This window comes from Pseudovibrio sp. JE062, from assembly GCF_000156235.1.
GTDB lineage: Bacteria > Pseudomonadota > Alphaproteobacteria > Rhizobiales > Stappiaceae > Pseudovibrio.
Genome location: NZ_DS996808.1, coordinates 261,365 through 487,383 on the forward strand (window position 1 = coordinate 261,365; position 226,019 = coordinate 487,383).

General features: G+C 53.9%; 222 protein-coding genes, 1 tRNA gene and 2 pseudogenes (2 of these 225 running past the window's edge). 109 read left to right on the forward strand and 116 right to left on the reverse strand.

Annotation, left to right across the window (positions count from 1 at the left end):
• From PJE062_RS11200 to PJE062_RS11245, 10 genes are all read right to left on the reverse strand, one after another.
• Positions 1–109 carry the 5' portion of an ABC transporter substrate-binding protein gene (locus tag PJE062_RS11200; protein WP_008549117.1) on the reverse strand. The gene continues 1,790 nt to the left of window position 1, outside the view, so the window shows 109 of its 1,899 coding nt (coding positions 1–109); its start codon is at positions 107–109; its stop codon lies off the left edge, out of view.
• A 156-nt stretch (positions 110–265) separates the two neighbouring features.
• Positions 266–2,530 (reverse strand): glycoside hydrolase family 95-like protein, encoded by a 2,265-nt coding sequence (locus PJE062_RS11205; RefSeq protein ID WP_008549312.1) that lies wholly within the window; start codon positions 2,528–2,530, stop codon positions 266–268.
• Positions 2,531–2,628: 98 nt separating this feature from the next.
• Entirely contained in the window at positions 2,629–3,375 is a 747-nt protein-coding gene (locus PJE062_RS11210; RefSeq protein WP_008549409.1) for an ABC transporter ATP-binding protein, read from the reverse strand.
• A complete protein-coding gene (locus PJE062_RS11215) occupies positions 3,372–4,157 on the reverse strand; it encodes a dipeptide/oligopeptide/nickel ABC transporter ATP-binding protein (RefSeq protein ID WP_008549084.1) in 786 nt (261 codons plus the stop codon). Before PJE062_RS11215 ends, PJE062_RS11210 begins: the two co-directional genes overlap by 4 nt.
• Positions 4,151–5,020 (reverse strand): ABC transporter permease, encoded by an 870-nt coding sequence (locus PJE062_RS11220; protein WP_008548946.1) that lies wholly within the window; start codon positions 5,018–5,020, stop codon positions 4,151–4,153. The genes PJE062_RS11215 and PJE062_RS11220 overlap by 7 nt, the downstream gene beginning before the upstream one ends.
• A complete protein-coding gene (locus PJE062_RS11225; protein ID WP_008549408.1) occupies positions 5,007–5,951 on the reverse strand; it encodes an ABC transporter permease in 945 nt (314 codons plus the stop codon). The genes PJE062_RS11220 and PJE062_RS11225 overlap by 14 nt, the downstream gene beginning before the upstream one ends.
• Before the next feature lie 65 nt (positions 5,952–6,016).
• Positions 6,017–7,573 carry an ABC transporter substrate-binding protein gene (locus PJE062_RS11230; protein WP_008549058.1) on the reverse strand — a complete coding sequence of 519 codons (1,557 nt, stop codon included), beginning with the start codon at positions 7,571–7,573 and terminating at the stop codon, positions 6,017–6,019.
• Between the two features lie 35 nt (positions 7,574–7,608).
• Positions 7,609–7,980, reverse strand: a complete 372-nt coding sequence (locus PJE062_RS25815) for a DUF2946 family protein (RefSeq protein WP_157039133.1) — start codon at positions 7,978–7,980, stop codon at positions 7,609–7,611.
• A gap of 255 nt (positions 7,981–8,235) precedes the next feature.
• Positions 8,236–8,604: a DUF2946 family protein gene (locus PJE062_RS11240; RefSeq protein ID WP_008549257.1), complete on the reverse strand. Its 369-nt coding sequence runs from the start codon at positions 8,602–8,604 to the stop codon at positions 8,236–8,238.
• Between the two features lie 232 nt (positions 8,605–8,836).
• A complete protein-coding gene (locus tag PJE062_RS11245) occupies positions 8,837–9,532 on the reverse strand; it encodes a putative metalloprotease CJM1_0395 family protein (protein WP_008548870.1) in 696 nt (231 codons plus the stop codon).
• 149 nt (positions 9,533–9,681) lie between these two features.
• Here PJE062_RS11245 and PJE062_RS11250 point away from each other — a divergent pair, with 149 nt between their 5' ends.
• Positions 9,682–10,317 carry a TetR/AcrR family transcriptional regulator gene (locus PJE062_RS11250; RefSeq protein WP_008549182.1) on the forward strand — a complete coding sequence of 212 codons (636 nt, stop codon included), beginning with the start codon at positions 9,682–9,684 and terminating at the stop codon, positions 10,315–10,317.
• Between the two features lie 110 nt (positions 10,318–10,427).
• Here PJE062_RS11250 and PJE062_RS11255 read toward each other — a convergent pair whose 3' ends face one another.
• Complete coding sequence (locus PJE062_RS11255; protein WP_008548980.1) at positions 10,428–10,817, reverse strand: helix-turn-helix domain-containing protein; 390 nt, start codon at positions 10,815–10,817, stop codon at positions 10,428–10,430.
• Between the two features lie 87 nt (positions 10,818–10,904).
• Between PJE062_RS11255 and PJE062_RS11260 the strand changes: the two genes are divergently transcribed.
• Entirely contained in the window at positions 10,905–11,228 is a 324-nt protein-coding gene (locus tag PJE062_RS11260; protein ID WP_008548852.1) for a hypothetical protein, read from the forward strand.
• A 4-nt stretch (positions 11,229–11,232) separates the two neighbouring features.
• Positions 11,233–11,448 carry a GDCCVxC domain-containing (seleno)protein gene (locus PJE062_RS26020; protein WP_008549201.1) on the forward strand — a complete coding sequence of 72 codons (216 nt, stop codon included), beginning with the start codon at positions 11,233–11,235 and terminating at the stop codon, positions 11,446–11,448.
• 9 nt (positions 11,449–11,457) lie between these two features.
• Here PJE062_RS26020 and PJE062_RS26900 read toward each other — a convergent pair.
• The 4 genes and pseudogenes from PJE062_RS26900 to PJE062_RS11275 all read right to left on the reverse strand — a co-directional run.
• Positions 11,458–11,585 (reverse strand): annotated as a pseudogene (locus PJE062_RS26900) (IS6 family transposase); the annotation flags it as partial.
• Positions 11,586–11,729: 144 nt separating this feature from the next.
• Complete coding sequence (locus PJE062_RS11265; RefSeq protein ID WP_008548934.1) at positions 11,730–12,137, reverse strand: type III secretion system chaperone; 408 nt, start codon at positions 12,135–12,137, stop codon at positions 11,730–11,732.
• A 125-nt stretch (positions 12,138–12,262) separates the two neighbouring features.
• Positions 12,263–14,263 (reverse strand): hypothetical protein, encoded by a 2,001-nt coding sequence (locus PJE062_RS11270; protein ID WP_008549410.1) that lies wholly within the window; start codon positions 14,261–14,263, stop codon positions 12,263–12,265.
• Between the two features lie 111 nt (positions 14,264–14,374).
• The gene (locus PJE062_RS11275; protein ID WP_037036642.1) at positions 14,375–14,674 is read right to left on the reverse strand and encodes a hypothetical protein; all 300 of its coding nucleotides are present in this window, start codon (positions 14,672–14,674) and stop codon (positions 14,375–14,377) included.
• A gap of 188 nt (positions 14,675–14,862) precedes the next feature.
• Between PJE062_RS11275 and PJE062_RS11280 the strand changes: the two genes are divergently transcribed.
• Both PJE062_RS11280 and PJE062_RS11285 read left to right on the forward strand, forming a co-directional pair.
• A complete protein-coding gene (locus PJE062_RS11280) occupies positions 14,863–15,258 on the forward strand; it encodes a RidA family protein (protein ID WP_008548991.1) in 396 nt (131 codons plus the stop codon).
• A gap of 116 nt (positions 15,259–15,374) precedes the next feature.
• Entirely contained in the window at positions 15,375–16,058 is a 684-nt protein-coding gene (locus PJE062_RS11285) for a YafY family protein (RefSeq protein WP_008549102.1), read from the forward strand.
• On the opposite strand, the gene PJE062_RS11290 is transcribed toward PJE062_RS11285, so the two are convergent.
• The 3 genes from PJE062_RS11290 to PJE062_RS11300 are packed head-to-tail and all read right to left on the reverse strand — an operon-like array spanning position 16,055 to position 17,484.
• Positions 16,055–16,432 (reverse strand): GFA family protein, encoded by a 378-nt coding sequence (locus tag PJE062_RS11290; RefSeq protein WP_037036643.1) that lies wholly within the window; start codon positions 16,430–16,432, stop codon positions 16,055–16,057. The genes PJE062_RS11285 and PJE062_RS11290 overlap by 4 nt on opposite strands.
• A gap of 57 nt (positions 16,433–16,489) precedes the next feature.
• Complete coding sequence (locus tag PJE062_RS11295) at positions 16,490–16,927, reverse strand: hypothetical protein (RefSeq protein ID WP_008549067.1); 438 nt, start codon at positions 16,925–16,927, stop codon at positions 16,490–16,492.
• Positions 16,924–17,484 (reverse strand): TetR/AcrR family transcriptional regulator, encoded by a 561-nt coding sequence (locus tag PJE062_RS11300; RefSeq protein WP_208982259.1) that lies wholly within the window; start codon positions 17,482–17,484, stop codon positions 16,924–16,926. Before PJE062_RS11300 ends, PJE062_RS11295 begins: the two co-directional genes overlap by 4 nt.
• Positions 17,485–17,667: 183 nt before the next feature.
• On the opposite strand from PJE062_RS11300, the gene PJE062_RS11305 reads away from it, so the two are divergent.
• The 7 genes from PJE062_RS11305 to PJE062_RS11335 all read left to right on the forward strand — a co-directional run bounded on the left by PJE062_RS11305 (position 17,668) and on the right by PJE062_RS11335 (position 21,770).
• The gene (locus tag PJE062_RS11305; protein WP_008548865.1) at positions 17,668–18,267 is read left to right on the forward strand and encodes an alpha/beta hydrolase; all 600 of its coding nucleotides are present in this window, start codon (positions 17,668–17,670) and stop codon (positions 18,265–18,267) included.
• A 103-nt stretch (positions 18,268–18,370) separates the two neighbouring features.
• Positions 18,371–18,961, forward strand: coding sequence for a class IV adenylate cyclase (gene cyaB, locus PJE062_RS11310; RefSeq protein WP_008549121.1), 591 nt, complete (start codon positions 18,371–18,373; stop codon positions 18,959–18,961).
• Positions 18,962–19,099: 138 nt separating this feature from the next.
• Positions 19,100–19,405 (forward strand): helix-turn-helix transcriptional regulator, encoded by a 306-nt coding sequence (locus tag PJE062_RS11315; protein WP_037036644.1) that lies wholly within the window; start codon positions 19,100–19,102, stop codon positions 19,403–19,405.
• A complete protein-coding gene (locus tag PJE062_RS11320; protein ID WP_008548964.1) occupies positions 19,402–19,788 on the forward strand; it encodes a VOC family protein in 387 nt (128 codons plus the stop codon). Before PJE062_RS11315 ends, PJE062_RS11320 begins: the two co-directional genes overlap by 4 nt.
• 690 nt (positions 19,789–20,478) lie before the next feature.
• On the forward strand, positions 20,479–21,066 hold the full coding sequence (locus tag PJE062_RS11325) for a helix-turn-helix transcriptional regulator (protein ID WP_208982260.1): 588 nt from the start codon (positions 20,479–20,481) through the stop codon (positions 21,064–21,066).
• Between the two features lie 31 nt (positions 21,067–21,097).
• Positions 21,098–21,349: a hypothetical protein gene (locus tag PJE062_RS26355; RefSeq protein ID WP_128647376.1), complete on the forward strand. Its 252-nt coding sequence runs from the start codon at positions 21,098–21,100 to the stop codon at positions 21,347–21,349.
• Positions 21,350–21,485: 136 nt separating this feature from the next.
• Positions 21,486–21,770: a hypothetical protein gene (locus PJE062_RS11335; RefSeq protein ID WP_008549085.1), complete on the forward strand. Its 285-nt coding sequence runs from the start codon at positions 21,486–21,488 to the stop codon at positions 21,768–21,770.
• A 10-nt stretch (positions 21,771–21,780) separates the two neighbouring features.
• On the opposite strand, the gene PJE062_RS11340 is transcribed toward PJE062_RS11335, so the two are convergent.
• Complete coding sequence (locus tag PJE062_RS11340) at positions 21,781–22,140, reverse strand: helix-turn-helix domain-containing protein (RefSeq protein ID WP_008549287.1); 360 nt, start codon at positions 22,138–22,140, stop codon at positions 21,781–21,783.
• 113 nt (positions 22,141–22,253) lie between these two features.
• Here PJE062_RS11340 and PJE062_RS11345 point away from each other — a divergent pair, with 113 nt between their 5' ends.
• The 3 genes from PJE062_RS11345 (at position 22,254) to PJE062_RS11355 (ending at position 24,966) form a co-directional block, all read left to right on the forward strand.
• Entirely contained in the window at positions 22,254–22,952 is a 699-nt protein-coding gene (locus tag PJE062_RS11345) for a glutathione S-transferase family protein (protein ID WP_157039134.1), read from the forward strand.
• A 15-nt stretch (positions 22,953–22,967) separates the two neighbouring features.
• Positions 22,968–23,672, forward strand: coding sequence for a DUF899 family protein (locus PJE062_RS11350; RefSeq protein ID WP_008549356.1), 705 nt, complete (start codon positions 22,968–22,970; stop codon positions 23,670–23,672).
• A gap of 217 nt (positions 23,673–23,889) precedes the next feature.
• Entirely contained in the window at positions 23,890–24,966 is a 1,077-nt protein-coding gene (locus PJE062_RS11355) for an alpha/beta hydrolase (protein ID WP_008549091.1), read from the forward strand.
• 411 nt (positions 24,967–25,377) lie between these two features.
• On the opposite strand, the gene PJE062_RS11360 is transcribed toward PJE062_RS11355, so the two are convergent.
• Positions 25,378–26,400 carry a GSU2403 family nucleotidyltransferase fold protein gene (locus PJE062_RS11360; protein ID WP_008549022.1) on the reverse strand — a complete coding sequence of 341 codons (1,023 nt, stop codon included), beginning with the start codon at positions 26,398–26,400 and terminating at the stop codon, positions 25,378–25,380.
• A 287-nt stretch (positions 26,401–26,687) separates the two neighbouring features.
• On the opposite strand from PJE062_RS11360, the gene PJE062_RS11365 reads away from it, so the two are divergent.
• The 5 genes from PJE062_RS11365 to PJE062_RS11385 all read left to right on the forward strand — a co-directional run bounded on the left by PJE062_RS11365 (position 26,688) and on the right by PJE062_RS11385 (position 32,668).
• Positions 26,688–27,563, forward strand: coding sequence for a hypothetical protein (locus tag PJE062_RS11365; RefSeq protein ID WP_008549081.1), 876 nt, complete (start codon positions 26,688–26,690; stop codon positions 27,561–27,563).
• A 435-nt stretch (positions 27,564–27,998) separates the two neighbouring features.
• The gene (locus PJE062_RS11370; protein ID WP_008549010.1) at positions 27,999–28,772 is read left to right on the forward strand and encodes a crotonase/enoyl-CoA hydratase family protein; all 774 of its coding nucleotides are present in this window, start codon (positions 27,999–28,001) and stop codon (positions 28,770–28,772) included.
• A 153-nt stretch (positions 28,773–28,925) separates the two neighbouring features.
• Positions 28,926–30,533, forward strand: a complete 1,608-nt coding sequence (locus tag PJE062_RS11375; protein ID WP_008549415.1) for a protein kinase — start codon at positions 28,926–28,928, stop codon at positions 30,531–30,533.
• Between the two features lie 155 nt (positions 30,534–30,688).
• Positions 30,689–31,855: a protein kinase gene (locus PJE062_RS11380; RefSeq protein WP_008549180.1), complete on the forward strand. Its 1,167-nt coding sequence runs from the start codon at positions 30,689–30,691 to the stop codon at positions 31,853–31,855.
• A gap of 144 nt (positions 31,856–31,999) precedes the next feature.
• Positions 32,000–32,668, forward strand: a complete 669-nt coding sequence (locus tag PJE062_RS11385; RefSeq protein WP_008549286.1) for a Crp/Fnr family transcriptional regulator — start codon at positions 32,000–32,002, stop codon at positions 32,666–32,668.
• An 8-nt stretch (positions 32,669–32,676) separates the two neighbouring features.
• Here the strand turns inward: PJE062_RS11385 and PJE062_RS11390 are convergent, their stop codons facing one another.
• Complete coding sequence (locus PJE062_RS11390; protein ID WP_208982261.1) at positions 32,677–33,882, reverse strand: glycosyltransferase family 29 protein; 1,206 nt, start codon at positions 33,880–33,882, stop codon at positions 32,677–32,679.
• A 272-nt stretch (positions 33,883–34,154) separates the two neighbouring features.
• Here PJE062_RS11390 and PJE062_RS11395 point away from each other — a divergent pair, with 272 nt between their 5' ends.
• The 5 genes from PJE062_RS11395 (at position 34,155) to PJE062_RS11415 (ending at position 39,700) form a co-directional block, all read left to right on the forward strand.
• Positions 34,155–34,367: a DUF2892 domain-containing protein gene (locus PJE062_RS11395; RefSeq protein ID WP_008549161.1), complete on the forward strand. Its 213-nt coding sequence runs from the start codon at positions 34,155–34,157 to the stop codon at positions 34,365–34,367.
• Positions 34,368–34,516: 149 nt separating this feature from the next.
• Entirely contained in the window at positions 34,517–35,401 is an 885-nt protein-coding gene (locus tag PJE062_RS11400; protein WP_008549272.1) for an MBL fold metallo-hydrolase, read from the forward strand.
• A gap of 27 nt (positions 35,402–35,428) precedes the next feature.
• Positions 35,429–37,102 (forward strand): bifunctional protein tyrosine phosphatase family protein/NAD(P)/FAD-dependent oxidoreductase, encoded by a 1,674-nt coding sequence (locus PJE062_RS11405; protein ID WP_008549419.1) that lies wholly within the window; start codon positions 35,429–35,431, stop codon positions 37,100–37,102.
• Positions 37,103–37,192: 90 nt separating this feature from the next.
• A complete protein-coding gene (locus PJE062_RS11410) occupies positions 37,193–38,941 on the forward strand; it encodes a SulP family inorganic anion transporter (protein ID WP_008548908.1) in 1,749 nt (582 codons plus the stop codon).
• 174 nt (positions 38,942–39,115) lie between these two features.
• The gene (locus PJE062_RS11415) at positions 39,116–39,700 is read left to right on the forward strand and encodes a TetR/AcrR family transcriptional regulator (protein ID WP_208982262.1); all 585 of its coding nucleotides are present in this window, start codon (positions 39,116–39,118) and stop codon (positions 39,698–39,700) included.
• Between the two features lie 7 nt (positions 39,701–39,707).
• Here the strand turns inward: PJE062_RS11415 and PJE062_RS11420 are convergent, their stop codons facing one another.
• Positions 39,708–40,508, reverse strand: a complete 801-nt coding sequence (locus PJE062_RS11420) for a carboxylesterase (RefSeq protein ID WP_008549293.1) — start codon at positions 40,506–40,508, stop codon at positions 39,708–39,710.
• Between the two features lie 255 nt (positions 40,509–40,763).
• Between PJE062_RS11420 and eat the strand changes: the two genes are divergently transcribed.
• Positions 40,764–42,083, forward strand: a complete 1,320-nt coding sequence (gene eat, locus PJE062_RS11425) for an ethanolamine permease (RefSeq protein WP_008549212.1) — start codon at positions 40,764–40,766, stop codon at positions 42,081–42,083.
• A gap of 6 nt (positions 42,084–42,089) precedes the next feature.
• Here eat and PJE062_RS11430 read toward each other — a convergent pair whose 3' ends face one another.
• The 11 genes from PJE062_RS11430 to PJE062_RS11480 form a co-directional block, all read right to left on the reverse strand.
• Positions 42,090–42,923 carry a methyltransferase domain-containing protein gene (locus PJE062_RS11430; RefSeq protein WP_008549042.1) on the reverse strand — a complete coding sequence of 278 codons (834 nt, stop codon included), beginning with the start codon at positions 42,921–42,923 and terminating at the stop codon, positions 42,090–42,092.
• A 493-nt stretch (positions 42,924–43,416) separates the two neighbouring features.
• Complete coding sequence (locus tag PJE062_RS11435) at positions 43,417–43,929, reverse strand: invasion associated locus B family protein (protein ID WP_008549069.1); 513 nt, start codon at positions 43,927–43,929, stop codon at positions 43,417–43,419.
• 14 nt (positions 43,930–43,943) lie between these two features.
• Positions 43,944–44,855, reverse strand: coding sequence for a YadA-like family protein (locus tag PJE062_RS11440; protein ID WP_008549366.1), 912 nt, complete (start codon positions 44,853–44,855; stop codon positions 43,944–43,946).
• A 582-nt stretch (positions 44,856–45,437) separates the two neighbouring features.
• Complete coding sequence (locus PJE062_RS11445) at positions 45,438–46,028, reverse strand: cytochrome c3 family protein (protein WP_008549330.1); 591 nt, start codon at positions 46,026–46,028, stop codon at positions 45,438–45,440.
• Positions 46,029–46,039: 11 nt separating this feature from the next.
• Positions 46,040–46,501 (reverse strand): nitrate reductase cytochrome c-type subunit, encoded by a 462-nt coding sequence (locus tag PJE062_RS11450; protein ID WP_008549041.1) that lies wholly within the window; start codon positions 46,499–46,501, stop codon positions 46,040–46,042.
• A gap of 8 nt (positions 46,502–46,509) precedes the next feature.
• Entirely contained in the window at positions 46,510–49,008 is a 2,499-nt protein-coding gene (gene napA / locus PJE062_RS11455) for a nitrate reductase catalytic subunit NapA (protein ID WP_008548986.1), read from the reverse strand.
• On the reverse strand, positions 49,005–49,343 hold the full coding sequence (locus PJE062_RS11460; RefSeq protein WP_008549174.1) for a chaperone NapD: 339 nt from the start codon (positions 49,341–49,343) through the stop codon (positions 49,005–49,007). Before PJE062_RS11460 ends, napA begins: the two co-directional genes overlap by 4 nt.
• Positions 49,336–49,854 (reverse strand): ferredoxin-type protein NapF, encoded by a 519-nt coding sequence (locus tag PJE062_RS11465; RefSeq protein ID WP_008549417.1) that lies wholly within the window; start codon positions 49,852–49,854, stop codon positions 49,336–49,338. Before PJE062_RS11465 ends, PJE062_RS11460 begins: the two co-directional genes overlap by 8 nt.
• A 9-nt stretch (positions 49,855–49,863) precedes the next feature.
• Complete coding sequence (locus PJE062_RS11470) at positions 49,864–50,043, reverse strand: periplasmic nitrate reductase, NapE protein (RefSeq protein ID WP_008548957.1); 180 nt, start codon at positions 50,041–50,043, stop codon at positions 49,864–49,866.
• A 371-nt stretch (positions 50,044–50,414) separates the two neighbouring features.
• Positions 50,415–53,645, reverse strand: coding sequence for an efflux RND transporter permease subunit (locus PJE062_RS11475; protein WP_008549159.1), 3,231 nt, complete (start codon positions 53,643–53,645; stop codon positions 50,415–50,417).
• Positions 53,646–53,648: 3 nt separating this feature from the next.
• The gene (locus PJE062_RS11480; RefSeq protein ID WP_008549399.1) at positions 53,649–54,779 is read right to left on the reverse strand and encodes an efflux RND transporter periplasmic adaptor subunit; all 1,131 of its coding nucleotides are present in this window, start codon (positions 54,777–54,779) and stop codon (positions 53,649–53,651) included.
• Positions 54,780–54,958: 179 nt separating this feature from the next.
• Between PJE062_RS11480 and PJE062_RS11485 the strand changes: the two genes are divergently transcribed.
• On the forward strand, positions 54,959–55,528 hold the full coding sequence (locus PJE062_RS11485) for a TetR/AcrR family transcriptional regulator (protein WP_008549059.1): 570 nt from the start codon (positions 54,959–54,961) through the stop codon (positions 55,526–55,528).
• A gap of 26 nt (positions 55,529–55,554) precedes the next feature.
• On the opposite strand, the gene PJE062_RS11490 is transcribed toward PJE062_RS11485, so the two are convergent.
• The 8 genes from PJE062_RS11490 to PJE062_RS11525 form a co-directional block, all read right to left on the reverse strand.
• On the reverse strand, positions 55,555–56,001 hold the full coding sequence (locus PJE062_RS11490; protein ID WP_008548893.1) for a PaaI family thioesterase: 447 nt from the start codon (positions 55,999–56,001) through the stop codon (positions 55,555–55,557).
• Between the two features lie 74 nt (positions 56,002–56,075).
• Entirely contained in the window at positions 56,076–56,573 is a 498-nt protein-coding gene (locus PJE062_RS11495; RefSeq protein WP_208982264.1) for an invasion associated locus B family protein, read from the reverse strand.
• A 17-nt stretch (positions 56,574–56,590) separates the two neighbouring features.
• A complete protein-coding gene (locus PJE062_RS11500) occupies positions 56,591–57,796 on the reverse strand; it encodes a YadA C-terminal domain-containing protein (RefSeq protein ID WP_008549340.1) in 1,206 nt (401 codons plus the stop codon).
• Between the two features lie 555 nt (positions 57,797–58,351).
• The gene (locus PJE062_RS11505) at positions 58,352–59,245 is read right to left on the reverse strand and encodes a sugar kinase (protein WP_008548940.1); all 894 of its coding nucleotides are present in this window, start codon (positions 59,243–59,245) and stop codon (positions 58,352–58,354) included.
• Positions 59,246–59,302: 57 nt separating this feature from the next.
• The gene (gene fbaA / locus PJE062_RS11510) at positions 59,303–60,373 is read right to left on the reverse strand and encodes a class II fructose-bisphosphate aldolase (RefSeq protein ID WP_008549066.1); all 1,071 of its coding nucleotides are present in this window, start codon (positions 60,371–60,373) and stop codon (positions 59,303–59,305) included.
• A 587-nt stretch (positions 60,374–60,960) separates the two neighbouring features.
• Positions 60,961–61,728, reverse strand: a complete 768-nt coding sequence (locus PJE062_RS11515) for a hypothetical protein (RefSeq protein ID WP_008549043.1) — start codon at positions 61,726–61,728, stop codon at positions 60,961–60,963.
• 11 nt (positions 61,729–61,739) lie between these two features.
• Entirely contained in the window at positions 61,740–62,465 is a 726-nt protein-coding gene (locus tag PJE062_RS11520; protein WP_008548902.1) for a HupE/UreJ family protein, read from the reverse strand.
• A 32-nt stretch (positions 62,466–62,497) separates the two neighbouring features.
• Positions 62,498–62,884 carry a hypothetical protein gene (locus PJE062_RS11525; RefSeq protein ID WP_208982265.1) on the reverse strand — a complete coding sequence of 129 codons (387 nt, stop codon included), beginning with the start codon at positions 62,882–62,884 and terminating at the stop codon, positions 62,498–62,500.
• Positions 62,885–63,158: 274 nt separating this feature from the next.
• On the opposite strand from PJE062_RS11525, the gene betC reads away from it, so the two are divergent.
• Positions 63,159–64,667, forward strand: a complete 1,509-nt coding sequence (gene betC, locus PJE062_RS11530; RefSeq protein WP_008549094.1) for a choline-sulfatase — start codon at positions 63,159–63,161, stop codon at positions 64,665–64,667.
• A 9-nt stretch (positions 64,668–64,676) separates the two neighbouring features.
• Here betC and PJE062_RS11535 read toward each other — a convergent pair whose 3' ends face one another.
• Positions 64,677–65,573: a LysR family transcriptional regulator gene (locus PJE062_RS11535; protein WP_208982266.1), complete on the reverse strand. Its 897-nt coding sequence runs from the start codon at positions 65,571–65,573 to the stop codon at positions 64,677–64,679.
• Positions 65,574–65,650: 77 nt separating this feature from the next.
• Between PJE062_RS11535 and PJE062_RS11540 the strand changes: the two genes are divergently transcribed.
• Positions 65,651–66,577, forward strand: a complete 927-nt coding sequence (locus tag PJE062_RS11540; protein ID WP_008549424.1) for a nucleoside hydrolase — start codon at positions 65,651–65,653, stop codon at positions 66,575–66,577.
• A complete protein-coding gene (add, locus tag PJE062_RS11545; protein ID WP_008549157.1) occupies positions 66,574–67,578 on the forward strand; it encodes an adenosine deaminase in 1,005 nt (334 codons plus the stop codon). Before PJE062_RS11540 ends, add begins: the two co-directional genes overlap by 4 nt.
• A 10-nt stretch (positions 67,579–67,588) precedes the next feature.
• On the opposite strand, the gene PJE062_RS11550 is transcribed toward add, so the two are convergent.
• Positions 67,589–68,773, reverse strand: coding sequence for an MFS transporter (locus PJE062_RS11550; RefSeq protein WP_008549308.1), 1,185 nt, complete (start codon positions 68,771–68,773; stop codon positions 67,589–67,591).
• A 216-nt stretch (positions 68,774–68,989) separates the two neighbouring features.
• Here PJE062_RS11550 and PJE062_RS11555 point away from each other — a divergent pair, with 216 nt between their 5' ends.
• Positions 68,990–69,898 carry a DMT family transporter gene (locus PJE062_RS11555; protein WP_008549285.1) on the forward strand — a complete coding sequence of 303 codons (909 nt, stop codon included), beginning with the start codon at positions 68,990–68,992 and terminating at the stop codon, positions 69,896–69,898.
• A 2-nt stretch (positions 69,899–69,900) separates the two neighbouring features.
• On the opposite strand, the gene PJE062_RS11560 is transcribed toward PJE062_RS11555, so the two are convergent.
• Together PJE062_RS11560 and PJE062_RS11565 are read right to left on the reverse strand one after the other, a co-directional pair.
• On the reverse strand, positions 69,901–70,866 hold the full coding sequence (locus PJE062_RS11560; RefSeq protein WP_008549098.1) for a D-2-hydroxyacid dehydrogenase: 966 nt from the start codon (positions 70,864–70,866) through the stop codon (positions 69,901–69,903).
• 4 nt (positions 70,867–70,870) lie between these two features.
• Entirely contained in the window at positions 70,871–71,260 is a 390-nt protein-coding gene (locus PJE062_RS11565) for a helix-turn-helix domain-containing protein (protein WP_008549193.1), read from the reverse strand.
• A 235-nt stretch (positions 71,261–71,495) separates the two neighbouring features.
• Between PJE062_RS11565 and PJE062_RS11570 the strand changes: the two genes are divergently transcribed.
• On the forward strand, positions 71,496–72,059 hold the full coding sequence (locus PJE062_RS11570) for a histidine phosphatase family protein (RefSeq protein ID WP_008549090.1): 564 nt from the start codon (positions 71,496–71,498) through the stop codon (positions 72,057–72,059).
• Positions 72,060–72,070: 11 nt separating this feature from the next.
• Here PJE062_RS11570 and PJE062_RS11575 read toward each other — a convergent pair whose 3' ends face one another.
• The 3 genes from PJE062_RS11575 to PJE062_RS11585 all read right to left on the reverse strand — a co-directional run bounded on the left by PJE062_RS11575 (position 72,071) and on the right by PJE062_RS11585 (position 74,287).
• The gene (locus tag PJE062_RS11575; protein WP_008549040.1) at positions 72,071–72,919 is read right to left on the reverse strand and encodes an NAD(P)-dependent oxidoreductase; all 849 of its coding nucleotides are present in this window, start codon (positions 72,917–72,919) and stop codon (positions 72,071–72,073) included.
• Between the two features lie 17 nt (positions 72,920–72,936).
• On the reverse strand, positions 72,937–73,374 hold the full coding sequence (locus PJE062_RS11580; RefSeq protein WP_037036652.1) for a DMT family transporter: 438 nt from the start codon (positions 73,372–73,374) through the stop codon (positions 72,937–72,939).
• A 94-nt stretch (positions 73,375–73,468) separates the two neighbouring features.
• A complete protein-coding gene (locus tag PJE062_RS11585; protein ID WP_008548975.1) occupies positions 73,469–74,287 on the reverse strand; it encodes a TerC family protein in 819 nt (272 codons plus the stop codon).
• A gap of 312 nt (positions 74,288–74,599) precedes the next feature.
• On the opposite strand from PJE062_RS11585, the gene PJE062_RS11590 reads away from it, so the two are divergent.
• The 3 genes from PJE062_RS11590 to PJE062_RS11600 all read left to right on the forward strand — a co-directional run bounded on the left by PJE062_RS11590 (position 74,600) and on the right by PJE062_RS11600 (position 76,439).
• The gene (locus PJE062_RS11590; protein ID WP_008549056.1) at positions 74,600–75,145 is read left to right on the forward strand and encodes a Crp/Fnr family transcriptional regulator; all 546 of its coding nucleotides are present in this window, start codon (positions 74,600–74,602) and stop codon (positions 75,143–75,145) included.
• Between the two features lie 66 nt (positions 75,146–75,211).
• Positions 75,212–75,826: an NAD(P)H-dependent oxidoreductase gene (locus tag PJE062_RS11595; RefSeq protein WP_008548915.1), complete on the forward strand. Its 615-nt coding sequence runs from the start codon at positions 75,212–75,214 to the stop codon at positions 75,824–75,826.
• Positions 75,827–75,938: 112 nt separating this feature from the next.
• Positions 75,939–76,439 (forward strand): ATP-binding protein, encoded by a 501-nt coding sequence (locus tag PJE062_RS11600; protein WP_008549123.1) that lies wholly within the window; start codon positions 75,939–75,941, stop codon positions 76,437–76,439.
• 115 nt (positions 76,440–76,554) lie between these two features.
• Here PJE062_RS11600 and PJE062_RS11605 read toward each other — a convergent pair whose 3' ends face one another.
• Entirely contained in the window at positions 76,555–77,172 is a 618-nt protein-coding gene (locus PJE062_RS11605; RefSeq protein ID WP_008548892.1) for a flavodoxin family protein, read from the reverse strand.
• 90 nt (positions 77,173–77,262) lie between these two features.
• On the opposite strand from PJE062_RS11605, the gene PJE062_RS11610 reads away from it, so the two are divergent.
• On the forward strand, positions 77,263–78,174 hold the full coding sequence (locus PJE062_RS11610; protein ID WP_008548967.1) for a LysR family transcriptional regulator: 912 nt from the start codon (positions 77,263–77,265) through the stop codon (positions 78,172–78,174).
• On the opposite strand, the gene PJE062_RS11615 is transcribed toward PJE062_RS11610, so the two are convergent.
• On the reverse strand, positions 78,171–79,115 hold the full coding sequence (locus PJE062_RS11615; protein ID WP_008549008.1) for an AraC family transcriptional regulator: 945 nt from the start codon (positions 79,113–79,115) through the stop codon (positions 78,171–78,173). The genes PJE062_RS11610 and PJE062_RS11615 overlap by 4 nt on opposite strands.
• 94 nt (positions 79,116–79,209) lie before the next feature.
• Between PJE062_RS11615 and PJE062_RS11620 the strand changes: the two genes are divergently transcribed.
• Both PJE062_RS11620 and PJE062_RS11625 read left to right on the forward strand, forming a co-directional pair.
• On the forward strand, positions 79,210–79,815 hold the full coding sequence (locus PJE062_RS11620) for a LysE family translocator (protein ID WP_008549078.1): 606 nt from the start codon (positions 79,210–79,212) through the stop codon (positions 79,813–79,815).
• A 34-nt stretch (positions 79,816–79,849) separates the two neighbouring features.
• The gene (locus PJE062_RS11625) at positions 79,850–80,290 is read left to right on the forward strand and encodes a DUF488 family protein (RefSeq protein WP_008548943.1); all 441 of its coding nucleotides are present in this window, start codon (positions 79,850–79,852) and stop codon (positions 80,288–80,290) included.
• A gap of 2 nt (positions 80,291–80,292) precedes the next feature.
• On the opposite strand, the gene PJE062_RS11630 is transcribed toward PJE062_RS11625, so the two are convergent.
• The 3 genes from PJE062_RS11630 to PJE062_RS11640 form a co-directional block, all read right to left on the reverse strand.
• Positions 80,293–81,888, reverse strand: a complete 1,596-nt coding sequence (locus PJE062_RS11630; RefSeq protein ID WP_008548894.1) for an ABC-F family ATP-binding cassette domain-containing protein — start codon at positions 81,886–81,888, stop codon at positions 80,293–80,295.
• 137 nt (positions 81,889–82,025) lie between these two features.
• The gene (locus PJE062_RS11635; RefSeq protein WP_008549290.1) at positions 82,026–83,240 is read right to left on the reverse strand and encodes an MFS transporter; all 1,215 of its coding nucleotides are present in this window, start codon (positions 83,238–83,240) and stop codon (positions 82,026–82,028) included.
• Between the two features lie 162 nt (positions 83,241–83,402).
• Positions 83,403–83,723, reverse strand: a complete 321-nt coding sequence (locus PJE062_RS11640) for a DUF1330 domain-containing protein (RefSeq protein ID WP_037036654.1) — start codon at positions 83,721–83,723, stop codon at positions 83,403–83,405.
• A gap of 240 nt (positions 83,724–83,963) precedes the next feature.
• On the opposite strand from PJE062_RS11640, the gene PJE062_RS11645 reads away from it, so the two are divergent.
• The 3 genes from PJE062_RS11645 (at position 83,964) to PJE062_RS11655 (ending at position 85,222) form a co-directional block, all read left to right on the forward strand.
• Complete coding sequence (locus tag PJE062_RS11645) at positions 83,964–84,317, forward strand: hypothetical protein (protein WP_208982267.1); 354 nt, start codon at positions 83,964–83,966, stop codon at positions 84,315–84,317.
• A 54-nt stretch (positions 84,318–84,371) separates the two neighbouring features.
• Positions 84,372–84,845, forward strand: coding sequence for a DUF411 domain-containing protein (locus tag PJE062_RS11650; RefSeq protein WP_008549256.1), 474 nt, complete (start codon positions 84,372–84,374; stop codon positions 84,843–84,845).
• Between the two features lie 149 nt (positions 84,846–84,994).
• On the forward strand, positions 84,995–85,222 hold the full coding sequence (locus tag PJE062_RS11655; RefSeq protein ID WP_008549435.1) for a hexameric tyrosine-coordinated heme protein: 228 nt from the start codon (positions 84,995–84,997) through the stop codon (positions 85,220–85,222).
• A gap of 59 nt (positions 85,223–85,281) precedes the next feature.
• Here the strand turns inward: PJE062_RS11655 and PJE062_RS11660 are convergent, their stop codons facing one another.
• The 6 genes from PJE062_RS11660 to PJE062_RS11690 form a co-directional block, all read right to left on the reverse strand.
• A complete protein-coding gene (locus tag PJE062_RS11660) occupies positions 85,282–85,668 on the reverse strand; it encodes a VOC family protein (protein ID WP_037036656.1) in 387 nt (128 codons plus the stop codon).
• Positions 85,669–86,212: 544 nt separating this feature from the next.
• On the reverse strand, positions 86,213–87,127 hold the full coding sequence (locus tag PJE062_RS11670; RefSeq protein ID WP_008548876.1) for an MBL fold metallo-hydrolase: 915 nt from the start codon (positions 87,125–87,127) through the stop codon (positions 86,213–86,215).
• Between the two features lie 39 nt (positions 87,128–87,166).
• Positions 87,167–87,742, reverse strand: coding sequence for a hypothetical protein (locus PJE062_RS11675; protein WP_008549439.1), 576 nt, complete (start codon positions 87,740–87,742; stop codon positions 87,167–87,169).
• 74 nt (positions 87,743–87,816) lie between these two features.
• Positions 87,817–88,587, reverse strand: a complete 771-nt coding sequence (locus PJE062_RS11680) for an SDR family oxidoreductase (protein ID WP_008549200.1) — start codon at positions 88,585–88,587, stop codon at positions 87,817–87,819.
• A 157-nt stretch (positions 88,588–88,744) separates the two neighbouring features.
• A complete protein-coding gene (locus PJE062_RS11685; RefSeq protein ID WP_208982268.1) occupies positions 88,745–89,146 on the reverse strand; it encodes a nuclear transport factor 2 family protein in 402 nt (133 codons plus the stop codon).
• A 154-nt stretch (positions 89,147–89,300) separates the two neighbouring features.
• Complete coding sequence (locus tag PJE062_RS11690) at positions 89,301–89,834, reverse strand: redoxin domain-containing protein (protein ID WP_008549005.1); 534 nt, start codon at positions 89,832–89,834, stop codon at positions 89,301–89,303.
• Positions 89,835–89,921: 87 nt separating this feature from the next.
• On the opposite strand from PJE062_RS11690, the gene PJE062_RS11695 reads away from it, so the two are divergent.
• Positions 89,922–90,512 carry a TetR/AcrR family transcriptional regulator gene (locus PJE062_RS11695; protein ID WP_008549184.1) on the forward strand — a complete coding sequence of 197 codons (591 nt, stop codon included), beginning with the start codon at positions 89,922–89,924 and terminating at the stop codon, positions 90,510–90,512.
• A gap of 10 nt (positions 90,513–90,522) precedes the next feature.
• Here the strand turns inward: PJE062_RS11695 and PJE062_RS11700 are convergent, their stop codons facing one another.
• A complete protein-coding gene (locus tag PJE062_RS11700) occupies positions 90,523–91,326 on the reverse strand; it encodes a hypothetical protein (protein ID WP_008549148.1) in 804 nt (267 codons plus the stop codon).
• A 262-nt stretch (positions 91,327–91,588) separates the two neighbouring features.
• On the opposite strand from PJE062_RS11700, the gene PJE062_RS11705 reads away from it, so the two are divergent.
• Positions 91,589–92,956, forward strand: a complete 1,368-nt coding sequence (locus PJE062_RS11705) for a hypothetical protein (protein ID WP_008549299.1) — start codon at positions 91,589–91,591, stop codon at positions 92,954–92,956.
• Position 92,957: 1 nt separating this feature from the next.
• On the opposite strand, the gene PJE062_RS11710 is transcribed toward PJE062_RS11705, so the two are convergent.
• Positions 92,958–93,821 (reverse strand): LysR family transcriptional regulator, encoded by an 864-nt coding sequence (locus tag PJE062_RS11710; protein ID WP_208982269.1) that lies wholly within the window; start codon positions 93,819–93,821, stop codon positions 92,958–92,960.
• A gap of 128 nt (positions 93,822–93,949) precedes the next feature.
• On the opposite strand from PJE062_RS11710, the gene PJE062_RS11715 reads away from it, so the two are divergent.
• The 3 genes from PJE062_RS11715 to PJE062_RS11725 all read left to right on the forward strand — a co-directional run bounded on the left by PJE062_RS11715 (position 93,950) and on the right by PJE062_RS11725 (position 100,755).
• Positions 93,950–94,375: a cupin domain-containing protein gene (locus PJE062_RS11715; protein ID WP_008549216.1), complete on the forward strand. Its 426-nt coding sequence runs from the start codon at positions 93,950–93,952 to the stop codon at positions 94,373–94,375.
• A 337-nt stretch (positions 94,376–94,712) separates the two neighbouring features.
• Entirely contained in the window at positions 94,713–98,165 is a 3,453-nt protein-coding gene (locus PJE062_RS11720; protein ID WP_008549009.1) for an indolepyruvate ferredoxin oxidoreductase family protein, read from the forward strand.
• 559 nt (positions 98,166–98,724) lie between these two features.
• Positions 98,725–100,755: a methyl-accepting chemotaxis protein gene (locus PJE062_RS11725; protein ID WP_037036769.1), complete on the forward strand. Its 2,031-nt coding sequence runs from the start codon at positions 98,725–98,727 to the stop codon at positions 100,753–100,755.
• A 93-nt stretch (positions 100,756–100,848) separates the two neighbouring features.
• On the opposite strand, the gene PJE062_RS11730 is transcribed toward PJE062_RS11725, so the two are convergent.
• Together PJE062_RS11730 and PJE062_RS11735 are read right to left on the reverse strand one after the other, a co-directional pair.
• Entirely contained in the window at positions 100,849–101,187 is a 339-nt protein-coding gene (locus PJE062_RS11730) for a DUF1330 domain-containing protein (RefSeq protein ID WP_008549383.1), read from the reverse strand.
• A 69-nt stretch (positions 101,188–101,256) separates the two neighbouring features.
• A complete protein-coding gene (locus PJE062_RS11735) occupies positions 101,257–101,826 on the reverse strand; it encodes a TetR/AcrR family transcriptional regulator (protein WP_208982270.1) in 570 nt (189 codons plus the stop codon).
• 141 nt (positions 101,827–101,967) lie between these two features.
• Between PJE062_RS11735 and PJE062_RS11740 the strand changes: the two genes are divergently transcribed.
• Positions 101,968–102,468 carry a DUF417 family protein gene (locus tag PJE062_RS11740; RefSeq protein ID WP_008549172.1) on the forward strand — a complete coding sequence of 167 codons (501 nt, stop codon included), beginning with the start codon at positions 101,968–101,970 and terminating at the stop codon, positions 102,466–102,468.
• Between the two features lie 87 nt (positions 102,469–102,555).
• Here PJE062_RS11740 and PJE062_RS11745 read toward each other — a convergent pair whose 3' ends face one another.
• Positions 102,556–103,176, reverse strand: a complete 621-nt coding sequence (locus PJE062_RS11745) for a TetR/AcrR family transcriptional regulator (protein WP_008549339.1) — start codon at positions 103,174–103,176, stop codon at positions 102,556–102,558.
• Between the two features lie 414 nt (positions 103,177–103,590).
• Between PJE062_RS11745 and PJE062_RS11750 the strand changes: the two genes are divergently transcribed.
• From PJE062_RS11750 to PJE062_RS11770, 5 genes are all read left to right on the forward strand, one after another.
• Positions 103,591–104,421, forward strand: a complete 831-nt coding sequence (locus PJE062_RS11750) for a universal stress protein (RefSeq protein ID WP_008548931.1) — start codon at positions 103,591–103,593, stop codon at positions 104,419–104,421.
• A gap of 234 nt (positions 104,422–104,655) precedes the next feature.
• Positions 104,656–105,252, forward strand: a complete 597-nt coding sequence (locus tag PJE062_RS11755) for a HupE/UreJ family protein (RefSeq protein WP_008549421.1) — start codon at positions 104,656–104,658, stop codon at positions 105,250–105,252.
• Positions 105,253–105,397: 145 nt separating this feature from the next.
• On the forward strand, positions 105,398–106,306 hold the full coding sequence (locus tag PJE062_RS11760) for an aminoglycoside phosphotransferase family protein (protein WP_008548974.1): 909 nt from the start codon (positions 105,398–105,400) through the stop codon (positions 106,304–106,306).
• Between the two features lie 55 nt (positions 106,307–106,361).
• Positions 106,362–106,697: a hypothetical protein gene (locus tag PJE062_RS11765; RefSeq protein ID WP_008549107.1), complete on the forward strand. Its 336-nt coding sequence runs from the start codon at positions 106,362–106,364 to the stop codon at positions 106,695–106,697.
• Positions 106,694–107,065 (forward strand): nitrile hydratase subunit alpha, encoded by a 372-nt coding sequence (locus PJE062_RS11770; RefSeq protein WP_008549463.1) that lies wholly within the window; start codon positions 106,694–106,696, stop codon positions 107,063–107,065. Before PJE062_RS11765 ends, PJE062_RS11770 begins: the two co-directional genes overlap by 4 nt.
• Positions 107,066–107,085: 20 nt before the next feature.
• Here PJE062_RS11770 and PJE062_RS11775 read toward each other — a convergent pair whose 3' ends face one another.
• Entirely contained in the window at positions 107,086–107,829 is a 744-nt protein-coding gene (locus tag PJE062_RS11775; RefSeq protein WP_008549266.1) for a DUF4344 domain-containing metallopeptidase, read from the reverse strand.
• A 102-nt stretch (positions 107,830–107,931) separates the two neighbouring features.
• Positions 107,932–108,294, reverse strand: coding sequence for a VOC family protein (locus PJE062_RS11780; protein ID WP_008549070.1), 363 nt, complete (start codon positions 108,292–108,294; stop codon positions 107,932–107,934).
• 224 nt (positions 108,295–108,518) lie between these two features.
• On the opposite strand from PJE062_RS11780, the gene PJE062_RS11785 reads away from it, so the two are divergent.
• The 4 genes from PJE062_RS11785 to PJE062_RS11800 all read left to right on the forward strand — a co-directional run bounded on the left by PJE062_RS11785 (position 108,519) and on the right by PJE062_RS11800 (position 112,449).
• On the forward strand, positions 108,519–110,348 hold the full coding sequence (locus tag PJE062_RS11785) for a sensor histidine kinase (protein WP_008549319.1): 1,830 nt from the start codon (positions 108,519–108,521) through the stop codon (positions 110,346–110,348).
• Complete coding sequence (locus PJE062_RS11790) at positions 110,329–111,006, forward strand: response regulator transcription factor (RefSeq protein ID WP_008549462.1); 678 nt, start codon at positions 110,329–110,331, stop codon at positions 111,004–111,006. Before PJE062_RS11785 ends, PJE062_RS11790 begins: the two co-directional genes overlap by 20 nt.
• Before the next feature lie 154 nt (positions 111,007–111,160).
• The gene (locus tag PJE062_RS11795) at positions 111,161–111,718 is read left to right on the forward strand and encodes a cytochrome b (RefSeq protein WP_008548919.1); all 558 of its coding nucleotides are present in this window, start codon (positions 111,161–111,163) and stop codon (positions 111,716–111,718) included.
• Between the two features lie 119 nt (positions 111,719–111,837).
• Entirely contained in the window at positions 111,838–112,449 is a 612-nt protein-coding gene (locus PJE062_RS11800; RefSeq protein ID WP_037036663.1) for a chloramphenicol phosphotransferase CPT family protein, read from the forward strand.
• Here PJE062_RS11800 and PJE062_RS11805 read toward each other — a convergent pair.
• The 4 genes from PJE062_RS11805 to PJE062_RS26360 form a co-directional block, all read right to left on the reverse strand.
• Positions 112,439–113,068 carry a transferase gene (locus PJE062_RS11805; protein ID WP_008549168.1) on the reverse strand — a complete coding sequence of 210 codons (630 nt, stop codon included), beginning with the start codon at positions 113,066–113,068 and terminating at the stop codon, positions 112,439–112,441. The genes PJE062_RS11800 and PJE062_RS11805 overlap by 11 nt on opposite strands.
• The gene (locus tag PJE062_RS11810) at positions 113,068–113,757 is read right to left on the reverse strand and encodes a ceramidase domain-containing protein (protein WP_037036664.1); all 690 of its coding nucleotides are present in this window, start codon (positions 113,755–113,757) and stop codon (positions 113,068–113,070) included. The genes PJE062_RS11805 and PJE062_RS11810 overlap by 1 nt, the downstream gene beginning before the upstream one ends.
• A 77-nt stretch (positions 113,758–113,834) precedes the next feature.
• Positions 113,835–114,359, reverse strand: coding sequence for a sulfite exporter TauE/SafE family protein (locus PJE062_RS11815; protein WP_256377923.1), 525 nt, complete (start codon positions 114,357–114,359; stop codon positions 113,835–113,837).
• 9 nt (positions 114,360–114,368) lie between these two features.
• The gene (locus PJE062_RS26360) at positions 114,369–114,548 is read right to left on the reverse strand and encodes a hypothetical protein (RefSeq protein WP_157039138.1); all 180 of its coding nucleotides are present in this window, start codon (positions 114,546–114,548) and stop codon (positions 114,369–114,371) included.
• Positions 114,549–114,773: 225 nt separating this feature from the next.
• On the opposite strand from PJE062_RS26360, the gene dsrO reads away from it, so the two are divergent.
• From dsrO to PJE062_RS11835, 4 genes are all read left to right on the forward strand, one after another.
• Positions 114,774–115,493, forward strand: coding sequence for a sulfate reduction electron transfer complex DsrMKJOP subunit DsrO (gene dsrO / locus PJE062_RS11820; protein ID WP_008549450.1), 720 nt, complete (start codon positions 114,774–114,776; stop codon positions 115,491–115,493).
• A gap of 3 nt (positions 115,494–115,496) precedes the next feature.
• A complete protein-coding gene (nrfD, locus tag PJE062_RS11825; RefSeq protein ID WP_008548984.1) occupies positions 115,497–116,480 on the forward strand; it encodes an NrfD/PsrC family molybdoenzyme membrane anchor subunit in 984 nt (327 codons plus the stop codon).
• 12 nt (positions 116,481–116,492) lie between these two features.
• The gene (locus tag PJE062_RS11830; RefSeq protein ID WP_008549316.1) at positions 116,493–119,573 is read left to right on the forward strand and encodes a molybdopterin-dependent oxidoreductase; all 3,081 of its coding nucleotides are present in this window, start codon (positions 116,493–116,495) and stop codon (positions 119,571–119,573) included.
• A 497-nt stretch (positions 119,574–120,070) separates the two neighbouring features.
• Positions 120,071–121,168, forward strand: coding sequence for a DUF1217 domain-containing protein (locus PJE062_RS11835; protein WP_008549149.1), 1,098 nt, complete (start codon positions 120,071–120,073; stop codon positions 121,166–121,168).
• A 34-nt stretch (positions 121,169–121,202) separates the two neighbouring features.
• Here the strand turns inward: PJE062_RS11835 and PJE062_RS11840 are convergent, their stop codons facing one another.
• Positions 121,203–122,327 carry a glycosyltransferase gene (locus tag PJE062_RS11840; protein ID WP_208982271.1) on the reverse strand — a complete coding sequence of 375 codons (1,125 nt, stop codon included), beginning with the start codon at positions 122,325–122,327 and terminating at the stop codon, positions 121,203–121,205.
• A gap of 225 nt (positions 122,328–122,552) precedes the next feature.
• Between PJE062_RS11840 and PJE062_RS11845 the strand changes: the two genes are divergently transcribed.
• A complete protein-coding gene (locus PJE062_RS11845) occupies positions 122,553–123,767 on the forward strand; it encodes a serine hydrolase (RefSeq protein ID WP_008549012.1) in 1,215 nt (404 codons plus the stop codon).
• On the opposite strand, the gene PJE062_RS11850 is transcribed toward PJE062_RS11845, so the two are convergent.
• From PJE062_RS11850 to PJE062_RS11870, 5 genes are all read right to left on the reverse strand, one after another.
• Positions 123,762–124,145 (reverse strand): VOC family protein, encoded by a 384-nt coding sequence (locus tag PJE062_RS11850; protein ID WP_037036667.1) that lies wholly within the window; start codon positions 124,143–124,145, stop codon positions 123,762–123,764. The genes PJE062_RS11845 and PJE062_RS11850 overlap by 6 nt on opposite strands.
• 159 nt (positions 124,146–124,304) lie before the next feature.
• On the reverse strand, positions 124,305–124,670 hold the full coding sequence (locus PJE062_RS11855; protein ID WP_008549017.1) for a VOC family protein: 366 nt from the start codon (positions 124,668–124,670) through the stop codon (positions 124,305–124,307).
• Between the two features lie 60 nt (positions 124,671–124,730).
• Positions 124,731–125,516 carry an enoyl-CoA hydratase-related protein gene (locus PJE062_RS11860; protein WP_008549092.1) on the reverse strand — a complete coding sequence of 262 codons (786 nt, stop codon included), beginning with the start codon at positions 125,514–125,516 and terminating at the stop codon, positions 124,731–124,733.
• 84 nt (positions 125,517–125,600) lie between these two features.
• The gene (locus PJE062_RS11865) at positions 125,601–126,170 is read right to left on the reverse strand and encodes a LysR substrate-binding domain-containing protein (protein ID WP_083793241.1); all 570 of its coding nucleotides are present in this window, start codon (positions 126,168–126,170) and stop codon (positions 125,601–125,603) included.
• Positions 126,128–126,445: a LysR family transcriptional regulator gene (locus tag PJE062_RS11870; protein WP_008549365.1), complete on the reverse strand. Its 318-nt coding sequence runs from the start codon at positions 126,443–126,445 to the stop codon at positions 126,128–126,130. Before PJE062_RS11870 ends, PJE062_RS11865 begins: the two co-directional genes overlap by 43 nt.
• A 97-nt stretch (positions 126,446–126,542) precedes the next feature.
• Here PJE062_RS11870 and PJE062_RS11875 point away from each other — a divergent pair, with 97 nt between their 5' ends.
• From PJE062_RS11875 to PJE062_RS11885, 3 genes are all read left to right on the forward strand, one after another.
• Entirely contained in the window at positions 126,543–127,472 is a 930-nt protein-coding gene (locus PJE062_RS11875) for an MBL fold metallo-hydrolase (RefSeq protein WP_208982272.1), read from the forward strand.
• A 204-nt stretch (positions 127,473–127,676) separates the two neighbouring features.
• Positions 127,677–128,519, forward strand: coding sequence for a transporter substrate-binding domain-containing protein (locus tag PJE062_RS11880; protein ID WP_008548890.1), 843 nt, complete (start codon positions 127,677–127,679; stop codon positions 128,517–128,519).
• A gap of 11 nt (positions 128,520–128,530) precedes the next feature.
• Complete coding sequence (locus tag PJE062_RS11885; protein ID WP_008549004.1) at positions 128,531–129,490, forward strand: amino acid ABC transporter permease; 960 nt, start codon at positions 128,531–128,533, stop codon at positions 129,488–129,490.
• An 18-nt stretch (positions 129,491–129,508) separates the two neighbouring features.
• Here the strand turns inward: PJE062_RS11885 and PJE062_RS11890 are convergent, their stop codons facing one another.
• Both PJE062_RS11890 and PJE062_RS11895 read right to left on the reverse strand, forming a co-directional pair.
• On the reverse strand, positions 129,509–130,174 hold the full coding sequence (locus PJE062_RS11890; RefSeq protein WP_008549165.1) for a hypothetical protein: 666 nt from the start codon (positions 130,172–130,174) through the stop codon (positions 129,509–129,511).
• Positions 130,175–130,199: 25 nt separating this feature from the next.
• Positions 130,200–131,780, reverse strand: a complete 1,581-nt coding sequence (locus PJE062_RS11895) for a multicopper oxidase family protein (RefSeq protein WP_008549006.1) — start codon at positions 131,778–131,780, stop codon at positions 130,200–130,202.
• A 495-nt stretch (positions 131,781–132,275) separates the two neighbouring features.
• Between PJE062_RS11895 and PJE062_RS11900 the strand changes: the two genes are divergently transcribed.
• From PJE062_RS11900 to PJE062_RS11945, 10 genes are read left to right on the forward strand one after another with little or no spacing between them, the layout of a single operon-like run.
• A complete protein-coding gene (locus tag PJE062_RS11900; protein WP_157039139.1) occupies positions 132,276–132,539 on the forward strand; it encodes a hypothetical protein in 264 nt (87 codons plus the stop codon).
• A gap of 10 nt (positions 132,540–132,549) precedes the next feature.
• Positions 132,550–133,356, forward strand: a complete 807-nt coding sequence (gene cobA, locus PJE062_RS11905; RefSeq protein WP_008549083.1) for a uroporphyrinogen-III C-methyltransferase — start codon at positions 132,550–132,552, stop codon at positions 133,354–133,356.
• Entirely contained in the window at positions 133,349–133,720 is a 372-nt protein-coding gene (locus PJE062_RS11910; RefSeq protein WP_008549007.1) for a cytochrome c, read from the forward strand. The genes cobA and PJE062_RS11910 overlap by 8 nt, the downstream gene beginning before the upstream one ends.
• Positions 133,717–134,898: a cytochrome D1 domain-containing protein gene (locus tag PJE062_RS11915; protein WP_008549176.1), complete on the forward strand. Its 1,182-nt coding sequence runs from the start codon at positions 133,717–133,719 to the stop codon at positions 134,896–134,898. Before PJE062_RS11910 ends, PJE062_RS11915 begins: the two co-directional genes overlap by 4 nt.
• Before the next feature lie 55 nt (positions 134,899–134,953).
• Entirely contained in the window at positions 134,954–135,952 is a 999-nt protein-coding gene (locus tag PJE062_RS11920) for an Lrp/AsnC family transcriptional regulator (RefSeq protein ID WP_008549039.1), read from the forward strand.
• A complete protein-coding gene (locus tag PJE062_RS11925; RefSeq protein WP_037036676.1) occupies positions 135,949–136,437 on the forward strand; it encodes an Lrp/AsnC family transcriptional regulator in 489 nt (162 codons plus the stop codon). The genes PJE062_RS11920 and PJE062_RS11925 overlap by 4 nt, the downstream gene beginning before the upstream one ends.
• Positions 136,434–137,009 (forward strand): AsnC family transcriptional regulator, encoded by a 576-nt coding sequence (locus PJE062_RS11930; protein ID WP_008548901.1) that lies wholly within the window; start codon positions 136,434–136,436, stop codon positions 137,007–137,009. The genes PJE062_RS11925 and PJE062_RS11930 overlap by 4 nt, the downstream gene beginning before the upstream one ends.
• Positions 136,945–138,159 carry a heme d1 biosynthesis radical SAM protein NirJ gene (gene nirJ / locus PJE062_RS11935; protein ID WP_037036678.1) on the forward strand — a complete coding sequence of 405 codons (1,215 nt, stop codon included), beginning with the start codon at positions 136,945–136,947 and terminating at the stop codon, positions 138,157–138,159. Before PJE062_RS11930 ends, nirJ begins: the two co-directional genes overlap by 65 nt.
• Complete coding sequence (locus tag PJE062_RS11940; RefSeq protein WP_247643117.1) at positions 138,134–139,735, forward strand: nitrite reductase; 1,602 nt, start codon at positions 138,134–138,136, stop codon at positions 139,733–139,735. Before nirJ ends, PJE062_RS11940 begins: the two co-directional genes overlap by 26 nt.
• Positions 139,692–140,591 (forward strand): CbiX/SirB N-terminal domain-containing protein, encoded by a 900-nt coding sequence (locus tag PJE062_RS11945; RefSeq protein ID WP_208982273.1) that lies wholly within the window; start codon positions 139,692–139,694, stop codon positions 140,589–140,591. The genes PJE062_RS11940 and PJE062_RS11945 overlap by 44 nt, the downstream gene beginning before the upstream one ends.
• Before the next feature lie 76 nt (positions 140,592–140,667).
• On the opposite strand, the gene PJE062_RS11950 is transcribed toward PJE062_RS11945, so the two are convergent.
• On the reverse strand, positions 140,668–141,318 hold the full coding sequence (locus PJE062_RS11950) for a peroxiredoxin (protein ID WP_008548979.1): 651 nt from the start codon (positions 141,316–141,318) through the stop codon (positions 140,668–140,670).
• 98 nt (positions 141,319–141,416) lie between these two features.
• On the opposite strand from PJE062_RS11950, the gene PJE062_RS11955 reads away from it, so the two are divergent.
• Positions 141,417–142,325 (forward strand): LysR substrate-binding domain-containing protein, encoded by a 909-nt coding sequence (locus PJE062_RS11955; protein ID WP_037036680.1) that lies wholly within the window; start codon positions 141,417–141,419, stop codon positions 142,323–142,325.
• Positions 142,326–142,359: 34 nt separating this feature from the next.
• On the opposite strand, the gene PJE062_RS11960 is transcribed toward PJE062_RS11955, so the two are convergent.
• The gene (locus PJE062_RS11960) at positions 142,360–143,079 is read right to left on the reverse strand and encodes a Crp/Fnr family transcriptional regulator (RefSeq protein ID WP_208982274.1); all 720 of its coding nucleotides are present in this window, start codon (positions 143,077–143,079) and stop codon (positions 142,360–142,362) included.
• Positions 143,080–143,728: 649 nt separating this feature from the next.
• Here PJE062_RS11960 and PJE062_RS11965 point away from each other — a divergent pair.
• Positions 143,729–144,154: a GNAT family N-acetyltransferase gene (locus PJE062_RS11965; protein ID WP_008549248.1), complete on the forward strand. Its 426-nt coding sequence runs from the start codon at positions 143,729–143,731 to the stop codon at positions 144,152–144,154.
• Between the two features lie 41 nt (positions 144,155–144,195).
• Here the strand turns inward: PJE062_RS11965 and PJE062_RS11970 are convergent, their stop codons facing one another.
• The gene (locus PJE062_RS11970) at positions 144,196–144,681 is read right to left on the reverse strand and encodes a hypothetical protein (RefSeq protein ID WP_008549192.1); all 486 of its coding nucleotides are present in this window, start codon (positions 144,679–144,681) and stop codon (positions 144,196–144,198) included.
• A gap of 389 nt (positions 144,682–145,070) precedes the next feature.
• Here PJE062_RS11970 and PJE062_RS11975 point away from each other — a divergent pair, with 389 nt between their 5' ends.
• Complete coding sequence (locus PJE062_RS11975) at positions 145,071–146,105, forward strand: helix-turn-helix domain-containing protein (RefSeq protein WP_208982275.1); 1,035 nt, start codon at positions 145,071–145,073, stop codon at positions 146,103–146,105.
• Between the two features lie 44 nt (positions 146,106–146,149).
• On the opposite strand, the gene PJE062_RS11980 is transcribed toward PJE062_RS11975, so the two are convergent.
• A complete protein-coding gene (locus tag PJE062_RS11980) occupies positions 146,150–147,814 on the reverse strand; it encodes an aminotransferase class V-fold PLP-dependent enzyme (RefSeq protein ID WP_008549461.1) in 1,665 nt (554 codons plus the stop codon).
• Positions 147,815–148,413: 599 nt separating this feature from the next.
• On the opposite strand from PJE062_RS11980, the gene PJE062_RS11985 reads away from it, so the two are divergent.
• Positions 148,414–153,075 carry an ExeM/NucH family extracellular endonuclease gene (locus PJE062_RS11985; RefSeq protein WP_008548857.1) on the forward strand — a complete coding sequence of 1,554 codons (4,662 nt, stop codon included), beginning with the start codon at positions 148,414–148,416 and terminating at the stop codon, positions 153,073–153,075.
• A 439-nt stretch (positions 153,076–153,514) separates the two neighbouring features.
• Here PJE062_RS11985 and PJE062_RS11990 read toward each other — a convergent pair whose 3' ends face one another.
• The 7 genes from PJE062_RS11990 to PJE062_RS12020 form a co-directional block, all read right to left on the reverse strand.
• On the reverse strand, positions 153,515–154,831 hold the full coding sequence (locus PJE062_RS11990; protein ID WP_008549093.1) for an HlyD family type I secretion periplasmic adaptor subunit: 1,317 nt from the start codon (positions 154,829–154,831) through the stop codon (positions 153,515–153,517).
• Positions 154,824–156,617 (reverse strand): type I secretion system permease/ATPase, encoded by a 1,794-nt coding sequence (locus PJE062_RS11995; protein WP_008549241.1) that lies wholly within the window; start codon positions 156,615–156,617, stop codon positions 154,824–154,826. Before PJE062_RS11995 ends, PJE062_RS11990 begins: the two co-directional genes overlap by 8 nt.
• A 269-nt stretch (positions 156,618–156,886) precedes the next feature.
• Positions 156,887–158,479: a M10 family metallopeptidase gene (locus PJE062_RS12000; protein WP_008548930.1), complete on the reverse strand. Its 1,593-nt coding sequence runs from the start codon at positions 158,477–158,479 to the stop codon at positions 156,887–156,889.
• Between the two features lie 741 nt (positions 158,480–159,220).
• Entirely contained in the window at positions 159,221–160,381 is a 1,161-nt protein-coding gene (locus PJE062_RS12005) for a mandelate racemase/muconate lactonizing enzyme family protein (RefSeq protein WP_008549195.1), read from the reverse strand.
• 57 nt (positions 160,382–160,438) lie between these two features.
• Complete coding sequence (locus PJE062_RS12010) at positions 160,439–161,995, reverse strand: BCCT family transporter (protein ID WP_008549295.1); 1,557 nt, start codon at positions 161,993–161,995, stop codon at positions 160,439–160,441.
• 15 nt (positions 161,996–162,010) lie between these two features.
• On the reverse strand, positions 162,011–163,135 hold the full coding sequence (locus PJE062_RS12015) for a mandelate racemase/muconate lactonizing enzyme family protein (protein ID WP_008549394.1): 1,125 nt from the start codon (positions 163,133–163,135) through the stop codon (positions 162,011–162,013).
• Positions 163,136–163,183: 48 nt separating this feature from the next.
• Positions 163,184–164,536: an FAD-dependent oxidoreductase gene (locus tag PJE062_RS12020; protein ID WP_008549191.1), complete on the reverse strand. Its 1,353-nt coding sequence runs from the start codon at positions 164,534–164,536 to the stop codon at positions 163,184–163,186.
• A 660-nt stretch (positions 164,537–165,196) separates the two neighbouring features.
• On the opposite strand from PJE062_RS12020, the gene PJE062_RS12025 reads away from it, so the two are divergent.
• Positions 165,197–165,727, forward strand: coding sequence for a GntR family transcriptional regulator (locus tag PJE062_RS12025; protein WP_008548869.1), 531 nt, complete (start codon positions 165,197–165,199; stop codon positions 165,725–165,727).
• Between the two features lie 81 nt (positions 165,728–165,808).
• On the opposite strand, the gene PJE062_RS12030 is transcribed toward PJE062_RS12025, so the two are convergent.
• Positions 165,809–166,177 carry a DUF1330 domain-containing protein gene (locus PJE062_RS12030; protein WP_247643118.1) on the reverse strand — a complete coding sequence of 123 codons (369 nt, stop codon included), beginning with the start codon at positions 166,175–166,177 and terminating at the stop codon, positions 165,809–165,811.
• Between the two features lie 409 nt (positions 166,178–166,586).
• Here PJE062_RS12030 and fucU point away from each other — a divergent pair, with 409 nt between their 5' ends.
• From fucU to PJE062_RS12050, 4 genes are all read left to right on the forward strand, one after another.
• Positions 166,587–167,006 carry an L-fucose mutarotase gene (gene fucU, locus PJE062_RS12035; RefSeq protein ID WP_008548978.1) on the forward strand — a complete coding sequence of 140 codons (420 nt, stop codon included), beginning with the start codon at positions 166,587–166,589 and terminating at the stop codon, positions 167,004–167,006.
• A gap of 216 nt (positions 167,007–167,222) precedes the next feature.
• A complete protein-coding gene (locus tag PJE062_RS12040; protein ID WP_008549325.1) occupies positions 167,223–168,749 on the forward strand; it encodes a sugar ABC transporter ATP-binding protein in 1,527 nt (508 codons plus the stop codon).
• On the forward strand, positions 168,746–169,756 hold the full coding sequence (locus PJE062_RS12045) for an ABC transporter permease (RefSeq protein WP_008549151.1): 1,011 nt from the start codon (positions 168,746–168,748) through the stop codon (positions 169,754–169,756). The genes PJE062_RS12040 and PJE062_RS12045 overlap by 4 nt, the downstream gene beginning before the upstream one ends.
• Positions 169,757–169,811: 55 nt before the next feature.
• Entirely contained in the window at positions 169,812–170,756 is a 945-nt protein-coding gene (locus PJE062_RS12050) for an ABC transporter substrate-binding protein (RefSeq protein WP_008549402.1), read from the forward strand.
• Between the two features lie 96 nt (positions 170,757–170,852).
• Here the strand turns inward: PJE062_RS12050 and katG are convergent, their stop codons facing one another.
• Complete coding sequence (gene katG, locus PJE062_RS12055) at positions 170,853–173,030, reverse strand: catalase/peroxidase HPI (protein WP_008549128.1); 2,178 nt, start codon at positions 173,028–173,030, stop codon at positions 170,853–170,855.
• Positions 173,031–173,320: 290 nt separating this feature from the next.
• Between katG and PJE062_RS12060 the strand changes: the two genes are divergently transcribed.
• Positions 173,321–174,880, forward strand: a complete 1,560-nt coding sequence (locus tag PJE062_RS12060; RefSeq protein WP_008549398.1) for an L-serine ammonia-lyase, iron-sulfur-dependent, subunit alpha — start codon at positions 173,321–173,323, stop codon at positions 174,878–174,880.
• A gap of 109 nt (positions 174,881–174,989) precedes the next feature.
• Positions 174,990–176,261, forward strand: a complete 1,272-nt coding sequence (locus PJE062_RS12065; RefSeq protein ID WP_008549142.1) for an amidase family protein — start codon at positions 174,990–174,992, stop codon at positions 176,259–176,261.
• Between the two features lie 245 nt (positions 176,262–176,506).
• On the opposite strand, the gene PJE062_RS12070 is transcribed toward PJE062_RS12065, so the two are convergent.
• Entirely contained in the window at positions 176,507–176,875 is a 369-nt protein-coding gene (locus PJE062_RS12070) for a VOC family protein (protein WP_008549338.1), read from the reverse strand.
• A 113-nt stretch (positions 176,876–176,988) separates the two neighbouring features.
• On the opposite strand from PJE062_RS12070, the gene PJE062_RS12075 reads away from it, so the two are divergent.
• The 3 genes from PJE062_RS12075 to PJE062_RS12085 all read left to right on the forward strand — a co-directional run bounded on the left by PJE062_RS12075 (position 176,989) and on the right by PJE062_RS12085 (position 180,675).
• Positions 176,989–177,687, forward strand: a complete 699-nt coding sequence (locus tag PJE062_RS12075) for a YafY family protein (protein ID WP_008548909.1) — start codon at positions 176,989–176,991, stop codon at positions 177,685–177,687.
• Positions 177,688–177,894: 207 nt separating this feature from the next.
• Positions 177,895–178,848: a TAXI family TRAP transporter solute-binding subunit gene (locus PJE062_RS12080; protein ID WP_008549064.1), complete on the forward strand. Its 954-nt coding sequence runs from the start codon at positions 177,895–177,897 to the stop codon at positions 178,846–178,848.
• Positions 178,849–178,917: 69 nt separating this feature from the next.
• The gene (locus tag PJE062_RS12085) at positions 178,918–180,675 is read left to right on the forward strand and encodes a TRAP transporter fused permease subunit (RefSeq protein WP_008549376.1); all 1,758 of its coding nucleotides are present in this window, start codon (positions 178,918–178,920) and stop codon (positions 180,673–180,675) included.
• A 75-nt stretch (positions 180,676–180,750) separates the two neighbouring features.
• On the opposite strand, the gene PJE062_RS12090 is transcribed toward PJE062_RS12085, so the two are convergent.
• Genes PJE062_RS12090 through PJE062_RS12105 form a run of 4 tightly spaced genes read right to left on the reverse strand, consistent with a single transcriptional unit; the run spans position 180,751 to position 185,922 of the window.
• Entirely contained in the window at positions 180,751–181,572 is an 822-nt protein-coding gene (locus tag PJE062_RS12090) for an inositol monophosphatase (RefSeq protein WP_008549292.1), read from the reverse strand.
• On the reverse strand, positions 181,572–182,630 hold the full coding sequence (locus tag PJE062_RS12095; RefSeq protein WP_008548949.1) for an ABC transporter ATP-binding protein: 1,059 nt from the start codon (positions 182,628–182,630) through the stop codon (positions 181,572–181,574). The genes PJE062_RS12090 and PJE062_RS12095 overlap by 1 nt, the downstream gene beginning before the upstream one ends.
• The gene (locus PJE062_RS12100) at positions 182,627–184,837 is read right to left on the reverse strand and encodes an iron ABC transporter permease (RefSeq protein ID WP_037036685.1); all 2,211 of its coding nucleotides are present in this window, start codon (positions 184,835–184,837) and stop codon (positions 182,627–182,629) included. Before PJE062_RS12100 ends, PJE062_RS12095 begins: the two co-directional genes overlap by 4 nt.
• A gap of 59 nt (positions 184,838–184,896) precedes the next feature.
• Positions 184,897–185,922: an ABC transporter substrate-binding protein gene (locus PJE062_RS12105; protein ID WP_008548993.1), complete on the reverse strand. Its 1,026-nt coding sequence runs from the start codon at positions 185,920–185,922 to the stop codon at positions 184,897–184,899.
• Positions 185,923–186,074: 152 nt separating this feature from the next.
• Between PJE062_RS12105 and PJE062_RS12110 the strand changes: the two genes are divergently transcribed.
• Positions 186,075–187,103: a LacI family DNA-binding transcriptional regulator gene (locus PJE062_RS12110; RefSeq protein ID WP_008549460.1), complete on the forward strand. Its 1,029-nt coding sequence runs from the start codon at positions 186,075–186,077 to the stop codon at positions 187,101–187,103.
• Between the two features lie 6 nt (positions 187,104–187,109).
• Here the strand turns inward: PJE062_RS12110 and PJE062_RS12115 are convergent, their stop codons facing one another.
• Positions 187,110–188,123, reverse strand: coding sequence for an NAD-dependent epimerase/dehydratase family protein (locus tag PJE062_RS12115; protein ID WP_208982276.1), 1,014 nt, complete (start codon positions 188,121–188,123; stop codon positions 187,110–187,112).
• Positions 188,124–188,448: 325 nt separating this feature from the next.
• On the opposite strand from PJE062_RS12115, the gene PJE062_RS12120 reads away from it, so the two are divergent.
• Positions 188,449–189,048, forward strand: a complete 600-nt coding sequence (locus PJE062_RS12120; RefSeq protein ID WP_008549244.1) for a flavoprotein — start codon at positions 188,449–188,451, stop codon at positions 189,046–189,048.
• A gap of 70 nt (positions 189,049–189,118) precedes the next feature.
• On the opposite strand, the gene PJE062_RS12125 is transcribed toward PJE062_RS12120, so the two are convergent.
• The 3 genes from PJE062_RS12125 to PJE062_RS12135 form a co-directional block, all read right to left on the reverse strand.
• On the reverse strand, positions 189,119–189,649 hold the full coding sequence (locus PJE062_RS12125) for a DUF2938 domain-containing protein (RefSeq protein WP_008549401.1): 531 nt from the start codon (positions 189,647–189,649) through the stop codon (positions 189,119–189,121).
• Between the two features lie 142 nt (positions 189,650–189,791).
• A complete protein-coding gene (locus PJE062_RS12130) occupies positions 189,792–191,057 on the reverse strand; it encodes a vanadium-dependent haloperoxidase (RefSeq protein ID WP_008549160.1) in 1,266 nt (421 codons plus the stop codon).
• 113 nt (positions 191,058–191,170) lie between these two features.
• Positions 191,171–192,622, reverse strand: a complete 1,452-nt coding sequence (locus PJE062_RS12135) for an SLC13 family permease (RefSeq protein WP_008549352.1) — start codon at positions 192,620–192,622, stop codon at positions 191,171–191,173.
• 289 nt (positions 192,623–192,911) lie between these two features.
• Here PJE062_RS12135 and tsaA point away from each other — a divergent pair, with 289 nt between their 5' ends.
• The 5 genes from tsaA to PJE062_RS12160 all read left to right on the forward strand — a co-directional run bounded on the left by tsaA (position 192,912) and on the right by PJE062_RS12160 (position 198,354).
• Positions 192,912–193,346, forward strand: coding sequence for a tRNA (N6-threonylcarbamoyladenosine(37)-N6)-methyltransferase TrmO (gene tsaA / locus PJE062_RS12140; RefSeq protein ID WP_008549072.1), 435 nt, complete (start codon positions 192,912–192,914; stop codon positions 193,344–193,346).
• 55 nt (positions 193,347–193,401) lie between these two features.
• A complete protein-coding gene (locus PJE062_RS12145) occupies positions 193,402–194,964 on the forward strand; it encodes an ABC transporter substrate-binding protein (RefSeq protein WP_008549412.1) in 1,563 nt (520 codons plus the stop codon).
• A 76-nt stretch (positions 194,965–195,040) separates the two neighbouring features.
• On the forward strand, positions 195,041–196,018 hold the full coding sequence (locus tag PJE062_RS12150) for an ABC transporter permease (RefSeq protein ID WP_208982277.1): 978 nt from the start codon (positions 195,041–195,043) through the stop codon (positions 196,016–196,018).
• Positions 196,019–196,022: 4 nt separating this feature from the next.
• The gene (locus PJE062_RS12155; protein ID WP_008549291.1) at positions 196,023–196,868 is read left to right on the forward strand and encodes an ABC transporter permease subunit; all 846 of its coding nucleotides are present in this window, start codon (positions 196,023–196,025) and stop codon (positions 196,866–196,868) included.
• The gene (locus PJE062_RS12160) at positions 196,855–198,354 is read left to right on the forward strand and encodes an ABC transporter ATP-binding protein (protein WP_037036689.1); all 1,500 of its coding nucleotides are present in this window, start codon (positions 196,855–196,857) and stop codon (positions 198,352–198,354) included. The genes PJE062_RS12155 and PJE062_RS12160 overlap by 14 nt, the downstream gene beginning before the upstream one ends.
• Before the next feature lie 40 nt (positions 198,355–198,394).
• On the opposite strand, the gene PJE062_RS12165 is transcribed toward PJE062_RS12160, so the two are convergent.
• From PJE062_RS12165 to PJE062_RS12205, 9 genes are all read right to left on the reverse strand, one after another.
• Positions 198,395–198,946, reverse strand: coding sequence for a gamma-glutamylcyclotransferase (locus PJE062_RS12165; RefSeq protein WP_008549347.1), 552 nt, complete (start codon positions 198,944–198,946; stop codon positions 198,395–198,397).
• Between the two features lie 80 nt (positions 198,947–199,026).
• Positions 199,027–199,698, reverse strand: coding sequence for a M23 family metallopeptidase (locus PJE062_RS12170; protein ID WP_008549096.1), 672 nt, complete (start codon positions 199,696–199,698; stop codon positions 199,027–199,029).
• On the reverse strand, positions 199,695–200,243 hold the full coding sequence (locus PJE062_RS12175; protein WP_050773903.1) for a hypothetical protein: 549 nt from the start codon (positions 200,241–200,243) through the stop codon (positions 199,695–199,697). The genes PJE062_RS12170 and PJE062_RS12175 overlap by 4 nt, the downstream gene beginning before the upstream one ends.
• A gap of 62 nt (positions 200,244–200,305) precedes the next feature.
• Positions 200,306–201,502, reverse strand: a complete 1,197-nt coding sequence (locus PJE062_RS12180; RefSeq protein WP_008549329.1) for an acyl-CoA dehydrogenase family protein — start codon at positions 201,500–201,502, stop codon at positions 200,306–200,308.
• A gap of 35 nt (positions 201,503–201,537) precedes the next feature.
• Positions 201,538–201,972 (reverse strand): thioesterase family protein, encoded by a 435-nt coding sequence (locus PJE062_RS12185; RefSeq protein ID WP_008549314.1) that lies wholly within the window; start codon positions 201,970–201,972, stop codon positions 201,538–201,540.
• Positions 201,953–202,429: a hypothetical protein gene (locus tag PJE062_RS12190; protein WP_208982278.1), complete on the reverse strand. Its 477-nt coding sequence runs from the start codon at positions 202,427–202,429 to the stop codon at positions 201,953–201,955. The genes PJE062_RS12185 and PJE062_RS12190 overlap by 20 nt, the downstream gene beginning before the upstream one ends.
• A gap of 591 nt (positions 202,430–203,020) precedes the next feature.
• On the reverse strand, positions 203,021–203,719 hold the full coding sequence (locus PJE062_RS12195; protein WP_008549134.1) for a glutathione S-transferase family protein: 699 nt from the start codon (positions 203,717–203,719) through the stop codon (positions 203,021–203,023).
• Positions 203,720–203,891: 172 nt separating this feature from the next.
• The gene (locus tag PJE062_RS12200) at positions 203,892–204,824 is read right to left on the reverse strand and encodes a LysR family transcriptional regulator (protein ID WP_008549448.1); all 933 of its coding nucleotides are present in this window, start codon (positions 204,822–204,824) and stop codon (positions 203,892–203,894) included.
• Positions 204,825–205,475: 651 nt separating this feature from the next.
• Positions 205,476–206,411 carry a LysR substrate-binding domain-containing protein gene (locus tag PJE062_RS12205; protein ID WP_008548923.1) on the reverse strand — a complete coding sequence of 312 codons (936 nt, stop codon included), beginning with the start codon at positions 206,409–206,411 and terminating at the stop codon, positions 205,476–205,478.
• Between the two features lie 125 nt (positions 206,412–206,536).
• On the opposite strand from PJE062_RS12205, the gene PJE062_RS12210 reads away from it, so the two are divergent.
• The 5 genes from PJE062_RS12210 (at position 206,537) to PJE062_RS12230 (ending at position 210,850) form a co-directional block, all read left to right on the forward strand.
• Positions 206,537–207,373, forward strand: a complete 837-nt coding sequence (locus PJE062_RS12210) for a transporter substrate-binding domain-containing protein (RefSeq protein ID WP_008549404.1) — start codon at positions 206,537–206,539, stop codon at positions 207,371–207,373.
• A 4-nt stretch (positions 207,374–207,377) separates the two neighbouring features.
• On the forward strand, positions 207,378–208,352 hold the full coding sequence (locus PJE062_RS12215; protein ID WP_008548889.1) for an amino acid ABC transporter permease: 975 nt from the start codon (positions 207,378–207,380) through the stop codon (positions 208,350–208,352).
• A gap of 64 nt (positions 208,353–208,416) precedes the next feature.
• Entirely contained in the window at positions 208,417–209,223 is an 807-nt protein-coding gene (locus PJE062_RS12220) for a gamma-glutamyl-gamma-aminobutyrate hydrolase family protein (protein ID WP_008548927.1), read from the forward strand.
• Positions 209,224–209,343: 120 nt separating this feature from the next.
• On the forward strand, positions 209,344–209,913 hold the full coding sequence (locus PJE062_RS12225) for a hypothetical protein (protein WP_008549443.1): 570 nt from the start codon (positions 209,344–209,346) through the stop codon (positions 209,911–209,913).
• 40 nt (positions 209,914–209,953) lie between these two features.
• Positions 209,954–210,850, forward strand: coding sequence for an alpha/beta fold hydrolase (locus tag PJE062_RS12230; RefSeq protein WP_008548937.1), 897 nt, complete (start codon positions 209,954–209,956; stop codon positions 210,848–210,850).
• A 52-nt stretch (positions 210,851–210,902) separates the two neighbouring features.
• Here the strand turns inward: PJE062_RS12230 and pobA are convergent, their stop codons facing one another.
• The 5 genes from pobA to pcaQ form a co-directional block, all read right to left on the reverse strand.
• Positions 210,903–212,120 (reverse strand): 4-hydroxybenzoate 3-monooxygenase, encoded by a 1,218-nt coding sequence (gene pobA, locus PJE062_RS12235; RefSeq protein ID WP_008548855.1) that lies wholly within the window; start codon positions 212,118–212,120, stop codon positions 210,903–210,905.
• A gap of 232 nt (positions 212,121–212,352) precedes the next feature.
• On the reverse strand, positions 212,353–213,708 hold the full coding sequence (locus tag PJE062_RS12240; RefSeq protein ID WP_008549429.1) for a TRAP transporter large permease: 1,356 nt from the start codon (positions 213,706–213,708) through the stop codon (positions 212,353–212,355).
• The gene (locus PJE062_RS12245; RefSeq protein ID WP_037036692.1) at positions 213,708–214,220 is read right to left on the reverse strand and encodes a TRAP transporter small permease; all 513 of its coding nucleotides are present in this window, start codon (positions 214,218–214,220) and stop codon (positions 213,708–213,710) included. The genes PJE062_RS12240 and PJE062_RS12245 overlap by 1 nt, the downstream gene beginning before the upstream one ends.
• Positions 214,221–214,222: 2 nt before the next feature.
• Complete coding sequence (locus PJE062_RS12250) at positions 214,223–215,257, reverse strand: TRAP transporter substrate-binding protein (RefSeq protein WP_008548906.1); 1,035 nt, start codon at positions 215,255–215,257, stop codon at positions 214,223–214,225.
• Between the two features lie 247 nt (positions 215,258–215,504).
• The gene (pcaQ, locus tag PJE062_RS12255; RefSeq protein ID WP_008549328.1) at positions 215,505–216,485 is read right to left on the reverse strand and encodes a pca operon transcription factor PcaQ; all 981 of its coding nucleotides are present in this window, start codon (positions 216,483–216,485) and stop codon (positions 215,505–215,507) included.
• A 41-nt stretch (positions 216,486–216,526) separates the two neighbouring features.
• On the opposite strand from pcaQ, the gene pcaD reads away from it, so the two are divergent.
• From pcaD to PJE062_RS12300, 9 genes are all read left to right on the forward strand, one after another.
• Positions 216,527–217,726 carry a 3-oxoadipate enol-lactonase gene (gene pcaD / locus PJE062_RS12260; protein WP_008549456.1) on the forward strand — a complete coding sequence of 400 codons (1,200 nt, stop codon included), beginning with the start codon at positions 216,527–216,529 and terminating at the stop codon, positions 217,724–217,726.
• On the forward strand, positions 217,710–218,468 hold the full coding sequence (pcaH, locus tag PJE062_RS12265; protein WP_008549430.1) for a protocatechuate 3,4-dioxygenase subunit beta: 759 nt from the start codon (positions 217,710–217,712) through the stop codon (positions 218,466–218,468). The genes pcaD and pcaH overlap by 17 nt, the downstream gene beginning before the upstream one ends.
• A gap of 1 nt (position 218,469) precedes the next feature.
• Positions 218,470–219,081: a protocatechuate 3,4-dioxygenase subunit alpha gene (gene pcaG / locus PJE062_RS12270; protein WP_008549053.1), complete on the forward strand. Its 612-nt coding sequence runs from the start codon at positions 218,470–218,472 to the stop codon at positions 219,079–219,081.
• 9 nt (positions 219,082–219,090) lie between these two features.
• Positions 219,091–219,945: a CoA transferase subunit A gene (locus tag PJE062_RS12275; RefSeq protein ID WP_008549277.1), complete on the forward strand. Its 855-nt coding sequence runs from the start codon at positions 219,091–219,093 to the stop codon at positions 219,943–219,945.
• A complete protein-coding gene (locus PJE062_RS12280) occupies positions 219,942–220,733 on the forward strand; it encodes a CoA-transferase subunit beta (RefSeq protein WP_008549304.1) in 792 nt (263 codons plus the stop codon). Before PJE062_RS12275 ends, PJE062_RS12280 begins: the two co-directional genes overlap by 4 nt.
• Positions 220,733–221,938 carry a 3-oxoadipyl-CoA thiolase gene (pcaF, locus tag PJE062_RS12285; RefSeq protein ID WP_008549453.1) on the forward strand — a complete coding sequence of 402 codons (1,206 nt, stop codon included), beginning with the start codon at positions 220,733–220,735 and terminating at the stop codon, positions 221,936–221,938. Before PJE062_RS12280 ends, pcaF begins: the two co-directional genes overlap by 1 nt.
• 7 nt (positions 221,939–221,945) lie before the next feature.
• Positions 221,946–223,010 (forward strand): 3-carboxy-cis,cis-muconate cycloisomerase, encoded by a 1,065-nt coding sequence (locus tag PJE062_RS12290; protein WP_208982280.1) that lies wholly within the window; start codon positions 221,946–221,948, stop codon positions 223,008–223,010.
• A 32-nt stretch (positions 223,011–223,042) separates the two neighbouring features.
• A complete protein-coding gene (locus PJE062_RS12295; RefSeq protein WP_008549300.1) occupies positions 223,043–224,434 on the forward strand; it encodes a M20 family metallopeptidase in 1,392 nt (463 codons plus the stop codon).
• A 206-nt stretch (positions 224,435–224,640) separates the two neighbouring features.
• A tRNA-Phe gene (locus PJE062_RS12300) sits at positions 224,641–224,716 on the forward strand.
• Positions 224,717–224,910: 194 nt separating this feature from the next.
• On the opposite strand, the pseudogene PJE062_RS27095 reads toward PJE062_RS12300, so the two are convergent.
• Together PJE062_RS27095 and PJE062_RS12305 are read right to left on the reverse strand one after the other, a co-directional pair.
• Positions 224,911–225,912: pseudogene (locus PJE062_RS27095) on the reverse strand (tyrosine-type recombinase/integrase); the annotation flags it as partial.
• On the reverse strand, positions 225,881–226,019 hold the 3' portion of the coding sequence (locus PJE062_RS12305) for a hypothetical protein (protein ID WP_008548859.1). Its footprint extends 59 nt past the window's final position; only the last 139 of its 198 coding nucleotides appear in the window; the start codon falls outside the window, past its right edge; its stop codon occupies positions 225,881–225,883. The pseudogene PJE062_RS27095 and the gene PJE062_RS12305, both read right to left, overlap by 32 nt.

Here is a 226,019-nt window from a genome sequence, read left to right on the forward strand (position 1 = left end):
CGGCTTCGACCAACTGCTTGAGCATTGGCGCCTCATTATAGGCCCAGCCATTGGCGGCCAGAAACGGCAGCGTCAAAGCAGCAATCGACGTGAGTGTAACGCTCTTCATCAAATTCTCCCCCCATCTCACGGCGGCTCACTCCTCAATGATCCAGCCATGAAATATTTATTGCGTGAGATCGGGAATCTCGACGCATTGCAATGTTTACGGGATGAGAATAAGTAGTTCCTCAGTGGTATATCAAAGTATTACTATGAAAATATTTTAATAAATATCCTGTTTTTTACGTGGAATTACGATTCCTTGCTTGCTGAACCTGATCTTGGACTGTTCTTCTTTAAGGAAGGAAGCAAGATCAAATTTTTGTGTTGCCCGAACGTAAGTTTTACCTGTTGCCAAATGAATGCTGGTGTTGCGCAATTCTTCAGGAAGAAACTTAGACTGCAAAGTAAACTCGCCCGTCTTTTTTGCTTTTACAGAAAGGAAGGCAAGCACACCGTCACGCAGCACAGCGCTGACCAGATACCCGCCGTGGGCTGGCAGATTGAAGAATGAGGCATCTTTCCAACCTTGTGGGATTGCCGGGAACACGCGGATCTTACCGCCCCAGCTTTGTAGTAGCATGTCTATGGCCGCCGTTGCTCCTGTGAGAGGGACTTCCACCGTGGTGGCGTCAACTCCGGCGTGTTCATAATATTGCGTGTTGGTCAGATGCATCCGTCCGCCTGCACCCGTATCCAGAAACGCCCGCAGATACTCGTGTACAATTTCGCCTTCGCCAATGGCGGCGTAGAGTGAAGCTGCGCCGGTAAAGGAGTAACCAACCAGCTTCTCGTGTGGTTCATGAGGTGATTTTGAGAAGCTCTGCCAATGATCGGTAGACTTGCGAATACGTTCCTTCTCGCCCTCTTGATCCGCATTGCGCAGGTAAAACGGATAGGCCATCAGCAAGTGGCTGTAATGCCGGTGCGCGTCGGTTAGGGCGACATCCTGACCAATCAGATACCCAGTCTCCTCTGAGTAGGGATAGTCCACCAATCGCCCTAGAATCTCAGCGTATTCCAGCCTTTCTTCAGTGTCAGGCTCAAGGGCCAGATAGGTGGAGATCGCCCACTTCAGCACGGCAAGGTCATAGTTGCAATTACGCGCGGATTTGTATTCTGGCGAGAACGTTTCCGGCAGATGGATTGAACCATCGGATGCATAGATGAAATGATGCCGGTAGAACTGAATTCCCTTCTTCAGGAAGTGTTTAACGACCGTGTGAAGCGCATCTTGATCATCTTCGTAAGAAGCTGAGAGCCAGAGATTATGGACGAGCCAGAGGAAGTTCCCAAGTGTGGCATCCTGCACGTTTTGTGTGTGGTAGGCCGTGCCATCCGCAATGCCATCCCCTTCGGCTAAGGGAGCGATTGGCGTTGGTTTTGGTCCCGGTGGGCAGAAATCCACGTTGGTGACGGTGTAAAGATTATACCCACCTGTCTCTCCACCCATTTTTGCCAGTTGGTGCTCATGTTCCTCTAACTGGCGAATGAGTGGTTTTATCAGATCAGAGCGATTGCCATATGCGCAGATCCAATAGGTAAGCTGGGAGTTGAGATTGTGCCAGACGCCGGGCCACGGGGTTGTCGGATCAAACCAAACGCCTTGCAGATCAATCAGCGCACCATCCGGCCGAGTGAGGCAGCGGAGCTTGTAGAACTGAAAATCAACATAGGACTCAAGCTCCTCATCCGGCAGCGAAATCAGCGTTCTGCTGGCGTACTCCGCCCATTCGTCCTCATGGGATTGCCTTTGTGTTTCATAGGGTTCGTTTAGCGTTGCCTGAAGGTTGGCGCGGGCAGTTTCCGTAAGCTGCTCGTTGTTATATCGATCATACTCTATACGGCAGAAATGCCGGAGGCTTTGGTGATGGCGCTGAGTTGAGGTGGCAACGATCACCTCTCCAGCCTTCATACCACGTTCACGATAGGTCGTGCTTGTGTACGCGCCAATGTCATCTGCGTAGGACCGAACTTCAGCTAGCTCAAACGGCCCGTTGTCGTGCGGATGTGAGTTTCGGGAGCGGGAGGACTGCGGGTTCATGACTGGATGATAGGTGAGCGTGGAACTTGTCACAGCCTGCTTCACATCAAGGATGATGCTATCGCTCAAAGCATGGCAAAAGCAGGTGAAGGTGACGTCTTCCTCTTCCAGCTGCAACGTGCCGGAGAGGATGCCTGCGGAAAGATCAAGCCGTAACTCGACGCCTTTGATTTTGCTGGAGAAGGTGAGTTCACAGTACCCGAGTGGTTTGCGGTGGGCCGTCACTTCGGGGTTCACGTTGTAGACGTCCGCTCGCCCCAAAGCCAGCTGCAGCGTGGTATCGCTCGTCTGGAACAGCATCACGCCGACGAGCCCGGACCCAAGCAGAATGCTCTCCTGCTGGCGTTGTGGGAGAGCGTTGTAGAGCACCTTGTTCCTTCTGAGTTTGCCAAGCTGGGTGTCTCGGCTGATCTGTTCAATGTCACTCTGTTCCAGAAGGGGCATGCTCAATCCAAAAATACAAACTGGCGAAATGGGTTTCGCCAGAGACTAACGGAGTGTTTTGTCGCAGGGCAGCACAGTTTATTGAAAAATTTCAATGGCTAGGCCGCTGGAGTGGAATACCTTGAGATCTCAACAAACTGACGTGAAAGTGGATGCTCGGGGGTGGCAAAGAACTCCTCCGTTGCCTTATGTTCCACGATCCTACCGCCATCCATGACAGCGATATCATCTGCCAGTTTTGCCAGGGTTTGCAGGTCGTGGGAGATGATGAGGATGCCCATGTTCATCTCTGCTCGCACTTTGCGCAGGAGGGATGCGATTTGCTCCTGAGTGACCAGATCCAGTGCGGAAAGTGGTTCATCCAACACCAGAAACTTCGGCTTCACGGCTAAAGCGCGTGCCAGAGCAATACGTTGGCATTGTCCTCCGGAAAGCTGGTGAGGGCGTTTTGCGGCGCAGGTATCTTCCAGTCCAACCATATGCAGTAGCCCACGTGCCTGTTTGTGCCGCGCAGCTTTGGGCAGCTTATGAATGGCTTTCAGTGGCTCGCAGATCAAGTCCAGCGCATTCAGGAATGGACTGAGCGCGGCCAGCGGGTCCTGCCACATGTAGTGTATGATATTTCCGGTTTTGCTGAGATCGGGAAAGAAGATCTGGTTGTTGTGAAACAAGGCATCTTGCGGTGCCGGGATGATCCCTGTCATGGCCTTGGCCAGTGTTGATTTCCCGCAGCCAGAGCGGCCGACAAGGCCTGTGGTGCGCGAGGGATGCAGGGTCAGGCTGACTTCAGAGAGCACCTGATTGTCGCCATAGGCAATGGAGAGATGCCTTGCTTCCATGGTCATAGTTGAAGCCTTTCCATAGCTCTGGTGATTTCGGCGGTGGCGCGGTGGCAATCCGGCGCGACGGGTTGGTTGAGATCGCAAGCGTCGACAATCCTACCGGCATCCATCACCAGCACCGAAGCGCAGGTTTGTCGAACAATGCGCAGGTCATGACTGACGAATAGCAGAGCGGAGCCGGTTTCCTGCTGGACTACATCGAGTGCCTGCAAGGTTTCATGCTCGGTGATCACATCAAGGCCGGTGGTTGGCTCATCGGCAATCAGGATGGTTGGCTTTAAAATCAAGGCCATAGTCATCATCACTCGTTGCTTCATACCGCCGCTCAGAGCATTGGGATACTGCTTCAGGCAATGCTTGGGGAGAGAGACTGCCTCCAATGCCTGAAAGATTGCATGGTGGGCGTCTTGTCCGAGCAGCGAGACATTGCCAGCGGTTTCCAGCAGTTGCCTCTCAATTGTCAGGCTGGGGTGCAAAGCGCTGCCGGGGCTCTGAAAGATGCAGAAGATGCCTGTGCCTCTGATCCGCTGTTTCTCAGCCTGCTGCATCTGCAACAGGTCTTTGCCCTGAAAGCAGATCGAGCCTCTCGTTGCTTCAAGTGGAGCGCGTAAGGCGCCGGTAATTGCGTGACAGGTCAGGGACTTACCGCAACCGGATTTGCCGATGAGGCCTAAACGCTGCCCCGCGGCAAGCTCAAAACTCACGCTTTCAACCAGTGGCTCGTTGTCCTGGGCAGCATTGGCGATGGTGAGGTCTTGGACCTGAAGAAGCGGTGTTTCTACCATCTGTAGGGTTTCCTCTTGTCCAGCTGAAAACGGATGCCTTCGCCCACCAGATTGAAGCTGAGAACGGCGAGGATGATGACGATGCCCGGTGCCAGAACGACGCTTGGGCGCTCAGCAAAGAAAGGCCGTGCCTCGTTGAGCATGGCACCCCATTCTGCGGCTGGTGGTTGTGCTCCGAGGCCGAGGAAGCTGAGGGAGGAGAGCACCAGCAGAAGGCCAGCCATCTCCAGAGAGAGGACCACAAGCAGAGGCGGCAAGATCTGCGGGAGGATGTGTTTTGCTATGATACTCAAAGGCTTCTGCCCGCATTGGCGGGAGGCAAGCACATATTCTTTGGAAGCTGCATCCAGCGTGAGGGTTCGCACCAAACGCGCCAGACTTGGCCACCATGCCAGAGCAACGCCGATGACGGCGGAAGTCAGGGACGCGCCCAAATAGCCGATGATTGCGAGGGCAAACACCAGCATGGGAAACGCGAGGAAGATATCCGCAATCCGCATCAAAACCGCATCAACCCAGCCTTTGTAGAGGGCGGAGAGCAGGCCAACGGGCAAAGCGATAGCGAGGATAAGTCCGGCTGTTGTGAGCGCTGTGCCTAGAGAAAGTGCCGTACCAGCCATCAGGCGGGAGAGGATACAGCGGCCCAGATGGTCTGTGCCGAGCGGGTAAGTCAGGTTAGGTGCGCTGAGGCGGTGGAGCAGGTCAATCTGGTTGGGTGGATGTGGCGCAAAGGTTTCTCCGCCTAAAGCCAGCGTGATGAAGACGCATAGGAAGAGGCTGCCCAGAAGAAACGTGGTTTTGCCTCTGAAGAGGTCTGTAACCCGCGAAAGAGGGAGGGATCTAGCACTCTCAACGTAAGCCATGCTCATCCTCCTTGAGTTGAGGCATGAGCCAGTGGTTCGTCAGGTCTGCCAGGAAGTTCGCCAGAAAGAACACTAGCCCCATAAACAGCAGATAGGCTTGCAAAATTGCGAAGTCCCGCTCTGCGATGGCCTGCAAAGCCAGCTGTCCAAGCCCCGGCAAGTTGAAGATATTTTCGATAATCACCGAGCCACCAAGCAGCGAGCCGAACGAGATCGCCCAGTTGGTGACGAGGGGCGGCAGAATGGATTTCAGCACATGGCGGCCTAAAATAGTACGGCGGGACAGGCCCTTAGTGATAGCCAGACGGATGTAATCCTCGCTCATCACGGCAATGATCCGCTCTCGCACCAAACGGCTCATCACGGCCGCATTGCCAAGCGCCAGCGTAATCACCGGCAAGATCAGATCCTGCGCATTGCCGAACTGCAATAGCTTGAACCACCCGAGACCTAATGCAAACACTGCAAGCAGAAACAGCGCCAGCCAGAAGGATGGCACGGAGACCAGAAACATGGTCAGCACGTAAAGGCTGGTGGAGAGCGATGTGCGCTGTGAAACAGCCGTTACGGCGCCAAGCACCAGTGACAAAGCCAGCGAGCTGACAAAGGCCAGAACGGATAGTATTGCCGTGATCGGCAGGTGCTCTTTAAACAGCTCCAGCACAGGTCGGCCCGAGGCGATGGATGTGCCCAGATCCAGCTGGAACAGGTCCAACAACCAGATAAAATAACGTTGTATCAGTGGCTTATCGAGTCCGTACTCTGCGCGTAGGGCATCCACTTGCTCAGCAGAAAATGCCACGCCCAGGCGGCGCAGTTCCATCTCGATGGGATCACCGGGGGTAAGGCCGATAATCAGAAAACCAATCAGGGTCATGCCAAACAGAGTTGGTATTCCCGAAAGCGTGCGCTTGAAAACAAACTGCTTCATTTGCTTATCTTTCGTGAAAAGGCAGCACAGAGCACCGCATTGCGATGGCCTGTGCTGCGCATCTCTTATTTGGTCTGAGTAACCTGACCGTAGTCGATCCAGTCAGCGTGTTCGAACATAGGAACCTTCAGACCTGGACGAGACAGGTTGAAGTTCGGCACCATCAGGATTGGAATAGCAGCCAGTTTGGTCTGTACGATTTCGCGGTGCGCTTCACGAACAAGTTCAATGACTTCTTCGCGGCTCTGCGCCTGACGGGCATTGTCGAGGATGGTGTCCAGCTTGCCGCCCGGTGCAGTGTACTGGTAGCCCCATGGGGTTTTGGAGTGGAATAGGTTGTACAGCAGGTAGGTTGGGTCTGCGTTGTTGTTGGAGGCAAACTCCATGTACAGATCCGCTTCACCGGTTGCCAGATAGGTGTCGTCGTAAACGCCTGAATCATCTACTTGAACCAGCTCAATATCGATGCCGATAGTGCGGAACATCTGGTCTAGAAGCTCTGGCATTGGGCGCACGCTGGAAACGTTTGGATACGCCGCAACAAGGCGCAGCTTCATCGCTTTGCCGTCTTTGCTACGCATGCCATCGCTACCCTTGGTCCAGCCCGCTTCATCCAGCAGGGCTTCTGCTTTTTGGATGTTGTAATCAAAACCGTCGACGTGATCATCGCCAAGACCAAACATCCAGTTTGGCAAAATGCCTTTTGCAACAACGCCTTTGCCGTTGAACAGCACCTGAGCGAGCTGCTCGCGGTTGATGGCATAGGCCAGCGCTTCGCGCACGCGTTTGTCTTTCAGCGTGTCGTAAGGCGCTTTGCCGTGCAGATTGGTCAACAGAGCCACGTAACGGATTGGGCGGGACTCGTGCACGACAACAGAGCCGTCTTTTGGCAGGCTCAGCAGCATCTGAGGGGTGACCTCGGCTACTATGTCCACTTCCTTGTTCTGCAGTGCCAGCAAACGGACCTGATCATCAGCGATGAAGTGATAGGTGATGTTCTCAACCTTCGGCTTCTCACCCCAGTACTCATTATTGCGTTTCATGCTGATGGACTGTTTAGGCTTATAGTTGTCCAGCAGGTAAGGACCTGTTCCGATTGGATTTTCTGCGCGGTCACCGTTGATGGAGAACAGGGAGGCTCCGCGGTGGGTCATGTTTTCGATGACGAGCGAGGAGTTAATCTCGGACTTGAAGGTGAAGGTGTAAGGCCCGGTCTGGTCAAAGCTCTCCTGATCGATCTGCAGGAAGTCAGAGCGGCCCTGATCGTACAGCTTCAGCGCGTCGATTGCGGCTTTTGCATCAAAGGTTTGTCCGTCATGGAACGTGATACCTTCGCGCAGTTTGATGCTGTAGACGCCGTCTTTGTAGTCCCAGGTCTCAAACAGAACGCCCTGCGGAATGAAGTTTTCGTCTGGCTTTACAGCGGTTTCCACGATCTGCCCGGCTGGACGGCGAGTGGTGAAGTTGAACTTCTTCGGGTCTACACTGTAGCGGTCTTTCTTCACCGCAATGCGCAGCTGCTGGATGTCTTCCGCGTGCACTGTGGAAACGCCAGAAACCAGAGCAGGAAGCGACGCTGCCAGAATACCACTGACGTTAAGTAGTTGTTTGAACTTGTTCATTTCAATTCCAATCTTTGTCTGTAATCTTGCGAAAATCAGAGAAAGACCGGAGGGGCTCGCGGAGCATGGCTTCGCCGTGGAATTGTATAATGCCCCACCTCGTTGGGGGCGAAGACACGCTTCGGCTTTGCTGGTTCAAGGACAAAAATGCTCTGAGAAGCAGCATCAGGCGACTTAAGTGAAGCGAAAGAGAACATACAGAACATATTGTTCTGCTTGTCTTTTTGCTCTTCATCTTCATCAGAGGTCTCAATGAAGATCTGCTGAAGGCCCTGGGATGTGCAGATCGTGATTTCAAAACCATCCGTACCGGCGCGCGGCATCATGCCGGGCGGCGCGATAAGCTGCAGGATCACAAACCATGTTGCGAGCCAGCAGGCCAATACGGTTGTTGGTTTCAAAGCCAAGTGAGTGCACCTTGCGCTTGATGAGCCATCAGAGCCAACCTCAGCCATTGCTGAGATTGAGGGGATAAGCGAGTGGCAGGAGCAGCGTCCTGCAGGTCCGATGCATGCAATTGTGGCACTGGCTTTTCTGCAAGCAGCCTGCAGAAAACCTTTGGTTGCCATGGGTTTGCATGACGGAACCAGAATGTCCGTTGAGAAAATAGCCCTTTTATGTCAGCATATTAGCCAAACTAAGAAAGGCCGGGACAAACCAAATTATGCTTGGGCGGGAGGTGCTCTGGGCGCAGCGATGCGCACGGTCGTTTCCGTAAGTGCAATACTTGTCGGAAGCGTAACCACATCAATAGGAAGGGGAGAAGCGTCGAACTCTGTGTGAGGGGAAGCGCTGAGTGCCTTGGCAACAACATTACCGAATGCGCAATTGTCGTAGGCTTCCTGCTCTTCAGCCTGCTGGATTTCGTTACCATGCTCGTCAAGGAGCACGGTTTGCATACCTTGCGCGGTGCAGATGACAATCTCAAAGCCGTCCTCTCCTCCGGAAACCATCATTCCGGGAGGTGCAACAAGCTGCATCAACACAAACAGTGCAGCTAATACAGTCGCTTTGGCTTTTGTCAGTTTCACAGCAAACTCTAGTGACGCTAAGTGCATTTCCGCCTTAGGCTAGTACAAAATACGTGTCAATGACTTTTACTTATCTCTCTTGTGACTCTATGAAAAAATTTTAGTGGGCTGTGATACTCTTTTGCTTGGCAGACATAGGTAAGCGCCCAAGAAAATATCATGTTTTCATGGAGTTATTGCGCGCAAGAGGTGTAAAGACTACGGGAATAAACTGAGTACTGCTCAGATAGCGCTAAACCGCCGCAGCTTGATAAGCTTGGGTTGCGTTGAGGAGCAGGGCGGATGGGTCGGAGGCGGTTTCAGGGTATTCCTGAACCTGCAGCAGAGACTGTAAGCCACTGACTTCGCTGGCTTCCTGCTCTTCACCACCGCCAAGATTCTTCTCACGAAGCTCGGTGTAGGCTTGTGCCAGGTTAGTTTGAGCCTGTGCTGCAACGGCCTGATCCTGACCGGATGGCTGTGCAGGGGCGAGGGCTGCTGCGATGACAGTGGTCAGCTTTGCGATGCTGGCTTCCGGATCTCCGGAGATCGGTGCGGAGTCAATTGAGACTTCGCCGCCAATGGCATAGCTGTGACCGTCGGGGCCGCGGGTTTCGGTGTAGCTTGGCGCGCCAGCGAATGCGCCGCCGGCTGCTGCGTGGGCTTGTTCGTGAGCGCGGACTTCCGCGTCGCGGGTCTTAAGCTCTTGAACTTGCTCCTGTTCTCCCTCGGAAAGCTGTCCATTTTCATTCTTGGACTTTTCAGAGGAGGACGAGGCTGCAACCGGATTGGCGGAAAGGTCGCTGGTGATCGTGACCGAATCCTTCGGAACCGCATGCTCAATGGAAAAAGGCGTTGTTTCCTGCTGGTTTACGCGTGCAGGCTGGGCCGCGTTGTAAGACGCGGGGCGAGCAAGTCCAGCAAATGAGGAGCCAATTCCATCTATCATAGGTTGAACTTATACAAGTTACCGGTGCTTTTGGTAAAGGGTTTTCTGGTACACAATTTTGTTAGGTGTGCTACGGTTTTGCTTTGGGCGTATGCTGTAAACCTGTGTATCTAAAGGAAAGATTGCGCGGGGCTTGAGGGAATTCGGGAATGATTGAAGATTTGAGCCGGTCTCAGCAGGAGATATTGGATGCTGCTGCCGAGTGCTTCATGAAGATGGGGCCGGATGTGGCTTCCATTGATGATATTGCCGGTCTTCTGGGGTCCACGAAAGGTCGCGTTTACCACCATTTCCGCTCCAAGGGCGAACTGCTTTATGCGGTGCGCCTGCGCTCAGTTTCCCTGCTGATGGAACGGGTTAGCCCAATCGCCGCGCAGGATATTCCCCCGCTGGAAAAGCTGCGCGCCATGTCGTTTGCCCATGTGCTGCGCATCCTCAGGTTCCTGAGTTATCACCGCGTTGTCAGCGAAGACACGCGCATGTTCTTCCGTGGTTCGGCGAAACCGCATGAGAAGGAGATGATTGAGCAGATCATCGAAATGCGCCGCTCCTATGAGAACCTGTATCGCGCCGTGCTGACAGAGGGGATAGAAGCTGGCGTGTTCGCCAATCAGTCTGTCTCCATCACCTTGCATTCCATCATCATTTTGATGAACGGCCCGTGCTTCTGGTACTCCCCGCGTCCCGAGCAAACCGAAAGGGATGTTGAGGAAATCGCCCGCAGCGTGTCTGATCTGGTGCTGCGTGCTGTGGTTGCTGATCCGGCATTTCTGGAAACAGCTTAACGCCCAGTCCCAACGGGGATATCTCGTTTGCGTTGAAATGTGCGTTGGTTTGCGAGCTTATGCGTTTTTCTGTGTTGCTGTGTTTTGGCGAACCTCGCCAGCCCGTCGCATCAGTCCGCATGTAGACTTTCCAGCAGCGGACACTGCACATTGCCGCTTTCGCAATTTCCCATGAGCTCTTCCAGCGCCTTTTCCAGTTGGCGAAGGCTCTCGATTTTTTCACGCACCGATTCCAAATGTGCTTTGCTCATATCATGAGCGATTTTACAGTTTTCGTCCTGCTGCTCGCCGAGGCTCAGAAGCGCCTGCGCATCTTTGATGGTGAAACCCAGATCCCGGCAGCGTTTGATAAAGCGCAGGTGGCCGATTTCCTTTTCGGAGTAGGCGCGGCGCCCATTATCCCCGCGGGCAGGTTTGGCAACGATGCCTTCGCGCTCGTAGTAGCGGATCGTTTCAATGGCAACGCCGCTGCGCTTTGAGGCTTCTCCAATCGCGAACATGTGAACTCTCCCGCCTTGATCCTGTAGCCACTACAGCATTTATAAGCCTGCGGCAGAACCTTCTCAACCGAACAAACGGATCTGCCTATGAAGACCTTTCTCAAAATGAGCTATGCGGGCTCGTTCACCTCGCTAGGTGTTGCCACTTGCTGTGTGCTGCCCATCGCTCTGGTGCTGGCCGGGCTTGGCGGCAGTTGGCTGGCGGTGTTCGGCAAGATTGCCGCTGCAAGCTACTTCGTGCTGGTGGCGTCTTCCGTGCTGTTGGTGCTGGCGTGGGGTGTTGCTGTGCGCCGGGGCTCTGTGGTCCGCCTGAAGACACATTTGCTGCTGAGCACCATCGTGACGGCACTGGCCTGGGCTATCGTGCTCAATGAAATCGCCATTAACGACCACCTGATCAGCCTGATGTGATGCCATGACCAAAACAGTTATGCTTGAAAGCACAGTGACTTGCCCGGAATGCGGCCACCGCGAAACCGAAGTGATGCCCACCGATGCCTGTCAATGGTTTTATGAGTGCAAAGGCTGCGGCACCCTGCTGAAACCTCTGCCCGGCGACTGCTGCGTCTACTGCTCTTACGGCACCGTCCCTTGCCCACCAATCCAGCTGGATGAGGCGTGCTGCGACTAGCCCTGACCGCAAAGCTTTCACATCGCGCAGGCTCAACGCAAATCGATGACAGGCCCAAACGGTGTAGCCGACGATACTGCGCGGATACGGTAGCCTTTCAGGCGCGGTAAAGCATCAAGATCAAACGTGGTTTTCACTTAACTCAATTCGCCAATTTCAACAAATTGACAAAGCCCTTACTACAACCACCCGCAGCGCATAACTCAAGCTGCTGCGTAATCGGGGAGCGGATCCACTTATAAAACGCGCTCACCTGCCCAAACAAACGGGACCACCTCACTTTAATTCTGAGAGGTATTAAGGGAGTTAATAGTCAGGCTCCAAAGTTTTACGAGTTTTATGAACTCATCCAGTCTTTCCTCAAACATTTGGAAATCGAGTTCTGAGGCTGAAAATCTTGAGTTAAGAGCGGGTTGGTTATCGCCTTCGGTCATTGCAAGTGCTGCATTGCCGGTGCCTTTGCCGAGTAAATTGGCCTGAAGCAGGAGTTGATACCCAGTCAGGCGCTTATCTGTTTCAATATCAGGCAGATGAGCAAACAAGATCATTTCATCTTGTTTATTAGCGGCAATCGTAAGGATGAACTCCTCTTCGATATCAAGTGAACAAGTTCCGTCCTTATCTAATTTCAGATGTGGTAATCCAATTTTTTTGCCAAGATTGGTTATGAGTGTTTCGATGTTGCTCATGATGCTCCTCATAGCCTTGGGATCTGGAGCGTGTCGCGTTCATTAGCACTCAAGCTACATACTCTGACATAACTATCGGAGCGAATTCTTATCATTTCATTGAATCCCATCATATGGAACGCGCTCTAGGCTTTATCTTTGGCGTTTTCTGCCGCGTAGCTATGTTCATCAAAATAATTTACCGTCGCGTCGAGTGCATGTTCTTTTGCTCTCCCCAGAGCCTGGCCCGTTTCTGTTCCGTCATAAAGGCCAATAAAATCATTGAGGTCTGACACGTAGTCAGTTGGATTAGATGGATCGCCCTCTGGAGTGGTTTTTTCTAAGCCAAGATTAAGCTCTAATTCTCCATCCAGGTACTGTCCGGTCCATAGTGCCTCATGAGTTGCATGTCCGCCGTCATAGGTCAGGAACATGGTGGTGAGGAGCATGTAATCTTTCGGGTCTGGCACTGTATTCTCATTATCGCTGTTCTCCATGAGGTGCTTTAAGAAAAACAGATTCAGGTTTGTTGAACCTGAGACACCGCTGGCAACCGGTATTCCGTGTTTTAGTGCTTTAAGCTGTGATTGCGACGGTTTTTCCAGCACCGGGATATTGCGTCGGGATGGATGCGTGCTTGGGACTTTAGTTTGGTCGTCTTCAAAGGTGACAGCGCCAGGCTGGTAATCGAGTGTAATTCCAGCCTGCAATTTATCTGATACTTCACTGGTGCCGAAAAGATGTCCTGGCGCTGTTCTGCGATTAGATTCTCGTTGTAACAACTGATAAGCTTTGTTCGCTTTATGTATAAAGCTGACCAGATCTTGTTCTCCCTCTTTTACTGGAGGGCGGTCTTCAGGCCATTGATTGGTGAGGATATTATTAAGGTTCACACAGAGCTTAACCGTTAACATTGGGACAGCGATGGCTTCGTAACCATTGGTCGTTGGAGCGCTCAGAAAATCTTGTAAATTTTTAAATGCGTCCTCTGCTGGGCAGTCTGCCAGTTTTTGTAGTTGCGGGCATTCTGTTATCCAGAACCTCTTATCACGCTTCAGAGCCGACTGAAGATTTTTGGCAAGATCTTGCTGGACACGGGGTGTCTGTTCTGAAACTGTTTGGAGTGTGCCAAGCTTTGCTGTGTGTCCGGCATCTAAAACTGACTGCGGGGGATTGTGAACAAGGTCTGCAACCAGATTGCTGTCAAGTACCCTTGAGTAAACGGCATCGTGTAGTCTTGTCAGGGGTTGTTCGTCTGATTTTCCCATCTGCACGGAAAATTCTATCGCTCGTGCTGCAAGTTCCTCAAGGCCGTTGTCTTTTAGTTCTTTTGCTGACTTGTATAATAAATTCCGCGTTTCCGGCACTGACAGCTGATGGCCAAGAATCCGTTTTCTTACAACTTCATCAACTTTGTCCAATGCGATAGATGCTGTTTGGTCTAGATCCGGATTTTGCATTTCTTTTTTTAGCAGAGAGAGAAAGTTCGTGGTGACTTCGCCAGGTGTGCGGGGAACTTCGCCCCCTTGTGCTGCGTTTTTTCTTCTCTGATTTTTGGGATACACGATGTTGGTATGAACGTCTTTTAATGAAAGAGCGACTGCTTCCTTCAGGACGGGATTGTCGGCGTTACTCAGAACATTGAGTGAACGGGTAATACTTGAAATGCCGTCGTCATCTGCATCTTCTGCCAATTTCATAACTTTGGATGTGATTTGCCTGGAAGCCTCTATAGGATCTTCTGGTACTGGCTTGCCTTCGAAAAAAACCTCCATGGTTAGTCTGGCTCCAAAGTCCTTGGCATCGTCGAAAAGATCATTTGCTTTTTTTACGGTTTTTCCGGAGATCTCAGTTGGAGACTTAAGGGCCTTTTCAAGTAATTTCAGTGTTCGAATAGTGCTCCTTTTCGCTAAAAAATGATCAGCAACCTTTCCTGCTACATCTTGGGTGAAAACGGCATTAAGTTCATCCTTAAGTGCTGTCACAGTAGATTTGCTTTGAAGTGCCTCTTTTATCTCAAAGTCAAGCAGGCCTTCTGATGCTTGCCCAGTGCCATCAGTCTGGTCCTCAGGGAACTTAAGTTGGAGACTGCTATAAACTTTCTGAGCCCATGTCTGCTCTGACGGAGTTATCTTACGTTTGGGCATATGGGGCTCCAGAGTTCATATCACTAAATATGCGATATATTATCTGGAGGTAATTTAGATACTCAGTTCTGTAGTTTTAGTGTAGTTAAATATCAAAATGAGTATATAGTTTTATTTTGTATTTCTGCTTAGTAACTTGATTTCTATTGTAAAATTACTTTTGAAGAAAATGCAATTTAGGAGTTTGATTATTTCAGATAAACCAAATTTCAAGCCGTTGAGAGAAACGTTGTTACAAAATTCATTGAAGTTGCTCTGATTGAGCGCAAAAGCGAGGATCTGCTGGCTGGCCACTTCTGCATCCGCACTGCCGTCTTCCGACAATCCCAAAGCCCCATGCACCTGAACAATCCAGGCCTCCACCTGCGGAGGAGACGCACTCTCCGAGCCCTTACCAACATTCCCAGCCATCAGATCTCTCAGGCTCCTGCCAAACTGCACCTGAGGTGGCATCCTAAAAGAAACCCGAAAACCCAAAGAAAACGCGGATTTCACATTCTTATTAGTTTTTGAAGAAAGTGACTCTCCTCTCACAACGGTGAGAGGAGGCCTGTGGTTTTAAGGGGCTCTCTGAAAATATGATGAGGGAGCAAAATCCTATGAAGAGAACTGCTGTGAATCCATGGGCGTGGTCGTTGAAGCTGGGGTACAATCAGGCGGAGGTGATTGAGGGCACCAAACGGCAGGTGGTCTGCGCGGGCCAGACCTCCGTGGACGGCGAGGGCAACCCGCAGCATCCTGGCGATATGCGCAGTCAGATTGCGCTTGCTCTGGATAATCTGGAGGCTGTTCTCAGCGCTGCCGATATGGGCCTTGCCAACATCACCCGGCTGCGGATTTATGCCACCGACGTGGATGAGGCCATGAAGCATTTCGATTTGCTTGGCGCCCGCTTTGGTCCGGTGCAGGCAGCGCCTCCTATGACACTGCTTGGCGTTACGCGGCTCGCCATTCCCCCGCTGATGTTTGAGATTGAAGCCACCGCTGCGGATTAATCAACACCATCAGCTGCGCCTCGAAAGTCCATAGTTTCGAGGCGCTTAAGCTGTGCTATGCTCTGCACGACGGAGGCAGAGTAGCCTGCGCTGGAATTTGGGTGCGAGTGAGAGTTATGCGGCGGGCAGAAAGACTTTTCCGGTTGGTGAACGAGATGCGCACTCGTGGTGTCAGCCGGGCTAATGAGCTGGCCGAGCATCTGGAAGTCAGCGTCAGCACCATCTACCGCGATATCGCCCATTTGCAGGCCTCTGGCATGCCCATTGAGGGGGAAGCCGGTGTTGGCTATCTGCTGAGGCCGGGGTTTGACCTGCCCAACACCACGTTTACCCATGATCAGATCGATGCGCTGGCCGTTGGCCTTGCCTTTGTTGAAAGCACGGGTGATCCGGCTCTGGTGAGTGCTGCGCGAGAGGTTCGGGCGAAGATTCAGGCGGGCCTGCCAGCGCCGGAAGAACGCAAACTGGCCGATGCGCCCTATTACAGCCTGCAGAGCAAAAACAGCGCACCCGCTGATGTGGGGGTATTGCGTGAGGCAATCCGCACGCAGCAAGTGGTTGAGATAACCTACACAAACGCAAGTGGAAGCACCTCAACCCGCCGCCTGTGCCCGCTGGTGATCTGGAACCTGACTGACGGCTGGATGTTCTCCGCGTGGTGCGAATTGCGCCAGGACTTCCGCACCTTCCGCTTCGACCGCATCGCCCAGCTCACTGTCACCAACGAACACTTCATCGCCGACGAAGACACCAGCCTGACCGCCTTCATGGAACGGGAGGGGTGTGAGGAGCAGGTTTAGTCCTCAACGCGATCTTTCTCATAGGTCTTGGAGACCGGAAACTCCGGCAGCCAGTTTTCGCGGCGGGTGGTCCAGAGCTCATAAGTTGGGGCCAGCTGGTTGGGCTCGTCCAGAATGCCCAGATGAACCTCCACCTCGCCTTCGCTGGTGGAGTAGACGGATGAACCGCAGCGTGGGCAGAAGAAGCGGCCTTGATAGCTGTTGGTCTCCCCCTCAACGCTCACAGCATCTTCCGGATAAATCGCGGAGGCATGAAACACCGCGCCGTGATGCTTGCGGCAATCCACGCAGTGGCAAACACCAACCCTGTCCGGCTCCCCAGACGCCACAACCCGAACCGCCCCACACAAGCAACTCCCTGTTAAGCGTGTCATCTCTAACCTCTCCCGCTTTCCGGCGGACAGGGTACTGTGGAAATGTGCAGCAGCCAACTACCCCCGTCTCATCGCCCATCTGACGATGAGGGCGGCTGTGATCATTTCTAGCCAGGCGAGAGGCAGGGCGGTGAGGATGACTTGGGTTGGGGCGAGGTTCATGTTCCAGAGGCCGAGCCAAAGGATGACGAAGACTGTGGCCCAGATTGCGCTGCCTGCGTAAAGTGTGTTGCGGATGGTTGGGCCGAACCGCTCGAGCAGCACCCAGCTGAGGCCGGTTGCGGCAAACACAAGCACTGTGTCCCACAGGCCCCACACCATAAACACCGGCAGGTTCATTGGCGCGACATCATGGATTTGCGGCAGCGCGCTGCGCATGAGCGGCATCACAAAAGCAAAATAGCGAAACACTTCGGAAGCATTGATCCAGAGGAAGTTGAGCAACACAGCAAGCCAAAAGGCTCGCTTGGGGTTTGAGAGAGCGAGTGCGGTCATGGGGCGGTTATCCGTGTTCTGATTGTATCTAAAAACTGATTTGCGCTGGTGCGCAGAAACTCGCCGTCTTTGGTGAGACGAGAGGTGGACCAGAGGCCATTGGTGAACACCACCAGCAATCCTGCGAGCATCTCCAGCTCCTCGGGAGGCACATCTGGCTTCTCGTTGCTCAACGCGTTGAGGAAACCCAGCTTCAGTCGGGTGTTGTGTGTGTCCACCTTGGCATGCACCTCAGTGTCGTGCGGGGCGACTTCGGTGGCGGAGTTGGCAACAAAGCAGCCAGGTCCGGGAAGGGCAGTTTCTTCTGCGCGGGTGATCTGAATTTCAAAGTAACTGGCAACTTGCTCCAGTGTCGCGCCGTCTTCTTCCACTTGAGCGAATGCGGGAGAGACGACCAGATCCTGATAGCGCTGAAAGCAGGCCAGAAACATCTGCTTTTTTCCGCCAAATGCGCCGTAAATGGCGTGACGGGTGGCACCGGTTGATTTCACCAGATCATCCATGGAGGAGGCGTGGAAGCCGTTCTCCCAAAAATGTTCCAGTGCGCGGTCGGTCAAATCTTGTGTGCTGATATTGGCTTTTCTTGGCATGAATCAGTTTATATCAGAACGATCATTCTGAATCAAACAGGCCACATTGATGCTGGTGTCTTTAGCCAACTCTGCCCGATCACTCGGCCTTCATCGCCCTTGTGAGAAGCAGGGGGTGAGAAACGAAGGGCGATAAGGAAGAGGAATAGAATGCTGCTCTTGAAGAAGATTATTGGTTGGCCCGCTGCGGTGCTGCTTGTGTTGGTGGTTGCGGCGTGTGGGTCCGTGGAAGATGACTATGAGATCGCGCGGTTTGATCGGCTGGGGGATGAGCTGGTGATGAATGGGGTGATCAGCACCTCCACACCAGATGACCTGCTGGTGGCGCTGCAAAAATACCCGAAGATCAAGCGCATCGTGATGTTGGATGTGCCGGGGTCTGATGATGACTATGCCAATCTGGAGGCGGCTCGTATCGTGCACGAGCGTGGCCTGACGACGGTTATTCCTTCCAACGGTATCATCGCCTCTGGTGGAACGGACTTCTTCCTGGCAGGCAAAACCCGTGTTGTTGTGAAGGGCGCGCGCATTGGCGTGCATTCGTGGTCCTCTGATGAGTTCAGCGCGCTGGACCTGCCCAAGTCACACGAAGAGCACAACAAGTACCTCAACTACTACAAGAGCATCGGCATTGATCCGCAGTTCTATTGGTACACGCTGGAAGCCGCCCCGCCAGAAGACGTGCATTGGATGACAGAAGCTGAAATGAAGCGCTACAGAGTTGGCACGCAGTATACGTCTGTGCTGTAAATCTGCATCGGGAGCCACGCGTTGGTGGCTCTCGTGTTTTATCTGTCTTGCTTCTCCCCCTGTTGCTTTTTAAGGATACTCCCCTGAGCAGAGGGAGCGTGGGATGACTGGAACAGATCTGCAAACCAAAGGCATGCTGTGTGATCCGGGCGATCACTTCGTCGGAGCCTATGAGGTGGAACGCAAATACGCTGTTGCCGACCTTGAGGTGATCCGCAGCCAGCTGGAAGCGCGCGGGGCGGTGCCCTTCACCCTTGGCAACACCGAGCAGGATATTTTCTACGATCTTGCCGACAGACGCCTTGCTCACAACGATCAGCAACACGTGCTGCGCATTATGCGTCCGTCAGGCCGTGCGCTCTGGATCAGCAAGGGTCCGGGGCCGGACAAGTGCGTTTCCATGGATCTGCCGGAGGCGGATCAGGCTCACAAGATGATCGTGTCTCTGGGCTTTGAGGAGGTTGAACGGTTTGAGAAGAACCGCGACATCTATTTCCTCGGCAAGTTTCACGTGACCCTTGATGACGTGCCCGGCCTTGGCCGCTTTATTGAACTGGCGATCATGACAGATGATGCAGACAAGCTTGCTGAGTATGAGCGCGAGATCGCTGATCTGGCGGATACTTTCTCCCTGTCACCCGAAGCCCTGCAAACCCAATCCTACCGCGCGATGCAACAGGCTTTAAAAGCCTAAAACGCTGCAAAAACTGACGGTTCTGCCCGCCAAATGCACTGCGGTTTCCTGAGTGTTTTAGCGGAAACTGAAGGCATCTGCCTTATGCAACAAAAAAGGTGCATTTGACTATGCAACGAAATTGTTGCATAAGGGCGTATGACTGCATCAGATGATCATCTTAACGCACTGTTCAAAGCACTTGGCGATCCCACACGGCGGCGCATAATTGACGAATTGTCCCGGCGCGACAGGCAATCGCTCTTCGAAATCCATACTCGGGTTTTACAGGAATACGGTGTCGACTTAACGAGGCAAGCGTTCTCGCGGCACCTTTCAGCATTAGAGGCAGCGGGCGTACTCACCATCGAGTGGCAGGGAACAACGAAGTTGCATTCGTTGAACACCAAGCCATTGGCAGAGTTGCGCTCCGGTTGGCTCGCTAGGTTTGGAGAGAATGAATGAAGATCTATGTCACAAGCGTCTTTGTTGATGATCAGCAAAAAGCGCTGGAGTTCTACACCGAGAAGCTCGGTTTTGAGACAAAACACGACATCCCTCTGGGCGAAAGCCGCTGGCTGACTGTGGTCAGCAAAGAGGATGAAAACAGCATTGAGCTGCTGCTGGAACCAAGCAGCCATCCGGCGGTTCCTCCCTTCAAGAAAGCGCTTGCGGCGGACGGCATTCCGGCGGCTTCTTTCAGCGTGGAAGATTTGGAGAAGGAGCACCAGCGCCTGCAAGATCTTGGCGTCACCTTTGTTCAGGCCCCAACTTCATTTGGTGAAGTAAAACTTGCAGTATTTGATGATACCTGCGGAAACCTGATCCAGCTGGTTCAGCTCGCCTGATTTCTGGTAATTGCGCGCCTTTGCAAATGGTTGTGGCAGCCGCAAAACATCAAAGCCGCCAGAGCTTTAAGTAGGATAATGAGAATGAGCATCTGCCGGGCGCAAGGGGCTTTAAGGCTTCTGCGAACCTGTTCGGCTGCCCATTTTTGCCGTTTGACCCCACTTTTCTATGCGTAAAGGCTGAAAATATTCCCAAAGGTAATATTGGGGTTAAGTCAGGTTGTTTAGTTGATACTAAAAATATGCGCTAGGTATAAATGCATAATGAATTTAATTTTGGAATAGTTATGACTGGAATTTTAGATGCAATCAGAAGGGTCCTATTTGAATGACGGACATTTTCGCAAGTATTTTGATGCATCTGCCCCAATATACGTAAATAATGAAAATGTTTCCGCGATAATAAGTAATATAGAGTATAGCCAAGAGCTTCAGGTCAGAATTGCCAAAATACTTCCAAAGCGTGATTTTAGCGCTTGCTATACTTCCTTCAGAAACAAGGCATGCACAATATCAGGAAACTTTCTCCTGCAAGGTTCACTGGTTGCAACTGTAGCGGGTGTGGAGCAGTTCTCACTTAGTGCGGACAGAGCGAATCTAGTCAAATACGGACCGTCTACAACCAAGTTTCAGATTGCCCGTGGAACGGACCTTCAGATGCTCTCCTACTCCATTTCGGAGGAGTATCTGATGCGCGCGTTGGAGAAGGATCTGCCGGCGACTTTTTTGCCCTTTGTGAAAGAGGGGGACGAGGAGTTCAGCCTGCTGGAGTTTCGCCCCACACCTGAGATGCGGCGGCTGGTGCGCTCCGTCATCAGCAGCCCGCTGGTTGGGTCCATGCGCAGCCTTTTTATTGAAGGCGCGGTGCTGCAACTGATTGCGCTGAAGGCCAGCTTTCTCAGCAATCAGGTGTCCAGCAGTAGCAACCTGAATGAGTATGAGGTCGCCAGCGTGCAGCGGGCCTACAAGCTGCTGATGGGCAGCCTCAGCACGCCGCTGTCTTTGAGTGAGTTGGCGTACAAGGTGAACCTTGGCGAAAAGCGCCTGAACAGCGGGTTCAAGCGAATTTTTGGCGGCACCGTGTTTGAGGTCTACCGCAATGAGCGGCTGGAGATTGCGCGCAAAACCATTGAGCAGAGTGATGCCTCGCTCTCCAAAATCGCGCAGCACATCGGCTACCGCCACTACAACAATTTCATCAGCGCATTCACGCGTCAGTTTGGCGTGTCTCCTGCAAAATACCGAAGGCACTCGCGGCATAACCAGAAAATGGAGTAGCCGCTCAACGACAAGTATAGGGGGTAGGTACATGGCGGAATTGGACTTTTTGAAAGAGGAAGGCTCCTCATTTTGTCAGGAGTTGGAAAGCCTGCAGCTTGCCTCCTGTCACCTGAACAACCTTGTTGAGGCACTCAACATCGTGCTGACCAACAGGCTGGAGCACACGCGGGAATACGACATGCTGCTGACCATCAATCAGGCCATCCTTGGTCACAATGATGAGCTGCAGCTCCGGTCCAACCGGGTTCTTGAGCTTCTCCAGCATCCCCACGCCGATTGATCTGATCGCAGCAGCACACCCCTGTGCCGGGTGGTGCGGAGAGGCCGTCAGCGGGCATATGGGCATCCCATCCTGCCTGCCCGCTGACACCCGCTTTTGCGAGATGAGGCAAAGCATTTAAAGAAGGATCGAGGCAATGACCCAGAACAACCCTCGGCAACAACAGCAACAGATTGAACCAAGTAGCATTCGTGTGCCCGGGCTGGTGGTGAGAGAGCAACCGCGCATCAATCGCATTCAGTTTATTTTTGATGAGCAGCCAGGCGAGGATATCTGCCGTATTCTGAAGAACCACGCCTTCCGCTGGTCTCGCCATGAGGATGCATGGCAGCGGCAACTCAGCGTCACCAGCCGCAAGCTGGCCGTGAAGGTGCTGCTGGAAATTCAGGAGCTTGCCAAGGCAAAGAGCGGCGCCGGGTGATCCGCGCCGCTTACTTCTGCTCTCCTGTTTCCATCCACCACTTGTGCATGGCGTGAAACATGTCTGTCAGGGCAATGGCGCGCTCGGTTGCGGAGTACTCCACGCGTGGTGGCACCTCGGCATAGATCTTCCGCGACACCAATCCGTCTCGCTCCAAGGCACGAAGCTGGCTGGTCAGCATGGTCTGAGTGACGCCATCAATCATCCGCCGCAGCTCGTTGAAGCGCTTGGTGCCCTTGAAAATCAAAATTTGCAGGACAATCAGTTTCCACTTGCCGCCGATGAGCTGAGCGATATCTGGCATCGGGCAAAGCTCTTCAGTTTCAGTAGGTTGGCATTCTGGTTCAGTTGTTTTCTCTGCGATTGTCATTGGGGACAAGTCCTCAATAGTATTGTTTTCCGTACTATCTACGAAAAAACTGCCTTCTTGCTCTATAATACCACAGGTCTATCTTTCTCCCCATAGCAAACGGGAGAAATAAGATGGTTTTATCATTGTACACGATCAGTGGAGCTCCTCGTGGCTGGCGGGTTTTATTGGGTCTCGCCTTTAAAGGACTTTCTGCTGACGTCATTTACTTAAAAGCCTCTGAGAAAGAACATAAGCAGCCGGAGTTCACGGTGCTCAACCCACGCGCAACGGTGCCGGTGCTGACCAGCGACCATGGGGTGCTGCGGGATTCCATCGCGATCCTTGCCTGGCTTGATCGCGCTTATCCTGAAAAGCCGCTGTTTGGCGACACGCCAGAGGCGGCCGCAGAAATCTGGCAGCTGACCATGGAATGCTGTGACTACCTGCGGGAAGCCAACCGGCAGCTGCTCGTCCCGGTGTTCGCCGGAGACGGGAGCCCACCAGAGGCAGACAGTGACGCGGCGAGGGAGCTGAACGCTGCCGCCGAGCTCGCCCACGCAGAATGCCGCTATCTGGAAGGCATCCTCTCCGATGGCAGGGCATATCTGTGCGGTGATGCGCCAAGCGCAGCAGATGCCATCGCGTTTCCTGAAGTCCGGCTCATCCAGCGGGCCGTGGAGACAAAGCCCGACCTGATGGCCTCACTCGGGTTCGGTTATCCGCCGGATCTCTACCCCTTTGTAGCGGCATGGAAAGCACGGCTGAACGAGGACCCGCGTGTAGACGCGACCATGCCAACCCATTGGCAAGCTCCGCAACCAGCGCATTAACAGGAGATGACACCAATGAAACCAACACAGATTGCATCACGAGAAGACTGGCTTTCTGCCCGCAAAGCCTTGCTGGAGCAGGAAAAAGAACTGACCCGCAAAAAAGATGAGATCACCCGCCTCCGCCAATCCCTGCCATGGGTTCCGCTGGAAACATCCTATGTATTCCAGAGTGATAAGGATGAGGTATCCCTCGAAGATCTGTTTGCGGGGCGCGAGCAACTCATCATCTATCACTTCATGTTTGGCCCCAAATGGAAGGCGGGCTGCGTTAGCTGCTCGTTCTGGGCTGATGGCTTCAATGGCCTCGATCCGCATCTGGCCGCTCGGGATATCGCCTTTGCCGTGGTCTCCAGTGCGCCCATGTCCATGATCACGCCATTCAAAAAGCGGATGGACTGGGACTTCACTTGGGTCTCCTCAAATGGCACAGGGTTCAACCGAGACTTTGACGTGGGCTTTCCTGAGGATATGCTGGCGGATGAGCCCATCATCTACAACTTCCGCCAGTTGGAGAAAGCGCCCCATGATGAAATGCCGGGCGTCAGCGTGTTCGTGAAAGGGGAGGATGGCACGATCTATCACACCTACTCCGCCTACAGCCGCGGCCTCGACAGCACCAACGCGGCATACACCTTCATGGATTTGACGCCGATGGGGCGCAACGAGCCGACCTCCGGCAACCCCATGGCATGGGTACGTCACCACGACGCCTACTAGGCTTTGCGGGGCGTGCAGGCAAAGCCTCCCCTTTGTCTGCACGCCTCATAAGCTTGACAGCAGCGCATTAACCCCTTCATCATTCCTAAAATTTTAAATATTTGAGGCGGTTTGCTTTTATAGGGCCGCAACCAAACTGCTTTAAGCGATATCTGCGTGTTTAACCCAGTCAGTATTTGAGTTTTGAGCGAGACGCGCGCAAAGATTTGGGGTGAAGATGATTGAGATTCCAACATTTCTGGACGCGCGAATGGTTCAATCGGCTCGTTTGAAAACACGGGTTCTGTTTTCCGGCCCTGAGGACGGCGTGCCGATCATCTTCGTTCATGGCAACCTTTCTGCTGCCACATGGTTTGAGGAGACCATGCTACGCCTGCCGAACATCTTCCGCGCCATCGCGCCGGACCTGCGCGGGTACGGTGGGGCTGACCCGGCTGCGCTGGTGGATGCCACCCGTGGCACCAAGGATTTTTCGGATGACCTGGCCGCGCTGATGGATGAGCTGAGCGTGAAAGCCGCGCATATGGTGGGGCACTCCCTTGGCGGCGGTGTGCTCTGGCAGTTCCTTGCAGATTATCCGCAGCGTGTGCTTTCTCTCACGCAGGTGAGCCCGTCTTCTCCCTACGGTTTCGGCTGCTCTCGTGCTGATGGAACGCCGTGCTTTGCAGATGGCGCAGGCAGTGGCGCGGCAGCGGTGAATCCGGAGTTCGTGAAGCTGCTGATGTCGCAGGATACCAGCACAGACAGCGATTTTTCTCCGCGCAACATCCTGAACACGTTTGTCTGGAAGCCGCCCTTTCAGCCTAAACGGCTCACCGACTACATGGCCACCGTTTTCGCCCAGCATACCGGCGACAAATCCTATCCGGGAGATGTGATCCCCTCCACCAATTGGCCGGGCGTTGCGCCGGGCAACTTCGGCAGCATCAACGCACTCGCGCCCAACCGGCAGGCAGACCCGCTGGGTTTCTGCCGGGTTCCGGTGAAACCGCCCGTGCTGTGGGTGCATGGAGCAGATGATCTGGTGGTCTCCGACGCCTCCATGTTCGACCTCGGCTCATTGGGCAAATTGGGCTTCCTGCCCAGCTGGCCGGGAGAAGCCATCTTCCCGCCGCAGCCCATGGTCACCCAAACCTCCAATGCGCTCGACCACTACGAGCAAGCCGGCGGCACCACCGAGCGCCACACCATCCCCAACTGCGGCCACACCGCCTACATCGAAAAGCCCAAAGAGTTCGATCACCTCTTCCACGCCTTCCTCCAAAAACACGCAAGCGTGGCTGAGGCGGGGTGAGGTGGAGCCTCGCAATACTATTGGGTATCAGGGTTGAAATCTTGCCATTGAAAATAGTCTAGATAAATCATGATGTTGCTGGTCTGTTCCCGCCAGCATACGCTCACCAATACCACCCCTTTGCAAAGCAGCAGCACGCGCCAGTCCGTGCAATCGGAGAGGTTAGGCGCTCCGACTGTAGCAAAGCCTGGTCAAAGGAGGTGGTGGTTAGGTGAGGTTTGAATTGAAACTCAAAATAAGGAAGGCCCGAAGACGACTGGTAATCTGCTTTCGGGCCCTCTTTAGGGTAACCTAACAACTGGGGCGGGGAGTTGAGGCTTCCCGCTCCTAGTCTCTCTAATATACCCTGTCTTCCCTAGTCCTTCAAGAAATCTGCCGGTCTTCCAGCCCCCTGAATGTTGCAGGGACAAGCTAAACACCCTCGGCAAATTCTTCAAATTCGGGGCGGTCCCGCCAGGAGCCGTCGGGCCAGAGGGCTTTGAGGGCTTTGGCGATGGGATCGCTCCAGCCTTGTTTGCCTTGGGATTGCGCGTCCAGCAATTCGTCGCTGATCAGGCCGGGGCAGGCTTGTTCCAGCACCTCAATCAGCGCCTTGGCCTGTGCCAGATCCTTGGTGACCTTGGTGGCCGTATGTGTCCGCTTTTGTGAGAGGATGAGTTTGTGCACGGCGTAGCGGGCCGGACGTGGCACGAACACGGGAATGCCTGCGCCATAAGGCAGAGCAGCGGGAGAAGCATCGTCAATCAGCCATGCCAGATACTGCAGGCTCATAGCGCCCGCATCCAACCCTTGCAGCTCCAGTGGTTGTTTTTCACCTCGTTTGCGTGTTGGCGTGAGCAGATCTACCACGAAGCCAATGCCAGAGCGAAAGCGTGAGGACTTGGCACGACCATCCAACTCTGGAATAGGCTCAAACGTTGGATCGGCATCCTTCAGGATGGAGAGCATATCAATGCCTTCATCCGCTTTAATAGCCAGTGAAGCTGCCACCAGATCCGCGTCGTCTGTCGCTAGTTGAGTGGAAGGCAGCGTGCAGCCCAACAGCAATGGGTAGCATTGATAAGCCAGCGTGCCCACCAGAATGGCGCCATTGCGGAACAGGCCATGATAGGCCATGGCATCCAGCACACGACCGGCATAACTGTGGGTGGAAAGCACACCAACTTTGTTGAGCACGCTCAGGTCTTTACGGCGTGCACGGGCGCGCTCGCTGGCCTGTTTGATCCGCTCCACCTTGGCCTGTGTTTCCGGTTGTAAAGCTGGCCCCACATAGAGGCTTTTACGCCCGGCACCCACGGGCATTTTAACGAAGACGTTCTCAACATTCCCCTTCGCTTGCTGATAAACCGAACCCCGAAGGGCCCTGCTATCATCATGCGTTTTCTGAATGTAATCCGCGGCGAGGTTTTGATAAGCGAGAGGAAGATCTGTCATGGGAGTAGTATAGACAGTTTGATTTGAAAATGTCTATACCGCGATTGAGTGCTCAGCGTGGCGTGTCTGGAATCGATTTTCTCAAGTAACGCATTGCATGGCTTATGAGAATTCATGTGATTGATGCATGTATTGTGATAGAATAGCTGCACCTTTGATTACGTCGTTTTCTTGGAAATAGATTCCGTTATCAGGTTTGCTGCAGACTTTCAGTGAAAGAGCATGAGGCTATTCTGCAGACTCGGATTGGCCGAGATGTCCCATTGTTTCCAGAAAGGGACAGAAACATGAATTCTGTTGGTTTAAATAATAGTATTGTTCAGCTTTTTGAGGCGCAAAGCCCCACGCAGACACCCAACTCCTCTGCGGATCAGCAAGATGCGGAGGAGGGCCTCAAGATTCTTCGAGAGAATGCAACAGGGATTGACTTTAAGCCTGTTGCAATGGGTGAAGGAACTTCGGATAGCCTGATTTCTGAAGAAACCAGAAATGTACTGGCCGAGATGACGCTCAAGTATCATGCTGCGGAACTTCAGTTTGAGCTTGCTCCAATTCGTGCTGCATTTACCGCGATGAACACATCACTTGCGGAAAATAATGGAAACTATTCAGAGCTTGCGGATCACCTCGAGAATTTTCAAGAAGGCGTCAACAGCCTGCTTGCGAATGGCATCGAGTTTAATCCAGCCAATCCCTTTCTCAAGGATGAAGAACTTCTTAACGCGCTGGTAGATATTCTGCCAGGTAGCACGGATGGTGAGCCGAACGACTTAACTGGCTTGCAGACTTGGGTTCTTCAAGGGGAAGCTGCTGAAAACGCAGGTTTGGCCGGGGTAAATCTCCTTACCTTTGATTTCTCCGAGGTGCTTGAGGGTGATGATGCTGAGAGCGTTGTAAGTGTTCTGGGAGAAGCCTTTGCTAACTGGCAAGGTGCACTTGATCAGGCTTACAACAAGATTGGTGCGATCCGTGACGAGAAGATTGCCGGGTTGTCTCAGCCAGCAGAACCAATCGTTTCTGAAGCTGCCGCTAACGTTGAAAAAGACATGAACGTGGATCAGGCACGGGAGAAAGCTCAGTTGGTACAGTCTGAGCTAGCTAAGCAGGCCTTCTCTCTGGTCAACGCGACCTCTCCAAGCGCTCTGGCGTCCTTCAGCTTGTAAGATGCGTTGGACTGCGCTTGCCTCAGTTGAGCGCAGTTCTGAAACCGCAGAAGATCCTGTAAAAAGTTGGTATAGACAGATTGCTTTGAAAGTGTCTATACCGTTTCTTGAAATAGCGAGATTGCTTCCCAAATAAGCTAAGAATGAGGGGGGAAGCGAGTTGGAACGCGACAGAGCTCAGACGAAACGCAGGAAGACTTCTATATTTACAAAGATCTTCGACTGGCTTTTCACTATCTTTGACTGGGTCGTGTCTTTACTGTCATTCCGCTGATCTTTTGTCCCAGTATACTCCTTTGATTATCCGTATTTTGCTCAAAACCCAAAGAGCAAATCCCTCACAATCGTCCGAGGGACTAGAACTCCACCTTTGAATGGCTGACGGGGCTTGTGAAGTTCTGCTAGGCTTCTCCGTGCATTTTAGGGGAGGGGATTATGGCGGTTCATTTTGAGGTTGAGGGGACGACGGCGATCATTACGCTGGACCGGCCCGAGCGGCGCAATGCGGTGGATGGGGAAACGGCGCAGCTGCTGGTGGATGCCTTCACCCGTTTTGATCAGGATGACAGCCTTTCCGTTGCCGTGTTCACCGGATCTGAAGGCACATTCTGTGCAGGCGCTGACCTGAAAGCCATTTCCGAAGGCAACCTCAACATCCTGAAAGAAGAAGGCGATTTTGCCCCGATGGGCCCCTCTCGTATGCGACTTTCCAAGCCCGTGATTGCGGCCATTGAAGGTCATGCGGTCGCTGGTGGGCTGGAGCTGGCGCTATGGGCGGATATGCGTGTTGCGGGAAGATCAGCAGTGTTTGGCGTCTATTGTCGCCGCTTTGGAGTGCCGCTGATTGATATGGGCACCATTCGTCTTCCTCGCCTGATTGGCCAGTCCCGTGCTGCGGATATGATCCTGACAGGGCGTAGTGTGAGCGGGGAGGAAGCGGTTGCCTTTGGTCTCGTCAACCGGCTCGTGGAAGATGGTGAGGCGCTCTCTAAAGCAAAGGAGCTTGCCACGCACATCGCGCAGTTTCCGCAAATGTGCATGCGCAGCGACAGGCTTTCCATGTTTGAGCAGTGGGACATGACAGAGACTGAAGCCATCAAAAACGAAATGCGACGCGGCCTTTCGGTGATCTCCAGCGGAGAGACCGTTTCCGGCGCAACAGCTTTCAGCCACGGCAAAGGGCGCCATGGGGCAGACGTGGAAAGCTGATGGATCTTGAGCAAAAGTAAACGGGCACACTGCAATTTTGCGGGCTGAGCTAAGCCTGTTTACACCTAAACCTCAACAAGCGTTACTTAACGGAAAGCGTTTCTCTTAGCATGACACAATATGTCTCTCAGGACCGATTGTGGGAGGAACGCCGTGCCTGCTCAACCTCAAAACCCCGCTGGAAATCAGGAAAATCTGCCGCCAGAGCAAGAGCAATGGTTGGATGCTGTGGAACGGGCGCTGAATGTTCGTCTGGGTGAGATCCCCCCTCAAGGTGACAATGACGTCGAGCCTATGATTGTCGATGGGCCAGAGGAAGAGCGCGGCGAGTTCATGGCCATCGTTGAGGATGAAGAGCAAGAAAATATTGAGGAAGGCATCGAGCAGCGGGCAACGCATGACCAGCAGGGTCGTGTCATTGAGGAGCGCGGTGAGTTTCTGGCACTTGGAGATGATGAGGACGAGCGCGATATTGAGCGGGGCGTTGAGCAACGTGGTGTAGACCTGCAGCAACCGGAAATCCCGTTTGAAGCCCCGCCTCCTTATGATCCTCCGCCACCTTATGAGGCGGGCGAGCAGGAGGATATGGAGGATGAGGAGTTTGAGGAACTGGAGCTGCCCGAGCATCGCGAGCTGTATCAACGTGATCCGCAGCCGGGTGATGGGGAGCATCAGCCTCGCATCTACAATGAGATGCCACAAGCGGACAGCCCGATCCGTGTGGATCGTAAAAATGATGGCACCATGGTGATTGATCACAGGTCTGTGCCCGCAACCATCAAAGCAAGGCGCCAACGCCGGTTTGGCCAGCACGATAACGTGACTTATGAGCCAACACAGCACTCGATGAACATCGAAGGGCTGATCACTCCGCCAAATCGGGTCCGGCATGAGCGCCTGCAAAGTGTATTTGCCTCGGGGGCGACAGGCTACCTACAGAAGTTTCCAGATATCGAAGACTCTGTAATCAAGCGGTGCCATGCGATGAAGCAGAACGATGGTTCCTTATACTTTGTCGGCGCGGATCAGATTGTTCATGAGACCAAGATCCTCACTGCGCTCTCGTATTTTAAGGATGCGAAGGGTGCTGAGAACATCATCGAGTATCGCGGCTCAGGTATCTCGCAGTTTGGCGAACCATTCCTGATTATGGAAGAAATGAATGGTGGCACGCTGTCTAATCGCATTCCTGATGACCGTGGACTGGAAGAGCCGCAACTGAATGATTTTGCAAAAGGTGTCCTCTCTGGCATGGCGTTTTTGCAAAAACGGAACATCATCCATCAGGATTTGAAGCCGGACAATATTCTGTTTCGTGACAATGAGAGCACTGTACCGGTGATCAGTGACTTTGATACGGCCTCCGCGCATGAAGGTGTTGCGTCTGATCATGAAAATGGCCGTGATTTTGGCTATAAACGAGGTGGCTCTGCAGATATTCAGCCGCCGGAAGTTTATGATGAAAACGGCCAGAGGACAGGTAAAATTGACTCCTGGAACGGCGGGATCATGCTGTTGCAGGCGGCAGTTGGCAATCAGGGACGGGACCAGTTTCTTGCGCAAACTGAGGATTATAGAAAGCGCAACGGTCGGCGGGATCAGGAATTTTATGATGGCTTGCTTGATCAACGCATCGCCAATGTGCCGCCAAACATTCAGGCGGTGATCAAGGGTTTGCTGAAGGTAGACCTGAACGAGCGTATGACTGCGGAACAGGCACTGGCTTTGATTGAGGATCAACCGGAGGAGGAGCAGCAGTAGCTGCAATTCTCATGATTTTGGTAGGTCCGCTTACACGCTGTTTTGGCTGTTTGCTTTTCAGCGCATAGGTGAACAACGATACTTCCCTTCACGGCAGGCTGAGAAGAGGAGATCTCGAGTGGTTCGCAAGGCCGGTGAAGTTCCCGGAGGTGACAATGGCTGACTATGACCAGTGGCTCAACGCCGTCGCCAAAGTGCTCAGTATCGACCTTCCGCCGGATCCTTCCGGAGCGGGCGGCAGCGTGCGCGGTGAACCTCGCGAAACCCCTCCTGATGACAGCCCAATCAGAGTGCAGAGCAAGCCAGATGGCAGCATGGTGATTGAGCCCAGCTCTGTGCCTACCGCTTTCCAGCCCGGCAATACTAATGGTGGTAAGCAGCCTTATGGCAACATGTTTAGCATCTCCGAAGAGCATGCCGTGGATGTCACCGGCAAGGTGAGCCCGCCGATTACCGGCGGTGCGGCCAATGCTGAAAACGTGCTGTCCTATGATGCTTCCGGTGTGGTGCAGGACTATCCGCATATGGAAAATGCGGTGATCAAACGCCCCAATGCTTACGCTGCCGGACCGGATTCTCCGCCAACCTTTGTGGGTGCTGAACTGTTGGTGCATGAGGCCAAGATTCTCACTGCACTTGGTGAGTTTGATGAGGCGCCAGGCAGCGAAAACATCCTGAAGCTGAAAGGCGCTGGCCTCACCGAGTTTGGCGAGCCTTTTGTCATTCGCGAAAAGCTGAACGGTGGCTCGCTGGATGATCGCCTGCCGGAAGACAAAGGCATGGACGAAGAACCGCTGAATGACTTTGCTGGTGGTCTGCTTGCTGGCGTCGCGTTTCTTCAAAAGCGCAACATTTTCCATCAGGATTTGAGCACCGACACCATCCAGTTCCGTGAAGATGAAGACACCTCGCCGGTGATCACCAGCTTTGACTGCGCTACAGCTCATGAAGGCGTTGCTGCGGATTGTGAGGACGGCCAGCATTTTGAGCTTGAGATTGGTGGCACGCCCAACAACCAACCCCCTGAGCGTTTTGTTGATGGCGCGGAACTCTCCTCCAAAGTGGATTCCTGGGCAGGCGGCCTTGTCTTGGTGGCAGCGGCAGCGGGCAAGAATGCACAACAAGAGCTGATTGCAGAGCTGCAGGAGTTCCGCAGTGGCAGCAGCACTGACCAGTCCGAACTGGATGAAAAGCTGGAGGCAAGGCTGAATGGCACGCCTGAAAACATCAAGGGCGCAATCAAAGGCCTGCTGAAGCTCTCACCAGAAGAGCGCCTTTCTGCAGAAGAAGCGCTTGGGGTTGTTGGCGAGCGTCCTGAATAGGTGGTTTGAAAATTTATTCCTGAAAGTAGTTACCTGAGGTTGGTCGTTAGATTATTCTTCTGCCAAAGGCCCTGATTGCGCTAAACGCTTTTATGCACTATGCCAAAGAAGCACGCATTTTTGAGGGCGTCTCGGGAGGGGATCATGACAACTGCTGCTGCCAACTGGATCGATCGGTTCCAAGGCCTTTCCAAACTGGAAAACCACATCAGAGAAATTCTGGTCAACCGCAGCACCATCGTTTCCGTTCCTGCTGGAACTGTCATCTTTGGCCCCGGTAAGGCCCCGGAAAACCTGCTGCTTTTGCTGTCAGGCTCCGTGCGCGTGCAGCAACTCTCTGAAGGTGGACGCGAGATCATTCTCTACCGAGTGCATGCAGGCGAAAGCTGCGTGCTGACCACGGCATGCCTGCTGGCCTACGAGGATTACTCTGCAGAAGGCATCGCGGAAACGGACACACAGGCCGTCGCCATTCCACGTATGGTGTTTGATGATCTCATCGCCCAATCCGAAACCTTCCGCCGCTTCGTGTTCTCCGCGTACTCCAAGCGCATCACGGACCTGTTTCTGGTGATTGAGGAAATCGCCTTCCAGCGCATGGATATTCGCCTCGCCCAGAAACTGCTGGAGCTTGCAGGCAACGGCACGCAGGTTGCCACCACCCACCAGCAAATGGCCGCCGAACTGGGCACCGCCCGCGAAGTCGTCTCCCGCCAACTGCGAGAATTCCAACGCCGCGACTGGATCACCCAATCCCGCGGCACCATCGAAATCACCGATCGCTCCGGACTGGAAGTTCTGGCAAAGGCGTGACCTGACGTCTAGCTCTTAAGTGAAACCCTCGGATCGCGGGCCATCCACTTTTGGATTTCATGGTTCTCGCGATCATAGTCATGATCTGACCGGGCTTTTTCGGGCTCGATGTGATTGGTGTTTGTGGGCGAGGCGAAGAAGTCAAAGCCGTAGATATCTATCTGCTTGTAACCGCCCAACTCCTCCAACAAGCACAGCAACCGGAAGCCTGTGCTGGGTTTTTTCTCGGTGCGGGCGTGATAGCGCTTCAGTTCCGCTGTCTTTAGCAGGTAGACAATGTCGCTGTGTTTGGCGAGCCAATGAGGCAGAGAGAAGCTGCGTTCTGCAGGTGTCCATATGACCCGCTGCGCCTGCTGGCTATAGACAAAGCTCTTGGGAATATCGAGGCTGGTTGCCACCCATGACAGCTTTTGGCCGTGGCTTTTGATGTGCGGGATTGCACCGCGATTGATCCGGATAACGATGTCATGCTGATCAATCTCCGGCCCGTAATCCTTCGCGCACAATGACTGCGCGTTGCCAACCACGGCTATGCTTTTTCCGGCAATGTCATTCTGCAGTTCGTATTTTGGAACATGACCTCTCAGCAGCCGCATGCGCAGCATACGCAGGATGTGCTTGCGTTTGGCAACAGAGTGCGCCCGCCTGCGTTGGCGGTACACCATCTTCAGGTTCTGTCGTGCCTCAGCCGAAACATCCCAGGTGACATAGAACTGCTGGTCGTTGTTGATGCTGCGCAAGACCTCAACATAAGGGAAATGCTGGGCAAGTTTCTCCTGCCACCATACGGACGAGTGCACGGTGCAATGGGCGTTGGAGCCATCGGCCAGCAAGGCAGTGGCATAGAGTGTTGGGATATGGAAGATCACATGCTCTGATTTAGTGCGAATGTCGGCCAGTACGGCATCCAGTTCCGCCTCCGGCACATGCTCCAGCACATCGGTGTTCAGCACAAGGTCAAACGCCCCTTCAGGAGGCGTGTTGTATTCGGGAATGCAGGGATCATAGCGGTGGGAGGCACAGCCAAGCTGAGCAGCAAGCTCTTCCACCAACGAGCTTTTTCCGCAGCCATAGTCGAGAATTCGTGCCGGTTTTAGATCAGCGGCCAGTGGCAGGATCACGTCCATCAGATAGGACGAGGATGTACCATAGCCGGGGTTGGATTTATGAAGCTGCGTGTAAAAGTCTTTGTTCGTGACGGAAACTTCGGTCAACTGGAACCCCAACTGCTTTCTGGCCCACATTCCGGGTCACAGCGCGTGCCGCGCATGCACCCTTCGCCGCCATGCTAGCCAGAAAACGGATCTCTGAAACCTACGGATTGTTCTGGGATGGGCAGCTGGCATTATGAGCTGCAGGCATTTCGCGTTGATTTTTAAGGTGCTTCTACAAAAAGCAGCGATTGGGGCGGAGTTTGGTGACTTCGTCACTGAAGCGATAGAAAAGACTCGTTATCCGTTGAGCCACGTACCTGGAGGACGAGACTATGACGGCTAACGTTGGAACTATTGATCGCATTCTTCGTTTTATCATCGGTGTCGTGCTGATTGCACTGCCGCTGTCAACCACAATTTCTTTGTTTGCGCAGCCACTTTTCTTCTATGGCGCAATCATTGTCGGCATCGTAATGCTGCTGGTTTCCGTTGTGCGGATTTGCCCGCTCTACTCCATTTTCGGAATTAAAACCTGCCGCGTTTAAGCTTGTCTGCGGAGATCGCAAACTGATTTCCGACAAAAAATTATAATAAGAAAAGCTTAGGCGGCTGTGCAGGCGGTCGAACACGAAAACAACTTTGGTGCACGTACCATCGACCGCCACTGCGCACATGTTAACTTATTGAGGAAGTTATGACTAACTACCCCGTAAACATGGCTGTCGAGCCTGAAGTGAAGGCCTTTTTTGACCCGGCCACACACACGATCAGCTATGTTGTGAAAGACCCTGCCTCGTCGTCCGTTGCCATCGTGGATTCCGTCATGGATATCAACTATGCAGCGGGCCGCATTACCTATGATAATGCAGATGAAATTATCAAATACGTGCAGGACAACGACCTCTCAGTTGAGTGGTTGATTGAAACCCACGTTCATGCAGATCACCTTTCTGCTGCGCCTTACATTCAGCAAAAGCTGGGCGGTAAGATCGGCATTGGTGAGCACATCACTGTGGTTCAGGACACCTTTGGCAAGGTATTCAATGAAGGAACTGAATTCCAGCGCGATGGAAGCCAGTTTGACAAGCTGTTCAAGGACGGTGACAGCTATCAGATCGGCACCATGACCGCATTTGCCATTCATACGCCGGGCCACACACCAGCCTGTATGGTGCACGTGATCGGTAACGCTGCTTTTGCAGGTGACACCCTGTTTATGCCGGATGGTGGTTCTGCCCGTGCGGACTTCCCGGGCGGGGATGCTGCAACGCTTTATGACAGCATTCAGAAAGTACTGACACTGCCGGATGAGATGCGCCTTTTCATGTGCCACGACTACGGCCCCAATGGCCGCGACATCGCTTGGGAAACCTCAGTAGGTGCTGAGAAAGAGCACAACATCCACGTTGGTAAAGGCCATTCGCGCGAAGACTTCATCAAATTCCGCACTGAGCGAGATGCGCAGCTGGACGTGCCAAAGCTGATCATTCCTTCCTTGCAGGTGAACATGCGTGCAGGCGAAGTGCCGACCGATGAGGACGGTGTTCCAATGCTTAAAGTGCCAGTCAACGCACTTTAATCTGATGATGTGAGGAGGGGAAACATCATGGATATCAAGAGTATCAGCTCATCACTTTCTGTCTGTCCGCAGATCACTGCGCAAGACGTTCAGAAGATTGCGGACCTGGGCTTCCGCAGTATTGTTTGCAACCGTCCCGATGGGGAAGGTGCAGACCAGCCGGTGTTTGATGAGATTGAAGCAGCGGCGAAAAAGCTGGGTCTGGAAACCCGCTATCTGCCGGTGATCTCCGGTAAGGTGTCTGATGAAGATGCCGATGCCTTTGGCAAGGCAATGAATGAAATTCCGCGTCCTGTGCTGGCCTACTGCCGCACTGGCACGCGCTGCGCCACCCTGTGGTCTCTCAGTCAGGCTGAGACACTGGCGGTTTCCGATATTCTGGCGGCCACCAAATCTGCTGGCTATGACATGGCAGGCGTTGTGCGCCGAATTGCCAATGGCGGCAAAACCCCGACAGATCGCGCGGATGCGTCTTATGACGTTGTGATTGTTGGTGGCGGAGCTGCGGGCATCGCCGTAGCGGCCAGCCTGAAATCCCGAAAGAGCGATCTTGATATCGCTGTCATTGATCCTGCTGATATCCATTACTATCAGCCGGGTTGGACCATGGTTGGCGGTGGCGTCTTTAAAGCCTCCCAGACCGCCAAAACCATGGGCTCTCTGATACCGCGAGGCGTGCACTGGCTCAAATCTGCAGTGGCCGCGTTTGAACCGCAGGACAATGCGGTCATTCTGGATGGCTGCCGTGTCGTGAAATACGATCGCCTTGTGGTGTGCCCCGGTCTGAAGCTGGACTGGCACAAGGTGGAAGGTCTTGTGTCCACGCTTGGCAAGCACGGCGTAACCTCCAACTACCGCTATGATCTGGCGCCCTACACCTGGGAACTGGTCAGCGGCATGAAAGAGGGCCGTGCGATCTTCACCCAGCCGCCGATGCCGATCAAATGCGCTGGTGCTCCGCAAAAAGCGCTTTATCTTTCAGGCGATTATTGGCGCAAGAAAGGTGTTCTGAAGAACATCGACATCCAGTTCCACAACGCTGGTGGTGTTCTGTTTGGCGTGAAGGAGTATGTACCTGCGCTGGAGAAGTACATCGACCTGTACGGCGCAAACCTCAACTTCTTCAACAATCTGGTTGCCATCGACGGGCCAGCGAAGAAAGCGTGGTTTGATGTGGCCAAGCCGGACACGCCGGTGGAGCGGGTGGAAGTGGACTTCGACATGATCCACGTATGCCCACCACAGTCCGCACCGGATTTCATCCGCGTCTCGCCACTGGCTGATGCGGCAGGTTGGGTGGATGTGGACCACATCACCCTGCGCCACAAGACCTACACCAACATCTGGTCACTGGGTGATGTGATGAACGCGCCAAATGCGAAGACAGCTGCGGCTGCGCGCATGCAGGCACCGATTGTTGCAGAAAACCTTGTGGCCGATGTGGAAGGCAAGACACCCTCTGCGCAGTACAATGGCTATGGCTCCTGCCCGCTGACAGTGGAACGCGGCAAGATCGTTCTGGCTGAGTTCGGGTATGGCGGCACTTTGCTGCCGAGCTTCCCAACATGGCTGCTGGATGGCACCAAACCAACTCGTGCTGCGTGGATCCTGAAAGAGCAGATCCTGCCACCGGTCTATTGGTGGGCGATGTTGCGCGGCAAGGAATGGATGATCAAGCCCGAGAAAGTTAGCGCAAACTAAAATACAAGTTGCGGCCTTTGCTGAATCAATATCATGTATCCGGGGGAGCTTCTTCCCCGGATTAATCAAAAGCACTTTGAAGGCAGACCCATGTTTTCCTCGGCCTTTCGGCGATACCTGCCCGTTTTCGATTGGGGCAGAAACTATAATAAAGACAGTTTTTCCAATGACATGATTGCTGCAGTGATTGTGACGATCATGCTGATCCCGCAATCTCTTGCTTACGCCCTGCTTGCCGGTCTGCCGCCGGAAATGGGGCTCTACGCATCCATCCTTCCGATTATTCTTTACGCGATTTTCGGCACCAGCCGCGCTTTGGCCGTTGGCCCTGTGGCTGTTGTTTCTCTGATGACGGCCGCTGCCATTGGTCAGATCGCAGAAAGTGGAACAGCTGGATACGCCATTGCGGCGCTGACGCTTGCTATGCTCTCCGGTGGCATTTTGCTGCTGATGGGCGTGTTCAAGCTCGGCTTCCTCGCTAACTTCCTCTCCCACCCAGTGATCGCGGGATTCATCACCGCCTCCGGTGTTTTGATAGCTAGCAGCCAGCTCAAGCATATTCTGGGCGTGGATGCCAAAGGGCATACGCTGGTGGAGATTGTGGTGTCCATCTTTGAGCATCTGGGCGAGGTGAATCTGGCCACGCTTCTGATTGGCGTGTCCGCAACGCTGTTCCTGTTCTGGGTGCGCAAGGGCATGAAGCCTATGCTTCTGGAGATGGGGCTGAAGCCGCGTCTTGCGGATGTTCTCACCAAAGCTGGTCCCGTGGGTGCTGTTGTGGTGACAACCGCTGTTGTCTGGATTTTCGGGCTCGATCAGTCCGGCGTGAAGATCGTCGGTTCTGTGCCTCAAAGCCTGCCACCGCTGACCATGCCAAGCTTCTCCAGCGAGCTGATCGGCGCTCTGTTTGTGCCAGCTCTGCTCATTTCCATCATCGGCTTTGTGGAATCCGTCTCTGTTGCTCAGACACTTGCCGCCAAAAAGCGCCAGCGCATCGATCCGGATCAGGAGCTGATCGGCCTCGGCGCTGCTAACATTGGTGCAGCCTTCACCGGTGGCTATCCGGTGACCGGTGGGTTTGCCCGTTCTGTGGTGAACTTTGATGCAGGGGCGGAAACACCCGCAGCGGGCGCTTACACAGCGGTTGGTCTTGCCATCGCTGCTGTTTCCCTTACGCCTCTCATCTTCTTCCTGCCCAAGGCAACATTGGCGGCGACCATCATCGTGGCTGTGCTGTCCTTGGTAGATTTCAGCATCCTCAAGCACAGCTGGAGCTACTCCAAGTCAGACTTCTCAGCTGTGGCGGCAACCATTCTGCTGACGCTTGGCTTTGGTGTTGAAACCGGTGTATCTGCGGGTGTGATCCTGTCTATCGCGCTCTACCTCTACAAGACCTCGCGGCCTCACATTGCTGAGGTTGGGCTGGTGCCAGGGACTGAGCACTTCCGCAATATCAACCGTCATGAGGTGCTCACCAGCCCGCAACTGCTGACCATCCGCATTGATGAGAGCCTCTACTTCGCCAACGCGCGTTTTCTGGAGGATTACATCTACGATCGCGCGGTGGATGATGACTGCCTTAAGCATGTGGTGCTGCAATGTTCTGCGGTGAATGAGGTGGACTTCAGCGCTCTGGAATCTCTGGAAGCCATCAACCATCGCCTGCAGGATGCCGGTATCCAGCTGCACCTTTCCGAGGTGAAAGGCCCGGTGATGGACCGTCTGCAACGCTCGCATTTTCTGGATGAGCTCTCTGGCCGGGTGTTCCTCTCGCAATATCAAGCGCAAGAGGAACTCGCTTCCGTCTGTACCCGCCAAACAGCTCAAGCTCCTGCCTGATTAACCCCCCTTATCAGGCAGTGCGAAGAGACCCCGTGGATCCCCTCCACGGGGTTTTTGTGTTTATGAGCCAGCTTCGTGGCAGGATTATCCAAGTCTCCCACTTGCCGATCAGCGCTCCTGATTTATGCTATGTGGCAAGATGTTAGGTGCGGATGGGCGTGGGAAGCGGCTGTGGGGCGTAAGAGCTTAAAGGTAGAGAACACCAACCGGATCCTCGATGCTTTTGAGCGATGCATTGAGGCCTACGGCTTGCGCGGTGCGACGCTGGAAGTGGTTGCCAAACAGGCGGAGATGGACCGGCGCATGGTGCTTCACTATGTCGGCAAGCGTGAGGCCTTGGTGGCTGCGTTAGTGGAGCGGATTGTTGCCCGCTTTGAAGAAAACGCACTGGACTTTCTGCGAGATCAGCAAAGTGAGGATCTGCAAAGCGTTCTGCTGGAGTATCTGTTCAGCTCAGAGTTCAACACACACCCAAGCACGCGACTGGTCGCAGCTTTACTGCCAGAAGCCTTGCATGATGAGCAGATCCGGCCTGCGGTGAAATCCATTTATGATGCCTTCCACCAAAGCGTCGCGGGCTTCCTTCGTGAGATTGCTCCGCAAGCAGACGAAAACCGTTTGGAGCACACGGCATTCCAGATCATGTCACTCTCATTCGGTGGCGGCTGGATGACCAACATCGGCTTCCAGCCAGCTCTGACTGAGGCAAACAAGGCATTGGCGAAGACGTTGTTAGCCGACCTTGCCGCCTCTTGAGGTAGGATCAGTTCTTCTCCAGCTCTTCTGTTTGCGGAACGATGTTGTTCTCCGCAACCCATTGATCAAACTCGCGCATTGTGTTCTTGAGCTCTTTGCCCACCATCATCACGTGGTCGGAGTCCGGCAGAACCACAAGCTTGCCGTTCTTTTTGTAGCGGTTGGCGGTGACGCGGGCGATGCGCGGGGCGACGACGCGGTCTTTGGCGCCGCCGAGGATGAGGACGGGGGCGGTGATTGCATCCACATCCACCCAGGAGGATCGCTGCGGATCAAGGAACCAGAAGCCCATATCCATGTAGGCGCGGCCAGATTCCAGCTTGAGGGAATAGAAGAACTCTTTCGCCTTTTCTTCGGTCTGCTCGTTGACCACGGACCAGCGGAACTCCTCCCAATGTGGGTAGAGTGGTTTGCGCCAGAAACCCCATTGCAGGAAGTGCTTGTAAAACGTGCGCAGCATGGATGGGTAGAACGGGAACATACCCCAAGCAGGTGCCGGAGAAAGCAGCAGAAGGCCTTTGTTTTCAACGCGCGCAGCCACAAGCTGAGCCAGCAGACCACCCATGGAAACCCCGCCAATAATTGGCGGCTCGTCAAGCGTTTTCACGAAGTCCACCAGATCGTTCACGTAGTCCATCAGCCGTACTGTGCCCAGTTTGAGAGCCCCTTCCCAAACAGGCAAATCATGATAGCGCAGAATAGGTGTGTGCACGGTGTAGCCGCGTGCTTCCAGCTCTGCGCGCATCTCATCCCAGTTGCTGGCATGCCCCCATGTGCCATGGATGAGAACTATCTCTTTCTTAGCCATCTCTTCGCCCCTCCCAGTGCAAAGGTCTTCCCATCAAGCTTAGCTTATGCTGATGCCTTTCCCAACAGGCAGAGCGTCGTATAATAGATTCCCTATAGTGGGAATTTATGCAGAAATGATGAGAAGGGTCAATAATACGCCAACTGATGCTAATGGTGCAGTCCGAGAGAATTGGCGGGTGTCATGCATTGGCTGGGACGGAGTAAGCTGATGCTGTTCGGCTGATTTCAGCGTTTGTGGCAGGCTTCATTCTCAATGAAAGATAGCGAGACTTCTCAGCTTCAAAAAGGAGCAGCAGGCTGGTTTTTACTGGCAACGCTTGGGGTTTCCTATGTGATTTCGGGCAGTTTCGCGGGATGGAACTTTGGGTTCGCGGTGACAAGCTGGTTCGGCATGATGATCGCCGTGGCGCTGATGGGGCTCATGTATTTCTGCCTCGTCCTGTGCCTTGCGGAAATGTCTGCGGCTTTGCCGAGTGCTGCGGGTGGTTACCGGATATCGCGGAAGGTTATGGGTGATACCGGAGGCTTTGCGACAGCACTTGCGGTTTTGCTGGAATACTCCATCGCACCAGCAGCCATTGTAATCTTCATCGGTCAATATCTTGAGGCGCTGCTGGGGATCAATGGACCCGTCGTCTACGCCGTGTTCTATCTCCTGTTTATCGGAGTGCATCTGCTTGGCGTGGGCGAAGCCCTGCGGTTTATGCTGGTGGTGACAGCCTTTGCGGTGCTTGCCATCGCGATCACTCTGATCACCCTCGGCCCACACTTCAGCCTCGCCAATCTGGTGGTCGCTGACAGCACTGAACCGGCACAACAGAATCTTCTCGCGTTTGATGCGGTGTCCGTTTGGACGGCGTTTCCGTTTGCGATGTGGCTGTTTCTGGCTGTGGAGGGGGTTCCGTTGGCAGCTGAGGAAGCCAAAGACCCTGCCGTTGATCTACCGCGTGGGATTATCGGGGCAATGCTCTTTCTGCTGATGAGCGCGTTTCTGATTGTCGTGCTCGTGCCCGGTGCCGCGACTTCTGAAGAGGTCGGCTATTATGGCGCCCCACTGGTGGATGCAATGAAGCATGTGCTGGGAGAGGACTCTGTTCTGGCAGACTTCGTCAATCTGGTTGGGCTTGCCGGTTTGATTGCCTCCTTCTTCTCCATCATCTTTGGTTACAGCCGTCTGGTCTTTGCCATGTCGCGAGAAGGGTATCTGCCCCGCTTCATGTCTGCAATCAGCTCGCGAAAAGTGCCGCACTGGGCGCTGATCATTCCCGGCATAATCGGGTTCATTTGCTCGCTGACGGGGAAGGGCGAACTGATGATCAACATCGCGGTCATTGGTGCGACGCTCTCTTATGCGCTGCAAAGTGTCAGCTATATTTTGCTGAAGCGAAATCATGCTGACTTACATCGGCCTTACAGTGCACCGGGTGGACAGAAGACGGCCTATGTCACGCTGGCACTCTCTCTTTTGGCGCTTACATCCTGCTTTGCGTATGACGTTGGCGCAGCCTTGATTGCACTGGGGCTGATGGGGCTGGGTGTTGGCTATTACGTTGTGCTGGGCAGGTGGGCTTAGTACGGGTTACGCCACTGGCTTGGAACCGTAGAGCTTGATGGTTTTCACAGTGCCGGAGAGCTCGTTCACGGCTTTGGTCAGCATCACCTCTCTGGAAAGACCCAGATGCTTGGAGAGTTCATCCAGAGCGACCGGCAGTTCTTCCTCAATCAACTGCTTCAATGCAGCATCCTCATAAGTCATGCGGTCGAGTATTTTCAAGTCTGTGAGCCCGGCCTGATGAGCAAGCTCAAGATAATCCGCTTCAGACACGGCGCCCGAAATGCAGGCGGAGAGAAGGTCCTGATGCAAATGCATCCAGTCAGGCAACGCCTCCGCAATCATGTCGGAAATCATGAGATGCCCACCGGGTTTGAGCACCCGATAAACTTCCGCAAACACCGCAGCTTTGTCAGCGGACAGGTTGATCACGCAGTTTGAGATGATCCAGTCTATGGAGCTGTCAGGGAAGGGGAGGTCTTCTATAACACCCTGATGCAGCTCGATGTTTTGAAGGCCGTACTTGTCGCAATTGGTTCTGGCCTGCGCGATCATATCTTCACTGACATCGATACCGATCACTTTGCCTGATGGCCCGGTCTTCTCTGCGGCAAGGATCAGATCAAGCCCTGCGCCAGATCCTAAATCCAGCACTGTCTCTCCCTCTTTAATCTGAGAAAATGCCAGTGGGTTGCCGCAACCAAAGCTGGAACCAAGTAGGTCCTCGGAGATTTCTTGAGCATCGTAATCCGGCGCAAGAACCTGCTGAAAGGTGTTCCTGCCTTTCGCGTCTGCAAGCTTCTCCGCATAGAACGCTTCGATGCTCGCGACATGAGCTGATTTTGCTTTGTGGCCGGTCATTGCATCACCTTCCTGATGAGGTGGTAACTCTGCTTTGGTTTGGTGCTCGGGTACTGAACTAATCTTAGTTTGCGCAATGGTGAGCGGGCAAACGCCAAGCAATGTTAGGCAAAAGGAAGCGTTAAACACCGATGAGATCCACTCGGGGAATGCACTAAGCAGTTTGTGCGGGAGAGGATCGGGGGACGCGATGACATCCCCGGCTTGATAGGCTCTTTCCAGCCACTTCCTTATGAAGCAGCAGCGCGTGTCAGTCCGCGCAATCGGAGAATTAGGCACTCCGATCGTAGCAAGGCCTGGTAAGGAGGTGGTAGTTGCGTGAGAGTTGAACTCAAGTTCAGCATGAAAAAGGCTCGGAAAAGATTGACCATCCGCCTCCGAGCCCTCTTCAAAATCACATGACGGGAGTGGGGGGCGAGAGCCTCCCATTCCTATCTTCCTCAATATAAACCTCAAAGCTTAAGGCTTCAACCACGGGTCTTGGCAGGCAAAATCAGCCAGATGTCTCGTCCGGCAGCAGCACTGCCATGCGTTTGGTGAACTCATCCCAGCTGCGGGTAAAGCCGATCAGGGAGTAGTTCAGCGCCAGCTTTTTGCGGTCGCTCGATTTGGTGACCACAATGGACATGGCTTTGCCGCGTTTGAGGAAGTTGACGATAGCCTTGTTGGCGTTGAAGGCGGCCTCGCACCCATTTGGCTGACAGGTGATCAGCTTTGCGTCGAACAAGGCATCATCATCAATACCAATCTGGATCCCACTGGGAATGTGAATTCCGAGCGGCAGCTTGAGAATGGCGGCGTAAACATCCTTATCAAGTTTGCGAAACATGATGGAGTTGATGAGAGCGCCGTTATCAAGCCGGATCTCAGCGTAGACTTCGCACAAGTCGCTGCTGCATTTGACAGACCAGTCCTCTTCATTGGAAGGCTCAGTGGTGCTGTACGCGCTTGCACCCTGAAGGAAAAAGAGAAGTGCCGCTGTCAGCAGGGTCCAGATCGGTTTCATGATCTACATCCTCGTTAGAAGGAGAAGCCCAGACCAGCGCCAGCAGTGACGTTGTTGCTGAAGTCTGTTGCCACAGATGCAGTGACAGCCATGTTTTCGGTTGGCAGGAAGGCAACCTTCAGAGCAGAAGCGCCTTTGCCTTTGAAGTGACCAAAACCGCCGGACACGGAGAAGCCATGCTTGCCACCCTGAAGGACTGGTGCGTTTGCAATCGCAACTGCCATGGCCACACCGCTGCGCAGTTCATCAACATCGTTCTCCAGTGACACGATGCGATCGGTGTTGGAGGAGATGTTTGCAGCGTTGGTCGCGATGTTGGTGGTGTTCTGACCTATTGCTGAGGTGTTGGCAGTGATACGCCCAGTGTTCTTCGAGATGTTTTCCTTGTTCACACCGATCTGGGAGGTATTAGACGTGATGTTAGTTGTGTTCTGGTTGATGGACTTCAGATTTGCAGTAATTGCATCCTTGTTATCTTTGATGTCGTCAACGTTGGTTTTAATGTTGCCAGCATTGAGTACTGTTGCTTTTGTATTGTCAGCGATATCACTTACGTTTGTGTCGATACGCAGCTTTTCTGCATCAAGTGCGCTTTGATCAGCTTTGTCATCAAGCGCGCTCTGATCAGCTTTGCCGTTGATCTTTGTTGCGAGTGCAGGACTCAGGTCAATCTCGTTAACCTTTGCGTTGATCTTGTCCTGAAGAGCATCGCTCAGCTCGGATTCATTAATATCACTTATGGTTGCAGTGATACCTGTTGCAGTACCTGTCTGACCGGAAGTTGCGGAACCATCCGCCAGCCCCCCGTTTACGGAGCCACCGGTGGTGGTTACGGTACCGTCAGATACAGTGATATTAGCGGCGTGAGCGGTGCTCATGCCTGCGATGAGGGCCACGGCAGTAGCGGAAAGCTTCAATGCGTTCATCTTCTTATGTCCTTTCAGATGGGTGTAGCTCGCGTGCACGTCACCCGTTCCAAATTCTGTCAGGCGCGGCGTGTCGCTTGCCGGTCTGAACTGAAGACGAGTTTATTAGTTCCGCAAAATCAATGACTTGCAGATGTTAAATGTTCTAATATTCTCGATTTCCCAGAAGCATATGGCGCTGGTATTTTACCGGAGTGTCAAAAAGCACTTGCGTGAAACTGGGGAGGTTCCCTAAGGACATGGGAAGTAACCCTAGGGTGAAATTATCAAGAAAAATTCAGGAAGATCTTGCAAAGGTTAATATTTGTAAACATTCGCAAAATGGCTGGAAATGAGGTGACTCTGGGGTATTTTTCAGAAAATTCTGAGATGAGTGATTTTCTTATAATTTTAATTGATAAAATTTGGGAATAGGTGTGGACAAGAAAAACCCCGCGGTTTCAAACCGCAGGGTTCTTGGATCTGAGCTGGTGGCAGGTCCCGGAAATTGCCACGTGCACTTGCACTTCACGCTTTGATGTCCGGTTATGTTGCCAGAGCTGTTTGAGGTGTTTGACCGTAACCAATCAAACAACCGTGCTCTTAGTGACCTTCTTTCAGCAGGCTCAGATCAGGTAGCTTGTGTGCGATGCCTTTGTGGCAGTCGATACAGGTCTTCTCGCCAGTCACGAGGAATTTCTCGTGCTGTTCAGAAGCCCTCACACTCTGACGTGTAAAGTCCATGGACTCTTCACTGTGACAGTTACGGCACTCGAGGGAGTCGTTGGCTTTGAAGCGGGCCCACTCGTGGCTTGCCAGCTCAAGACGCTTGCTCTCGAATTTCTCTGGAGTGCTGATTGTGCCAAAGATTTTGCCGTAAACTTCCTTGGATGCCTGGATCTTACGGGCAACCTTGGATGTCCAGTTGTGAGGCACGTGACAATCAGGGCAAGTCGCACGCACACCAGACCGGTTGGTATAGTGAATGGTGGTCTTGAGTTCCTGATAGACAGTGTTTTCCATCTCGTGACAGCCAATACAGAATTCTTCTGTGTTGGTGACCTCTAGGGCGGTGTTGAAACCACCCCAGAAGATGATGCCGGCGACAAACCCGCCAAGTGTCAGAAAGCCAAGGCTGTAATGAACACTAGGTTTGCTGATGATCTGCCAGAACCGTTTGATAATTGAAATCATGCCTGGCGCTCCTACTTCTTAGCTTCGCCTTTGAGCACTTCATCAACGTCAACGAATGTGTTCTCAACCAAAGGCTTGGATTCGGTCTGAGGCACGTGACACTGGGTGCAGAAGAAGCGGCGAGGGGATACAGACGCCAGGAACTGGTTATCACGGTTCATGAAGTGCGTGATAGAGATCATTGGAGCCTGAGACTGCTCAATCGCTTTACGGCTGTGGCAGGTCATGCATTTGTTCAGACGCTTATCGATCTGGTAGCCGTCGATCTTGTGAGGGATCAGAGGTGGCTGCTCAGGGTAGTTACGCACCTGACGTTCGTCGCTGTTCACGACTTTCGGGATACGCGGTGCGGCATCCTGAGTCAGGATGTCCGCGTTGCGCAGTTCGTTGATGGAGTCAGCTGCGAAAGAGCTTGCTCCACCGAGGACTGAAAGTGCAAAGAGGCTTGCTACAACAAGTTTCAGAAGTTTCATGGCGTACCTCACACGGCTACGATCTTGACCGCGCACTTCTTGAAGTCGGTCTGTTTAGAAAGTGGATCGGTTGCATCCAGAGTCACCTTGTTGATGAGCTGGCTTGCATCGAAGAACGGTACAAACACGAGGCCTTTTGGCGGCTTGTTACGGCCACGGGTCTCAATGCGGGTGGTGATTTCGCCACGGCGGGAGATCACGCGCACTTCAGAACCACGACGTAGGCCTTTTGCTTTCGCATCATCCGGGTGCATGTAGCACAGAGCGTCTGGAACAGCTTTGTACAGCTCAGGTACGCGCTGGGTCATGGTGCCGGTGTGCCAGTGTTCGATCACACGACCGGTGCAGAGCCAGAAATCGTACTCTTCATCAGGCATTTCCGGTGGTGCTTCGTAAGGCAGTGCGAAGATGCGAGCCTTACCGTCTTTATGACCGTAGAACTCGTAGCCTTTGCCCTTGCCAACGTACGGATCAGAACCTTCGCGGAAGCGCCACTGGGTTTCTTTGCCGTTTACGACAGGCCAGCGCAGACCGCGCTCCTGATGGTAAGTGTCGAAGTCTGCCAGATCGTGCGCTTTGCCGCGACCGAATGTGGCGTATTCTTCGAACAGGCCTTTCTGAATGTAGAAACCGAAGTCTTTTGCTTCCTGGTTCTCGTAATCAGGGTTCAGCTGAGACACTGGGAACTTGTCAACCTGACCGTTTGCGAACAGGACGTCGAACAGTGTCTTACCGCGGTATTCTGGTGCTTTTTCAAGCAGTTCTTCTGGCCATACGTCTTCAACTTTGAAGCGCTTGGAGAATTCAACGGTCTGCCAAAGGTCAGACTTTGCTTCACCTGGTGCGTTTACCAGCTGGTTCCAGAACTGGGTACGACGCTCAGCGTTACCGTATGCGCCTTCTTTTTCCACCCACATAGCGGTTGGGAGGATCAAGTCAGCTGCCATTGCAGAAACGGTTGGATATGGATCAGAAACCACGACGAAGTTTTCTGGGTTTCTCCAACCTGGGTAGATCTCTTCAACAACGTTCGGACCAGCCTGCATGTTGTTGGTGACTTGGGTCCAGTAGAAGTTCAGCTTGCCGTCTTTAAGCATACGGGACTGCAGAACAGCGTGGTAACCAGGCTTTGCAGGAATAGTACCTTCTGGCAGTTTCCAGATTTTCTCTGCAATTTCACGGTGTTTAGGGTTCTTCACAACCATGTCTGCTGGCAGACGGTGTGCGAAGGTACCAACTTCACGTGCAGTACCACAAGCAGATGGCTGACCAGTCAGAGAGAATGGACCACAACCTGGCTTGGAGATTTTACCGGTGAGCAGGTGGATGTTGTAGAACATCTGGTTGACCCAAACACCGCGGGTGTGCTGGTTCGCACCCATGGTCCAGAGGGACATAACCTTCTTGTTTGGATCAGCGTAAAGCTTCGCCAGTTCCAGCAAGCGGCTTGCAGGAACACCAGACATCTTCTCAGCGTATTCGAGAGTGTATGGCTTAACAAACTCAGCATACTCTTCGAAGGAGATCTCTTTAGAACCGCCTGCTTTGTCTGCGTTTTTAGCAGCTTTCTGCAGCGGGTGCTCAGGGCGCAGACCGTAACCGATGTCCTGGTTGCCAAGACGGAAGTTGGTGTGCTTGCTGACGAAGTCCATGTCCACGGCTTCGTTCTCGATGATGTAGTTTGCGATGAAGTTCGCAATCACGAGATCGGTCTGTGGGGTGAAGACCATTGGGATGTCAGCAAGGTCGAAGCTGCGGTGTTCGTAAGTAGACAGAACAGCAACTTTAACATCCGGGTTGGACAGGCGACGGTCAGTCAGACGGGTCCACAGAACCGGGTGCATTTCTGCCATGTTGGAACCCCAGAGCACGAATGCGTCTGCGTTCTCAAAGTCGTCATAGCAGCCCATTGGCTCATCGATGCCGAAGGTACGCATGAATGCGCCCACAGCAGAAGCCATGCAGTGACGTGCGTTCGGGTCAATGGTGTTGGAGCGGAAGCCGGCTTTCCAGAGCTTTGCAGCTGCGTAGCCTTCCCAAACAGTCCACTGGCCTGAGCCGAACATGCCTACAGAGTAAGGGCCGTTCTTTTTGATCGCTTCTTTGGCTTTGTCAGCCATGATGTCGAAAGCTTCATCCCAAGATACTGGTGTGAACTCGCCTTCTTTGTCGTACTTGCCGTCTTTCTTACGCAGCAGTGGCTGCTCAAGACGGTCCTTGCCGTACATGATCTTGGAAAGGAAGTAGCCTTTCACGCAGTTCAAACCGCGGTTTACCGGGCTCTTCGCGTCACCATGTGTTGCAACAACGCGGCCGCCTTTGGTTGCCACCATGATGGAACAACCGGTGCCGCAGAAACGACAAGCAGCTTTAGACCATTTCAGGTCGGTTTTGCTGGAGTCGGTAACAAGGTTAGACGCTTGTGCCGGAAGGCTTGCCCCGGCCGCGGCTGCTGCAGCTGCAACGGCCTGCGCCTTGATGACAGCGCGTCTTGTTAGTTTAATCATGAGCAAGTCCCCTCGGGTTGAATGTCACCCTGATCAGAAATCACAATTGAATTGAGGTCGGTGGTGTCGGTCTGATGGAAAATGAGTGATGCGGTGATCACGTGATCCATTTTCTGGATCTCGGTCAGCGCATTGGCGATGTCGCGCTCGCTCGTGGTTTCCAACGTCACGATAATCTTTTCGGTGTCAGGCACATCCGCGATCTCAGCAGAAGGCATCTGTTCGATGGCCGCGCAAACCTGGTCCCGCTTTTCCGGGATTGCCTGGATCAGCACACTGGAAATGTGCCAGACCCCGGCAGGTTCTTCGCGCTCAACGGCTGTTGCATTACGCATTTGCTAAGCTTTCCTGGCTCGTGTTGCTTTGGTCGTTCAAACTGATGGCATCCACTGGGCAGGCCACGAGGCAAGCGCCGCAACCGCTGCACTGGTCTGCGTCCAGTTGGATCTGTCCTGCTGGTGGTGTGCGCAGGTCAAACCGGAGAGCTCTTGGGTCACAGCAGTCAGTGCAGGTCCGGCAGGAAACGCCTTTCTGCAGCAAGCAGGCCTCTTGCTTTAAGTCTGCTGTAAGTCTCCAGGGTGCTTCTGAAAGGTCGAAGAGACCGTCTTCAGGGCACGCTTTTGCGCACTCTTCACAAAATGTGCATTCGCCAACACCAGGTTTCAGAAATGGCCGGTTATCATCGCTGAACAGAATGCCTTCCGGGCAGGCTTTGACGCATTCAAAGCAACCGGTGCATTTGTCTTCAATCCGCTGTTCGCTGGTCCATGGCGGACGAAACGGGTTCGCCACTTCTGGTTTAGCGCTTAAACGGGTAAAGAATGCTCTGCGAGAAAGATTGGCCACTGTCACCTCTTAGAATGATGGTGGGCCAAGCAGGATCTGCGACATCCAGATAAGGAAACCATATCCGGCAACCGCTGCAGTCATCAGAACTGGAGCCAGGACAACTGCCAGCAACAAGAATGCTGCGCGCTCGCGACCTTTGCTCACTTCTGGAGTGGTAGTCTGGGTGTTTTGGCTTATGCCAGCCATTTGCGTACTCCGGTCTAACAGCTGCTTTTGGCAGCTATTGATTGGAGCAGACACCGTTACGTTATACGTGCCCGCTCGTACGCGCAGGAACCTAGATGAATTGTAAAAAGCACAAATTGAGTGCAATCAATTTTGAATTAGTAGATTTTTTCTCTTTGATATTCCGCAATATATAAGTGCATGATGCATTTCTAATGTACAATCTATATTAGCACATTCAAATATAGTGAAGTTTAACCTTTGAGAAATCGCTAATATATACTTAGCGGCGAAATTCTGCGGATTCACAGTGGGTTAAATAGCAGATTTCCTAGGGTAAGTCCTTAACAAAAAACGGCCTCCGCTAGGGGAGGCCGTATCGTAAGGTTCATTTAGGCTTTTTCTAGAGGGAAACCCTCAGGTTTTATATCTCCGTTATTCTTTGGGGATTTTTCTAAAATCGCCTGCTTTTCCTCAGCCTCACGGGCCTCTTTTCGCTCCATTTGCGCATATTCCAATGCCTTATCGCGTTTGCCGAAGAAAAAGACGCGAATATCTTCTGCTATGGCGACAAGTACTGGAATCAGGATCAAAGTAATAAGCGTCCCGAAAATCTCCCCGTAAGCCAGAGAGACAGCAGCCGGGATCAGGTACATGGCCTGCTCGGAGGTTTCGCTCATCAGCGGCATCAGACCAGCGACAGTTGTCGCCGTTGTCAGGAAGATCGCCTGGAAGCGATCCATGCCGCTGCGCTCCGTCGCCTCGATATGCTCGACACCCTCCTCACGCAGATGAAGGTAGTGAGTAACCATGACGAGGGAGTCGTTGACGATTACACCGATCAGCGCCAGCAAGCCGAAGATCGACATCATGCTGAACGGGATGCCGATGATGGCGTGGCCCAATATGGCTCCGACAACACCGAATGGCACCACGGACATAATGATCAGCGGCTTGAAGTAGGACTTCAGCGGGATCGCCAACAGCACAAAGATGAGGAAACAGGTGATGATCAGGGCGCGGTTCATGTTGCCTTTCACTTCACCCATTTCCTCCAGTTCGCCACCCTGCTTAATTTTCACGCCGGGATACTTCTGTTGTAGTTGGGGCACAACGGAGGTGAAGATATCCTGACCCAGCTCAGCAGGAGCAACGATCTGTTTATTGATGTCAGCTTCGATGGTGGCGACCTGATCGCCGTTTCTGCGGTACACGAACCCAGGCACATATCGTGCCTCGATGTTGGCGACAGATTGCAGAGTGACCCAATCCCCGTTTGCGCTGCGCAAGCGGGATTGCAGCAGGTCCTCAATGGCGTCACGGGCGTCCAGCGTGTTGCGGACAATGACGCGAACCTCTGAGTTGCCACGCTGGATACGCTGAGCCTCACCGCCACCAAACTGATTGGCGACCTGACTGGCGAGCCGCTCAGCGGTAAAGCCGAGATGGCGTGCTTCAGGTTTCACTGTGAGACGCAGTTCAGGTTGGCCTGCCTTAAAGGTGTCACGCAAGTTGCTGACACCGGCACGTTTGCCAAGCTGTTCCATCAGCTCCGCACTTGCCAGCTTCAGTTGCTCTGCGTCTTCGCCAAGCAGACGGATCTTGAAACCGCCACCGATCTCTTCAAAGCCCGAGAAGGTGAGTTTGGAAACACCTTCCAAAGTACCGGTACGGTCCTGCCATTCACGCAGAATATCTGCTGTCTTGGCTTCTCCGCGTTCCTCCAGAGGGCGCAGCTCTGCGTAGATGGTCGCATTGGTGCTGTCTGAAACAATGCGGAAGATGTTCTGGATGACACCACCCACGTCCGGCTGTTCCTCGGCATATCGCCGATCTACCGCATGGGCCATGTCTTCGATCAGCGTGATGTTGCTCTGTGTCAGATTGAACGGAGCCCGCGGATCCATTTCCATGTTCACCACGATGTACTGTCCCGGAATTTCCGGGAAGAATACCGAGTGGATCTTACCCTTCCACATGAGACCGAATACGAGCGCTGCCACAGCAATGAAGCCAACCAGAACAGCATAGCGCTGGCGGATCGCCCATTTGAGGGTAGGGAAATAGATGGTGTCACGGAACCAGAACAAGCCGCCACGTGCCACACCCTGCACCTTGCCCCAGGACCGGGAGAAGATGTTTTGCTTCTTCTCTTCCAACGAGATGTAAGCAAGGTGTGCTGGCAGAATGAACTTACTCTCAAACAACGAGAACAGCAGCGCCAGAATGACAATGCCGGAGAAGCTGCCAAGGATCTTGCCGAGCTCGCTCTTCATCAGCAGCATCGGGAAGAAGGCCGCCGTTGTTGTCAGCACACCGAAGATGGTGGCAACGGCTACTTTATGTACGCCCGCAGCCGTTCCCTTCAACGGGTTCGCATAGCGCTTGCGTTGTTCAAAAACGCTTTCCCCCACGACCACGGCATCATCCACGAGGATACCGAGGGCAATGATGAGGCCGAACGTGGTGATGTCGTTGAGCGAATAGTCGATCCACCCCGTGGTGGCCACAGCAAACGCACCAGCCAGCGAGATCGGAATCCCCATCGCAACCCAGAAGGCCAGCTTCATGTTGAGGAACAGCGACAACATCAGTAGCACAAGTGCCAGACCCTGCAGGGCGTTGGAGCTGAGAAGGCTGAGACGATCCTCAATGTAATCACTGGAGTTGCCCCAGACATCCACCTTTACACCGCTTGGCAGTGTGCTGCGGAAGTCCGCGATGATGCTCTTCACATCCTCAGAGACATTAATAAGGTTGTCTTTGCGGCCAATCAGAACTTCCAGCCCGACAGATTCTTTGCCGTTGAAGCGGGCTTCCATATCAATGTCAGCAAACGCATCTTCTACGGTGGCGATATCGCCCAGAGTTGTCGTGGTGCCATCTTCCCATTCGATGATCGGAATACGCTCGAAGTCTGCTTTATAATAGGCCTGACTGTCAGCGCGCAAAGAGATGTAGCCGCCCTCGGTCTTCAGCGTACCACCCGGGAAGTAAAGCGATGACGCACGGATGCGGTTCATCACCTGCTCAGGCGTCAGGTTCAGGCGTTCAAGCGTATACGGCTCCAGCCCGATCTTGATTTGCTCGGTCTGCAGACCCCACTGTTTCAGGCGGGACACTTCCGGGCTGGCCAGCAGCTTGTTGCGCAGTTGGCGTGCAATGCGCTGCAAGGTTTTGAAATCAGCATCCCCATAGACCTGCACAAACATGGCAGGCATATCCATGCTCTCTTTTTCAATAACAGGCCGTTCGGCTTTCTTCGGCAGATTGTAGATGCCGTCCACTTTCAGACGAATATCATCCAGCAGCGTGCTGAGCTTGGTGTCGCTGGTCTTCTTGACAGAAACAGTTGAGAGCCCCGGCTGCGAGAGTGAGCTGATGTGTTTGACACCCGCCAACCCTTCAAGCGCCTTCTCCACCTTGCGCGTGATCTGCTTATCAACCTGCTCAGTGTAACCATTGGGCAGGACAGTGGTGATCGTCACCGTATCCGCTGGCAGCTTTGGGAAGCCTTCAATGCGGATGTTCATAAGAGAGGACACCCCGACAAGCAGGATGAATGCCATTATGAGATTGGCAGCGACCGGATTTCGGATGAACCAGTTTGTGAGCCAGGTCATGGGTTAGTGCCCCGCTGGTGTTGGGGCGACATGCTGGCCCGGCAGGAATGCAGCCATTGGCAACTTAACAACGCGTTTTTCACCTAAACCGCGCAAAACTTCGGGCATTTGAACGATGATGTCTGTGTCATCGCGGAAAACAACGTTGGCCTCAAAGCGCTGCAGCTCATCTTTATTGTTCAGAAACCAGATGAAGCCTTCTTGTGTCAGTGCTGTTGCTGGCAACTTCAGGCTGTCTTGAACTGTGCGACTTTGCAGCTCAACGGTGACGAACTCACCCGGCAGAATGGAGGTTTCAGGCGTGTTGACCACTTCCAGAAAAAGCTGATACCTGCGGGATTTAGGATCAAGGAACCCACCGCCACGCTGGATTTTAGCAAGGCCAACCATCTCTTTGCTGGAGTTGTAGATCTTAGCCGGAAACTCCTGCCACGCTTTCTCCAGCAGGTCCCACTGGTCTTTATCCAGCGAAACAGTGATGTCCAGCTGCTCAGCGTCTAACAGAGTGAAGAGCGTGTCACCCACTGAAATGCTTTGGCCGATGCTGACATGGCGTTTGGTCACAAAACCGCTGAACGGAGCTTTGATGGTGGTCGCGTTCACATCGTACTGAGCGACTTTCACCTTCTGAACCGCAGCTTCCAGCGCTTTTTCGGCAACGCGCAACTCAGGAATGTGCACGGCCATTTCCGGCGGCTCTTCCTTCGGGTTCACAGCACGCCAGTTCTTCAACGCAAGAATGTGCTTGTTCTGCTTCTTCTTCAGATTGAACTCGGCGGTAGACTGCTGGTATCTGGCGTCTTCCAGCTGGGCTTCGTAAGTGTGCTTCTCCAGCTGTGCCATGGCTTCGCCTTTGGCAACCTTCTTGCCCTCTAATGCCTGGGGAGCCACTGAGAGCAACTTGCCAGAGACCTGTGCTTTCAGATCAGCCGTCCAGCGCGGGCGAACTTCCGCAAAAACAGAGATATGGCCGGTATTGTCGTTTGCCTGTGCGGCCACATAGCTGACAACCGGCAGCGCAACTTCTTTTTCTTCAATATCGACATCACTTGTGTCTTCGAGCGAAAGAACATAGGTACCAACAGCTCCCAGCAGCACCAGTGCTGCTGACAACCACACAATCCGCTTGGACATTCAGTGCTCCTGAGCAATAGGTTAAATGAGGCAGATTTCAGAGTTTGTTGAAGGCCTATGAAATGACCGGTTATCGCTGAGTGAACGCCTCGTGATCACGCAGATCTTGATTTATGAGACGAGTGTGTATCATAATGTTTATATGTGAGACAAGTATGTCTCATAAAATGAGGGTAAAAATGTTGTTGCGTGATAAAAGGGCTGTTAAGTCCCGCAGTGCCTTGATTGAAGCCGGACTGGCAGAACTGCCTGTAAATCCAACGGCTTCTCTCACGGAAATAGCGGAGATTGCCGGAATTGGCCGTGCCACGCTTTACAGACACTTTGCTTCTCGTGAAGCGCTGGTTGAGGAAATTCTGGCGGTTAGCTTTGATGATTTGGTCAACGCGTTGATGCCGATGGAGAATGAAAACCTCCGCGGCAAAAAAGCCATGCTGCGTGCTGTGGAACTGATGATGCCGCTGGCCAACAAGCTGCGCTTCCTCTCTACTTTCTGGGTGGAAGGAGAACGCGTTCTGAGCAAAGACCCTCGCTATGCGATGATGGAAAACGAGACCATCCTGGCCATTGAGCAAGCCAAGGAAGATGGTGACATCCGCAAAGATATGCCGACGCGGTGGGTGATGAACACCTACGACATGCTCATCTTCACTGCGTGGGATATGAACGCCAGAGGAGAGGCCAGCATTGAGGAAGTCACACGGTTGCTGGCAACCACGTTCTTTGAAGGGGTGAGCCCTAAGTCCTGACAGCTCAGGCGAGCCGCTTCATGCGCTCACGCATCATCAAGCCGCGCTTCTCTTTGCGGCGCGCGCTTGAATGGGCCGGTTGCAGTGGCAATCAGCTGGTTCTTCTCATCAAACAGCTCTGCTTCAGCAAACAGGGTAGATTTACCGCCACCAACCACTTTGCTTTTGGCCACCAACCGCTTGCAGATTGCTGGGGCGACGAAGTTGACGGTGAGAGACAGCGTCACAAACGGCTGCTTTCCTGTCGGATCAACAGATGCACTGCATGAGGCTCCGCAAGCGTTGTCCAGCAACATGGTCACGATTGCTCCGTGAACCACCCCACTGCGGTTGGCGTACTTCGCATCGATATCCAATGCACAAATCGCCGTACCTTCTTCTGGAAACAACTCCAGCTCATACCCAATAAACCGCTGAAACTCGGTCTCGTCGCGAATGGAAATGGATTTATCGGTGTTGAATGAGTATGTCACAGCAGCCTAGTTCCCCTCAGGTCCTAGGCTTATCAGTAGCTTACTCTCTCTCAGAAATCCATTTGACCATCCGGCTACGGCATCAGGATTTCCATGCGTTTGTGGAACTCGTTCCAGTTGCGGGTGAAACCCATCAAAGAGTAGTTGAGGGCTAACTGCTTTCTGTCGCCTGCCTTGCGCACGAGGATGGACATCTTCTCACCGCGCTTGAGGAAGTCGACGACCGTCTGGTTCGCAGTAAAGGCAGCTTCGCAGCCATCTGGATTGCAGGTGATCAGCTTGGCCTGAATAATGGCGGCCTGATCAATGCCGATGTTGATGCCGCTTGGGATGTGAATGCCTAACGGCAGTTTTACAATGCCGGCGTAAGTGGTCGCGTTGAGCTTGCGGAAGGCGATGTTGTTGAACAGCGTTCCGTTTTGCAGGCGGATCTCGGCATACATCTGGCATTGCTGCCGGCTGCATTGCACGGACCATTCTTCTTTCGCTTGAGCGGCGGAAGGAGCGAGAAGACCCCCGCCATGAAAAACCATGGCGAAGGCGACGCAGAGAAATGTGAGAAGTCGGCTCATTTGCCTCTCCTGCTAAATTAGAATGAGAAACCCAGACCAGCACCGGCTGCGACGTTGTCATCAAAGTCGGTTGCGACAGAAGCGGTGATTGCCATGTTATCCATCGGCATGAACGCAGCTTTCATGGAACCCGCAGATTTGCCTTTGAAGTGACCAAAGCCGCCTGAGAGGGAGAGGCCGTTGTAGCCGCCCTGAATGATTGGCGCGTTGGCAATTGCGATCGCCATGGCGACACCTGCTTGCAGCTCATCGACATCTTCTTCCAGTGAGACAATGCGGGAGCTGTTGTTGGCGATAGCATCGCTGTTGGCTGTGATCCGCTCTGCATTGCTGTTCACAGCGGCAACAACACTGTTGCGTGCTGTTCCGGTGAAGGAGGAGTTCAGATCAGCCAGTGAACCAACTTTTTCGTTCAGCTTGGTGACTGCGGAAACCACGGTGGTGTCTGCCGGTGTTGGAGCCTGAAGATCGCTTGGCAGTGTGCTGATGTCGCCGATCTTGGCATCAACCGCGTTGAAAGAAGCCAGAATACCGTTCGCCAGGCCTTCGCCATTTGCCAGCGCCTGAGCGGTTGCGCGGCCAGATGCATTGGCACCGTTTGCGGTGGTGAATACGCTATAGTCTTCATGCGGCTGTTGCTCGGTCGTGTAATCGCCGACAGCAGTACCAAGTGCAGCCAGATCAGCAGCCATATCAGCCGGCAGTGCGCCACTGGTGAAATCAGCAGCTACCGGATTAGCCGGGGCATCCATGGTGATCTTTTCACCGGCAGCTGCTTTAGCTTCCACGTGATCCAGATAGGCTTTCCATTCGGTCTTGGCTGTCGTTCCGTCTTTCAGCGCACCTTCAATCGCACGAACATCTTCAACCGGCGTTCCAGTTGCATTTTTCAGCGGGTCTTTCACTGCATCCGAGATCGCTGCAGGGGCTGTTGTCTGAACAGTGCCGAACAGTTTTTCAAAATCGCTGATGGTCTGAGCGTTGTTTGCGATATTCGCGGCGTTGCCGTTGATCTCGTTTGCAAAGATGCGGTCTACATTCGCACTCTCGGTAATTTCGGTTGGTGTGGTTTCGTCATAGGCCGTGGTAGCGTTGTCGGAGGAGCCTGTGTAATGGGTCACCACATCGCTGCCGTCAGTGGTGATGGTAATTGTGCCCGCGTGTGCCATGCCTGCACTCGCCAATAACGCGATGAATGCACATGAGTATTTAAGATGAGTCATAGTATAAACCCTGTTTTAAACAATAGAAACTGAGTTAAATACTGCCGCCAGAACCTGTTGAGTTGGCATGCAGAAATTGTTCTGTCGCGTCAGGCGAGCAGTTTGTGATATGCAATTTGTGTTCGTGTGAAAGAAGCTCGTGATCAGTCGGCTTCATCATGTGCTTACTTATATTCTCAGGATCTGGCGAAGAATATTAGTGAAACAAAGCCAATATTATTTAGGGCTATTGTATTTAAGGAATAAGAAGCCCGAGATTTCTTGAATCTCAGTGGTATCATCTTGCGGGAAATCTACGCCTTCAAAGGCTTTCCCTCGTTTATGGTCCGCCTGAATCGAGGGGGTATAGCTGACAGTGGGTGGCTTGGAATAACGCTGCTCAGCAAAAGCGCGGTTTGAGAAAATAAAAACCCCGCCTCATGGAGAGACGGGGCTTTTTGAGTGTGCGAGCGCCACATGAACATGTGCCCGATGTGGGGCCTATTATTGTTATTGTTCGTTCTTATTGTTTTTATTTGGCTCTAAATGGCCTCACCAATGGCAAAGCCGCTTAGATTAGTCGCCCGCAGGAAAGTTTTTCTGCACGTTGTCCAGATCAAGGACGGTTGGCAGAGAGGCCTCGTTGCCGAGGAACTGAATGGCGTGTGCGGAAGCCGCACGAGCCAGTTTGAAATGGTCTTCCCAGGTGCCCTGAGGATCTGCCAAGTAGCCGTAAACATAAGCACCGTGGAAGGTATCACCCGCACCGTTGGTGTCGAGGACGCGTTCCTTTGGAACGTTCAGAGCAGGCAAGCGCTTGATTGGGCACTTGTCTTCGTACCACAGCAGGCCTTCTTCACCCTGTGTGACACCACCCACCTTCACGCCTTTGGCACGCAGGTACTCAAGGGTGTCTTCCGGTGATTTGCCAAGCTGCTCGCAGAACAGTTCGGAGACGATCGCTACATCAATGTAGTCGAGCAGTTCTTCGGTGTTCTCACGAACGGCACCACCATCCAGAGAGGTGAGGATACCGTGCTTACGGCATAGCTTTGCGTAGTGCAGAGCAGCATGTGGGATGTGACCATCCACGTGCAATGCCTGACAGCCAGCAAGGTTCAGTTCTGGGAACGGATGCAGGAAGTCGTTGTCACGGCAGCGTACGATGGCACGTTTGCCGTCTTTTGGCATGATGAAGGAAAGGGAACTTTCCTTCACCTTAGCACCGTGGATCGGAATGGAATACTTGGCTGCCATGTCGCGGAACATGCGGGACAGCCAATCATCTGCCATGGAGCACAGCAGATCTGGGGCGATGCCCAGTTTTGCGCAGACGAAGGCTGCAGTTACAGCGTTGCCACCAAAGCTGACAGCGTAATCCTGCGCAATTGCCTTTTCATCACCTTCCGGCATGGTTTCTGATAAAAAGGTAACGTCAATATAGGACTGGCCAATAAATAGCGCTTTCATCCTGTACTCCATTAAAGTCCGGGCCACACCCCCAACGTGTGGCCGGAGAGGTCATTCTTACTGCGCCAGAGATTTACCAGCGCTGCGAAGGTCGTCAAAGGCTTCTGTCAAACGAGTGATGATGCCTTGTTCACCTTCCCGCAGCAATTTGCGCGGATCGTAGACCTTCTTATAAGGTGTGCCGGTCTCTGGGTCGATCTGGTGTTTGAACGCATTTGGCGTTTCGAACACATAAGCGCCCGCTTTTTCAGAGAATGCGAACTGAGTGTCGGTGTCGATGTTCATTTTGAACACGCCATAGCCGAGGCTTTCCGCGATTTTCTCTTTTTCAGAGCCGGAACCACCGTGGAACACGAGTGGCAGTGGGTTTTCACCCAGGTTGTGGGTTTCGCGAACCAGTTTCTGGCTTTCACGAAGAATCTCAGGGCGCAGCTTCACGTTGCCTGGCTTGTAAACGCCGTGCACGTTGCCGAAGGAAGCAGCCACAGAGAAGTGACCCAGTGGGTTGAGACGGTCGTACGCTTCCAGCACATCTTCTGGCTGGGTGTACAGTTTCGGGTTGTCTGCTCCGATGTCTTCATCAGAACCAACGCCGTCTTCTTCACCACCGGTGCAGCCCAGTTCAATCTCAAGGCTCATCTGCAGTGGAGCCATGCGCTTCAGCAGGCGCTCACTTTCAGACAGGTTGTGTTCCAGAGTTTCCTCTGAAAGGTCCAGCATGTGAGAAGTAAAGAGTGGACGGCCATTTGCACGGAAGTAGTCTTCACCGTGCGAGATAAGTGCTTCCAGCCAAGGCACCAGTTTACGGTTTGCATGGTCTGTGTGCAGAACAACGCAAACACCGTAGTGTTTTGCCAGCAGGTGCACGTGTTGGGCTGCAGATACTGCGCCAAGAACACGGGCCTGGAAGCTATCCGGCATGCCTGCACCAGCATAGAACTGTGCGCCGCCGTTTGAGAGCTGTACGATTACGTCGGATTTGTTGGCTGCCGCAGCTTCGAGCACTGCGTTGATTGAGTTGGTGCCAACTACGTTTACTGCTGGAAGAGCGTATTGCCCTTCGCGTGCTGCCTGAATGAGGGTTTTGTATTCTTCGCCAAAAATGACGCCTGGACGCAGCTTCGTCACCTTAAAGGTCTCCCGATCGCATGTTGAGTGAGTAAAAAGCGAAGCCCGGGAGGAGGGAACGCTGCAATATAACAGCTGGGAACGAGCTTCGCTTTTACTCATGTGGTTCGGTTGTTACGCACCAGCTAAAAGGGGGTATAGCTGGCTGTAAGGCCCCGAATGAGGCTTGCCGAGGGTGGCGGCAAACCTTGCAGATGAAAAACTTTTCACCGGGTGCAAAAAGATTTGAATGGAAAGTGCATCGAAACGCGTTGGAATGAAATAAGTAGGAATACGTATATGATGCAGGCGCATATCTGCGTGATTTGAGGAGATTATAACGATTTAAAATCCACTCATATGACAAATCACAAAATGACTGAGGGGAACGTGCGGGTTAGTTGCAATATTATTTGTACCAAAGCGCTTTGGCGACACATATATCAGTATTACCTCGAGTAATAGGTATTGAACCCCATGACAGATTGTCGCCGAATATTGTGCGCTTTGGGGGAAAACCCGGGTGATTTTTCAGTTTCTCAGGCATTTTGCCGGAGCACTACAGAAAAACCACCCGAATTGACGATTAGGTCAACTTGCTGAGTCGCTTACTTTACTCGTTTGAACGACTCGTATTCTCCACGTGTTTGCAGAGATAAAGTGACAGGGCTGTTAGTTCTGTTGCGCCAGAACCAACCATGGTTGCCATCAAATGCAGCGGTGAGCTCTCCCTCATCCTGCGGCACACCGCGGCCCTTCACGTAGGATATGGAGCGACCGCCGCCATCGCCGTGGGTGTCGTAGTTCAAAACACTGCCGTTGGCTGTCCAACGATAGGTTGCTGTCTTGCCTGCCTTCATCACCAGTTTGATCTCAATGCCCTGACCTGGGTCCAACTGAACCGTGGCCTGATCGCTTTTGATTGCAGGCGTTGGGGCTGGAGCCTGAACTACGGGAGTTGTTGCAACTGCCGGAGCCGGAGCTGTTGGTGCGCTTTCGGCAGGACGACGCGTGGTAGAAACGCGTTCGCGTAACTGTTGCTTCAGCATTACCTCAGCCAGCTTGCGTTCAATCTCATCCACGCGGCTGGTCAGCTCAGGAGAGGGTGCTGCTGCAGGTTGATTGACGGCAGAAGGAGCAGAGGCTGCTGTCGCGGCTGCATCGGCCGCGCTTTCTTCTGCCAGCTGGGTTTTGATCTCACCCATTTCCGTCAGTCCAAGAACACGGCCCATTCCAGTGGCATCTACCCCATACTCAGAGGGCAGGATCACCACGACCAGAAGAACCAGCGCGGAAAGAGCGGCGATGATGGTGGAGCGTTTCAGCTGAGCAGAGGTTGGCAGCTCAGAACGCTTTGGTGGAGTTGTGTTGTACATGGAGCCTCACATTAAAAAGATAGGATGAGGCCCGTGAGCTGGTATCCAACCAGCGCAAAGCCTGCTGTCATCATGGTGGTGTTCAGGGAGTAGGCGTAGCGCCAGAAAGTCTGCGTACGCCGCCAATAGCCCATAACAATGAGAATGCCGCTCAGGGCCAGTAGCTGACCCAGTTCGACCCCTACATTGAAGGCCAGAAGGTTTGGCACCAAGCCGTCCGGTGAGATCTCATACTCGAGGATCTTGGTGGACAGGCCAAAGCCATGAAAGAACCCGAAGATCAGCGTGGTGAGGCGGGTGTTGGGTTGGTACTTAAACCAGACCCGATAAGCGCCCATGTTGTCGAGCGCCTTATAGACCACCGAGAAGCCGATGATCGCGTCGATGATGTAGGCGTTGATGCCGATGTTGAAATAAACCCCGAGCAGCATCGTGGTGGAGTGGCCGATTGCGAACAGGCTCACATAAATGCCGATGTCCTTGGTCTTGTAGAGGAAGAACACGATCCCGAGCAGGAATAGGATGTGATCGTACCCCGTGACCATATGCTTGGCCCCCAGATACATGAAGGGGATGATGTTGATCCCGGAGATCTCTTGAATATAGCCCTTGTCACCGGTCGCAATGCCGTGGGCTGCCGCAGGCAATGTGATTGCCAGCAGAAGAATGCAGGAAAGCAGCAGAAGACGCGTAAACGTCCACCGCTCAGCACCTGTGCGCTGAAGATGTAAGTTCATGGAAAATCCAACTGTAGTTTATGGGATTGGTGCTACAGAAGGAAAGGACGGGGAGGGCGCTCCAGCCGGGAAGCAAGATCAAACCGCAGGCTTTTGATGGGCAAAGCAGAATGCTTGCCGACTTCAGCGGTTATAACCAGGCGCGTGAAAACAGGCTCAGCGGGTGCTTCATGAGAGTGATCTGCGGAATTATGTCCGTGCAGGTGCCCCGAGATTTGCAGATCATCCTCCAACATATCGTGGCTATGATCCGAGCCCTGATCATGTGCGTCTGCCACCATATGCTGCTGATAGGTTGACTGCGCCAATGCGTTCATATCATGCGACGGTGTTGAGCGGCCCATGACTGAAAACACGAGCATGAAAGTGATGCACGTGAGCAGGGTAATTCTCAGCAATGACACAAGACGAAACGGCATGCAGTAGTCGTTCAACTCTCAAACAATGAATAGCGCTGATTAGTCAGAGGACTATGGCAATACCATGGACTGAACATGAGAAAAAGACCGGAAAGTTGAGTGGCTTGGAAAACAGAGGGTGTTGCGGGAGTTCCGCCTAATCCCAACTTGACGAAACCCCTCCTGATCAGGCCTAGTACATGTTCTCGTCGCAGCTCGAAGAGTATGTGATGCAATAAGAGCGCATGGGTTTAAGTGTGCCGGCAATCTTTCTCAGCAATGCAGCCGGAATCTTATGAGCAAACCGAACATCCTGATCTTCATGGTGGACCAGCTGAATGGAACCCTGTTTCCAGATGGCCCTGCCGAGTGGCTACACACGCCGAACCTCAGAAAATTGGCGGAGCGCTCAACCCGCTTCAGGAAAGCTTATACCGCTTCTCCACTTTGTGCGCCGGGGCGGGCTTCGTTCATGTCTGGACAGTTGCCGAGTGCAACCGGTGTTTATGATAATGCGGCTGAGTTTGTCTCATCCCTGCCAACCTATGCGCATCACCTCCGCCGTGCAGGATACCAGACGTGTCTGGCAGGTAAGATGCACTTTGTCGGGCCGGACCAGCTGCATGGTTTTGAAGAGCGGCTGACCACTGATGTCTATCCGCCTGACTTCGGCTGGACGCCGGACTATCGCAAGCCAGGTGAGCGGATTGATTGGTGGTATCACAACATGGGATCGGTGACAGGCGCCGGTACTGCCGAGATTACCAATCAGCTGGAGTATGATGATGAGGTCGCCTATCACGCTACGCGTAAAGTCTATGATCTGGCACGAGGCAAGGATGAACGGCCCTGGTGTCTGACTGTCTCCTTCACGCATCCGCATGATCCGTATGTGGCTCGGAAGAAGTACTGGAATCTCTATGAGGACTGTGAGCATCTGTTGCCGCAGGTTCCGGCCATGTCCTATGAGGAGCATGACAGCCATTCAAAGCGGATCTTCGACGCCAACGACTGGCGATCCTATGACATAACAGAGGAAGACATTCGCCGATCACGCCGGGCGTACTTCGCCAACATCTCCTATATTGATTACAAGATCGGTGAGGTGATGACCGCGTTGGAAAGCACGCGACAGGAGGCAATCATTCTGTTCGTTTCGGACCATGGAGACATGTTGGGCGAGCGTGGGTTGTGGTTCAAAATGTCTTTCTTTGAAGGCTCTTCCCGTGTTCCCTTGATGATCTGCGCACCGCAGATGCAGCCGGGCCTGATCTCCACGCCTGTAAGCAATATCGATGTATGTCCAACCCTTTGCGATCTGGCAGAGATCAGCATGGAGGAGGTGATGCCGTGGACGACTGGAGAAACTCTGGTTGGGCTCGGCCAAGGGAAACAGCGGACCTCCCCTGTTGCTATGGAGTATGCAGCTGAAGCGTCTTATGCGCCCATGGTTTCTCTGCGCAAAGACCGCTGGAAGTTCAATAAATGCTTGCTGGATGAAGACCAGTTGTTTGATCTGGAATCCGACCCGCACGAACTGCACAATCTGGCACAAGATCCCGAATACCAAGAGATTGCGGAATCGTTCCGAAAGAAGATCACAGAGCGCTGGGATCTGGAACGCTTTGACGCCGACGTCCGCGCCAGTCAGGCCCGTCGATGGGTGGTCTACGATGCTCTGCGCGAAGGCGGCTACTACCCGTGGGACTACCAACCCCTCCAAAAAGCCTCCGAACGCTACATGCGCAACCACATGGATCTGAACATACTGGAAGAAACACAGCGCTACCCACGTGGGGAGTAGGCGTAGACGTTAATCCTGCTCATACATCCCCTTCAGCACCTCACTTACACGTTGGAAGTCTGGATCCAGATCTGTTTCCAATGGAGCGATGGTGAAGTAGGTGCCTTTGCGTTTGTGGAAGCCGAAGGGTGCCCAGAGGCGGTTGTTTTTTAGGGCTTCTGTCACGAGAGGGCGTGGGGCAATGGTCGGGCCGAGGCCTGCTTCTGCGCCTTGAAGGACGAGATACATCTCGTCGAAGTACGTTGTGTTGGCCGCAGGTGCGAGCGTTGTGCCGCTTTCAGCCACCCAACTCTCCCAGATGTGGGGGCGGTCTTTAGGGATTAAGCAGTTGTAATTGGTGAGCGTTGCTGCTGGGTTCGGGCAGTCCGGCGAGAGCAGCAGTGGAGAGAGCACCAAACCAAACTCTTCATCGGCCAATTTGAAGGCTGTATTCGGTACATCCGGTAGCTCTTCAACGCGCAGACTGAGGGAATAGGAGGCGTCCACTGTGCCGCGGTGGGTGTCATCAGCCACAAACTGCAAGGGTCTGTCTCCGATTACCGCCTGAATGAGATGTGCGTTTGGAATGATCACGCGTAGCAAGCTCGTGGACGGGGCTGCCAGCACGAAGGGCTTGCTGGAAAGATCATGAGAAAAGCTCTGCTCCGCCTGCCGTAAGAGCGCAAATGCACCTCGGGTTTCCTGAAACAGCTTTTCTCCAACGGGTGTCGGCAAATTTCTGCGAGAGACGCGGGTGAACAGCTTTGCGCCCAACTCGGCTTCCAGAGCTTTGATGTGTTTGCTGACGGCACCCTCCGTTACGCACAGCTCATCGGCTGCTGCAGCTATGTTTCCGCATCTCACCGTTGCTTCAAATGCGCGGAGAGAGGGCAGGCGTCCAAGTAGTTTCACTTTCCTAAAGCTCAAGTCATAACCCCAAAAATTCGATTATCAGGCAATTTATAGCAGCATAATACTCAACTCATAAAGAGTAGGAGGCGAATATGAACAAGCTCTGGATCGACACGGATACCGCATCTGATGATGCTGTTGCACTGATGATTGCCCTGTCGCTGGCGCCAGAACGGGTGGCCGGTATCAGCACTGTGGCTGGCAACGTGCCGGTGCATCTGTCTTCTCGCAATGCCGCTTACACGGCCCGTCTCTGTGAGTTTGAGACCTTGATTCACGAGGGCGCTGCAAGCCCGTTGTGCCGTACGCTGGAAACGGCGCAGCATATCCATGGTGAGGATGGCATGGGGGATATCTGGCTGGATTTAGGTAGCGCCGACCTTTCCGGCATCCCAGCAGCCGTCGCTTTGGTGGAAGCTGCGCGCCAACATAAAGGGGAGTTGGAGGTGGTCACTCTTGGCCCGCTTACCAACATCGCTCTGGCGTTGAAACTAGACCCGGACTTTGCCGGTAACATCGCCAAAATGACGATCATGGGCGGCACCAGTGATTGCTATGGCAACGTGACGCCGGTTTCTGAGTTCAATATTTGGGCTGATCCTGAAGCGGCGGATGTGGTCTTTCGCTCCGCTATTCCCAAGGTGATGGTGGGGTGGGACATCTCCCGAAAATATGCGGGGATCTCCAACACTGAAGCCGAGGAACTGCTGGCTATCGGAACCTCCAAAGCAAAGGTCTCTGTGAACTCACAAAAAGTATTGCGCGAGTTCTGTAGCTCAACCTCGGGCGTTGATGGGTTTGATTTGCCTGACCCGATCACCATGGCAGCGGCATTGAACCCTTCTGTGATTACTGAGGTGAAGCCTTACGCTGTCAGCGTTGTGTGTGGGGAGGGCCCGTCGCGTGGCCTGACGATCCTCAAAGACAGGCATTGCAATGATGAGCCAAAAACGACGCAGGTGGCATTGACTGCTGACAGAACCATTTTCTGGCAAATGCTGCAGGAGGCTTTGAAATGACAAACACGTTGCATTCAATGCCGAAGGTGGAGTTGCACACGCATATCGACTGCAGTCTCGACTACAAGACCGCCTCACTCTTGCAGCCGGGCATGAGCCTTGCTGAATACAAAGCAGCGTTTGTTGCGCCCGACAAGTGCAAGGATCTGGTGCAGTTTCTGCAGTGTATCGATCCAGCTTTGGCCTTGATGCAAACCAGACTAGCATTGCAGGTGAGCGTGGATGGTTTGATCCGCCAACTGGCAGCCGACAACGTGCTTTATGCAGAGATCCGCTTCGCTCCGCACCTGCACACTCGAAATGGCCTGAGGCCTGAAGAGGTGGTGGAAACGGTGCTTGCTCAGATGTTTGAGAGCAGTGAGCGGGAGGGCATCTATTGCCGTTTGATCCTGTGCACGCTGCGCCATTTCAGCAAAGAACAGAGCTATGAAGTGGCTGATCTTGTCGCTCGTTATCAAACACAAGGTGTTGTCGCGTTGGATCTGGCAGCTGATGAAGCCAACTTTCCATTAGATGAGCACATTGCTGCGTTCCGACGAGCCAACACGCTTGGCCTCAACACCATCGCCCATGCTGGTGAAGCTCGTGGTGCCGACAGCGTTTTGGGGACACTGGAGCACCTCGGTGTCAGCCGTATCGGCCATGGAGTGCGTTCAGTGGAAGACCCACGCGTGCTGGAGAGAGTGGTGAAAGATGGCATACATCTGGAAGTCTGCCCGACCTGTAATGTCCAGACGGATATCTTCCCAGAACTTAAAGATCATAGTCTGGTACAGTTGAAACAAGCTGGTGTGAAGTTCAGCCTCAACACAGACGCTCGCGCGACGACGGGTGTATCCCTGACGGAAGAATACGAGCGCGTTGCACGCACCTTCGACTGGACTGAACAAGACTTTCTTACAAGTTCGCGAATGGCTCTCGACGCAAGCTTTGCTCCGGATGATATCAAGCAAAGCATTCAGGAAAAGCTTGCGGCTTATGAAGCAGCATCGGTTGAGTGAGGGGGGCAACTCACGCTTCACTCAGCTCTAGCTTTAGCGTGGAGGCTAGCACGGCATGCACTTGTAACAGAATGAGCCCGAGGCATGCGATCGCGAAGACAAACCAGTAATAGTTTGAGGCTGGGAAACCAACGATCAGCATGGAGAGCAGGAAACCAAACAGGGTGCGCTGGATATACGTCAGTGAGCTGATGACAGAGAGATAACTGCCAAAAATGTCTTTCTCAACCATGCTCATCACATAGGTGTTGAAGGTAACGCGAATAGCTGAACCTGCTGCGCCAAGCAGGGCTGCGCCAATGAAGATGGTCGTGAAGGTTGGAAGCAAACTGATGGTGAGCAGCGTGGCTGTGAAGATACTCAAACACGCTCGCATGGTCGTTAATGCAGACTGAGTTGAAACGAACCGGCTGATGAGAAAGCCGGAGAGTGCGGCTCCCAAGCCATAAGAAATAGAAAGCTGTGCAAGCGCTGAAACATCCAGTTTGAGTACGCCGTTCAGATAGATCGGATGCACGACATTGAGCATCATGACCGATACAAATGAGATGTTGGCGCAGACCCCAAGCAAAACGAGATCTTTCCGTTTTAGGATTGTTCGGAACACACTGCGTGAGACGCGTGCACGAGCTGGCCTTTCTTGCTTCTTGTAGGGAATGAAGCAGAACATCAGTGCGGATATTACCATCAGGCCGCTGTTCAGTTGCAGCAGAAACTGGAAGTCGCTGTTCTTTACGGCGTAGATCATCAGCAGGCCGACCACGAATGTGGAGGCCTGCATTTCCACCTGCATCCAGCCGTTCACTTTGCCCCGTTCCTCCTCGTTAAACACCTCCTGAATGAACGCAGATAGCGCATTGTAAAAGAACAGGAAGAAGACCTGAGACGCAAAGTAGAATACGCTCAGACTAGCGATCTTCAGAAACGAATTGCCATAGGTGATTGAGGAAATCTGAAGAACCAAAGCCATCACCACAATGCACATCATCAACGTGGAGCGACGCGAGAATCTGTCGACTATCCTGCCGGAGATGGGGGCGAGAACGATGAGGATCGCAGTGGCATACGTCGCGGTGAAAGCAAGGACACGCTCACCCCCAAGAGACTCCGAAAGTTCCCAAGGCACAATGGTTAGCGCGATGCCCATCGCTATGGATGCGATGAAGTTCGAGAAGGTCAATACGATCAGTTTCATTACAATATCCCCCCGCATTGCAATGGATCATATTTAGAAAGTAAAATCTATCTTTATTTATCTCAGCCTGTGCTAAACACTCAAATGTGATCGGAAAAATTATTCTATTTTGCTCAATAGAACATGAGTTCGTGAACTGTTCAGCTTCAAGAAACCTATGGAGAGTATAGGCCGGTCTCCTCTATGCTTGGGGAGTGGAGTTGAGGATTTATCAAAATGGAACTTTGGATTCCGATCACGATCGCAGCGGCGTTTAGTCAGAATCTGCGTTCAGCGCTGCAGAAGCATCTGAAAGGCAAAATTGGAACGACCGGCGCGACCTTCATTCGCTTCGGATTCGGCTTTCCGATTGCCGTGCTTTATCTGGCGGTGATCCTCAAACTTACTGGTGAGGCGGTTCCAGATGTTGGGACGACCTTCTATTGGGCAGCTGCTTTGGGTGGATTGGCGCAAATCTTCGGAACGTTTTTGCTCGTGCACCTGTTCTCCTACCGCAACTTTGCAGTCGGTACGGCTTATTCCAAAACTGAGCCGGTTCAGGCGGCGATGTTTGGGTTCATCTTGCTGGGTGAGCAACTGACACCGCTTGGCATTGGCGCGATTGTGCTTGGTATTATCGGCGTGTTGTTCATCAGCTTTGGCAAGGAGCGCCCGTCAGGTTCTGTGGTTCTGTCTACGTTGATTGGCAAACCGGCCTTGATCGGATTGGCCTCTGCGGCGTTCTTCGGTGCGTCAGCAGCATTCTATCGCACGGCTTCGCTCTCCGTTGAAGCAGAGTCTTTCTTGCTGCAGGCAGCGTTTACGCTGGTGTGTGTGACGGGGTTTCAAACTGCGGTCATGGGCGGCTGGATGACGGTGAGCTGTCCAGCAGAATTGCGGGCAGCTATCAGAAACTGGAAGCTCTCCGGGCTCGTAGGTTTGGCAGGTATTGCAGGGTCCATCGGCTGGTTCACCGCCATGACATTGCAGCAGGTGGCTTACGTGCGCGCACTGGCTCAGATTGAACTGGTCTTCACACTGGCGGCGTCCTGGATGTTCTTCCGCGAAAAGATCACGCCTGTTGAGCTCGCAGGCTGCATTCTGGTCTCACTCGGCGGTGTTGGGATTGTTATCGCCGCCAGCTAAGCTCAGCTGCCGATGCGTCCAACTGCGTTGGTTGGTATGCCATTCTGAAAGTTCTCCATATGAGAGACCAGCTGATCCCATAGGGTCTGCATGGCTTCTTCGGAGGCCCATGCCACGTGTGGGGTGACGATCACGTTCGGCCGGTCCAGAATGCTGAGCAACGGGTTGTCGGCTTGAGGTGGTTCTGTGGTCAGAACGTCAAAGCCAGCTGCTGCGATTTGTTGCTTGTCGAGCGCTTGCACCAAAGCGGCTTCATCCACCAGACCACCACGAGAGGTGTTGATCAGGATCGGCTTTTGCTGCATGGCCTCGAACTCTGCGGTTGAGATCATGCCGCGGGTTTCCGGCGTTAATGGTGTGTGCAGGGAGATGACATCACTGGTGGTGATGACCTCCTGCCAATCGGTGTAACCCGGACGAACTTCACTAGCGCCTTTGCGATCAGCGAACACCACGTCCATGCCCAAAGCTTCACCGATGCGTGCAGTGCCTTTGCCCAGTGTGCCGGAACCGATGATGCCGAGGCGGGAGCCTGCCAGATCTTTGATCGGATGATGGAAGAAGCAGAACTTACCGGACTTCTGCCATTCGCCGTTGATCACGTCTTGTCGGTAGCCTACCAGAGAGCGGCGCAGGGCGAAGATCAGCGCGAAGGCGTGTTCTGGCACGGTGTTGACCGCGTAGCCACGTACGTTGGAAACAACGATGCCCAACTCATCACAGGTGGCGATGTCCACTTTGTCGTAACCAGTTGCGGCAATGCAGATCAGCTTCAGGTCTGGCAGCTGTTTCAACACATCAGCAGAAAGCGGAACCTTGTTGGTGATGCAGATCTGAACTCCTTGCAGCCGCTCCAACACCTCATCAGGGGAGGTGTTGTCGTATTCCACCCATTCATGCTCAAAGGATGGTTTGGAGATTTGGACGGTTGGTCCAATGGTGCTGCGGTCCAGAAAAGCAATCTTCATGTCGTTACCCAGAAAATGTTGGAAGCAATGCGTCGAAGATGGAGGACGGCTCTGCGGCTTCATCACTGTTGCCGTTGCGGGCCTGGCCCCAATCGCTCAGGGCATTGAGCACCGGAATGAGCGACATGCCATCCTTGGTCAGCGAATATTCCACGCGGACCGGTACTTCGGCAAACACCTCACGGCGCACGATGAAGTGCTCTTCCAGCTCTCTCAGGGAGCGGGTGAGCATTCTGTCAGAGGCACCGGGCATCAGCTTTTTCAACTCGGAAAAACGCTTGGAGCCGGTTACGAGATGGTAGAGCAGGATTGGCTTCCACTTGCCACCGATAATAGCCACTGTGGCGGCGACTGCCTCTACTGAGCCGATGTGAACTGTACTGTCACTTGTCATTTTTGCTTACACGCTTGTTCGTAGTGCTCGTCATGCGGGTATGGCGCACGCTTTCAGTTGCTATATCAGGTTTTAATCAAAATCAATTGAAGTTTCATAGAGCTAGAGCCCCATGGGTTAAGACTAGCAGTTAGCCTTGCCTAAGGCTTACGCTTGCTGGCTTTGTACTGGACACATCCGGCAGTTGCCGTCACAATCGGTGGCTTCGTCTATTTGATTTGAACTGGGTGATCCTTTGATAAACTATCCGGAACTCTTTGTGCTTCGTCACGGCCAGACAGAATGGAACGTGGCGGGCAGATTTCAGGGGCACCAGAATTCTCCGCTCACTGATTTCGGCAAGGAGCAGGCTCAGCAGCAAAATAAGCTGCTTTCAGGTGTTGAAGCGTTGCCCACCACGGCATATGTCAGCCCGCAGTTGCGCACAGTGCATACCTCTGAAATCGCGCTGGATTCTGCCATTGAGAAGAAGCTGGATGACCGGCTGATGGAAATCAACTTCGGTGGTTGGGAAGGGTTGACCAAGCAGGAAGTGAAGAGCCGGGTAGGCGAGGACTTTGAGAGCGGCCTCTGGCATTTTGCCAGCCCGCAAGGGGAAAGCTATGAGGCGATCTCAGGTCGCGTACAGCATTTTCTGGAGGAGCTGACCGGCCCTGCTATCGTGGTTACGCATGGCATCACTTCTATCGTGCTTCGCGGGCATTATCTGGGCCTCACTCAATTGGAGCTGCTTCAACTCCCCCGCAAGCAAGGCTGCATCTATCATCTCTCTGAAGGATCTGAGCGAGTATTGGTCTGAGTGAGAGTTCATCAGGCAGAGTTGAGCGTGGCAGCAAAATCAAAACTGTCGCGCTTGCTTTCCCAGTTAAGTACGTGCTTGGCATAGCTGGGGTCGTAGACACGGTCGATTGAGTGGGGCAGTGCCCATCCATGAGACTGAAACAGCTGCACAACCTCTGGCGCTCTGCGGGCTATGATGGCTGGTGCGTTGGTTTTCAGCTCCTGCGTATCCTCCGGGCGAAATGGTGTTTTGCCAGAGATGATGAAGCGGTCAAAGTTTTTGCCGTCATCACTGAGAGCGGCCACGTGGGCGGTGGCGACATCGCGTTTGTCGATCCCACGATGTAGCCTGTAAGCCGCCATAAGCGCTGGCTCTTCCGTGAAGCAGCGTGACATACGCAGGGCTCTCACCTTGAAGGCAGAGCAGGCTAAAGGTGCCAAACGCTCTTCTGCCTCCAGTTTGGTGCGGTGATAGATTGTGCGGGGTTGGGGAACTGTCTGCTCGGTGATCCAGGCTGCTTCGTCTGCGGGCGTACTCGCATATCCATAAAGCGCTGTGGTGCTGGTGAAGATGAAACGCTCAACGCCCTCGGCACGTGCTGCCTTGGCCAGAGTGACCGTGCTTTCAACATTGATCTTGTGAAACTCCTCCTCTGAGAACGCATCTATATGAGGGGCGTGCAGTGCGGCTGAGTGGATCACCGCGACAGCACCTTGGCAGAGGCGTTGCATGGTGGAGCTATCAGAAATGTCGGCGATGCAGTTCGTGGCAGAACCAGCGATACGGTCAACGCCGATAACGTCGTACGAGGGAGAGAGGGCAGAGACAACGGCACTCCCTATGCGGCCAGAACTTCCTGTTACGACGGCTTTCTGCATTTCTGATGTTCCTTTGTTCAGCGCACCATCAGGTAGGCCCCGGCAATGAGCAGGACAGCGGCGAGCAGGCGGGAGAGATCTATAGAGCGGATGGGCAGGTCAAAAAGGCCGAAGTGGTCAATCACCATGCCAGCAAGCAATTGCCCGACGATGATCAGCAGCACAGCAGAGGTGGCACCAAGCTTAGGCAGGGTCTGGGTGATGGTGAGGTAGAGGATGAGGCCAAAGACACCGCTGGCCAGCATGTACCACGGGATCGTGCGCCACTCGCTGATCTGTTCTCCTTTGCGCGCAAACAGCAGCGCAAGGGATGCGATCAGGCCGCCTGCGTGAATGATAACACTGGCTGCCGCACCGCCAATCCGTTGGCCCATAACGCCGCCCATGGGCGCTTGTACACCAACGGCGACGCCACCGAGCAGTCCGATAAAGCAAATCGCGAGTAATTCCAGCACAGACAGAGATCCGATTCTTCTTGAGATGAGAGCAGCTGCTCTCTTCTGTATCGGTCTCCATCTGCTCTGCCTATGCAGAAATGCTGATCGAACCCTATAGGTTCACTAAACTGCCGAAGCGGTTTGCTTGCCTGTTTTCCAGTCGGCCTGGTCTTGAAGGCTTATTCAGATACCGGATGTTGGACTTCCGGCGCTCCTGAGCAGCTTTTATCTTCTTGCTCAGCTGAATGTGTATGATCTCCAACAGCAAACCAAAGGCCATCGCAAAGTAGACGTAACCCTTGTTGATGTGGATCTCGAAGCCTTCAGCCATAAGAAGACCGCCAAGCAGAACCAAGAACAGCAGAGCCAGTGCTTTCAGACCGGGGTGCTTTGTCACCAGCCGGTTGATCGCACCCGCCATCAGCACCATGAAGACCGCTGAGGCCAGAATTGCCGCAACCATGATGGGCAGGTCATCCGTCAGGCCAACAGCGGTGATCACCGAGTCCATGGAGAACACGGCGTCCATTGCCACGATCTGCAGCAGCACAACTGTCAGGCCGTTTGCCAGGTGAGGGGCATGCTCGGATTCCGTCACCAGCAGAAGGTGCTTCAGCTCTGACACGCTCTTGGCCAGCAGAAAGGCACCACCGCCGATCAGGATCAGATCTCGACCGCTGATATCAACGGTGCTGACCTGAAACAGCGAGTAGGTGAGCGACATCACCCAGCTGATGGAGAAGACAAGCCCAACACGGGCAAGCACAGCCAGTCCGATACCAAGGTTTCGGGCAATTGCACGTTGATGCACAGGAAGGCGTTCACACAGAACGGAAATGAACACGACGTTGTCGACGCCCAAAATCAGCTCTAGTCCGAACAGGGTGAGAAAGATTAGCCAAACCTCTGGCTCAAGAAGAAGCTCTATCATCGGCAAGGCTCCTGTTGCAGGACCTCACCGGTGCACGGTCGACCACCAGAAGCGTCGTCCATTGTTTTTTGTACCTCGACAAAGGAAGATAGCGATCATGTGCTGGCCCATTGGCTATCACCTATTGCTTCACTCGCCAGCACCGCGCATTTTGACGGAAATCCCATTACTCATAAATAGGTGTAAATACGTAGTTGGCGGCTGCGGAATTTTTGGTAATGAAGACCAGTGGTGAGTCTAACGACTGGCACTCTGCGAGAAGTATCGTTGGAATAGCACTACTCCGATTACGAAAAGGCCAATGGAACCAACATGCAAGAGCTGCAGCATAAGTTGATGGAGTACCTCCGCCCGGATGTGACGCGAGTTGAGTTGGGCCGAAAAGCCTCTCTGCTTGATCAGGGGGAGGTGAGCCGGAAACTGCACTTCGTGGAAGCCGGATGTCTGCGTCTCTATTACGTTGATGAGGAGGGCGAAGACGTCACCCTGTTCTTCTTCATGGAAGGGGAAATGGTCGCGTCGTTTGAGAGCTTCCTAAACGCTGAAGCCAGCGAGTTTGGCATTGAAGCCGTGGTGCCGACAGTTGTTCAGGTAGTTGAAAAAGACAGCGTTTTCAAAGCGCTTGATGAAAACCCAGAGTTCCGCAATCTCACCTTCGATATTCTCATTGCTCGTTTGGCATCCTACCAGCGTCTGTTCCTCAACACGATCAGGTTCAGCCCGCAAAAGCGCTATGAGGAGCTGGTGAAGTCCAATCCCAAGCTCTTTGAAACAGTGCCTCAGCACTACATCGCGTCTTATCTGGGTGTCACGCCGGTCTCTCTCAGCCGCATTCGGAAAAAGTATGAAAGGCGTTAACAAAGGATAACGCGGTTTGCTGTTGCTCCAGTCTAGTTTTGCGAAAAAACAAGAGAGGAGCAAAATATGCGCGTCCTAATCGTCTTCAATCACCCTTATGAGGGCAGCTACTGCAACGCAGTGCTCGGTTCTGTCATGAAAGGGCTGCTCAGCAATGATCATGAGGTGGATCTGATCCATCTGGACAAGGATGAGTTTGACCCGGTGATGAGATCGAAAGATCTGAAAGCCTTCGTTTCTGCCAGAACCCAACCGCAACAATCCGCAGAGTTGCTGGACCCGCAAGTGCAGAACTACAAAGAGCGCCTGCAACGGGCTGAGCATATCATCTTCATCTTTCCAATCTGGTGGGAGCTGATGCCTGCGCTCACCAAAGGGTTCATCGATAAGGTGATCTTTCCCGGCATTGCCTATGACTACAACGAGCACGGCACCCGCATGCTCTGCAAACTCTCTGGCCTGCGTGGTGTCACCATGATTACCACCATGAACACCCCAAGCATCGCCTATCGCCTGATCTTCGGCAATGCGATCAAGAAAGCTCTGCTGACCGGCACCTTCTGGAAGATGGGCGTGAAGAACCGCAACTGGATTAACCTGACTTACGTGAAGTTCTGCAAGGAAAGCAAACGTAAGAAATGGCTCTCTGAGATCCAACGCAGCATGGCCAAGCTTGCGTGATGGTGTTGGGCCTGCCTCACGCGTTTTCGGGGTGCTATGTCGCATTGTGCAACCTGAGGTGAATCTTGGTATGATGGCCCTATAGTTTTGATTTTATTTTACGGAGGTAATTATGACTGCTCAGGAAACAAAGCTGCTTCTGGTGTGCGGAAAAATTGCCTCTGGTAAATCCACTTTGCTGTCGCATATGGTGAAAGACCACCGTGCAGTGCTGATCAGTGAGGATCACTGGAACGCAACGCTCTTTCCCGATGAGCTGAAAACGCTGGAAGATTACGTCAAATATTCCGCCCGCGTACGGCAGGCAATTGGTCCGCACATCGTCAGCTTGCTTCAACATGGGGTTTCTGTTGCGCTGGATTTTCCCGCCAACACAGTGCGCAATCGCAAATGGCTGAAGAGCTTGTTTGAAGCCGCCAACGTGGCCCACGAACTGCATTATCTCTCCGTACCCGATGAGGTATGCAAAGAGCGTTTATGGGTGCGCAATGAGGCTGGTGAGCATCAGTTTACAGTGAGCGAAGAGCAGTTTGAGCAGTTCACCAAGTACTTTGAAACACCAACGGTGGACGAAGGCTTCAACGTGATCCTGCACGACTTCCAGGCTGCCTGATGAAAAGGCCCCTCATTGGGTGAGGGGCCAGTACTACAAAAGCCGTTTTTGGGGTTGATTTTCCCTCTCGCCTCGTAGTGCTGGAGGGGCGACTTTCACGTTGGTGTTGGAGTGCTTAAGCGGTCACTTCCAGCGCTGGCGCAGGTGTAGCTGGTGCCTTGCCCCAGCGCAGGGAAGCTTCAGCAATACGCTTGCCAAAGGATTCTGCTGTGCGGTGGTCTGCGTTTGGAGGCGCCACCTCTGGTCCTTCATCCACGTTGGCCTGGGCCATTATGCCCTGATAAGCGCCAAGGCGATTGATGGAATCTGCGGTGCTGGTGCTGGAGTTGTTGCCCGGCTCATCGTTGGCGCCTACCCAGACCATGCCATGTTGAGCGGCAAAAACAGACATCTGGATGATGGTGCTCTGCTTGTCACCCGCTGGGGAGGCGGAAACCGTAAAGCCCGCTGCCAGCTTGTTCTGCCAGCCGCGGTGCATCCAGATTTGACCTGTAGCATCCATGAACATCTTAAACGGCCCGCTGACAGAACCCAGATAGGTTGGTGAGCCGAAAATGATGGCGTCTGCATTGTCCAGAACCGTGAAATCATTATTCAGTTCAGTGACATCCACCAGAACGCCATCCGCGCCTTCAATGGCATTGACGCCGTTTACAACGGACTTTGCCAGGGTCTCGGTGTGACCAAAACCGGAGTGATACGCAACAGCGACAGAAACTCTCTTATCCTGCATCTTTTGTTCCTTTGAAAGTGAGAGTGTGTGTTCTGCCGAAACATGAGGGGCTGGCTTAATGAATTCAAATGCATTAATTTGATAAGAACTATGCAGAAAATGAATTATTTAAGCCTCGACGGCCGCGCCCTGATGATGTTGAAGCTGATCCATGAAACCGGATCAGTGACGCAGGCTGCCCAGATGATGGGAGTGAACCAATCCACCGTCAGTCATGGTTTGGAGCGGGTGCGCGGTCTTTTGGGAGACCCGCTGTTCGTCAAGGCGGGTCGCAATGTGGTGCCAACAGAGCGCATGGATGCGCTCATGCCCATGGTCGAGGAACTGCTGCAAACTCTGGCGCTTATTGGCGAGCCATCCAGCTTCGATCCGTCAACCGCAACCAACCGCTTCGTGATCGACTGCCGAGATGAAGACCACAATCTGCTGATCCCCTCTGTCATCAGGCGGTTGCGCAAAGAAGCGCCCAACGTCACGCTCCGCTGCCGTCTGTCGCATCGTCACGAGGTGGCCTCGCTGGTGGATGGAGAGGCTGACCTGCTGTTCACGCCGCTGCCCCCACCGGACTCCCATGAGTTCGTGGCGCAGACGCTGTTTGATGACGAGTTCGTGGTCTTCTACGATCCCATCACCCGCGATGCGCCGGATACGCTGGAGAAGTATGTTGCCGCCCCACATGCCAATATGCTGGTGACGGCTGATGAAGTGACGTTTATCGACCGTGCTTTGGCTGAGTTAGGCCACAAGCGGCAAACGGTTTACTCCGCCCCCAGCTTCAACGCCCTTGCCGCCACACTGCCGGGCACAGACCTGATCGCCACCATGCCCCGTAAGCTGATCTGCGGCGGCATAAAATCCGGTCTCGCCTCCTGTAATTGTCCGGTACCCGTTGTCGACGTCGGCATCAACGCCATCTGGCACATCCGCAACCGCACCTCCCCCGCCCACAAATGGTTCCGCGACCTCGTGGTCTCAGAAGCTCAGGCACGGTTTGGGAGTTAAGTTCTCCCGCCATTCCTCCGAAACGTTCCTGGCCCCATGCCAAAGCGTTTTTTGAAGAGTTTGGAGAAGGAGGGGAGAGAGTTGTAGCCGCAGCGGGTGGCGATTTCTTCGCTGCTGAGGTTGGTGTCTGTCAGCAGGCTGCGAGCGCGCATCAGGCGCCAGTCGCGTACATATTCCATAGGCGGCTTGCCAACGTGGCGGATGAAGTGGCGGGCAAAGCTGGCCCGCGACATGCCCGCGATCTCTGCCAGGTCTGTGACTTGCCAGTTCTGCTCCGGTGCGCGGTGGAACTCTGTGATTGCGCGGGACAGAGACTTATCTCCCAAGGCTGCAATGAATCCAGCTTGTGCATCTTCGCTAGGGCGGGCGCTGAGTGTTCGCGTGCTTTGGATGACGATGGTCTCAATCAACCGGTTCAGGATCGCGCTGGACCCTTGCCCGTTGAAGTTGGCTTCCAGCGCAATGAGTTTGAGCGTTGCGGCCAGCCACGGCTCAGACCCCAGATCCTGCAAGCGAAGCCTTAGGGAAGCGGGCAGGCTGGAGAGAATGGGGTGATCCAGCTCCTCATCAAACTGGCAGAATCCACAGAGCAGGGAGTTGGTGTCAGCTCCTTCGCCAACATGCAGGCACCCATCGCGCAAGGCACCGCCAGTAAGGAGTTCACCCAGCCCAACCGAAGGCAAAGCGGGATCGGATTTGATCATCTGCGCCGCGCCATTGGGGATCAGCGCCACGTCTCCTTCCTCCAGAAACACCGGCGGCTCACCCTCCATACAAAGCCAACAGGACCCACGCAGGACAAGGTGAAACCGGATGCGCCGTTGCTCTGTCGGAATAGCGATAGAGAAGTCTCCGGCAAAGTGCGTTCTGAAGTAAGTATCACTTGAGATCTGCAGTCCGGTGAAAATCTCCGAGAGGATGTCGTTTCTATTCATTTCCATGGCAATTGAGCGTTCTGGATAAAAAAGAGAGATGCATAGACATTATGTTGGCGATGCGAACCTGTCAAAGCTTGTACAACAAAAGGAGTTTTCCATGAGCTTAGAAAGTGCCCTCGCCCTGATGGGTTTTGCGTTTGTTATGTCCATTTCACCTGGTCCGGGCAACTTCCTGCTGCTGGCCTCTGGGGCAAATTTCGGGTTCAGCCGGTCTTTGCCATTGGTGTTCGGCATCAGCCTCGGGTTTCTTTCCATGGTGTTTGGCGTCGGCGTTGGGCTTGGACAAGTGCTCACTGAGCTTCCAATGCTTTACACTGCATTGCGTGTTGCCTGCGCTGCTTACGTTTTATGGCTGGCGCTCAAGATTGGCCGCAGCCGTGCGCTTGGCTCTGGTGAAACGGAAAAGATGGCAGAACCGATCTCTTTTGTGCAGGCGTCCCTGTTTCAGCTGCTCAACCCTAAAGCATGGGCGGTGGCGCTGATTGTGACTGTTTCCTACACCAGCGCAGAGAGCTACATGACCAGCCTGTTGTTGCTCATTGCGGTCTTCGCGGTGGTGAACATTCCGAGCATCAGCGTGTGGGCGCTATCTGGCTCAGCCCTGCGCAACTTGCTCGCTAAAGGCAATCGGATTGCCGTGTTCAACATCGGCATGGCCCTGCTTTTGATCGCCAGCATGGCGCCTGTGCTGCTGATGAACTAAACCATATTGAGAACTTTGTGCCCGAGAGACGACTATGAGCAACCTGACCACAATCGGCTTCACCAAAACCACCGCAGAAAACTTCTTCGGCCGCCTGCAAGATGCGGGCGTGAAGAAGGTGATTGATGTGCGGCTGAACAACACCTCTCAACTGGCTGGCTTTGCCAAGTCCAATGATCTGGCCTTCTTCTTGGAAGCCATCGGCGGCATAGGCTATGAGCATCAGCCATTGTTGGCGCCAGATCAGGATATGTTCAAGGCCTTCAAAAAGGAAAAAGGCGATTGGACCATCTTCAAAGACCGGTTCATGGGCCTGCTTTCCGAGCGCAAAGTGGAGAGCAAACTTAAGGCAGACATGTTCGATGACGCCTGCCTTCTATGTTCCGAAAAACTCCCCCACGAATGCCACCGCTCCCTCGTCGCCGACTACCTCAACAGCCGCTGGGGCGGAACACTGAAGGTGAAGCATTTGTGAGGCTACACCCCCACCGTCTCCCCGAGCATCACCTCTCGCGTTACGCCGATGTTCTCCAGAAACGTTGCATCGTGGCTGATGACGAGGAGGGCGCCGTTGTAGGTGGTGAGGGCGGATTCGATGGCCTCGATGGCGGTGAGGTCGAGATGGTTGGTGGGTTCGTCCAGGATGAGCAGTTTGGGTGGTTGGGCGGCGCCCAGAACGCAGGCGAGGCCAGCGCGGAGCATCATGCCGCCGCTGAGGGTTTTGACCTGCTGTGTTGAGGCCTCCCCACGGAAGAGAAAGCGGGCGAGGATAGCGCGGCAGGTGTTTTCATCCTGCTCTGAGTTCAACATCCGGAAGTTCTCCAGCACCGAAAGCTCCGGATCCAGCAGACTGACGTGTTGATCCAGCACGCGGGCAGAGGGATCGAGCTGGCAGGTGCCGGAGAGGGGCGGCAGCTTGCCCACCAGCGTTTTCAGCAGGGTGGTTTTGCCAGAGCCATTGGCGCCTTTGATGGCGACCCGTTCTGGCCCGGTGATGACCAGCGAAAAGTCTCTCAGCAGTGGCCGGTCAACAGTATAACCGATGCTCAGGCTTTCAGCTGTCAGCACCCGTTGGCCATTTGCAATGCCGCAGGAGGCGATGGAGATGCTGAGGGGCTCCAAAACCTCAATCTTTTCCCGGGCAGCTTTGGATTGCTGCTCAGCGTCCTCCCGCAAGCGTGTCGCCAGAACTGAGTTTTCGCCAAGCGTGTTTTCCGCCTTGTTGCGCATGGCATTGAGGAGGATCTTGGGTTGGTCGCGCTTGGCACGGGCACGGTGGCCAGCGCCATCTTTGCGGGCTTTGCGTTCTGCCACACTCTGGATCTTGCGGTTCAGCTCTCCGATGCGCTTTTCAGCAGATGCCAGATCCTGCTCGGCGGCTGCCAGTTCAAGCGCTTTCTGAGCCTTGTAGAAGCTGTAGTTGCCGCCAAAAACGGAGGTTCCCAGCGTGGTCAGCTCCACGATGCAATCCATTTGCTCCAGCAAAGCGCGGTCGTGGCTGACGATGATCGCACCTTTCCGCCACTTGGCAAGAAAAGCACCAAGAGCCTCCCGTCCATCGGCATCCAGATTGTTGGTGGGTTCATCGAGCAGAAGAAAATCCGCATCGTGAAACTGAAGAGCTGCCAAGCGGCAACGGGTGATTTGACCACCGGAAAGGGCTGTAAGGGGATGGCCCGCTGCGATTTCCAATCCCATTGAGGCAAGGGCTGCTTCCACTCGGCTTTCCAGCGTCCAGTCAGCGTGTGCCAGCTCTTCCATGCTGGCCGTTCCGGCTTCTGCCTTTTGCAGAATGCACAGAGCATCGGTGATGCCAAACAGATCGGCCACTGTTTCCTGCGGTCTGCTTTGCAGCTGCTGCTTCAGCAGGCCTATGGAACCGTTGACGGAAATGGAACCGGAAGCAGGCGGAAGCGCACCGCTGATAAGGTTCAGCAGCGTTGTTTTGCCCGTGCCATTACGGCCGATCAGGCCGGTGCGGAGCGGAGCAAACTGAAGGTTGAGATCAGAAAAAAGGGCTGTGCCGTCAGGAAGCGCCCAGGACACGTGGTTGAGGGAGATTGACAAAGGCATGGTGATGAACTTTCACAGAAACAGGGCAGGTCGAATGGATTGTCCTGTTCTTGTTCATCGCTTTATCTCCTCACGTCTTGAATGCCGCTGAGACTATGCGGTTTGCACGGGAAGTCAAGACACATGCCGTGCTGCCCCTATCCACCCACATCCTGTGTTGCCTGCGTACCACGGCGTTGGAGGCTGAGGGTGAGTAGAAGGAGGAGGGAGATGGGGAGAACCATGGTGCCGGGGATGGCAGAAGCAGTTGCGAGGGTGAAGGTGGAAATCAAAGCGCCGGTCATCAGGCTGCCAAGAGGTGCGCCGCCTTCATCACCCAGATACATGACGCTGAGCACTCGGGATTTGTGGGTGGAAGGCGCTTGCTCCTGTAAAATGGTGCGGCTCATGTTGAGGCAGATGCCGCCGCCAATGCCCCAAAAGAAGATGCTGGCGAGGAAAGCCCAATAAGGTGGAGAGACAGCCCAGAAAAGCAAGGCAAACCCGCCAAAGCTGTAACCTACAATGAGCAGAGGCACGGGGTTTCGGATGGCTTCCACTCTCAGTAGCAAACCGCTGGAGCAGGCTCCGCCAATCATGAAGGTGGCAAAGGCCAATGCAAAGTCAAACCCTGTCGCCTGATAGGTATCCCGCAGGATGAGCGGCATCAATACGGCGTAGGGTCCACCCAGAATAAGGCCTGCTGAGCTCATCAGAAACACCGGTAATCTTAGTGTCTTGGAGGATAGCACCAGTCCGATCCCTTCCCGGATCTCATGAAAGATGCTGGGCCTGTCTGTTTTCTGCAGGGTCGGGGTGTCCGGCAGGCGAAGGCTTGTGATGATCCCGGTGAGAAAGAGCAGGCCAGACGTGGCGAGCAATGGGGCAAGGTCGACCCACTCCACGGTGCTGGCCAGAGCAAACCCTGCAAGCGTAACGAGGTAGAGCATGCCAACGGAGAGGGTCACGCTGCGCCCGATGCTGCTGGCGGAGATGTGATTGAGCATGCCGTCCAGTGTGGGCTGGACGAATGCCAGCACGCTGCCGGAGAGCAGGGCAAAGAGGATCAGCTGTTCAAACCCAACCCAGCCAAAGTGCAGCAGCAAAACCAATCCAAACACCGGCAGAGCATTGGCAATGTGCAGCAAAACCAACAGCCTGCGCTTGTTCAGGCGATCAGCGGCAGCACCAGCAAACAGCAGTACAAACAAGTTGGGTAGCATGGAAGCTGTCATAGCATAGCTGACCCGCTCCGGACTTTCGGTAAGGTGGACGGTGACTAGATAAGGAAACAGCACGCTCAGCATGGCGCGGGGAAACTGAAAGCTGGTGAGGCTGATCTGATAAAACAAAATAGCGCGTGAAAAAGGCATCGATAAAATCTCTGAAGCAATCTTCGAAGACTATCGGCTGATCTGCTCCTTGTCTGCAAAACCCAGCTTTTCAGCGAAATAAAGCAAGCCTGTTGCCCATGCGTCACGCGTGGTGGTGGGCGCTCTGCCGTGTCTTGGGGGTGGCAGAGCGCTGTCATCCCTTTAGACGCTGGATTCCACGGCGATCGTGAAGTTCGGCGGGATTACGTCTGTGCGGAGGTGTTTGATCTCCTGATACTCAGGAGAGTTCCAGAATGTCATGAGGGCTTCCATGCTTGGGAAGCGGAAGAGCGTCAGCTGTGCGTTGGTGTTCCACACGCCTTCCAGATGTTCAAAGGGTTGATCCGGGCCGCCGAAAACAATGCATTCGCCACCTGCAGCTTCAATAAGCGGAACGGCTTTTTCACCGTAAGCGTCGATAGAGCCGTGGCCCTTTGGCATAAAGCTGCTGGCTACCATGTAGGCGACTTTGGGTTTACTCATGTCATTTCTCCAGTCCTGTTCGGGGGAGGCAAAAGCGCAGTTTTGCGCCAGATTTGGGGGAACAGCCTCCACCCGCTTGTGATGAGATGACAACTGGGTACTTCCTCAAGTTAAGTTGAGGTCAAGCGCTTTTTTCTGCGAAATGCACAAATTGGCTCAAAGTGTCGCAGCGTCTGCCTGCGACATCAGATTACAGCAGTTTAACTTGATCTTGCCGCAGTGTGTGCCTAGGGTGCGGGCATGTTTCGCGTATTGACCATTTTGCTGCTTGTGTTTGTAACGGCGCCCCATGCTTCCAGCATGCCGACGGCGCTGGCTGCACAGCAAACGGCGGATGCCCTGCAGATGGTGATGGTGCATGCGGAACAGTCTTCTCAGATGACCAATCAGGAAATGCCGTGTTGCTGCTGTGAGGAAGATGGCGAAGCCACTGCCGCAGCTGTGGCCTGTATTGCCGCGATGGTGCTTGCTCCAGATAGTGCCGCGCCCTCACCAGCGTATGCTGCCATGTCGATAGACGTGCCCGTACAAAATGGGCTGCTGGCGGCGCATCAATCTTCCATAGACCGACCTCCAATCCAACGGGCTGCATAAGCAGCACTCTTCTGTAACATCCTAAATTAAAACAGAATCTGGATTGGATAGATAATGATCTCCAAAAAGAACCTGCTGGCTGGCGTTTTCGCAGCCGCTCTCACCACTGGTACATTCTCCTTCGCCGCCCATGCTGAGGGCGACAAGGACCTGACCATTTACAAATCTCCTTACTGCGGATGCTGCTCCCAGTGGTCTGATGCGCTTGAGGATGCTGGCTTCAACGTAACGGTTCGTGATACGGAAGATCTGGACACCGTGAAGCGCCAGGTGGGCGTGCCGGAAAACATGCAGAGCTGCCATACAGCTGTGGTGGATGGCTATGTGATGGAAGGCCATGTGCCGCTTGAAGCCGTAAAGCGCGTTCTGGAGGAACGCCCTGACATCAAGGGCCTGAGCGTGCCGGGCATGCCAATGGGCTCACTGGGCATGGGCGAGCCGGATGCGGACACCAACTACACCGTTTACACCCTTCCAAAAGCAACGGGTGGCCAGCCAACTGTCTATCAGCAGGTTTCCGGCAAATAACAGTAAGTTTGAAAGGGCAGGAGCGCTGTGCTTCTGCCTGTTTCACTGATTGATCCCCTCCAACAAATCCCAATGGAAATTGGGGAGATTGCGCTTGTCTCTGGCCTGACAGACTCTTCCAAAATCGCCAAATCACAAGGATGCGAATTATGGATGAGAACTGGCTCCCAACACTGCAAACCGCAACCCCGGAAGAGGGCTATGCTCTCGCCGTAAAACTTTCCCGCATGGCCATCAAATTCATGCAGCCGGACGCCGAAGTCCGCTCTGCCATGCGGCTCATGTACGAGTATGACTCTGAGGCCCTCATCGCCGCCTCGCAAACAGTCGCCGAACACTTCAGCACCATCGCAGCAGCCAACAACTACTGGAAATAAGCGCTGTCTGTTGCCGGAAAACATCCCCGATGGCCCACCGCTTTCGGGGAGCGGCTGTGCTATGCGCCTACGAGGGCAGGGGATTTGAGCTCACACAGATTGCCATCCGGATCGGTGAAGGAAGCGATGGTGCCCCAGTCGAAGACTTGTGCTGTCACATCGAGGCCTTTGGCGCGCAGAACATCGATGGCCGTGTCGATATCATCCATGTTGAACCGCAGCACGCAGGGATTCTGGGTGCGTGACTTCTGCCCCTCGCTTCCGTGCCCGCCACGTTCTACCATCAGGTAGCCGCTGCCAAACTGAAAGCTAACCAGCTCCTGCGCGCGTTCAATCACTGTAAGCCCCAGCGTATGCTCATAAAACGCCACGCAGGCCTCAAATCTCTCCGTAAACAGAATGATGCCATAGGCCTCGGTTAGCTGTGAAATGCCGGTGTCACTCATCTTCAAAATACCTTGCTCAAATGGAGTGCTGCGCTCGTGCAGCCTGGAAAAAGAGCCTTGATGCTAGGCAAGTAACCCGCATAGCGCAATGTGATGCTGGATGACTATTCCGATTCATGATCCTTCTTGGATTTTCTGAAAACAGTGTCTATCGGTCGACCCATTTTGGCAGACAATATGATGCGGACCGCTGTAAAAGGTGGAAGGAAAACACTCATAAAGTACAGTATGCTTTTGTATTTTGATGGGTCTGCTTCGCTTACAAAAAGATAATAGAATAACGCAGTTACTGCCCATAAAATAAGTTCTTCCCTATGGTACTTCCAGGACCCTTTCCAGTCGTATTTATCTACTTGCTTCATTCCGTCTCTCATCTTCAAAATTGCTTTGCTCAAATAATGCGCTGCTTTCGTGCAGCGTTAAAACACGGCAATCATGCTAGGTCAGCAAAGGAGCCAGAGCAAGCAACGCCGGTTGAACTCCGCTTGGGGAACGGAGGCCAACCGGCTGAACTGGCCTCAAAGAAGAGGCGCAAACTCTGCAATTAGCTTAGTGGCTTAAAGATGAAGCCATCGCCGTCCTGCGTGACGTGACCCATGCCGGGGTAGCTTAGGTGTGTCGCTGCCAGTGGGATGCCGTCTGCTGCAAGGCGCGTGAGCAGGTCCTTGCGTGTTTTGGTGGCCTGCTGCGGGTCGATGTCGAGGCCGTATGTGATCTCAGGGTGTTTGAACTGCAAAACTTCCGAGATAATGGCATCGCCGATGATCCAGAGTTCCTTGCCACCACTGGCAATACGCAAGCCGCTGTGACCTGGTGTATGGCCGGGAAGCGGAATGAGCGTGAGGCCATCCCCCAGATCTGTTTCACCCTGATACGTCATCACCTGATCTTTGATCGGCACAGCGATGGCTTGGGCGATAGTTACAAGAGGTTTCATCGCATCCGGCACCCGTTCGGCCAGAGATGGGTCGGTCCAATAAGTCCATTCGGCCTCTGCCATGTGGATCTTTGCATTGCTGAACCCGTTGGCATCAGGGCCCATCAACCCGCCGATATGGTCGGCATGCATGTGGGTGATGACGATGTCTGTGATGTCGTTTTTGCTGATGCCCTCAGCAGCCAGCAGTGCCTCCAGCTTGCCAACGTTTGGGTTAGAGTCTGCAAACACGTCGCCGGAGCCGGTATCAACCAGCACCAGTCGCTTGGCTGTGCGCACCAGCCAGACGTTTGCACCAACAACGACGGGGTCGCCTGCAGCCGCAAGGGTGTCAGCGTCCGCATTGGCGAACCAGTTGTTTGGCAGGTCGAAGTGACCGTCTGAGAGAGTTGAAACACTCAGCTTCCCGAGGTTCGTGACTGCCAGTTCTGCCGCAAAGCTGACGGGTGGTAGCATGGTGCTGGCAGCAGCAGCGGTGAGTGTGAGCATCACCTTGCGGCGGGTCATTGTGTAGTGTGGCATTGAGATCTCCTGAAATCAGAATTTTTGAAACGAAATGGCCTATGCCCGCCAGCTTTCGGAGAAGGCCAAAGCGCCGGTAGTGAAGGCGTGGCCGTCCAGATCCATGGGCCAGATCTGACCGCGAGCTTGTTGGCCGTTCACGGTGAGCTCTGCTCGCTCCGCCGGGATCATCACCGCACTCACGCCATAAGGGCGAAGTGGCAGGTCGCTGACTGTGTCATCGCTGACCAGCAGCGGTTGGTGCATATCGAACCATGACATCACGATCTCATCCTCCGCACTGCGGATGGTCTGTCTCCATGCTTTTTGGGTGTCGCCCCTTCGGTCAAACTCGGCGTTGATGGTGGGGATGCTCTGGTCTTTGGTGTCTGGCACCAGCATGCCCTGCACAGTGGACTGCAGCCAACGGGTCATCTCCACGTTGTCTGTGTAGATGCGCCACTCATTGTCAGTCAGCTCGCTTTTGATGAACAGCGCATGGCCTGCGCCCTGCGGAGAATAAGTGATGGTCCAAAGGCTTGCTTCTGATGTACGTGGGCCGTCTTTGGTCTCGCTCAGCCAGATGAAAGGATTTTCGCCGTTGAGAATGACTGTGCCGGGATTAACTGATGGCATGACTTAAAACCTTGAGAATGTTGAATGAAAAGCCCACCCCGCTTGCGGGATGGGCGAGCGCGCCCCGTTCGCGGTCAGGAGGCGCGGGGCAGGCGAATCTGGTTCATGCCGCCATCTGCCTGCACATCCGCACCGCGCATGAAGGAGGATTCAGAGGAGGCCAGAAACACCGCAACAGCCGCCATTTCCTCTGGCTGACCAACACGGCCAGCGGCCAGAAGGTTGCCAAAGGCTTCGTTTGTGGCCTTCACCTGCTCATCGGTCAGCCCGCCATTGGAGAGTGCAGGTGTTTCAATCGGGCCGGGGCTGAGCACGTTGATGCGGGCGCCGATCTCGTAAAGATCTGGCGTCAGTGTGCGGGCGAGGGAACGCACCGCAGCTTTGGACGCCGCATAGGCCGAATACCCTGCTGTGCCCATCTCACTGATGCACGAGCCGACCAGAACCACAGAGGCGTCTTTGGCCAGAAGCGGCAGGGCATATTGTACGGTGAAGAAGGCGCCTTTGAAGTTGACGTCGAAGACACGGTCCAGCTGCTCCGGTCCGCTTTCGATCAGTGGCGTGGCTGGGGCAATGCCTGCATTGGCAAAGACCACATCAATCCGGCCATAGACTTCTTTGACTTGCTCAAACGCTTTTCGCAGGGAAGGCAAATCGGCTACGTCACCAACAACACCCATTGCATTTTTACCAATTTTGGCAACGGCCTGATCCACTTTGGCCTGTGTGCGGGCCAGAATGACGACGTTTGCGCCTTCAGCTGCAAAGGCTTTTGCGGTGGCAAGCCCAATTCCACTGTTGCCTCCGGTGATGAAGGCAACCTTGTTAGCCAAACGATTGCTCATAAGAATTCTCCAGTGAGGTTCAGGGAGTATGCGACGCCACCAAAAGCGCATGCCTTTAGGCTCCGGCGCGACCAGAGTGCGGAGGAACCTCAACTCCGCCACGGCGATGACTTAGGGGCTGCCCCCTAAGTCGCTCATTGGAAGGGAAGGCGCGGTATCAGCTGTCCAGTGGTTGCATGAAGATGGCTTCGCGGAGGACTTGCCAGCGGCCGTCTTCGAAGCGCCATTCGATGTTGCAGAGGAGCTTCATTTCCTGATCATTCATACCGCTATGTTTACGGGTGAGAACGGAAACGCCTGTGTCGCCGAGTATATGAAAATCATGCCACTCGGCCCATGTGTTCAGCTGGTGTTTGCCAGCTTCCGCCTGCTTGCGGAAATGCTCGATAAACTCCTGCTTGTTGAAGGTGGTCACGGTGCTGTCCGGTGCAACAAGGGTGGTGTGGAAGTCATCGTGATAGATGCTCTGCAGCGCATCAATGTCGTAGTTGGTGGCGCGGTCGATCAGGTGGTCCATTGCAGCGCGGATTGCTTCCACTGTGTGCGTCGCCTTAGTCATTGCTTTGTCTTTCTTCGTGTTTTCGCGGTCATCAGGGTAAGATCAAGGGTTCTCAGCTCATGTGGTGGCTGAGTTGGATCGTCCTATGGGGCGTTGTGTTACGTGGGTTTTACGAGGTGCGCGGTTACAGAAAGCCGCTCAAAAAGCCTCGGATTTACTTAAACGTGCCGCGGATTGGATAGTGATTGTCCGGGTTGCGTATGAACCCCAATCCACCAATCAGTGCGGTCAGATCAGGCCGGGTAAACGGCGTGTTGGAAATGTCCACGAGCTGCAGCTCCTGCTTGTCATTCACCACAAACAGACCGGGCTCGGCGAACGGAGAAGGGGCTTCCTGCGCAGACCAAGGCTGGGAGATATAAAGGCCCAGCTCCTGCATCTGCCCGATGCTCAGATCATACCCAACCGGGAAGTCTGGCTGCACGTCAACCAGCTGGCGCTGCGCGCGATCCAGATTATCTGCGGAAACTGCGAGCACTTCGATCTTCAGCTGGTGGAACTCACTCAGCATGTCGTTGAGCTGCTTCAGATAGCGGGTGCAGAGCGGGCAGTGGGCGCCGCGATACACCACAATCATTTGCCAGTCGAAGTCTGGTCCCGGCGTGCCGAGCGTCAGCTCGCCACCCGCAACAGACTTGACGGACAGCTGCGGAAACACCTGTCCCGCAGCCAATGCTGTATGTTTCACAAAAGCCTCCTTGAGTTTTGTAATGAACGTTATTAAACTGGACTTCAGACAAGAGTCAATCGTTTTGTAATGGATGATACAAAATAAATGGGACGCCCAAGAAACTTCAATCGCGATGAAGCACTGCAAGCCGCCATCAATGTGTTCTGGAAAAAAGGTTATGATGGAGCGTCCATGAAGGACCTCACCTCCGCCATGGGCATCAACAGCCCCAGCCTGTATGCGGTGTTCGGTGACAAGCATCAGCTCTATCTGGAGGCGATTGATCGCTACTCCAATGATGACGGCTGTGCTCCGCTGGTGGCGTTTGAGAGTGAGCCGGATATCGAAAAAGCCGTGATCGCCTTCATGCGCTCCACCATCGATTACGCCAGCAACCACGAAAGCGGCAGCAAAGGCTGCTTCCTCGGCAACTGCGTTTCAACCACGGTGGGAGAGGTGGAAGGCACCACCGAGCGTCTACAGGATGCCATCACCGGTGCCGACGAACGCCTCGCCTCCCGGTTTGAGAAGGAAAAAGAACTGGGCAACCTGCCCGCCGACTTCCCTTCTCTGGAACGCGCCCGCCTGATGTTCGACCTGCGCCAGGGCCAAGTCCTCCGCGCCCGCGCCGAACTAGATCAGGACACCACGGAGGCAGGACTAGCCTTCCGCGCAAAGATGATATTGGCGGTGTGAGGAGAGGGGGCTAAAGCGCTGCAGTGCGTTTCTTTGCTTGGTATCTCAGGTGCTTATCAAGGATGCCGGGCAAGAAGATCATTGCGAGCACACAAAGCAGTGCTGATTGAATGAGCAAGCGGTACGGTGAGCCAAACTCGGCTTTCAGACCGGTTACCACCGCGAATAACTCAACACTGCCATGAACTGCGAGAAAAGAGCCCGCCAGTAGGATCAAAATAATCTTGGTTTTGTCTTTGATGAACTGAATATAGGCAATGTTTTGGAGACGCGTGTCTTCTAGTTCACTAAACATCCAAAGTCGTGAAGAAAAATAAAGCGCCCCGAAGAGAGATACGGTGATGACAGCGATGGAAAGATACTCAGCAGGGCCTGTGAGATCTATCTGCAGTTTATCTGCGACAAACCCAAAGACAGCGAACAGCGCTTGCAAAGTTATATAGCAGAGCGAGAACTTCGCCACGAAACCGGCGAGAAAGACTGTGCTGTTCTCAAGCATTCTGCAGTTTACTCTGGCGGCTGAAATGGCAACCAGATAATTGGGCAGCCGCTTTGCCCCCTTTTCAGTGATTTGCCAGCATCGAAAGGCACCGTTGGCTGTTAGCTCAGGTTCGACGTCAACCACCTTGGCCCACCCGCGCAGAGAAATCTCGCTCAGAAAGCGATCTTTGGGAAAGCCCTTGGGAATGATCTGGCTCGCTGCCGGGTCCTCTATCATCGCACGCAAAGCTGCTTTGTCATGCCCGGACAAGGCTTCGTAGGAGGTGGGAGCAGCCTGATGTTTTTGCTCTGACCTGTTCAGTTCAATTTCCATGCTGTGTCTCTAAAACCGCCGAAAACAGGTGGTGAGAAAATCAGAGTTTTCGCTGATAAATGTTAGAGCGCACAGCTCTGCCGCGAAAGCTTCGGAAACTAAGGGTACGATTTCTGAAGTGCTGCTTAATTGTATTTCAGGGGTTATGGCGAATAGCGGAATAAATATAAATATTACAACATCTTACCGCATAACCGTGTCGTTACCGTTTTTGTGAAATTCTGCTGCTGATATACCTTTCTCTCCGGGCCAAAGAGTTCTTATGTTATCTGCAAAAAAGCCGTTTACGCTGCTGGTGTTTTTGTCCGTTTCTGCCTGTGCCAGCCATCAGGATAAGCACGGGTTGTTTGATAGTCCCTCGCACAATGAGGTGGCGGCCAGCGAGGTGCCGATGGAGCAAACGGGGCAGATGCCTGCTGCGTTTCGCAAGCTGGAAGAGCCGCCGAAATACTTCGCCGCTGCGGATCTTCTCTCCGTTCCCTTGCAGAGCGAGACCTACACCATCAGCGCAGATGCGCCGAGCAATGGCCGGTTTGCGGTCTTCGCCATCAAAACCGAGGATGGGGCTTACACCGTACAGGGCAGGCAGTTCATGGAGGATCACATCCACGAGCTGAACGCGCTGGCCGTTCTGCGTGAAAGAAACAAGGCGGTTGCCTTTGCCAAGAGTGCAGGCACAGCCGTCATCACCCCAATCAAATCGGTTTACACAACGGTGACGGCGCCTGTCACCGCCGCCAAGAATGTATATGGCAACGCCAAAGGCATGGTGAAATCCGTGCGCAAGGGCGTGGGCAAAGCGGCGACCTTTGTGAAAACACGAGGAAACATGCCGCAGGAAACGGCTGAGCGTGAGGAAGACGGTTTCATCAGCGGCTTCTTTGGCCGTCCGGAAGCCATCCGCAAGATTGCCTTTGAAATGAAAGTGGACCCATACACGCACTTCACCCCGCTGCGGGATGAGATGACAGAGCTGGCCAACTATCATGCTGCTGGTCAGTTTGGCGTGGATCAGGGCTTGAGTTTTGTTCCGGGTGTGGGCAGCATCATTATCAGCAGCTTAAAGACGGCAGATAGTCTGACGAAGAGAACGCTTCTGAAAGACCCGGAAGCGATGGCCGACATCAACCGGGAGCGACTGGCGAAAGCGGGTATTGCCAAGGAAAGCACAGAACCGTTCCTGCTCAATGCGCACTTCACGCCAACGGAGAAAACCATCTTCACCGGCCTTGCTACAGAGGCGAAAGACCTTGAGGGCATTGATACTCTCATGAAGCACGCCTCTGGCGCGAAATCCCGCCCGCAAGCGTTTGCTGCGCTGATGCAGGTGGAGATGTTGGGCCGTCTGCATGAAAGCAGCAAGATCAAGAAGGTAGAAGTGCACCATGATGTGGTGGTGGCGTATCAGGCTGATAATACGGTCAACGTGGTGCTGCCCTACGATTACCTGAGCTGGACCTCTTACAACGCCAAGACCATCTGGAAAGTGACCCGAAGCCTCGCGGCCAAGGATGTTAAGACCAAAGATGTCCGGTTTGTGCTGGCGGGAGACCTTTCCAAAAACAGCCGCAAAGCACTGGAAAGCCGCAGATGGGGCGTGAAGAGAAATCTGATCGCAGATCTGCTCTGACCTAAGCGGCTAACGCCCCGCGCACAAATCCATCAAACGCGGTGATCCTTGGATTGCCGCGGTTGGAGGGATGGTAGAGCAGCCACAAATCGGTCTGATAGATGGCAGGCTGCTCACCAACATCTCGCAGGCCATCCAGAAGCGTTGGTATGTCGGGCAAGATGCCGACGCCCAGACCACTGCGGATGCCCCCGGCAAGCATCGCCATGCTGTCATAGCGGAGCATGCTAGCCGGTGAGGGCACCTTTTCACGAAACCACTCTGTGGCCGGATGTGCCTGCAAGCTGTCACCGGGGATCAGCCATGTCAGCTCCTGAAAGTCCGGCAATCCATCTCCCAAAGCATCCAGATAGCTTGGTGCAGCCACCAGCTTGTAATCGATGGTGCCCAGTCTCAGGCCAATCATATCTTCCGGCGGCTGGCTGGTGGGGCGCAGGGCCACATCATAGCGGCGCTCGCTCAGGTTCTCGAAATTGTTGGTGACGTTGAATTCCAGCTGCAGGTTGGGGTGGGCCTCACGAAACGCTGCAAGGTGAGGGTGGATCACGCTTTGCAGCAGCAGGTCCGTGGTCGTCACTCGCAGCGGGCCAGAAAGCCCGGTGTCTTCGCCTCCCAACAAAGCGTCAGCTGCGGAAAGTCCTGCATGGATCTGCTCGGCCTGCTCACACAGTGCCAGACCCAACGGCAGCGGTTTGAAACCGGCGCGGGAGCGGGTGAACAGCGGCTCACCCACCTTGGCCTCAATGCGCTTAATCCCGCGAAACACAGAGGAGGTGTCCTTGCCAAGCGCGAGAGCTGCGTTCTCCAGCGTTCGTTCGCGTGTCAGGTGCATAATCACCAGAAGATCGTCTGCGCTCAGTTTCATATGCATGTCCGCCCTTGTTCGCTGCAACTATGCATATTTCACAGGATCAGGGCAATCGCTAGTCTCAGCCTCACATCAAAAGCACATCGCTTTACGCTCATAAAAACAGAGAGTTACGAGGAGTATCCATGTTCAAGTCCGCCCTGAAGGCCATCAGCGCCGCCGCCCTTATCGCCCTATCCACCGCTGCGTTTGCTGGTGGAGATGAGGACCACATGACCCCGCTGAAAGACATTGAGTGGACCCAGTTTGGCAACACGCCATTGCACCTTTCCGTGTTGTGGGGCGACCGTGAGACTGGCCCCTATGGTATGTACCTGAAGATCCCGGGCGGTTTCCACGTGGGCGAGCACGGCCACACCAACACCTATTATGCGGTCACCATTCAGGGTCAGTGGGAACACACCCGCGCGGGCAAAAAAGAAGTGCTGCCGGTTGGCTCCTTCGTGATGCAGCCGGGCGAAGAGTACCACGACGATGCCTGCGTCGGCCCAAAAGACTGCATTCTGCTGGTCGTCCAAAACGGCAAAGGCGACGTCCTGCTGCCGCAGTAAGGCGGCCAACCGAGCAAACCTTTGAGTTTCCGGAGAGAAATGGAGCCATTACGGCTCCATTTTTGCGTTTGAGGGAGGTGCGCAGCCTTCAGATGAAACTGCCGTAGCGGATTGCTGAAGTCTCAAGGAAATCAGAGGCTTCAGGGCGGTCAGTTTGGTTATCTGTTGTATTCAAAGGGATTATTGTACATCCGCTGATATTTCATGCAGTATGGGTCTACGTAATAATGCGAGTAGGCCACGCTCCAAAAATAATTTTCCAAAAAAACGGCCCGTTTCTTCGCAGATAAATTCCTGCCGTCCTGCGGCAACGCCAGACATTTGTGAGAGTAACCTGATGGTTTCTGAAGAAAAAAGCAGTGAGCCGACCCCGTCAAAACGCCATAACGCGCCGTCGCTGGATGACAAGTACACCCAGACCAGCGGCGTTGTGTTTCTCACTGGCAATCAGGCGCTGGTGCGTTTGCCGCTGCAGCAGCGTATGCGCGATGAGCTGGCGGGGCTGAATACGGGCGCTTTTATCTCCGGTTATCGCGGGTCTCCGCTGGGGCGCTACGATATGGAGCTGTGGCGGGCGCAGCTGCATCTGGACAAGCACAGCATCGTGTTTCAACCGGGCGTGAATGAGGATCTGGCGGCAACGGCCATCTGGGGCTCACAGCACGTGGGCAACATGAAGATGCGCAACAAGGATGGCGTGGTCGGCTTCTGGTACGGCAAAACGCCGGGCGTGGACCGTTCTGGCGATGCGTTCCGCCATGCCAACTTTGCCGGCACGCACCCCAAGGGCGGTGTGGTGGCGCTGTGTGGGGATGACCATGCGGCCAAGTCCTCCACCGTGGCAGGCCAGTCGGATCATATGCTGATCGCGTCGGGTATGCCGGTGCTCTACCCCGCCAACCCGCAGGATATTCTGGACTACGGCATTCTGGCGGTGGAGATGAGCCGCTACAGCGGATGCTGGGTGGGCATGAAGCTGGTGACCGATGTGGTGGAGAGCGCCTCCAGCGTGGAGGTGGATCTGGATCGCATTGAGGTGGTGAAGCCGGACTTGAAAGACCCACAGGGCGGTGTCTGGATTCGCGAGATCGACCTGCCGGTGCAGCAGGAAAAGCGGTTGCTGGAAGAGAAAATTCCGCGTGCGTTGGCCTTTGCGCAGGCCAACAACATCAACCAGATCACCCATGATGCGCACGAGGCAGACGTGGGCATCATCGCCTCGGGCAAGTCTTACTCCGATCTGCGTCAGGCCATGAACGAGCTGGGGCTGACGTCCCTTGAAACGGAAAAGCGCCGCATCCGCATTCTCAAGATCGGCATGGTGTGGCCGCTGGACCCGAAGATTATCGAGAACTTCTCGAAGGGTCTCAAGAAAATCCTCGTGGTGGAAGAGAAGCGCCCCGTTGTTGAGGAGCAGCTGAAATCCACCCTGTTTGATGCGGATATATCGCTGAAGGTACAGGGCAAGGGCTTGCTGCCGAACTCCGGCGTGCTGGCAGCCAATCAGGTGGCTTCCGCCATTGCAGAGTTTCTGGAGGACGACGGGCTGAAGGCCAAAGTGCCGGTGCCGATCAAGCTGAAACCGGGGCCGGTGCGCCGTCCCTCGTTCTGTTCCGGTTGCCCGCACAACACCTCCACCAAAGTGCCCGATGGCAGCCGCGCATTAGCGGGCATTGGTTGCCACACTATTGCGTATTTCAATGACCCGGTGAAGACCAAAGCTCCCTCCCAAATGGGCGGTGAGGGTATGCACTGGGTGGGGCAAGCGCCATTTACCGATGAACCGCATGTGTTCGCCAACATGGGCGATGGCACTTACTTTCACTCCGGCTTTCTGGCCATGCGACAGGCCGTGGCCGCTGATGCAACCATGACCTACAAACTGCTGGTCAACGGTTTTGTTTCCATGACCGGCGGCCAGCCGGTTGATGGCGAGCAGTCCGTGCCGCAGCTGATCACCGCTGCGCTCAATGAGGGTGTGAAGAAGGTGGTTGTGGTGACGGAGGATGTGGAACGGGTGGAAGCTCAGTCCATTCCGGCGGGCGTTGAGGTGCACCACAGGCGAGAGCTGGAAGCGGTGCAGCGGGATCTGCGCGAGATACAGGGTGTGACGGTGCTGATTTATGATCAGGCCTGCGCCACAGAGCGCCGCCGCCTGCGCAAACGTGGCAAGTGGGAAGACCCGAAAGTTCGCACCTACATTCACCCGGACATCTGCGAGGGCTGTGGTGATTGCGGCGAGAAGTCGGGCTGTCTTTCCATCGAGCCTCTGGAAACGCCACTGGGCCGCAAACGGCAGATCAACCAGTCCAGCTGTAACAAGGATTTTTCCTGCGTTGAGGGCTTCTGCCCCAGCTTCGTGACCATTCACGGCGCTGAGCCGAAGAAGGCGACCACCCCTGCGGAGCGTCAGATTGAAAGCGTGGGCGACGAGATTTTGGCAGAGCCGGAATTGCCCGCCATCAACGGCGCGACCGGACTGCTGGTAACTGGCATTGGCGGCACGGGCGTTGTCACCATTGGCGCGATCCTGTCCATGGCTGCGCATCTGGATGGCAGCCGCGTTTCCACGCTGGATCTGACGGGCCTTGCGCAGAAGTACGGTGCGGTGATGACACACATGCGTATCGCCAAATCCGCCGATGGCCTGCAAAGTGCACGGCTGGCAGTTGGCGAAGCAGACGTGGTGATCGGCTGTGATCTGGTGGTGACAGCAGGCGACGAGACGCTGACAACCCTGCGCCAGGGTTCCGCTCAGGTGGTGGTGAACACGGAAGAGGTGCCAACCATCGACTTTTCAAAGAACCCGGACTGGGACATCAACACGCCCAACCTGCAAGCGCGGTTGCAAGAGGCGGTTGGCGATCGACTGGCCTACTTCGACACCACACAGGCTGCGAAAGATCTGTGCGGCGATGCGGTGATGGCCAACATGATGCTGTTTGGCGCCGCCTGGCAACGTGGCCTCATTCCGGTGACGCTCGGGTCCATCCGTCAGGCTATCGAGTTGAACGGCGTGGCCCGCGACAAGAACTTCGAGGCCTTCAACTGGGGCCGTCTGATGGTGCTGGATCCGGAGCGCGTTGCCAAAGCACGGGCACCTGTTGCTCAGGTGGTGAAGCTGGATCGACCGTTGCCGCTTGAGGAGCTGATTGAAGACCGGGTGAACCGCCTGAAGGACTATCAGAGCAGCAGCCTTGGCAAACTTTACCGTCAAAAGCTGGTTGCGCTGAAAAAGGCCGGAGCGGGTGAACAGATACTTCGCACCGCCGCGACGCAATATTTCCGTCTTCTGGCGCATAAGGACGAGTTTGAAGTCGCCCGTCTGTTCGCTCAGCCGCAGTTCAGGCAAAACCTGTCGGACAGCCTCGAGGGCGATCTGAATGTGCGCTTCCACATTGGCGGTGGCCCCTTTGCACGAAAGGACCGTGTGACCGGGCTACCTGTGAAGACCGAGTTTGGGCCGTGGATGATGAAGTTATTCTCCCTCCTCTCCTCCTTGCGTGGTCTGCGCGGGTCGTTCCTTGACCCGTTCCGCAACAATGAGGAGCGCGTTCTGGCAAATGAACTGCGCTCATCATATGAGGCGGACATGGATCTCGTCTGCATCCACCTTGCTGAAGCCGGAGAGAAAGCTGCACACGATCTGCTGAGCTGGCCGGTGAAGGTTCGCGGCTTCGGGCATGTTCGAGCGGGCAACGCGGAAAAAGCGTTGAAGCTGCGCGAGCGACGCAAAAAAACGCTTAGCGACGCACAAAACAACGCAAAACAGGAGAAGGTGCCTGCTTAGGCGTAAGTCGCTGATGTGATTTGGTAAAATGGGGTGAGGTCTGCTGACTTTGCCCCGTTTTCGTTTTGAGCCTTACATAGCAACGCAAAAGAACGCAGCGACTGCTGCCCAAAATCTATCCCCGGTTTGGGACGCGCGGAAAAGGTGGCGGTTATCCCCCTGCCCAAAAAACGCAGGGACCGACTTATGCTCTTGAGCACTGATGATAAGTCTGCACTGGAAGATCTACGTAATATTCCCGCTATGTATTCGACTTTTTCAAAGATTAATTCCAAAATATGCATTGTGCACTTATGGGTAATCCCTAATAGTGATTGTAGTTTTATTTTAGTACTGTCGAATAAATGGGTTCTATATCAGAAATAATATCTGACTTAAGCTTATCTATAACATGTATTGTGGGGCAATATCCAGTTAAATATTAACAAAACTATAATAATAGTGATTGTTGTATTTACGCAAGGAGAGCGGTAATCAACCTTAGGTGGTTGAAACCAGCGTCATATGAGTGGAAGATGGCAGAACCCATACTGAATTTTACAGTATGGCGAAGCAAAAAATGAAACTAAGTCATCGCATTGTCAGCGCATCCGCAGCGGTTCTTCTCGTTGCCTCATCCCTCGTAATTTCAATCGGGACATACCTCAGCATGCAAACGGCTGAGGAAGACAGCCGCGCTTTGTTTAACTCGGTTGCCTCCGGTCTGGCCGTAACCGCGCAGGATCTTTTAAAAGAGTCGCAGGTTATTTCCACAACGCTTGCAAACACTTATGGTGCTGAGATCAGCACTGGAGAAGCATCCCGCACCAACATCGCGCAGATGACCGAAGCCGCCTTGCGCGGCACCACGGATATCCTCGGCATCGCCGTCTTCCTGCAACCGGATGTTGCAGGCAAGGATGCAGATTACATCGGCAAGAAGTACGCCTCTGATACAGGCCAGTTCGTTCCTTACTTCTACATGGAAAACGGCAGTGTGCAGTCCCTGACAGCAGACATTGGCCGTGCGGATGTTCAGCGCCGCATGCGCCGGGCCATGCAGCAGAAAAGCCAATTCGTAACAGAGCCTTACACCTTTGACGTTGAAGGCAAGACCATCCTCTCCGCTTCCGTTCTGGACCCGATCCTGAATGCCCGCGGCGAGCCTGTTGGCGTGGTCGTGATCGACGTGGATTTCGACAAGCTGCAAGAGAAAATGAGCGCCGCGCACTTCTACGAGACAGGTCGTCTGGCCGTGGTCAGTGAAGGCGGTCTCTGGGTCAGCCACAGTGATCGTGACGTTCTGGGCAAGAAGGTGCGTCCGGTTATTGAGACCATCATGAACGGCGTCCGCGAGAAGGCCAATGTGCAGGAAATCGGTGACCGCTTGTTTATTCTGGAGAAATTCCAGCTGGGTACGACCGATCAGTTCTGGTTTGCCGGCATGTCTGTTACCACGGACGAGCTGGGCGCAGGCGCACGCTACACCCGCGATATGGCGCTGATTGCAGCAGTGAGCTCCGGCCTTATTGGCTGTCTCATCCTGTGGTTCATCGGCAATTCCATCGCCCGCCCAATCGTCAACCTGACGCACCGTATGCAGTCTCTGGCAGATGGCAATGTGAAGGACGAAGTCCAGTATACAGACCGCTCTGATGAAATCGGCCAGATGGCTAACGCCTTGAAAGTGTTCGTCACTGCTGTTTCAGAACGCCAGACCTTGCAGTCTGAGGCGGAGAAGGAACATGAGCGTGAAGCCAACCGCCAGAAGGAAGCGGCCAAGCTGATCGAGGAGTTCTCCGGTACCGCAGAAACCGCTCTGGGTGTTATCCATAGCCGCTTTGACGAGCTGGAGCAGACCTCCAAAGAACTGGCGAACATCGCGGAGAACACCAACGTTCAGACCACGGCGACCTCTGCCGCTTCAGAAGAAGCAACTGCCAACGTGCAGACTGTCGCCTCGGCTTCTGAGGAGCTCTCCACCTCCATTGAAGAGATTGCGCAGCAGATCGCCCGCACCAACAAGGTGATCACGCAGACCAACGATGCAGCCCAGGCAACCAATGCCAAGGTGATGGATCTGGACGGCACAGCGCAGCGCATTGGTGAGGTGGTGAACCTCATTCAGGACATCGCCGAGCAGACCAACCTGCTGGCACTCAACGCGACCATTGAAGCGGCTCGTGCTGGTGAGATGGGCAAGGGCTTTGCCGTTGTGGCAACGGAAGTGAAGGAGCTGGCGAGCCAGACCTCCAAGGCGACCGAAGAGATCTCCCAGCAGATTGCCGAAATTCAGGGCTCTTCCAAGGATGCTGTTGAAGCTATTCAGGAAATCACTTCCAGCATCCGGCAGGTGAACGAGTTTGCGTCCAACATCGCGGCTTCTGTTGAGCAGCAAGGCGCGGCCACAGCTGAGATCACCGAAAACGTGCATCAGGCAGCAACAGGTACGCAGAACGTTTCTGAGAACATGGTACTGGTGGCACAAGCCGCTGAAAAGACCAACCAATCCTCAGATCTGGTCTCCAAAACGGCCTCGTCCGTACGTGAAGAAGTCATCGGCCTGCGCGAGCAGATCGACGACTTCCTGTACAAGGTACAGTCCGTATAAGGCTGTAACTTAATGAGAAATCCGGCTGGCGAAGACCTGTGCTTTGCCAGCCTTTTTTATGCGGGGAAGTAGCGCTTCATCTGCGCGATGTGATCAGCTTGCGGCCTCTTTGGCGAAATAGCCTGACTTCACAACGCTTTCTGTTTCTGAATGACCCGGAATGACGGTCGCAAATCCTTCGATAACCTGGCTGCTGAACTTTCTGAGTTCCACCATTTCCTCTGAGTTATAGAAGGTCAGAGCGGCCTCAAAACTCTCGAACCTGTACATCACCATGTTCGTATAAGGGGGCGGGTCCGCAAGGGCTTTCATCGGGCTCGCGACGATCAACTCACCGCCATATTTTTCGAGAATAGGCACGGATCTTGGGCCGAGTTCCTCAATGCGGGATCTGTCGATAATGTTGTAGTGGTGAAGAACATAACCAGCCATTTGAAAATCCTAAAATTATAGAGGGGGCAACGCGTATCTTACTTCGCCTGCTAAACAAATCCGTTGCGCTCAGATCGTGCTCACAAGCACGCTGACTGTTTCTTCCAGCTCTTCCAGTGGTGTGCCGCCGCGCACCATGACGCGCAGGCCGAAGTAGCCGGCGGCGAGCAGGTTGGCCTTTTGCTTTCGCAGGGCCGCATCGCTTTTGTAAGGCTCGGAGACGGCGAGGGCGGTGTTGAACAGGTCTTGTGTGCTTTTGATGCCTTCCTGCGCATTCAGCTGGATTTGCGGATCATCATGGGCGTGTTCAATGGCTGAGTTGCACAGGAAGCAACCGCTGCGGTCGCCATTGCGCACAGGCTCCAGCACAGCCTCAAACAGATCCACAAAGCGCTGCTTTGCGTCTGGTGCCTTACAGATCACCTGTGCCAGATGGGTGATGTCCCGTTCGTGGTAAAGTTTCAGCGCCCGCGCGTACATGGCGTCTTTATTGCCAAATTCCCGGTAGAGCGACTGCTTCTTCAGCTCGGTTATCCTCTCCAGATCCTGCATGGAGGTGCCGTGATAGCCTTTTTCCCAAAAAGCTCTCTGTATTCTGTCCAACGCAGTTTTAGGGTCAAATTCCCGAGGTCTTGCCATCACTCTATTCCCGCTCACAACAATGTTACCGATCAGTCCGTAATTCATTATGGACACATCGGTCCGTAATACATATACCTAAGCGCACAGGCTGGCAAGACCCGCCACAACACACTGCCAAATTCAACACAGGAGGTTGATATGACTGATCTTACTCACGCGACTGCCACACAATCAGAAGACAATGCCGCCCTGGGTGCTTTGTTCTCAGACATCGCGAAAAACGGAATCTTCGCGGCCCTTATTCTCGTGTTCCTCTGGTTTGGCGGAATGAAGTTTACGGCCTATGAGGCTGGAGCAATTCGCGGACTGGTCGAGAATTCTCCCTTTCTTGGATGGCTTTACACATTCCTGTCCGAAGGAGCTGTGTCCAAACTCATCGGACTTACTGAGCTGACCATCGCCGGGTTACTCGCCACCCGCTTCTTTGCTCCAAAGTTCGCGGTCTACGGCGCACTGGGCGCAATCGCGACATTCCTAGTGACCTTCAGCTTCTTCTTCTCCACGCCGGGCGTGTTCATTCCGGACACTGGCGTGCTCGCGATCTCTGTTATCCCGGGACAGTTCCTTTTGAAAGATATCGTCCTGCTGTTCGCATCCGTGTTCGCCCTGGGCAACGCCCTCAGTGCCACTTCAAAATAAAGATATACTCCTCACTGTGCACTGAAATGGGGGCGCCAATGGCGCCTCCATTGGGCTGTCTGCGGTTTGGTGATAGGAAAAGGGGAATTACTTCCCGCCGGTCTTCATTCTGCTGCCCAGCACTTCCAGCGTAACCTCAATCAATGCAAAGAGTTTTTCGCGTGGGGTGCCGAATTTCACCAGCTCGTAGAGACCCTCGAAAACCATAATAAAGTAGGCGGTCAGGATCTCGATGTCCTCGGGGTTCTTCAACTCATCCTGACACTGAGTTAACTTATCCCTGATCTGATCTTCCCAATCAAATTGCAGATTCTGAAACTCCGCCCAAAGGCTCTCGTCAACGTAGCCTAGGTCCACAAGTGTCGGCCAGAAAAGGCCTTTTTCGGCTTTCAGGTCATCACAGCACAGCTCCGTAAACTCCATCAGCACCCCTTGCAGCGCCGAGTACGCATCCGAATGCATTGCCATAACTGACTGCATTTGCTGGCTATATTTGAGGTAATACCACCGCAGCGCAGAGACCGCCAACTCTCGCTTCGACCCAAATGCAGCATTGAGTGTTTTCGTAGATACACCAACAGCTTCGGCCACATCGTCCATTGTGGCCGTTACTATTCCATTCCGCAAAAACACCCGGATGCTCGCATCAAACAGATTTTCGAGTTCGGGGATCGGAATGGCAGGATCAAATGGTTCGTCCGAGCTCATTTTGGAAATATAGATAAATCTCTATTCCCCTCAACAACGATGCTTGGCTTTAGAAAAAGAAACGCAAAGCCAATGGGCTAGATAAATTTCAATTTATGTCGATTGTGTTGAGTACCCGCGAGCGCTTTGCTCTTCATGTCGGATGTGTGGTGTCTGTCTTCAAATATTCAAAATGTAATTATCGTGATTTTGTTTTGAGGTATTATGTCTACCATAGATTGACTTAAGGTTATAATGCGTACGTAGGGTTATAATAATTCGGTGTGGGCTAAGTATAGCACCCAATTTACTTGTCCTTGTTTGCGTCCAACTATCACAGTATGAGGCGGGAAGGGCATTTCAGGCAACTCGACCGACTGGTGGGAGCTTTTCGCATTCTGCGCTTCATGAAGTGAGTCAATTGGAGGTTCAGATATGTCTATCAAAACAGTCGTCACCCTTACCGACACAACAGGCGATCAAGTCGCAGCCCGCGTTGCCGTTGAACTCTCCAAGCTGACAGATGCCTATCTGATTGGCGTGGTCCCAAACTACGAGACCTCTTACTACCTGTGCACGGCAGGGCCAATGCCACCTGACTATGAGCAGCGCTTGCAGGAGCAGTCCGCCGAGTTGCTCAATAAGTCATTGGAAGGCTTTGCAAAACACTTTGATGGCTCCGGCGTGAAAGGCGAAACCCGCACCACCAACATCACTCTGGGTGGCACGTTTGACGAGCTGATGCATCTGGGCCGTTTGAGCGACGTCACCGTGATCCGTCAGGATGATCCCGCCAAGCCGGAGCCTATGCGCTCTGCCATGATTGAGGCGATGGTGTTTGATACCGGTGTCGCGACACTTATTGTACCGCATGCATATGAAAAAGCGTTCGCACCCAAGAACATCGCTGTGGCGTGGGATGGATCCGGTCCCGCCTCCAACGCAGCGCATGCCTCCATGTCCATGCTACAGGCGGCAGACACCGTATCCGTTGTGATGATCACCCCGCACGATGAGCCAAAGCATTCAGAACTCACGGATATTCGCAATTACTTCGAGCGCCACGGCGTCAACATTCATCTGGAAGTGATGAGCAATGTCTCTGGCTCCGTGTCAGAAGCGCTGCTGAGCACCGTGGATCGCCTCAAGGCCGATATGCTGGTGATGGGCGGCTATGGTCATAGCCGTCTGGCTCAGTATCTGTTCGGCGGGGCGACGCGCAAGGTGCTGCATGATATGAAGATCCCGGTTCTGATGACCCATTAAGCGATCAGCAAAGGGGGCCTTCGGGCTCCCTTTTTTGCAGGTGCATTCCCTCTCAAATTTCCCAATAGTGTTTTCTACAGGCAATCTGGTGTGATTTTCCCAAAAGAACGCGGTTTGATTGCTTGCCTGCGGAAAACAAGTCAGTTTGGCGTCACCTTGTGCGGTCACCCTGCACCCTAACTGACGACATGGACTGCGCGTGCTGCTGCGCGCCCAATATTGGATATTGCACTGATGAAATTGAGAGAAACTGCCGGTTTGACAGGTCTTCTGGCAGTATTGATGTTGATTGCCTTGCCCGCTCAGGCTGCCGCATTTTCTACGGCACAAGCCAAGGCGGATTTCCTTCACGGTCTGTGGCATCCGCTTGGCGGGCTGGACCATATCCTCACCATGGTTGGCGTTGGTGTTTGGGCCGCGCTGGTGCTGCACCAGAAGCGCCTGATCTGGCCACTGGTGTTTACGCTTGTCATGTTCATGGCGTTTTGGGCGCGCTACATGGGCGTTGTTGTGCCATATGTTGAGATGGGCATTCTGGCCTCCGTCATCGTGGTTGGCTTGCTCGTAGCGTTTGCTCTGAAACTGCCTGTTGTCGTGGGCGCGCTGATTGTTGGCGTGTTTGCGGTGTTCCACGGTGCAGCCCACGCTGTTGAGGCCAATGCGAGCAGCCTGCTGATTTACGCGCTCGGCTTCTCCGTTTCCACTTTCGCGCTGGGTCTGGCCGGTATCGGGCTTGGCTCGTTGACCGAGTGGAACAGTGGCCGCATGTTCCTGCGCGCGCTCGGAGCCATCACGGCGCTCTTCGGCCTCTACCTGATGTTCGTGGCCTAGTGTCTCATTAGAGCGACAGTTTTTGAGGGATTGCCTCGGTTTTGAGGCTTTTCCTTCGCAAGCTCACTCAGTTCTGCTTAAGTCAAGGTGCGGTCTCGACCGCGCCTTTTTTATTGCTGATTTTTAAGTGTGATTGCGAGTTTCAATGAGTGATGACCGTTTGGTTATAGCGCCAGAAGTGGTGCGGAAGATGCTTGATGAGCAGTTTCCTGAATGGAAGGACCTGCCTCTCAGGTGCGTTGAGAACGAGGGCTGGGACAATAAAACGTTCCGCCTTGGCGATGAATTGAAGGTGCGCCTGCCAAATGCTGCGGGTTATGTTCCGCAGGTTGAGAAGGAGTTTAAGTGGCTGCCGAAGCTGGCAAATCGGCTGCCCGTAGCCGTTCCTGAGCCGGTCGCTCTCGGCAAGCCCTCAGCAGATTATCCTTGGCCGTGGTCGGTTTATCGCTGGATTGAGGGAGAAACAGTTTCCGCTGACACCATCAGCGATATGAATGCGTTTGCGAAAGATCTGGCAAGCTATCTGCACGCGCTCTGGGCTGCGGACACGACTGGCGGACCGATCGCGGGGGACCATAACTTCCACCGCGGCGGTGATCTGAGCGTTTATGACGAAGAGACCCGCTTTTGCCTTGCTGGCGTGACGGACGAGATCGATGCCAAAGCCGCGCTGATGATCTGGGAGCGGGCTCTTCAGTCCAAATGGACAAAACCCGCCGTCTGGGTGCAAGGCGACCTTTCAACCGGAAACATCCTAACGAAGAATGGCCGCCTCAGTGCAGTCATCGACTTCGGCTTATGCACCATTGGCGATCCCGCGTGCGACTTAGTTATCACCTGGAAGTTCTTCTCTGGCGCTAATCGGGAGCTTTTCAAAACCATGGTCGATATGGACCAACCTACCTGGCATCGCGCCATGGGCTGGACCCTCTGGAAAGCCGTCCGCACCCTCTACTACGCCAAACAAGACAACATCCCGGAGGAGCAACAAGCCGCCAAAGCGGTGATTGAGGCCGTGCTATCTGACGCAAACCTCGCGGCCACAAAGACTTAAGCCCCATCCCCTAGACTGGCTTTCATCTTGTTTCCGGTATCAAGGAAGAGCGGTGATGGAGAGGGACTTTGAGTTGTTGTTGACCCGGCGGATGTGGGAGGATCCGACGTTTGCGGAGCTGGCGGAGAGGGATGCCAGGGCTGCTCTGAAGCAGTTGGGCGTGAAGGTTGATCCTGCTGTTAACGTTCGGATCATCCAGCAGCGCGAGGACACATTGTATCTGACCATTCCACCCGCAAAGCCAGAGGATGAGCTGAATGCGACGCTGGATCTGAACCAGATGGATCTGTGGTCCAGCGGGGATATGTTTGTCTGGCTGTCTTCGGTTTACAACAAGGTCAAGCTGCTCGGCATTCGTTCTTCCATCGCAAAAGGGAAGGGAGACGCATGAGCCAGCAGGACAACAGTGACTTCGCGGAGCAGGATTATCGTCGGATGATCAATGATCCTGACTATCGCCAGCGGTTGATTGAAGATCCGAAAGGAACCCTATCAGAAACAACGGGTTACACGTTTCCAGAGGATGTGCGTGTTGAGGTGATTGAGCAGGAGCCGGACACCATCTGTATGATGATCCCCATCAGGCCGAAGGGGGATGAGGCGCAGATTGAGCAGGCGCTGCACAAGTCTGCCGAGCGCACGTTTGACCTGCTGTTTTCCTCGGGCATCGGCGGGTATTTCATTCCGAGCGATAAGCTGAAATGGGTGCTCCGCGATATGCGCCGCAGTTGGATCAGCAAGCTGGGGCTTAAGCTGTAAACCCCAGCAAATGCCTCAAATCAGTTCTTTAGGTTTGCCTGGTAGATTGATCTCAGATGCGGGATGAACTCGGTGCAGAAGATGATGGACGCTTCTTCCGGATCATAAAACGCGTTGGGCTCGCCGCAGCTGTCGACCTTCACGATCACTTCACTTGGCAAAGACATATCCTGCTCAAGGTTTTTGACTTCATCAGAAAGCACCTGATTGATCAGCTCAGCTTCTTTGCCGCTCCCTTCCTGGAAGACCAGCGGGACACCGGATTCCGGGGACATTTCATCAAACACGGCCCCCCAGCTGTGGGCTGCTTGCTCATACTCCACCGGGCACATCTGCGCGCGGTCTTCCGGCAGGCCAAGATCATAAGCCAGATCCTCGCGCTTTTCTGGATCAGCACCGAAAAACAGGCAAATGTGGTTGTAGTAGCGCTGCTGGTCTGGGCCATGCAGATCCCACCATGCCACTTCTTCAACGCCATCCGGGTCATTGATGTAGCCAAACGCGCTGTTGAAAGCGAGTTCCTGCGCGGCCTCTTCCTCATAGAGCCAGTCGATCATCATCACGGAAAGCACGTCTGCCGCGTCTTCCTCCTGCCCGAAGATCGGCACCTGCATCTTGTCGATCACAGCATGTCCGATCTCGTGATAGAAGATGGACAGGATGTTGGCTTCCACAAAGGCGTCCTCTGCTTCATCCGCTTGCGCGCCAAGAGGTGTGAGCAGTGAGACTGCACAGGTGGCAGCGAGAAGAAGTGAACGAAGCATTGGCGAATATCCTCAATGACATTTGAAAGTATATCTTATTCAAATGCCATTTATAGGCAAGTTCGCCAAGCCTTTTGTGCTATGTGATACATCTGAGTTCAGCTAGCAGTGGAAGTTGAGCTTGTTGCCATCCAAATCCCTGCAGTAAGCTCCATAAAATGCCTCTCCGCGCGGGCCGGGAGGGCCTTCGTCTTTGCCTCCCAGTTGCAAGGCAAGAGCGTGCAGGTTTTCGACTGTTTCGCGGTCTTCTACCCGCAAAGCCACCATGGTGCCATTGCCGATAGAAGCTTCCTGCCCGTCGTAAGGTGTGTTGAGTACGATGAGTGGTTTGCCCTCGCCAAAGCTCCAGGCATAGAGCCGGTTGTTCTCAAAAACCCGCGTGGCGCCCATCTTGCCCAAAATGGCATCATAGAAAGAGCAGGCGCGCTCAAGGTCATTGGTTCCCAATGTAATGTAGCCGATCATATGGTGTCTTTATCCTAATCGATTGCGGTGAATTGCAGAGCGTTCAAAATCTGTTGAGGATGAAGTTTCATTCCCCTAAGTAAACTACAGTGCCAGCTTCAAGTAAATGCAGAAGAGTCAAAGGCTGATGCCCTTCGTCGCCCTAGGTGAAATACCTATTGCAATCGAGTGGGATCGCTGGTTTTTTCGGATTATCTAATATACGTCACACTCGGGATTTCTGTATGGGAGGCTACCTTCAGCGCGCTGTTAATGCTGCGTTTTCTGCGATTGTGCTACTTGCTCTGCATGTGGTGGCAGAACCTGTACACGCGCAGTCTGAGATGGTGCGTGTGGGCATCCTCTCTTATCGCGGCAGTTTGGAAACGCAGCGCACATGGGCGCCGACCATTGAGCATTTGCAGCGCGAACTGCCTGACGTGGAGTTCTCTTATCTGCCTCTGACCCTTCAGCAAATTGCGGAGCAGGCAGAGCAGCTGGACTTCATCATCACCAATCCCGGCCATTCTTTTCAGTTGGAACGTATTGCGGGCGTCAGCCGCATCGCCAGCGCGCGCTCGCACGTGAATAAGAGCGAGATGCAGGATCTCGGCTCTGTCATCTTCACCCGCACCGACAGCGGCATCTCCACCCTGATGGACCTGAGGGGCGTTACTGCCGGGGTTGTTTCAACAGAAGCGTTTGGTGGCTATCTGGCTGCTAAACACAGCTTGCAAATGAGCCTTGGCAAGGAGGCAGAGCTGCAGGTGAAACCACTGGGCTTTCCGCAGCAAACTGTGGTGGATGCGGTGGTGAATGGGGGCGTGCAAGTGGGCATTGTCCGTGCTTGTTTGCTTGAGAGCATGAGTGCAGCAGGCAAGCTGGATAAATCCCAGATCCGCGTTCTTGGCCAGCAGTACGATCCGGATTTTGCCTGCGCCAGAACCTCAGAGCTTTATCCGGGCTGGGCGTTTCTGAAGGTGCCAGGTGTCTCACCGCAGCTGGCAACGCGTATCACGCAGGCGCTGCTATCCATGCCGGATGGTGCGTGCACGGATGAATGGCTGGGCCACGCCAACTGGATTGCGCCGGTCTCTTATGCCGCTGTGGAACGGGTCTACCGTGATCTGGCGCTCTATCCCTACAACAAGGACTTGCGCCAAATCCTGAAGGATTGGGTGGAGCGGAACTACTTTTTGCTGGGCGTGGTGATCGTGCTCAGCGGTGCATTTCTGCTGCATGTGGGGCACGTAGAGTTTCTGGTGCGCCGCCGCTCTCAGCAACTGGAAGCGGCGAGTGACAAACTGGCCGATGCCTTGCAGCGCAACCTGATGCTGGAAAACGAGCTAGCCCACGCTGGCCGCGTTTCTTCCATGAACATTCTCGCCGGCAGTCTGGCGCATGATCTGAAGCAGCCGCTCGGAGCCATTTCCACCTTCGCCCATAGCTTGCGGAAACGGCTGGATCGGGGGACGGCGGATGAAGAGACCCTGCAAAAGCAGCTCACTCGTATTTCCGAGCAAGCTAACCGGGCCTCTGACTTCATCAACTCCATGCGCAGCTTCCTCAACAAACAGCCGGAAGCGCGCCGCCGGGTGGACCTGCGCAAGCTGGTGGATGAAACGGTGATGCTGATGCGCACCTTTGCCACCAAGCACGATTGCCAGTTGCACTGGGAGCCACCCAAAGAGCCCGTGTTTGTCTGTTGTGATGATGTTCAATTGCGGCAGGTCATGGTGGTGCTGTTGCAAAACGCGCTTGATGCCACAGTCGAGGCCGGACTTGAAGGCGGAGTGATCTCCATCCTGCTGGAAAGCTCTGCGGGCAGCTGTGCGTTGATGGTGTGCGATCAGGGCTCTGGCATTCCAAAAGAGCTGGAGGAGAAGGTGTTTGAGCCGTTCTTTTCCAGCAAAGGCAGTTTGGGGCTGGGGCTGGCCACAGCACTCAGCATTGTCGACAGCCATGAAGGCGAGTTGACCCTGTCTTCCGCACCACACGCGGGCACCTGCGCAACAGTGATGCTGCCACTGGCAGGCCCACAAACAGAGGAAAACCATGACACAACAACCCGCTAAGCTGCTTTATGGACCAGAGGCCGAGCCTGTGATCATCATCATTGATGATGACGATGCCATGCGGGAAGCGCTGGTGTGTCTGGTGGAGTCTGTCGGGCTCAAAGCCGTGGATTTTGAACGGGCCGATGACTTCCTGCAGTCTGACCTGCGCCCCTGTGTTGGTGTCATCATCACTGACATGCGCATCCCCGGCACCAGCGGCCTCGGACTACTAGAAAAACTCAGAGCCTCCGGCCAGCACTTGCCGGTCATCGTTATCTCTGCTTTTGCCAATCTGCGTGATGGTGTCCGTGCCATGAGCCTTGGTGCGGTGGATGTTTTGGAAAAACCATTCGACGAGCAAAGCCTGCTCGACAAGCTGCAGGATCTGATTTCTGAAACACGCGAACGCGCCAGCCAGTGCTGCCTGACTGCTCAGGCCAAAATGAAGGTCGACCGCCTCACCAACCGCGAACGTGAGGTGATGGGCTACCTCGCCCAGGGCCTGCAAAACAAAAGCATCGCCAATGCGTTGGGTCTCAGTGTCAAAACCGTAGAGATCCACCGCCACAACGTCCTCACCAAACTGGAAGTCCAGACCCTCGTCGACGTCTACCAACTCACCCAAAGCGCCGACCGCGCCACGGGCTCTGGCCGGTGTTGTGGGGTAAACTCTTAAACCCATCCCCCAAACTTAACTCAAAATTTCAGGTTACCTTCAGGATCGCGTGGTGTTGTGTCGGCGTTACGAGGCGGCAACCGGGGTGCTGACGGCACTCCTGAAGCACAAGGCAAAGAATGAGTTGCTGCCATAAGAAGAACTGGCAGAAACTATGACTGATCAACAATATGTGCGCTCCGCTCGCATCCTTCACTGGCTGATGGCCCTTGGCTTTCTCTCCATGTGGACGACCGGTTACATCATGAAGATGGACTCTCTGGAAGATACACCGCTGGAAGAGAGCCTGTTTGATATTCACATTTCTCTGGGTGTGACCTTGTTGGGTCTGTTGCTGTTGCGCGTAGCTATTCGCCTGCTCAACAAACCACCGGCACTGCCTGCTGGCCTGAGCTCCTGGGAGAAAATCGGTTCCCATCTGGGACATCTGGGCCTCTATGTCCTGCCGCTGGTCACCATGCTGGTTGCGTGGGCAGAGGTTGATTTTGGCGGCCACGGCGTGAAGTGGTTCACCATTGCAATGCCAAAGATCTTCCCAACCATGGAAACCTTTGCTGGCATCAAACTGGAAGATGCTACAGCAACAGCCCATGAGCTGCTCGCGTGGTCCCTGCTGGCGCTGGTTGCTGTGCACGTGGCCGCTGTTCTCAAGCACAAGTATTGGGATGGTCACGACGTCATGGGCCGCATGAGCCTGCTTGGCAAGAAGTAACAAGACGCGGGGGAGGGCTGGTCGCAGTCTATTGCCGAGGGCGCATTGGGGGCAGGCCCTCGGCCTCCACGTCCTCACCGCCCAAATCTGCTATGCTCTCCAAAACGGGAGACTGGTAGATGGTACAAGGGCGGATTGTGTTGCTCAATGGAGCGCCGAGGTCAGGCAAAAGTTCGATTGTATCAGCGCTACAGCAGACGGCAGGTGAGCCATGGATGAACCTTGGTGTGGACGTTGTTGTTAAACACATGACACCGGACCAGCTGAAGCCGGGGATCGGATTACGTCCGGGAGGTGAACGGCCTGATCTGGAGGCGTTCGTTTCCCGCTCCTACCGAGCGCTTTACAAGAGCATAGCGGCCCATGCGAAACTTGGGTTCAACGTGGTCGCTGATCTTGGCCATCACAACAGCTATGCCAATATTGACGGAAGCTGGGCGCTCTACTTGCAGGAGTTGGATGGACTGAATGTGATGCTCGTCGGGGTGTTTTGCCCTCTCGGTGAAATAATGCAGCGGCGGGCTGCCAGTGAGGGAGGCTACCTCTCAGCCACTGAACAAGGGGATGTACCGCGCCCCGTTCAACACTGGCAAGAAGAGGTCCATAAGCCTGGGATCTATGATCTTGAGCTGGACACGTCCACCTTGTCACCAGAGCAATGCGCCGCGGAGATCCTTCGTGTGATTGCATCAGGCAACAAGTTTGAAGCCAGAGAGCGGCTTATTGCGTAGCCAGGCTGAGGTGCTCGGTTTGCTGATCGACCGAGGTGAGCCGGGGGATGATGGTGTCTGGCTTTAGCAGGGTTCCGGGTGCCAGCACTGAGTTTGCGCCGACTTTGCTTCGGTCTCCAATCAGGGACCCGAACTTGATGGTGCCGGTGGGCAACTCTCGTCTGTTTTCAATGAGCTTAATCTCTTTTTCCGCCCACTCATTGCGATGGTTCGCGACCACAACACCTGCTTCCAGATTGACGTGCTCGCCCAGTATGGAATTTCCAAGAAACCCGAGATGGGCCAGTTTGGAGCCCTTCAGCATAAAGCTGGATTTGACCTCGCAGAACGGCCCTACCGCACAGCCTTCACTCATGTAAACACCGCCGCGCAGGTAGCTGCGGGAGGAGACAAAGGCGTTCGGTCCAATGATGATCGGGCCTTTCAGCGTTGCCCCATCTTCCACCGTTGCGCTCTTGTGAATGGCGATGGTGTTGGTGATGCGGTAGTCATCCGTGAGCTGAGGCAGCAGGCCTTTAATGATATCAGCTGCGTTGCCGGTCAGCTCCCATGGTGAACCGTTGATGCCCGCCAGTTCTGTCTGCTGCCAGTTGGCAAAGTAGTTGCTGAGCTGGATCATCAGGAGGCTCCTTTGGGCTTCATCTTCAAAACCAGGGCGGCAAGGAGCAGGCCGATCATGAGGCCGTTGAGCAGGTGCCACATGAAGTGGGTGCCGAAGCTGATGGAGAAGCAGAGGGCAATGTCGATGGTTCGGAACGCCAGAGAGATCACAAAAGTGGCGGCTGCAAACGTGATGTACGTGCGGGCAGGGTGCTTGCGTAGGTGCATCAGCACGGTTGCGACGAGCAGCGCGACGACGGCAGGCAGATACTGCATGGAGCCGTTGAGTGGATCTGGTCCCGCCTCCAAACCCGTCACCACGGCGCTGGAACTGAACCAGAAGATGATGGCTGTGATGCCCACAGCAATGGCACTGGCGCGCAGCGTACGAAGCAGGTTTTCGCCGGTCGTGCGATAGATCACCGTAATGATGTAAAATGCAACAAAGCTCCAGATCGGAATGACGTCTGCCAGCTCTGACCATGTGTTCGCAAATGTATGAAACAGGAATGAGCCAACGCCAATAGCCGCAGCCAGAGTGATAAGCACAAGTTCCGCTAGATCCGCGTTGCCTCGCCTGCGCACCAGATACAGAGCCACCAGTGCTGCAACGATAAAGCTGAGATTGCTCAGTGCGTTCAGTGGTTCATTCCAGAACCCCGGTGCGGTTCGCTCGCAGTAAAGATCGATGTAATCAGCAGGCAGCATGGTGAAACTCAAAGCAGGAGACGGACCGCAAGGTTAGATCAGGTGTTGCGCGGATTGTAGTGCGCAACTTGCGATACTCAAGGCATAATCATGGAAATGCCAGAGCCAGCCAGAACCAGATCAATCATGCGGTCATGCTGTTTGGAGCTGAGCTTGTTGAGGATCGCCTTGGCGGCATATGTACCAAGCGTGATGGACCCGCCGACCAAGGCGCCGCCGATCAGAATATCAGTGCTCATCACATTCAGATAACTGAAGGTCGCAGCCTTGGAGCCAAACACGAACAGGGATGCCGCCGCTTCCGTTGCAATCAACGCGCTTTTGACGAGCCCGAAGGAAGAAAACACCGCAAGGCTCAACGGGCCAGAGGAGGCAACAAGGCCGGTGAGAAACCCGATCAGCGTTCCGCCCAGCACAAGGTGCGCTGGCTTGGAGCCGATGTTTCTGGAGCGCAGCAGATAGCGCACGGGGATGAGCACGAGGAAGAACAGGCCAAGGATGGTGCTGCCAACGGATTCCGGTATAGCAATCAGCAGGTTCGCCCCAAGGGCTGCCATGGGAATGCTGGGCGCGGCATAATAGAAAACCGCCCGCCAGTTGATATCACTCCACTACACAATCACGCGCCCGCAATTGGCGATCAGCGCTGCAATCGCCATGATGGGAATGGCCGCCTTGGTGCCAAACACAGCCACCAGAATAGGCAGCAGAATGATCGACGACCCTGTGCCAACAATGCCGGACAAAACACCAGCGAACATGCCCGAAAGCACGATGATCAATATGCTCAAATGCCCCCCCCAAATTGAATGGGAGCAACCTACGGGCAAATTGTGGTGAGACCAAACTTCTCTGCTTTTTTGCTGTGAAGAGCGGTTTACGAAATTGTCGATTGTTCTCTTCCCGCCCCATCTAGGGGAACTCCCCTAAACCGACAGATAACCTCCCCAATATTTTTGTTGCTGGCCGCCCGGTAGCTTGGGAACAACCCAAACCGTGACACTCCGGGGGGAGACATGAATTCAAGACGTGAGTTCCTCAAACTGGCCATGGCAGGCTCAACGGCTGCGGTGGCGGCGCCGACGGCTGCAAGTGCGCAGGCCAAGCCCAAGCGCTGGGGCATGCTGGTGGATCTGCGCAAATGCATTGGCTGTCAGGCCTGCACCGTGGCCTGCACCATTGAAAACGATGTGCCTGAAGGCCAGCATCGCACCGCTGTGCCAGTCTATGAGCTGGATGGCCCGGATGGCCCAAGTCAGGCCGTGTTGCCGCGCTTGTGCAACCATTGTGATGAGCCGCCGTGCATTCCGGTGTGTCCGGTCAACGCCACCTTCAAGACTGATGAGGGCGCTGTGGTGGTGGATGCGGAGCAGTGTGTGGCCTGCGGCTACTGCGTGCAGGCGTGCCCTTATGAAGCGCGCTTCATCAACCACAAAACCGGCGTTGCCGATAAGTGCACGTTTTGTGTGCATCGCACCTCTGTCGGTTTGCTGCCTGCCTGCGTTGAAACCTGCGTGGGCAATGCCCGCGTGTTTGGGGATCTGAACGATCCGGAAAGCGATATCCGCAAGCTGATGGCGCAGTATGAGACCAAGGGTCTGCGCCCTGAGTTCAAGACAGGACCAAACGTCTATTACATCGGGCTGGATGACAGGCTTGCCTCAACCGTTGCGGTTGGCGGCGGTGCCCGTGATTTGCGCCAAGGTCTTGAAACGCCTGCACATGGGGAGGTGTGAGTTATGCCTGCTGTTGATCTGATGTCTTTTGATCATGAAGCCGTCTGGCGGCCCTGGGCGGTCGCTTACTTCCTGCTGGTGGGTACGGGGGCAGGCGCTGCCTTGCTGTTGGCGTACTCCCGTCTTGTGCGCGTTGCAGAAGCAAAAGGCGCGTTGATTGTCGCCGCCAGTTTTGCACTGGCCTCTGGCCTGCCACTGCTGGCGGACCTGCACCAGCCCGCACGTTTTATGCATTTTTACAGCGGGGCCGCGCCCGGTTCCATCATGTGGTGGGGCAGCTGGTTCCTGCCGCTGTTCATTGGCTCTACGCTTCTGCTGGCGTTCATGACAGGCCGCCGTGGCAATGCACCCATGTGTGCTGGCGAACGCACGCTGACCATGATTGTTGGCGCGCTGGCCTTCTGCATTCTGGGTTACACCGCCGGTGAAATGAGCGTAGTGGCTGCCCGTCCGGTTTGGAACACCCTCGGTTTCCCCGTGGTGCTTGTTCTGACAGCCCTGATGAGCGGTGCGGGTGCGACAATGGCCATTGATAGCCTCAATGGTGAAAAGGGAGAGGGCCGTTACATGCTCGTGGTCACAGGTGCCGCCACTCTGGTTGCCTTTGGCCTTTGGATGCTGACTGATGCCAGCCTTTCAACACTGGCGGCAGACTATGCCCCTGTTGGCTTGCTCGGCGGGTTCATCATCGCAGGTGTTGTGGTGCCGGTGGCGTTGGCCGTGAGCGCAAAGTCCTCCTTGCTGCTGCGCGGTGTGAGTGGAGCACTGGCGGTGTTTGGTGCACTGGCCTTCCGCTGGTCCACCTTCAACGGCGCACAGCTGATGTCCAAAACCGAGACGGCGTTTTATGGCCATGAAGCCGCGCTTTCTCGCGATGCTCTGCAAGCCTTGGCCGGGTCCGCAGGCCTGCTGATCCTCAGCCTGATCTTTGTCACCCTTCTCATCAACCTGCTGGCCGTGCGTGCCAGCAAGCAAACTCAAGCCTAAGGAGAGCCAGTTATGACTATTTCTCGCCGTGGTGTTCTTCAAGGTGCAACCGCTCTTGGCGCAGCTGGCGCTGCCTTCTGGGGCTTTGCAGAAACGGGTAAAAACTTCTATCAGGGCGTGGTGGGTACTGCGAAAGCCAAAGGCATTGCCGGAGGGGCTTTGCCACCGGAATACAAGGTGGACCCTTCCAGCGGAGAGGTGATCCTCAATCCGGACCAACGGGTAGGCTACACAATGTGCATGGGCTGCACCAGCGTGTGCGGCATCCGTGTGCGGGTGGACAAAGCCTCTGGCGATATTCTGCGCGCCACCGGCAACCCGTACAGCCCGCTCTCCACCAATCCGCATATTCCGTATGACACGCCCATCAAAGACGCGATCACAGGCCTGTCCGCTTATGGAGAACAGGGCCTTGCCGGACGCTCTACCGCTTGCGGTCGCGGCAATGCCGCCATTGCCAAGCAAAACAGCAAGGAGCGCATCCTCAAGCCAATGAAACGCGTGGGTGAGCGCGGCAGTGGCCAGTGGAAGGAAATCTCCTGGGACCAGCTGATTGAGGAAACCGTAGAGGGCGGCGATCTGTTTGGTGAAGGCCACGTGGAAGGCCTGCGCGCCATCCGTGACCTGAAGACCCCACTTGATCCGGAGAATCCAGAATACGGCCCAAAAGCCAACCAGTTGGTGGTGATCCCGGTCTTCAAAAATGGTCGCCTGATGATGGCCGCTCGCTTCGCCAAAATGGCTTACGGCACCCGCAACTTCGTGGGGCACCGCTCTTACTGTGGCCTGTCTATGCGCGCTGGATATGCAGCCATGCTGGATAATCTGAAAAAGCAGCCGCACCTGAAGCCGGACTATCGCCACGCCAAATACATGCTGTTCATCGGCACGGCCCCCGGCAATGCAGGCAATCCTTACAAACTGCAAGGCACCCTGATGGGCGCTGCCCGTGGGCGCGATGGGGTGAAATACGCGGTGGTGGACCCTGTCCTCACCAACTCTCAAAACCATGCGTTTGGCAAAGACAACACATGGGTTCCTATCAGACCGGGCACCGACGGAGCGCTGGTGATGGGCATGATCCGCTGGATCATGGAAAACGAACGATACGACGCCAAGTTTCTGGCTCAACCGTCCGGCGCAGCAGCAAAGGCGGCAGGGGAGGCCAGTTGGTCCAATGCAACGCATCTGGTCATTGATGACCCCGAGCACCCCAAAGGCGGTTCCTTCCTGCGGCAAGGAATGGTGACTGCTGATCTGGACGAAGATGCTCAAAAGGCACCTATGTGCCTGGATGCGGAAACAGGAGAGCTCTCTCCTGCAAAGGGCCGCCCTGCCACACTGTTCCATCAGGGAACCGTGAGACTTCTGGATGGCTCAACTGTGCCCGTGGCCACCAGCCTCAGCCTGCTGCGCCGGGAGGCACTGCGCAAAACACTTTCCGAATACTCTGCAGATTGCGGCGTGCCGGAAGAGCGCATCATCTCATTGGCCCGCGACTTCACCAGCGTTGGCAAACAAGCGGCAGCTGACTGCCACGGCGGCACCATGCACACCGCTGGCTTTTACACCGCCTACGCCATCGTCATGCTCAACGCCCTTGTCGGCAACCTCAACGCCAAAGGTGGCACCACCGCAGGTGGCGGTCGCTTCAAGGATGTGCAGAAAGGCCCACGCTATAACCTGCTCGCCTTCCCCGGCAAGGTGAAGGTGAAAGGCGTAGATGCAGGCCGCGGTGGCTTTGCCTATGAGAAAACCAGCGAATTCAAGCGACTGGTTGCAGACGGCAAGAACCCATACCCTACACAAGCCCCATGGCATTCCTTCACCCAGCCCATGGGCGCGCAATGGCTGACCTCCGTGCTGGAAGGCTATCCTTACACGGCCAAAGCCGTGATCACATGGTCCTCCAACCCGGTCTACGGTGTGGCGGGCATGGAGAACGACATTAAGGAGAAGATCAAAGATACCAAGCGCTTGCCGCTGTTCATCGCCATTGATCCGTTCATCAACGAAACGTCCCGCTTCGCCGATTACATCGTGCCGGACCGTGTGTTCTATGAGGCATGGGGCTGGGCATCCGCCTGGGGCGGTGTGCCAACCAAGGTCTCCACGGCCCGCTGGCCGGTGGTAGATTGCCAGACCGGCACAACACCAGATGGTCGCCACATGGACATGGACAACTTCTTCATCGACGTGGCCAAGCGCATGGACCTGCCGGGCTTTGGCGACAAAGCCATTCCAGATGCTGATGGCAATCTGCACCCGCTGCACCGCTCCGAGGACTTCTGGCTACGTGCTGGTGCCAACGTGGCGTTTGATGGCGGTGCAGTGCCCGAAAGTGATGATGCCGATATGGCGATCACCGGTGTGGATCGTATCCGAGCGGACCTGGAAAGCACCTTAAAGCCAGATGAATGGCGCCGGGTGGCCTATGTTTACAACCGGGGTGGCCGATATGAAGATGCGGCGAAAACCTACAAAAGTGAGACCTTTGCTCGCTCCTACAAAAAAGGCATTCAAGTCTGGAACGAGACTGTGGGCATGGCGCGCAACTCCATGACAGGCAAGAAGTTTGTTGGCTGTCCCACATGGCAGGCCCCAAGCTTTGCTGATGGCACCAAGGTGGACAAAGCCTTCCCGCCAGATCTATGGCCGTTCCGCGTTGTCAGCACCAAGTCCCAGCTGCGCTCTTCCAGCACCGGCGGCAATCCGTATCTGGATGATCTCAAGCTCTCCAACGCCATCGCCATCAACACGGTGGATGCGGAACAGCTCTCCATCAAAACCGGAGATTGGATCACCGTCATCTCCCCAAGCAACCGCATCAGCGGGCAAGCCTTGGTTCGCCAGGGCATTGCACGGGGCGCCATCGGCATCGAGCACGGCTACGGCCACCGCGAGCTGGGCGCGCGCACCCATAAAATCGGCAGTGTCATTCTGGAAGGCCACTCCAACCGGGGCCTCGGCACCAACAGCAATGATCTGGGCTACACCGATCCAACCAGTCAACGCCCGGTCCTGCTCGCCGACCCCGTCGTCGGCAGCATAGCCCGCCAGGCCCTCCCAGCCCGCATTGAAAAGATGAGCTAGGGCAGGTTCACCATCCTGGATCAGCTCTCACCACTGGAGCTGATTCAGCCACATAACTTGGAGCCGAGCGCATAACTTGGAGCTGATCGCATAACCAAAACCAAAGCGCCAGCTCCCCAACCCATCAGACCCCGCCCCCCAGCGGTGCCTGATGCCAACACCAAACCGTCGAAGCCAAAGGCCCTCCAAACCGGTATGAGGCCACCACCCACCTAACACAGCCCTCGTGATGATGACCGTGGGCTGTTTTTTTTGGGGGGATTGAGTTGAAGCGATTCTCAGAACGGCACCAAAGCAGCCCTAAACGCTTGATATGCCTCTCTCTTCAACGCCGATTTCTCATCGCGATGCCACCCAACCATCCAATGAGCCCCAGTCTTCTCAATGGCTCAAATGCAAAGCTCTGTCGTCATCGCTAACAAAAGCCATCATCAGCTTCAGACAAGACACCTGAGTCAGACTACCTCTAACTGTTTTGTGTAATCGGATTCAATTCAATGGATACTAACCTTCGTTTCTCAATGCTCAATCGCGATTTGCCAGGCGCGAAAGAAAGAACGGCTAAAGATCCAGAAATTGCCCGTGAAATAAAATATTACGAAGAAAACTTCAGCAAGGTTGAGACGGTTGATGACCTTCTCAATGATTATCGTCTCTATAACTTCATGATGAAAACCATGGGTTTGGAGGACATGGCCTATGCGAAGGGCATGGTTCGAAAAGTGCTGGTTGAAGGCACTGACGACTCAGGTGCTCTTGCGAACACGCTGAAAGATAAGCGCTTCAAAGAACTTGCAGAAGCATTTCCATTTAACAAAGATGGAACGATCAAAGGCAAGTTTGATTGGGAGAGTGAAGGTTTAGACCCGAGAATGGTGCTCTGGTCGAACACTCCGGGAGAAGAAGTTGATGACGTTGATCGGCTGGCTGAGTATTTTACGCTCAAAATGCCGAGGGATGTAATCTTTACCACACAGATTCTGGCTGATCCTGCCCTCTATGAAGTTATCACGGTCGCATTTGATGTTCCGGAAGAAATCATCAATGGTCCGAAGAGTGAGCGCATTGATTGGTTCGATGAGAACATCGATATTGAAGCGTTGAAGAAGCCATCTGAGCTGAAGGATACAATCGCAAAATACCGCGATAATCTGGAAATACGTGAAGCGGACAGAACTAAAGGCATTGTAGAGCAATATATCCAGGTTAGCTTTGAAGAAGGTGAAGGCGAGCAAAACGAAGGCGTCAGACTCGCACTCAACTTCCAAAGAACCGGCGGTAACATCACAAGCGCCTATGAAATTCTCGGCTCACCTGCGCTCTATCAGGTTGTTCGAACCGTACTTGGAATGTCCGAGTCTATGGTTGGCTCCGACATCGACAATCAGGCTGCGGTGATCAACGAGAAGTTCGATATCAAGAAGTTTCAGGATCCTGAAGAAGTTGACAAGTTCGTCAAAAAGTTCGTCATCCTCTACGATGCACAAAATGGCATTGGCACGGCTCCATCCGTACAATTGTTTGCCAGCAATCCGGGTGTTGGGATTCCTGAGAATGTCCTTACAGCAGTGAATGCGCTTAAATTTGGCGGTTAGTCGAGACTTACCTCCCACCAAGAGGCGTAGCTGTTTACGTCTCTTCCATTCTTTTCCTCAGGGCGTATCTGACGAGTTTGTCGGGTTTGGTGAGGAGGGATTTTAGGTGGCGGCTTTTTGAGATTTCGCGTTGGAGGTTGTAGAGGATTTCAGCGCTTTCGGAATCCTGGATGCGCATGGCCTGATCGAAGAGCAGGCCGAAAGCTTGGCCCAGGTCTTTTTTGTTGAACTTTTCCTTGTGGTTGAGCAGGAAGGCTTTAATCTGCTCTATGTCCATGGAGTTCAACGGTTTTCCATCCACGAAGGCCTTTTTGTTGCAGTAGTAATCCTGCCGCGCTGACATCAGGCGCTCTCTCACCAATCGTTCATCAACAGCTTCCAAATCAAATTCATCGGCCATCTGGTCAACCGGGTCACGATGTCCGGCACGGCGTTGCTGCACGCTGATTTCTGCCAGCCGGGTGATGTAGAAGTGTTTCCAGAACCGATTGGTCAGATCCCGTTTATCCGGGAAACCGCGATAGGCCACCAGCCGTTCTGGCAGGTTGGCGAAGGAGTATCTGTCCTGCGCGCGCAGCCAGAGGTCATAGTCCTGACAGATGCTGAAGATCTCCCGATACCCGCCAAGTGCAATCAGGGCTTTGCGGCGGATCATCATGGACGGATGGACGAAGGTGTTCTGGCCACGATCCAGCTGGGCTTTGATCTCGAAGTCATCCTCTGGGTATTCAAAGATCCCCGTGGTCTTGCCGCTTTCATTGATGTGGTCTGCAAAGGTGCCGAGGAAGGAGATGTCCGGGTTTTCTTTCAGAAATTCAATTTGCTTTTCAAAGCGTTCGGGCATGCACAGGTCGTCACCATCCATACGGGCAATGTAAACGCCACTGGCCTGTGAGATGCCGAAGTTCAGGGCTCCAGCCATGCCAAAATGCGGGGAATGCAGCAGTTTGAAGCGGTCATCGACGGATGCAATATCAGCGCACACATCCTCTGACCCATCTGAGGAATGGTCGTTCACCATGAGCACTTCGAAATGCGGGTAGCTTTGGTATTTTATGCTCTGCAATGCGGGCAGCAGATACTTTCCGCAATTGTGAACCGGAAGAACGACACTGATCTCCACAATACCAACCTCATTGAGCGCTTGGGAATCTGACAAAGGACATGCCGGGCAAATCTACCAGCTTCCGCAGCGGGTTTATTCTGGCAGATTTGCTTGGTTATTGAGCGAGGTATGATTTGTTCCGAGGGGGATAATGCGCAGCTTTAAACACCGGCAATCTGTGGCTTTTTGCCAAGGCAGGCAGACAGGCTTTGCCAATCTGGAAAGCTCTCTTTAAGAGAGGAAGGAGATTTGCGGCTTGCTGATTTGAGGCGAATAGAAATGCGCACCTTAAAAGAGATGTTTCTTGATCCGATCCTGAGCGTTAAGGATGCACTGGAGAACCTTTCTCCGGCCAAGCGCATCACGCCGGAAATGATCGAGCTGCGTAACACCTCTGATACGGATTTGCTCTTCAAGGTCTGGAATGGGAACGGCGAAGACCTTTCCATGTTCACTGATGGGTTCTTATCTCTGGTCGGAAAAGAGGGATTGCGCCGGTCGTTGGAGGATGCGTTGGCGGCTTACGGAGCAACGCAGGAAATCAGCAAAGAAACGCAAAAAAACGCATTTCTCGTCAAAACAACGCACTTTAACGTAACGGTGCTGCTGGAACGGGAAAGATCAGGTAAAATCAAAGGTTTGTTCATCAAACCTGCGATGTATCTGGTTGAGAATCTTGAAGACTGTCTGTCGCGCATGCAAGAAGTGGCGTCTTCGTCCAGTCTGCTGATCCGCAAGGATGGCGTAGAATTTTTCAGTAAAGACGCTGACAAGCCGCTCGCGATTGGGCCTGCCTACAAACTGTTTGTGATGCAGGAACTGGTGCGCCGCGTGAAAAGTGGTGAGTTGAAGTGGAACCAGAAAGTTCGGCTTGAAAGAGATCTGGAATCTCATCCGGTGAGCAGCCTTTACGCCAAGATGAAAGGCGGATTGGTTACCTTGCAGGTGATTGCCCAGCATATGATGGCGGCATCAGACAACTCCGCTGCGGATGTTGTACTCAATCACATCGGTACTAAGTCTTTGGAAAAATGTGAGGAACGGACACCCTTCCTGACATCTCGCCAGTTCTATCAGCTCAAGGCAGACCGCAAGCTGGCTGTGAAGTATGGGCAGGCAGATGCTGCTCAGAGACGGAAAATTCTGGAGACAATCGAGGAGCGCCCGCTGCCTGCGATTGAGGATGTGGCAGACCCTTATCTGACAGGCGTGGAATGGTACGCAAGTGCTGAGGAACTGTGCGATGTGATTGCCGATATCGCAGATGACAAGGCCATGCAGTTCAACCCGGGTCTGGCGGAAAAGACGGATTGGCAGCGGATTGCTTTCAAGGCGGGAAGCGAGATTGGTGTTCTCAATTTCACATATGATCTCAAAGGCTTGAATGGAACGCACTGGCAGGTGGCACTGACGTGGAACCATGAGGATATCTTGCCGGAAGGCACGCTGGTCGGGCTCACAAACGCGCTGCTTGTGGAGCTGAAAAAGCTATAGTTTGTGCTGTACCATGTCCTCTGGCTGCATCAACTCAATGCGGTTACCAAAGGGATCATGGGTGGTTTTTCTGATGTAGCCGATGAAGGTGGCGTCGTCGGAGACCTCATAGTCCGCGTCACGCAGGCGCTGTGCCAGCTTGATGATATCATCCACCACAAAGGCTGGATGGCCGACCTTGTTGGCCACGAACGGGTCTTGCACGCTGAGGTGCAGATTGATGGAACCCACTGAAAACCAACCACCTGGCCGGTTCCGGATGCTCTCAGGTCGCTCAACTTCTTCAAAGCCCAACAGATCCACGTAAAACTCGCGGGCAAGTTTATCCCCCCCGGGCGCGATGGGAAGGTTGAAGTGTTGCAAACTGAGGATTGTCATGTGCGAAGGCTCCTGTGCCAAGGTGAGCTTGCTTGATAAACTCACCCTCTAACACACACAGGATATCGTGAGGTTTTCGAAAAGCGGAAGATTTTCCGTTTATTTATCAATGTCTAAAGAAGAAAATGGAATTCTCTTTTTAGTGGGTCGTCTAAGGCGTTAGGCCGTCTTCTGCATCAGCTCAATACGGTTGCCAAATGGATCTTCGGTGAACTTGCGAATGTAACCCGGCAGCGGTTTGTCGTCCTTCAAAATAGCACCAGCAGCGGCGAGACGATCAACGGTTTCCTGCAGGTTGTCCAACAGAAACGCTGGGTGACCCTTCTTGCTTGGCGTGAACGGTTCTTCCACGCCCACATGCAGATTAACGGCACCCGCAGTGAACCAGGCACCGCCACGTCCTTGTAAAGACGCAGGTTTTTCCACTTCGGTAAAGCCAAGCAGGTTGATGAAAAAGGCGCGTGCTGCTACTTCCTGGCCTGTTGGCATGGTCATCTGAACGTGATCGAGTGCAATAATACCCATCAGCAATCTCCTCAATTATGGTTATGGAAAGCGCCACAACCACCCGGGAGGAGGCGGGCGCTATTTGAAAACGGGTGAACGTTTTTCTAGGAATGCGTTCAGGCCCTCAGTGTGATTTTCTGAGTTTCCAGCCCGACGCTGCATCTCCGCTTCGCGGACCAACTGGTCTTCCAGCGTGCTATCAGCAGATGCATGAATGAGGTGTTTGGTCATTGCATACGCCGATGTTGGGCCTTTTGCAAGTCCGGTTGCAATATCTAGTACCTCGCCTTGAAGTTGGTCGTCCTCAATGGCTTCCCAGATCAGCCCCCAATCTGCCGCTCGTTCTGCCGTGAGCGGCATGCCGGTGAGCATCAGACCCTTGGCCCGTACCTCACCAACCATACGCGGCAGGTGAAAGGAGGCGCCTGCTCCGGGCACGAGACCTAACCGACTGAACGCGTGAATGAATTTGGCACTTTTGGCAGCAAAAACCATGTCGCAGGCAAAGGCGAGACCCGCACCTGCACCCGTTGCCACGCCGTTGACAGCACACAGAACCGGCTTCTCCATCTGGCGGATCGCATGAATGATCGGGCTGTAATGTTGAGTCAGAACATCTCCCAGATCCGGCTTCTCGCCAGTACTGTCCGGCAGGATGTCGTTGAGGTCCTGTCCGGTGCAGAAAGCGCGGCCAGAGCCGGTGAGGATAACGGTGCGCACCTCGGGCGTATCATGGGCGTCTTTCAGTGCAGTGAGCAGTTCCTGACGCATTTCCGGGGTGAGGGCATTGAGTTTGTCTGGGCGATTCAAGGTCAGCCTTAAAACACCGTCAAACTGTTCTTTTAAAAGGGTTTCCTGCGCCATTCTCTCTCACCCGTAGCCATGCAACTGCAAAATCTGAGGGGATACTAGCGAATTGCCGAGGGCGCGCCCATAAGCCATTTGGTCTTACTGACCGGCTTTTGCCGTTTCAATGACGTGTTGGATAAACGCACGCGTCCGTTTGGGCCGATGCTTGCGGGCTGGGGTAACGATGTAGAGGGGTACCTGAGGGACTTCCAGCGTGGTTTTGAGGAGATGGAGCAGACCTTGTTCGACCTCCTGCTCGCAAAGAGAAAGCGGCAGCACGACAATGTAATCCCTTGATAATGCGAGCTGTTTCGTCAAACGGAAGTTAGTTGTTCCTATGAAGTGATCTGGCGCTGTGTCCGCTGAATACTCTGCGAGAAATCTGCCGGGGTCTAAAAGTGAAAAGGCACTGATGTTTTTTGCGGTAATGGTTTTCTGCGGTTTGCGGCAGAAAAGGCCAATGTGATCATAAGCATAGCGCTGTGCTATCAGCGCATCTTCACCTGGCTTGCGGGCGCGGATGGCCAGATCGAAATGCTCGGCGACCAGATCAACCGGACTGTCACTCATATCAACGTAGAACGACACCTTCGGATGCTTCTCAGTAAAGCCACTGAGCAGGTGTTCTAATGTATGGGCGGGATAGTCTGTTGGAACAGAAAGGCGAATGTTTCCAGAGAGTTCATCCTTCTCAGTAAATCGCTTTCTGCCTGCTGCAAAGCCTCTAGAGCCGGCTCACATTGCTGCATAAACCGCTCGCCTTCCAACGTTAATGATACACGCCTTGTCGTGCGATGCAGCAGCTGAACACCAAGCCGCTCCTCCAGTGCCTGCACGCGGGCGGTAACCGTAGAGCGCGGAACATGAAGGTGTTCTGCTGCCTCCGCGAAGGAGTTCAGACGGGCCACTTCCACGAAGGTTTGCAGCTGGGTGATGTTTGTCATTGTGCAATTCAATCGGATAATGCAGGCAATATTATCTGAATACTCCAACCTCGCTGACTTTGCTAGGCCTATGCTCATTCTTGAGATAGGTGAGATGATGAACAGACGGAAATTTCTTGGTTTCAGCGGGACTACAGCGCTGGTTTCTGCGGTTGGTTTGCCTGTTTTGGCACAGGCAGCGGCGCAATCGAAACCCTCTGGTGAAACGGAGGTAGCGCTTCAAATACAATGGCTTGGCGGGGCAACGATGCTCATCAGCTTTGATGGCGTGACGTTCCTGACTGATCCGGTATTTGGTGTTGGCGAACAGGCGATTGTGATGCCAAACCCCAATGAGATGTTTGATCTTGCCAAGGGTCCAAACATCAAACCACAGCCCCGGTTTGGCGCGTTGCCCGCATTTGATCTTAGCACGGTCACAGCCACGTTGATCAGCCATTCGCATCCGGACCATTTTGATGCAGCCGCTGAAGCACAGATTGCCTCTGATATGCCGATGATTGCTACGGATCATGATAAGCAAGATCTTGCTGGAAAAGGATTTTCCAACATATCCGTCCTGCCTTGGGGTGAGCAGATGGTGTTTCCAACGAAGTCGGGCCAGATCACTATCACAGCGGTGGAAGCCAAACATTCAGTGAACCCTGAGATCCTGAAAGTGCTTGGTCCGGGCAATGGATACTTCATGGAGTTTGAAGCAGGAGACTACCACAAGAGCCTATACTGGACGGGGGATACCTTCCCGGTCAATGATGTGATGGCTTCCGTGCAAGCCTTTGGGGAGATTGACGTTCTCATCCCGCATGTGGGCGGTGTAGGCAGCACAGGCGCACTCGGCAAGATCAGCATGGACGCTGAGGAGGTGGTGAAGATGGTGGACCGCCTCAAACCAAAGAGAGTTCTGCCAATCCATCACTCCACATTCGGGCTGTTTCTCGAACCTATCTGGAAGCTGGTGCAGGCCATGGATGGACATGCATCGGATTTGGATCTGATCTCGGAAGGCAGTCATATTCTATACAAGTAGACGTAGATGTATGTGCGGTGACTATATTGTGTCGCCGCACATTTATATTATTGATCATGTGTTCATGAGGATGCCTGAAAGCAATTTGAAGATTTCACTCAGTGAAACTGCTTTGTATTCATATATGAATAAATGAGAATCTCTTGTTTCCCTCAGTTTGGTTGCCTAGTATCACCCGGATAATATTATTATTTGGAGGGGGAAATGAATATTATTAAGTCAATCGCGAGTATTGGTTCAATCGTCGGCCTCTCATTGCTAGCAGTATCTCAACCGGTTTTCTCGGGTGAGGTGATGGACCGTGTCATGGAAACCAAGGTGATCCGTGTCGCAACCAACTCCGGCTACCCGCCTGCATCCTATCTCAATGCAGATGGTGTGTTTGAAGGCTATGACATTGATGTGTCTAAGGAAGTTGCCAAGCGCATGGGTGCAAAAGCGGAGTTTCTGAACCCGGCGTGGGAGGCAATCACATCCGGCAAGTGGGGCGGACGCTGGGAGATGTCCATTGGCTCCATGACGCCAACACCCGCACGCGCAAAAGTGCTCGATTTTCCAGCCGTTTACTACTACACGCCAGCAGCGTTTTACGTGCACAAAGACTCGTCCTATGAGACGCTAATTGAGCTGAACGGCAAGCGCATAGGTGCCAGCACTGGCTCTACATTCGAGTATTATCTGCAGCATGAACTGGAGCTGGATCCGGTTTACTCGCCAGCCTTCGAGTTTGCCGTGACACCGGGCGAAGTCCGCACGTATGAAGCCGATTCCAACGTTCTGGATGATCTGCGCCTAGGGGATGGCAAACGACTGGATGCCGGGATTACATCGGTTCCGACCATTCTGGAGGCGATCAAAGCGAGCTATCCGATCCGGATTTTGGGTGAGGCTGTCTTCTTTGAGCCGCTGGCTGTTGTGACGTCTCGCGATGATCCTGAATTCTCCAAGAAAGTTGGCGAAATAATTGAAGAAATGCGGGCAGATGGCACGCTGGTGGAACTGTCCAAGAAGTGGTTTGGCGCTGATCTTGTGACCACGTCGCACTGATCGGCTGTCCTATGACATTGCTCGTAAACCTGTTTAGTCATGCGCCTTCCCGGCGCCTGGCTTTCTTCGTGGTTCTGGCTGCGTTGCTCATGGCATTTGATCTGAGCAGCGTGGGCCAATACCTGTCGACTTTGCTCAATCTGGATGTTGCGCCCGACACCGCCTCTGTGCTCGCTGCCTTCGCCATCTCAGCCGTGATCACGGCGGATGTGGTGTTTGTCTCCAAACTGCCTATGAAGGTACAGGTGCCAATCTACTGGGCGCAGTTGCTGGCGCTGTTTCTGGGTTTCTTTTATTCGTTCGACCTATCGTTTCCGTTCATTATCGAGCGGTTGCCGATCCTGCTTTACAAAGGGCTATTCTACACGCTCTTCGTTTCGTTCGCGTCGATCATTTTCGCAAGTATTCTGGCATTCGTTGGTGCGTTGATGCGGCTTTCCAACTCGGGTCCGGCCTATGCGATTTCAACATTCTACGTCTCGTTCTTTCGAGGCACGCCGTTGTTGTTGCAGGTCTATCTGATTTATCTTGGCCTACCACAGCTTGGGATTACGCTGGATGCCATCCCTTCGGGTATCCTTGCTCTGTCGCTGAGCTACGGGGCGTATATGACCGAGATTTTCCGGGCAGGCATTCAGGCTGTACCGCGGGAACAGTCAGAGGCTGCTGCTGCGCTTGGGTTGCAGCCATGGCAGACCATGTGGAAGGTGGTTCTGCCCCAAGCTATCCGCATCATCATTCCACCGACTGGCAACAACTTCATCTCCATGCTGAAGGACAGCTCGCTTGTCTCTGCCATGGGCATCATGGAGCTCATGTATCTGGCGCGTACACTTGGCCGCTCGGAGTTCAAACACTTCGAGATGCTCATCAGTGCGGCTTTAATCTACTGGGCCGTGAGTTTTGTCTTCGAGATGATACAGGCGCGGCTGGAGAAGCGGTTTGCGACTTCGCAGAAGCGTGTTGGTTAGAAAGGAGAGGGAGGCCGCTCAGGCCTTCTTTCTGTCGCGCAGAAGGTCATGGCATTTGATGGCGCAGTAATAGCCTATGGTGAAGAAGAGGCTCATGGAGAGCACTTGCAAATAGAACCGGTCAAACGTGTTCTTATGCAGCATCAGATTGAGTGCGTGGCCTACGTAGACACCGAACATCATCATGGAGACGGCGAAGATATGGATGAGTATTTTCGCGCTTCTTGACCCTGCATGGCCTTTGCAGTGGTCAGCAAAGAAGCAGGTGACGATGCAGGCGAACACCATGATGAGGGTCATCCAGTTCAGATAAACCGCCGCAAGTGCAAGGCTGTTCATCTGCTGCATGGCAAGGTCATGGTCGATGGACAGGTCGATCTGGTGGCCCACCATCATTCCAAACCCGCCATAGACAAACCCACTCCAGAAATAAGTAAAGAGATAGTCGGGCAGAACGGTTCTTTGCAGGCTGACCATGCCAAAGAAGAATATGCTGAGAATGAAGGCAACTTCAAAGACATGGAGTGTGTCTGGCCGTGTAATCAGCGAGACAGCAATCAGCTGAAAGACAAGCATCATCCCATAGCCGACGGGGCTGGAAAGCAGAAAGTGGCTTAATGAAAAGCTGCGCATTCCTTTTGGCTTCCGCTCGTTGCTTGGGCTGATGCCGTCAATGTCAATCATCTGGGTTTATTGACTTGTTGATCCGCTACTGATTGTTGTTCCAGTCGTCTTTTTCTTTCAGGTCACGAACAACCTTCACATGCTGCATCATGCCGCCATCTTCATGATAGAGCAGGTGACAGTGCAACGGATATTTGCCAACGAAGTCCTTGAACCGCATACGGAATTTCACATGACCATGTGGCGGAACCTGAATGGTATCAGCCCAGAAGGGGAGTTCCAGCGTATAATCGAGCGGGTCATCGCCTTCGATCTCATAGACATACATGGGGTTCACGTGGATATGGATCGGATGCGGAAACTCGCTTTCGTTCTCCAGTGTCCACTCTTCCACCGCGTCCAGTTCAACCCAATGGTTTACGACCTCACAGCCGCCAAACTGACCGTGGTCGATGGTCACATTCACCCCTCGATAGTACTTCTCGGGATTATCCAGCGTGTTGGCCTGGAACGTGAGTGTACGTTTGTTGGTCACCTCTTCCGGACGGATCGGCTCAAGCAGTCCTCCGCGCAGGCTCTCCGGGAACGGAGGTGGTGTTGTGCGTTCGGCGGTTTCGGTTGGCATGTAGATCGCCGCACCAATCTCTTCACCACGCTCCACCTCAATCGCGAAGAGAGGTGGGTTGTTGTGGTACTTGTAGTGCGGAATGAACTGGTACTCGACCGAGTTGTTCTGCACGTAATAGAAGGCGCCCGGAGTGGCTCCCTCGCTGATTTTAAGCAGCACAGACGCGCGATTGGCCGGAGCGAGGCTTACACCGCCCTGCCTACGATAATTCTCTGTAGGGTTGCCGTCATAGCCGTAGATGAACATTTGCGCAAAGAACGGACACTCGAAGTTGATGGAGGACCGGGTCGTCGCGTTCAGCAGGCGCAGGTTGATCAGTTCACCTGGCTTTACCTTGATGATTGGGCAGTACTGGCTGTTGACGGTAATGTTGTATTCGCTGTTGGGGAATTTGGCGACCTGCTTCTGGTCTTCCACCTTGCCTTCCGCATCCACGGCGATGTTCTGGAACACCATGCAGTATTCCTTCACACCCATCTCTTTCAGCTGATCATCAAACGGACCACGCACGATGATCATCCCTGCCATCCCGCTGCCTACCTGAAGAGCCACGGAGCCATGCTTGTGGGGATGGTACCAGTAGACGCCGGGTGGATGGTCTGCGGGAATGTCGTACTCGTAGTGGTATTCCTCACCGGGGCGAATGGTCATGCAGACATTGTCGCCGGGGGATTCCGGCGTCACATGCAGGCCATGAGTGTGGATGTTGTAGTTGTTGAAACCGTAAGGGAAGTTGATGTCATCCGGCTCGGTTTGATCCTGCTCAGGCAATTTGTTGTGCGTGTGGATCTGCAGCTTGGAGCCGGGGCGCACTTCAATCGTAGGGCCGGTGAGCGTATTGCCCGCTTCCTTGGTGATATCGCTTGTGAAGACCCGCGTATGGGTGGGAACGTTGTGAGGCTTTTCGAAGCTGAAAACATTGTTGGTGTCGTATTCCACATCCAGCGTAACTTCCAGGTGCTTCTTGTCAGGGTCCATTACATAAGCTGGTGGGTTTTTGATAGGGCTCAGGAAGGAAAAGGGCTTCGCCTCACTCATGTAGCGGCTCCTCAGGTCGGGCAGCACTTGGGTGCTTGTTGTGGTTTTGCTTTAAACCTACTGAGGATGGAGGAGAGGTGGAATCTCTGCTTCGTAACGCGGTTAAAGTAACGTTAGGGTATTTGCTCGTTTCCAATGGGAGTTACGTTAAAACCCCAAACGCGCACTCCGTGCAGCTTTCTGAAGGGGGCAACTTGCCGTTGCTGAGAAGTAAATACCTGAATCAGAATCTCTTTCTCGGATTTAGAATGATTATTTGTTGTGGGAAGTCTACGTATTTCTTACCCAAGCGTGACCTATGTCAATTTGCCTAGAATATCACCACATCTGGTTGCAGTTCTGTGAAATTTCTACACACATCAAGTCATTGATATATATTATAAAAAATACCTCTTTCGAGTGCCTCACAATAACTTGACGATGGTCAATGTGAGAGACGAAAGGGCGAGCTTACATAACGATGCCGGGTAAGGTTCGTCAGCATTGGAGTTTATGGTGTCGTTTAAATCAACTCTCCGTTTTTCGGCTAACGCCGCGCAGCAATGCGCAGCCAACGCCGTTGCTGTAGGTGCTCACAAGAAGTGCGCAGCGATTGATGGCCATAATCTGAATTCTATGAGTGTCATCAAAGACGAACGCCTGATTACTCCTTCGGGCATGTTCTATGTCTCCAACACCTTAAAAGACATCGGTTCGGCAACACTCCAGATCACCAGGGGAGCTCCCGTTGCTCCTCTATTTTCGCCAGTTTCGATTTGAGGAATGAGTTATGAGAGGCATTGGTAAGGTCAGTCTGATCGGCGCAGGACCGGGTGATCCGGACCTCCTCACAGTGAAAGCTCTGAAGCGTATTCAAGACGCTGAAGTTGTTGTTTATGATCGTCTGGTTTCTCAAGAAATTATGGATCTGGTTCCTCCTAAGACCGCGCTTTACCCTGTTGGGAAGAAGCCGAAGAGCCATCCAATTCCTCAAGAAGAAATCAACCAGTTGCTTGTTGATCTCGCCAAAGAAGGTAAGCGCGTTGTGCGCTTGAAAGGCGGAGATCCATTTATTTTTGGCCGCGGCAGCGAAGAAGCTGCTGAACTGGTCACAGCCGGTGTCGAATACGAAGTCGTACCGGGCATCACAGCTGCGCAAGGCTGTGCCTCAAGCCTCAACCTGCCACTCACGCATCGCGGTCTAGCAACGGGGCTGCGTTATGTAACCGGGCATTGCCAGAGAGATGTACCCCTCGATCTGGATTGGGCCAGCCTTGCGGACCCTAACACCACCCTTGTGATTTACATGGGCCTCGCCGCTATTGCGGAAATCTCCACCAAGCTGGTGGAACACGGCATGCCAGCGGATATGCCAGCGGTCGCAATTTCCAAGGGCACCACGTCGGAAGAGCAGAAAGTGTTCGGCACACTCACCACAATCGGTGAGCTGGCCAAGGCAGCCAAGCTGCCAGCACCAACCTTGTTCATGATTGGTGATGTTGTGGGTCTGAAAGAAACTCTGGAACTGCCTGAACTTACCGGCAGTGAAGGAAACTGGGGTGAGAAAAGACCTCACCTGGAGGTAATCAATGGCTAGGACAGAGCGGATGGCGCAAAACCCGCTGCGTTCTTTTCTGAAGGCCGGGTTGCTGGCGCTTCCGTTACTGACTGGAGTGCCAGTTGGAGCTCTCGCCGATGAAGAGGCTCTCAAGATCATCGATCGCGAAAAGCTGACAGACTTTGTGCAGCAGGACTGCGGGTCCTGCCACGGTCTGACGCTTGAAGGTGGTCTGGGCGGGCCAATCCTTCCGGAAAATCTGGAACATATGGACGCTGATGTCATTCAGGAAGTGATCCTTGGTGGATTGCCGGGAACGGCGATGCCTCCTTGGCGCGGCTTCCTCAACGAAACTGAAGCAGCCTTCATTGCTGAAGGTCTGAAAACAGGAGCATTCAAGTGAAGACGTTATTTGCTGCCGCAGCTTTAAGTGCGGGTCTTTTATTTGCTTCTGCAGCCAGTTCTGACGACCTGCGCGCCACGGGCGACCTGGGTCTGATCATCGAACGAGCCACAGGAACAGCCCTGATTGTTGAAAGCACAGACCGTACTGTGCTGGCGCAGGTGGAAGGGCTGGGCAACCTCTCGCACGCCTCTGTCGTGTATTCCCGTGATGAGCGTTATGCCTTTGTGTTTGGTCGTGATGGTGGCCTGTCCAAAGTGGACATGCTCACTGGCAAGCTCGTAGGTCGCGTCATGCAGGCTGGTAACTCCATCGGTGGTGCTATCTCCGATGATGGCAAACTGATCGCTGTTGCCAACTATAAGCCAGGCGGCGTGAACGTGTTTGACGCAGAAACTCTGGAGCTCGTCTCCGAAGTGCCTGCGATCTATGACGAAGAAGGCAACCAGTCCAAGACCATCGGTCTTGTGGACCTGCCAGGCCGTCGCTTTGCGTTCTCCCTTTGGGATGGCGAGCAGACCTGGATCCTTGATTACTCTAAGGGCCTGAAGCCTGAAGTCACCAAGCTCACCGATATCGGCGTCTTCCCATACGATGCGCTGGTGACCGGTGATGGCCGCCACTACATCGTTGGCCTGTTTGGCGAAGATGGTCTGGCGCATGTTGACCTCTGGAAAGAGCCTCTGAAAGTCGAGCGCATTATGGACGGTTACGGCAAGGGGGAAGAGCCTCTGCCAGTCTACAAGATGCCTCACCTTGAAGGTTGGGCGAAAGCCAACGGCATGTTTGCACTGCCTGCAATTGGCCGTCACGAAGTGCTGTTCATGGATGAACGTGAGTTCACCGAAGTGGATCGTGTCGCCGTACATGGCCAGCCAGTTTTTGCGATGGCGCGTCCTGATGGCCGCCAGATCTGGGTAAACTTTGCGCCTCCACATAACGACACCATTCAGGTGATCGATATTATGGACCGCAAGATCATCAAGACCCTGAAGCCAGGACCGGGCGTGCTGCACATGGAGTTCACTCCACGCGGCGAGGAAGTCTGGATGTCCGTTCGCGACAAAAACGAGATCCACGTCTACGACACAACGGATTTCTCCCTGAAAGAAGTTCTGCCAGCGGAAAAACCAAGCGGCATCTTCTTTACTTCACGTGCACACCAGCTGGGGCTTTAAGTCCCGGCTTTCCCAGGGCGGCGGTGGCCGCCCGAGCGATTGGGGAGTTTGCGATATGAGCGCACAGCTGAGTGATATTGATCTCGTATTGGTGGACAAGTGGCAGCATAATTTCCCACTTGTTCCAAAGCCATTCAATCTCATAGCCCGGGAAACCGGGGTGGACGCCTTGGATGCGATCAGCAGTTACGAACGGTTGGTGGCAAATGGCGTTATCTCGCGCATTGGTGCTGTGCTGGCTCCGAACACAGTCAGCGCGAGTTGTCTGGCTGCGGTTTCTGCGCCTCCACACTTTGTGGAAACCGCGGCACAGATCATCAATGACGAGCCGGGGGTCAACCATAACTACCTGCGTGAAAATGACCTGAACATCTGGTTTGTGGTCGTTGAACGGGATCGAGCGACCCTGGAGGCTACACTTGACCGCATAGAGCGGACCACCAATCTCGTGGTTCACGCTTTTCGGATGGAAAAGGCTTTCCACCTGGATCTGGGATTTTCTCTGACAGAGCAGCGGTTGGAAAAGAAGACACCGGTGCTCCCACCTGTCGACATGTCAGTGCTGGAGCCGGGTGACATCGGTTTGCTTGAAAAACTTTCTGACGGCATTCCACTCTCAGATCGCCCGTTCTTGCGCATTGCGTTGAAGCTGGGTCGTTCGGAAACGTCTGTTCTGGAGCGCCTCAAGATATTGCAGGATGCTGGCATTATTCGCCGCTTCGGTGTTGTAGTGCGGCATCGCTCCATCGGATACAAGGCCAATGCCATGTCTGTCTGGAACGTGCGCGATGAGCATATCGATGATGTCGGTGCCATGTTCTCTGCCGATCCGATGGTGAGCCTTTGCTATCAGCGCAACAGAGAGATGCCGCTGTGGCCGTACAACCTTTACACCATGACCCACGCAAACAGCCGTGAAGAGGCGCTTGAGGTCATCAATCGGCTGTCCACCATGGCCACGCAGCACGTGATGAGCAGTGATGTGCTGTTCTCTACCAAGTGCTTCAAGCAGCGTGGTGCCCGTCTTGCCTACAACGCTGGAGTAAGCGCATGAGCTCAGACATTGCTCATTTGAATGAACCGGCGCGGGTGCATCTGGACGATCTGGATCGCAAGCTGATCAATCGTTTGCAGGATGGCCTCCCGGTCGTCTCCAAGCCGTACGCGGCCGTCGCCGAAGAGCTGGGCATAGAGGAAGACGTGCTCCTGAAGCGCCTGCAATGGCTGCTAGAGACGCGCATCCTGACCCGTTTCGGTCCCATGTTCGATATCGCCCAGATGGGTGGAGCGTTCTGTCTGTGCGCGATGGCTGTGCCGGAAGAACGCTACAACGAGGTGACCGAGCAGGTTAACTCGCTGAGCGAGGTGGCGCACAACTATGCCCGTGATCATGAACTGAACATGTGGTTCGTTCTGGCCACGGAAACCCCTGAAGAAATTGAGACTTGCGGGAAACGCATTGAAGAGCTGACAGGCATTCCTGTTCGGCTGTTCCCGAAAGAACGCGAGTTTTTCATTGAGTTTAAGGTCCCGGCATGAGCACGCATAATTTTGAAGAATTCTCTGAATTTGATCGTGCTCTGGTCGCAGCGCTGCAAGAAGGGTTGCCGCTGGTCTCCGAGCCTTATGCGCAGATTGCGAGCCAGCTTGGCGTTAGTGAAGAGCTGGTGCTGGAACGTGTTGCATCCATGAAAGAAAACGGTGCAATTCGTCGTATCGCAGCTGTGCCAAATCATCGCGCCCTGGGCATGCGTGCAAATGGAATGTCCGTCTGGAATATCGTTGATGAAGATGTTGAGCGTATTGGCCAAATTATGGGCGCGCTTGACTTCGTTTCCCACTGTTATCAGCGCCCCAGATGGATGCCCACATGGCCTTACAATGTGTTCGCCATGGTGCACGGAAAAACTCGCGAAGAGTGTCTGACTTTAGTCAAGGAAATAGAGGCTCTCGTGGGTTCATCATGCAAGGGACATGACGTCCTGTTTTCGACAAAAACCCTGAAAAAAACAGGACTTAGACTTCGTCGCAGAGGGGAGAGCCCGCGTGTTTCGTCTGACCCATTATCTCAAAGCTCTAGCGGATCCGTATCCACTTCCACCAGCGCGTAAACCTGCTGGACCGGTCGTAATCTGGAACTTGATCCGCCGTTGTAACCTGAAGTGCAAGCACTGTTACACAACCTCAGGCGATGTAGATTTTCCCGGCGAGCTTTCAACAGAGCAGGCCTATGAGGTTATTGATGACCTGAAAGGCTTCCGCGTACCGGTCATCATTTTCTCTGGTGGTGAACCGCTTATGCGCCCGGATATGCTGGAGCTGTCGGCTCATGCCAAGCAGCTCGGCTTCTATACCGCCCTGTCCACCAATGGCACGCTCATCGACAAGGAGATGGCGCGCAAGATCGGCACCATCGGTTACGACTACGTTGGTATTTCGCTGGATGGCATCGGCAAGGTGCATGATGACTTCCGCGGCATGGATGGTGCGTTTGACCTGTCCTTGCAGGCTGTTCGTCACCTGCGTGAGGAAAACGTGAAAGTTGGCCTGCGCTTTACGCTGACAGAAGACAACGCTGACATTCTGGATGACTATCTGGAGCTGTGTGACCGCGAGAAAGTAGACAAGATCTACCTGTCACACCTGGTGTACGCAGGCCGCGGTAACAAGAACCGTGGTGAAGATGCGCACCTGAACGTGACCCGCAAAGCCATGACCCGCCTGATTGAAAAGGCTTGGGAAGATGTGCTGGCTGGCAGCTCCAAAGAGTACGTGACCGGCAACAACGATGCGGATGGCATCTTCTTGTTGCAGTGGGTGAGTGAAAAAATGCCGGAGAAAGCTGGCTATCTGGAAGATATGCTTGAGCGCTGGGGTGGCAACGCTTCTGGTGTGAACATCGGCAATATCGACAACACCGGCAAGGTGCATCCGGACAGCTTCTGGTGGCACTACACCATCGGCAACGTGAAAGAGCGTAAGTTCTCCGAGATCTGGCAGGATGTATCCGATCCTGTGATGGCGGGCCTGAAACAGACACCGCGTCAGATCAAAGGGCGCTGTGGTTCTTGCCAGTACTTCAACATCTGTAACGGCAATACGCGTGTGAGAGCGCTACAGTTAACCGGTGATCCTTGGGCAGAAGATCCATCCTGTTACCTGACAGATGAAGAGATCGGCCTGGAGGATACAAACCACCAGCGCGTTGAAACAACACCATTCCGGGGAGCTCGTCATGAAGCCAAGCACGTTTATGCCTAAACTCGCCGGTGTTTTATTGGCAACCTGCATGCTTGCAGGTGCTGCTGAAGCTCGCGGTAAAAAACTGGAACTCTATCCGGTTTCGGATGCCACCAAAGGCACCTATCAGGAACTCTGTGCGGAGTGCCACGGCGGTGATCGCCTCGGCGGCATTGGCCCGGCACTGTTGCCGGAAAGCCTGAAGCGTTTGCGTGCAAGTGCTGCGGCGTCCACCATTAAGGAAGGCCGCGTTCACACCCAGATGCCTGCGTTTGGTGATCAGCTGAACGATCAGCAGATCGCGGATCTGGTGAACATGATCAAAACTCCGCTCGGCGCAATGCCAGTTTGGGGTGAGAAGGAAATCATGGAGACACGGATCTTCAATGAGGATTACAAGCCCGTTGAAAAGCCAGTCTACGAGTCCGACCCGCTCAACCTGTTCGTGGTGGTGGAAACCGGCGATCACTACGCCACGGTGATGGATGGCGACACGTTCGAGCCGCTAACCCGCTTCAAAACCCAGTTTGCCCTGCATGGCGGTCCTAAGTTCACACCGGACGGACACTATGTGTACTTCATGTCCCGTGATGGCTGGATCACGAAGTACGATATGTGGGCGCTGAAGGTGGTTGGCGAAGTACGCGGCGGCATCAACTCCCGCAATATTGCGCTTTCACGCGATGGCAAGCACATCGCCTTGGCCAACTACCTGCCGCATTCTCTGGTGATGCTGTCTGCTGAAGACCTGTCCGTTGAAAAGATCTTTGATGCAGAGTCTTTGGGCGGTGAAACCACTCGCGTTTCTGCGGTTTATCAGGCTCCTGAACGTGACAGCTTTGTTGTCGCCATGAAGGATACACCTGAAGTTTGGGAGGTCTCAACCAATCCAAACGCAGATCCTGAGTTCGACGCTTACGTAGACTCTGAGAACTACGGCAAGGATGGTGCGAAACCAACTTCAGAAGGTTTGTTCGCTCTGCGTCGTATCCAAGTTGATGCACCGATGGACGACTTCTTCTTCGACCAGTCCTACAAGCACCTGATGGGGTCTTCCCGTGATGGTAAGAGTGGTGTCGTGGTTGATATGGATGAAGGTTCCACCATTGCCAAGATCGATTTGCCTGGCTTCCCTCATCTGGGCTCCGGCATCAGCTGGGAATGGGAGGGCAAGCCAGTGATGGTGACCCCGCACCTGCGTGAAAGCAAGATTTCTGTGATCGATATGTCCAACTGGTCCGTACTGAAGACACTCGATACGGCTGGACCGGGCTTCTTCATGCGCTCTCACGAAAACTCCAAGTACGCTTGGGCGGACGTCTTCTTTGGTCCAAACAAGGATCAGATGTACGTGATCGATAAAGAAACGCTTGAGATCGTAAAGACGCTGAAACCGCTCCCGGGTAAAACCGCTGCTCATATCGAGTTTGACCGTGATGGCAGCCACGCCATTCTCTCCATCTGGGAGAATGACGGCATGATCATCATCTATGACGCAAAGACGCTTGAAGAAGTGAAGCGTATTCCAATGAGCAAGCCATCTGGAAAGTACAATGTCTGGAACAAGATCACCTTCTCCGCTGGTACAAGCCACTAGCGATCTGGCACTTGTTCTTGCTGCTCATGGCGATTTGGGCGGCAAGGGCGCCGACAATACACCAGGCCACGTGCGCCTGAAGAATGCTCTGGCGCCCTTACTGCCCGAACTGGATGTGGTGAGTGGGGTGATGAAAGGGACTCCACCGCTGCAGGAAGTGGTCGAAATCCTCCCGCACGAGCGTGTGCTCGTGCTACCTCTCCTCTTAAGTAACGGCTACTTTTGCAAAACTGTCCTGCCTCGCAGATTGGGGCTGGACCCGGACCACCAACAACAGAAAGAAGGTGAATGGCAGAATCTGAACCGAAGTGGGCAGTACATCAAGCTGTTACCCCCTCTTGGTGTATTGCCTTTCCTACCTGATCTGGTTTCCGAAAGTATTCAAAGTACGCTGGCACCAAACAGCAAAAGTACCTTGATCAAACCGGACCTTGACCGGGAAGTGATGATTGTCGCCCACGGCTCCACGGTTGGGCCGGAATCACGGCTATGTGCACTTCAACTCAAGGATCAACTGGAAAGCCGTTACGGCTATAAAAACCTGCGTGTTGCGTTCCTCTCTGAGGAACCCTTTGTCGAAAAAGCCGTTCTCACGCTCTCTGAAGATGCGATTGTCGTTCCGCTGTTTGCTAGCGGTGGTCTGCATGGCCATGACGATATCGCTGAAATGATGAAGAGCGCACCTTCTGGCTGCAAACTTGCCCCCGTCATTGGCTGCGAACATGCACTGGCTCAACATATTGAGAGCTATTTGCATGAAACGGTACTGGTATCTGGCGCGAAACAACCCCTTGCAGCCTTAACCGGTAACACACCTCCAAAAGGTGGTGCGGATTGCGGGCGAAGAGTTTCCTAGAACTCTGAGTACGGCGCAATTTTGGCTTAAGGTTCAGGCAGATAAAACGCCTGAACCTCTCTGTGTGCTGCCTTCTTTATACAGCCATGTCTTTCTTGGAGAAGTACCAGTCTACATAGTCGTAGCCGGCGGACTGGCGATTTTTTGCTTCTTCAAGAGTTGCTGGGGGAGGTACGATGACCTGATCTCCTGGCTGCCAGTTTTCTGGAGTGGCGACCTTGTGTTCTTCAGAAGTTTGCAGCGCTTTTACCAGACGCAAGAACTCATCTACAGAGCGTCCGTTTGTCATTGGATAATACACCATTGCCCGCAACACACCCTCAGGATCGATGATGAACGTTGCTCTGACAGCAGATGTGTCGGAAGCGCCCGGCTGGATCATGCCATAGGCTTTCGCGACGTCCATGGAGAGATCGGCGATGATTGGAAACGGCACGTGCACGCCAAACTTCTCTTCGATGTTTCGCGCCCATGCGATGTGGGAGTAGTGGCTGTCAATGGAAAGACCCAGTAAGGCTGTGTTGAGCTTTGCAAAGTCATCTGCAGCGTTGGCGAAGGCTATAAATTCGGTGGTGCAAACCGGAGTAAAATCAGCCGGGTGGGAGAAGAGGATCAACCATTGTCCTTTGTAATCACTCAATGATTTGACACCATCGGTTGTTGGTGCAGTAAAATCTGGAGCTGGTCTGTTAAGCTGTGGCAGTGTGATCATGGTTTCTTCAGTCATTTATTTTCCTCAAACTCATTTGATTTGATAAATGCAAATTAGCGATCTAAAATAATTAGTAAAATTGATTTATCGGAAAACAGTGATCTGGAAAATCTATGAGTCATCTACCGAGTCTACGGCAGTTGGAGTTTCTGGTTGCGTTGGTTGAAGAGCAGCATTTTGGTCGTGCAGCTGAGAAATGTAATGTCAGTCAATCCGCATTGAGCACAGCTTTAAAGGAGCTGGAGCAGAACCTTGGAATTCATCTGGCAGAACGAACCAAACGATCCGTGACCATCACGCCTTTGGGCAATGCCTTGGCCGATAGAGCGCGTCGTATTCTGCTTGATACAAGGTCTTTTGTAGACTTTGCCTCGGCAAATTCCAGGTTTCTGGTTGGTGATCTGAAACTAGGCGTCATCTCAACAGTTGGGCCATACCTTTTGCCCGGCATCATGCCGCACCTACGCAAGAAGTTTCCGGAGCTACGCCTGTTTATCAAAGAGGGAATGACCAGTGATCTGCTCTTAGCCTTGCAAAATGGATATCTGGATGCAGTTTTGCTGGCCTTGCCATTCGAGATTGGCGACCTTGCTTATGAGACATTGTTTGAAGATGGATACAAGCTGGCTGTTGGCCCAGACCACCCACTTGCAAAACTGAAGCATGCTGAAGGGGCGGACCTGGAAGGCACCCGGATGATGCTGTTGGAAAAAGGGCATTGTTTACAACAGCATGCCCTTTCCGCATTTACTCCAATCGGACCTGTACAAGACAGCAGCTTTGAAGCGACCAGCCTTTCCACATTGGTAGGTATGGTGGCAGAAGGGCTTGGAACAACGCTTCTGCCTGACATAGCAATCAAGGCCGGGCTGACCGACAAGTATGATCTTCATCTCGTTGATGTTGACAAGGCACTGCCAAGAAAAATCACGCTTACGTGGCGAAAAAGCTCACCACGTGGAGAGGAGCTAAAACAGCTCGGAGAATTCATAAAGCAAATCTACAAGGGGCAGGAGACCTGACCCGGAAACCAAAATCAAAAAGATGACTTCCCGCCTAACCGTGGCTTGAATGCATAACGACTGTGCGTTCCTGTTCTACCAGTGTGCGCAGAGCCTGAACGTTTGAAATAATAGCCCGGTTCTGTTTGACCTCGACGCCGTAGCTTTTCAGCTTCTGGAAGGCGCGAGACAGACTTTCTGGTTTCATTCCTAAACGACCAGCAATCAGAGCTTTATCGTAGGGCAGTACCAGTGTGCAGGACCCAGCGGGTTCGGAGCTAAGGTTCAGAAGGAACTCAGCCACTCGCTGTGCACCGGTGTGTGTTTTCAGGCCTTCGATCTGCAGCACGAGCTGGTGCAGGTGCATGGACAGAGACGACATCATTGCCAGCGCGATGTTTGGATCAGCTGCAATAGAATTGGCCAAATGGGCAACAGGAATACAAAGCACAACACTATCGGTGACTGCTTCTCCGGAAGCTGGATAGTTTGAGTTTGTAAAGGCTGCTCCTTCTGCGAAGGTTTGCCCGCGGGTGAATACCCCTACAACGGCCTCATCGCCGCTGCTTGTCGCGCGAAAAACTTTGACCCATCCTTCCAGAACGATAAAAAACGCGTCTGCTTTATCATCCTGAAAAAATATCATCTCACCGCGCGAGACAGATTTCTTAGTGGCACCCCGAAGCAGCTGTTCTCTTGCCTCGGTACTCAACCGTTTAAGCAAGGGAATTTCAGCGAGCTTCTCCACTTCACTGCTAACTATAGTAGTAGACATTTTTACAGACCTCTCCCACGATCAGCACAATCGTACTGTTGCGTAGATGAAGGACGTTGATCTAACGCAAGTGTTTTTGCGCAATCGGCATCTTGGAGTTGTCCTCTTGAAAACAAATGGACCTAACGAAAATCAAGGAGCTAGAGAACTCATGGGATTAGGGTCCATTTAAGGTAAAGTTTTCGCGTCGTGGCGAAACTTGCCTTTTTGGCTCAAATATATGTTTAAAACTGTCTCCGGGAATATTTTTTGCCCGATGTTGACTGTGAAACAGAGCCTTCTCGATGGTGAAGACGCGTCCGGAATGGGAAACGGGCATCGGTTGCGTCTTCACCATCAAGTCCCTTTAGCACCACAGACTTTCCGGAAATAGAGAGATGCAACGCACACGTGTTGTCCGCGCAACAGGTGTGCAGGAGCGAGTGTGATGGGTGATCCTGCTGGCTTGACACCGGGCGCGATGAGCTTAACGTGAGAGCTCCTGAAGTGTCTCAGAGGAGTTTTGATGTCCCGGATCTAAGGGTTCGCAAAAAGAACCCCTATGCATGTTTCTAACCTTAAGACCGCATGATTTCGCGCGGCTGGTTTCGCATGCCTTTAATTCTCCGAACATCATAGGCCGCTCAGCGGCATTCTTCAGGATATTCCAATGATCCGTAAATTTGAAACTCGTGACACCGAGGCCATTGTTGACGTCTGGCTGAAGGCCAGCAAGTATGCGCATACCTTTTTGAGTGATGAGTTCCTCGCAAATGAGACCAACAACATCCGCAATATGTACCTGCCATCTGCTGATACATGGGTGGTGGAAGCAGATGGTTCTGTCGTCGGCTTCATCTCGTTGCTGGGCAATGAAGTGGGCGGACTGTTCGTGGATCCGGACTTTCACGGGCGCAAGCTCGGGAAGGCTCTGATGGATCAGGCTGTTTCTCTCCATAGCAGCGTAGAGCTGGAAGTCTTCAAGCATAATCCCATTGGCCGCCGCTTTTATGCGTGCTACGGCTTTGAGGAGATGCATGAAGCCTTTAGCGAAGAGACACAACAGCCCGTGATCCGGCTAAAGTACTCGGCTTAACAACAATAGATGAAGGAGAGGGCGTACAGCTCTCTCCGGTTCTAGCGTTTGGCTTTGCGTTCTCCAAAGAGTACTGAGAACACAAGGGCCATCACGATTGCCATGCCGACGTGGCCGACGAATGATGACTGGGTATAGGCGCCAAAGTCCATCATGAAGCTTCTGCCGATGAAGGGCGCAAGCATGCCCTGCGCAATGTACCAGAGCAGCACTCCCGCCACGACACCGGCAATCAGGAACTTCAGTCTGGTCATCAGATGTACGGCCAGTATGGCCACAGGGAAGGCGATAGCCCCCACTGAGAAATGGATCGCAAACGCGGCACTGTAGGGAATGGACAGCCCAAAGAGTTTGGATGTGAGTGCGATCACGAGATTGGCAGGTTCCAGCACAGGCCCAAACAGGATTGGCGAGACGAACCACGCATAAGCTTCAAAGGAGATCTCACCGACAACACCTGCCAGCACGACGGCGGGCAGGAGAACTCTGAGAGAGTGGGAGTTGGCGGCTGACGACTGCAAGGGCATGGGTGATCCTTCGAGGGCTCATGGAGGGAGTGGGGAGCTCTCCTGAAGGTGTGCCCTGAATAGGGCTGCTACAAGGCTGAAGCCTGCATCTCATCATCACAATAATTTCAGCGGTGCGCGAGCATCTGCGAGGTGTGGCCACACGCCAATGCTAGAATCGGTGGTTGTGCCATCGTCATGCATCAATGCAAGAAACTCAGGAAAAAAAACCAGATTTGGCGCAATCTCAAACAAAATGCACATTGATCTGGACGCTGCGTCATTGTTTGCAACGCACTTGGAGATGTATACAAATGGAATAAGGTTTTAGTAAAAGCACGTATTAAGTGCATGACTTTACGAGGATGCATTTCTTGGGAGAGGTGGATCTCAAAAAAGGAGTTCAGCCAATGGAGATTTCGCAGCCTATTCCTCAGGCTGTGTTTTCTGTCGATGGTGTGGCTCCCGATGAGCGCTTCTCTCTCTGGAAAGAGAGCATTTCCTTCATGTTTCAGGTGGAAGCAGACCATGCCGTCAGGACGGATGATTTCACCGCTGAAGTTGATGCTCACATGTTCGGGCAAATTGTTCTGGCCCGGACAAAAAGCAGAAAACAGTTCTGGGAACGGAGTGAACTGACCATCGCAAGAGATGGAATGGACCACTTCATGATCCAGTTATTTGAAACCGGCGACATGTTCTATGAGCATGACGGCGCACAACATTCTGTTGCACAAGATGGCCTTATCATTTTTGATTTAGCCAGGACGTCAAAATCCTGGACCAATACATTTTCAAACCTGTCCCTGATCATTCCCAGGGAGTTGCTTGAACCAAAGCTGGTTTATCCAGATGGGCAGCATATGAGGAGATTACCCGCCTCGCAGCCCATGGTTCAGCTTCTGTACAGTCATATTAAAACGCTGAAAGAGTTGTCGGATCAGCTCAGTTTGTCTCAGGCAGCTGATGTTAATCCGGCAACTCTCTCTCTTGTTGCCGCTTGTCTCAACAGCACGGCTGATGGTGTCGTTATTTCCGATGCCAACAGTCATGCCGCGCAGATCATGTTGGCAAAACGTGCAATCAATGAAAACCTGTCGAACCCGGCGCTTACGCCTGAAGTGGTGGCCTCCAAGGCAGGCATTTCGCGGTCCAAACTCTATGAAATGTTCCGCAGCTATGGAGGGGTAAAGAGCTTCGTGCTTGAGCAGCGGCTGAAAGGTGCCATGATGGCCCTTATCAGCAACAGCAATGCTCACCGCTCCAATGCGGAAATCGCCTTTTCCTTCGGCTTCGCTTATGAGAGCACCTTCAGTCGTGCCTTCAAGAAGCGCTTTTCCATGACACCTACGGAAGCCCGGAACTCTGCAGGCGTTGCATGGAAGCACGCTGCTGACATGCCGGATATTGACCGGCGCTACGAAGACTGGGTCAAGCGCCTGTAAGAGCAACAAAGGCGCTGCAGATATCTCCAGCGCCTTCCAGTTTGTTAAGCCACTGCCACGTCTTGTGGGCGGACGAACCAGCGCAGTTCCTCCACTTTTTCAGGCTGAACCACATTGTAGCGTTGCTCAGCACCGTGTGTGCGAAGCAGTTCGGCTTCTGCAGCTTCCATAGTCTCTGCTAGTGAGGGGCGGTCAGATTTTGGCGCCGGGGCAGGCATCGCGGTGAAGTCGAGCGTGTCGAGGGATGCTGCGAGCTCGGCCTTGTGGTTCTGATAACGCCAGACAGCACCATTTGGATCAAATCGGTAGAACGGCAACAGTTTCCAACCGTGTTCAGCAACCAGTTCAATGGCACGGACGAGGTACTCGAAGGTCTCCTCATCAATGAAGTAGTTGAAGTTGAGACGGATCCAACCCGGACGCAGGATCATGTGGCCCTCAACCAACTGCTCCTCCAACGCCTTGCTGTAATGCATATCCATACCCAGCAGAGCATGACCATAAGGGCCTGCACAGGAACAGCCACCGCGCGCCTGAATACCGAACAGGTCGTTGAGCAACGCCACGATAAAGCTGTAGTGCAGGTCTTTGCCTTTGTGGGTGATCTTGAGCGAGGTGATAGACAGGCGCGGCGCCTCAGTGTTGCCGAGGATCTCAATGTTCTCACATTTCGACCAGTGCGCCACAGCTCTGGAAACAAAGCTCTCTTCCCGGCGTTCAATCTCGTCCGTTCCAACCGCTTGCTGAAGTTTGAACACGAGGCCGGCGCGTACAGATTCCACGATGGCAGGCGTTCCGCCTTCCTCCCGGCGCTCAGCATCAGCCACATAGCGGTGATCTTCCGGCGTTACGTACATCACGGTGCCACCACCCGGCATGGCTGGCACACGGTTCTTCAGAATAGCATCACTGACAATGAGTACGCCCGGCGTACCCGGTCCGCCAACAAACTTGTGTGGTGACAGGAAGATAGCGTCTTTGGAGCTGTCTCCCTCTTCCGTCTCTTCGCCCGCCATATCGATGCCAACATACGGGCCTGCAGCCGCATAATCCCAGAAGGACAGGGCGCCGTGTTTGTGGAGCAGGCGCGCAACAGTGTCGACATCAGTTTTCACGCCAGTCACGTTGGAGGCCGCTGAGAAACTGCCGATCTTGAGTGGGCGGTCCGCGTATTTGATCAGCTGCTTCTCAAGATCGTCCAGACAGACCTGTCCGCCCTCACAAAGCGGAATGGAAACCACGTCTGCGATACTCTCGCGCCATGGCAGCTCATTGGAATGATGCTCGTAAGGACCGATGAAAACAACGGGGCGTTCTTCTGCTGGAATTTGCTGCTCAAACTTGTAGCGTGCGCTCAGGTCGGCAGGCAGTTTCAGGTTGAGAATGTCGATCAGCTTATGGATCGCAGAAGTTGCACCGGAACCGCAAAATATCACTGAATGATCGTCGTTCGCGTTCACCGCGGAGCGAATTTGCTGGCGGGCTTGCTCGCGCAGGGCTGTGGTCTGCGCACCGGTATAAGAAGTCTCTGTATGGGTGTTGGCATAGTAGGGCAGCACGTGATCGCGGATGTAGTCCTCAATCATGCTCAGGGAACGTCCTGACGCTGTGTAATCCGCATAAACCAATGGCTTACGACCAAACGCTGTGGTGATGGCCGCGTCCTCACCGATCACCGAGTTTCTGATTTTATCGATCAAATTACACATGCTCGTCCCGCTCTTTTCTGCCGCCTCTTCAGTTTTTGGTTCTGATGAACCCTCTCCAAGTCCATCTCATTTGCTGAAAAGATCACATATAAGAAACTACATGCTATAGATAATAGTCAAGTTAGAAAATGATACTCTAAATGAGATAATATGTAGAATGGGAGTGGATTTACTCAAGCGGTAAAGGAAGGCCGTCAAAAACCCACCAAAAAACGTAATTTTGATAATTAAATTTTAATTGTATCTATGGATTCGCAGTGCGGTTTTGCGATATGTGAGTCGCGCAGAAGCCAAACAGGGCTGAAAAGTATCCCGGGTTATGCACAGCACCGGGTAATCTTTCATCGCGACGACATAGATATGCAACGCGAAGTTGAAAAAAATTTCACAAAAGAAAATATTATTCGAAATAATATGCAAAAAGTGAAAAATTGATCAATAGCGCCTTTACGTCACCCCTGACATCGAGAAAACTAGCGATGCATGCTGCAGAAAATCATTCGGGCATATTGCAAAAATAAACGTTCGCCTTGGCTCCTGGCTCAAACTGGGAGGGGAGTGGCGAATACGGATAAGATGAACTGTAACGGGGTTGATACATGTTCAATTTCTTTCCTCGATTTAACTTCTACTCGATCAACGTAAAATTCGGCACGTGGTGGGATGACGTCATCAACGGCACCGATGGCATTGATTGGGTTTGGGGTTTCAACGGTAACGATACCATCTCCACATATGCAGGAAACGACTGGATCCGCGCAGGTAAGGGCAATGACCTTATTTTCGCTGGTGACGGCAATGACCGCATCAGCGCAGCTGGTGGCGACGATGTCATCCACGGTGGTGCTGGCAATGACAGCATCAATGGTGGTCGTGGTTTCGATACAGCCGTTTATGAAGGCTCAATCGACGATTATTCATTCCAGCAGCGTGGTCGCTGGTGGAACCCGAAGACCAAAGTCATCGCAAACGACGGCTCTGAAAAAGACACCTTGATGAATGTTGAGGCGGTCTACTTCCAGGCTGATGATTACACCTACTATCTGGATGGTCGTAACAACGAGATCCGCGCAGGTGAAGATGCAGTTGCATCCGGCGATGAAGGTCTGGTTATTGACGCAGCAACACTGCTGGAAAACGACAAGGATTATGACGGCGACACCCTGTCTATCACTGGCGTTTCCGCAACCAGCACATCCGGTGCTACTGTTTCTCTCGAGAACGGTCAGGTCTCTTATATCCCAGGCAACGTATTTGACAGCCTGCGTGAAGGTGAGACCGCTGAAGATACCTTCACCTACACAGTTACCGACGGCAACGGCAGCACCAAAGACGTCACCGTGACTGTAACCGTGACCGGTTCCAATCAGGCGCCTGTCCTATCTGTGGCTTCCGAGGTTTCCATTGCAGAAAATACCACTGAAGTGGCAACTGCATCCGCAACCGACGTAGACAACACAGACCTCACTTACTCCGTTTCCGGCACTGATGCAGACCTGTTCGAAATCGATGCTGAAACCGGCCAGCTGAGCTTCAAGACAGCACCTGACTTTGAAGCACCTGCAGATGCAGACGGCGACAACGTTTATCAGGTTGAAGTCACTGTAACCGATGCTGATGGCGGCACCGACACGAAGAGTGTTTCCGTTACTGTTGAAGACGAAAACGAAGTGACCCGCGATGTCATCGCGTTTGACATGGTGGACTCTCAGAGCGAAGGTTTGGTGAGCTTCACCAACACAGCGCCTGACTTCTCCAGCGTTGCTGATGGCTTCGGCAAGTTCACTGCAGACAGCGCACCGTTCTCACTGGTCGACTCTACCAATGGTGGCTTTGAGAATGACGTTCTGGGTATCATCGATGAATCCACCAACTCCGGTGAGTTCTTCGGTGTAACTGACAGCATCAACGGTGATAACGATGGCGAACTGACTGCGTCATGGACCTTCAATATTGCTGGTTATAAAGATCTTGGTCTTTCCCTTGATCTTGGTGCAATGGGCGACTTTGAAGGTACAGATACCTTTGTGATCCGCTATTCCATCGATGGTGGCGAAGAGCAGGTTCTGTACTCCTTCACATCTGACAATGACGGCGCTCAGACCTATACCCTTGCCAGCGGCAAGACTGTTGATCTGGATGACCCGCTCACTGATGCAGACGCAGGCATTGTGCTGACCAACCAGCTGCAGACCCTCGTGTCCGATCTGGAAGGCACTGGTTCTGAGCTGACTATCAGCATTGAAGGCAAGTCTGACGGCGGTTCTGAAGCCTTTGCAATGCAGAACCTGAAGATCCTGGGCAACCCTGCAGTCGTGCGCGAAACCTTCGCGTTTGACATGGTGGACTCTCAGAACGATCGTCTGATCGAGTACACCAGCACTGCACCTGACTTCTCCAGCGCTGCAGATGGCTTCGGCAAGTACACTGCTGGTGATGCGCCGTTCTCCATGGTCGACTCCACCAATGGCAGCTTCGAGAATGACGCAATTGGCGTGATCGATGAAGCGACCAACACGGGCGAGTTCTTCGGCCTGGCTGATACCGTCAACAGTGACAACCCAGATGGTGACCCGCTGGTAGCAACCTGGCGCTTCGACATTTCAGACTACAGCAACATCAGCCTGTCTCTGGATGCCGGTGCTATGGGTGACTTCGAGTCCGATGACGTAGTGACCATCCGCTACTCCATTGACGGCGGTGAAGAGCAGACCCTGTTCTCCTTCACATCTGACAATGATGGCGCACAGACTTACACTCTTGCCAGCGGCAAGACTGTTGATCTGAACGACCCGATGGTTGAAACCACATCCGGTCTGGTTCTCACCAATGAACTGCAGACGCTGATGGCTGATCTGGAAGGTTCTGGCTCTGAACTGACCATCACCGTTGAAGGCTCAGCGAACGGCGGCGACGAAGCATTCGTGTTGCAGAACCTGAAGCTGGAAGGCGATACAACAGGTGGCGGTGGTACCTCCACAACCTACGCAATTGCAGCTGAAGCTGACTCCAAGGCTGAAGGCGACAGCGGCGTAACCTCCTTCGAGTTCACCGTGACCCGTGATGGTGATCTGTCCGAAGCTGGTACTGTTGACTTCGCTGTTGGCGGCGACGTTGATGCGGCTGACTTCGGTGGCACTCTGCCATCCGGCAGCATCGAGTTTGCAGCTGGCGAAACCACCAAGACCATCACAGTCAACATCACTGGTGATGAAACAACAGAACTGAGCGAAGCTCTGACCGTGACCTTGAGCAACCCAACCGGTGGCAAGATCACAACGAAGAGCGCAACCAGCACTGTTGAGAACGACGACACCGCGCCTACTCTCATCTCCACCATTCAGGGTGAAGGTGCAGAATCCGGCATGGTTGGTGAGTTCGTTTACGTCAGCGCGCTTGTTACCCGTCTCACCAGCAATGGCTTCTACCTTCAGGAAGAAACCACTGACAGTGACGGTAACGCAGCAACCTCTGAAGGTATCTTCGTTTACACCGGCGCGGCTCCAACCGTTGCTGTTGGTGATGCAGTGTCCTTCGGCGGTACAGTTGCTGAATTCGGCGGCCAGACCCAGCTGACAAACATTGCTGATCTGAACGTTCTGTCTTCCGGTAACGAACTTCCAGAATACATGCAGGTGCTTCTGTCTCCGACAAACCAGCATAACCTGGAAGCTCTGGAAGGCATGCGCGTCAGCATTGCTTCCGGCACAGACGATGCTCTGACTGTCATCGAAAACTTCAATTTCGACCGCTACGGTCAGATTACAGTTTCCGCTGGCTCCCAGTATCAGGCAACTCACCTGTATGATCCGCAGGACGAGCTGGACCAGATCATCGAACATCAGGAAATGAACCAGAACAACCGCATCCTCATTGATGATGGTTCTTCTGAGCAGAACCCTGACGAGTTCACCTACGTTCCTGTGACCGCTGAAAACGGCGACAACGGTAACGGTTATCTCGACAAGGACGACGACTTCTCCGCTGGCGCAACTCTGCGTCTCGGCACGGAAATCGATGCTCCGATTGAGGGTGTTCTGACAGAAGGCTTCGACGGTCATACTCTTGTTGTTGACGGTCAGCTGTCCATCGACGAGAGCACCAACTCCGGTGCACGTCCTGAGCAGCCTGCTGATGTTGGCGGTGAACTGAAAGTGTCCAGCTTCAACGTGCTGAACTACTTCACCACCCTTGGCCAGCGCGGTGCGAGCACCGAGGCAGACCTTGCACGTCAGACTGACAAGATCGTCAAGGCAATGCTTGATATCGATGCGGATGTCTTTGGTCTTCAGGAACTGGAGAACAACGGCTTTGATGATGCATCTGCAATCAGCGCTCTTGTTGATGCCCTCAATGCAGAACTGACTGCTCAGGGCCGGACGGACGAGCTGTACACCTTCGTGAACCCGACTGATGGGGCTCCGATTGGCTCTGATGCGATCACCACTGGTATGATCTACCGTCCAAGCAAGCTGACTGTCATCGAGACAGAAACCTACACCTATCAGGAAACAAGTGCTGCTACGACTTACGCAATTGCGGACCGTCTGCAGGAGTTTGCTGATCGTTCATACGTAGGTGACTTCCAGCGTAACCGCCCAACCGTTGCAACCACCTTTGAGGATGCAAATGGTGAGCGCTTTACCCTTGCGGTCAACCACTACAAGTCCAAAGGTCCAAGCGGCCTGAGCGATCTGGTGGAAGACATTCAGGGCAAGCTGGATGCAGGTACCATTCCGGCAGCTGATGTTGCTCAGGTGCAGGCAGATCTTGATGCTCTGATCGCTGATCCAAACTACGATCAGGGTGACGGACAGGCGTTCTGGGCTCAGGCACGTGAAGATGCAGCAAAAGAGCTGCATGAGTGGCTGAGAACTGAGTACGCAGGTGCGGGTCTTGATCCGGACATCCTCGTGATCGGTGACTTGAACACCTACGGCAAAGGCGACTCCGTACAGGAACTGATCGAAGGCGGTGACATGACCGATCTTCTCTCTCAGTACCTGGGCGATGAAGCGTACAGCTTCGTGTTTGATGGTCAGCGCGGTTCTCTGGACCACGCTCTGGCATCCGACAGCCTTGCTGAACAGGTGACTGGTCTTGCTGAGTGGCACATCAACGCAGATGAGCCAGATCTACTCAGCTACAACAGCCGCTTCACCGACGCTGGTTTCTACAACGACGACCAGTACGGCGCTTCTGACCACGACCCACTCATCATCGGTCTGGACCTCAGCAGCCCAAGCGAAATGCTGGTTTAAGCAAAAAAGAAGGCCCTCGCAGGTACGCGAGGGCCTCCACAAGAACAGAAAAAGCGGCTCCCAGAGCCGCTTTTTTATTGGCCAAATGAAAATCACTCCCAAAATCAGGGAGATAAAGATCGCGATGTTTGGTGGTAAGCTGGGTGCTCTTTGAGGGCAAAAGCAGCTGTGTTGTGCCAGCCAATGCATCGGACAAGATAGGCTTATCCGACTGAGGCAACAGCCTTGCCCTCAAACCGGAGGTGATGGGATGAGGTTATTCCCCATTTCACTCACGCTTAAAATGAAAAAGACCCGCAGCCGGCTGGTAATCGCGCTATGGGTCACTTTCAGCTTATAAGCAAAGGGAAGGGGGCTTAGCTCCCTTCTCACTCCGGTATTTTAGTCCTCACGACTTCAAAAATCAATGAAGCCGCCCTCCGAGGAAGTAAGGGGTCCCTTACTTCTCCTTGAGCGCGTGGGCGATTTGGTCCTGGAGGGGTTTTACGAAGTAGGAGAGGACGGTGCGTTCGCCGGTTTGGATGAAGCCTTCGACGGGCATGCCGGGGACCAGGGTCTGACCGTTGAGCTTTGGCATCTCGCTCTCAAGGATCTTCAGACGGGCCAGATAGAATGGCTCGCCGGTGACCTCATCACGGGTCAGGTCCGGAGAGACGTTGAGCACGGCTGCGCTGAGCTCCGGTGTGGTGCGCTGGTCGAAGGCGGCAAGGCGCACGTAAGCGTCCTGTCCCACCTGCAGCTGGTCCACGTCGATTGGCTGAACACGGCTTTCGATCACCAGTTCGCTGTCTTCCGGCACCACCAGCATCAGGGTGTCACCCGGTGCAATCACGCCGCCCACGGTGTGAACCGCAAGCTGGTGCACATAGCCGGATTGCGGCGCGCGGATGTCGATGCGCTTGAGGCGATCTTCTGCGGCAACTTCCTGTTCTTCCAGCTCTGCAATCTGAGAGCGGATGGTTTGCAGGTCAGAGAGCACCTTTTCAAGGAACTCCTCGTCCAGCTGCAGGATCTGCACGCGTTTTTCGCTGATGGCTTCCTTGGTCTGGGCGATCTGGGAGATCAGCCCGCCGCGATCACCGATCAGCTCGGCGCGCTCGCGTTTGATGGCGGTGACCTGAGAGGCGTTGATCAGGCGCTTTTCTAAAAGTGAGGAGAAGTCAGAAAGCTGCTGGGTGACCAGATCGATGCTTTCTGCCTTGGCATCGCGCTGCACCTGCAGGCCTTCAATCTGCTGCTCCAACTGAGCGATCTGTTCGCCAAGCTGTTTTTTGCGGCCCTTGATGCCTTGCTGGCGGGCGTCAAACAGAGCCTGTTCGCCATCGAGAGCTGTGGCGGCAATCTCGTCAGTCTTGGCCAGCTCAACAAGAGTTTCCGGGAAGATCACACGTTGTTCGCGGCGCCATTCAGCGGAAAGGCGGGCTTCCTGAGCCTGCATCTGATGCAGGCGCTTGCGGGTGATGGCAAGGTTGGCTTTGACCACGGTCTCATCAAGGCGGAACAGCACGTCACCGGCTTTGACCTCGTCGCCGTCTTTGACGAGGATCTCACCGACAATGCCGCCTTCCTGATGCTGCACCTTCTTGGCCTGACCATCAACCGCGATGGAGCCGGAGGTGATCACCGCGCTGTTGATCTTGGCAACAGAAGCCCAGCCTCCAAGGCCAAGAACCAGAACGCCCACAAGAGCGATGCCCCAGCGCAGGTGTTTTTTACGAGAGGACTGAATGGAGGAAAGTGTTGTTTGCTCAGGCATGTGGCACCACGCTCAATGGTCCTGTTTTTGCAGCAGCTGGCGCTGGCTTAGCGCCGGGGGCCGGAGCACCAGCTGGTGCAGGCACGCCGGTTGGGGCGCTGATTTTTGGCAGGACTTCTTCTTTCGGGCCAAAGGCGGCCTGCTGGCCATCCTTTACAACAAGCAGCAGCTCAACGGCTGAGATCGCGCTTGGGCGGTGCGCCACAACAATCACGATGCTGCCGTTCTGGCGCATCAGTTTGATGGCGCGGGTTAATGCGGCTTCGCCTTCTGCATCCAGATTGGAGTTTGGTTCATCCAGTACGATCAGGAACGGGCTGTCATAAAGCGCGCGGGCCAGACCAATGCGCTGACGCTGACCGGCAGAAAGCAGAGCCCCGCCTTCGCCTACTTGCGTGTCATAGCCATCTGTCAGGCCGGTCACCAGCTCATGCACATTGGCCAGCTGAGCCGCTTCGAGGATTTTCTCGTCATTGCGCTCAGGCGCAAAGCGCGAGATATTTTCAGCAATGGTGCCGTCGAACAGTTCCACGTCCTGCGGCAGGTAGCCGATAGCGGTGCCGAGACGGTCCTCAGACCACTGGCCCAGCTCGGCGCCATCAAGGCGCACGGAGCCGCGATGGATCGGCCAGACGCCCACAAGCGCGCGGACCAGACTGGTCTTGCCGGACCCGGACGGGCCAATGATGCCCATGCCATCTCCGGCCTTGAGTTCAAAGTTCACACCAGCCAGCGTGACGGCGCGGGCCCCTGGAGGGGCCGTTGCGATCTGCTGCACGTTAAGGGTCTTGCTTGGCAGAGGCAGCTCGGTTTCCGGTGCGCTTTCATCCAGACCTTCCAGCGCTTTTTCCAGACGGGCACGGGCCTGACGGGCAGCGATGAATACACGCCACTGACCAACGGCCTGCTCAACGGGAGACAGGGCACGGGAGGTGATGATGGAGGCGGCAATCATGACACCGGGAGAGACTTCTTGAAGGATCGCCAGCCAGGCGCCAACAGCCAGAACGGCGGAGCCGAGCAGGAAGCGGAAGGCTTTGATGGCGGTGGCAAACAGGGAGGCGCGGTCACCGGCCTTGGTCTGGGCATCATAAAACCGGGCGTTGGCTTCATCCCACTTGTTGGTGAGCGTTGCGCTCATGCCAAGGGCGCGCACCACTTCCGCATTGCGGCGGGCGCCGGTGCGGGTGTTGCTGCGCTGAGCATTCTGCGCGGCCAGTTCCTTGGCAGGCGCGCGGCTCATGAACTCGTTGGCAAGCACCAGAGACAAGATGATCACGGCACCGGCCAGGGCCAGAATGCCAAGCCAGAAATGCAGCACGAACACCAGACCCAGATAGATCGGCATCCATGGAATATCGAAGAGCGCGGCTGGACCCTGACCGCCCCAGAACTGGCGCATGGTCTCCAGATCGCGGATCGGGTCGACGTTTTTGCCGGTGTTGCCCATGCGCAGCGGAACGCGCAGGTTGGCGAGGAACGCGGTGCGTGACAGGCGGGCGTCGATCTCCTGCGAGATACGTGACAGGCCGCGGGCACGAATGCCTTCAAGCAGAGCAAAGAACAGGTAGAGGATACCGGCGAAGCTGGCGATGATCACCAGTGTTGGAACACTGTGGCTGGCCAGAACCCGGTCATAGATCTGCAGCATGAACATCGGGCCAGTCAGCATCAAAAGGTTGATGACCAGACTTAAAACCCCAACGCCCGCATACCCGGACCGCGACGCACCAAACGCCTCAGATACCAGCGGGCGCTTTGGCTGCCCATTCTTCGATGTACTCATAGATACTCCCGAAACCACCAGACCCCAAACTCAAGTGAGCAGCACGCCCATCCCAACGACCATCAGGAGAACGTATGCGCTACAAAACTCGTGGTTATGCCCCAATAAAATTTGAGGTGATCATTGTATGTAAATCGCACACCATTTGAAAGGGCAAAGAAACTAAAAATTTTTCATCCATTCAAATAGAAGGAACGACCGCAAACTTATGATTTAATTAAATAATTATGCAACCTGCCATAGCGGCAGGTTGCACATATTTAGGGAGCTTAGACGAATACGAAATCGTCTGCATTGATGACGCTGGAATCAACACCGGAAAGGGTGATGGAACCACCGTCATAGTTGATCACTGTGTCTGCACCAGTGTCCTGAATGGAGAGGTCTGCAAAGCTGTCTGCGCCGCTTTCAAACTTCATGAAATCAAGGCCATTGGAGAAGTCGATGATCGTGTCTGCACCGCAGTTGATGTTGAACACGAAGGTGTCGCTGCCGGAACCGCCGGAGAGGGTGTCGTCACCGAGACCGCCTTCGAGGGTATCGTTACCTGCATTGGCGTAAAGGCCGTTGTCAGCATCGTTACCGATCAGCTCATCATTACCTGAACCAGAATAAGCATTCTCGATCACGGTATCACGCATGATGGTCATGTTGCCGGTCAGACCGTTCACATCAGAGTAAGTCTCTGCGACCAAAGAGATCTTCTGGTCAGCGCGAACGGAGCTGAAGTTGATGCTGTCGTTGCCGCCATTGTCCATGATGGTGAACGTTGCCGGATTCAGATCAGCGATGTCATCGTAGTAACCGCCTGCGGTGGAATTTTCACCGTAAACGGTGGAACCGGTGCGCAGATCGGTTGCTGTGCCGTACAGATCCTGCATGGCAAGAATGTCCGCGATCATCGGAGTCACCACATAGGCGCGGCTTGCGTCCACATTGGTGTTCTCCACCTGATCGAAGTAGGACATGATTGTCGCTTGCCAGGAGTCGTTGGAGTAGTGGTTGTCTACGCCATATGTCGCTGCACCATTGTAGTTGCCAGCGTGACCAAGGCCGAGTGCATGGCCGATTTCGTGCACGTAGGTCTGGAATGCATAACCATCCAGATCAGTGCCGTAACGGGCAACCCAATCGGTGCTGACGTTCACGGTTGACGAAAGGATGGTGCTGCCGCGAGTGGTCGAGTTTGCGTAAGCGCCGCTGTCGTTGTCGTCAAATGTGATCTGAGCGTTGGAGCTAACAGTGCGGAACTCGATGCCGGTGACCATTGTCCAGGCTTCCAGAGCTTTGGTTGCAAGCTCACGACCGGAAGAGTTCAAGCCGTTGAGGTTCACGGTGAGGGACTCGCCTGGGCTCACGTCAAATGCGCGACGACCACGGCCAGTGCTGTTCCAGTATCCATCTGTCAGCTGAGCCGCAATCTGATCGTTGGTGAAGGCGTTCGGATCGGTTGGTGGATCGGTTGGGCCGCCATCTGCATCAACAGAGATTCTGTAGTCGCCGCTGTAACGGTCATTATAGGAAGCTGCGCCGATGTAGTAGGTGCCGGTGGTTGTTGCGGTGAAAGTGATTTCGGAGTTACGTCCGCTGCCACCGTCATCGTCTTTTGCAATTTCGTTGGCGTTGGAATCGTAAAGGTACAGATATGTGTCGGAAACGCCCCCACTTCCGATGCCATCCATAGAAATGGTGTAGGTTACCCCTGCCTGCACCTCGAGTTTGATTGCGTCTTTATCGCCGGAGAAACTCAAAGTTCCTTCAAAGGTATCTCCCGATGAAATGGAGTAAGGTGTTGATGTGCTGTAAGGCGCATCGCCACCTTCAATAACTCTGGCTTCCTCACCATGGTAATCTCTAAACATATTAGCTCCCCTAGAGTAATATCAGTAGTAAACCATTTAAACGTATGAGACGTGCACTCGAAGGCAATATAGATTTTTGTCGGATTCACAGATGAAAGTAATATCAACACAATCAATAGTTGAAACCTTGACGAGTTTCAGGTGTGCAAATAGAATACGTGATATATTATTTCATGCTTAAAACATTTGATTTTTTCCGTAATTTCAATTCAATATCCTAATATAATTAGATAAAAACACTTTGCCGCCTGATAAAAAATTCTAAAAACTGACCAGTTGATCAAATAATTGTAGTATGTTTTTCTTTCGGTCTATTCTAATAAATAGATATTTAATACTTAATTTTATTTAGTGATTCTGCAACTTTAGATTTTCCGGAACTACGTAAAATCGATAGAATTTCACAGGCCCACCGGTGGATCTGAGTGGGGTTGACGGGGTAAGTCGGCACATTAACGGAGCTAATCCGGCAAAATGACCTTAAGGTAACTTGCGTTGCTGAAGCCAGCTAACAAAACACCCCAGTCAATGGGGCTTGACCAGGGTGAGTTGTGGGCAGGGTAATTTGCTACCCAGGGGAAATTTCTTTCCTGAATGGCTCAGAAAGGATTCTCCGCCCCTAAGGGCACTTTGTGAGTACGCGAACCCGAAAAAGTGCAGATGGAGGCGGGGCGGAGAGGGGTTTGCCTGTTTGCTGTGCGAATCTCCGACCCGTCTAGGGGTGCGAGCCGGGGAAATGCATCAGAGGCTCGCCAAGAACTCCTGGTTCAGATCAATGCCGAGACCCGGAGCAGTTGGTTTGGCAAAACCGCCGTCCACCAGTTCGGCTTCCGGAGTGACAAGATACTTACGCAGCTCACCATCGCAGAACTCAGGATGTACGTACTCAAAGTATGGCGCATTGCCGACAGCGAACTGGTAATGGATCGCGGCAGCAGATGTGATGCCGGTCTTCCAGTTATGCGGCATCACCTGCACATTATTGGCGGTTGCCATCTCGGTAATTCGGCGCAGCTCTGTCAGGCCGCCGCAGCGGTTATAGTCTGACTGCAGCAGGTGTACCTTGCCTTTGGTGATCCACTCTTCGGCTTCAAAGCGGGTGGTGCTCATCTCTGCGCCGCAAATGCGGGAGCGGGTGTTTTCAACCAGCTTGGCGTGACCGCTGAGATCGTCGTGCTGCAGCGTCGCCTCTGCGAAGTACAGCTCCAGATCCTCAATGGAGTTGAGCAGACGCGCCACTTCGTACCAGTCGGTAAAGCGGTAGAGGTAGTCCACCATCATATCGGTGTCATGGCCCAAGATGCCACGTAGCTCACGCAGATAGTAGGCGACCTCTTTAGTGCTCCAGTCAGCTTTGATCGGCACGCAGACTTTCACCGCGCGGATGTTGTGTGCCTTCGCTTTCTCAAGCAGCGGCGCGTAGCCCTTGATGGCCACGTCCAGAGACGCATCCACCGGAATGGCTGGATAGAGTGTCAGATATGGATGGACCTTGTCTTTGTTGGTGCCGCCGAGCAGCTGGTAAGCCGGGACGCCGAGCTGTTTGCCCGCAAGGTCGTAAAGGGCCATGTCGATGCCGGAAAGGGCGAACATGCCCAGGCCGCGCATGCCCTGCCACTGCGTGGCGTCATACATGGCATCCCAGATGGCGTTGATTTCGATAGGCAGGCGACCAATCGCTTTTTCAGTGATGTTGGTCAGCCATTTGTGTTCTGTTTCAATGTTGGCGTAGGCGAGGATCGCATCAGGGGATCCGTCAGCTTCGCCGAGGCCGTAGACACCGTTTTCGTCGGTTACTTTGACGACAACCGTGTTCTGGCTCCAGTTGCTGGCCTGGTAATTGACCGGAATGAACTCGATGGATTTGATGGGCGCAACAGCAGGATTGAGTGCCAGTGACATTTTTGTAGCTCCTGTAAGAAAGGCGCCAGTTTTGTAACTGGCGCCCTCGTATGCTTTTTATTTTTTGCGCATTGGAAGTTCGACGCCGTTGGCAATGTCGCTCTTCAGTTCCTTGATGAAGGAAAGAGCCACGATGCCAAGGATGACGACCATCAACAATCCACCAACCACAGTAGAGATCTGGATGGTACCAAGGTCACCACCAATCAGGTTGATCACGATTGGGATAATGCCGAGGAACAGTGCCCACACAAGGCGGTTCCAAAGGGCTGGATCTGCACCATCTGGCAGTTCTTTGGTGGTCATCGCTGCAAGAGAGAAGGATGCCGCATCAAAGGTGGTTGCCATGAAGACGACTGCGGAAACGCAGAGGCCGATGATAAACAGGGTGCCCAATGGCAGGTTCGCAAACATGTCGATGATTACGGTGAAGGAAGTCTGGCCGGAAGCCAGTGCTGCTGGTGCATCAAAGATGCCTGCGTCCAGAAGACCAATGCCGTAGTTGCCGAAGATTGCGAAGAACACTGCGGTGCCGAGGGAACCGAACAGCAGGGTGCCCAGAACCATTTCGCGGATAGTACGGCCACGGGAGATCTTCGCGAAGAAGAGACCCTGGAACGGACCGTAGGAAACCCACCATGCCCAGTAGAAGATTGTCCAGTCAGAAACAAAGGTGGAGTTCTCTGCGTATGGCTCCATGTAGGTGCTCAGACGAACAAAGTTAGTGACCAATGAACCAACTGAAGTGGTGAAGGACTTGATGGTGGTCAGGAAGTAGCCGCCGAAGAACAGCACGAACACCAGAAGGCCAATCGCCAGGAAGATGTTGAAGTTGGAGAGCTTCGCCATGCCTTTTTTCAGGCCCAGTGCGGAGCTGATGGTGAACAGGCCAACAACGATTGCCAGTGCAGCAAGGTTCATTGCGGTGCCGTGTTCCAGACCCAGTACTTTGGAGATGCCGGCAGCAACAACAGGTGTACCCAGACCAAGGCTGGTCGCACTTGCAGTCACCAGACCGATCATGATGAAGATGTCGACCACGTTGCCCAGTGGGCCTTTAGCGCGTGTACCCAGAACACCCTTACAGGATTCTGAAACCTTCAGAACAGGGTCTTTGCGAACGTAGTAGTAGTAACCGATGGTGATAGAGCAGACGGAGTACAGCGCCCAGGCACTTGGACCCCAGTGGAACATGCCGGTTGTGATGGCCCATTCCTTTGCCAGCTCGGTGCCTGGCTCAAGGCCAAGCGGCGGTGTGGACATGTAATAGATCCACTCACTGGCACCACCCCAGAGGATGCCGGCGCCAATGCCTGCACTGAAGATCATGGCGACCCATGATATCGTGCTGTATTCCGGCTTTTCATCCGCCTCACCAAGGACGATGTTGCCGTATTTGCTGAATGAGACGGCCAGACAGAAGATCAGCGACAGGATCGCTGCCCACATGTAGAACGCGCCAAATTCATTGGTCAGATAGCTCTTCAGGGAAGAGATGAACGCTTTACCCGAACCCGGTGCAGCAATATCTGCTGCCAGAATGCCCATTGTCGGCAGAAGAACCGCAATGCCGCCGACGAAGAAGTTCGTCTTATCCAGTTGTAGTTTAGCCATGGATGCCCCCATTTATTATTCGAAGACGTAAGAAGCAAAGCTTGCTTCTTTCACTGCGTCCCAATCCATTTCCACGCCGAGCCCGTTGCCCGCCGGCGCGTGCACATATCCCTCTTTGTCTGTGCGGATTTGGGTCTTGCTCGCCAGTTCAAACGCCTCGTAAGGGTAGAACTGCTCGAAGAAGTTGCAGTTGTCGTGAGCCAGAGCGACGTGCAGGTTGGCAGCCTGCGTAAGGGTGTACCCCATGCTCTGGATTTCCAGATTCTTGCTGTGGCCGGCCGCGATCGCGAAGCATTTGTTCAGTTGAGTAATGCCGCCGCAAACAGTTGCGTCCTGACGCACGTCTGACCACATCCCAGTGCTCAGTGCATGCGTAACTTCCTGCAGTGTCAGCAGGCAGTTGCCATGGCTGGAAATTTCAAGATCCGTATTGGCGACAAGGCGCTGATAGGTCTTGAAGTCGTAATCGGAAACTGGCGCTTCTAGCCATTCCCAGTTATGGCGTTCCATCCACTTGGCCATTTTCATGGCTTGCTCAGGTGTATAGAAGCCCGCGGTATCCAGCATGAAACGGATGCCGGATGTGCCGTATTTGGCCTCAACAGCTTCCACCAGTGCCACGTCTTTGTCGTAAACGCAGTAGCAGTGCAGTTTGATTGCTGTGAAGCCGTGTTCAATGCAGTCGTCAATGTAAGGGAAGTATTCCTCTACAGTGTCGAACATTGGTGTGGAGGCGTAGGACTTGATTTTAGTCCGTGCGCCGCCAAGCAGCATGTAAAGCGGCATTCCGGCTTTCTTGCCTTTAATGTCCCATGCTGCAATGTCGATTGGAGATTTCGCTGGCAGTCCACCCCAGGTGCAGCGCGCTCCAAGCCAGTTGTTGAGCTCCTGAGTCATCAGCGGATTTTTGCCGATGAGACCCGGAACGATTGTCCGCAGAGATTCAATGATGCACCGATCAAAGAAGTTCTCTGTGTAGCTCATAGTTGCGCCCAGACCCTCGGTTCCATCCTCGGTGAACAGGCGTACAATGTTGTTGGTGTACAGCAGAGGTTCCTGATTATCCGCCCAGGGAATAGGGGGCGCATTCTCATCAGCCAAAGCATAAAGCTCGACACGGCTAATTCTGCAGTCTTCCATTTTTAACTCCCAGAGTGCCTTGAGGCACCTTCCTTATTGCCCGACTTGTTACAGAGCACTGCCAGCCGCACGCATCGCCTCGCGCAACTCTTTTGTATCTACGTCTCTGTAATTGATCGCTTTTTCGATTTTCTGTTTTGTCGCCACAGCCGCCGCATGGCCCAGCTCAAAGCACTGGGCAGTAACGCGGGCAGAAGCGAGGGCTTCATGTTCAGCACTCAGGCACCGTCCCGCGACAATCACGTTGTCCAGCTCCTTCGGCACCAGCGTGCCGTATGGAACCTCGTAGTAATCTTCCATCAGCCAGTGCAGTTTGCTCTTTTCACCGGCGTGCATTTCAATCGGCCAGGAGGAGCGGACCACGCCATCCTCTGGCTTGTCACAGTTCGCAACATGGTCGTTTGTCAGGGTGGTTTCGCCGCTGATGGTCCGTGTCTGGCGAATACCCACTTCTGGTGGCATGTCAATCAGCTGAGACTCTTCAAAGCCCTTGATCTTGTCTTTGAAGAAGCGGTGATACTCGCGGGCCTGACGACGGCCATAGACTTCTGCGTATGTGAAGTCAGCAGGGTCCACTACGTTCAGCATGCGGTTGTCCTGACCTGCCAGACGGGTGCAGTTCATCAGGAACACGCCCTTCTGCGGGGTCGGGAACACCCATACCTTGTTGCGGGGTGTGTCGTACTCTCTGCTCTCGAAGGCTGTTTTCAGCTTTTCGATCATGTCAGGCGGGCAGATGGTGTTCTTGCCGAAGTAATCGTAGAAGTCGCTTTCCACCACGTCTGACAGACGGAAGATCATGGTTGGGTTCTGGATGGCACCATTATCGCCGAAGCTGTAGTCACACCCCGCTTTCGTCACGAGAGCCGCATCTCCTGACGTATCAATGAAGGCTTTTGCTTTGAGGAAAGTGCTGCCTGCTTTGGATTCCACACGGATCGCGGTGATCTCGTCCCCTTCACGAACCACTTCGGTCATGTAGGTGTGGTAGAGGCACTGAACGCCGGACTCTTCAAGAAGGTCATCGGCAGCTTCCCGCCAGATCAGCGGATCAAAGGTCACCACGTGGGTGTTGCCGTAGATTTGTGGAGGCGTTGCACCGCCTTTTGCCTGCAGGCGAGCACGAAACTCTTCTGCGAAACCGAAAACGATTTGCTTGGCGTCTTTGTTTTCGATGTCGTCCTGGGTGAGGAACAGACCGCAGATGGTGCCTGAGAGGCCAGCGACCGCTCCGCCTCCACAAAACCCGTTTTTCTCGATGAGGATAGTTTTCAAGCCGTTGCGTGCACTCATAACAGCCGCTGCAACACCAGATGGTCCGCCGCCACAAACAACAACATCTGCTTCAGCAAGAACAGGAGATGCGGTTTCTGCTAGGGCAGTCTCTTTCCAGTTTTTCATGGGCGCTTACCTTGTATGCCACGGTTTATGGCTGTTTGCTTTAGTTCTGAGTCCATGAGGACCGTTTGGGTAAACATATCCTCAAATCTGACATATTAGCAACCTTAAAAGCAAAATGAGGAGGCTGTGGCAATGGTAATAACCCTTAGAAATCGACGATTTTTGCCAAATATATGGCGCTGATATGGCAATTGAATCTGCCTGACATGCCAGTGAAATCATGCCAGTATCAGACTATCAAAATGCGATAAAGCGCTCATTACTTTGGCTTTTTCAGTTTGTCTCAAATCTGCAAAGCGCAGCAACTGCCGGAGTTCTATGTAGTTTTTGCGTGACAGAATGACACAATGCTAGCAGCTGATGGATTACGGTATGTAAGAGACGTCCAGGGCTGACATGTCAGGAGATTGCCAAAGGGCCGATAAAGGCCTGTTTCACTGACATAGCAGGAAAAGAAAATAAGAGATTGCTGGCAAATCGGGAATGCACTGTGCTACACTGTGATACAACTGACGCAGAAATAACGCTTTTAAAACAGGGGGTAACCGTGCCTCACGAGAAAACGCAGGCAGAGCTTGCTCGCACGGAAATTGAGCGGAACTGTTTTTCAACGAGCTTGATGTTTCAGCTCTGTACTCTGAAAACAAACTCGCCTCCCTGTTGGATCTGGGCAGAACGCCCGTCCGTGAAGCGCTTCAGGCGCTGGAGCAGGATGAGATGCTGGCCATCCATCCACGCAAAGGCGTGCAGTTCCTCTCCATCACCGCAGAGCAGCAATTGCAGCTGCTGGAAGTACGCAAGCAGATTGAGCCGATCTGTCTGAGATTCGCGGCCATGCGCGCCTCAACCGACCAGCGCCGCGAAATGCTGGCGCTAGGATCGCTGATTGTGCAGAGCGCGAAGGATGAGGATGAAGTGGCGCTGCTGTCCAACCTGCAGGACATCCACCGCATCGTGACGGAAGCCACCAACAACCCGTACTTCCACCATTCCCTTGCCCGCGTGCAAAGTCAGTCACGCCGGTTCTGGTTTGCCAACAAAGACAAATCCGACAACCTGCTGTGCTCCCGCTTCCACGAGGCCATCATGCGCTCCGTCGCCATGGGCAATGAGGAGGAAGCCGTCAAGCAATCCGGCCTGCTGCTTGAGCACCTCACCGAATCCGCTTTCAAGGCTCCAAAGTTCGGTTAGTTTAGGCCGTCAGCGAGCAGCGAAACACGAGCGGGCGAGTCGCAAGACAGCCCGTTTTTTGTGTCTGAGCTCAGCAGCAAATTAATCCAGCCCCTCCACAATCACCGTCTCCACATCGGCAATCCCGCGCCGGAAATCTCGGGCGACTCTGTATTCGGGAGAGTTGTAGCAGGTCATGGCGGCGTCCATGCTTTCGAACTCGGCAATCACGTGGCGGTGGTGTTTTTCGCCTTCCATTTGCTCGGCTTTTTCACCGCGAGCCAGAATGGTGCCGCCATACTTGCGCAGTATGCTTGGCGCAGCCTCGGTGTAGAACCGGTAGGTCTCTGGATCCTTGATGTTGATGCGGGAAACCCAATACGCTTTTGCCATCTGTTTTTCGTTTTCGAAGCTCGGTGTTGCTTCCGGTTTCAGGCTGTTAAAGCCGCCGGAATGCTCATAAATCTGCATGTCTTTGCACAGAATAGAGCGTGCTTCTGAAACCAATCTTACTGGTTTTAGACCAATTAAAAATTCGGGTAAATCTGACGTTAGGGCGCTTTTCGAAAATGCGCTCAAATTCCGCAAAATGAAAAAATGCTCTTGATTAAACGGAAAGCTTTGCTAACCTGCTAACACGAATTAGCAATGGTTCGGCGCTGTATTTTCCGAGAGTTTCAGGGAGCTGTCTCCCAGAGGGATTACCGGAACACTACAGCATCAGCCAAACACCGGAATCAGGGTGCGGGAGTTCTCTCTGGTTCTTCATAGTACATTTATTTGCGGCGGACCTCTGAGCTTTCTTCAACCCTGCTGGAGGTCAGGACGTTTGTTTTACCTGCCCGGTGGTACCGGGCATTTGGTGTGAGTGGGGGCTTAAGTGCTTAAAGGGATCAACCCGATCATTTTTCCGGAACTTTTAAAGATCCTGCACGAGATGGGGCATGGGGATGAGTTGGTACTCAGCGATGCACATTTCCCGGCCTATTCTGTTAGCGACACGGTGCTGCGCGCTGATGGGTGTGAGGCAACCGATCTTCTTGAGGCCATCATGCCTCTCTGGGAGCTGGACCAGTACGACCCGGAGAACGTCATGATGATGGCTGCTGTGGAAGGCGACCAGCTGCCGGATGGGTTGGTTGATGACTATCAGAGTGCTTTGCCAGCGGGTGCGCAAATCACCTTTGTCGAGCGTTTTGCTTTCTATGAGAAGGCGAAGAAGGCGTACTGCGTGGTGGTAACAGGCACCACGCGAAAATATGGAAACGTCATCATCAAGAAGGGCGTGATCCAGGGCTAATGCGCAGTTCTGCAAGTGGATCCGGTTTCGGATGGAACTGCGCGTGACATGAGACAGCGGTGATTGAGGCAAGGCTCGGGGAGGGGCCGTGTCATCAATTAGGTAACAACCGGATGTCTCGGCCATATCATTTTGCTGATCTGCATACCGCAGCATCAGTTGGGATCTGTGCGTTTCCACTGAGGTGTGCATGCCAGCTCTGGGGGGAGAAAATAAATGAATACCATCGTCAGAATGACGGGTATTGAGAAGACGTTTCCGGGTGTGCACGCCCTTAAAAATGTGCAGTTTGATCTGCGTGCCGGTGAAGTTCACGCCCTGATGGGAGAGAACGGAGCAGGCAAATCCACCTTGATGAAAGTGCTTTCCGGCGTTTACACCCGTGACGGCGGAACCATTGAAATCAACGGAAAAGCGGCTGACCCAAAAGGGCCGCGTGAAGCGCAGGAACTCGGAATAGGCATCATCCATCAGGAACTGAGCCTGATGAATGATCTGACGGCGGCACAGAACATCTTCATTGGTCGTGAGCCGCGCCTGCGACTTGGACGTCTTGATGAGGTCGCCCTCAACCAGAAGACCGCTGAGATCTTCAAGAGCATGGCGCTGGACCTGCGTCCGGATGTGCTTGTCGGCAATCTGACCATCGCCAAGCAGCAGATGGTGGAGATCGCCAAGGCACTCTCCTACCGCTCGCAAGTGCTGATCATGGATGAGCCGACAGCCGCGCTCAACGACAAGGAAATCGCCGAGCTGTTCACCATCATCCGCCGCCTGAAAGCGGAAGGTGTTGGCATCATCTACATCAGCCACAAAATGGACGAGCTCCAGCAGATCTCCGACCGCGTCACCGTGATGCGCGATGGCGAGTATGTGGGCACCGTTCCTGCGGCTGACACCCCGGTCAATGAGATCATCTCCATGATGGTTGGCCGCGAGGTGAAAGAAGAAGCCGTCGACGTGCCAGACCTTTCTGCCGCAGACGTAGCGCTGGAAGTGAAGGGGCTCAACCGCGGCACAGAAATCCGCGATGTCAGCTTCTCGCTGAAAAAGGGCGAAATCCTAGGCTTTGCAGGCTTGATGGGTGCTGGGCGAACGGAAGTCGCCCGCGCAATCTTCGGCGCTGATCCGTTGGATTCCGGTGAGATCCGGGTGGATGGTCATACCTGCAAGATCAACAGCCCGTCTGATGCAGTACAGGTTGGTATTGGCTATCTGTCAGAGGATCGCAAACACTTTGGTCTCGCCACCGGCATGGATGTTCGCGCCAACGTGGCTATGGCCAGCATGGACCAGTTCTGCAATCGCTTTGGTGTGCTGAATGAGGCTGGCATGGCAGAGGCCGCCGCCAAGTACATCAAGCAGCTGGAAATCAGAACGCCCTCCGACAAGCAGGAGCTCCAGTTCTTGTCCGGTGGCAACCAGCAAAAGGTGGTCATCGCCAAATGGTTGTTGCGTGATTGCGACATTCTCATCTTTGACGAACCCACACGCGGCATCGACGTGGGAGCGAAATCCGAAATCTACAAGTTGTTGAACTCACTGGCAGAACAGGGCTGCGCGATCATCGTCATCTCCTCTGAACTGCCAGAAGTGATGCGCCTCAGCCATCGCATCGCGGTGATGTGCGAAGGCCGCTTGACCGGCATTTTGCCCGGCGGCAGTTCAACAACCCAGGAAGACATTATGCGCCTCGCAACACAACGCGACCCGGCAGCGCAAATTGTGAGTGAAGTACAATGACAGACACCACCTTAACTCCGCAAAAGAACCTGATCGGTCGTTTTGTGAGCTCGGGCGCACACCAGAAGCTGCTCGCCTTCGCCAGCCTGATCGTCCTGCTCATCGGCTTTGGTCTGGCCTCGCCAAACTTCATGCAGATGTCCAACATGATCGCCATTTTGCAGGCGACCTCGGTCAACGGTGTTCTGGCCATTGCCGCAACGCTTATCATCATCACCGGTGGCATCGATCTGTCCATCGGCACCATGATGACTTTCTGCGCCGTGATCGCCGGTGTGGTGCTCACCTACTGGGGTATGCCGCTGCCGCTGGGTGTGGCCGCTGCCATTGCCACGGGTGCTTTCTGCGGCCTGTGTTCCGGCACATTTGTCGCCAAGATGAAGGTGCCGCCGTTCATTGCAACGCTTGGCATGATGCTGATCCTGAAGGGCCTGTCGCTCGTCATTTCCGGCACACGCCCAATCTACTTCAATGACACTCCGGGGTTTGACCTCATTTCTCGCGGGTCTGTCATTGGCGCCATCATTCCGGGTCTTCAGATCCCCAATGGTGTGCTGATCCTGTTCCTTGTTGCGATTGCAGCCTCTTACATTCTGGGACGAACTGTGCTGGGCCGCTACACCTTCGCACTTGGATCCAACGAGGAATCCGTGCGCCTGTCTGGCGTCAACACGGATGCCTGGAAGATGGGAATCTACGCGCTCGCAGGTGGGATCTGCGGCATCGCTGGCATTCTCATCGCATCCCGCCTCAACTCCGCACAGCCTGCCCTTGGCCTCGGTTACGAGCTGGAAGCCATCGCAGCTGTGGTGATTGGCGGAACGTCTCTTGCCGGAGGACGCGGCACCATCATGGGCACATTGATCGGAGCTCTGATCATGGCCGTGCTGACCAACGGTTTGCGCGTGCTCTCTGTTGCTCAGGAATGGCAGACGGTTGTGACGGGCGGCATCATTATTCTGGCCGTCTATGCGGACATGGCCCGCAAGAAAAAAGCTCATGCATAAGATTGGTTGGGGCGCCTTTGCCCCAGCTGAATATTTTTATCGGGAGGAAATACTCATGTTTACAAGACGTACATTGATTGGCGCATTAGCCTCAGCAACATTGCTTGCAACCAGCTCGCTTTCACTGGCAGCGGATAAGGTCTACATCCCGCTGATCTCCAAGGGCTTCCAGCACCAGTTCTGGCAGGCTGTGAAAGCCGGCGCTGACAACGCAGCTGCTGAGCTGAACGTTGAAATCACCTTTGAAGGCCCGGACAGCGAAGCCATGGTTGATCGCCAGATCGACATGCTGGCTGCAGCTCTGGCGAAGAACCCGGCAGCCATCGGCTTTGCCGCGCTGGACAGTCAGGCCGCGATTCCGCTGCTGCGTCAGGCACAGTCCTCCGGCATTCCGATCATCGCGTTTGACAGCGGCGTCGACAGCGAAATCCCGCTGGCACTGGCAGCAACTGACAACGTGGCAGCCGCAAGCCTGGCCGCAGACAAAATGGCAGAGCTGATTGGCAAGAGCGGTAAAGTGGCCGTGGTCGCACACGACCAGACCAGTCGCACCGGCATCGACCGCCGTGATGGCTTCCTCAACCAGATGAAGAACTATCCGGAGATTGAAGTTGTGACCGTTCAGTACGGTGGTGGTGACCAGCTGAAGTCCACCGAGCTGACCAAAGCGATCCTGACCGCGAACCCGGACATCAAAGGCATCTTCGGCACCAACGAAGGTTCCGCGATCGGTGTGGCCAACGGCGTGCGTGAAATGGGCAGCAAAGACGTTGTGATCATCGGTTACGATTCTGGCCGCGCCCAGAAAGACGCCGTCCGCAGCGGCCTGATGGCAGGCGCCATCACCCAGAACCCGGTCGGCATCGGCTATGAAACCGTCAAGGCAGCCTACATGGCCTCCAAGGGCGAAAAAGTCCCAGCCAACATTGACACCGGCTTCTACTACTACGACGCCTCCAACATGGACTCCCCAGAAATCGCAGCCGTCCTCTACGACTAATCCCCGCTGCATTTCCCTGGCGAACAAAGAAAGGCCTCTCACCACGAGAGGCCTTTTTGCTGACCCGGGCAGTTGCCTGCCCGGGGTGAGGTTTGATTATGCAGTTAGGTCGAAGCGGTCGGCGTTCATGACCTTGGTCCATGTTGCCACGAAGTCTCGGACGAACTTTTCGTGGTTGTCATCCTGGGCGTACACTTCAGCGTAAGCACGCAGGATAGAGTTGGAACCGAACACAAGGTCAGCACTGGTTGCTGTCCACTTGGTCTTGCCGGTGTGACGATCACGGATCTCGTAGGTGCCATCCTTAAGCGGATGCCAGCTGTTGCCCATGTCCGTCAGGTTGACGAAGAAGTCGGTGGTCAGCTGACCTTCACGATCCGTGAAGACACCGTGCTTTGATCCACCGTAGTTGGCACCAAGAACGCGCAGGCCACCAACGAGCACAGTCATTTCCCATCCGGTGAGACGGAGGAGCTGTGCGCGATCCAACATCATTTCTTCTGGGCTAACAGCGTACTCTTGCTTTTGCCAGTTACGGAAGCCATCAGAAATAGGCTCCAATACAGAGAAGGATGCTGCGTCTGTCATCTCATCGGTGGCATCGCCGCGACCAGATGCAAATGGAACTTCCACGCTGAAACCAGCTGCCTTGATGGCATTCTCAACACCAACGTTACCACCAAGTACGATTACATCCGCCACGGATGCACCGGCTTCAGCTGCAATTGACTCAAGCACAGCCAGTACCTTGGCAAGGCGGTCAGGCTCGTTGCCGACCCAGTCCTTTTGCGGAGCAAGGCGGATACGGGCACCGTTGGCGCCGCCGCGCATATCAGACCCACGATAGGTCCGGGCGCTGTCCCATGCGGTTGTGATCAGGTCTTCGTTGCTCAGGCCACTCGCTGCGATTTTGGCTTTCACAGCAGCCACATCGTAGTTGGTGTTGCCTGCCGGAACCGGATCCTGCCAGATGAGGTCTTCTTTCGGTACATCTGGACCAAGATAGTTTGCTCTCGGACCCATATCGCGGTGGGTCAGCTTGAACCATGCGCGCGCAAAAGTATCTCTGAAGTACTCAGGATCTGCCATGAACTTCTGGCAGTATTCGTTGTAGATCGGGTCAACCTTCATCGCCATATCCGCATCAGTCATGATTGGATTGTGGCGAACGGACGGGTCAGTTGGATCGACAGGTTTGTCTTCTTCTTTGATCTCAACTGGTTCCCACTGCCAGGCACCTGCAGGTGATTTGACCTGATGCCATTCATGACCAAACAGCATATCGAAGAAACCCATATCGAATGTGGTTGGGTGTGTGGTCCACGCCCCTTCGATGCCAGAAGTAAAGGCATTTGTTGCCTTGCCGTCTTGTCCAGGGTTGGACCAGCCAAGTCCCTGTTCTTCCAGTCCGGCAGCTTCCGGTGCAACACCGATGTTGTCAACGGCACCACGTCCGTGGGTCTTACCAACGGTGTGACCACCACAGGTCAGCGCAGCTGTTTCCTCATCATTCATCGCCATACGCGCGAAGGTTTCGCGGATCTGGTCGGCTGTTTTTTGTGGGCCAGGAACGCCATTCACGCCTTCCGGGTTCACGTAAATCAGCCCCATATGGGTCGCTGCAAGTGGGTTTTCGAGTGTTGAAGGATCATCCAGATCGTCATAACGCTCTTCACTGCGGGCCAGCCATTCTTTTTCAGATCCCCAATAGGTGTCGATCTCTGGACCCCAGATATCCTCACGGCCAAATCCGAAACCAAAGGTTTTCAGACCCATAGAGTCATAGGCGACTGTACCGGCGAGAATAATCAAATCAGCCCAGGAAAGAGCGTTGCCGTATTTTTTCTTGATAGGCCAAAGCAAGCGGCGTGCTTTATCGAGGCTTGCGTTATCAGGCCAGGAGTTGAGCGGCGCAAAGCGAATGTTGCCAGAACCGCCGCCGCCGCGACCATCTGCCAAACGATAAGAACCAGCTGTGTGCCATGAAAGGCGGATCATCAGACCGCCGTAATGACCCCAGTCGGCCGGCCACCAGTCTTGGCTATCGGTCATGAGTGCGTGGACGTCTGCCTTCACTGCCTCAAAGTCGAGTGATTTGACAGCGTCATGATAATTGAATCCTGGGTCCATCGGGTTGGTACGCGCACCATGTTGATGGAGGATGTCGAGGTTCAAAGCGTCAGGCCACCATCGGGTGACTGGCTTATCCATCGATGTATTCGCGCCATGTACCACCGGACAAACGCCGGATGTCTTGACATCGTTGCCGTGCATAACTGTCTCCGTTACCTATGTTTGGCGATCACTGGGTCTTGACGTAGCGTTTACCTTAAGCGGTGAGACGAAACGATGCATCCAGCAAATCCTAGAATGAATGTAGGTACTGAAGTGTATTAAGTGAAATTGCATCTTTTGCATGCGATGATAAGAATTTCTTATCAGTTAGATTTTGGGTAATGTCTGGGTCGAAACACGGCTGGTTTATGCATCCTCAACACTAAAGAAGCTGCTTCAAACTGATTGTCATTTGTGTAAAATATCACAGTGTTTTCTGGGGAGTTTGCATGAGCACGATCAGTCTTCTTAACTCAATCATTGGCCCTGTTATGAGAGGGCCTTCCAGCTCACATTCAGCTGCTCCCTATTTTCTTGGTAAAACCATTCAACAGCTTGCCGTTTGTGAAGGCGATAAGATTGTTGGTGTTGAAATAGCTTTTGATCCGGGTGGATCATTTGCGCAGGTGTACACCAACCAGGGCAGTGATGAGGGCTTTGCAGCCGGCCTTGTTGGCGAAGAGATCAACTCCCCGACATATAGACAAGCTCTGCCCAATCTTCTGAAGGGGCAACCATTTCCTTTGAAGATAAATATCCGGAAGCTTGAGGTTGCTGATCATCCTAATCGGGTTGAGATTGCTGTTGCGGTGGAAGATCGCGAAGGAACACGTCGGCAAGATTGCTTCAAGGGCCTCTCGATCGGCGGAGGCATGTTCAGGGTCGATGGCCTGAATGGCTACGAAATTGACGTCTCCGGGAGTGACTATGTACTCTTAGCCGAGTGCGGGAACAACGCGGTTCCAGAACAGTTTCTGTCTGGCAAAAAAGTACAGGCTCATATTCGTCAATCGCCTGACAGAAACGCTCAACTTATTGAAATAAAATCCCCTTACCCATTCTCTCATGATGCCCCTTTCATTCAAGAGATACTGGATCAAAGCACCAGGGTAAGATCCTGTGCACCTGTTCAGTTTCCGGTCAGAGATGAGGCATCTCTCTTCGCAAACTCAGCAGATTTGATTGAGCAGGCAAGCATCAACGGCAGTCTTGCTGATCTTGCCCTGTCGTTGGAAGCCAAGCGATTGGGTTTGAGCCAAAGTGAGGCCCGGCAGGCTTTTGCGGATCGGCTTGATATCATGACGGAGGCAGTTCACTCCGGGCTTGCGCTGACAAAAGACAGCTCAAGCATGAAGTTTCTGGAACCAGGTGCAAAACGAGTGGCTGCTGCTGATCCCGTGGAGGTGATAGGCTCACCTTTCCTACAAGGTGCGATCTCCGCCTCTCTTGCTGTTATGGATGCCAACGCCAACATAGGGGTTGTTGTAGCAGCGCCGACGGCCGGGAGCTCGGGGATCGTCCCGGGAACGCTGTACTCCCTTCAGCAGCAAGGTATTGATCGTGAACGGATTATCGATGCACTCCAGGTCACAGCGCTGATTGGGGCTGTCTTTGCCGAGCATGGGAGTTTTGCCGCTGAAACCGGAGGGTGTTCCGTCGAAACCGGCGCATCTGCTGCCATGATGTCGGCGGGGCTTGTTCACCTGTTTGGTGGCTCCGCGCAACAAGCCTTCAATGCTGCCTCTCTCTGTCTCATGAACACACTTGGATTGGTGTGCGACCCTGTTGGCGGAGAAGTTGAAATCCCATGTCACGCGCGAAACATCGCGGGGATTTCTCATGCCCAGTCAGCAGCCGTAGCGAGCCTTTCCGGTTTTGATGCCGTGTTGCCATTTGATGAGATGGTCGTGAGCACACAAAAAGTAGGAGAGCAAATGCACTCCGACCTGCGTTGCACCGCAAAAGGTGGATGTGCCGCGACTCCAACAGCCTGCAGTCTGTGCAGATAACGATAAATGCAACAGGTGCTTACCGGCGATGTTCTGATTTTTCCAGCTTTGACAGGTTGAAAACCTCGGCTTTAGTATGCGTGGTGAGAGTTGATGGAGGGGTGTTGGTATGGTGGTGGATGATGTTGAAGGGCTTTGGGAGAGGCTTGAGGGGGAGGAACTTCGCGGGGTTTTTATTGGGCTGAACCGGGAGCTGGTTGAGGAACTGGTTGTGGCGGCGCAGGTGCGCCGGGCTTCTGGTGAGAAGCTGAGCGCAATTGATGGAGAACTGGTTGCAATCAAAGGGAATATTGCGCTGAAGGGGCACGAGACGACTGCCGGATCGGTGGCGTATTCCACTGAGATTGAGGATGAGCATGCGCTGGTGGTGCAGCGGGTGATTGAGGCGGGCGGCATTCCGATTGGCCCTGCGAATTTGGCTGAGTTTGCCTATACCGGCATCGGCCTCAATCCGCATTACGGCAATGCACCCAACGGGTTGGACCGCGCGCGGGTGCCGGGTGGGTCGTCCTCTGGCAGCGCGGCGGCGATTTCCAATGGTGTCTGTGACTTAGCGATTGGCAGTGATACCTCCGGCTCAACACGTGTGCCCGCTGCCTTTCAGGGCATATGCGGGTATCGAGCGACCATGGGGCGCTATCCCATGGAAGGTGTTGTGCCGCTTGGGGCGAGCCTTGATGTGCTTGGCCCCATGGCGCGAACCGTTGAGGGTATCTGTGCGTTGGATGCGGTGATGTGCGGCAAGCACTCCTCTCATGATACGACGGCAGAAGAACGCGCGTTTCGTCTTGTTGTGCCGGATCTGGATGGGCTGGGCATTTCTGCTGAGATCATGGAGATGTTTGAGCATAGCATTGATACGCTTTCGGCGGCTGGCATCCAGATTGTGCGGAGAGATTTGCGGCCAATTCTGAAAGCACATTTGCTGTTTGCGGAGCATGGAACGCTGGTGAGCGTGGAAGCGCGCGAGCAGATTGCTCAGTATGTAGATGTCAGCAAGGATAAGATTGATCCGCAGATCAAAGCACGACTGGAGCGAGCCCTGCCCATGACGCCGAAGAAGCTGGCGTATTTGAGACGGCAGCGGGCGGTGCTTCAGTCCGAGATTGAGGTGCAGTTGAAAGGTGACCTGCTGCTGATGCCGACTGTGCCGGATGTGCCGCCTCTGATCTCCGAAGTAGAGGAAAGCGTTGAGGCGTTTCAGGAAGCAAACGCACTGGCCTTGCGGCTGACCATGATCACCGCGTTCCTCAACATGCCTTCGCTGGCCTTGCCGGTTGATTTAGAAAAGCCATCTCACAGCATTTCCATCTGCGGGGCTGCTGCGCAAGATGAGCTGGTGCTGGCGGCAGGGTGTGCCGTGGAGCGCGTGCTGCGATAGCGTTGAAGCCATGCGCCTCCATGATCGGGCAGGATGCCTTCACATGGAGGCGGTAGTTTGGTTACACCGTCGCTGTCTGGTCAGATGAGGCCCAAACTTCGACAGGATGCTCAGAGCCATCGGAGACTTCGTAGAAAGTCTCTGTGATCTGTCCATCAAGGTCACCTTGATGAGGGCGAAGCCGTTGGGGATGGCGTCATTTTCGCAGGTAAGCTGTTGAATTTACTCGCTTAGGAGAGCTGAATTCAGCTAAAGGCTTCCGTGAAGAAGATGAGTTTGTTTTTGTCCAGATCTCTCACATAAGCGGAGAAGTAGGGCCCGCGCTGGTTTGGTTCGCCTTCGTCATTTCCGCCCAGCTCAATAGCCAGTTTGTGGAGCCGTTTGACTTCATCAGCTGAGCTCACTCCAAAGCCAACCATGGTGCCGTTTCCGTTTGTAGCGGGCTTGCCATCAATGGGCAGAGCGGTCGCAAAGGCGAACTCCTCGTTCTGCCAGTATGTCAGCCTGTCTGTTTCGGCAATGCGTTTTGGTCCAGCTTGCTCAAAGAGGGAGTCATAGAACTTTGTTGAGGCGTCACGGTCGTTGGTGCCTACTGTGAAATAACCAATTTTCATCGTGTGTTTCCTATGTGTTGTACTCAGATCACCTCGACTTTATTGACAAATAGGACATTTAATGTCCTATTTTTTCGATGACGCGCACAAATTCAAATGGCAGATTAAGACGGATGGAATTGCTGGCTGTTCAGCTGAAGCAAGAGGAGCTTTGCACGGTCAAAGATCTGGCGCTTCAGCATGGGGTCAGCGAACGCACGATCACCCGAGACCTTCAGCTGATGCGGGAGCAAGGCCTGCCCATTGATGCGGATCGCGGTCGTGGGGGCGGCGTTCGTCTGGATCGCAACTGGGGCGTTGGCCGGATGAATCTGGCTTACCCGGAAGCGGTGGATCTGCTGATCAGCATCGCAGTGGCAGAGCAGATGGACTCGCCCATGTTTCTGGCGAGCCTGGGTTCTGTCCGGCGCCAGCTGGTGGCGTCATTCTCACCGGAAAAGCGGCATAAGGTGAACCGGCTGAAGGCGCGTATCCTGATTGGGTCTACTGCCTCCACCTATGTGCAGCGGACGATCAACCCGCCGCCCAAGCATGTCGTGCAAGCGCTTCATCAGGCGTTCATTGATCAGGGTAGTTTGGTCATCAAATACCAACGTGAAGATCTGGCAGAATCCAAACGTACCATCGAACCGCACTACCTGATGCTCAACTATCCTGTTTGGTATGTGATCGCCTTTGACCATCTGAGGAACGGGCCACGCACATTTCGGGCAGACCGGATTTTATCCGCTGACATGACTGGCGAACATTTTCGTCTGTTACCGAAGGATGCGTTTCAGGAGACTTTGGACCGAAACGGTCTCCTGATATGATTGCCTGTCATTTAACGTAGGAACGCAGATTTCGCGTAAAAAACGCAAAACTGCGCAAAATCGCGCAAGCTGTTCGTTCTGTCATGCATTCATGAGAAAATTTCCGTCTCAGAGTGATGGTAAGCTGATCCCCCTACTTGAAAGACCTCATATACTCGATAAAATCTCTCAGCAATTTTAAGCATTTGTCGTTCCAGAGGATGATCCATGAAACTATTACATTCCTGCGTGGCTGCTGCAGCACTTGTCGCGTTTTCATTCAGTGCTCAGGCGGAAACCCGTGTTACTTATAAGTCAGCAAAAACCTCATCCTCTTATTACCAGATGGCGGTTCAGATTGCCGAAGCGATGAAGGAAGCCTCTAACGGGGATATCATCGTCACCGTTGAAGAAAGTCAGGGTTCTGTACAGAACGTGATGGAAGCCGCTGTTCGTCCGGGCAACTACGTTTTCACCACACCGCCAGTGCTTGTTAAGCTCGCTAAGGGCGGCAAGGCGATGTTTGAAAAACGCGCCAATCCAAAGTTTGGTGAAATCCGTGCGCTTTTCCCAATTCCGTCTCTGACCATGCACTTTGTGGTTGGCGAAGACAGCGGCATTGAGAGCTTTGCTGATATGAAGGGCAAGAAAATCCTCATCGGCAAAGGCTCCTTCGGTGCGAAAGAAGGCGCTAAATACCTGAAACTATTCGGTCTTGAAGGTCAGGTAGAACTGGCAGACGTGGAACTTTCCAACGCTGTGCCTGCGTTAAAAAATGGCCAGATAGATGGCTTCGTGACAGCAGGGTCTTATCCGGCACCAAACGTGATTGAAGCGGCTGCGGGCACTGGCGTGAATGTTCTGTCGCTTTCTGATGATCAGATCGCCCAGACCAAGCGCACCAAACTGGTGATCCCGGCTGGCACTTATGCTGGTCAGGAGGCTGACATCACAACAACCTCTCTGCCAGTGGTGGCTTACACAACAACGCAAATGGATGATGATACTGCATACGCGCTGACCAAGAGCTTCTGGGATCAGAAAGCAAAAATGGGCAAGGGCGCAGCATGGTGGAACGGCGTGGACAAGGATCTGCTGAGCAATATCAGCGGCAAGATCCATCCGGGCGCGCTGAAGTTCTACGATGAAGTTGGTTACACCATCACCGACGCACAGCGTTAAGCGCATTCATTTCATCAAACATTCAGGCCCGGAGTACACTTCGGGCCTTTCTCTTTCTAGGTTATTTCGTTGAATAGAATTCACCGTTCCATCTGGCTGGTGCTCGGTCTGGCCACTGTGCTGTTTCATCTGGGTCTGATCTTCTCCGGTCTGGTTCCCAATCTGGTCAGCCGTCCTTTGCATATGGCCTTGGCTTTGCCATGGGCGCTGATCCTGATGGCACGTAATCCCCTTGAAAAGGTGACGGGTTATGTGCTCACAACCTTCGGTGTATTCGCCGCTGGCTGGATTGCGTGGAACCACTCTGCCCTTGGTGATCAGTACGGCTATCTTATTGATAATTTTCAGGTTTATCTGGCTCTTGGCCTGCTGATTACGGTGCTGGAAATGGCGCGACGTGCCATCGGTTGGCCGCTGCCGCTGGTGGCTTTGATTGCGCTGGCCTATGGCATGTTTGGGCAACATATCCCCGGTGAGTTCGGCTATGCTGGCGTTCCGCTGGAAAGTTTCCTCGGTACCATGACCATTGCCGAAGGGGGATTATGGGGCAAGCTGACGGGAGTATCTGTTGGTGTTGTCGCCATCTTTGTGATCTTCGGCGCGTTCCTGAATGCCGGTGAAGCAGGCGCTGGATTCATGAATGTGGCCGCCGCCGCCGCTGGTAAACTGAAAGGCGGAACGGCAAAAGTTTCAGTGATTTCATCGGCTTTGTTCGGATCTATCTCCGGGTCGGCGTCTGCCAACGTGGCCTCTACCGGTGCAATCACACTGCCTGCCATGACCAAGCTGGGCTACCCGCGCGCACTTGCTGCTGCCGTGGAAGCTGTGGCTTCCTCAGGGGGACAAATCATGCCGCCGCTGATGGGAGCAGGGGCATTTGTCATGGTGGAGCTGACCGGCGTGCCGTACACCGGCATCATGGCCGCTGCGATTTTGCCCGCATTCCTGTACTTCTTCGCGGTCTGGATGGGGATTAATGCCTTCGCACGGCGCTATGACCTGAAGGGACTGGCGCCAGAAGATCAGCCGGATACGCGCTCGGTTATCATCACGTCGCTGTTCTTCCTCGTGCCGTTTACGGTGCTGCTCTGGGCCATGTTCGTGCTGGGTTATACCCCTCAATATGCGGCATGCCTGTCCATTATGGTGGCTGTGGCGCTGCTGCTGATCGACAAAAACTTCAAGCTGGACCTGCGGAAAATCGGTGCGCGCTATGAGCAGGCGCTGATGAACTCCGGCAAGCAGGTGGCGATGATCGCCTCGATTATCCTCTGTGCGTCCATCATCATCGGTACCCTTGGGGTGACAGGTCTTGGGGTGAAAATCACCTCACTTATCCTCTCCGGCTCCGGTGGCATGTTGTGGCCCGCGCTGCTGCTGACAGCACTGGCCTGCATGGTATTAGGCATGGAAGTGCCAACAACCGCGGCCTATGTGATCTGCGTTTCCGTTGCTGGTCCGGCGCTGATTGACATCGGATTGGAGCCGCTGCAGGCGCACCTGTTTGTGTTCTGGTTCGCGCTCTTATCCACCATCACCCCTCCAGTCTGCGGGGCAGTGTTTATCGCCGCTGGCATGGTCAACGAGAACTGGCTGAAGGTGGCGTTGTTCGCCATGGCGCTGGGTATCGGCCTCTATCTTATCCCATTGGGAATGATAGCAAATCCGACGCTGATCACTCTGGTGAGTTCACCGGCCTGGTCACTGTTGGCGACGGTGAAAGTGGGGCTTGCGCTCTCTGCAATTTCCTATGGTGTCATCGCACCGTTCTCACCACTTATCCGCGGTGGGCTGATTGGTGGCGGCGGGGTGCTGCTGTTCATCTGAGCACAATAAAAAACAGGCGCTGCTCTGGGTGAACAGCGCCTGCAAGTTTTGCTAACTCATTGACTACTCGGGAGATTAGGCGAACTGAGTTAGATTGGTGAGGTCCAGAACCTCATCAAAAACCTGTGGGGCAGCGCCCAAAACAGGATACGGGGCGCTTGGGTTCTCAGCGACCGGAAATGGGAGAATTTTTCCGCCAGCTTCAGTGATAAGGCAGTATGCAGCCATGCAGTCCCAGGCAGACATGCGCGGCTCAACGTAGCCAACCAAGCGCCCCGCAGCGACCCATGCCAACATTAATGCACCGGAGCCATAACGAGTGTAGCTCACGCCTGCGGACATAAGGTCTTCGAACATTTTACCGACCTGCGCAGGTGCCACGCGATCATTCGCGCCCACGCCCAGCATGCCGGTCTGCAGGTTAAATCGATCGGTCACCCGCACAGGGGAACCGTTAAGAGTGGTGCCTTTGCCGCGCATGGCCGCAAAGCGCTCCTTGAGGACCGGAACATCGATGATGCCGATGGCGGCACCGTCTTTGTCCATGAGGGCGATGCACACGCACCACCCCGGTAAGCCATTGAGAAAAGGAGCAGTTCCGTCAATTGGATCGATGACCCAGGTGTAGCCGGTTGTCCCTTCCACGAAGCCGAACTCCTCACCGAGCAATGCATCCTCAGGGAAGTGCTCTGCGATCAGACCGCGGATTTTCTGCTCCACAGCCTTGTCAGCTTCTGAAACGACATCCTGAGGATGCCGCTTCGTGTCGATGTTCAGATCGCCACGATTGGCGAAGTGCTCAAGCGCGAGCACAGACGCTTCATCAGCCATTTTCTGGGCTGCGTTGAAGCGTTTTTCCAGCTCTGCAGCTTGGTCTAGAACGGCATCTGTCAACATTACTTACCGCCAATCAGTGCAAGACCACGTGCATCAAAGTCGATGCCAACAGAGGTTCCGTTGCCGAGCAGTTCATCGGTGTTGTTGTCAATCACGAACAGCTGACCAAGATCGCTGAGCACTTCGTACTGGAAGTGATCCCCCAGATAAGCCGCGCTCTTGATCTTGCCGGTCAGACCACCGTTCACTTCTTTGCTCAGCTTGATGGAGTTCGCCCGCGCTGCCAGTTTACCCTTACCAACGCTATGGTTCCGGCTGCGCAGGTCAAAGCCTTTGCCACCAACAACAACATTCGCGGTGTCTGCATTCACGCTGCTGATGTCACAATCGAGAATGTTCGCTTCACCAATAAAGTCTGCGATGAACTCGGAAGCTGGGCTCTCATAGAGCTCGTAAGGCGTACCGTCCTGCTCGATGATACCGTCGCGCATCACAACAATACGGTCGGAAACAGCAAGTGCTTCTTCCTGGTCGTGGGTTACGTAAACAGCTGTGAAATCAAGGCGTTGCTGGATCTCGCGGATCTCGGTACGCACCAGACGGCGCAGGCGGGCGTCCAGGTTGGAGAGCGGCTCATCGAGCAGCAGAACCTGCGGCTCCAGAACGAGCGCGCGCGCCACAGCCACACGCTGCTGCTGACCACCGGAAAGCTCGGAAGGAAGACGCGGTGCCTTTTCCCGGAGGCCAACAAGGTCCAGCCCTTTCAGAGCCATCTCTTCTGCATCTTTGAAGCCGCTGGATTCCAGACCGTACTTTACGTTCTCCAGCACGGTCATGTGCGGGAACAGAGCGTAGGACTGAAACACCATGGAAACGTCACGCTGGTTTGGTGGAAGACGGGTAACGTCATCTCCCCCAATCATGATGCGACCAGAGGTCGGGGTCTCCAACCCTGCAATCATGCGCAGGGTTGTTGTCTTGCCACATCCGGATGGCCCCAGAAGGGTTACCAGCTGGCCCGGTTCAATAACCAGATTGAGATCCGGGATTGCAGTAAAGTCGCCGTAGTTTTTGCCGACATTTTCGAAGCGGACCTGACCAAATTTTGCATGTGTCATGCTGCGGCTTCCTTCAGTTTTCCCTGAGCAGGAGATTTTTGAGTAGTTTCTGGACGACGGAGTTTTCTTTCACCAACCAGCAGCTGGAAGATGAGAATGACGGTGACCATCACGAAGATGAGGACGGAGCTGTAGGCAATCGCCACGCCGTATTCGCCGTTTTCAACCAGACCGACCACATAGGCCGTCGCCATGTTGTATTTTGCGCTCACAAGGAAAATGACCGCAGAGATGGATGTGATTGCACGCACGAAGCTGTACACCAGTGCCGCCTGAATGGCTGGACGCAGCAGTGGCAGGATCACTTTCTTCAGCGTGCGTGCACTGTTCGCACCCAGTGTCAGGGATGCTTCATCCAGGTTCCTATCCAGCTGGGACATTGCTGCCACGCCGCCGCGCACACCCACTGGCATGTTACGGAACACGAAGCAGAAGATCAGGATCAGAGCTGTACCGGTCATCTGCAGCGGTGGCAGGTTGAACGCGAGGATGTAGCTGATACCAATCACGGTGCCCGGAATTGCGAAACTCATCATCAGGCCGAATTCAAAGGCAGATTTGCCCGGGAAGTCCTGGCGAACGATGAGCCATGCGGACAGGATGCCAACTGCAGCGGTCAGTGGAGCTGCTGCAAGAGCGATCCACATTGTGGTCCAGAAGCTGTTCCACGCAACACCGGTGAAGGCAAAGCCGTTTTCGAACGAGATGGAGAATGCGGTGATGTAGTGCGCCAGCGTGACGCTGTGGTCCAGACCCCAGACTTTCACGAAGCCGCCGAACAGGATCAAGCCGTAAACTGCAACGGTGAACAGGCTCCACAGAGCAACGATTGTGCCGACTGGGATAGAGATACGCTTTGGCAGTTTCGCATAGCGGCCACCATCGCCCTTACCGGTCACAGTTGCGAAGTTACGCTTACCAAGCCACATACGCTGCGCAAAGAACGCGGAGAGCGTGAAGCCAAGAAGGATGATCGCGAGAACAGCTGCGCGGGATGGATCGCTCTGCGCACCAACAACCGCGAAGAAGATTTCAGTTGAGAGCACACCGCCGTTGCCGCCCAGAACCATCGGGTTACCGAAGTCAGCCATGGACTCGATGAAGCCGATCAGGAAGGCGTTTGCCAGACCCGGTGCCATCAGCGGCAAGGACACTTTACGGAAGGTTCTCCAGCGGCCAGAACGCATGGTCTGACTTGCTTCTTCCAGCGACGGGCTAATGCCTTCAACTACGCCAACCAGAACGAGGAAGGAGATTGGTGTGAAGCTGAGCATCTGCGCAATCCAGATGCCTGGCAGACCGTAAATCCAGCGGCCCAGCTCAAGTCCGGTTGCAGCTTCAATAGCTTCAGTAACAAAACCTGTACGGCCCAGCATCAGCGTCAGGGACAGACCAATCACGAATGGAGGGGTGATGATTGGCAGGATGCTGAGGATGCGCAGACCTTTGCGGAATGGCATCTGCGTACGTGTCACGATCAGCGCGAAGGCAAGGCCCAGCAGTGTAGAACCAGCAGCTGTCGCAAGAGCAAGGAACAGTGTGCGCCACGCGATACCGCAGGACTTGCCAGCCAGACAGCCGAGCGACCAGATCTGCGGATCAACGATGTTACGGGCCACACCATCTGTCGAGAAGTTGCCGCGGAAATCCTGAAAGGCACCGGCGAACATGGACAGAATTGGATAGAAAACAAAGGTCGCTACAAGCAGGATCAAAAGGGAGACGGCAGTCAGAACGATCGCGTCGCCTTTGAGAGCGCCCTTTTCAGCAAGACCAAATGAAATGAAAGTGGTGAATGTGAGAGCAAGAAGAACCGCACCGGCACCGAACGCAGGCTGACCATCTACCTGGCCAAACATTGCCTCCAGCACGCTCCAGTTCCAGCCGCGCAGGCCGATGGAGAGACCTTCCAGCACCATCCAGAACAAGCCCAGAGCACCGATCATGGCAATGGTTTTGCCACGGCGACCCGGCTTAGCCTTCAAGCGCAGATAACCTGCAGCACCAACAAGAACAAACACTGGGAGCAATTGCAGCTTTCCAAGGAAAAGCTGGAAAAAGCCCGGCCAATAGCGCTCTTTGCTCAGGAAATCCAGAACCCATTCGCCGCCAAAAAAGCCGCTGCGAATGTGGAACCAAGGCAATATAAACAACCCAAGGACGCCGCATATGAGTGCGAGGTCCAGCCGACGATTTTCATTTGTCATTTGGAAAGAACCAGATTTTTTGGGGAAACGGGGCAGGCTTCAGCCCGCCCCGATCTCAATCAGTTTGCAGCAGCGCCAACTTCCATGTCCCAGCGTGCCAGCAGGTTTCTGCGGCGGTCGCTGCTTCCGTATTCAGCAAAATCGTAGTCGATCAGACGTACATTTTCGAGCTTCGGAGCTGCTTCTGGCTGAGTAGAACCCTTGTTGGATGGGATCTGGTAGGAACCAGTTTCAGCCATCAGGTTCTGTGCTTCTGGAGTGAGCACCCAATCGTAGAATACTTTTGCAGCATCTGGGTTTGGCGAACCATCGATGAGAGACATGGAGCCGATTTCGTAACCGGTGCCTTCACATGGCGCGACAACCTCGATTGGGAAACCTGCTTCTGCCTGCTTTACAGCGTCGTGCATGAACACGATGCCGAGGCCTGCTTCACCGCGGGCTGCAGCCTTAACAGGTGCGGAGCCAGACTTGGTGTACTGTGAAACGTTCTTGCCCAGAGCCAACAGGTATTCGAAGGCTTCTTCTTCACCCATCAGCTGAACGAGAGTAGCAAGCGCGGTGTAAGCAGTGCCGGAAGAGTTAGGATCTGCAATAGAGATCTCACCCTTCAGAGCAGGGTTGAGCAGGTCAGACCAGCACTTAGGACCTTCAATGCCCTTTTTCGCGAGGATCTCTTTGTTGTAGCCCCAGCCAAGTGCGCCGGAGTACACGCCTACAGTGCGGTAGCCAGAAGTTTCTGCCTGAGCAACAGCCCATGGAAGAAGTTCTTCAAGCATTGGCGACTTGTAAGCCACTGAGAGCTGATCGTTTGCTGCCTGCAGATGCGGATCACCGGTACCACCCCACCATACGTCCGTCTGCGGATTGCGAGCTTCTGCACGGATCTTTGCATAAGCTTCACCTGAAGAAAGACGGATCATGCTGACGTCAGTGCCTGTCTTTTCTTCAAACTTTGCTGCGAGCTTTTCACAAAGTGCGTTGTCAGCAGAACAGATCATGCTCAGTTCATCTGCTGAAGCCGCGCTTGCACCTGCACCCACAATAAGGGTTGCACCCAACAAAGCTGTCTTAATGGATTTCATAATAACTCCTCCCAAACACGTTGTGTACACGTGTACATAATATAGTCGGCTAAATTTTTGCAATGTCAACTTTATTCCAAGAAAGACTAATTTATTTTATGGATATTTCCTGATATGGAGATGCAACCGTGTACAAAAATCAGCGAAATTTGATGTCGGAAAAAGTGTCTTCAAGAAAGCAGCAGGTCAGGGCTGAGGACGTGGCGCGCCACGCAGGTGTCTCCCGTGTTTCAGTGTCCAGAACCTTCACTCCGGGGGCCAGTGTTTCCGCCGCTACACGCGCTAAGGTATTGAAATCCGCAGAAATACTAGGGTACCGCGTAAACCGCCTTGCAAGCAGCCTCAACCGCTCTGAGAGTGGCATCGTGGCGCTCATCGCAGCCGAGATTGATACGCCGCACCGTTCTGCGATGATCGCTGAACTCTCTGACAAGCTACAGGCCGCTGGCAAGGTAACAATGCTTATCAACACCAGTGGATATGAGGAGCGTGTGAAGGATGCTTTGCTGCAAGCAATCAGTTTTCGCACAGAAGCAGCGATCATTTTGTCTGGTGCACCGGACCCCTCCTTAGCCGACACATGTTTTAGCAATGGCATGAAGCTGGTGTTGATCAACCGTGAGGAAGACTTCCCCGGTTCTCTGCAGATTGGGCCAGATAACAGAGCTGCTGGTAAGACCGCGCTGAAGGCTCTTTTGCGTGCAGGATGCAAGCGAATCGCCCTTGCAAACTCCGCAAACGCGACCTGGAGCATTCTTGAACGCCAGAAAGGCTTTGTGGATGCAGCTGAAGAAGCTGGGGTTGAGGTTCTGAGCGAAGTGGGCGGCCTCACGTCCTATCAGGCCGGTCTGGAACTGGGCACTGCACTGCTGGATAGGGAAGACCGTCCTGATGGCATTTTCTGTACAACTGACCTGATTGCCTGCGGTGTGATTGATGCTGCTCGCCAACGGTTTGGCCTGCGCACACCGGATGATCTTTCTGTCATCGGCTTTGATGATATCGCGCAGGCAGAGTGGGAAGGCTATGACCTGACCACCTTCGCACAGCCAACGGATCAGATCATCGAGAAGTGTCTGGAATGGTGCACCACAGAGCGACCAGACACCGAAACGGTGAAACTGCCTGCCAAGTTTGTTTGGCGCAACAGCGTGCAGAAAGCACGCATCCCGTTGAAGTAGGAAAGATCAGGCTTGCGGTGCGAGCCTGACGTGTTCATAGGCCTCATAAAACTCAGCGAACATCTGCTGAATGCCCCGCATCGGAACCCCAAGGCTGTCGCGTTTGCTGAAATCAAAGCGCGTCGGTGGTTCTGGATCTTTGCCAAGTGGAGCAGGGAGTGCCTCCAGCGGCACGTACTCCGCGATCTCCTGATAAATCCGCGCCCAACTCCAGCTTCCGCTGAGCGCAAAGTAACGGCCTGCAGTCTTTGGGTTCTCCAGTGCAGCCAAGGACATCTTCGCCAGATCATCTGGTGAGGTCAGCGACATAGAGCCTGCTGGAACTGTGCTGTGCCAACCGGTTTTGCCGTTACGCAATTTTGCGAGAAAGCTGAGAACATGGCCTTTCAGGTGGGATGGCAGGAGCGGAGCACCGACCATCATGCTTGGCAAAAACGTACAGAATCGCATGCCATGCTCTTCAGTGAAGGCTTCAGCGGTTGCCTCCATCACGGTTTTTTGGGCCTGAGCATACTTCTGTTGCTGGATCTGCATCTCAGCGTCAGAAATGTCTCTGTCCTCGTGCTTTTCAAAGGACGGTGTGGCAGGTTCTGCAGAAGCGGTGCTGGAGCAAAGAACAGCAGTCTTTGTACCTTGTCTCTGTGCGGCTTTCAGAATGTTCAGGCAGGCTTGCTCAGCGGGGCGGATGATCTCGCTGATGCCACGATCGCGATCCAGCTCGGCGGCAGGCGTTCCATCTGCTCCATGCTTGAGTGTTGGAATGCAAGCAATGAACACGGCTTCAGCTTGCGTTAAAGGCGCATCGAAACTCTCAGGCTCTGAGGTGTCTGCCGAAAACAGGTGAAGCCGCTCTGCTGCGCCGGGCAAATGCATCAAGCCGCTGACTTTATCGAGCTGGGAAATGTCGCGCAGGGTGCCGTTGACGCGGTAGCCGCGAGCAAGGGCTTCTTTGACCATATAGGCCCCGGCCAACCCGCTGGCGCCTGCTATGCAAATGGTTTTGACTTCCGCTTTCGACATCAAACCCTCCAGATCCAGCAGCCTCGCGGTTCTTGCTGAGCGGAACTGTGCCAGCACTACATTCTCATTGCACATAGGAAGTTCTGAGGCTGGGTATCAGAGGAGCTGAGGGCACGTCCTCAAGAAACCTGAGGAGAGCAATTCAAAGAAACAATTGGAATATCCGGCCTGATTTGAGGTCATCTGACCCCAGAAAAAGACACCGCGCGATGAGCTGGCTGAGCTGTACAACAACCTCCCCTAGGGTTCAGCAGACTCCGCAATGACGCCAATCGCGCGGAACCTCCATCATTTTGAAATGAATTTCTACAGAGAGGATATTTCCATGGTCACCAATGAGACACCCGATAAGGCCCGCATTTTGATTGGCGCCAGCGCATCTCTGGATGCAACACTGCTGCCCAACTATCTGCGTGAAATCAAGAATTCGATTGATTGCACACTCACCGCCATGTTCACCCCTAACGCCATCAACTTTGTGAACATGGATAGCATCGCACTGTTTGTGGACCGGGTGATTTGCGGCGATGATCCAAAGGACTGGGCGACAGACAAGCCGGGACGCATTGCAGCGGAGCACGACATTCTCGCCGTCATGCCAGCCACTGCCAACACGCTCTCTGCCGTAGCGCATGGGTCTTCCCTGAACCGCCTGACCACAGTCATTCTGGCAGCCGAGTTCCCTGTGCTGTTCTTCCCCGTGATGGGCGGTCCAATGTGGAAGAAGGCCTCTGTAAAACGCAATGTGGCGCAGATCCGTGAGGATGGCTATGAGGTGTGTGATCCGGTATGGCGCGAGAATTTTGACCCGCATATGGGCAAGATCCACGGCCACCAGTCACTGCCTGATCCTGAGGTGGTGGTGGAGCAGATCAAAAAGCATCTGCCGCAGTATCAGGTGCGCAGAGAGCTTGAGCTCAGTTAAGCGCTGCATGTAACCAGCAAAAAGCCCGCCGCTCCGAAGAATGGCGGGCTTTCTCGTGATCCTAAAACTATCAGGATGTGGAGGAAACAGGGGTCTCAACTGGCTTGAAAACCTTGGTTTGAACCCAAAACGCCACGTACATTCCCAATCCGAAAGAGAAATGCGTCATCAGGCTCTTCAGACGGGCGAAGTCCGGGTTTGGCCGGTTGGACGCCATGATGCCTGCACCCAACGCTGGCTGCATGATGAAGAACGGAAACACGATCATGGCAACGCCAAACAGAATGGTCAGGATCAAAGATGGTTTCTGTAACTGACGTGTGCCGAAGATCATCACAAACGCGGCCACGAAGATGACGCCAATGATGTAGTGCGCTGTCCAGCCAATGGCGCTTTCTCCTGCAATGGGAGCGGCCCGGCGGATGCTTTCATGGTTGAACTGCCCATCCAGCATATGTCCTAGCCAGCGGCCCACGACCGAGAAATTGCTCTGCGGAATGCCAAAAAGGCTATCTGCTGCTACGGCCCAGATATCCATGAAGAGCGTGGCGCCAATGCCAACAAAGAGAATGCGGAGTGCTAAACCTGTTCGATTTTCCATAGTACCTGTTCCTTTAGATCTGCGGGTGCTTTGCCGGAAGTGGCGCTTGCATGTGCTCCCTTTTCTGGGGTGATAAAAAAAGCAGGCCGCGAGGGGATTGGAGTGCGGCCTGCGAGTGCAAGCTAAGTCAGGAGGAGCTGACTTAGCGGCTGCTTGCACATTTGTTTGTTGCGTTGATTGGTTTCAGCGGTTGCAGAGCCGTTTCAGCTACATAGGAGCCGATCTGGTAACCCAGCATGTCGCCTACAGCGTTGGAGCGACGGTAATGAACGCCACCCAGTACGCGGGACTCTGACTCTTCCTCAGCAAACTGCTGGAAGCTGACATAATCCTTGGAAAGGCCACCCTTGCCGTTAAAGGTGAAGGCCATTTCGCCATCGCCAAAGACGGATTCCAGAACCTCCTGAGCCGCGCTGCCACTGGTGCAGTGCTGGCATGGATACTCTGGATGCATCGGTGCGGGCACCAGCGAGCTCCACTCCATGTTGGTCTTCAGAGTTGGGTGCTTGTAGGTCTTGCCCAGAGCTTCCATCGCTGTCTGCGGGCGCCACAGCGCGTACTCATATTTTGCGTTGAAACCAGCCACCAGAGCGTCGGTCAAAGCCAGATTGAGAAGTGCAAGGGTGCGAGCTTCTTCCAGCATGGACAGATCACAGGACGCACTGCTTTTGCGCGCAATTTGGTTCCACGCACCAGAGCCGGACCCCGCATGAAGTTTGGCGATGAAGACGTTCTCTTCGTTGGTCTGTGTTTCCTTGCCACCCAGCTCAACCACTTCGCTCAAACCGCGCTGATACTGCATGCTGTCCAGCGCTGGTGGCGGAGGAACGCGGAAGTGGGTTGCGGAAGCCAGGACAAATGGTGTCATCTCACGGATCTTCGGAGCCACCATCTCGCGTGTGGAAGTGCGCTGATAAACGCCCGCTTCTGCCGGGTCCGGAGTGTACTCGGTCGAGAAGTCGGCGTTATCTGAAGCGCGTGCTGCCAGAATTTGCTCAGCAACCGCTTGCCCCAATGCCATGCCGGACTGTGGGTTCTTCAGGTTTGCGAGGCGTTGTTTAGCAGCGGCCAACAACTCGTCTTTACGCTCTGGCATCAGGGTGGAGAGCACATGCACAGCAGCTTGGGTCACAGCTGCTTCAGCGGACGCATCCGGATTGTTTGGGCCGGTGTAAGCATAAGGGGTGTAGATGCCTTCGACAGCGTTTGCTGCGTCGAACATGGCGGTGTGCAAAATAGCCAATGTGCGCTGACGTTTGGCGCCCGGCCATTTTTCAGCATTGAACAGTTCAATGGCGGTGCCTTGCCAGTCGGCAGCCAATTCTGCCTTGGCGGCTCCGCCGGTAATCACAAGCGCCAGAGCGCCGCTGTAAGCAATTGTCTTCAACCATGTAAATCGGGTGGTCATACTAAAACCTCGCAATTTGAAAACGGCTATAGCTAGGGATGGAAATTCACTTTGCACAAATCGAAAGAATGGAAGGCGGGCCTCAGAATTTGTGTGGGCCCGCCTGTCTAGACCTAAAGAAATCCGAGCAGGTACCACCATATCAGATCGATGGGGACGAGCAGGAACAGGCTGATGACAAACAGCGTCAGACACAGCTTAATCACGGCCTTGGGTGGCAGGTTGCCAACCTGAATGGCGGCTACCAGTGGAGGGGCCTGAAACGGCAGGAACACGTTGGAAAATGCCATCACCTGCGTCATCAAAACGGTCTGCAAGGGAAGGCCGGTTGCTTCTGCCAGATCACCCGCAACTGGTGTCATCACAGCAGGCACTCCGGGCAAGTTTGTTGCCATGGCAACCAGCGTAGATAGGCCGGTGAGGACGGAGAGGTTCCAGATAGGACTTTCCTCCGAAAACCCTGCTTGTCCGCCAATGGTCTGAACGATTGCTTCTCCCAGACCTGCCACAGAGATCACTGCACCCAGACCCATAATACCTGCCACGAACATCAAAGAGCCGTAGCTGAGATCCTGATTGATGCAGGTTTTGGAGGTCAGCTTCGCATTTGGCCAGAAGCAGGCCAGCGCTGCAGCAAGACCAACCCAGGCCGGCCCAATCGGGTGCAGGCTATCTGTCAGCCAGAACAGCAGGCACAGCGCCAGAATGATCATCAAGCGTCGCTCCTGCACACTCACCGGCGTTACCTCCTCCGGATCCTCATGGGCGTCTTCAGGCAGTTTGTCCGGGAAGAGGACCAGCGTCAGCCCGATCAGAATGAGGGACTTGAGAACACCCAGAACAGGGAAGTTCAGGCGCAGGTAGTCCCAATAAGAAATGCTGAGGTCATAAAGGCTCTCACTCATCCCCGCGAGGATCATGTTGGGGGCGTTGGCTGGCAGGATTGTGAAGGCCGGTGCAAAGGTCGCGAATGCAGCTGCGCAGAGCATGCCAGTGCGTCCATTGGAGCCGGGCTTGAACCCGATCTGTGCGGCAAGGGCCGAGATCACCGGAAGCAAAATCATGATGCGGCCAATGGAAGAGGGCACCACAAATGCCAGCGCCACACTGAAGGCCACGATGCTGGAGATCAGCCCCGCATAACTGTTGAGCGGCAAGCGCATCAGCAAAACAGCGGCGCGCTTATCAAGCTTGGTGTGCTTGATGGATGCACCGAGCACGAGGCCAGCAAACAAGAGCCAGAAGGTGGAGGTTTGAAAACCGGAGAACACCACATCCGGCGGTGCGATGCCTATGACGATTGCGACGAAGAAGAAGGCAAGCGCCGTCCAGTATTCCGGCACCACGCCCGTGGCCCAAAGGCCAAGACAGCCAACGGATAAGACTGCAGCAACGGTCATACCCGCGGGCAAATAGGCAGAGGCGAGAAAGCCAGCAAGTGTTGCGGCAACGGCAACGCCGATGAACTGCCAGGTCTGCTTGTTGTTAAAGGGGGATTTGACGGTCTCCGGTGCGGGTTGAAGGCCGGAAGCCGGCGGCGGGTTGTGCTGGGTGTGATCTGTCATAGCGACCTGTGTTTCTGAGTTAATCCTAATGAGGTGCCAGAACTATGTTTTTTGCCGCTGCCAATAATCCAATCGATTTATCAGAGGCATAGCCTCAGCATTTTCGAATATGCTGATCAAGGACGCCTCAGAAATTCTGAGGTAGGCTATCGGATAAATCGAATTTACTCGGATATCGTCACCAAGTATCGATCTGGTGTTGAGGCGGGCTTTGGCTTTGGGGGCGTTAAGTGTTTAATTTTGCAACCTATTACGGCTTCAAAAAATGAGTAATCAGCAAGAGATCTCTATGTCTTCCAGCATTTCCCTAAACCCGGTTGGTTTCATCCGAACCGGATTTTCAGAGGTGCGCCAATGTCCAAAATCCAGCAGACGTAATCCTGACCAATGTCAGCTGGAAATATCCTCACCTTATGCGGATGCGCTTTTGAACATCACCATGGCCTCCCACCTGTGGGTACTTTACTGGCTGCATCATTCTGATGGGACTGCTCTGATCCGGCGGCCCCGTGGAGATGAAGCGGCCCGTGGTGTTTTTGCCAGCCGTTCACCCAACCGCCCTAACCCGATTGGGCTCAGTGCGGTTGAATTGATTAGACGGGACGGCAACGTTTTGACGGTGAGTGGAATGGATTGTGTTGATGGCACACCCATTCTGGACCTGAAACCTTATGTCCCCATAGAAGACCACCAGCCAACCGCGCAGATTGCGTGGCAGCCATGATCAGGAACCTGAGGATGCGCATGTTGCCGTGCGTCCCGCTCAGAAAGTCTGAGACATGCACCTTATCCATCAACCTCTTGTGCGCGTTGCTGCCGCGACCCTCGCAGCTTTATTGCTGACCCTTGCGGCGGCCATCGCCGGACCCGTTGGCCAGCTCGTGATCACCGATGCCCGTGGCGACCGTGGTATGTTGGCGCCCTACATTCATGGCAAAAACGGCATCGGGTATCTCTACACCACCTACGTTTTTGACAGTCTGCTGAGCCAGAAGAAGGACGGTGACGTGAGTCCGGCGCTGGCCAAACGCTGGACTATTTCTCGTAACGGTCTCATCTGCGATATTTATATCGACCTGCGTGCTCATTGGCATGATGGTGAGCCGGTAACGGCAGAAGATGCTGCTTTCACCTTCAGCTATATGCAGGAACATCCTTATGTTTTTGCAGATGTGAGGAATGTGAAGGAGGCGAAAGTACTCTCTCATGATCACCTGCGTCTGCAACTTAAAAAACCGGATGCCGGATTGCTGACCGGTATGCTGCTTTCCATGCCTGTTCTACCCAAACATGTGTATGCAGATATTGCAGAACCGCAGCGCTTTGCGGAGCCAGAGGCTGTGATCGGGAGCGGTCCCTATAAGCTGGCGGACTACAACAAGGCACAGGGGCGCTATGTGTTGGAAGCGAATGCTGATTACTACCTCGGCACGCCAAAGTTCAAGCGCATCGCAATTGTGAAGATGGCAACGGACGCCGCGCTTCGGGCAGCCAAGGCGGATGAAATTGATATTATCTCCTACCTGCCTCCAGAGCGGTTGGAACAAGCCAAAGAGAACGGCCTCAATGTCGTAAAGGCGTTTAGCAATCACTCTGTTCGATTAGGCTTTAATCATGCAGGCCGGTTTGGAAACAAAGACCTGCGTCACGCAATAGCCTATGCCATCAATCGACCTGCGCTGATCTCGACGGCTTATCAGGACACAGCAGACGTGGCTGACACGGGCTTCTTCCAAGAAGCATCGCCTTGGCACTCTGATGATGTTCATCCGCCGTATGCCTTTAGTCCGCACAAAGCAGCGGATTTGCTGAGAGCACAGGGATGGGCCCGGGCTGAAGATCAGCTTTGGTACATGGATGGCGAGCAGGTTGTTTTGCGCGTGCTGGCCAGCAAGCGAGAGACCAAGGCGGCGAAGGTTCTGGCAGAGCAGCTGGAGACGTTCGGAATCAAACTGGATGTGCGCATCATGGAACGTGCAGCTTTGCAGGACAGTCTGAGTGAGGGCAACTATGATCTGGCTCTTTATGCGTCCAGTACTCTTGGTGATCCAAACGGCATTCTGCGGCGTGTTTTCGGGAAGAAGTGGGCCAGTGACAGGTACTCCGGCAAAAAGCTGAGAGCGCTTGCGGATGCCCAGTCCGTGGCGACCTCTCGCCAGCAGCGACAGGACATTCTGAATGAGTTTCAGGAGGTCTACTCGCAGGAGCTGCCAGCCTATGCCATCGCCAATCCGTACATGGTGACAGCGTACAACGACAAGCTTTCCTCTCTTGAGTTCATGCCCGGCGGCGTTGCGATTGGCGTGCCTTCGGCTTTGCATAAATCCTATCTGGTTGACTGACCAGCTTGGTTCACCCAACGCCAGCTGTCTTTGTGCAGCTGGCAAAAGGCAAACATAAAACAGGTAGGCCGTTCTTGTGGTTCCCCCGATACTTATAAATCTTCTGTCCGGTCTTAGCGTCCGTTTGCTGGTGTTCTTCCTGTTGGTTCTGCTTGTGTTTTTTCTGCCGCGCCTGTTGCCGGGCGATCCTGTTGCAATCTTCCTGTCCTCCGACCTTTCGCGGGATCTGAGCGGAAGTGAAGCTAAAGAACTGCGTTCTCAGTTCGGCTTGGCTGGTGGCTGGCTTCAGCAGCTGGGGGAGTACCTGTCCAATCTGGTTGTCGGTGATTTGGGGTATTCCGTCCCCCATGCAGCTCCTGTCTCTCAACTGCTCAAAGCAGCGATCCCCTGGACACTGCTTTTGATCGCCTGCGCAGCGCCGCTGTTTTTGATTGCAGGAGCTGCCGGAGGTATTGAAGCGGGCAAAGCGCCGGGGGCTTTGTTTGATCGTGTGGCTACGAGTACTGTCACCGTGATTGCCAGTATTCCGCCTTTTACCGCAGCCGTTCTGTTGCTGTTGGCCTTTGGCATCTTGTGGCCGGTGTTGCCTGCTGGTGGGGCGGAGCCTCTATTCCCCAGTGATAACTCTTTGCAGCGTGACTTCGACGTTGCCCGCCACGCCGTACTGCCCGTGCTGGCGCTGTCGCTGCATGAGGTGTCCCGCTTTTACTTTCTGGCACGCGGTGAAGCGATCACGCTGTCTCAGCGGCCTTTCATCATCAATGCCTGTGGCCGCGGCATCAAAGGTTGGCGGCTGCGGACAGCCTACTACGGAAGAAGCCTGTTTCCGGTCTTTCTCGCACGTATGAGTGACTCGCTGACGGGGTTGTTTGGGGCAGTGTTGTTTGTTGAGATCGTCTTCTCTTATCCGGGCACAGGGCACTTGATCTACAACGCCATTTTGGACCGTGATTATGTGCTGTTGCAGGGGGCGGTGATTGTGATGGCGGGGCTTGTACTGCTGCTCAACTGGATCATCGATGCAGTGGCAACAAGTCTAGCGCGGAGAGGATGAGCTGATGCTTGGTTATTGGTCTCCCGTCACCCAAAGTGCAGGCTTCGTCTCCAAGGGCGCATTAGCCGCCTCGGTCATCCTGATGATGGCTGGTTTCACACTGTCGGAAAGCCTGCCCGCTTACAAAACCAGCCCGGATGTGCTGCATCCTCCCAGTGCAGAGTACTGGCTTGGAACCAACGGAATTGGGCAGGATGTGTTCATCGGTCTGGTGCGTGCCGCGCCTGTCACAATCTTCCTTGCCTTGGTGACAGCGACTGCTGCTCTGGCGCTGGCTTTGGCCGCCTCAAGTCTGGCGGCCTTTGGTGGTCCGGCGCTGCGGGGGGCAGTTCTGCGGGTGGTGGATGTGCTGCAAGTGATCCCGTCCATTCTGTTGCTGCTGCTTTTGGCGGCCTGGATACAGCCAGGGTTCCTTGGCCTTGTGCTGCTGCTCGCACTGACGGGATGGCATGAGGATGTGCGTGTGGCCCTTCCGATCCTGCTGCGCGAACTGACACGCGAGAACGTACACTTCGCGCGACGTATGGGCGCCAGTCGCACCTACTGTCTACGTCATCACATCTTGCCTGCCATCTGGCCTGCGATTGTGGGGCTGTTTCTGCAGAACGTGCGGCAGGCTGCTTTGAAAAGCGCAGGGTTTGGCTTCCTCGGCCTGACTGATCCGCGTCTGCTCACATGGGGCAGCATGATGCAGGATGCGATGGAGCATCTTTATACGGATGCTTGGGCATGGCTGCTTCTGCCCCCTGCCGGCGCGCTTTCTCTCTTTCTCATCGGGATCCTCATAATTGGTGAAGGGTACTCGCAAAGTGGCGGGCTCACCGGAAAGGAACAATATGATCCGGGTTGAGCAGCTGAATCTGTTTTTTGGAGAGCGTCCTTTATTGCAGGATGTGTCTTTCGAGATTGGCCGTGGCCAGACGCTTGCAATCATTGGCGAGCCGGGCGGTGGCAAAACCAGTCTTGCCCGATCGCTGATGGGATTGATACAGGGGCGCAGACTGGCAGCCCAAGAAAAGCCGTTGCCCTCCAACCATTTCAGCTGGAGTGGGGATGCGTGGCTTGGGGAGATGAATGTGCTGCGTTCTTCCCGCGCTCAGCTGCAAGCGATGCGTGGGCGGACGGCAGGCCTGATTGTGCAGGCGCTTTCTGATGCCCTCAATCCGCACCTGACGGTACTGCAGCATGTACAAGAGATGTTAAGGGCGCACGGCTTGAGTGAGAGGGACGCCCGTGAAGAATGCGTCATTGGAAACATTCCTGACAGGCTCTTGCCGCGCTACCCCACTGCCTTGAGTGGAGGCGAAATACAGCGGGTGCTGACCGTGCTTGCCTTAGCGAACTCTCCTGAATTTCTGATTATGGATGAACCAACAGCAGCGCTGGACAGCTTTAACCGGGAGATAGCGATCCGCTCCTTCCAAAATGGATCTGAGCAGCGCTGTCAGATGTTGATCACTCATGACATCGAGCTGGCGCGCCGTCTGGCAACCCATGTTGGTGTGCTGCGCAAAGGCAGGCTGACGGAGATTGGCCCCTCTGAAGAGGTACTGGACAGGCCGCGCAGCATTTATACGCAGCAGCTCCTCAAACTCCGCCGTAATGCGGGCAATCCAGTGCCATTGCCGGTTTCTTCCAGCGGTGACAATCCCGCGTTGGAAGTGCGTTCTGGCAATGGGTTGGTCATGGATAGGCTCAGCCATTCCATTGAGAATAGAGGGTTACTCTCCAAGATTTCAGCGTTTGTACCTGCAGGGAGTTGCCTTGCTATTCTGGGAGGCAGCGGAAGCGGAAAGACCACACTGGCGCGGTTGCTGAGTGGCTATGAGAAAGTGCAGGAAGGCTACGTTTACTGGCAGAACGGAACAGAGCGCGAAAAATCAGTGATCGCCTTGATCCCGCAACACCCTCACCGGGCTATGGCAAGCCACTTCTCGGTGTCTGATGTGCTGAAAGAAGCGCTGATGTTGTCTCGCGGAGATCAGGCTGAGGCAAATCGGCTGTTGGATCGGGTGGGGTTGCCGACAGATACCGATTTCCTCAGCCGCAAGACGAGAGAGCTTTCTGGCGGCGAAGCGCAGCGGTTGGTAATTGCCCGTGCCCTTGCCACGCGCCCGCAGTGTTTGGTGGCGGATGAACCCACTTCCGCGTTGGATATGCAAGCGCGCAGTCATGTGCTGGAGATCCTGCGGGGCGTGATGCGCAATCGCAAAACGGCGCTGGTCCTCTTCACGCATGATCAGGCTGCTGCGCGATCCCTTGCCGACAAGGTCTGTCATCTAGAGCAGGGCTCTCTCATTTGCAGTGAAGCACCTGCAACGAATGTGGCGAGTTGAAAAGTGCCGGCACGCCGCTGAAACTGGCGTACCGGGTTTATCAGGCTGTGATGACTTCCGAAGACTGTATTGTGCGTACGCGATCGGACAGCCAGTCGAGATCTGGATCAGCAATGCCAAGCTCCCGCAGATGGTTAGCGGTGTTCCAGAGGTAATCGCAGTTCGGGCCTTTTTCGCCTGCTGCTGTGGCGATGATCTGCGCCTGCTCCTCAGCGTTGAAAGAGCCGTATTGCTCATGCTCGCGGTTCACAACATAAGTCAGCGCTTCCACTTGCCGGCCATCTTGCAGCTGAAGTGTTGTGATGATCTCCCGGTAAGCCGGATTAAACAGTTCCCGTGCCCGCAAACCTTCCAGCACTTCTTCCTGCTTGTCCTGCGGGATGCCCAGGGCAACGCCACTGCAATAGGATTCTGGTGCCGCATCAAGGGCAAGGACGAGGCCGTGCTGGTCGAAGGTTCCACGATAGCGCAGAGAGCAAAGGCAGAACCTTCGCTTCCAGCCATCCAGACGGGCTGGCACCTGCTCAACGGGATCAAAACCCGGATGCCAGATGAGGGAGCCATAGCCAAAGACCCAGAGAATGTCAGTCATTTCATTTCCCTTTCAGGGTTCAACGGAAAAGCAAAAAGGGCACCTTGTGAGGCGCCCTTTGGTACTCGTGGTCTGCCGGATCAATCCATGATCAACTGATAAGAGGCGACCAGACTGGTGTAAGGCGGCAGGAACACGGCCTTTGGCTCACCATTCAGCATGATCGTATCTTTGGCATCGAAGTGCAGGTGGATCGGAAGCGGCCCTAGCCAGTTGTTGGAGATCTTGCCAATGCGGCTGCCCTTGGCGATCTTGTCCATCGGCTTCACCTGAAGCGTCTTCATATCCAGATGCACGTAACGATATAGCGTGCCAGTTGGGCTCTGGATGGTCACACCAAAGCGGCCCACATGAGCCACGATGCCATCTTCTGCTGCCACTGCCCAATGCTTGCTGGCTTCACAGGTTGCCGGGCGAATGTCCTGCCCCTGGTGACCACCTGAGGCACACAGTGGCAGATCAGCCTTGCGGAACTCGCAGAAGTTATCGCGCCAAGGGTAGGAGTAGTTGGCTGGATCACACTCAGACCCGCCATTGCCTTTGAACCCACCAGGCGCATAAGCGTGGGAGTTGGCGTAGGCCGGACCGGATTCCACCGGAAAGCGCATCTGCGGGAAATAGATAGCGTGGCTGGCAACACCCTGACCGGTGTTCTCAATCAGATCCCCCGGCATCATGAAGCGGGATGTGTCGTCGGCCTGAGCGGAGACGCTGAAGGCCAGTGCTAAGCAAAGAGAGATAAAACGCATCATTGGGCCGCTCCATTCACGACAAGAAGGGTCTGAACGACACTGTTGAGGAACTCTGGCTTACGACACCGCACATCCTTGATCGGGTTGTCGCAGGTCAGACGGATGGTGTAATGCGCGCCGTAGCGGTTGAGGTTGTAATCCGCACCGCTGCCAATGCTCTCATAGGCAACGGCCTGGTGATGACCTGTCAGATCCTCAGTTCCTGTCAGCACGGTGTGCGAGCCCAGAATGCTGACCTGTGCGCCCTCTAGTGTGTAGAAGGCGACATAGGCTGAGTTCTGGTTGGCGAACTGTGGTGTTTCCATCTTGGCATCGCTGCCGAAAATCAGGACAGGCAGTTCAACGGTTCGCAGCGCGCCGTTGGAGGCGGCGACGAACTTTTCGACTGCTTCCGGGTCACGCGCCAGCGACCGTTTTGCAGCAATCTTGGCGGCGGACCAGTCAATAGCAGTTGGCACCCGCTCTACGCCGTTTTTGGCGAGTGCTGGTGCTGCGGTTGTTGCTGCCAGAAGAGTGGCCGTAAGTGCGACTTTGGCAAATTCCATAAGTAACTCCTGTGAGCTCAAAGAAAGAGCAAAACCCCGGCAATAACGGGGCCTGCCTGGGATCATGCTGTTTCCAGAATGCGCTCCTGCGGTGGCTCTGCTGCTTTTTTTGCAGCCTTGGCTTCCAGTCGTTTCATCTGGCTGATGATGTTGCGGCGATGCATCTCTTCGGTGCCGCCCACAGCGCAGAAGGCAAGTGCATCACGGAGGAAGGTGGAAACCTCGCCCTGATGGTAGCCCTTGGTGCCGTAAAGCTTGAGAAGATCAATCGCGCCGCTGGTGATCGCCTCTGCGCCAACCAGTTTGGCGATAGAGCAGGTCATGCCTGCTTCCGGTGCGCCAGCCAGCAACTGCTGAAGAGCGCCATAGGCGGTCCACTTTGCAGCTTCTGCGGAGATGCGCATGTCGGTCAGCTTTTTCTGCACATACTGGAACTCAAGCACCGGCACCTCAAAGGTCTGGCGCTGCTGCGCATAGCTCATGGCTGCTTTCAGCATTGGTTCCACCAGCCATGCAGACACAAGGCCGTAATACAGTCTGCCCAGAGACACGAAGGTGATGAGATTGCGCAGGCCCTTGCCCGGAACGCCAAGCAGATCACCATAATGAAGCGGGATATTGTTGAACTTCATAGGCCCTGTTGGCAGATCCAGATTGCCGAGCTTCTGGTCATACTCACCAACTTCAAGACCCTGCGTGCCAGCATCCAGCAGGATCAGCGAAATGCCATCGCGGGCGTGCCCATCCAGCTTGCACACGACAAGCGTAAAGTCCGCCACGGGCGCATGAGCAATGTTGTACTTGGCGCCGTTGAGCACGAAAGTCTCGTTCGGTCCCGGTGTCAGGACGGAGGACGTGGAGCGCACATCTGTACCCGTGTCCGGGTCGGCAATCGCTGTTGCACTCAGTTTGCCCTTCAGGATACGGCCAAGATAATCCCTCTTCTGTGCTTCCGTTCCAAACAGGTTGAGCGCATGCACCATGCCCGCCTGCGCTATGACGGAAAGCAGAATGCCGGGTGTGCGCACGGAGGAGGCTAGTCCCTCTAGCGCTGCTGTAAAGTCCCACCAATCGGTGCCTTCTCCGCCATACTCGGAAGGCACAATGATCTTCCAGAGACCGGCTTCTAAAAGCCGGTCCCAAGTGTCCTGATCAAAAGCCTGTCTGCCAGCATGCAGTGCGGAGTGGTCAACCTGACTGCCGATTTGAGCATACTTTGCCCGCAGAGCCTGTTGACGTTCATTCCATTGTAGATCCATCAGAGATCTCCAGATTTCGAGAAAAGTGACAGATCTTATGCTGGCTGATGCATAGCGACAGGTTCTTGGAGTTGAGCCACTGCAGCCTTGAAGTCATCCGGCACCGGATAGGTTGACTGCTTTTCGTAGTCGAACATCACGTGTGTGGAGGAGGCATTGGCTACAACACGGCCATCCGCATCATCCAGACGCATTTCGTGCTGCATTTCAAAGCTCTTGCCACCAAACTTGGTCACGCGGCTCAGCACCACCAGACGATCGCCATAGAGCGCCTGAGAAACGTAGTCACAGGAGGTCTTCACCATGATGTGTGGCAGCTTCTCAGACTTTGGCAGTTTGAGCAGATCATGCATGTATTCCAAGTAAGCGGACTGCATGTAATCGTAGTAGATCGGGCTGCTCACATGGCCCATGGAGTCAGTATCGCGGTAGCGGATTTCGATTGGTGTTTCATAAGCTTTCTGTGTCATGAAGTTCCCTCCTGTTGGGGTTTTGAAATTCACTCGTAAACGATGGGTGGGAGGCCGGGGTGGCTTGTAACGGGCCGTGAATAGTGAAGCCCATGGGCACAGGACCGTGCTTTCTTAGGATTGTCAGAGAAAACTCGTTGGCGGCGCACAACGTGGTGATGCAGCCATCCGCTTCGCCCTTGGCACAGACAGCAGCAGCTTGCGCATTGCTGGTGACGAACTTGCGCTCAATAGAGGCCGGGATCAGCTTTTCAGGTGCCGGGTGCGTGGCGCAGAGCTTGGGTGTTTCGCCGGTAGAAGACGCCAGAACCATGTTGTCGGTGTTCATGATGAACACGTCCATCAGCTTCAGCTCTCCAATGTGCTCGTAAATGATGGAATGTAGATGCGGGTAGGCCACCACGCTCAGCAGAACGGATTTTCTGCATTTGGCGACGGCTTCTGCTGCCAGTTCCATCGTGGCATGAAGAAAGACCTCAGCATTCTTGCAATGGCGTGCAGCCCACCTCAGAGCAGCTCTCTCGCAGTTCGTGCCGGTGGGTCCAAGTGTGTGCACTTGTCGGACCCAATCAAAGGACAGTGGGGCTGTTCCTTTTGCCAAATATTCCGGTGTTTCAAGATGTGCATCCATAAATCCTCTGATCCTTCACCTGGAAAGAAAATCTGAAAAATGCCGGTTCAGGAGATGCGCATAGCGCGGCCCCTGACAAACTGCGTTGGCTTGTCATTTTTGTTATGCGTGGGCAGAGAAAGAGCGTTCACAGACCCGGTCGAATCTGCGCTGTGTCACTGCCGGTTGTGAGGTAAGTTTCGTCCCTCGCGTCCAATAATATTTTTTCGTGTGGCCCTATGGAGCCGGAAAGGATTGCTAAGAACAAGATGAAAATACTGATGGCTTCCCTCAGGATAGATGAGGCACCCTTCAGTAAACTTTATCGCAGGTAAATTATTGATAATACAATGACTTGCACAAAAAGAAGGCATCGCAGAAAATGCGATACCTTCTGAACATCCTATGGATTTTGCGTCGCCTGATGAGTGTGCAGCGTTAGGCTGCGACTGCTTCGCTGACCGCTTTGCGGCCCACACCATCATGAAGATCGAGCATGCGTTCGAACCACATCTGGACAGGGTCCGTTGCTGCAAAAAATGGATCTGCGCAACAGACGTTGCACCACTGCAGCGTGCCGAACAAAACATAGTCAGCATGCATGGCTTTCTCGCCGCCAAGCCAGTCTTGCGTCGCCAGCAGATCGCGCACCGGATTGAGCTTCTCCGGCAAGGTTGCCAGCTCTGCATTACGGTTAGCGTAGACGTCTTCCAGCGGCATTCCGAACCGCTTTTCACGTGCAGCACGGAAGTAAATGCGGTCTGCATCACTCATGATGTTGTACATGTCCATCACGGCAATTACAGCCAATGTCGGGTGCAGAACTGTTTTGCAATAGCTCTCCACGAAACGTGAGAGATGCAGGCCGCCGGCCCCATCAAATAAGCTTGGTGTGTCGTTATAGGTGGCTTCCAAATATTGCGCGATCTCGAAGCTGTCGCCCAGCAAGGTGCCCTGATCGTTGAGCACAGGCACGCTGCTATAGGAACCGTCTTCGATACTGGCAATGTCGCCGAAGGAAACGGGCTTCAGGTCAAACGCGAGTCCCTTGTGCTTCAGGGACATGATGATCTTCCAGACATGCGGGGAATAGTGCTGCCCGGAGGCACCGCTGAGGCTGTATAGAATTCTTTGCATGTGGCTTCTCCCGATGAGAATTAAAAATGAAAAATTCCTCAGTATTCCGGATTGTTGTTGTCTTTGACGTCAACTGGGGAGAGCAGCCATCCACCCAATTGGAAAGCAATGTGCAGCGAACTTCAGCCCAGAAACTGGGCTGAAGTCGTGCGCGTTTGTTTTCTTGAAAAGATCAGGAGGCGATCAGCGCCACCTCTATGTTTTGGTCACCCTGAAACGGAATGCTGGTGCAGTTGTCTGTTGCCAGAATGGAACGCACCGCCGCGATGACAGGATCGTCGATCCGACAAGACAAATGCGCAAACAGCACGCGGGCTGATTTTTGCACCTGTGTCAGCAGAACGATATCGCCTTCCTGCTCCCGCGGGTTGGTTGAGTTGGCATGCACAAGGCCAATGCCAACACCGCTGGCGATCAATGCACGGGTGACCCCCTCGTCATCCACGTTGATCACGCGTTTTGGCCGGATGCCGTGCGTTTCCAACAGATCACGCGCTAACCGTCCGCAACAGGAGTTGCAGCTGGGGTAGATCCACGGCACGTCTTCCAACGCTTTCCAGTTGAACTCAGAGGCAACCGGCACAAGATTGGCAGGTGCGGCGAGGTAGACGCAGAAATTGGAGATCTCCAGCGTGGAGAGATCGGAATCGTCCTCGCCGGTTTCCGTATAGAACCCTGCATCCAGACTTCCATTACGAATACCTTCCAGCACTTTGACAGAAGCCCGATGCTGGAGCTCCACCTCCACCTCGGGGAACTCCTGGGACATAGCCGCCAGAAGGTTGCTGACCACGCCGGTGCTGGAGTTGCGACCTGCGCCGAGTGAGAGTTGACCTGCAAGGCTGCCGCGCAGCCGGGAGGCTTCCTCCAGAAACTTCTGGTGCCTGTCGAGTAGCTGGTGGGCTTCGTTCAGCAAACGCTGCCCATCTGGCGTCACCGCCATGCCTCTTGGGGTGCGCTGGAACAGGGTGAGTCCCAGCGTTTCTTCCATGTTTTTTATGTGCGCACTAACAGCCGGTTGGCTTCGAAAAAGCAGTTCAGAAGCTTTGGTGATGCTGCCCTCACGAGCAACTGTCACAAAGGTTTTGAGTTGATGAATGTCCATCCTTTTCCTTCCAATAAGAAAAGAGTCTCTTGAACGTATTCGGCTCTGAAAAGGACAATAACTGTGCTCAGCCGTTGGCTTTGGGCTAGTATGCTGGCTCCCGCTAAAAGGGTATGCCCTGTCATCAGCCTACGATAACTCTGCAGCTACACCAAGCCTACTTTCGGGGACGTGCTCCGAAACGGGTGAGGTTCCAGCTTCGCTGTGAGGAACCTGCAGGCAGATTGGGTGCCGGTTATTGTGAACGCGGATTGATTCCATCGCGATAAGTAAAATAAATTGTGGTGTTGATGAATATTTTGAGTGATTACCATCATCTACGCAGTTTTGTTTCCGTAATTTCGATTAGTGATTTTAATTTTATTATGTTCATCCATGTAAAAATCTATTTTTATGACTACATGAGATTTATCTATTTAATATGACAATACATGACTTCAGAATATTGTATAGATTTAAAGTGGAAAATTGATAATCACTTAGAGGAATTCTAATTTATTCTTGAGTTTGTTAGGGCGATTTGCTCAAAAAAGTATCATGTATCTGACGAAATGACGGCTTTCGCAGCACTTAACTGGCAATGTGTTTGCGGGCCTGTGTGATCTACTCAGAGATTATCCAAGGGCTTTGATAAGCCCGGTACATCTGTTCTTAGCGGATATGCATCGCCTGCATTTCAGCACTGAGCCAGTTGATGAAATCCCACACCTGAGCTGAGGGAATGGTTGTCTCCGGCAGCACGAACTGGAAGGCTCGCTGGCAAGGGAGTGTTTCCCGGAAGGGTTCGATGAGCGTGCCTGCATTCAGCGCATCTATGACGTAAAGATCCCTGAGGATGGCAAAGCCGCGTCCGGCAATGGCGCTTTGCAGGATCAGGTCGGTGTTGTTGAAGGTGAGCTGCGGGACCATCTGGCCCGAGAAGTCTGGCCAATAGGCTTCCAGATACTTCTGCCAGTGAAACGCTTCGTCTTCATGGATAAAGTCCGCCCTGGCAAACAGCTCAACGGGGGCAGAATGCGGGGCTACTGGCTCCCCTGCCAGTGCTTCCAGATAACTGGGCGCGCAAACCACCCGCATCCGTTCCTGTGGCAGCGGGATGAGGGGAGAGGCTCCAAGATCCCCTTCTGGTTTTGGCAACAGGCGCAGGGCCACATCCAGCTTCTCCTCCGCGAAATCGACGAAGCGGTTTGCCGCGCTGATGCGGATGGCCACGTTGGGATGCAGAGCGGAGAACTCGGCCAGACGTGGGACGAGCATAATGGAGGCCAAAGAGGGCGCGATGCCGATTGTCAGCTGTTTTCGCGCTGTCTGGCTGGCGAGCAGGTATGAGAGATTCTCTATACCATTGTTGATTGCAGAGACTTCCGAAAGAATATCCTGCACCAGTTCCGTCTGCTCCAGATTGCGTCCGTTCATGCGGAACAGTTTGACATCCCAACGCTCTTCTAACTGCTTGATATGATAAGATATAGTTGGTTGAGAGACGTTCAGTTCCCGCGCGGCAGCAGAGATGGATTTGTGCCGAGCAACAGCATCCAGTGCGCGTAATTCCTGAAGGGTGGGGACGAAACGTCGGGAGATAGCCATGGGCTATATATAGAGTTTTTGTATACATGGATCAATCAGACTGATTTGTCTTGCTTTGAACCGTACCTATAAACTGCCCAAAATTTTGAAAATTGTCCGTCAGAATGACGAAATTGGGGGTTGGGATGTTTAAAAATACCGGAAAAGCCATCATTGGGGCTGCATTGTTTGTCTCTGCAAGCGTTGTTGGCCTGAGCGCTCAGGCTGGTGAGGCTCTGGATGCGATCATGAAGAACAAGACGCTGGTTGTGGGGTCAAATTCTGACTATCGCCCGAACGCGTTCATGGGAGATGATAACCAGCTGCAGGGTTTCGACATCGACGTCTCCAAAGAGATCGCAAAGCGCCTTGGAGTGGATGTGCAGTTCGTCACCCCAGGCTGGGAAGTGATGACCGCAGGGCGGTGGCACGGCAGATGGCACATGGTGGTTGGCTCCATGACCCCAACAAAGGCCCGTGCGCAGGTGCTGGATTTCCCGGCTGTCTACTACTACACCCCGGCAGCGTTTGCGGTTCATAAGAACTCCAAAGCCACTTCATTGGCGGATCTGAACGGCAAGGTTATCGGCGTTGTGGGCTCGTCCACCTACCACAAATATCTGGAGCACAGGCTTGAGATTGATGCGGTTGGCGCGCCATCCTTTGAGTATGCCGTGACACCGGGTGAGATCAAACTTTACAGTGACATCAACGAGTTCGACGAGCTGTCCCTTGGTGACGGTGTGCGTCTGGACGCGCTGGCGCAGTCCGTTCCTGTCATTCAGCAGGCAATGAAGAAGGGCCTGCCGATCAAGCAGCTGGGTGACCCGATCTTCTACGAGCCGCTGGCGATTGCGATCGATAAAGGCGACAAAGAGCTCAACGACAAGTTGGCTGCTATCGTGGATGAGATGAAGAACGACGGCACGCTCGCAGAGCTCTCCAAGAAATGGCACGGTGCGGATCTGGTAAGCGTTAAGTAAGACCATGATCACACTCACCAATGGTGCTTTCAGGCAGGGGCCAGCCCGCCTGAAAGCTGCAGCAACGCTCGGACTGCTGGCCTTCGTGCTGGCGTTTGCTCTGGCTTTCAATCAAGGCCTGATCGGCTCGTTCCTTCGCCCTGCAATGAGCGAGGAAACACTCTCCGGCTGGTGGGGGCGCTTTTCTGTATCCATGGTGATTTTCCTGGCAGTCTCAGGCCTCGGCTATCTGGTCCTGAGCCTGTCCCGCCGGGCACAGCTGATAACAGTCTGGCTGCTGCTGGCGGCTGGGGCGTTTGGCTTCTTTCTCAGTTTTGAGCTGAGCTTTGAGTTCATCGGCAGAAAACTGCCCTTCCTTCTGGGCACCGGAGCCTTCACCACACTCTATGTCTCTGCCATTTCCATTTCGCTGGCCTTTGCGTTTGCGCTCATGGGCGCCACGGCGAAACTCTCAGGCATTGGCGTTGTTGAAGGTGTGGGGGCGTTTTACACTTCCTACTTCCGCGGAGTGCCACTGCTTGTGCAGCTCTTCCTGATCTACCTCGGCCTGCCACAGATTGGATACGTGATTTCGCCGGTGCCAGCCGCCATCATTGCGTTGTCGCTGGTGTACGGGGCTTACATGACCGAGATTTTCCGCTCTGGCATTCAGTCCATTTCAGTCGGCCAGTGGGAAGCTGCAGATGCGCTTGGATTGCAACGCTTGCTGACCTTCAGAAAAGTCATTCTGCCTCAAGCAATGCGAGTTATTGTGCCGCCAACGGGCAACCAGTTTATCGCCATGCTTAAGGATTCCTCGCTGGTTTCCGTGGTTGGGGTCTGGGACATCATGTTCATTGCCAGAACGCAGGGACGATCTGACTTCAAAATTTTGGAGATGCTGATCACTGCCTCCATCATCTACTGGGTGATGTCCGTTATGCTGGAGTTTGTGCAACAGCGGATTGAAAACCACTACGCCAAGTCGCTGAAGCGATAACGTTACTTTCAATAATTTCAGAGCGCGGCTGCGCAGATATTTAGTGCCCTGAAGGGATACGCTCATGACAAATAACAGTGGCATCACCACTCTGCCGAGTGCGGTTGCTGAAAAAAGACCTATTGTCGGCATCCTGGCGAATTCCTCAGAAGAGGCCGGTCTGACAACGCAGACCATCGACGACAAGTACCTGACTGCCGCCATGCAGGCTGTTGGAGCTGTCCCAGTCATCCTGCCAACTCTGCTGAATGATGCGGAACTGGCGCATGTCCTTTCACTGGTGGACGGTGTTATTCTGACAGGTGATGCTTCCAACATTCAGCCGTCTTACTACCGTTGCGGTGGCACGGTTGAGAGCCATGGCCCGTTTGATGACAAACGAGATCGAGCAGCCTTTGCGCTGATCCGTGCCACGTTTGCAAAGAACATCCCGCTGCTCGGCATTTGCCGTGGCATGCAGGAGATAAATGTGGCCTTTGGCGGCACCATCCGTAACGATCTTTATGAAAACGAAGCCTTCGTGTTGCACCGCCCCATCGACTACAAACTGCCACCAAATCAGCGGTATTGTGCAGCCCATCAGCTTTGCCTTGAAGAGAACGGGCTCCTTCGTGACATCCTGGGCGATGGCACTCACCACGTGAACTCACTGCATGAGCAGGCCGTGGACATGTTGGGTGAAGGCCTCATGTTGGATGCGACTTCTGAGGATGGGGTGATTGAAGCCTTCCACCATCCGGAGAAGGAGTTCTTCCTTGGCATTCAATGGCATGCGGAGTTTGAGGCAGTGAGCAATCCGGTTTCAACGCGCATTTTCGCAGCCTTTGCTGAGGCCATGCAATGCACGGAGCGGGTGAAGGCCTTTCTGTAATTCCTGCGAATTCAAAGAGGATTGCATCAAAATACCTAGGAGAATTCGAACCAATCTCCACTAAGTCTCATCGGATCACCCAATTGTTTTGCTGAGTGGTTGAGACAGGGTTGTATCACTGTGAAAAGGTTCATTGACGAGTGGAAAGGCTATTTTGGGGACTTACCTCCCTACAGCCATTATCTCCGCAATGTGATGCCTGAAAGGTGGGTCAGGTTCCACGCCTTACCAGATGCCAAGCGTTATGCCGAGACACCGGAAGAAGAAGCAATTGTCTTCGACCGGGGCCGCATTCTGGGCAACCGGATCTTGAAGGAGGGGCAAAAATGCCTCTTCGTTGAGTACTTTCCCAACTTTGAAGAATACCCTTTGCCCTACAGCCATAAACTGCTTGATCAGTTTCGGCTGAAATACTGGTTCAAGTGGAAGTATGAGGAAGACCCGTTCGGTGAGCAAGAGACAATTGGATTCTATGGAAATGAAGTCCGGTGGTTTCCTGAAGTTTACCGGGGCGCCTTTAAAGATGCAGCCCATGATGACGAGCGCTTTTTGCTGATGAACCGTGAGAGCTCCCGGATTCTCGCGCCTTATGATGGAGGTTTCGACTGCTTTCTGCTGAATGAGGAAGAGGTGACACGCCTTAAGTCTGAGTTTGAAGAATGGCTTTCTCCCTGTAGCTCTGGTCTATAGTATTTCAAAGAGCTGCTGCACCATATGAGGGATGGGACTGATGAAATTTATTGAAGCCGGGGTGCTGAACGTTGCCTATATGGATGTGGGACCGAAATCAGGTGTTCCAGCCATCCTGCTCCACGGCTTTCCCTATGACGTGCACAGCTATGATGAAGTCTCCGTCATCCTCGCCAATCGTGGTTTCCGCTGCATTGTGCCGTACCTGCGCGGCTATGGTCCAACGCAATATCTTTCCCCTCAGACCCCACGTTCAGGCCAGCAAGGAGCACTTGCGTTTGACCTGCGCTCGCTGATGGTGGCGCTTGAAATTCCGCAGGCGATCCTTGCTGGATATGACTGGGGTGGCCGTGCCGCCTGCATTGCAGCTGCGCTGTGGCCCGAAAAGGTGAGGGGGCTGGTCAGCGGCGGTGTGGCTTACAACATCCAGAACATCCCAGCAGCCTATCGCCCGGCTTCGCCGGAAGATGAGCATCTGTGGTGGTATCAATACTACTTCCACACCGAGCGTGGGCGAAATGGTTTGGCTGAGAATAGGGAAGACCTGACACGGCTGCTCTGGCAGCAGTGGTCCCCGACCTGGGAGTTCTCCCGCCGCACGTTCCGCGAAACCTCCGAGAGCTTCGATAACCCGGATTTCGTGGACACGGTGATCCATTCTTATCGGCATCGCTTTGGTCTCGTAGAGGGCGATCCGGCCTATGAGAAGATTGAGGTTCTGTTGACCGGACAGCCTAAGATCAACGTTCCAGCCATTGCATTGCTTGGCGCAGATGATGGCGTAAGCCCACCGCGCCAAAGCCGGGGGCATGAAACCAACTTCAATGGATACTATGATGCCCGGGTGATTGATGGCGTGGGTCACAACCTGCCTCAGGAAAGCCCGGAGGCGTTCGCGGCAGCGATCATTGAGATTGCGGACCGGACAGAGCCCTAAGCCTCACCGAGAAGGTGGGGAGAGAGGGATGGGCCTCTCTCTAATAGCTGGATCAGGCAGCTGACAGGGTCAACGCGTCCAGCTCTTCAAACGGCAATCCAACATATTCTTCCGCCAGAGCTCGCTGTTGGGTCTCGTTTTGCAGCAGCAACTCATAGCTGTTCTGTTGGATTTTGGCATCAAACCCGTTCATCTCCGGGAACACATGCATCAGCTGTGTCATCCGCCAGGAGAAGTTCTCGGAGCTCCAGACCCGGCGCAGGGCCAACTCTGAATAACGTTCCAGATGGGTCGAGCGATTGCTCTTGATCTGCTCAATCAACCCGCGTGAGAGATAGAACACATCAGAAGCCGCAAGATTGAGTCCCTTCGCGCCCGTAGGCGGCACGATATGCGCTGCATCACCCGCAAGGAACATACGCCCGTATTGCATAGGCTCTGCCACGAAGCTGCGAAGCGGAGCGATGGACTTTTCGATGGATGGGCCGGTGACAATCTCTGAAGCGACTTCCTCCGGGAAACGGGCCAGAAGCTCTTCCCAGAATCGCTCATCAGACCAGTCCATAACGCTGTCAGTCAGCGGACACTGAATGTAATAGCGGCTCAGCAGCCGGTTGCGCTGTGAGGCAAGGGCAAAGCCGCGCTCATGATAGGCATAAACCAGATCCGGCAGCGGTGGCACTTCTGCCATGATGCCTAGCCAACCAAACGGATAGGCGCGCTCATAAGTGCGCAAGATGTCAGCTGGGATCGTCTTGCGGCTCACACCATGGAAGCCATCGCAACCTGCAATGTAATCACAGTCCAGACGATGCGTTTGCCCGTCTTTCACGTAGGTCACATAAGGCGCGTCTGCTGTGACATCATGCAAGGCCACATCTGCAGCTTCGTTGATAACATTGCCGCCCGCTCGCTCGCGTGCGTCATACAAATCTTCGGTGATGTCGGTCTGACCGTAGACCATCATCTCCTTGCCGGTCCATTTGTGCGTATCAATGAAATGGCTCGGGAACCCCTGCCGCGTAATCCATGAGCCCTTTTTGCTCTTGCCGTTTTTGTCCATGCGCTCTGCCAGGTCGTAATCGCGCAGCAACTGAACGGTTCCGGTTTCCAGCAGGCCAGCACGAATGCGCGAGAGAACATAATCCTTGGTGCGCTGTTCCAGAACAACGCTGTCGATGCCGTTTTCGCTTAGGATGTGAGAAAGTAATAAACCAGCCGGACCGCCGCCGATAATCGCAACCTGAGTACGATCTCTATGGTGGGTCATGAAAAATTCCTTAGGTTCAAAACATCTGTCAGATCGCGGCAATTGGGATATGCGCTAAGTCAGAAGTAAAATGGATTGCGAATACACGTTTGAATAGCGCTCAGTGTTGCCGTTTATGATTGCTATGTAAAATTGATTTATCAGCAAAAATCATAGCAAAATTGCTATGTGAGCCTTTGGGGAATGTTCGGTGCCTTAGTCATATCGTGAACCAAGGCACCGATTGATTTGATCAGGAAAGCAGCTTTGGTAGCCAGAGGGTTAGGGCTGGGAAGCTGACCAGAATGGCGACGCGTACCAGTTCGGCTCCGAAGAAAGGTGCTACGCCTTTGAAGGTCTGGCTCATTGGCGTGTCTTTGGCCAGAGCTGAGATGACGAAGACGTTCATGCCCACTGGTGGCGTGATCAACCCGAGTTCGACGACGATTAGCGCCAGAATGCCGAACCAGATTTTCAGGTCTTCCGTGCTCATGCCATATCCGGCACCATCTGCTCCCTGATACATGCCGCCGTTCAGTTCCATCAGAACAGGCCAGAAGAACGGGATGACCAGCAGCATCATGGACATACTATCCATCAGGCATCCAAGCGCGATCAGGGCCAGCAGGATCAGGATCATCACCGTCATCGGCTCAAGACCAGAGCCTGCAATCCATGCAGCGGTCTCTTGCGGAAGGCCAATGCGAGACATGAAGATCTTGAGCAGCTCAGCACCCAGCAGGATCAGATAGATCATACCTGAAGTGGCTGCTGTCTCCTTCAGCGCTTCGATCATGTCTCCAAATGCCAGATTGCGCTGGAGCAGGCCGAACATCATCACGAGGAACACGCCCACTGCAGCAGCTGGTGTCGGATTATAGAAGCCGAAATATATGCCACCGATGACAAGTCCGAAAACGGTCAGCACAGGCAGTACGCCGAGGGAGGCTGCGAGGAACTCTTCGCGCGTTCCGGCTCCGCCAGCAGGGCCGGAGGAGGGACTGACAAAAACGTAGAGTGAGATGACCGCCAAGAACAAAAGAACGGCCAAAATACCCGGAATAAACGCAGCAACGAACATAGTAACGATGTTCGCTTCCACGATCACCGCATAGATGATCAAAACAACGCTTGGCGGGATGAGAATGCCCAGAACTCCGCCAGCGGCGAGCGTTCCTGTCGCCAAAGCGCCTGAATAATTGTAACGCTTCAGCTCTGGCAGAGCCACTTTGCCCATGGTTGAGGCGGTTGCGAGCGAGGATCCGCAAACTGCACCAAACCCAGCGCAGGACGCGATGGCGGCCATCGCGGTGCCGCCCTTCATCCAACCAAGCCACGCATTGGCCGCTCTGAACAAGGACTGGCTCAAGCCGGTTTTTGAGGCGAGCGCTCCCATCAGAATAAACAGCGGAATGACTGAAAGATCGTAAATGGCGAACTGCCCATAAGCCAATGTTTTCAATTGGCTAAGCAGCAGCATCGGGCCGTTGATCAGCGCAATCCCGACCCCGCCGACAAGGATCATCGCGTAAGCAATTGGGATACGGATGACAATCAGGAACACCAAAATGGCGAGGGCACCAAAGCCCATAAAAAGACTGGCCGCCATCAGGTTCTCCGGATCAGATCTCTGGAGTTTTCACTCAAGGTGATGATCGCGCCAACGCTCAGCAGGAAAAGCGAAATCAAAACAGGTACATACGCATACCAAACAGGGATCTGCAAAATTGCGGTGGTGTATTCGTAATCTCGTTGATCAGACATACCGTAGTACATGCGCCACAACAGCAGCAGCCCAAACCCAAACGCAATCACAGAGGCGATCAGTGCGAGAAGCGCTTTCAAACGCGGTCCGGCTTTGCTGGTAAAAATATCTGCTGTGACATTGGCATCAGTGATCTGGCAGAACGGCAGGAAGGAGAAAACTGCGATAGCAACGCCGATCTCGGTGAGCTCAAAATCTCCGGGAAATGGAGCCGCCCACATATTGCCAAGGGTGGAGTAGATGTTGACTGCGACAACTGCCAGCAGAACCAAACCACCGGCAAGTGCCCATGCTACAATAAGTTTTTCGAAAGCACCGGCAATGCCGGTGCGTCCGAGTTTTTGAAAGGCGCCCATAGCTACTCGCTGTGCTTGGAAATCAATGCCTGTGCTTTTGCAACCATCGCGTTGCCATCAATGCCTTTTTTGGAAACTTCCGAGGTCCACTTTTCAACCACTGGAGCCAGAGCTTCTCTAAAGACAGCTGTTTCTTCGTCAGAAAGAGTGATGTGTTTGTTGCCAGACTTTACTGCGAGGCCGATGCCAAAGTCATCTGTCGCGCGCCAAACTTCACCAACCTTTGCCCACCAATCAGGACCAGACGCATCGCGGAATGCTTTCTGAATATCAGCAGGCAGACCTTCCCAGCGGCCTTTGTTCATGGAAACCTGGAAGACAGAAGTACCAAAGCGTGCTTTGCCTGCACCTTCGATCTGGTATTCTGTCTGCTCCTGAATTTTCAGCGGTGGGATGATTTCCCAAGGAATGAACGCTGCATCAATCACGCCTTTCTGAAGAGCTGTTGGCAGTTCCGGAACTGGCATTGCAGCTGGGGATGCGCCAAGCGCTTCAATCACCCATGCACCAGTGCGTGATGGTGTGCGTATGCGCATGCCTGCCATATCAGCTGGACTGCGCACTTCTTTATCACGTGTTTGCAAGCCGTTACCCGCATGCACGTGCAGGAACATCACTTCAAGGCCTTTGTAGTCAGCCTTAAGATCGCTCCCGAACATGTCGTAGAGCGCAAGGTTTGCAGCGCGAGGGTCATCAAGGAAAACAAACGGGAGTTCCATCACTTCAGTGCGTGGGAACAGGCCAGGTGTGTAACCATTCAGGGTCCAGACCAGATCAACCACGCCGTCACGTGCTTGGTTCACCAGCTCAGGCGGGCGACCACCCAGTGACATGGATGGGTAGATCTCGATTTTGACCTGACCACCGGAATTCTCTTCAACGGCCTTTGCCCATGGTTCCAGCATCTTGGTCTGTGCCGGTGCCTTCGGGCTTAGAAAATGGTGAAGCTTAAAAGTGTATTCTGCCGCGCCTGCCATGGAAACACTGGCAAGCAGAAGCGCTGTTGAAGCGCAAAGGCCTTTGAAATTACCAAACATAAGTAAGTGACCCTCCTGAAGAATGGTCGAAACCAGACACGCCTTCCTGATCCTGCACTTGGGACAGTCTCAGCTCCCGAAGGCTGTCGAATTCTTAATCACGATCCGGATGATCCGCCAAGGGAATTCTTAGGAATCACCACTGTGAATTCGGAGAATTACATACACTTTTCAAAATGAATAATGAAAAATACCGTGCTTTTCATGCCGCAATGGGTATCAATATGTCCTCCGAAATGGCTTTCCTTCAGTAGGCTGGAGCGTGGGTTTCTTCCCGCTCGCTCAGGTCCATCAGAATCTCCGCAAAGCATTGAGCTGCACTGTCCAATGTCTCGCCTGCACGCATATTGAGGCCAACTGATCCTACTGTTGCGCGGGTATCGATGGGCAGTTCCACAAACTGGCCGCACTCGATCTCACGGGCGATCACGCCGCGAGAAATGATCCAGATTGCATTGTATTCCTGCGTGAATGCCCGGCCGAATGAGTCAGATACCGTCTCGATCGCTTGCTCTGGTTCCGGGATGCCATGTTCAATGAAGAGACGGTCCACGAAAGGGCGGATAATCGAGGCTGCGGAAGGCATTAGGACCGGAAAAGCGTCTAGTTCACTCACGCTGATTTGCGGTTTGCCTGCCAAAGGATGGTTCTTGTCGACAGCAAACACAACACGTTCGCGATAGTGCGGCTCAAACACTAATCCCTGCATATTTTCAGGTGCGGGAAGGCGGCCCATAACCAGATCCAGCTCACCGTTTCGTAGTTGATCGAGCAGCACGTGGTTCTCACCGGTCACGATATGCAGTCGATTGCGCAACCCTGTATCAAGGAAAGCTTTGACGGCTTGTGGAATGAGCGAAGCAGCGACAGTTGGTAGCGCGCCGATGCGGACCATTGGCCCGTCGCTATAGCTGAGCTGAGATAATGCATTGATGCCGTTACGGGCAGCCGCTAGACTGGTGCCTGCATGGCGCAGGAACACCTCACCATAGTGGGTGATGCGAATGCCGCGCCCGTCTTTTTCAATCAACGGTTGGCCGCAGATTTCTTCCAGTTCACGGATAGTCCGCGTGACAGCGGGTTGGGTCAGATGAAGGACCTCCGCAGCGCGGCTTACGCTGTTCTGGCGAGATACCTCAACAAAAGCTTCCAAATGCCTGAGCTTTAATCTGCGCAAGTTATTCATAACAATCTCAATATGATTAATCTGGATAATATCATTATTCATTTTGAAAAGGGTATGCAATTTATCCGTTTAGGGGGATGTGCATGCACTTCATAGACTTAAACGCGACCGCGCTTCACTTCAAAAAGACCAGCTCGGACACAGCTGCTCCAGCGCTTGTTCTGATCAACTCATTGGGAACGGACTTTCGCATTTGGGATGAGTTTCTGCTTCATCTCGGGCATCAAGGCGAAGTTCTGACCTATGATAAACGCGGGCATGGTCTTTCTGGTGTTGGGGACGCGCGTTACTCCATTGATTTGCATATGCGAGACCTTGCTGCACTCATGGACAGTCAGGGCATCAAGAATGCGGTGATTTGCGGTGTATCTGTAGGGGGAATGATCGCAATGGCGCTGCAGGCAGCCCGACCAGATTTGGTCAGAGGGCTCATCCTGTGTGACACCGCACCGCGCATTGGTGACCCTCAGGGGTGGCAAGACCGCATCGACGCGATTGAGGCCAACGGGATGGAGGGGATCGCCGATGCGGTGATGTCCCGTTGGTTCTCATCAGGCTTTCAGGATTGTTCGCCTGCTTCTGTCGCAGGTTATCGCAACCTGTTGTGCCGGACACCGGCGGAGGGGTACCTTGGCACTTGCGCTGCCATTCGTGATGCGGATCTGACATGCTCAGCAGCCCAGATCGACGTGCCCGTTCTGTGCATAGCAGGGGAGGATGATCAGTCCACGCCACCAGAGCTGGTGGAAGAGATGACAAACCTCATCCCGAACGCCAAGTTTGAGCGGGTTCGTAACTGCGGACATTTGCCGAGCATTGAGCAACCTGAGTATCTGGCGCATCTGGTTCGGCAGGCAATCTCGCGTTGGCCGGGTAACGTTGATCAGCGCGAGCAGCGTCAAACTGAAATCTACAAACAGGGAATGCAAACACGTCGCCGGGTGTTGGGGGACACCCACGTGAATGCAGCTGAAGTACAAAAGAACAGTTTTGATGCGCCATTTCAGGAACTTATTACTGAAGCCGCATGGGGTCATGTATGGTCAAGGCACAACTGGACATTGCGAGAGAGGTCCATTGTAACTATTGCGCTTCTCGCTGCGTTAGGGCACCTGGATGAAGTAGCCATGCATGTGAGGGCTGCAAGAAACACCGGGGCAACACGGGAAGATATAAGCGAAGCTCTGCTGCACACCGCAATTTATGCTGGTGTGCCAGCCGCAAACAGCGCCATCAAAGTCGTAAAAAATGTGTTCGCGCAGCTTGATGCGTCAGGGGAGTGAGATGAGCAAGCCAACGACCAATGCTGGTCCGTTCTTTCCGCGAGATCGAAACTGGCACCCGCAGGCATTGTCGCCCAATTACAAAACGAGTGTGTTGCGGTCACCGCAAAAAGCACTTCTGTCATTCGGAAATACAATCAGCGAAACCACTGGGCCGGTGTTCGGCCACAATATGCTTGGCGAGCTGGATCATGATCTGGTGTTGAACTACGCCAAGCCCGGTGAAAGTGCGTTGGGAGAACGCATCATCGTGCATGGCCACGTTCTGGATGAAGAAGCCAGGCCTGTGCCAAACGCGCTGGTGGAGGTGTGGCAGGCCAATGCAGGTGGTCGTTACCGTCACAAGAAAGACGGCTATCTGGCTCCGCTTGACCCGAACTTCGGTGGATGTGGCCGCGTCATCACGGATGAGAACGGCTACTTTGCCTTCCGCACCATTCGTCCCGGACCGTATCCATGGCCAAACGGGGTCAATGACTGGCGTCCTTCACATATCCATTTCTCTCTCTTCGGTTCTGGTTTCGCGCAGCGTCTGATCACACAGATGTACTTTGAGGGCGATCCGCATATTCCGATGTGTCCGATTGTTCGAACCATCAATGAACCTGCAGCCATTGAGATGCTTGTTGCCAAGCTGGATATGAACCACACCGTGCCAATGGATGCACGCGCCTATCGATTTGATATTGTTCTGCGCGGACGTCGCTCGACCATGTTTGAGAACCGTATGGAGGGCAACTGATATGACTAAACTGGAGTATCTGAAAGAAAGCCCAAGCCAGACCGCTGGCCCTTACGTTCACATTGGTTGTACCCCAAACTTCATCGGTAATACGGGGATCTTTAAAGAAGACCTTGGTGCCCGCATGGTGAATGAGCAGAGTAAAGGCCAGCGCATCACCATCAAAGGCCGTGTGTTTGATGGAACCGGCACACCACTAAAAGACGCCATGCTAGAGATCTGGCAGGCAGACAGTGAGGGCCTGTTCAACAGCCCTTCGGAAACACGTGGAGATGCAGATCCAAACTTTACAGGGTGGGGACGTCAGCCGGTAAATCTGGAAACTGGTGAGTTCTGTTTTGAGACTGTGAAACCGGGTTCTGTGCCGTTTCCTGATGGCAGAGCGCAAGCGCCGCATATCAACTTTTGGATCGTCGCGCGCGGAATCAACATCGGCCTCAACACGCGCATGTACTTCCCGGAAGAAGAAGAGGCCAATGCCGCGGATCCGGTGTTGGGCCGTATTGAACATCGCGTGCGAATCCCAACGCTGATCGCCAAGCAATCCGGCGACACCTACACCTTTGATATTTACATTCAGGGTGAAAACGAAACCGTCTTCTTTGATATCTGATTGATAAATATGGCTGAATTCTTGTCTCTAAAAGATGCGGTCAAGAAATACCTCAAAAGCGGCGATATGGCCGCTTTTGAAGGTTTTACGCACCTCATCCCCCACGCTGCTGCCCATGAAGTCATCCGGCAAGGCATTGATGAACTCACCATCGTCCGCATGACGCCGGATCTTATCTATGATCAGCTCATCGGTATGGGCTTGGTCAAAAAGATGATCTTCTCCTATGCGGGTAATCCGGGAGTTGGTTTGCTGCGCCGGGTGCGTGATTCAATCGAAAACGGTTGGCCGCGGTCTATTGAGGTTGAAGAGCACTCCCATGCAGCTCTTGCCAATGCCTATGAAGCAGGTGCCGCAGGACTACCATGCGCTGTCTTTCGTGGGTATCTGGGAACAGAGCTTCAGCGCGTGAATCCGAATATCAGAAGTGTGACCTGTCCCTTTACAGGTGAAGAACTGGCAGCTGTGCCATCCATTCGGCCAGATGTCGCCTTCATCCATGCCCTTAAAGCGGATCGCAAAGGCAATGTGCTGATTGAGGGGATTGTTGGCGTACAAAAAGAAGCTGTTCTGGCGGCCACATATTCCATCGTGACAGTTGAAGAAGTGGTCGACGAGCTGGACACGCACATGAACGCTTGCATTCTGCCACACTGGACGGTCTCAGCCATATGCGAAGTGCCAGGTGGGGCACATCCATCTTATGCGCAAGGATACTACGGCAGAGACAACAAGACTTACATCGACTGGGATCCTATCGCTGCAGATCGCGAAAAGTTTCAGACGTGGATGGAAGAGCATGTGCTGAAGCAGGGGCCAGACGTGTTTGCTGACCGCATCAAAGGGCTGGAGGTGACGTCATGACTGAGCAAGACTTTACTCCAGACGAGATGATGGCCATCGCCGCTTCCCGTGCCTTGAGCAATACAGATGTCTGCTTTGTCGGTATCGGCCCACCATCAGCTGCCTGCAACATCGCGCGTCTTACTCATGCGCCTGATATCACGTTGATCTATGAGAGCGGGACGATTGGCACTGCGCCAGATGTTCTTCCTCTTTCTATAGGTGATGGTGAACTCTGCGATACGGCGCTGACAACCGTCTCCGTCACTGAGATGTTCCGCTACTGGCTGCAAGGTGGAAAGATCACTGTCGGTTTTCTGGGGGCAGCGCAGATTGATCGTTTCGCCAATATCAACACAACAGTGGTGGGTGACTACGAGGATCCAACAGTGAGATTGCCGGGCGGTGGCGGTGCGCCAGAGATTGCGTCGTCCTCTCAGGAAATCTACATCACCATGAAGCAAAGCAAGCGTGGTTTTGTTGAGAAACTGGACTTTTTTACCTCCTTTGGACACGGGGAGGGCGGTGACCACCGCGCACGTATGGGCATCACGACAAAAGGCCCATCACTGTTGATTACAGATCTTGCCATCTGGAAACCTGATCCTGTCACCAAAGAGCTGACGGTGGTTTCCCTTCATCCGGGTACGACCAAAGAACGGGTGCAACAAACCGTGTCTTGGGCTGTACGTTTCAGTGATGATTTGCAGGAAACCCCTGCGCCGACTGAGGAGGAACTGTCTGTTCTGCGCGCATTGAAGGCGCGAACAGCGGCGGCGCATGCGGGTAACAGAGTGGAGACGGCCTGATGTCAGAGGCATATATTTGCGATTATATTAGAACACCAATTGGTCGTTATGGGGGCGCACTGTCTTCAGTTCGGGCGGATGATCTGGGTGCTCTGCCAATCAAGGCACTGATGGAACGTAACCCTTCCGTTGATTGGGAAGCGGTTGATGAAGTGTATTACGGCTGTGCCAACCAGGCGGGCGAAGACAACCGCAACGTTGCGCGCATGGTCGCTCTATTGGCGGGCTTGCCAGAAGCTGTTCCGGGGACAACACTGAACCGCCTGTGTGGCTCTGGCATGGATGCCGTGATTGCAGCGGCCCGTGCGATCAAAACAGGCGAGTGTGATCTGGTGATTGCAGGTGGCGTGGAATCCATGTCTCGTGCACCTTTCGTCATGCCAAAGGCTACTACACCGTTTTCTCGTGCAAACGAAGTGTTCGACACCACCATCGGCTGGCGCTTCGTGAATCCAAAGATGAAGAAGCAGTTTGGCATCGACAGTATGCCTGAGACTGGTGAGAACGTGGCCGAAGATTTTGGCATCTCCCGTGCGGATCAGGATGCATTCGCTGCCCGCTCTCAGGCGAAAGCTGCAGCGGCGCAGGAAAATGGCCGCCTTGCCAAAGAGATCATTGATATAACGATCCCACAGCGCAAAGGCGATCCGATTATCGTATCAGTTGACGAACACCCACGTGCGGGAACGACTGCTGAGAAACTTGCAAAGCTACCGACACCATTCCGCGAAAACGGCAGCGTCACCGCGGGCAATGCATCCGGCGTGAATGATGGTGCAGCAGCATTGATTGTTGCATCTGCTGAAGCGGTTAAAAAATATGGCCTCACGCCAATCGCACGCGTGCTGGGTGGAGCAACCGCTGGCGTGTCTCCACGCATCATGGGTATCGGACCTGCACCTGCTGCAAAGAAGCTCTGCGCACGTTTGGACCTGCAGCCATCCGATTTCGACATCATTGAGCTGAACGAAGCCTTTGCAAGTCAGGGTATCGCTGTCCTTCGCGAGTTGGGCCTTGATGAAAGCGCCGCGCACATAAACCCGAATGGCGGTGCAATTGCATTGGGTCACCCACTCGGCATGTCTGGTGCGCGCATCACTGGTACCGCTGCTCTGGAGCTGAGCCTGCAAGGCAAAAAGCGCGCACTGGCGACCATGTGTATTGGCGTTGGTCAGGGCATCGCAATCGCGCTCGAAAGGGACTGATGTGGTTGTGAGCCTCTTCACAGATCCGGTGTGGAGTGGATTGTTTGGAGATGAGGAGGTGCAAAGTGCCTTCTCACTCGAAGCAACGCTGCAGCACTATCTGGCTTACGAAGTGGCTCTCACCAACGCCTTGAGCGAACATGCGCTTATTTTACCAGAAGCAAAAGAAGCTATACTCAAAGGCTGTGAAGGTTTTGAGCCAGACCTTGCTGCACTGAAAGCGGGCGTTGCCAAAGATGGTCTGCTAATTCCGGCTTTCATCGCGCAGTTGCGTGCCCGCATTGGTGAACCGCACGCTGCTGCATGCCACAAAACATCCACCAGTCAGGATGTCATGGACACGACATTGGCTTTGACCCTGAAGCAAGTCTCTCAGATCTTGGCCTCTCGTCTGGCAGCAGTGATTGGTGCACTTGAGACGTTAAAGTCAGCAAACGCCGAGCATACGCTTATGGGCCGAACCCGCATGCAAGTCGCCCTGCCAATCACTGCGGGGGATCGCATTGCCACATGGATCGCACCGCTGAAGCGTTATCAGCAGAAACTGGAGGATATAGCAAAGCAGGTATCAGTTCTTCAGTACGGTGGCCCTGTTGGAACGTCATCAACACAAGGCGAGCATGCCGAGGCCATTGCCTCGCAAATGGCGGCAGAGCTGGATCTGGGAGTGCCCAACCAGTCATGGCACACACAACGGGATAATCTGGTCGATTATGCGAATGTGCTTTCCATGATCTCCGGTAGTCTTGGCAAACTGGGGGCGGATGTCACACTGATGGCTCAACAAGGTGTTGGTGAAATCAGGCTTACTGGAGGCGGCAACTCGTCCGCCATGGCTCACAAACACAACCCAATCAATGCAGAGCTGCTGGTTACGCTGGCGCGCTACAACAGCACACAAGTATCCGCCATGCATAGCGCGCTGGTGCATGAGCAGGAGCGTTCAGGCGCTGCGTGGGCTTTGGAATGGATGACCTTACCCGGCATCTGCATGGCGACGGGAGCCGGTCTTCAGAGTGCATTAAAGCTGCTGCAACAAACAGAGTGGATTGGAGCTCCCTTAAGTGATTAACTGCGCCAACTGAGTTTAGAGGGAGAATGAGAATGTCCAGTCGCAATGAAGCCATCCAACGGGCGGAAACCTACTTCGACAGCGGCGCATTCCTCAAAGACTTGGCACGATTAATCGCAATCCCTACTGAAAGCCAGGAACCTCACTCCAAGCCTCAACTGATGCGCTACCTGAAAGAAGAGATGCGTCCTCTACTCGAACGTCTCGGTTTCAAAACGCATATCTTCGACAACCCCAACCCAGCTGGTGGGCCTTTCCTCTATGGCGAGCGGATTGAAGACCCAAACCTCCCAACGATCCTCACTTACGGCCATGGTGATGTGGTGCGTGGACAAGCAGGCAACTGGATGGGTGGCAGAGACCCCTTCGTTTTGGAAGAAGATGGTGATCGCATCTACGGTCGCGGCACGGCTGACAACAAATGCCAGCACCTCATCAATCTGCAAGCTTTGGGCTGTTTGCTTCAGGAAAAGAAGCAACTGGGCTTCAATTGCAAAGTGATCATTGAAACATCTGAGGAGACAGGCTCTGCTGGTCTTCAGGAGTTTTTCGAAGAACACAAGAGAATGCTAGCTGCTGATGTGCTCATCGCTTCCGACGGTCCGCGTTTGCAAGCGGATACGCCAACTGTTTTCACAGGTGCCCGAGGCGCTCAGACTTTCACCCTGCAAGTTAATCTGCGTGATGGCGCAAACCACTCCGGCAACTGGGGTGGGCTGCTCGCCGATCCTGCTATCATCCTTGCCAACGCAATCTCCTGCATTGCTGATGCTCGGGGTCAGATCCAGATTCCGGGCTGGCGTCCAACCAGCCTGACGCCGGACATTCGTGAAGCGCTCAGTGAGCTGCCTGTTGGTGATCCTCAGGGACCAACAATCAGTGAAAACTGGGGTGAGGAAGGGCTGACACCTGCTGAGCGGGTGTTCGGTTGGAACTCCTTTGCCGTTTTGGCCATGAAAAGTGGTGTTCCAGAAGCACCTGTCAACGCCATCGATGGCTATGCTTTCGCTGTCTGCCAACTGCGCTATGTGGTGGGTACGGATGTTCAAGGCCTTATCCCGGCACTGCGCGCTCATTTGGATGCGAATGGCTTCAAGGATGTTGAGATCAGACAAGAAGACCGTGGCTTCTTCCATGCGACCCGTCTTTCTCCGAACAATCCGTGGGTAAAAATGGTCTCTGCTTCCCTAGAAGAAACAAGCGGTAAGAAACCACATGTGCTGCCAAACCTCGCAGGCTCATTGCCCAACGAGTGTTTTGCTGAAACTCTCGGAATGCCAACAGTTTGGGTGCCACACTCCTATGCTGGATGCTCTCAGCATGCCCCTAACGAGCACATCCTCAAGCCCGTTGCGCGAGATGCATTGAGAAACATGGTGGCTTTGTTCTGGGATATTTCAGAAAATGGAGCACCCAACGAGTAGGTAAGGGGCAACTAAAAGCCTTAGATGGCGATCAAAGCTGCTAAAAGCGCTATGATTTAAGGAGCTTATGAAATTCTGTTGAGTGGGCAGTGGAGAAATCAGATTTCTTTGAAAAAAATGCATTTGCCCGCTGGACAGGAGAAATCTGGCACCCTATAAGACGCTCACCTTCGCGGGACGGAAAACAAACCGCCCCAGCAGAATGTGCCCGGATAGCTCAGTTGGTAGAGCAGCGGATTGAAAATCCGCGTGTCGGTGGTTCGAATCCGCCTCCGGGCACCACTTATCTCTTTGAAATTGTTTGATAATAAACTGAGCATTCGCTCAGCTTTCTCAAGGTTTGACACTTTTTTCGGCATGGTTTGACACTTTTGCTCTAACTGCTTGCTGAACTCTTCCCCGCGCAGAGTGATTTCCTTCTCAAATCGGACAGCAATGTCCGACATGCTTTTGCGCAAATCAGCTCCCTTGGCATAAAGCCGTGCCATCGCTTCTGTCTCATGTCCCAGCGCAGCGGCAAGGTCTCTGTCGTTCAGCCCAATCTCCCGCAAAATAGTCGCCACTGTATGGCGCAGGCCATAAAGGGTAAGGCCCGGCTTAATCAGGTTTTTATCCTCTAATTGGATGCGCAACTTTCTCCACGATGCTCTGAACCCCGAAACAGTCCATGGTTGCCCTCTGGAGTTTGTGCAAAGCGTTGGCGCTCCGTGATCTGGCGCATCATCAAGAGCTGCTTTCAAAGGTGCAATAACAGGCCAAAAGACCGGAGCCCCTGTTTTGGCTCGCCGTGTTGAGATGAAACCATTTTGGTATTGTTGCTTGGAAAGCGTTAGGGCGTCTTGCGGACCAAGTCCCGTATACATCATCAAGGTAAGGGCAGGGACCATTTGAGGAGGAGCGTGTTTTAACACGATCCCGCGCTCATCATCTGTCCAGGGCCTGTTGGCGATTGGAGCGTTCTTAGGTTTGCGAATGGATTTAACCCCAAGAGCAGGGTTTTCTTTGACGAACCCACGTTCTTTGCCCCAAGAAAACAGAACGGAAAGCACTTGTTTTACATAATTTGCAAAACGCCGCTTACGCTGCTCCTCTGCCTTGTCTCTGAGCTTGACAATGAAGGGCGAGGTAAAGCGGGTGAGGGGTGTGTTGTGGATTGGTGCCAGATAATCAAAGACCTTCTGGTAGTCCGACTTGGTGCGATCAGCTAGTTCAAGAAAGGCAGAGCTGGCACGATACTTGTCAATCAGATTGCCGAGCGTGCCCGGCCTGCTGGTATCAGCCACTGACATCAAGTTTGTCAGCCGCTCACATTCCGCCAGAAAGGCAGCACTGCCAATTGGCGCTTTTTCCAGATTGATTGGTTCACCAGTCTTGCGATGATAACACCGCAGCTTGCCATGCTGGTCATTGAAGATCTTGAAGCCTTTGACCCGGATTATCGTCATTTCAAGCCCCCAGCTGATTGAGGAGATCATCATCCGATGGACGGCTATCTTCCTTTAAGCCTTCAATCCAGCGATCCAGATCCTTGACGTCCCAGACCTTACGCCCTCCGGGAAGAAGAACAGCGGGAACCGGACAGTTG

What these genes read in the sequence shown, in the direction of transcription:
- PJE062_RS11205 (WP_008549312.1), bottom strand. Translation starts at nt 2,530, where the DNA reads ATGCCCCTTCTGGAACAGAGTGACATTGAACAGATCAGCCGAGACACC.
- PJE062_RS11210 (WP_008549409.1), bottom strand. Translation starts at nt 3,375, where the DNA reads ATGACCATGGAAGCAAGGCATCTCTCCATTGCCTATGGCGACAATCAG.
- PJE062_RS11215 (WP_008549084.1), bottom strand. Translation starts at nt 4,157, where the DNA reads ATGGTAGAAACACCGCTTCTTCAGGTCCAAGACCTCACCATCGCCAAT.
- PJE062_RS11220 (WP_008548946.1), bottom strand. Translation starts at nt 5,020, where the DNA reads ATGGCTTACGTTGAGAGTGCTAGATCCCTCCCTCTTTCGCGGGTTACA.
- PJE062_RS11225 (WP_008549408.1), bottom strand. Translation starts at nt 5,951, where the DNA reads ATGAAGCAGTTTGTTTTCAAGCGCACGCTTTCGGGAATACCAACTCTG.
- PJE062_RS11230 (WP_008549058.1), bottom strand. Translation starts at nt 7,573, where the DNA reads ATGAACAAGTTCAAACAACTACTTAACGTCAGTGGTATTCTGGCAGCG.
- PJE062_RS11245 (WP_008548870.1), bottom strand. Translation starts at nt 9,532, where the DNA reads ATGATAGATGGAATTGGCTCCTCATTTGCTGGACTTGCTCGCCCCGCG.
- PJE062_RS11250 (WP_008549182.1), top strand. Translation starts at nt 9,682, where the DNA reads ATGATTGAAGATTTGAGCCGGTCTCAGCAGGAGATATTGGATGCTGCT.
- PJE062_RS11255 (WP_008548980.1), bottom strand. Translation starts at nt 10,817, where the DNA reads ATGTTCGCGATTGGAGAAGCCTCAAAGCGCAGCGGCGTTGCCATTGAA.
- PJE062_RS11260 (WP_008548852.1), top strand. Translation starts at nt 10,905, where the DNA reads ATGAAGACCTTTCTCAAAATGAGCTATGCGGGCTCGTTCACCTCGCTA.
- PJE062_RS26020 (WP_008549201.1), top strand. Translation starts at nt 11,233, where the DNA reads ATGACCAAAACAGTTATGCTTGAAAGCACAGTGACTTGCCCGGAATGC.
- PJE062_RS11265 (WP_008548934.1), bottom strand. Translation starts at nt 12,137, where the DNA reads ATGAGCAACATCGAAACACTCATAACCAATCTTGGCAAAAAAATTGGA.
- PJE062_RS11270 (WP_008549410.1), bottom strand. Translation starts at nt 14,263, where the DNA reads ATGCCCAAACGTAAGATAACTCCGTCAGAGCAGACATGGGCTCAGAAA.
- PJE062_RS11275 (WP_037036642.1), bottom strand. Translation starts at nt 14,674, where the DNA reads ATGGCTGGGAATGTTGGTAAGGGCTCGGAGAGTGCGTCTCCTCCGCAG.
- PJE062_RS11280 (WP_008548991.1), top strand. Translation starts at nt 14,863, where the DNA reads ATGAAGAGAACTGCTGTGAATCCATGGGCGTGGTCGTTGAAGCTGGGG.
- PJE062_RS11285 (WP_008549102.1), top strand. Translation starts at nt 15,375, where the DNA reads ATGCGGCGGGCAGAAAGACTTTTCCGGTTGGTGAACGAGATGCGCACT.
- PJE062_RS11290 (WP_037036643.1), bottom strand. Translation starts at nt 16,432, where the DNA reads ATGACACGCTTAACAGGGAGTTGCTTGTGTGGGGCGGTTCGGGTTGTG.
- PJE062_RS11295 (WP_008549067.1), bottom strand. Translation starts at nt 16,927, where the DNA reads ATGACCGCACTCGCTCTCTCAAACCCCAAGCGAGCCTTTTGGCTTGCT.
- PJE062_RS11305 (WP_008548865.1), top strand. Translation starts at nt 17,668, where the DNA reads ATGCTGCTCTTGAAGAAGATTATTGGTTGGCCCGCTGCGGTGCTGCTT.
- cyaB (WP_008549121.1), top strand. Translation starts at nt 18,371, where the DNA reads ATGACTGGAACAGATCTGCAAACCAAAGGCATGCTGTGTGATCCGGGC.
- PJE062_RS11315 (WP_037036644.1), top strand. Translation starts at nt 19,100, where the DNA reads ATGACTGCATCAGATGATCATCTTAACGCACTGTTCAAAGCACTTGGC.
- PJE062_RS11320 (WP_008548964.1), top strand. Translation starts at nt 19,402, where the DNA reads ATGAAGATCTATGTCACAAGCGTCTTTGTTGATGATCAGCAAAAAGCG.
- PJE062_RS11325 (WP_208982260.1), top strand. Translation starts at nt 20,479, where the DNA reads ATGCGCGCGTTGGAGAAGGATCTGCCGGCGACTTTTTTGCCCTTTGTG.
- PJE062_RS26355 (WP_128647376.1), top strand. Translation starts at nt 21,098, where the DNA reads ATGGCGGAATTGGACTTTTTGAAAGAGGAAGGCTCCTCATTTTGTCAG.
- PJE062_RS11335 (WP_008549085.1), top strand. Translation starts at nt 21,486, where the DNA reads ATGACCCAGAACAACCCTCGGCAACAACAGCAACAGATTGAACCAAGT.
- PJE062_RS11340 (WP_008549287.1), bottom strand. Translation starts at nt 22,140, where the DNA reads ATGACAATCGCAGAGAAAACAACTGAACCAGAATGCCAACCTACTGAA.
- PJE062_RS11345 (WP_157039134.1), top strand. Translation starts at nt 22,254, where the DNA reads ATGGTTTTATCATTGTACACGATCAGTGGAGCTCCTCGTGGCTGGCGG.
- PJE062_RS11350 (WP_008549356.1), top strand. Translation starts at nt 22,968, where the DNA reads ATGAAACCAACACAGATTGCATCACGAGAAGACTGGCTTTCTGCCCGC.
- PJE062_RS11355 (WP_008549091.1), top strand. Translation starts at nt 23,890, where the DNA reads ATGATTGAGATTCCAACATTTCTGGACGCGCGAATGGTTCAATCGGCT.
- PJE062_RS11360 (WP_008549022.1), bottom strand. Translation starts at nt 26,400, where the DNA reads ATGACAGATCTTCCTCTCGCTTATCAAAACCTCGCCGCGGATTACATT.
- PJE062_RS11365 (WP_008549081.1), top strand. Translation starts at nt 26,688, where the DNA reads ATGAATTCTGTTGGTTTAAATAATAGTATTGTTCAGCTTTTTGAGGCG.
- PJE062_RS11370 (WP_008549010.1), top strand. Translation starts at nt 27,999, where the DNA reads ATGGCGGTTCATTTTGAGGTTGAGGGGACGACGGCGATCATTACGCTG.
- PJE062_RS11380 (WP_008549180.1), top strand. Translation starts at nt 30,689, where the DNA reads ATGGCTGACTATGACCAGTGGCTCAACGCCGTCGCCAAAGTGCTCAGT.
- PJE062_RS11385 (WP_008549286.1), top strand. Translation starts at nt 32,000, where the DNA reads ATGACAACTGCTGCTGCCAACTGGATCGATCGGTTCCAAGGCCTTTCC.
- PJE062_RS11395 (WP_008549161.1), top strand. Translation starts at nt 34,155, where the DNA reads ATGACGGCTAACGTTGGAACTATTGATCGCATTCTTCGTTTTATCATC.
- PJE062_RS11400 (WP_008549272.1), top strand. Translation starts at nt 34,517, where the DNA reads ATGACTAACTACCCCGTAAACATGGCTGTCGAGCCTGAAGTGAAGGCC.
- PJE062_RS11405 (WP_008549419.1), top strand. Translation starts at nt 35,429, where the DNA reads ATGGATATCAAGAGTATCAGCTCATCACTTTCTGTCTGTCCGCAGATC.
- PJE062_RS11410 (WP_008548908.1), top strand. Translation starts at nt 37,193, where the DNA reads ATGTTTTCCTCGGCCTTTCGGCGATACCTGCCCGTTTTCGATTGGGGC.
- PJE062_RS11420 (WP_008549293.1), bottom strand. Translation starts at nt 40,508, where the DNA reads ATGGCTAAGAAAGAGATAGTTCTCATCCATGGCACATGGGGGCATGCC.
- eat (WP_008549212.1), top strand. Translation starts at nt 40,764, where the DNA reads ATGAAAGATAGCGAGACTTCTCAGCTTCAAAAAGGAGCAGCAGGCTGG.
- PJE062_RS11430 (WP_008549042.1), bottom strand. Translation starts at nt 42,923, where the DNA reads ATGACCGGCCACAAAGCAAAATCAGCTCATGTCGCGAGCATCGAAGCG.
- PJE062_RS11435 (WP_008549069.1), bottom strand. Translation starts at nt 43,929, where the DNA reads ATGAAACCGATCTGGACCCTGCTGACAGCGGCACTTCTCTTTTTCCTT.
- PJE062_RS11440 (WP_008549366.1), bottom strand. Translation starts at nt 44,855, where the DNA reads ATGAACGCATTGAAGCTTTCCGCTACTGCCGTGGCCCTCATCGCAGGC.
- PJE062_RS11445 (WP_008549330.1), bottom strand. Translation starts at nt 46,028, where the DNA reads ATGATTTCAATTATCAAACGGTTCTGGCAGATCATCAGCAAACCTAGT.
- PJE062_RS11450 (WP_008549041.1), bottom strand. Translation starts at nt 46,501, where the DNA reads ATGAAACTTCTGAAACTTGTTGTAGCAAGCCTCTTTGCACTTTCAGTC.
- napA (WP_008548986.1), bottom strand. Translation starts at nt 49,008, where the DNA reads ATGATTAAACTAACAAGACGCGCTGTCATCAAGGCGCAGGCCGTTGCA.
- PJE062_RS11460 (WP_008549174.1), bottom strand. Translation starts at nt 49,343, where the DNA reads ATGCGTAATGCAACAGCCGTTGAGCGCGAAGAACCTGCCGGGGTCTGG.
- PJE062_RS11470 (WP_008548957.1), bottom strand. Translation starts at nt 50,043, where the DNA reads ATGGCTGGCATAAGCCAAAACACCCAGACTACCACTCCAGAAGTGAGC.
- PJE062_RS11475 (WP_008549159.1), bottom strand. Translation starts at nt 53,645, where the DNA reads ATGACCTGGCTCACAAACTGGTTCATCCGAAATCCGGTCGCTGCCAAT.
- PJE062_RS11480 (WP_008549399.1), bottom strand. Translation starts at nt 54,779, where the DNA reads ATGTCCAAGCGGATTGTGTGGTTGTCAGCAGCACTGGTGCTGCTGGGA.
- PJE062_RS11485 (WP_008549059.1), top strand. Translation starts at nt 54,959, where the DNA reads ATGTTGTTGCGTGATAAAAGGGCTGTTAAGTCCCGCAGTGCCTTGATT.
- PJE062_RS11495 (WP_208982264.1), bottom strand. Translation starts at nt 56,573, where the DNA reads ATGAGCCGACTTCTCACATTTCTCTGCGTCGCCTTCGCCATGGTTTTT.
- PJE062_RS11500 (WP_008549340.1), bottom strand. Translation starts at nt 57,796, where the DNA reads ATGACTCATCTTAAATACTCATGTGCATTCATCGCGTTATTGGCGAGT.
- PJE062_RS11505 (WP_008548940.1), bottom strand. Translation starts at nt 59,245, where the DNA reads ATGAAAGCGCTATTTATTGGCCAGTCCTATATTGACGTTACCTTTTTA.
- PJE062_RS11515 (WP_008549043.1), bottom strand. Translation starts at nt 61,728, where the DNA reads ATGTACAACACAACTCCACCAAAGCGTTCTGAGCTGCCAACCTCTGCT.
- PJE062_RS11520 (WP_008548902.1), bottom strand. Translation starts at nt 62,465, where the DNA reads ATGAACTTACATCTTCAGCGCACAGGTGCTGAGCGGTGGACGTTTACG.
- PJE062_RS11525 (WP_208982265.1), bottom strand. Translation starts at nt 62,884, where the DNA reads ATGCCGTTTCGTCTTGTGTCATTGCTGAGAATTACCCTGCTCACGTGC.
- betC (WP_008549094.1), top strand. Translation starts at nt 63,159, where the DNA reads ATGAGCAAACCGAACATCCTGATCTTCATGGTGGACCAGCTGAATGGA.
- PJE062_RS11540 (WP_008549424.1), top strand. Translation starts at nt 65,651, where the DNA reads ATGAACAAGCTCTGGATCGACACGGATACCGCATCTGATGATGCTGTT.
- add (WP_008549157.1), top strand. Translation starts at nt 66,574, where the DNA reads ATGACAAACACGTTGCATTCAATGCCGAAGGTGGAGTTGCACACGCAT.
- PJE062_RS11550 (WP_008549308.1), bottom strand. Translation starts at nt 68,773, where the DNA reads ATGAAACTGATCGTATTGACCTTCTCGAACTTCATCGCATCCATAGCG.
- PJE062_RS11555 (WP_008549285.1), top strand. Translation starts at nt 68,990, where the DNA reads ATGGAACTTTGGATTCCGATCACGATCGCAGCGGCGTTTAGTCAGAAT.
- PJE062_RS11560 (WP_008549098.1), bottom strand. Translation starts at nt 70,866, where the DNA reads ATGAAGATTGCTTTTCTGGACCGCAGCACCATTGGACCAACCGTCCAA.
- PJE062_RS11565 (WP_008549193.1), bottom strand. Translation starts at nt 71,260, where the DNA reads ATGACAAGTGACAGTACAGTTCACATCGGCTCAGTAGAGGCAGTCGCC.
- PJE062_RS11575 (WP_008549040.1), bottom strand. Translation starts at nt 72,919, where the DNA reads ATGCAGAAAGCCGTCGTAACAGGAAGTTCTGGCCGCATAGGGAGTGCC.
- PJE062_RS11585 (WP_008548975.1), bottom strand. Translation starts at nt 74,287, where the DNA reads ATGATAGAGCTTCTTCTTGAGCCAGAGGTTTGGCTAATCTTTCTCACC.
- PJE062_RS11590 (WP_008549056.1), top strand. Translation starts at nt 74,600, where the DNA reads ATGCAAGAGCTGCAGCATAAGTTGATGGAGTACCTCCGCCCGGATGTG.
- PJE062_RS11595 (WP_008548915.1), top strand. Translation starts at nt 75,212, where the DNA reads ATGCGCGTCCTAATCGTCTTCAATCACCCTTATGAGGGCAGCTACTGC.
- PJE062_RS11600 (WP_008549123.1), top strand. Translation starts at nt 75,939, where the DNA reads ATGACTGCTCAGGAAACAAAGCTGCTTCTGGTGTGCGGAAAAATTGCC.
- PJE062_RS11605 (WP_008548892.1), bottom strand. Translation starts at nt 77,172, where the DNA reads ATGCAGGATAAGAGAGTTTCTGTCGCTGTTGCGTATCACTCCGGTTTT.
- PJE062_RS11610 (WP_008548967.1), top strand. Translation starts at nt 77,263, where the DNA reads ATGCAGAAAATGAATTATTTAAGCCTCGACGGCCGCGCCCTGATGATG.
- PJE062_RS11615 (WP_008549008.1), bottom strand. Translation starts at nt 79,115, where the DNA reads ATGGAAATGAATAGAAACGACATCCTCTCGGAGATTTTCACCGGACTG.
- PJE062_RS11620 (WP_008549078.1), top strand. Translation starts at nt 79,210, where the DNA reads ATGAGCTTAGAAAGTGCCCTCGCCCTGATGGGTTTTGCGTTTGTTATG.
- PJE062_RS11625 (WP_008548943.1), top strand. Translation starts at nt 79,850, where the DNA reads ATGAGCAACCTGACCACAATCGGCTTCACCAAAACCACCGCAGAAAAC.
- PJE062_RS11630 (WP_008548894.1), bottom strand. Translation starts at nt 81,888, where the DNA reads ATGCCTTTGTCAATCTCCCTCAACCACGTGTCCTGGGCGCTTCCTGAC.
- PJE062_RS11635 (WP_008549290.1), bottom strand. Translation starts at nt 83,240, where the DNA reads ATGCCTTTTTCACGCGCTATTTTGTTTTATCAGATCAGCCTCACCAGC.
- PJE062_RS11640 (WP_037036654.1), bottom strand. Translation starts at nt 83,723, where the DNA reads ATGAGTAAACCCAAAGTCGCCTACATGGTAGCCAGCAGCTTTATGCCA.
- PJE062_RS11645 (WP_208982267.1), top strand. Translation starts at nt 83,964, where the DNA reads ATGTTTCGCGTATTGACCATTTTGCTGCTTGTGTTTGTAACGGCGCCC.
- PJE062_RS11650 (WP_008549256.1), top strand. Translation starts at nt 84,372, where the DNA reads ATGATCTCCAAAAAGAACCTGCTGGCTGGCGTTTTCGCAGCCGCTCTC.
- PJE062_RS11655 (WP_008549435.1), top strand. Translation starts at nt 84,995, where the DNA reads ATGGATGAGAACTGGCTCCCAACACTGCAAACCGCAACCCCGGAAGAG.
- PJE062_RS11660 (WP_037036656.1), bottom strand. Translation starts at nt 85,668, where the DNA reads ATGAGTGACACCGGCATTTCACAGCTAACCGAGGCCTATGGCATCATT.
- PJE062_RS11670 (WP_008548876.1), bottom strand. Translation starts at nt 87,127, where the DNA reads ATGCCACACTACACAATGACCCGCCGCAAGGTGATGCTCACACTCACC.
- PJE062_RS11675 (WP_008549439.1), bottom strand. Translation starts at nt 87,742, where the DNA reads ATGCCATCAGTTAATCCCGGCACAGTCATTCTCAACGGCGAAAATCCT.
- PJE062_RS11680 (WP_008549200.1), bottom strand. Translation starts at nt 88,587, where the DNA reads ATGAGCAATCGTTTGGCTAACAAGGTTGCCTTCATCACCGGAGGCAAC.
- PJE062_RS11685 (WP_208982268.1), bottom strand. Translation starts at nt 89,146, where the DNA reads ATGACTAAGGCGACGCACACAGTGGAAGCAATCCGCGCTGCAATGGAC.
- PJE062_RS11695 (WP_008549184.1), top strand. Translation starts at nt 89,922, where the DNA reads ATGGGACGCCCAAGAAACTTCAATCGCGATGAAGCACTGCAAGCCGCC.
- PJE062_RS11700 (WP_008549148.1), bottom strand. Translation starts at nt 91,326, where the DNA reads ATGGAAATTGAACTGAACAGGTCAGAGCAAAAACATCAGGCTGCTCCC.
- PJE062_RS11705 (WP_008549299.1), top strand. Translation starts at nt 91,589, where the DNA reads ATGTTATCTGCAAAAAAGCCGTTTACGCTGCTGGTGTTTTTGTCCGTT.
- PJE062_RS11710 (WP_208982269.1), bottom strand. Translation starts at nt 93,821, where the DNA reads ATGAAACTGAGCGCAGACGATCTTCTGGTGATTATGCACCTGACACGC.
- PJE062_RS11715 (WP_008549216.1), top strand. Translation starts at nt 93,950, where the DNA reads ATGTTCAAGTCCGCCCTGAAGGCCATCAGCGCCGCCGCCCTTATCGCC.
- PJE062_RS11720 (WP_008549009.1), top strand. Translation starts at nt 94,713, where the DNA reads ATGGTTTCTGAAGAAAAAAGCAGTGAGCCGACCCCGTCAAAACGCCAT.
- PJE062_RS11725 (WP_037036769.1), top strand. Translation starts at nt 98,725, where the DNA reads ATGAAACTAAGTCATCGCATTGTCAGCGCATCCGCAGCGGTTCTTCTC.
- PJE062_RS11730 (WP_008549383.1), bottom strand. Translation starts at nt 101,187, where the DNA reads ATGGCTGGTTATGTTCTTCACCACTACAACATTATCGACAGATCCCGC.
- PJE062_RS11735 (WP_208982270.1), bottom strand. Translation starts at nt 101,826, where the DNA reads ATGGCAAGACCTCGGGAATTTGACCCTAAAACTGCGTTGGACAGAATA.
- PJE062_RS11740 (WP_008549172.1), top strand. Translation starts at nt 101,968, where the DNA reads ATGACTGATCTTACTCACGCGACTGCCACACAATCAGAAGACAATGCC.
- PJE062_RS11745 (WP_008549339.1), bottom strand. Translation starts at nt 103,176, where the DNA reads ATGAGCTCGGACGAACCATTTGATCCTGCCATTCCGATCCCCGAACTC.
- PJE062_RS11750 (WP_008548931.1), top strand. Translation starts at nt 103,591, where the DNA reads ATGTCTATCAAAACAGTCGTCACCCTTACCGACACAACAGGCGATCAA.
- PJE062_RS11755 (WP_008549421.1), top strand. Translation starts at nt 104,656, where the DNA reads ATGAAATTGAGAGAAACTGCCGGTTTGACAGGTCTTCTGGCAGTATTG.
- PJE062_RS11760 (WP_008548974.1), top strand. Translation starts at nt 105,398, where the DNA reads ATGAGTGATGACCGTTTGGTTATAGCGCCAGAAGTGGTGCGGAAGATG.
- PJE062_RS11765 (WP_008549107.1), top strand. Translation starts at nt 106,362, where the DNA reads ATGGAGAGGGACTTTGAGTTGTTGTTGACCCGGCGGATGTGGGAGGAT.
- PJE062_RS11770 (WP_008549463.1), top strand. Translation starts at nt 106,694, where the DNA reads ATGAGCCAGCAGGACAACAGTGACTTCGCGGAGCAGGATTATCGTCGG.
- PJE062_RS11775 (WP_008549266.1), bottom strand. Translation starts at nt 107,829, where the DNA reads ATGCTTCGTTCACTTCTTCTCGCTGCCACCTGTGCAGTCTCACTGCTC.
- PJE062_RS11780 (WP_008549070.1), bottom strand. Translation starts at nt 108,294, where the DNA reads ATGATCGGCTACATTACATTGGGAACCAATGACCTTGAGCGCGCCTGC.
- PJE062_RS11785 (WP_008549319.1), top strand. Translation starts at nt 108,519, where the DNA reads ATGGGAGGCTACCTTCAGCGCGCTGTTAATGCTGCGTTTTCTGCGATT.
- PJE062_RS11790 (WP_008549462.1), top strand. Translation starts at nt 110,329, where the DNA reads ATGACACAACAACCCGCTAAGCTGCTTTATGGACCAGAGGCCGAGCCT.
- PJE062_RS11795 (WP_008548919.1), top strand. Translation starts at nt 111,161, where the DNA reads ATGACTGATCAACAATATGTGCGCTCCGCTCGCATCCTTCACTGGCTG.
- PJE062_RS11800 (WP_037036663.1), top strand. Translation starts at nt 111,838, where the DNA reads ATGGTACAAGGGCGGATTGTGTTGCTCAATGGAGCGCCGAGGTCAGGC.
- PJE062_RS11805 (WP_008549168.1), bottom strand. Translation starts at nt 113,068, where the DNA reads ATGATCCAGCTCAGCAACTACTTTGCCAACTGGCAGCAGACAGAACTG.
- PJE062_RS11810 (WP_037036664.1), bottom strand. Translation starts at nt 113,757, where the DNA reads ATGCTGCCTGCTGATTACATCGATCTTTACTGCGAGCGAACCGCACCG.
- dsrO (WP_008549450.1), top strand. Translation starts at nt 114,774, where the DNA reads ATGAATTCAAGACGTGAGTTCCTCAAACTGGCCATGGCAGGCTCAACG.
- nrfD (WP_008548984.1), top strand. Translation starts at nt 115,497, where the DNA reads ATGCCTGCTGTTGATCTGATGTCTTTTGATCATGAAGCCGTCTGGCGG.
- PJE062_RS11830 (WP_008549316.1), top strand. Translation starts at nt 116,493, where the DNA reads ATGACTATTTCTCGCCGTGGTGTTCTTCAAGGTGCAACCGCTCTTGGC.
- PJE062_RS11835 (WP_008549149.1), top strand. Translation starts at nt 120,071, where the DNA reads ATGGATACTAACCTTCGTTTCTCAATGCTCAATCGCGATTTGCCAGGC.
- PJE062_RS11845 (WP_008549012.1), top strand. Translation starts at nt 122,553, where the DNA reads ATGCGCACCTTAAAAGAGATGTTTCTTGATCCGATCCTGAGCGTTAAG.
- PJE062_RS11850 (WP_037036667.1), bottom strand. Translation starts at nt 124,145, where the DNA reads ATGACAATCCTCAGTTTGCAACACTTCAACCTTCCCATCGCGCCCGGG.
- PJE062_RS11855 (WP_008549017.1), bottom strand. Translation starts at nt 124,670, where the DNA reads ATGGGTATTATTGCACTCGATCACGTTCAGATGACCATGCCAACAGGC.
- PJE062_RS11860 (WP_008549092.1), bottom strand. Translation starts at nt 125,516, where the DNA reads ATGGCGCAGGAAACCCTTTTAAAAGAACAGTTTGACGGTGTTTTAAGG.
- PJE062_RS11870 (WP_008549365.1), bottom strand. Translation starts at nt 126,445, where the DNA reads ATGACAAACATCACCCAGCTGCAAACCTTCGTGGAAGTGGCCCGTCTG.
- PJE062_RS11875 (WP_208982272.1), top strand. Translation starts at nt 126,543, where the DNA reads ATGAACAGACGGAAATTTCTTGGTTTCAGCGGGACTACAGCGCTGGTT.
- PJE062_RS11880 (WP_008548890.1), top strand. Translation starts at nt 127,677, where the DNA reads ATGAATATTATTAAGTCAATCGCGAGTATTGGTTCAATCGTCGGCCTC.
- PJE062_RS11885 (WP_008549004.1), top strand. Translation starts at nt 128,531, where the DNA reads ATGACATTGCTCGTAAACCTGTTTAGTCATGCGCCTTCCCGGCGCCTG.
- PJE062_RS11890 (WP_008549165.1), bottom strand. Translation starts at nt 130,174, where the DNA reads ATGATTGACATTGACGGCATCAGCCCAAGCAACGAGCGGAAGCCAAAA.
- PJE062_RS11895 (WP_008549006.1), bottom strand. Translation starts at nt 131,780, where the DNA reads ATGAGTGAGGCGAAGCCCTTTTCCTTCCTGAGCCCTATCAAAAACCCA.
- cobA (WP_008549083.1), top strand. Translation starts at nt 132,550, where the DNA reads ATGAGAGGCATTGGTAAGGTCAGTCTGATCGGCGCAGGACCGGGTGAT.
- PJE062_RS11910 (WP_008549007.1), top strand. Translation starts at nt 133,349, where the DNA reads ATGGCTAGGACAGAGCGGATGGCGCAAAACCCGCTGCGTTCTTTTCTG.
- PJE062_RS11920 (WP_008549039.1), top strand. Translation starts at nt 134,954, where the DNA reads ATGAGCGCACAGCTGAGTGATATTGATCTCGTATTGGTGGACAAGTGG.
- PJE062_RS11925 (WP_037036676.1), top strand. Translation starts at nt 135,949, where the DNA reads ATGAGCTCAGACATTGCTCATTTGAATGAACCGGCGCGGGTGCATCTG.
- PJE062_RS11930 (WP_008548901.1), top strand. Translation starts at nt 136,434, where the DNA reads ATGAGCACGCATAATTTTGAAGAATTCTCTGAATTTGATCGTGCTCTG.
- PJE062_RS11940 (WP_247643117.1), top strand. Translation starts at nt 138,134, where the DNA reads ATGAAGCCAAGCACGTTTATGCCTAAACTCGCCGGTGTTTTATTGGCA.
- PJE062_RS11945 (WP_208982273.1), top strand. Translation starts at nt 139,692, where the DNA reads ATGTCTGGAACAAGATCACCTTCTCCGCTGGTACAAGCCACTAGCGAT.
- PJE062_RS11950 (WP_008548979.1), bottom strand. Translation starts at nt 141,318, where the DNA reads ATGACTGAAGAAACCATGATCACACTGCCACAGCTTAACAGACCAGCT.
- PJE062_RS11955 (WP_037036680.1), top strand. Translation starts at nt 141,417, where the DNA reads ATGAGTCATCTACCGAGTCTACGGCAGTTGGAGTTTCTGGTTGCGTTG.
- PJE062_RS11960 (WP_208982274.1), bottom strand. Translation starts at nt 143,079, where the DNA reads ATGTCTACTACTATAGTTAGCAGTGAAGTGGAGAAGCTCGCTGAAATT.
- PJE062_RS11965 (WP_008549248.1), top strand. Translation starts at nt 143,729, where the DNA reads ATGATCCGTAAATTTGAAACTCGTGACACCGAGGCCATTGTTGACGTC.
- PJE062_RS11970 (WP_008549192.1), bottom strand. Translation starts at nt 144,681, where the DNA reads ATGCCCTTGCAGTCGTCAGCCGCCAACTCCCACTCTCTCAGAGTTCTC.
- PJE062_RS11975 (WP_208982275.1), top strand. Translation starts at nt 145,071, where the DNA reads ATGGAGATTTCGCAGCCTATTCCTCAGGCTGTGTTTTCTGTCGATGGT.
- PJE062_RS11980 (WP_008549461.1), bottom strand. Translation starts at nt 147,814, where the DNA reads ATGTGTAATTTGATCGATAAAATCAGAAACTCGGTGATCGGTGAGGAC.
- PJE062_RS11985 (WP_008548857.1), top strand. Translation starts at nt 148,414, where the DNA reads ATGTTCAATTTCTTTCCTCGATTTAACTTCTACTCGATCAACGTAAAA.
- PJE062_RS11990 (WP_008549093.1), bottom strand. Translation starts at nt 154,831, where the DNA reads ATGCCTGAGCAAACAACACTTTCCTCCATTCAGTCCTCTCGTAAAAAA.
- PJE062_RS11995 (WP_008549241.1), bottom strand. Translation starts at nt 156,617, where the DNA reads ATGAGTACATCGAAGAATGGGCAGCCAAAGCGCCCGCTGGTATCTGAG.
- PJE062_RS12000 (WP_008548930.1), bottom strand. Translation starts at nt 158,479, where the DNA reads ATGTTTAGAGATTACCATGGTGAGGAAGCCAGAGTTATTGAAGGTGGC.
- PJE062_RS12005 (WP_008549195.1), bottom strand. Translation starts at nt 160,381, where the DNA reads ATGTCACTGGCACTCAATCCTGCTGTTGCGCCCATCAAATCCATCGAG.
- PJE062_RS12010 (WP_008549295.1), bottom strand. Translation starts at nt 161,995, where the DNA reads ATGGCTAAACTACAACTGGATAAGACGAACTTCTTCGTCGGCGGCATT.
- PJE062_RS12015 (WP_008549394.1), bottom strand. Translation starts at nt 163,135, where the DNA reads ATGGAAGACTGCAGAATTAGCCGTGTCGAGCTTTATGCTTTGGCTGAT.
- PJE062_RS12020 (WP_008549191.1), bottom strand. Translation starts at nt 164,536, where the DNA reads ATGAAAAACTGGAAAGAGACTGCCCTAGCAGAAACCGCATCTCCTGTT.
- PJE062_RS12030 (WP_247643118.1), bottom strand. Translation starts at nt 166,177, where the DNA reads ATGCAGATTTATGAGCATTCCGGCGGCTTTAACAGCCTGAAACCGGAA.
- PJE062_RS12040 (WP_008549325.1), top strand. Translation starts at nt 167,223, where the DNA reads ATGAATACCATCGTCAGAATGACGGGTATTGAGAAGACGTTTCCGGGT.
- PJE062_RS12045 (WP_008549151.1), top strand. Translation starts at nt 168,746, where the DNA reads ATGACAGACACCACCTTAACTCCGCAAAAGAACCTGATCGGTCGTTTT.
- PJE062_RS12050 (WP_008549402.1), top strand. Translation starts at nt 169,812, where the DNA reads ATGTTTACAAGACGTACATTGATTGGCGCATTAGCCTCAGCAACATTG.
- katG (WP_008549128.1), bottom strand. Translation starts at nt 173,030, where the DNA reads ATGCACGGCAACGATGTCAAGACATCCGGCGTTTGTCCGGTGGTACAT.
- PJE062_RS12060 (WP_008549398.1), top strand. Translation starts at nt 173,321, where the DNA reads ATGAGCACGATCAGTCTTCTTAACTCAATCATTGGCCCTGTTATGAGA.
- PJE062_RS12065 (WP_008549142.1), top strand. Translation starts at nt 174,990, where the DNA reads ATGGTGGTGGATGATGTTGAAGGGCTTTGGGAGAGGCTTGAGGGGGAG.
- PJE062_RS12070 (WP_008549338.1), bottom strand. Translation starts at nt 176,875, where the DNA reads ATGAAAATTGGTTATTTCACAGTAGGCACCAACGACCGTGACGCCTCA.
- PJE062_RS12075 (WP_008548909.1), top strand. Translation starts at nt 176,989, where the DNA reads ATGGAATTGCTGGCTGTTCAGCTGAAGCAAGAGGAGCTTTGCACGGTC.
- PJE062_RS12080 (WP_008549064.1), top strand. Translation starts at nt 177,895, where the DNA reads ATGAAACTATTACATTCCTGCGTGGCTGCTGCAGCACTTGTCGCGTTT.
- PJE062_RS12090 (WP_008549292.1), bottom strand. Translation starts at nt 181,572, where the DNA reads ATGTTGACAGATGCCGTTCTAGACCAAGCTGCAGAGCTGGAAAAACGC.
- PJE062_RS12095 (WP_008548949.1), bottom strand. Translation starts at nt 182,630, where the DNA reads ATGACACATGCAAAATTTGGTCAGGTCCGCTTCGAAAATGTCGGCAAA.
- PJE062_RS12100 (WP_037036685.1), bottom strand. Translation starts at nt 184,837, where the DNA reads ATGACAAATGAAAATCGTCGGCTGGACCTCGCACTCATATGCGGCGTC.
- PJE062_RS12105 (WP_008548993.1), bottom strand. Translation starts at nt 185,922, where the DNA reads ATGAAATCCATTAAGACAGCTTTGTTGGGTGCAACCCTTATTGTGGGT.
- PJE062_RS12110 (WP_008549460.1), top strand. Translation starts at nt 186,075, where the DNA reads ATGTCGGAAAAAGTGTCTTCAAGAAAGCAGCAGGTCAGGGCTGAGGAC.
- PJE062_RS12115 (WP_208982276.1), bottom strand. Translation starts at nt 188,123, where the DNA reads ATGTCGAAAGCGGAAGTCAAAACCATTTGCATAGCAGGCGCCAGCGGG.
- PJE062_RS12120 (WP_008549244.1), top strand. Translation starts at nt 188,449, where the DNA reads ATGGTCACCAATGAGACACCCGATAAGGCCCGCATTTTGATTGGCGCC.
- PJE062_RS12125 (WP_008549401.1), bottom strand. Translation starts at nt 189,649, where the DNA reads ATGGAAAATCGAACAGGTTTAGCACTCCGCATTCTCTTTGTTGGCATT.
- PJE062_RS12130 (WP_008549160.1), bottom strand. Translation starts at nt 191,057, where the DNA reads ATGACCACCCGATTTACATGGTTGAAGACAATTGCTTACAGCGGCGCT.
- PJE062_RS12135 (WP_008549352.1), bottom strand. Translation starts at nt 192,622, where the DNA reads ATGACAGATCACACCCAGCACAACCCGCCGCCGGCTTCCGGCCTTCAA.
- tsaA (WP_008549072.1), top strand. Translation starts at nt 192,912, where the DNA reads ATGTCTTCCAGCATTTCCCTAAACCCGGTTGGTTTCATCCGAACCGGA.
- PJE062_RS12145 (WP_008549412.1), top strand. Translation starts at nt 193,402, where the DNA reads ATGCACCTTATCCATCAACCTCTTGTGCGCGTTGCTGCCGCGACCCTC.
- PJE062_RS12155 (WP_008549291.1), top strand. Translation starts at nt 196,023, where the DNA reads ATGCTTGGTTATTGGTCTCCCGTCACCCAAAGTGCAGGCTTCGTCTCC.
- PJE062_RS12160 (WP_037036689.1), top strand. Translation starts at nt 196,855, where the DNA reads ATGATCCGGGTTGAGCAGCTGAATCTGTTTTTTGGAGAGCGTCCTTTA.
- PJE062_RS12165 (WP_008549347.1), bottom strand. Translation starts at nt 198,946, where the DNA reads ATGACTGACATTCTCTGGGTCTTTGGCTATGGCTCCCTCATCTGGCAT.
- PJE062_RS12170 (WP_008549096.1), bottom strand. Translation starts at nt 199,698, where the DNA reads ATGATGCGTTTTATCTCTCTTTGCTTAGCACTGGCCTTCAGCGTCTCC.
- PJE062_RS12175 (WP_050773903.1), bottom strand. Translation starts at nt 200,243, where the DNA reads ATGGAATTTGCCAAAGTCGCACTTACGGCCACTCTTCTGGCAGCAACA.
- PJE062_RS12180 (WP_008549329.1), bottom strand. Translation starts at nt 201,502, where the DNA reads ATGGATCTACAATGGAATGAACGTCAACAGGCTCTGCGGGCAAAGTAT.
- PJE062_RS12185 (WP_008549314.1), bottom strand. Translation starts at nt 201,972, where the DNA reads ATGACACAGAAAGCTTATGAAACACCAATCGAAATCCGCTACCGCGAT.
- PJE062_RS12190 (WP_208982278.1), bottom strand. Translation starts at nt 202,429, where the DNA reads ATGGAACTGGCAGCAGAAGCCGTCGCCAAATGCAGAAAATCCGTTCTG.
- PJE062_RS12195 (WP_008549134.1), bottom strand. Translation starts at nt 203,719, where the DNA reads ATGCAAAGAATTCTATACAGCCTCAGCGGTGCCTCCGGGCAGCACTAT.
- PJE062_RS12200 (WP_008549448.1), bottom strand. Translation starts at nt 204,824, where the DNA reads ATGGACATTCATCAACTCAAAACCTTTGTGACAGTTGCTCGTGAGGGC.
- PJE062_RS12205 (WP_008548923.1), bottom strand. Translation starts at nt 206,411, where the DNA reads ATGGCTATCTCCCGACGTTTCGTCCCCACCCTTCAGGAATTACGCGCA.
- PJE062_RS12210 (WP_008549404.1), top strand. Translation starts at nt 206,537, where the DNA reads ATGTTTAAAAATACCGGAAAAGCCATCATTGGGGCTGCATTGTTTGTC.
- PJE062_RS12215 (WP_008548889.1), top strand. Translation starts at nt 207,378, where the DNA reads ATGATCACACTCACCAATGGTGCTTTCAGGCAGGGGCCAGCCCGCCTG.
- PJE062_RS12220 (WP_008548927.1), top strand. Translation starts at nt 208,417, where the DNA reads ATGACAAATAACAGTGGCATCACCACTCTGCCGAGTGCGGTTGCTGAA.
- PJE062_RS12230 (WP_008548937.1), top strand. Translation starts at nt 209,954, where the DNA reads ATGAAATTTATTGAAGCCGGGGTGCTGAACGTTGCCTATATGGATGTG.
- pobA (WP_008548855.1), bottom strand. Translation starts at nt 212,120, where the DNA reads ATGACCCACCATAGAGATCGTACTCAGGTTGCGATTATCGGCGGCGGT.
- PJE062_RS12240 (WP_008549429.1), bottom strand. Translation starts at nt 213,708, where the DNA reads ATGGCGGCCAGTCTTTTTATGGGCTTTGGTGCCCTCGCCATTTTGGTG.
- PJE062_RS12245 (WP_037036692.1), bottom strand. Translation starts at nt 214,220, where the DNA reads ATGGGCGCCTTTCAAAAACTCGGACGCACCGGCATTGCCGGTGCTTTC.
- PJE062_RS12250 (WP_008548906.1), bottom strand. Translation starts at nt 215,257, where the DNA reads ATGTTTGGTAATTTCAAAGGCCTTTGCGCTTCAACAGCGCTTCTGCTT.
- pcaQ (WP_008549328.1), bottom strand. Translation starts at nt 216,485, where the DNA reads ATGAATAATGATATTATCCAGATTAATCATATTGAGATTGTTATGAAT.
- pcaD (WP_008549456.1), top strand. Translation starts at nt 216,527, where the DNA reads ATGCACTTCATAGACTTAAACGCGACCGCGCTTCACTTCAAAAAGACC.
- pcaH (WP_008549430.1), top strand. Translation starts at nt 217,710, where the DNA reads ATGCGTCAGGGGAGTGAGATGAGCAAGCCAACGACCAATGCTGGTCCG.
- pcaG (WP_008549053.1), top strand. Translation starts at nt 218,470, where the DNA reads ATGACTAAACTGGAGTATCTGAAAGAAAGCCCAAGCCAGACCGCTGGC.
- PJE062_RS12275 (WP_008549277.1), top strand. Translation starts at nt 219,091, where the DNA reads ATGGCTGAATTCTTGTCTCTAAAAGATGCGGTCAAGAAATACCTCAAA.
- PJE062_RS12280 (WP_008549304.1), top strand. Translation starts at nt 219,942, where the DNA reads ATGACTGAGCAAGACTTTACTCCAGACGAGATGATGGCCATCGCCGCT.
- pcaF (WP_008549453.1), top strand. Translation starts at nt 220,733, where the DNA reads ATGTCAGAGGCATATATTTGCGATTATATTAGAACACCAATTGGTCGT.
- PJE062_RS12295 (WP_008549300.1), top strand. Translation starts at nt 223,043, where the DNA reads ATGTCCAGTCGCAATGAAGCCATCCAACGGGCGGAAACCTACTTCGAC.